The 225,971-nt window shown below is 66.7% G+C and carries 215 protein-coding genes, 1 tRNA gene and 1 pseudogene (2 of these 217 cut by a window edge); 109 read left to right on the top strand and 108 right to left on the bottom strand.

Annotation, left to right across the window (positions count from 1 at the left end; translation table 11 throughout):
* The 5 genes from bla (ATE59_RS03530) to ATE59_RS03510 all read right to left on the bottom strand — a co-directional run.
* A protein-coding gene (bla, locus tag ATE59_RS03530) for a class A beta-lactamase (RefSeq protein ID WP_058811306.1) crosses the window boundary here: on the bottom strand, positions 1–86 show its 5' portion. 1,066 nt of this gene lie to the left of the window's left edge; 86 of the gene's 1,152 nt are visible here — the first part of the coding sequence; its start codon is at positions 84–86; the stop codon falls past the left edge of the window.
* A gap of 157 nt (positions 87–243) precedes the next feature.
* Positions 244–909: a peptide-methionine (S)-S-oxide reductase MsrA gene (gene msrA, locus ATE59_RS03525; protein WP_058811203.1), complete on the bottom strand. Its 666-nt coding sequence runs from the start codon at positions 907–909 to the stop codon at positions 244–246.
* 292 nt (positions 910–1,201) lie between these two features.
* Entirely contained in the window at positions 1,202–2,413 is a 1,212-nt protein-coding gene (locus tag ATE59_RS03520; RefSeq protein WP_003042809.1) for a pyridoxal phosphate-dependent aminotransferase, read from the bottom strand.
* A 225-nt stretch (positions 2,414–2,638) separates the two neighbouring features.
* Complete coding sequence (gene pabB, locus ATE59_RS03515; RefSeq protein WP_197409125.1) at positions 2,639–4,468, bottom strand: aminodeoxychorismate synthase component I; 1,830 nt, start codon at positions 4,466–4,468, stop codon at positions 2,639–2,641.
* A 27-nt stretch (positions 4,469–4,495) separates the two neighbouring features.
* Positions 4,496–5,035 carry a hypothetical protein gene (locus tag ATE59_RS03510; protein ID WP_058811202.1) on the bottom strand — a complete coding sequence of 180 codons (540 nt, stop codon included), beginning with the start codon at positions 5,033–5,035 and terminating at the stop codon, positions 4,496–4,498.
* 140 nt (positions 5,036–5,175) lie between these two features.
* Between ATE59_RS03510 and ATE59_RS03505 the strand changes: the two genes are divergently transcribed.
* The 7 genes from ATE59_RS03505 (at position 5,176) to ATE59_RS03475 (ending at position 12,462) form a co-directional block, all read left to right on the top strand.
* Positions 5,176–6,843 (top strand): long-chain-fatty-acid--CoA ligase, encoded by a 1,668-nt coding sequence (locus ATE59_RS03505; RefSeq protein WP_058811201.1) that lies wholly within the window; start codon positions 5,176–5,178, stop codon positions 6,841–6,843.
* Positions 6,844–6,981: 138 nt separating this feature from the next.
* A complete protein-coding gene (locus ATE59_RS03500; RefSeq protein ID WP_082657275.1) occupies positions 6,982–7,413 on the top strand; it encodes a MerC domain-containing protein in 432 nt (143 codons plus the stop codon).
* Between the two features lie 52 nt (positions 7,414–7,465).
* Positions 7,466–7,930, top strand: a complete 465-nt coding sequence (locus ATE59_RS03495; protein WP_003042824.1) for a Fur family transcriptional regulator — start codon at positions 7,466–7,468, stop codon at positions 7,928–7,930.
* Position 7,931: 1 nt separating this feature from the next.
* Positions 7,932–8,753, top strand: a complete 822-nt coding sequence (locus ATE59_RS03490; RefSeq protein ID WP_058811200.1) for a hypothetical protein — start codon at positions 7,932–7,934, stop codon at positions 8,751–8,753.
* Positions 8,754–8,821: 68 nt separating this feature from the next.
* A complete protein-coding gene (locus ATE59_RS03485; RefSeq protein WP_058811199.1) occupies positions 8,822–10,345 on the top strand; it encodes a fumarate hydratase in 1,524 nt (507 codons plus the stop codon).
* A 126-nt stretch (positions 10,346–10,471) separates the two neighbouring features.
* A complete protein-coding gene (locus ATE59_RS03480; protein ID WP_058811198.1) occupies positions 10,472–12,007 on the top strand; it encodes a M20/M25/M40 family metallo-hydrolase in 1,536 nt (511 codons plus the stop codon).
* On the top strand, positions 12,004–12,462 hold the full coding sequence (locus ATE59_RS03475; protein ID WP_058811197.1) for a VOC family protein: 459 nt from the start codon (positions 12,004–12,006) through the stop codon (positions 12,460–12,462). The genes ATE59_RS03480 and ATE59_RS03475 overlap by 4 nt, the downstream gene beginning before the upstream one ends.
* On the opposite strand, the gene ATE59_RS03470 is transcribed toward ATE59_RS03475, so the two are convergent.
* On the bottom strand, positions 12,459–13,616 hold the full coding sequence (locus ATE59_RS03470) for a DUF481 domain-containing protein (RefSeq protein ID WP_058811196.1): 1,158 nt from the start codon (positions 13,614–13,616) through the stop codon (positions 12,459–12,461). The genes ATE59_RS03475 and ATE59_RS03470 overlap by 4 nt on opposite strands.
* Positions 13,617–13,746: 130 nt before the next feature.
* On the opposite strand from ATE59_RS03470, the gene ATE59_RS03465 reads away from it, so the two are divergent.
* From ATE59_RS03465 to ATE59_RS03450, 4 genes are all read left to right on the top strand, one after another.
* Positions 13,747–14,028 (top strand): hypothetical protein, encoded by a 282-nt coding sequence (locus ATE59_RS03465; RefSeq protein ID WP_003042843.1) that lies wholly within the window; start codon positions 13,747–13,749, stop codon positions 14,026–14,028.
* Positions 14,029–14,119: 91 nt separating this feature from the next.
* Entirely contained in the window at positions 14,120–14,704 is a 585-nt protein-coding gene (locus tag ATE59_RS03460; protein WP_058811195.1) for a DUF1285 domain-containing protein, read from the top strand.
* The gene (locus tag ATE59_RS03455) at positions 14,704–15,294 is read left to right on the top strand and encodes a CoA pyrophosphatase (RefSeq protein ID WP_003042847.1); all 591 of its coding nucleotides are present in this window, start codon (positions 14,704–14,706) and stop codon (positions 15,292–15,294) included. Before ATE59_RS03460 ends, ATE59_RS03455 begins: the two co-directional genes overlap by 1 nt.
* A gap of 13 nt (positions 15,295–15,307) precedes the next feature.
* A complete protein-coding gene (locus ATE59_RS03450; RefSeq protein ID WP_082657290.1) occupies positions 15,308–16,501 on the top strand; it encodes a CCA tRNA nucleotidyltransferase in 1,194 nt (397 codons plus the stop codon).
* On the opposite strand, the gene ATE59_RS03445 is transcribed toward ATE59_RS03450, so the two are convergent.
* The 3 genes from ATE59_RS03445 to ATE59_RS03435 form a co-directional block, all read right to left on the bottom strand.
* On the bottom strand, positions 16,474–18,114 hold the full coding sequence (locus tag ATE59_RS03445) for a putative bifunctional diguanylate cyclase/phosphodiesterase (RefSeq protein WP_003042851.1): 1,641 nt from the start codon (positions 18,112–18,114) through the stop codon (positions 16,474–16,476). The two genes, ATE59_RS03450 and ATE59_RS03445, sit on opposite strands and share 28 nt — an antisense overlap.
* Before the next feature lie 124 nt (positions 18,115–18,238).
* Complete coding sequence (parC, locus tag ATE59_RS03440) at positions 18,239–20,533, bottom strand: DNA topoisomerase IV subunit A (protein WP_058811193.1); 2,295 nt, start codon at positions 20,531–20,533, stop codon at positions 18,239–18,241.
* Positions 20,534–20,591: 58 nt separating this feature from the next.
* Positions 20,592–22,004 (bottom strand): M20/M25/M40 family metallo-hydrolase, encoded by a 1,413-nt coding sequence (locus ATE59_RS03435; RefSeq protein WP_058811192.1) that lies wholly within the window; start codon positions 22,002–22,004, stop codon positions 20,592–20,594.
* 127 nt (positions 22,005–22,131) lie between these two features.
* On the opposite strand from ATE59_RS03435, the gene ATE59_RS03430 reads away from it, so the two are divergent.
* The 11 genes from ATE59_RS03430 (at position 22,132) to ATE59_RS03385 (ending at position 32,688) form a co-directional block, all read left to right on the top strand.
* On the top strand, positions 22,132–22,791 hold the full coding sequence (locus ATE59_RS03430) for a lysophospholipid acyltransferase family protein (RefSeq protein ID WP_058811191.1): 660 nt from the start codon (positions 22,132–22,134) through the stop codon (positions 22,789–22,791).
* Complete coding sequence (locus ATE59_RS03425; RefSeq protein ID WP_058811190.1) at positions 22,788–23,606, top strand: DUF1295 domain-containing protein; 819 nt, start codon at positions 22,788–22,790, stop codon at positions 23,604–23,606. The genes ATE59_RS03430 and ATE59_RS03425 overlap by 4 nt, the downstream gene beginning before the upstream one ends.
* Complete coding sequence (locus tag ATE59_RS03420) at positions 23,582–23,986, top strand: hypothetical protein (RefSeq protein WP_058811189.1); 405 nt, start codon at positions 23,582–23,584, stop codon at positions 23,984–23,986. The genes ATE59_RS03425 and ATE59_RS03420 overlap by 25 nt, the downstream gene beginning before the upstream one ends.
* Before the next feature lie 96 nt (positions 23,987–24,082).
* Entirely contained in the window at positions 24,083–25,132 is a 1,050-nt protein-coding gene (gene obgE, locus ATE59_RS03415) for a GTPase ObgE (protein ID WP_003042868.1), read from the top strand.
* Positions 25,133–25,203: 71 nt separating this feature from the next.
* Positions 25,204–26,019 (top strand): MipA/OmpV family protein, encoded by an 816-nt coding sequence (locus ATE59_RS03410; protein ID WP_058811188.1) that lies wholly within the window; start codon positions 25,204–25,206, stop codon positions 26,017–26,019.
* Between the two features lie 160 nt (positions 26,020–26,179).
* Positions 26,180–26,482 carry a hypothetical protein gene (locus ATE59_RS17720; protein ID WP_156416697.1) on the top strand — a complete coding sequence of 101 codons (303 nt, stop codon included), beginning with the start codon at positions 26,180–26,182 and terminating at the stop codon, positions 26,480–26,482.
* A gap of 140 nt (positions 26,483–26,622) precedes the next feature.
* On the top strand, positions 26,623–27,726 hold the full coding sequence (gene proB, locus ATE59_RS03405; RefSeq protein ID WP_058811187.1) for a glutamate 5-kinase: 1,104 nt from the start codon (positions 26,623–26,625) through the stop codon (positions 27,724–27,726).
* Between the two features lie 29 nt (positions 27,727–27,755).
* Positions 27,756–28,655 (top strand): NAD-dependent epimerase/dehydratase family protein, encoded by a 900-nt coding sequence (locus ATE59_RS03400; RefSeq protein ID WP_058811186.1) that lies wholly within the window; start codon positions 27,756–27,758, stop codon positions 28,653–28,655.
* Between the two features lie 77 nt (positions 28,656–28,732).
* On the top strand, positions 28,733–30,721 hold the full coding sequence (gene sppA / locus ATE59_RS03395) for a signal peptide peptidase SppA (RefSeq protein ID WP_082657274.1): 1,989 nt from the start codon (positions 28,733–28,735) through the stop codon (positions 30,719–30,721).
* 188 nt (positions 30,722–30,909) lie between these two features.
* Positions 30,910–31,542, top strand: coding sequence for a DUF1013 domain-containing protein (locus tag ATE59_RS03390; protein WP_040589884.1), 633 nt, complete (start codon positions 30,910–30,912; stop codon positions 31,540–31,542).
* 3 nt (positions 31,543–31,545) lie between these two features.
* The gene (locus tag ATE59_RS03385; RefSeq protein WP_058811185.1) at positions 31,546–32,688 is read left to right on the top strand and encodes an MBL fold metallo-hydrolase; all 1,143 of its coding nucleotides are present in this window, start codon (positions 31,546–31,548) and stop codon (positions 32,686–32,688) included.
* 9 nt (positions 32,689–32,697) lie between these two features.
* On the opposite strand, the gene ATE59_RS03380 is transcribed toward ATE59_RS03385, so the two are convergent.
* Positions 32,698–33,183, bottom strand: a complete 486-nt coding sequence (locus tag ATE59_RS03380; protein WP_082657273.1) for a GNAT family N-acetyltransferase — start codon at positions 33,181–33,183, stop codon at positions 32,698–32,700.
* Positions 33,184–33,291: 108 nt separating this feature from the next.
* Between ATE59_RS03380 and ATE59_RS03375 the strand changes: the two genes are divergently transcribed.
* Positions 33,292–33,663, top strand: a complete 372-nt coding sequence (locus ATE59_RS03375) for a dihydroneopterin aldolase (RefSeq protein WP_003042886.1) — start codon at positions 33,292–33,294, stop codon at positions 33,661–33,663.
* The gene (locus tag ATE59_RS03370) at positions 33,660–34,427 is read left to right on the top strand and encodes an SDR family oxidoreductase (protein ID WP_058811183.1); all 768 of its coding nucleotides are present in this window, start codon (positions 33,660–33,662) and stop codon (positions 34,425–34,427) included. The genes ATE59_RS03375 and ATE59_RS03370 overlap by 4 nt, the downstream gene beginning before the upstream one ends.
* Positions 34,428–34,539: 112 nt before the next feature.
* On the opposite strand, the gene ATE59_RS03365 is transcribed toward ATE59_RS03370, so the two are convergent.
* Positions 34,540–35,973 carry an NAD-dependent succinate-semialdehyde dehydrogenase gene (locus ATE59_RS03365; RefSeq protein ID WP_058811182.1) on the bottom strand — a complete coding sequence of 478 codons (1,434 nt, stop codon included), beginning with the start codon at positions 35,971–35,973 and terminating at the stop codon, positions 34,540–34,542.
* Between the two features lie 76 nt (positions 35,974–36,049).
* A complete protein-coding gene (locus ATE59_RS03360; RefSeq protein WP_058811181.1) occupies positions 36,050–36,649 on the bottom strand; it encodes a TIGR02466 family protein in 600 nt (199 codons plus the stop codon).
* A 172-nt stretch (positions 36,650–36,821) separates the two neighbouring features.
* Between ATE59_RS03360 and ATE59_RS03355 the strand changes: the two genes are divergently transcribed.
* The 3 genes from ATE59_RS03355 to ATE59_RS03345 are packed head-to-tail and all read left to right on the top strand — an operon-like array spanning position 36,822 to position 39,593.
* Positions 36,822–37,742, top strand: a complete 921-nt coding sequence (locus ATE59_RS03355; RefSeq protein ID WP_058811180.1) for an SMP-30/gluconolactonase/LRE family protein — start codon at positions 36,822–36,824, stop codon at positions 37,740–37,742.
* A 28-nt stretch (positions 37,743–37,770) separates the two neighbouring features.
* The gene (locus ATE59_RS03350; protein WP_003042899.1) at positions 37,771–38,472 is read left to right on the top strand and encodes a VIT1/CCC1 transporter family protein; all 702 of its coding nucleotides are present in this window, start codon (positions 37,771–37,773) and stop codon (positions 38,470–38,472) included.
* Positions 38,473–38,486: 14 nt separating this feature from the next.
* Entirely contained in the window at positions 38,487–39,593 is a 1,107-nt protein-coding gene (locus ATE59_RS03345) for a DUF2855 family protein (RefSeq protein ID WP_058811179.1), read from the top strand.
* A gap of 29 nt (positions 39,594–39,622) precedes the next feature.
* Here ATE59_RS03345 and ATE59_RS03340 read toward each other — a convergent pair whose 3' ends face one another.
* On the bottom strand, positions 39,623–40,369 hold the full coding sequence (locus ATE59_RS03340; protein WP_058811302.1) for an SDR family oxidoreductase: 747 nt from the start codon (positions 40,367–40,369) through the stop codon (positions 39,623–39,625).
* Between the two features lie 118 nt (positions 40,370–40,487).
* On the opposite strand from ATE59_RS03340, the gene ATE59_RS03335 reads away from it, so the two are divergent.
* Positions 40,488–41,138 carry an HAD-IA family hydrolase gene (locus tag ATE59_RS03335; protein WP_231737156.1) on the top strand — a complete coding sequence of 217 codons (651 nt, stop codon included), beginning with the start codon at positions 40,488–40,490 and terminating at the stop codon, positions 41,136–41,138.
* Between the two features lie 673 nt (positions 41,139–41,811).
* Here ATE59_RS03335 and ATE59_RS03330 read toward each other — a convergent pair.
* Complete coding sequence (locus ATE59_RS03330; RefSeq protein ID WP_058811177.1) at positions 41,812–42,621, bottom strand: universal stress protein; 810 nt, start codon at positions 42,619–42,621, stop codon at positions 41,812–41,814.
* Between the two features lie 98 nt (positions 42,622–42,719).
* Entirely contained in the window at positions 42,720–43,613 is an 894-nt protein-coding gene (locus ATE59_RS03325) for a LysR family transcriptional regulator (protein ID WP_003042913.1), read from the bottom strand.
* Positions 43,614–43,702: 89 nt separating this feature from the next.
* Here ATE59_RS03325 and ATE59_RS03320 point away from each other — a divergent pair, with 89 nt between their 5' ends.
* From ATE59_RS03320 to ATE59_RS03295, 6 genes are all read left to right on the top strand, one after another.
* Positions 43,703–44,413, top strand: coding sequence for a CoA transferase subunit A (locus ATE59_RS03320; RefSeq protein ID WP_058811176.1), 711 nt, complete (start codon positions 43,703–43,705; stop codon positions 44,411–44,413).
* Positions 44,410–45,309 (top strand): HAD family acid phosphatase, encoded by a 900-nt coding sequence (locus ATE59_RS03315; protein WP_058811175.1) that lies wholly within the window; start codon positions 44,410–44,412, stop codon positions 45,307–45,309. Before ATE59_RS03320 ends, ATE59_RS03315 begins: the two co-directional genes overlap by 4 nt.
* A gap of 1 nt (position 45,310) precedes the next feature.
* Complete coding sequence (locus ATE59_RS03310; protein ID WP_003042921.1) at positions 45,311–45,952, top strand: CoA transferase subunit B; 642 nt, start codon at positions 45,311–45,313, stop codon at positions 45,950–45,952.
* Positions 45,953–45,962: 10 nt separating this feature from the next.
* Positions 45,963–47,243, top strand: a complete 1,281-nt coding sequence (locus tag ATE59_RS03305; RefSeq protein WP_003042924.1) for a serine hydrolase domain-containing protein — start codon at positions 45,963–45,965, stop codon at positions 47,241–47,243.
* A gap of 66 nt (positions 47,244–47,309) precedes the next feature.
* Positions 47,310–48,287: an NAD-dependent epimerase/dehydratase family protein gene (locus ATE59_RS03300; protein WP_058811174.1), complete on the top strand. Its 978-nt coding sequence runs from the start codon at positions 47,310–47,312 to the stop codon at positions 48,285–48,287.
* Positions 48,275–48,955: a glutathione S-transferase family protein gene (locus ATE59_RS03295; RefSeq protein WP_058811173.1), complete on the top strand. Its 681-nt coding sequence runs from the start codon at positions 48,275–48,277 to the stop codon at positions 48,953–48,955. The genes ATE59_RS03300 and ATE59_RS03295 overlap by 13 nt, the downstream gene beginning before the upstream one ends.
* 109 nt (positions 48,956–49,064) lie before the next feature.
* Here ATE59_RS03295 and ATE59_RS03290 read toward each other — a convergent pair whose 3' ends face one another.
* Positions 49,065–49,583, bottom strand: a complete 519-nt coding sequence (locus ATE59_RS03290; protein ID WP_058811172.1) for a sterol desaturase family protein — start codon at positions 49,581–49,583, stop codon at positions 49,065–49,067.
* A gap of 135 nt (positions 49,584–49,718) precedes the next feature.
* Between ATE59_RS03290 and leuC the strand changes: the two genes are divergently transcribed.
* The 5 genes from leuC to ATE59_RS03265 all read left to right on the top strand — a co-directional run bounded on the left by leuC (position 49,719) and on the right by ATE59_RS03265 (position 53,422).
* Positions 49,719–51,149: a 3-isopropylmalate dehydratase large subunit gene (gene leuC, locus ATE59_RS03285; protein WP_058811171.1), complete on the top strand. Its 1,431-nt coding sequence runs from the start codon at positions 49,719–49,721 to the stop codon at positions 51,147–51,149.
* Positions 51,146–51,742 carry a 3-isopropylmalate dehydratase small subunit gene (leuD, locus tag ATE59_RS03280; RefSeq protein WP_003042939.1) on the top strand — a complete coding sequence of 199 codons (597 nt, stop codon included), beginning with the start codon at positions 51,146–51,148 and terminating at the stop codon, positions 51,740–51,742. The genes leuC and leuD overlap by 4 nt, the downstream gene beginning before the upstream one ends.
* Before the next feature lie 27 nt (positions 51,743–51,769).
* Entirely contained in the window at positions 51,770–52,765 is a 996-nt protein-coding gene (locus ATE59_RS03275) for an NADPH:quinone oxidoreductase family protein (protein WP_058811301.1), read from the top strand.
* 68 nt (positions 52,766–52,833) lie between these two features.
* Positions 52,834–53,043: a DUF167 domain-containing protein gene (locus ATE59_RS03270; RefSeq protein ID WP_320248640.1), complete on the top strand. Its 210-nt coding sequence runs from the start codon at positions 52,834–52,836 to the stop codon at positions 53,041–53,043.
* Between the two features lie 85 nt (positions 53,044–53,128).
* Positions 53,129–53,422, top strand: a complete 294-nt coding sequence (locus ATE59_RS03265) for a hypothetical protein (RefSeq protein WP_040589790.1) — start codon at positions 53,129–53,131, stop codon at positions 53,420–53,422.
* Between the two features lie 50 nt (positions 53,423–53,472).
* Here the strand turns inward: ATE59_RS03265 and sdhA are convergent, their stop codons facing one another.
* The 5 genes from sdhA to ald all read right to left on the bottom strand — a co-directional run bounded on the left by sdhA (position 53,473) and on the right by ald (position 57,637).
* The gene (sdhA, locus tag ATE59_RS03260) at positions 53,473–55,275 is read right to left on the bottom strand and encodes a succinate dehydrogenase flavoprotein subunit (RefSeq protein ID WP_058811170.1); all 1,803 of its coding nucleotides are present in this window, start codon (positions 55,273–55,275) and stop codon (positions 53,473–53,475) included.
* Position 55,276: 1 nt separating this feature from the next.
* Positions 55,277–55,681 carry a succinate dehydrogenase, hydrophobic membrane anchor protein gene (gene sdhD, locus ATE59_RS03255; RefSeq protein ID WP_003042951.1) on the bottom strand — a complete coding sequence of 135 codons (405 nt, stop codon included), beginning with the start codon at positions 55,679–55,681 and terminating at the stop codon, positions 55,277–55,279.
* The gene (gene sdhC, locus ATE59_RS03250) at positions 55,674–56,117 is read right to left on the bottom strand and encodes a succinate dehydrogenase, cytochrome b556 subunit (RefSeq protein WP_040589793.1); all 444 of its coding nucleotides are present in this window, start codon (positions 56,115–56,117) and stop codon (positions 55,674–55,676) included. The genes sdhD and sdhC overlap by 8 nt, the downstream gene beginning before the upstream one ends.
* Before the next feature lie 146 nt (positions 56,118–56,263).
* The gene (locus tag ATE59_RS03245; RefSeq protein WP_003042959.1) at positions 56,264–56,494 is read right to left on the bottom strand and encodes a hypothetical protein; all 231 of its coding nucleotides are present in this window, start codon (positions 56,492–56,494) and stop codon (positions 56,264–56,266) included.
* A 27-nt stretch (positions 56,495–56,521) separates the two neighbouring features.
* Positions 56,522–57,637 carry an alanine dehydrogenase gene (ald, locus tag ATE59_RS03240; RefSeq protein WP_058811169.1) on the bottom strand — a complete coding sequence of 372 codons (1,116 nt, stop codon included), beginning with the start codon at positions 57,635–57,637 and terminating at the stop codon, positions 56,522–56,524.
* Between the two features lie 158 nt (positions 57,638–57,795).
* On the opposite strand from ald, the gene ATE59_RS03235 reads away from it, so the two are divergent.
* The 5 genes from ATE59_RS03235 (at position 57,796) to ATE59_RS03215 (ending at position 62,380) form a co-directional block, all read left to right on the top strand.
* On the top strand, positions 57,796–58,269 hold the full coding sequence (locus tag ATE59_RS03235; protein ID WP_003042965.1) for an Lrp/AsnC family transcriptional regulator: 474 nt from the start codon (positions 57,796–57,798) through the stop codon (positions 58,267–58,269).
* Positions 58,270–58,396: 127 nt separating this feature from the next.
* A complete protein-coding gene (locus ATE59_RS03230) occupies positions 58,397–59,749 on the top strand; it encodes a methyl-accepting chemotaxis protein (RefSeq protein ID WP_058811168.1) in 1,353 nt (450 codons plus the stop codon).
* A gap of 51 nt (positions 59,750–59,800) precedes the next feature.
* Entirely contained in the window at positions 59,801–60,508 is a 708-nt protein-coding gene (locus tag ATE59_RS03225) for an SDR family NAD(P)-dependent oxidoreductase (protein WP_058811167.1), read from the top strand.
* Positions 60,498–61,412 (top strand): subclass B3 metallo-beta-lactamase, encoded by a 915-nt coding sequence (gene bla / locus ATE59_RS03220; RefSeq protein WP_058811166.1) that lies wholly within the window; start codon positions 60,498–60,500, stop codon positions 61,410–61,412. Before ATE59_RS03225 ends, bla (ATE59_RS03220) begins: the two co-directional genes overlap by 11 nt.
* Complete coding sequence (locus ATE59_RS03215; protein ID WP_058811165.1) at positions 61,409–62,380, top strand: 50S ribosomal protein L11 methyltransferase; 972 nt, start codon at positions 61,409–61,411, stop codon at positions 62,378–62,380. Before bla (ATE59_RS03220) ends, ATE59_RS03215 begins: the two co-directional genes overlap by 4 nt.
* 3 nt (positions 62,381–62,383) lie before the next feature.
* On the opposite strand, the gene phhA is transcribed toward ATE59_RS03215, so the two are convergent.
* From phhA to ATE59_RS03190, 5 genes are read right to left on the bottom strand one after another with little or no spacing between them, the layout of a single operon-like run.
* Entirely contained in the window at positions 62,384–63,253 is an 870-nt protein-coding gene (gene phhA / locus ATE59_RS03210) for a phenylalanine 4-monooxygenase (protein WP_003042977.1), read from the bottom strand.
* Between the two features lie 38 nt (positions 63,254–63,291).
* A complete protein-coding gene (locus ATE59_RS03205; protein ID WP_058811164.1) occupies positions 63,292–63,912 on the bottom strand; it encodes a molybdenum ABC transporter ATP-binding protein in 621 nt (206 codons plus the stop codon).
* Positions 63,902–64,597, bottom strand: coding sequence for a molybdate ABC transporter permease subunit (gene modB, locus ATE59_RS03200; protein WP_003042982.1), 696 nt, complete (start codon positions 64,595–64,597; stop codon positions 63,902–63,904). The genes ATE59_RS03205 and modB overlap by 11 nt, the downstream gene beginning before the upstream one ends.
* Positions 64,597–65,361 (bottom strand): molybdate ABC transporter substrate-binding protein, encoded by a 765-nt coding sequence (gene modA / locus ATE59_RS03195; RefSeq protein WP_231737155.1) that lies wholly within the window; start codon positions 65,359–65,361, stop codon positions 64,597–64,599. Before modA ends, modB begins: the two co-directional genes overlap by 1 nt.
* A 19-nt stretch (positions 65,362–65,380) precedes the next feature.
* Positions 65,381–66,031: a Crp/Fnr family transcriptional regulator gene (locus ATE59_RS03190; protein ID WP_082657271.1), complete on the bottom strand. Its 651-nt coding sequence runs from the start codon at positions 66,029–66,031 to the stop codon at positions 65,381–65,383.
* A gap of 70 nt (positions 66,032–66,101) precedes the next feature.
* On the opposite strand from ATE59_RS03190, the gene ATE59_RS03185 reads away from it, so the two are divergent.
* Entirely contained in the window at positions 66,102–66,980 is an 879-nt protein-coding gene (locus tag ATE59_RS03185) for a sterol desaturase family protein (RefSeq protein WP_058811161.1), read from the top strand.
* Positions 66,981–67,056: 76 nt separating this feature from the next.
* On the opposite strand, the gene ATE59_RS03180 is transcribed toward ATE59_RS03185, so the two are convergent.
* From ATE59_RS03180 to ffh, 15 genes are all read right to left on the bottom strand, one after another.
* Positions 67,057–68,430, bottom strand: a complete 1,374-nt coding sequence (locus ATE59_RS03180) for a PepSY-associated TM helix domain-containing protein (protein ID WP_058811160.1) — start codon at positions 68,428–68,430, stop codon at positions 67,057–67,059.
* Between the two features lie 14 nt (positions 68,431–68,444).
* Positions 68,445–70,457, bottom strand: a complete 2,013-nt coding sequence (locus ATE59_RS03175; RefSeq protein ID WP_058811159.1) for a TonB-dependent receptor family protein — start codon at positions 70,455–70,457, stop codon at positions 68,445–68,447.
* A 69-nt stretch (positions 70,458–70,526) separates the two neighbouring features.
* Complete coding sequence (locus tag ATE59_RS03170; protein ID WP_058811158.1) at positions 70,527–70,919, bottom strand: hypothetical protein; 393 nt, start codon at positions 70,917–70,919, stop codon at positions 70,527–70,529.
* 50 nt (positions 70,920–70,969) lie between these two features.
* On the bottom strand, positions 70,970–72,139 hold the full coding sequence (locus ATE59_RS03165; RefSeq protein ID WP_058811157.1) for a sterol desaturase family protein: 1,170 nt from the start codon (positions 72,137–72,139) through the stop codon (positions 70,970–70,972).
* A gap of 48 nt (positions 72,140–72,187) precedes the next feature.
* Positions 72,188–74,314, bottom strand: coding sequence for an NAD-dependent DNA ligase LigA (gene ligA, locus ATE59_RS03160; protein ID WP_058811300.1), 2,127 nt, complete (start codon positions 74,312–74,314; stop codon positions 72,188–72,190).
* A gap of 29 nt (positions 74,315–74,343) precedes the next feature.
* Positions 74,344–74,907: a hypothetical protein gene (locus ATE59_RS03155; protein ID WP_058811156.1), complete on the bottom strand. Its 564-nt coding sequence runs from the start codon at positions 74,905–74,907 to the stop codon at positions 74,344–74,346.
* A complete protein-coding gene (locus ATE59_RS03150; RefSeq protein ID WP_058811155.1) occupies positions 74,908–75,546 on the bottom strand; it encodes a hypothetical protein in 639 nt (212 codons plus the stop codon).
* A gap of 82 nt (positions 75,547–75,628) precedes the next feature.
* A complete protein-coding gene (locus ATE59_RS03145; protein WP_058811154.1) occupies positions 75,629–76,024 on the bottom strand; it encodes a putative quinol monooxygenase in 396 nt (131 codons plus the stop codon).
* Positions 76,024–76,707: a GNAT family N-acetyltransferase gene (locus ATE59_RS03140; protein WP_058811153.1), complete on the bottom strand. Its 684-nt coding sequence runs from the start codon at positions 76,705–76,707 to the stop codon at positions 76,024–76,026. The genes ATE59_RS03145 and ATE59_RS03140 overlap by 1 nt, the downstream gene beginning before the upstream one ends.
* Positions 76,704–78,389: a DNA repair protein RecN gene (gene recN / locus ATE59_RS03135; RefSeq protein ID WP_058811152.1), complete on the bottom strand. Its 1,686-nt coding sequence runs from the start codon at positions 78,387–78,389 to the stop codon at positions 76,704–76,706. Before recN ends, ATE59_RS03140 begins: the two co-directional genes overlap by 4 nt.
* 49 nt (positions 78,390–78,438) lie before the next feature.
* Positions 78,439–79,233 carry an outer membrane protein assembly factor BamD gene (locus ATE59_RS03130; protein ID WP_040589805.1) on the bottom strand — a complete coding sequence of 265 codons (795 nt, stop codon included), beginning with the start codon at positions 79,231–79,233 and terminating at the stop codon, positions 78,439–78,441.
* A 96-nt stretch (positions 79,234–79,329) separates the two neighbouring features.
* On the bottom strand, positions 79,330–80,043 hold the full coding sequence (locus ATE59_RS03125; RefSeq protein ID WP_058811151.1) for a peptidylprolyl isomerase: 714 nt from the start codon (positions 80,041–80,043) through the stop codon (positions 79,330–79,332).
* 84 nt (positions 80,044–80,127) lie between these two features.
* Entirely contained in the window at positions 80,128–80,637 is a 510-nt protein-coding gene (rimM, locus tag ATE59_RS03120; protein WP_058811150.1) for a ribosome maturation factor RimM, read from the bottom strand.
* Between the two features lie 4 nt (positions 80,638–80,641).
* On the bottom strand, positions 80,642–81,223 hold the full coding sequence (rpsP, locus tag ATE59_RS03115; protein WP_003043030.1) for a 30S ribosomal protein S16: 582 nt from the start codon (positions 81,221–81,223) through the stop codon (positions 80,642–80,644).
* A 45-nt stretch (positions 81,224–81,268) separates the two neighbouring features.
* Positions 81,269–82,729, bottom strand: coding sequence for a signal recognition particle protein (gene ffh, locus ATE59_RS03110; RefSeq protein WP_058811149.1), 1,461 nt, complete (start codon positions 82,727–82,729; stop codon positions 81,269–81,271).
* Between the two features lie 266 nt (positions 82,730–82,995).
* Between ffh and ATE59_RS03100 the strand changes: the two genes are divergently transcribed.
* Genes ATE59_RS03100 through ATE59_RS03080 form a run of 5 tightly spaced genes read left to right on the top strand, consistent with a single transcriptional unit; the run spans position 82,996 to position 88,371 of the window.
* Positions 82,996–84,627, top strand: coding sequence for a putative bifunctional diguanylate cyclase/phosphodiesterase (locus ATE59_RS03100; protein ID WP_003043036.1), 1,632 nt, complete (start codon positions 82,996–82,998; stop codon positions 84,625–84,627).
* A 51-nt stretch (positions 84,628–84,678) separates the two neighbouring features.
* A complete protein-coding gene (gene dapF / locus ATE59_RS03095; RefSeq protein WP_003043039.1) occupies positions 84,679–85,485 on the top strand; it encodes a diaminopimelate epimerase in 807 nt (268 codons plus the stop codon).
* On the top strand, positions 85,482–86,780 hold the full coding sequence (locus ATE59_RS03090; protein ID WP_003043041.1) for a MiaB/RimO family radical SAM methylthiotransferase: 1,299 nt from the start codon (positions 85,482–85,484) through the stop codon (positions 86,778–86,780). Before dapF ends, ATE59_RS03090 begins: the two co-directional genes overlap by 4 nt.
* A complete protein-coding gene (gene ftsY, locus ATE59_RS03085) occupies positions 86,777–87,703 on the top strand; it encodes a signal recognition particle-docking protein FtsY (protein ID WP_003043042.1) in 927 nt (308 codons plus the stop codon). Before ATE59_RS03090 ends, ftsY begins: the two co-directional genes overlap by 4 nt.
* On the top strand, positions 87,700–88,371 hold the full coding sequence (locus ATE59_RS03080; protein WP_082657270.1) for an inner membrane-spanning protein YciB: 672 nt from the start codon (positions 87,700–87,702) through the stop codon (positions 88,369–88,371). The genes ftsY and ATE59_RS03080 overlap by 4 nt, the downstream gene beginning before the upstream one ends.
* A gap of 28 nt (positions 88,372–88,399) precedes the next feature.
* On the opposite strand, the gene ATE59_RS03075 is transcribed toward ATE59_RS03080, so the two are convergent.
* The 4 genes from ATE59_RS03075 to ATE59_RS03060 are packed head-to-tail and all read right to left on the bottom strand — an operon-like array spanning position 88,400 to position 93,807.
* Positions 88,400–88,954, bottom strand: a complete 555-nt coding sequence (locus ATE59_RS03075; protein ID WP_058811148.1) for a gamma carbonic anhydrase family protein — start codon at positions 88,952–88,954, stop codon at positions 88,400–88,402.
* On the bottom strand, positions 88,951–91,203 hold the full coding sequence (locus tag ATE59_RS03070; protein ID WP_058811147.1) for a spermidine synthase: 2,253 nt from the start codon (positions 91,201–91,203) through the stop codon (positions 88,951–88,953). Before ATE59_RS03070 ends, ATE59_RS03075 begins: the two co-directional genes overlap by 4 nt.
* Positions 91,200–92,198, bottom strand: a complete 999-nt coding sequence (gene hemB / locus ATE59_RS03065; RefSeq protein ID WP_058811146.1) for a porphobilinogen synthase — start codon at positions 92,196–92,198, stop codon at positions 91,200–91,202. Before hemB ends, ATE59_RS03070 begins: the two co-directional genes overlap by 4 nt.
* Before the next feature lie 52 nt (positions 92,199–92,250).
* Complete coding sequence (locus ATE59_RS03060; RefSeq protein ID WP_058811145.1) at positions 92,251–93,807, bottom strand: M23 family metallopeptidase; 1,557 nt, start codon at positions 93,805–93,807, stop codon at positions 92,251–92,253.
* A 271-nt stretch (positions 93,808–94,078) separates the two neighbouring features.
* Between ATE59_RS03060 and ATE59_RS03055 the strand changes: the two genes are divergently transcribed.
* The 12 genes from ATE59_RS03055 to ATE59_RS03000 all read left to right on the top strand — a co-directional run bounded on the left by ATE59_RS03055 (position 94,079) and on the right by ATE59_RS03000 (position 105,396).
* The gene (locus ATE59_RS03055) at positions 94,079–96,895 is read left to right on the top strand and encodes a helicase-related protein (protein WP_058811298.1); all 2,817 of its coding nucleotides are present in this window, start codon (positions 94,079–94,081) and stop codon (positions 96,893–96,895) included.
* The gene (locus ATE59_RS03050) at positions 96,895–97,224 is read left to right on the top strand and encodes an RNA-binding S4 domain-containing protein (protein WP_003043057.1); all 330 of its coding nucleotides are present in this window, start codon (positions 96,895–96,897) and stop codon (positions 97,222–97,224) included. The genes ATE59_RS03055 and ATE59_RS03050 overlap by 1 nt, the downstream gene beginning before the upstream one ends.
* Positions 97,225–97,305: 81 nt before the next feature.
* A complete protein-coding gene (gene fdxA / locus ATE59_RS03045; RefSeq protein ID WP_003043060.1) occupies positions 97,306–97,644 on the top strand; it encodes a ferredoxin FdxA in 339 nt (112 codons plus the stop codon).
* Positions 97,645–97,805: 161 nt separating this feature from the next.
* Positions 97,806–99,248 carry a metalloprotease TldD gene (gene tldD, locus ATE59_RS03040; RefSeq protein ID WP_058811297.1) on the top strand — a complete coding sequence of 481 codons (1,443 nt, stop codon included), beginning with the start codon at positions 97,806–97,808 and terminating at the stop codon, positions 99,246–99,248.
* A 216-nt stretch (positions 99,249–99,464) separates the two neighbouring features.
* A complete protein-coding gene (locus ATE59_RS03035; protein ID WP_058811144.1) occupies positions 99,465–100,685 on the top strand; it encodes a hypothetical protein in 1,221 nt (406 codons plus the stop codon).
* 88 nt (positions 100,686–100,773) lie between these two features.
* Positions 100,774–101,175 carry a hypothetical protein gene (locus tag ATE59_RS03030; RefSeq protein WP_058811143.1) on the top strand — a complete coding sequence of 134 codons (402 nt, stop codon included), beginning with the start codon at positions 100,774–100,776 and terminating at the stop codon, positions 101,173–101,175.
* Positions 101,176–101,187: 12 nt separating this feature from the next.
* Complete coding sequence (locus tag ATE59_RS03025; protein ID WP_058811142.1) at positions 101,188–101,766, top strand: DUF924 family protein; 579 nt, start codon at positions 101,188–101,190, stop codon at positions 101,764–101,766.
* A 28-nt stretch (positions 101,767–101,794) separates the two neighbouring features.
* Positions 101,795–102,370, top strand: coding sequence for a pyridoxamine 5'-phosphate oxidase family protein (locus ATE59_RS03020; protein ID WP_058811141.1), 576 nt, complete (start codon positions 101,795–101,797; stop codon positions 102,368–102,370).
* Entirely contained in the window at positions 102,371–102,583 is a 213-nt protein-coding gene (locus ATE59_RS03015) for a putative signal transducing protein (protein ID WP_003043073.1), read from the top strand.
* A gap of 92 nt (positions 102,584–102,675) precedes the next feature.
* Entirely contained in the window at positions 102,676–103,377 is a 702-nt protein-coding gene (locus ATE59_RS03010; RefSeq protein WP_058811296.1) for an endonuclease/exonuclease/phosphatase family protein, read from the top strand.
* A 292-nt stretch (positions 103,378–103,669) separates the two neighbouring features.
* Entirely contained in the window at positions 103,670–104,008 is a 339-nt protein-coding gene (locus tag ATE59_RS03005; protein ID WP_003043080.1) for a P-II family nitrogen regulator, read from the top strand.
* A gap of 17 nt (positions 104,009–104,025) precedes the next feature.
* Positions 104,026–105,396 carry an ammonium transporter gene (locus ATE59_RS03000; RefSeq protein WP_058811295.1) on the top strand — a complete coding sequence of 457 codons (1,371 nt, stop codon included), beginning with the start codon at positions 104,026–104,028 and terminating at the stop codon, positions 105,394–105,396.
* A gap of 440 nt (positions 105,397–105,836) precedes the next feature.
* On the opposite strand, the gene ATE59_RS02995 is transcribed toward ATE59_RS03000, so the two are convergent.
* From ATE59_RS02995 to ATE59_RS02965, 7 genes are all read right to left on the bottom strand, one after another.
* Positions 105,837–107,423, bottom strand: coding sequence for a GMC family oxidoreductase (locus ATE59_RS02995; RefSeq protein WP_058811140.1), 1,587 nt, complete (start codon positions 107,421–107,423; stop codon positions 105,837–105,839).
* Between the two features lie 96 nt (positions 107,424–107,519).
* Positions 107,520–108,437: a sterol desaturase family protein gene (locus ATE59_RS02990; RefSeq protein ID WP_058811139.1), complete on the bottom strand. Its 918-nt coding sequence runs from the start codon at positions 108,435–108,437 to the stop codon at positions 107,520–107,522.
* Entirely contained in the window at positions 108,430–108,837 is a 408-nt protein-coding gene (locus ATE59_RS02985; RefSeq protein WP_058811138.1) for a hypothetical protein, read from the bottom strand. Before ATE59_RS02985 ends, ATE59_RS02990 begins: the two co-directional genes overlap by 8 nt.
* 2 nt (positions 108,838–108,839) lie before the next feature.
* A complete protein-coding gene (locus ATE59_RS02980; RefSeq protein ID WP_003043089.1) occupies positions 108,840–109,268 on the bottom strand; it encodes a TIGR01244 family sulfur transferase in 429 nt (142 codons plus the stop codon).
* Between the two features lie 75 nt (positions 109,269–109,343).
* Positions 109,344–111,119, bottom strand: coding sequence for a DNA helicase RecQ (gene recQ, locus ATE59_RS02975; RefSeq protein WP_058811137.1), 1,776 nt, complete (start codon positions 111,117–111,119; stop codon positions 109,344–109,346).
* Between the two features lie 58 nt (positions 111,120–111,177).
* The gene (locus ATE59_RS02970; protein ID WP_058811136.1) at positions 111,178–112,992 is read right to left on the bottom strand and encodes an ABCB family ABC transporter ATP-binding protein/permease; all 1,815 of its coding nucleotides are present in this window, start codon (positions 112,990–112,992) and stop codon (positions 111,178–111,180) included.
* Between the two features lie 131 nt (positions 112,993–113,123).
* The gene (locus tag ATE59_RS02965; protein ID WP_058811135.1) at positions 113,124–114,344 is read right to left on the bottom strand and encodes a polyhydroxyalkanoate depolymerase; all 1,221 of its coding nucleotides are present in this window, start codon (positions 114,342–114,344) and stop codon (positions 113,124–113,126) included.
* A gap of 379 nt (positions 114,345–114,723) precedes the next feature.
* Here ATE59_RS02965 and ATE59_RS02960 point away from each other — a divergent pair, with 379 nt between their 5' ends.
* Together ATE59_RS02960 and ATE59_RS02955 are read left to right on the top strand one after the other, a co-directional pair.
* Entirely contained in the window at positions 114,724–116,526 is a 1,803-nt protein-coding gene (locus ATE59_RS02960) for an ABC transporter transmembrane domain-containing protein (RefSeq protein ID WP_058811134.1), read from the top strand.
* 2 nt (positions 116,527–116,528) lie between these two features.
* On the top strand, positions 116,529–117,068 hold the full coding sequence (locus ATE59_RS02955) for a DUF1993 domain-containing protein (protein ID WP_058811133.1): 540 nt from the start codon (positions 116,529–116,531) through the stop codon (positions 117,066–117,068).
* A gap of 40 nt (positions 117,069–117,108) precedes the next feature.
* On the opposite strand, the gene ATE59_RS02950 is transcribed toward ATE59_RS02955, so the two are convergent.
* The 11 genes from ATE59_RS02950 to ATE59_RS02900 form a co-directional block, all read right to left on the bottom strand.
* Positions 117,109–117,531, bottom strand: a complete 423-nt coding sequence (locus ATE59_RS02950) for an ExbD/TolR family protein (protein ID WP_058811132.1) — start codon at positions 117,529–117,531, stop codon at positions 117,109–117,111.
* A 271-nt stretch (positions 117,532–117,802) separates the two neighbouring features.
* A complete protein-coding gene (locus tag ATE59_RS02945) occupies positions 117,803–118,855 on the bottom strand; it encodes an OmpA family protein (RefSeq protein ID WP_058811131.1) in 1,053 nt (350 codons plus the stop codon).
* 129 nt (positions 118,856–118,984) lie between these two features.
* Positions 118,985–119,437: a DUF2793 domain-containing protein gene (locus ATE59_RS02940; protein WP_058811130.1), complete on the bottom strand. Its 453-nt coding sequence runs from the start codon at positions 119,435–119,437 to the stop codon at positions 118,985–118,987.
* A gap of 27 nt (positions 119,438–119,464) precedes the next feature.
* Positions 119,465–121,639 carry a phage tail protein gene (locus tag ATE59_RS02935; protein ID WP_058811129.1) on the bottom strand — a complete coding sequence of 725 codons (2,175 nt, stop codon included), beginning with the start codon at positions 121,637–121,639 and terminating at the stop codon, positions 119,465–119,467.
* Between the two features lies 1 nt (position 121,640).
* Complete coding sequence (locus ATE59_RS02930) at positions 121,641–122,054, bottom strand: peptidoglycan endopeptidase (RefSeq protein ID WP_331458650.1); 414 nt, start codon at positions 122,052–122,054, stop codon at positions 121,641–121,643.
* Positions 122,047–122,880, bottom strand: coding sequence for a DUF2163 domain-containing protein (locus ATE59_RS02925; protein ID WP_058811128.1), 834 nt, complete (start codon positions 122,878–122,880; stop codon positions 122,047–122,049). The genes ATE59_RS02930 and ATE59_RS02925 overlap by 8 nt, the downstream gene beginning before the upstream one ends.
* On the bottom strand, positions 122,874–125,195 hold the full coding sequence (locus tag ATE59_RS02920) for a DUF2460 domain-containing protein (RefSeq protein WP_058811127.1): 2,322 nt from the start codon (positions 125,193–125,195) through the stop codon (positions 122,874–122,876). The genes ATE59_RS02925 and ATE59_RS02920 overlap by 7 nt, the downstream gene beginning before the upstream one ends.
* A complete protein-coding gene (locus ATE59_RS02915; protein WP_058811126.1) occupies positions 125,195–125,770 on the bottom strand; it encodes a tail tape measure protein in 576 nt (191 codons plus the stop codon). The genes ATE59_RS02920 and ATE59_RS02915 overlap by 1 nt, the downstream gene beginning before the upstream one ends.
* Positions 125,763–125,969: a phage tail assembly chaperone gene (locus ATE59_RS02910; protein ID WP_003043115.1), complete on the bottom strand. Its 207-nt coding sequence runs from the start codon at positions 125,967–125,969 to the stop codon at positions 125,763–125,765. Before ATE59_RS02910 ends, ATE59_RS02915 begins: the two co-directional genes overlap by 8 nt.
* Position 125,970: 1 nt before the next feature.
* Positions 125,971–126,285: a gene transfer agent family protein gene (locus tag ATE59_RS02905; protein WP_058811125.1), complete on the bottom strand. Its 315-nt coding sequence runs from the start codon at positions 126,283–126,285 to the stop codon at positions 125,971–125,973.
* Positions 126,282–126,689: a phage major tail protein, TP901-1 family gene (locus tag ATE59_RS02900; RefSeq protein WP_058811124.1), complete on the bottom strand. Its 408-nt coding sequence runs from the start codon at positions 126,687–126,689 to the stop codon at positions 126,282–126,284. Before ATE59_RS02900 ends, ATE59_RS02905 begins: the two co-directional genes overlap by 4 nt.
* Positions 126,690–126,738: 49 nt before the next feature.
* Between ATE59_RS02900 and ATE59_RS02895 the strand changes: the two genes are divergently transcribed.
* Positions 126,739–127,074 (top strand): hypothetical protein, encoded by a 336-nt coding sequence (locus ATE59_RS02895; RefSeq protein WP_058811123.1) that lies wholly within the window; start codon positions 126,739–126,741, stop codon positions 127,072–127,074.
* A gap of 224 nt (positions 127,075–127,298) precedes the next feature.
* Here the strand turns inward: ATE59_RS02895 and ATE59_RS02890 are convergent, their stop codons facing one another.
* The 11 genes from ATE59_RS02890 to ATE59_RS02845 form a co-directional block, all read right to left on the bottom strand.
* Positions 127,299–127,694, bottom strand: coding sequence for a DUF3168 domain-containing protein (locus ATE59_RS02890; protein WP_058811122.1), 396 nt, complete (start codon positions 127,692–127,694; stop codon positions 127,299–127,301).
* Positions 127,691–128,239 carry a head-tail connector protein gene (locus ATE59_RS02885; protein ID WP_058811121.1) on the bottom strand — a complete coding sequence of 183 codons (549 nt, stop codon included), beginning with the start codon at positions 128,237–128,239 and terminating at the stop codon, positions 127,691–127,693. Before ATE59_RS02885 ends, ATE59_RS02890 begins: the two co-directional genes overlap by 4 nt.
* On the bottom strand, positions 128,236–128,511 hold the full coding sequence (locus ATE59_RS02880; protein ID WP_082657267.1) for a phage fiber-tail adaptor protein: 276 nt from the start codon (positions 128,509–128,511) through the stop codon (positions 128,236–128,238). The genes ATE59_RS02885 and ATE59_RS02880 overlap by 4 nt, the downstream gene beginning before the upstream one ends.
* A 22-nt stretch (positions 128,512–128,533) precedes the next feature.
* The gene (locus tag ATE59_RS17710) at positions 128,534–128,686 is read right to left on the bottom strand and encodes a hypothetical protein (protein ID WP_156001055.1); all 153 of its coding nucleotides are present in this window, start codon (positions 128,684–128,686) and stop codon (positions 128,534–128,536) included.
* A complete protein-coding gene (locus ATE59_RS02875; protein ID WP_058811119.1) occupies positions 128,683–130,404 on the bottom strand; it encodes a tail fiber domain-containing protein in 1,722 nt (573 codons plus the stop codon). Before ATE59_RS02875 ends, ATE59_RS17710 begins: the two co-directional genes overlap by 4 nt.
* A 119-nt stretch (positions 130,405–130,523) precedes the next feature.
* The gene (locus ATE59_RS02870) at positions 130,524–131,666 is read right to left on the bottom strand and encodes a phage major capsid protein (RefSeq protein WP_082657266.1); all 1,143 of its coding nucleotides are present in this window, start codon (positions 131,664–131,666) and stop codon (positions 130,524–130,526) included.
* 5 nt (positions 131,667–131,671) lie between these two features.
* Complete coding sequence (locus tag ATE59_RS02865; RefSeq protein WP_231737154.1) at positions 131,672–132,061, bottom strand: HK97 family phage prohead protease; 390 nt, start codon at positions 132,059–132,061, stop codon at positions 131,672–131,674.
* Positions 132,062–132,120: 59 nt separating this feature from the next.
* Positions 132,121–132,450, bottom strand: a complete 330-nt coding sequence (locus tag ATE59_RS02860; RefSeq protein ID WP_058811118.1) for a DUF6127 family protein — start codon at positions 132,448–132,450, stop codon at positions 132,121–132,123.
* Between the two features lie 105 nt (positions 132,451–132,555).
* Complete coding sequence (locus ATE59_RS02855) at positions 132,556–133,614, bottom strand: phage portal protein (RefSeq protein ID WP_231737153.1); 1,059 nt, start codon at positions 133,612–133,614, stop codon at positions 132,556–132,558.
* A gap of 232 nt (positions 133,615–133,846) precedes the next feature.
* Positions 133,847–135,151: a DNA-packaging protein gene (locus ATE59_RS02850; protein WP_082657289.1), complete on the bottom strand. Its 1,305-nt coding sequence runs from the start codon at positions 135,149–135,151 to the stop codon at positions 133,847–133,849.
* 71 nt (positions 135,152–135,222) lie between these two features.
* Entirely contained in the window at positions 135,223–135,762 is a 540-nt protein-coding gene (locus ATE59_RS02845; protein ID WP_058811117.1) for a hypothetical protein, read from the bottom strand.
* A gap of 401 nt (positions 135,763–136,163) precedes the next feature.
* On the opposite strand from ATE59_RS02845, the gene ATE59_RS02840 reads away from it, so the two are divergent.
* Complete coding sequence (locus ATE59_RS02840; protein WP_058811116.1) at positions 136,164–138,308, top strand: S9 family peptidase; 2,145 nt, start codon at positions 136,164–136,166, stop codon at positions 138,306–138,308.
* Positions 138,309–138,333: 25 nt separating this feature from the next.
* Here the strand turns inward: ATE59_RS02840 and ATE59_RS02835 are convergent, their stop codons facing one another.
* Positions 138,334–139,107, bottom strand: coding sequence for an SDR family oxidoreductase (locus ATE59_RS02835; protein WP_058811115.1), 774 nt, complete (start codon positions 139,105–139,107; stop codon positions 138,334–138,336).
* Between the two features lie 145 nt (positions 139,108–139,252).
* Between ATE59_RS02835 and ATE59_RS02830 the strand changes: the two genes are divergently transcribed.
* From ATE59_RS02830 to ATE59_RS02815, 4 genes are all read left to right on the top strand, one after another.
* Positions 139,253–140,122, top strand: a complete 870-nt coding sequence (locus ATE59_RS02830; protein ID WP_156416696.1) for a helix-turn-helix transcriptional regulator — start codon at positions 139,253–139,255, stop codon at positions 140,120–140,122.
* A gap of 97 nt (positions 140,123–140,219) precedes the next feature.
* Positions 140,220–141,869 (top strand): M28 family metallopeptidase, encoded by a 1,650-nt coding sequence (locus tag ATE59_RS02825; protein WP_058811113.1) that lies wholly within the window; start codon positions 140,220–140,222, stop codon positions 141,867–141,869.
* A 94-nt stretch (positions 141,870–141,963) separates the two neighbouring features.
* Positions 141,964–142,542, top strand: coding sequence for a phosphoribosyltransferase (locus ATE59_RS02820; protein WP_003043171.1), 579 nt, complete (start codon positions 141,964–141,966; stop codon positions 142,540–142,542).
* Positions 142,535–143,563, top strand: a complete 1,029-nt coding sequence (locus ATE59_RS02815; RefSeq protein ID WP_058811112.1) for an adenosine deaminase — start codon at positions 142,535–142,537, stop codon at positions 143,561–143,563. The genes ATE59_RS02820 and ATE59_RS02815 overlap by 8 nt, the downstream gene beginning before the upstream one ends.
* A 96-nt stretch (positions 143,564–143,659) precedes the next feature.
* Here the strand turns inward: ATE59_RS02815 and ATE59_RS02810 are convergent, their stop codons facing one another.
* The 4 genes from ATE59_RS02810 to ATE59_RS02795 form a co-directional block, all read right to left on the bottom strand.
* Complete coding sequence (locus ATE59_RS02810; RefSeq protein ID WP_058811111.1) at positions 143,660–145,768, bottom strand: TonB-dependent receptor plug domain-containing protein; 2,109 nt, start codon at positions 145,766–145,768, stop codon at positions 143,660–143,662.
* Complete coding sequence (locus tag ATE59_RS02805; RefSeq protein ID WP_058811110.1) at positions 145,768–146,523, bottom strand: hypothetical protein; 756 nt, start codon at positions 146,521–146,523, stop codon at positions 145,768–145,770. Before ATE59_RS02805 ends, ATE59_RS02810 begins: the two co-directional genes overlap by 1 nt.
* A 113-nt stretch (positions 146,524–146,636) precedes the next feature.
* Positions 146,637–148,337 carry a M56 family metallopeptidase gene (locus ATE59_RS02800; protein ID WP_058811109.1) on the bottom strand — a complete coding sequence of 567 codons (1,701 nt, stop codon included), beginning with the start codon at positions 148,335–148,337 and terminating at the stop codon, positions 146,637–146,639.
* Positions 148,334–148,711 carry a BlaI/MecI/CopY family transcriptional regulator gene (locus tag ATE59_RS02795; RefSeq protein ID WP_003043189.1) on the bottom strand — a complete coding sequence of 126 codons (378 nt, stop codon included), beginning with the start codon at positions 148,709–148,711 and terminating at the stop codon, positions 148,334–148,336. Before ATE59_RS02795 ends, ATE59_RS02800 begins: the two co-directional genes overlap by 4 nt.
* Before the next feature lie 139 nt (positions 148,712–148,850).
* On the opposite strand from ATE59_RS02795, the gene ATE59_RS02790 reads away from it, so the two are divergent.
* The 5 genes from ATE59_RS02790 to ATE59_RS02770 all read left to right on the top strand — a co-directional run bounded on the left by ATE59_RS02790 (position 148,851) and on the right by ATE59_RS02770 (position 153,870).
* Entirely contained in the window at positions 148,851–150,665 is a 1,815-nt protein-coding gene (locus tag ATE59_RS02790) for a DUF885 domain-containing protein (protein WP_058811108.1), read from the top strand.
* Positions 150,666–150,724: 59 nt separating this feature from the next.
* On the top strand, positions 150,725–151,696 hold the full coding sequence (locus ATE59_RS02785; protein ID WP_003043194.1) for a magnesium and cobalt transport protein CorA: 972 nt from the start codon (positions 150,725–150,727) through the stop codon (positions 151,694–151,696).
* A gap of 130 nt (positions 151,697–151,826) precedes the next feature.
* Positions 151,827–153,431 (top strand): ABC-F family ATP-binding cassette domain-containing protein, encoded by a 1,605-nt coding sequence (locus ATE59_RS02780; RefSeq protein WP_058811107.1) that lies wholly within the window; start codon positions 151,827–151,829, stop codon positions 153,429–153,431.
* Positions 153,432–153,490: 59 nt separating this feature from the next.
* Positions 153,491–153,566 (top strand) — tRNA-Val (locus tag ATE59_RS02775).
* 112 nt (positions 153,567–153,678) lie between these two features.
* Entirely contained in the window at positions 153,679–153,870 is a 192-nt protein-coding gene (locus ATE59_RS02770; protein ID WP_040589835.1) for a YgaP family membrane protein, read from the top strand.
* Here the strand turns inward: ATE59_RS02770 and ATE59_RS02765 are convergent.
* From ATE59_RS02765 to ATE59_RS02730, 8 genes are all read right to left on the bottom strand, one after another.
* Positions 153,848–154,114 (bottom strand): CBU_0592 family membrane protein, encoded by a 267-nt coding sequence (locus ATE59_RS02765; RefSeq protein ID WP_003043326.1) that lies wholly within the window; start codon positions 154,112–154,114, stop codon positions 153,848–153,850. The two genes, ATE59_RS02770 and ATE59_RS02765, sit on opposite strands and share 23 nt — an antisense overlap.
* Positions 154,115–154,185: 71 nt before the next feature.
* Positions 154,186–156,858, bottom strand: coding sequence for an aconitate hydratase AcnA (gene acnA / locus ATE59_RS02760; RefSeq protein ID WP_058811106.1), 2,673 nt, complete (start codon positions 156,856–156,858; stop codon positions 154,186–154,188).
* Positions 156,859–157,127: 269 nt separating this feature from the next.
* On the bottom strand, positions 157,128–158,138 hold the full coding sequence (locus ATE59_RS02755; RefSeq protein ID WP_058811105.1) for a LacI family DNA-binding transcriptional regulator: 1,011 nt from the start codon (positions 158,136–158,138) through the stop codon (positions 157,128–157,130).
* A 52-nt stretch (positions 158,139–158,190) separates the two neighbouring features.
* Positions 158,191–159,189 (bottom strand): DUF2891 domain-containing protein, encoded by a 999-nt coding sequence (locus ATE59_RS02750; protein WP_003043333.1) that lies wholly within the window; start codon positions 159,187–159,189, stop codon positions 158,191–158,193.
* Between the two features lie 122 nt (positions 159,190–159,311).
* Positions 159,312–160,250 carry a DUF979 domain-containing protein gene (locus ATE59_RS02745; RefSeq protein ID WP_058811104.1) on the bottom strand — a complete coding sequence of 313 codons (939 nt, stop codon included), beginning with the start codon at positions 160,248–160,250 and terminating at the stop codon, positions 159,312–159,314.
* Positions 160,247–160,927, bottom strand: coding sequence for a DUF969 domain-containing protein (locus ATE59_RS02740; RefSeq protein WP_058811103.1), 681 nt, complete (start codon positions 160,925–160,927; stop codon positions 160,247–160,249). The genes ATE59_RS02745 and ATE59_RS02740 overlap by 4 nt, the downstream gene beginning before the upstream one ends.
* A complete protein-coding gene (locus ATE59_RS02735; protein WP_058811102.1) occupies positions 160,928–164,557 on the bottom strand; it encodes a hydantoinase B/oxoprolinase family protein in 3,630 nt (1,209 codons plus the stop codon).
* Positions 164,541–166,136: a CHASE domain-containing protein gene (locus ATE59_RS02730; RefSeq protein ID WP_231737152.1), complete on the bottom strand. Its 1,596-nt coding sequence runs from the start codon at positions 166,134–166,136 to the stop codon at positions 164,541–164,543. Before ATE59_RS02730 ends, ATE59_RS02735 begins: the two co-directional genes overlap by 17 nt.
* A 201-nt stretch (positions 166,137–166,337) precedes the next feature.
* Here ATE59_RS02730 and ATE59_RS02725 point away from each other — a divergent pair, with 201 nt between their 5' ends.
* The 8 genes from ATE59_RS02725 to ATE59_RS02690 all read left to right on the top strand — a co-directional run bounded on the left by ATE59_RS02725 (position 166,338) and on the right by ATE59_RS02690 (position 175,853).
* Positions 166,338–166,988: a glutathione S-transferase family protein gene (locus tag ATE59_RS02725; RefSeq protein ID WP_058811289.1), complete on the top strand. Its 651-nt coding sequence runs from the start codon at positions 166,338–166,340 to the stop codon at positions 166,986–166,988.
* On the top strand, positions 166,985–167,626 hold the full coding sequence (locus tag ATE59_RS02720; protein WP_058811100.1) for an energy transducer TonB: 642 nt from the start codon (positions 166,985–166,987) through the stop codon (positions 167,624–167,626). The genes ATE59_RS02725 and ATE59_RS02720 overlap by 4 nt, the downstream gene beginning before the upstream one ends.
* 163 nt (positions 167,627–167,789) lie before the next feature.
* Complete coding sequence (locus ATE59_RS02715) at positions 167,790–169,925, top strand: TonB-dependent receptor (RefSeq protein ID WP_058811099.1); 2,136 nt, start codon at positions 167,790–167,792, stop codon at positions 169,923–169,925.
* Positions 169,925–171,004 (top strand): PepSY-associated TM helix domain-containing protein, encoded by a 1,080-nt coding sequence (locus ATE59_RS02710; RefSeq protein WP_058811098.1) that lies wholly within the window; start codon positions 169,925–169,927, stop codon positions 171,002–171,004. Before ATE59_RS02715 ends, ATE59_RS02710 begins: the two co-directional genes overlap by 1 nt.
* 104 nt (positions 171,005–171,108) lie before the next feature.
* Complete coding sequence (locus ATE59_RS02705; RefSeq protein WP_058811097.1) at positions 171,109–171,483, top strand: ArsR/SmtB family transcription factor; 375 nt, start codon at positions 171,109–171,111, stop codon at positions 171,481–171,483.
* Positions 171,480–171,959, top strand: a complete 480-nt coding sequence (locus ATE59_RS02700; protein WP_003043364.1) for an SRPBCC family protein — start codon at positions 171,480–171,482, stop codon at positions 171,957–171,959. The genes ATE59_RS02705 and ATE59_RS02700 overlap by 4 nt, the downstream gene beginning before the upstream one ends.
* Before the next feature lie 98 nt (positions 171,960–172,057).
* Positions 172,058–174,226 (top strand): primosomal protein N', encoded by a 2,169-nt coding sequence (locus ATE59_RS02695; protein WP_058811096.1) that lies wholly within the window; start codon positions 172,058–172,060, stop codon positions 174,224–174,226.
* A 46-nt stretch (positions 174,227–174,272) separates the two neighbouring features.
* On the top strand, positions 174,273–175,853 hold the full coding sequence (locus ATE59_RS02690) for an alpha/beta hydrolase-fold protein (protein WP_058811095.1): 1,581 nt from the start codon (positions 174,273–174,275) through the stop codon (positions 175,851–175,853).
* On the opposite strand, the gene ATE59_RS02685 is transcribed toward ATE59_RS02690, so the two are convergent.
* The gene (locus ATE59_RS02685) at positions 175,847–176,614 is read right to left on the bottom strand and encodes an isocitrate lyase/PEP mutase family protein (protein ID WP_058811094.1); all 768 of its coding nucleotides are present in this window, start codon (positions 176,612–176,614) and stop codon (positions 175,847–175,849) included. The two genes, ATE59_RS02690 and ATE59_RS02685, sit on opposite strands and share 7 nt — an antisense overlap.
* A 79-nt stretch (positions 176,615–176,693) precedes the next feature.
* Here ATE59_RS02685 and ATE59_RS02680 point away from each other — a divergent pair, with 79 nt between their 5' ends.
* Positions 176,694–178,280, top strand: coding sequence for a tetratricopeptide repeat protein (locus ATE59_RS02680; protein WP_058811093.1), 1,587 nt, complete (start codon positions 176,694–176,696; stop codon positions 178,278–178,280).
* A gap of 55 nt (positions 178,281–178,335) precedes the next feature.
* Here the strand turns inward: ATE59_RS02680 and ATE59_RS02675 are convergent, their stop codons facing one another.
* Positions 178,336–179,370, bottom strand: coding sequence for a bifunctional transcriptional activator/DNA repair enzyme AdaA (locus ATE59_RS02675; protein WP_082657265.1), 1,035 nt, complete (start codon positions 179,368–179,370; stop codon positions 178,336–178,338).
* Positions 179,367–179,864, bottom strand: coding sequence for a DUF1203 domain-containing protein (locus ATE59_RS02670; protein WP_082657264.1), 498 nt, complete (start codon positions 179,862–179,864; stop codon positions 179,367–179,369). Before ATE59_RS02670 ends, ATE59_RS02675 begins: the two co-directional genes overlap by 4 nt.
* 160 nt (positions 179,865–180,024) lie before the next feature.
* Between ATE59_RS02670 and ATE59_RS02665 the strand changes: the two genes are divergently transcribed.
* Together ATE59_RS02665 and ATE59_RS02660 are read left to right on the top strand one after the other, a co-directional pair.
* Positions 180,025–180,846 carry a DUF2306 domain-containing protein gene (locus tag ATE59_RS02665; RefSeq protein ID WP_058811091.1) on the top strand — a complete coding sequence of 274 codons (822 nt, stop codon included), beginning with the start codon at positions 180,025–180,027 and terminating at the stop codon, positions 180,844–180,846.
* Between the two features lie 36 nt (positions 180,847–180,882).
* Positions 180,883–182,442: a S1C family serine protease gene (locus ATE59_RS02660; protein ID WP_003043383.1), complete on the top strand. Its 1,560-nt coding sequence runs from the start codon at positions 180,883–180,885 to the stop codon at positions 182,440–182,442.
* A 27-nt stretch (positions 182,443–182,469) separates the two neighbouring features.
* On the opposite strand, the gene ATE59_RS02655 is transcribed toward ATE59_RS02660, so the two are convergent.
* Positions 182,470–183,147 carry a dienelactone hydrolase family protein gene (locus tag ATE59_RS02655; protein WP_058811090.1) on the bottom strand — a complete coding sequence of 226 codons (678 nt, stop codon included), beginning with the start codon at positions 183,145–183,147 and terminating at the stop codon, positions 182,470–182,472.
* A gap of 260 nt (positions 183,148–183,407) precedes the next feature.
* Between ATE59_RS02655 and ATE59_RS02650 the strand changes: the two genes are divergently transcribed.
* The 5 genes from ATE59_RS02650 to ATE59_RS02630 all read left to right on the top strand — a co-directional run bounded on the left by ATE59_RS02650 (position 183,408) and on the right by ATE59_RS02630 (position 188,381).
* Positions 183,408–183,974: a F0F1 ATP synthase subunit delta gene (locus ATE59_RS02650; protein WP_058811089.1), complete on the top strand. Its 567-nt coding sequence runs from the start codon at positions 183,408–183,410 to the stop codon at positions 183,972–183,974.
* Positions 183,975–184,012: 38 nt separating this feature from the next.
* The gene (gene atpA, locus ATE59_RS02645) at positions 184,013–185,542 is read left to right on the top strand and encodes a F0F1 ATP synthase subunit alpha (RefSeq protein WP_058811088.1); all 1,530 of its coding nucleotides are present in this window, start codon (positions 184,013–184,015) and stop codon (positions 185,540–185,542) included.
* Between the two features lie 95 nt (positions 185,543–185,637).
* Complete coding sequence (locus ATE59_RS02640; protein ID WP_003043390.1) at positions 185,638–186,513, top strand: F0F1 ATP synthase subunit gamma; 876 nt, start codon at positions 185,638–185,640, stop codon at positions 186,511–186,513.
* 24 nt (positions 186,514–186,537) lie between these two features.
* Positions 186,538–188,076 carry a F0F1 ATP synthase subunit beta gene (gene atpD, locus ATE59_RS02635; protein ID WP_003043392.1) on the top strand — a complete coding sequence of 513 codons (1,539 nt, stop codon included), beginning with the start codon at positions 186,538–186,540 and terminating at the stop codon, positions 188,074–188,076.
* A gap of 47 nt (positions 188,077–188,123) precedes the next feature.
* Positions 188,124–188,381 (top strand): ATP synthase F1 subunit epsilon, encoded by a 258-nt coding sequence (locus tag ATE59_RS02630; RefSeq protein WP_058811087.1) that lies wholly within the window; start codon positions 188,124–188,126, stop codon positions 188,379–188,381.
* Between the two features lie 75 nt (positions 188,382–188,456).
* On the opposite strand, the gene ATE59_RS02625 is transcribed toward ATE59_RS02630, so the two are convergent.
* Complete coding sequence (locus ATE59_RS02625) at positions 188,457–189,197, bottom strand: Crp/Fnr family transcriptional regulator (RefSeq protein ID WP_156416693.1); 741 nt, start codon at positions 189,195–189,197, stop codon at positions 188,457–188,459.
* Between the two features lie 131 nt (positions 189,198–189,328).
* Between ATE59_RS02625 and ATE59_RS02620 the strand changes: the two genes are divergently transcribed.
* Positions 189,329–190,720 carry a DUF1254 domain-containing protein gene (locus ATE59_RS02620; RefSeq protein ID WP_058811085.1) on the top strand — a complete coding sequence of 464 codons (1,392 nt, stop codon included), beginning with the start codon at positions 189,329–189,331 and terminating at the stop codon, positions 190,718–190,720.
* Positions 190,721–190,762: 42 nt separating this feature from the next.
* Here ATE59_RS02620 and ATE59_RS02615 read toward each other — a convergent pair whose 3' ends face one another.
* On the bottom strand, positions 190,763–191,947 hold the full coding sequence (locus ATE59_RS02615) for an SPOR domain-containing protein (protein ID WP_058811084.1): 1,185 nt from the start codon (positions 191,945–191,947) through the stop codon (positions 190,763–190,765).
* 258 nt (positions 191,948–192,205) lie between these two features.
* Between ATE59_RS02615 and ATE59_RS02610 the strand changes: the two genes are divergently transcribed.
* Genes ATE59_RS02610 through ATE59_RS02600 form a run of 3 tightly spaced genes read left to right on the top strand, consistent with a single transcriptional unit; the run spans position 192,206 to position 195,093 of the window.
* Positions 192,206–192,928, top strand: coding sequence for a ParA family protein (locus ATE59_RS02610; protein WP_003048766.1), 723 nt, complete (start codon positions 192,206–192,208; stop codon positions 192,926–192,928).
* 17 nt (positions 192,929–192,945) lie between these two features.
* On the top strand, positions 192,946–193,662 hold the full coding sequence (locus ATE59_RS02605) for a hypothetical protein (RefSeq protein ID WP_058811083.1): 717 nt from the start codon (positions 192,946–192,948) through the stop codon (positions 193,660–193,662).
* 27 nt (positions 193,663–193,689) lie between these two features.
* The gene (locus ATE59_RS02600) at positions 193,690–195,093 is read left to right on the top strand and encodes an SPOR domain-containing protein (RefSeq protein WP_058811082.1); all 1,404 of its coding nucleotides are present in this window, start codon (positions 193,690–193,692) and stop codon (positions 195,091–195,093) included.
* Positions 195,094–195,204: 111 nt separating this feature from the next.
* Here the strand turns inward: ATE59_RS02600 and ATE59_RS02595 are convergent, their stop codons facing one another.
* A complete protein-coding gene (locus tag ATE59_RS02595; protein WP_058811081.1) occupies positions 195,205–196,218 on the bottom strand; it encodes a hypothetical protein in 1,014 nt (337 codons plus the stop codon).
* A gap of 287 nt (positions 196,219–196,505) precedes the next feature.
* On the opposite strand from ATE59_RS02595, the gene crcB reads away from it, so the two are divergent.
* The 5 genes from crcB to ATE59_RS02570 are packed head-to-tail and all read left to right on the top strand — an operon-like array spanning position 196,506 to position 199,660.
* Entirely contained in the window at positions 196,506–196,883 is a 378-nt protein-coding gene (gene crcB / locus ATE59_RS02590; protein ID WP_058811080.1) for a fluoride efflux transporter CrcB, read from the top strand.
* Positions 196,880–198,118, top strand: coding sequence for an RluA family pseudouridine synthase (locus tag ATE59_RS02585; RefSeq protein ID WP_058811079.1), 1,239 nt, complete (start codon positions 196,880–196,882; stop codon positions 198,116–198,118). Before crcB ends, ATE59_RS02585 begins: the two co-directional genes overlap by 4 nt.
* A complete protein-coding gene (locus tag ATE59_RS02580; protein ID WP_058811078.1) occupies positions 198,118–198,741 on the top strand; it encodes an FMN-binding negative transcriptional regulator in 624 nt (207 codons plus the stop codon). The genes ATE59_RS02585 and ATE59_RS02580 overlap by 1 nt, the downstream gene beginning before the upstream one ends.
* Complete coding sequence (locus ATE59_RS02575; RefSeq protein ID WP_058811077.1) at positions 198,738–198,974, top strand: hypothetical protein; 237 nt, start codon at positions 198,738–198,740, stop codon at positions 198,972–198,974. Before ATE59_RS02580 ends, ATE59_RS02575 begins: the two co-directional genes overlap by 4 nt.
* The gene (locus ATE59_RS02570) at positions 198,971–199,660 is read left to right on the top strand and encodes an ATP12 family chaperone protein (protein ID WP_058811076.1); all 690 of its coding nucleotides are present in this window, start codon (positions 198,971–198,973) and stop codon (positions 199,658–199,660) included. Before ATE59_RS02575 ends, ATE59_RS02570 begins: the two co-directional genes overlap by 4 nt.
* 25 nt (positions 199,661–199,685) lie before the next feature.
* Here the strand turns inward: ATE59_RS02570 and ATE59_RS02565 are convergent, their stop codons facing one another.
* The 7 genes from ATE59_RS02565 to mutM form a co-directional block, all read right to left on the bottom strand.
* Positions 199,686–200,489: a crotonase/enoyl-CoA hydratase family protein gene (locus tag ATE59_RS02565; RefSeq protein WP_058811075.1), complete on the bottom strand. Its 804-nt coding sequence runs from the start codon at positions 200,487–200,489 to the stop codon at positions 199,686–199,688.
* An 11-nt stretch (positions 200,490–200,500) separates the two neighbouring features.
* Positions 200,501–201,112, bottom strand: a complete 612-nt coding sequence (locus ATE59_RS02560) for a 2-hydroxychromene-2-carboxylate isomerase (RefSeq protein WP_058811074.1) — start codon at positions 201,110–201,112, stop codon at positions 200,501–200,503.
* 29 nt (positions 201,113–201,141) lie between these two features.
* Entirely contained in the window at positions 201,142–201,792 is a 651-nt protein-coding gene (locus tag ATE59_RS02555) for a TetR/AcrR family transcriptional regulator (RefSeq protein ID WP_003048746.1), read from the bottom strand.
* Positions 201,789–203,312 (bottom strand): acyl-CoA synthetase, encoded by a 1,524-nt coding sequence (locus ATE59_RS02550; protein WP_058811073.1) that lies wholly within the window; start codon positions 203,310–203,312, stop codon positions 201,789–201,791. The genes ATE59_RS02555 and ATE59_RS02550 overlap by 4 nt, the downstream gene beginning before the upstream one ends.
* A 195-nt stretch (positions 203,313–203,507) precedes the next feature.
* Entirely contained in the window at positions 203,508–204,878 is a 1,371-nt protein-coding gene (gene dnaA, locus ATE59_RS02545) for a chromosomal replication initiator protein DnaA (RefSeq protein WP_231292932.1), read from the bottom strand.
* A 503-nt stretch (positions 204,879–205,381) separates the two neighbouring features.
* Positions 205,382–205,645: a 30S ribosomal protein S20 gene (rpsT, locus tag ATE59_RS02540; RefSeq protein ID WP_003048739.1), complete on the bottom strand. Its 264-nt coding sequence runs from the start codon at positions 205,643–205,645 to the stop codon at positions 205,382–205,384.
* A gap of 197 nt (positions 205,646–205,842) precedes the next feature.
* Positions 205,843–206,655 (bottom strand): bifunctional DNA-formamidopyrimidine glycosylase/DNA-(apurinic or apyrimidinic site) lyase, encoded by an 813-nt coding sequence (gene mutM, locus ATE59_RS02535; protein WP_058811072.1) that lies wholly within the window; start codon positions 206,653–206,655, stop codon positions 205,843–205,845.
* A 92-nt stretch (positions 206,656–206,747) separates the two neighbouring features.
* On the opposite strand from mutM, the gene ATE59_RS02530 reads away from it, so the two are divergent.
* The 8 genes and pseudogenes from ATE59_RS02530 to ATE59_RS02495 all read left to right on the top strand — a co-directional run bounded on the left by ATE59_RS02530 (position 206,748) and on the right by ATE59_RS02495 (position 214,320).
* Positions 206,748–207,485: a class I SAM-dependent methyltransferase gene (locus tag ATE59_RS02530; RefSeq protein WP_058811071.1), complete on the top strand. Its 738-nt coding sequence runs from the start codon at positions 206,748–206,750 to the stop codon at positions 207,483–207,485.
* Positions 207,482–209,029 (top strand): 2-polyprenylphenol 6-hydroxylase, encoded by a 1,548-nt coding sequence (ubiB, locus tag ATE59_RS02525; RefSeq protein WP_058811287.1) that lies wholly within the window; start codon positions 207,482–207,484, stop codon positions 209,027–209,029. The genes ATE59_RS02530 and ubiB overlap by 4 nt, the downstream gene beginning before the upstream one ends.
* 113 nt (positions 209,030–209,142) lie before the next feature.
* Complete coding sequence (locus ATE59_RS02520; RefSeq protein ID WP_058811070.1) at positions 209,143–210,270, top strand: glycosyltransferase; 1,128 nt, start codon at positions 209,143–209,145, stop codon at positions 210,268–210,270.
* A complete protein-coding gene (locus tag ATE59_RS02515; protein WP_003048730.1) occupies positions 210,258–211,373 on the top strand; it encodes a DUF2029 domain-containing protein in 1,116 nt (371 codons plus the stop codon). Before ATE59_RS02520 ends, ATE59_RS02515 begins: the two co-directional genes overlap by 13 nt.
* A 52-nt stretch (positions 211,374–211,425) precedes the next feature.
* A complete protein-coding gene (gene coaBC, locus ATE59_RS02510; protein WP_003048728.1) occupies positions 211,426–212,688 on the top strand; it encodes a bifunctional phosphopantothenoylcysteine decarboxylase/phosphopantothenate--cysteine ligase CoaBC in 1,263 nt (420 codons plus the stop codon).
* Positions 212,651–213,112, top strand: a pseudogene (gene dut / locus ATE59_RS02505) (dUTP diphosphatase); the annotation flags it as partial. The gene coaBC and the pseudogene dut, both read left to right, overlap by 38 nt.
* 105 nt (positions 213,113–213,217) lie before the next feature.
* On the top strand, positions 213,218–213,967 hold the full coding sequence (locus tag ATE59_RS02500; protein ID WP_058811069.1) for a HesA/MoeB/ThiF family protein: 750 nt from the start codon (positions 213,218–213,220) through the stop codon (positions 213,965–213,967).
* On the top strand, positions 213,946–214,320 hold the full coding sequence (locus ATE59_RS02495; protein WP_231737151.1) for a DsrE family protein: 375 nt from the start codon (positions 213,946–213,948) through the stop codon (positions 214,318–214,320). Before ATE59_RS02500 ends, ATE59_RS02495 begins: the two co-directional genes overlap by 22 nt.
* A gap of 10 nt (positions 214,321–214,330) precedes the next feature.
* Here the strand turns inward: ATE59_RS02495 and ATE59_RS02490 are convergent, their stop codons facing one another.
* From ATE59_RS02490 to ATE59_RS02460, 7 genes are all read right to left on the bottom strand, one after another.
* Positions 214,331–215,074 (bottom strand): class I SAM-dependent methyltransferase, encoded by a 744-nt coding sequence (locus ATE59_RS02490; RefSeq protein ID WP_058811068.1) that lies wholly within the window; start codon positions 215,072–215,074, stop codon positions 214,331–214,333.
* Positions 215,074–216,201: a peptide chain release factor 2 gene (gene prfB, locus ATE59_RS02485; protein ID WP_040590389.1), complete on the bottom strand. Its 1,128-nt coding sequence runs from the start codon at positions 216,199–216,201 to the stop codon at positions 215,074–215,076. Before prfB ends, ATE59_RS02490 begins: the two co-directional genes overlap by 1 nt.
* Before the next feature lie 61 nt (positions 216,202–216,262).
* Positions 216,263–218,779, bottom strand: coding sequence for a penicillin-binding protein 1A (locus tag ATE59_RS02480; protein WP_003048717.1), 2,517 nt, complete (start codon positions 218,777–218,779; stop codon positions 216,263–216,265).
* 108 nt (positions 218,780–218,887) lie between these two features.
* A complete protein-coding gene (locus tag ATE59_RS02475; RefSeq protein ID WP_058811067.1) occupies positions 218,888–219,568 on the bottom strand; it encodes a TetR/AcrR family transcriptional regulator in 681 nt (226 codons plus the stop codon).
* Entirely contained in the window at positions 219,565–220,710 is a 1,146-nt protein-coding gene (locus tag ATE59_RS02470; RefSeq protein WP_058811066.1) for a DSD1 family PLP-dependent enzyme, read from the bottom strand. Before ATE59_RS02470 ends, ATE59_RS02475 begins: the two co-directional genes overlap by 4 nt.
* Positions 220,707–221,975 carry a D-arabinono-1,4-lactone oxidase gene (locus ATE59_RS02465; protein ID WP_058811065.1) on the bottom strand — a complete coding sequence of 423 codons (1,269 nt, stop codon included), beginning with the start codon at positions 221,973–221,975 and terminating at the stop codon, positions 220,707–220,709. The genes ATE59_RS02470 and ATE59_RS02465 overlap by 4 nt, the downstream gene beginning before the upstream one ends.
* 71 nt (positions 221,976–222,046) lie before the next feature.
* A complete protein-coding gene (locus ATE59_RS02460; protein WP_003048712.1) occupies positions 222,047–223,315 on the bottom strand; it encodes an N-acetylmuramoyl-L-alanine amidase in 1,269 nt (422 codons plus the stop codon).
* A 602-nt stretch (positions 223,316–223,917) separates the two neighbouring features.
* Between ATE59_RS02460 and ATE59_RS02455 the strand changes: the two genes are divergently transcribed.
* On the top strand, positions 223,918–225,971 hold the 5' portion of the coding sequence (locus tag ATE59_RS02455; RefSeq protein ID WP_058811064.1) for an Rne/Rng family ribonuclease. Its footprint extends 583 nt past the window's final position; 2,054 of the gene's 2,637 nt are visible here — the first part of the coding sequence; the start codon lies at positions 223,918–223,920; its stop codon lies off the right edge, out of view.

Below are 225,971 nucleotides of genomic sequence, written 5' to 3'. Positions count from 1 at the left end.
AGTGCCGCGCCGCTGACGCAGCCCGCCAGCGCCATACCGCCAATCGCCATACCGAGCAGCCGCCTGCCCGAAAATCCCAACGCCATCATAACCCCGCAACCCGCGACCAGTTTATCGCCCGACCTTTTTGGTCGGCACCATGCGTCCCGCACTCCGCCTGCGCGGACCAGCGATTTGCGGTGAATGATTCCTATCGCGCGATAAGTGGCGGAACACTGAACGGCTCGCCGCGTGCGGCGCCGTTCAGGGCGCCGGGGTCGCCCGCACCCATTCGGGATAGAGGCGTTTCAGCGCCGCCAGCTTGGGCGCGTCCCAGCGGCGGATATAGCCATTGTCGGGATGCAGGCGCATGAAATCCTGATGATAGGCTTCGGCGCGGTAAAAGCCCTTGTAGCTTTCGATCGGCACCACGATCGGCGCCTTGAAATAACGGCCCTTGCCGATCTGTGCCAGATACGCGGTCGCAACCTGCCGCTGTGCGGCATCCATCGGCACGATCGCGGCGCGATACTGGGTGCCGCTGTCGGGCCCCTGCCGGTTCTTCAGCGTCGGATCGGCGACCACGGAAAACAGGATGCGCAACAAGGTGCCATAGCTGACCACCGACGGGTCATAGACGATACGAACCGACTCGGCGTGCCCGGTCGTGCCGGATGAGGTCTGATCATATTCGGCGGTGGCCTTGCTGCCGCCATGATAGCCCGATTCGACCGACACGACGCCCTTCACATTGGAAAAGACGCCTTCGACGCCCCAGAAGCATCCGCCCGCGAACACGGCAACCGCGCGCTTCGTCTTTACTGCGGGATCGACGGCCGCCGCGGGGAGCTTGACGACGCTTTCCGCCTGCGCGGGCGCGCATTGCGCCAGCACCGCGGCAGCAATCAGCGCGGCGAAGGGGCGCCGCATCGCGGTCAGATCGGCATGGCGACCGCCGGCTGATTCAGCACGACGATCAAGGCACCAATGGCGAAGCCGGCGAGCATGGTCGGAAACCAGTCGGAGCGGAACATCGAAAACATATAAGCCTCTTTTTGTCATATTGTCGTTTTCGCGGGGGAGGCCCCCTCGGTTACAGCGACGATATGGCGCGCCCCGTGCCGCCGTGCAGTGACCGCCATCACCCATAGCGACGATGGCTTACTATCCGGTGAACCGGATGAGGGGGCATCGTTCAGACGGCGCCGGTCCGGCGCCGCGGTCAGCGCAGCGCGGCGCAGGCCTGCTGGATGCGGATGCACGCTTCCTTGAGCACCGCCTCCGACGTCGCATAGGAAACGCGGAAGGCTGGCGACAGACCGAAGGCCGCGCCATGCACCGCCGCGACGCGCGCGGTGTCGAGGAAATAATCGATCAGCGCTTCGTCGCTGTCGATCGGCTTGCCGTCGGGGGTCGTCTTGCCCATGCAGCCGCTCGCGTCGGGATAGACATAGAAGGCCCCGTCGGGAACCGGGCAGTTCAGCCCCGGCGCGTCGTTGAGCATCGCGACGACCATGTCGCGGCGCTTGCGGAACGCGGCGTTGCGCTCCTCGAGAAACTGCTGCGGCCCGCCGAGCGCGGCCACCGCCGCGGCCTGTGCCACCGAACAGGGGTTCGAGGTCGACTGCGACTGCAGCTTGCCCATTGCCTTGATCAGCCATGCGGGGCCGCCGGCATAGCCGATGCGCCAGCCGGTCATCGCATAGGCCTTGGAACAGCCGTTGACGGTCAGGATACGGTCGATCAGGTCGGGGCAGCGCTGCGCCAGCGTCGAGAAGGCGAAATCGGCGTACCAGACATGTTCGTACATATCGTCGGTCATCACCATCACATGCGGATGGCGGCGGATGACCTCGCCCAGCGCGTCGAGTTCCTCGGGCGAATAGGCGGCGCCCGACGGGTTCGACGGCGAATTGAAGATGATCCAGCGCGTCTTCGCGGTGATCGCGGCGTCGAGCTGTTCGGGCGTGATCTTGTAATGCTGCGCCGCCGACGCCTCGATCGTCACCGGCGTGCCGCCGGCAAAGGCGACGATGTCGGGATAGCTGACCCAATAGGGTGCCGGGATGATCACCTCGTCACCGGGGTCGACAGTCGCGACGAGCGCGTTGAACAGCGTATGCTTGCCGCCGACATTGACCGTGATCTGGTCGAGCCCGAAGTCGAGCCCGTTGTCGCGGCGGAACTTGCCGCGGATCGCTTCCTTGAGCGCGACCGTGCCGTCGACCAGCGTATATTTGGTCTGGCCGCCGCGGATCGCCTCGATCGCCGCTTCCTTGACGAAATCGGGCGTGTCGAAATCGGGCTCACCCGCCGACAGGCCGATCACGTCGACGCCGTCCGCTTTCAGCTTGGTGACGCGCGCGGTCATCGCGAGCGTGGCCGAGGGCTGGATGCGGTTGAGGGCGGCGGAGGTGTGCGGCTTCAGCGACATGACGATACTTTCCGTGGCTTGCGCGGACAGGCTGCAAAATGACAGGAAATTGCGCTGGGCCGCGCCTAAAGCCTCTGCCCGCAATAGGCAAGCGGGGCATGGGATAAATTACCTATGCGGGCCTAAAGTCCTCCCCACCTCTCATCGTCACCCCGGCGAAGGCCGGGGTCTCCCCGGTGCGGACCGAACGAAGGGGCGAGACCCCGGCCTTCGCCGGGGTGACGATCATGTTCGAGCGGGCTGCGCCAGTCGCGCCGGGATCAGCCCGCGCAGCGAATTGCCGATGAAGAAGCCGTCCGCCAGATCGGCGAGGCGCAGATGCGACTCGACCGCCCGCCCCTTTTCGACCAGTTCGGCGCGCAGCACGCCGGGCAACAAGCCGAGCGACAGCGGCGGCGTGAGCAACAGGCCGTCGCGTTCGACGAAGATATTGCTCCAGCTTCCTTCGGTCACGAACCCCGGCTCGTCGACGAACACAACTTCGGCGGTGCCGTGCGCCGCACGCACTTCGTCATAGGCGCCGCGAAGGCTGGTCTTGTGGGTCAGACGGAAATCGCCGGGAGCGAGCGGCGCAGGCGCGACGGCGACCGGCACCGGGAGCTCGGCAAGCCGCGGCAATGGCGACACCTCGACCGCAAGCGCGCCCGAAGGCGCGAGCCGCATCCGCACGCGCGCTGCGCTGCGCAGGCGAAAGGTCGCCGACTGCAGATTGTTGCGCGCGCCGTGGCGGTCGAAACGAAAGCCCAGCGCCTCGGCGCTCGCCTTCATGCGCGCCAGATGCCCCTCGAGCCGCTGGACGCCGTCCACGGGATCGAAGTGCATCGTCTCGATCAGATCGAAGCTTTGCCCGGCAGCGACCACAAATTCCCCCTTGGCCAGACATTCGCGCCATTCTTCAGCCGGTTCGCTGTCGGCGACGATTCCGGAACCCAGTCCCAGCGTGGCGCAATGCGCTCCGTCGCGCAAGTCGCGCTGCGACGGAAAGACGAGCGTTCGGATCGCGACATTGAACGCCGCCTCGCCATCGGGCGCGATGAAGCCGATCGAACCGGTGTAAAGTCCGCGCGCTTCGTCCTCCAGTTCGTCGATGATCTCCATCGCCCGCACCTTGGGTGCGCCGGTGATCGACCCGCAGGGAAAGGCGGCGCGCAGCACGTCCGCGGCCCCCTTGTCCGCGGGCAGGCGCGCGGTGACGTCAGAGACGAGCTGATGAATCGTGGGATAGGTTTCGACGCGAAACAGGTGGGGCACCGCGACCGATCCGGCCTCGGCAACGCGCGACAGATCGTTGCGGAGCAGGTCGACGATCATCAGATTTTCGGCACGCTGCTTGGGATCCTGCGCGAGCGCCCGCGCCCCGCGCGCGTCGCTTTCGGGATCGGCGCGACGCGCGGCCGTGCCCTTCATCGGCCGCGCCATCACCGCGCCGCCGCGCAGCGCAAAGAAAAGCTCGGGCGACAGCGACGCGATCGCCTGCTCGCCGGTCCAGATAAAACCGCCATATCCCGCCCGCGCCGTCTGCCGCAGCCGCGCATAGACGGCGAGCGGATCGCCCGCGAAGGGCACGTCGGCGCGAAAGGTCAGATTGGCCTGATAAATGTCGCCGGCGCGAATATAATCGAGAACCCGCGCGACAGCGGCCTCATAGTCCGCACGCGCCACGCGCGGCTGTGGAGCGCCGATCCAAGCGGCATCGGGATCGGGAAGAAGCGACGCAACTGCGTCGGCATCGATCCGCTCGACACGCTCGAACAGGCCGAACCAGCCGAGCGGCGCATCGAAGTCCATCGGCAAGGCAGAGCGGTGCCGCGAGGCGGGCGCCAGCGCCTTGCCCCCATCATAAGCGAGATAGCCCGCGGCATGCAGCCCGCGCGCGCGCGCCGCCGCCAGACCATCAAGCAGAGCCGCCACGTCCCGCACCTCACGCGCGCAGAGGATTTCTATCGGATCGCGGAACAGCCGCGCGCACGCTGCATTCTCTGCCCGCGCGTCGTCGAGCAGTACAAAGGGCGAAGCGCCAACCGTCGGCCGGCTCAATCGCGCGGTCGTGGTCATGGCACGGCAGTCAAAGGCGCCAGGCTGTCAGCGGTCGCGCTTCATGCGGATCGACCGCCCACCCTCTACGCTGGCGAAATAGCTGCCCATCGTCGCGGTCTTGATATGGATCTTCTGGCCGGGCTTAGGTTGCCGCGGCAATACCGTGGTATCGATCTGCGACCAGACGGCGCCGTCTTCCATCGTCATCGTATATTTCCCAGACTGGTTCATGCTCACCGATTTGATGACCGTATCGATCTCGCGCACCTCATCCTCGTCGCCGCCGAAAATGCCGCCGAGCTTGGGAAAGCTGAACCCGAACAGGCCACGGCGCGTCTTCTTGGCCGTTTCGCGATCGGTAAAGACAATTTCGCGGGCCTCGTCCGCACTGGCAAGCGACCCAACCTCGCGGTCGAAACAGGCAAGACGCTGCGCCGGATCGGCGATGTCGCGGCATGCGTAGAGCTGTTCGATCTGCGCCGGGCGGGGCGGGGCCTTGTCTTTGTCCTTTGCGGACGCGGGGGTCACGATCAGACAGCCCATGACGGCAACGGCCGCGACGATCCGAGATGAAAGCTGCGACATGACAATCCCCCTGCAAAGACGATGGCCCTGCCTAGCCGCCGCGGCGCCGGCCCGCAAGCGCGCTGCCGATTGCGATATCGGCTTACTGACCCTAGTGTAAGGAAATCCCGCCTCATTTTGCGAAAGGACGTCATCTCCCGATGGGCACGCTCTACGACTGGTCGACCGATTATCGCCACCCCGCCGCCTGGGACCAGTCGTTCGCGCCGCTCTCGCTGCCCGCCATGCTCGCCGACAGCGTCGCGCGGCGCGGCGAGGCGCCGATGCTCGACTTCATGGGGCGCCGTTTCAGCTATGCCGAAGTCGCGGACGGGGTTGCCCGCGTCGCGCGCGGACTGCAGCAGCGCGGCATCGGTAAGGGCAGCCGGGTCGGCCTGTTCCTGCCCAATGTCCCGCATTATGTCGCCGCCTATTATGGCGCGCTCGCCGCGGGTGCGACCGTGGTCAATTTCTCGCCGCTCTACACGGTCGCCGAACTCGAGGCGCAGGTGGAGGATTCGGGAACCGACACGCTGTTCACGATCAGCGCCTCGGCGCTGTTGCCGACCGCGCTCGCGGTGCTCGAGGGGTCGAGCCTGAAGCGGCTGGTCGTCGGCTCGATCGCCGGCGGGCTGCCCGCGGCCAAGTCGATCCTCTACCGCCTGTTCCGCCGCAAGGAGACGGCGGCGGTGCCCGACGATCCGCGCATCATCCGTTTTTCGGCGCTGACCGACAATGATGCGCGCCCCGATCCGGTCGCCATCGACCCGGAAGGCGATGTCGCGCTGATCCAGTATACCGGCGGCACGACCGGCACTCCAAAGGGCGCGATGCTGACGCACCAGAATCTGACCGCCAACGCCCGGCAGGTCAATGCGATCGACCCCGACCGCGACGCCGACGACCGCATCCTCGGCGTGCTGCCCTTCTTCCACGTTTTCGCCAATACCTGCGTCCTCAACCGGACGGTGCTGAACGGCGGCATGATCGCGATGCTCCCGCGCTTCGACGCGAAACAGGCGCTGCAGACGATCACCCGGACAAAGGCGACGGCGCTGCCGGGCGTGCCGACCATGTATCAGGCGCTGCTCGACCATCCCGACCTTGCCAAGACCGACTTTTCCAGCTTGCGCGTCTGCATTTCGGGCGGCGCGCCGATGCCCGCCGAACTGCGCGAGAAATTCGTTGCGGCGACCGGCGCGTCGCTCGTCGAAGGCTATGGCCTTACCGAAAGCGCCGGGGTCGTCGCGACCAACCCCTATGAGGGTCCGGTCAAGGCGGGAACGATCGGCCAGCCGATCCCCGCGACGCATATCCGCCTGCTCGACAAGGAAGATCCGGCCAAGGACGCGCCTGAGGGCGAGCCCGGCGAGCTGGCGGTCAGAGGGCCGCAGATCATGCGCGGCTACTGGAACCGCCCCGATGCCGACCAGGACAGCTTCACCGCCGACGGCTGGCTGCGCACCGGCGACGTCGCGACGATCGACGCCGACGGCTATATCCGCATCGTCGACCGGCTGAAGGACATGATCGCGGTCGGCGGTTTCAAGGTCTATCCAAGCGAGATCGAGCATAAACTCTACCAGCACCCGGCGGTGAAGGAAGCGATCGTGCTCGGCGTCCCCGATCCCTATCGCGGCGAACATCCCAAGGCCTTCGTCACGCTGGAAGAGGGTTATGACGTCTCGGGCGACGCGCTCGCCGCCTGGCTCAACCCGCAGCTTGGCAAGCATGAACGCGTGAGCGCCGTCGAGGTGCGCGATCATCTGCCCAAGACGATGATCGGCAAGCTGGACCGCAAGGCCTTGCGCGCCGAAGCGGGGGGATGACAACCGCCCCTTCTCACCCCCGCCTTCGCGGGGGTGACGGGAGAGGCGCTGACGCGAAGAAATGTCATAATGTGACATTGTAACCTTTGTCATGTTATGCCATATCAAGGCCTGCAATTGCTTTCCTTGGAGAATCGGGTGACGCACGTCGCCAGCCATGCCCCTGTTCTAACGCGCCTTAGTGCGCTGGTTCGGGCTGCGCGCGATTCGCGGCCGCTGACCGCTTTGACGGGCGATCAGCTCGCCATCGGCCTGTCGGGCCTGTGCCTCGTCCACTGCCTTGCCAGCACGATCTTCTTTGCCTCGATCGCCTCGGTCGGCGGCGCGTTGTTGCATCCTGCCTTTCACGAGATCGGGCTGGTCGTTGCGATCGGCTTTGCGCTGGTTACGCTCGTCGCCGGGGTGCTCAGCCACGGCTATATGATGCCTTTCGCGGTCGGCAGCTTCGGGCTGGGCATGATGGCGGGCGCGCTGTCGCGGCCGCATGACGGCAGCGAAGTGCTCGCGACGATGATCGGGGTCGCGGTTGTCGCGCTCGGGCACGATCTCAATCGCCGCGCGGCGCACTGATACGCATTGCCCGCAGCTTGCGGGCGCCCTCCAAAGCGCCTACATTATCCCTATGGGCAAGCACGAACATGCGCATATCGAGGCCAGCGGCGCCTCGCTCGCCAATGCGGCGCAGGACGCGCTCGAAAAGGCCGGCGAAGCGTGGACCGACATGCGCGCGCAGATTTTCGATGCGGTCGCCGAAATTGGCAAGCCCGCGAGCGCCTATGAAATCGCCGACATCGTCTCGCAAAAACGCGGCAAGCGCGTCGCGCCCAACAGCGTCTACCGTATCCTCGACCTGTTCGTTGCCAACAATCTCGTCCGCCGGGTCGAAAGCGCCAATGCCTTTGTCGCCAACAGCCATCCGGGCTGCCTGCACGACTGCATCTTCCTGATCTGCGACAGCTGCGGCAACGCCGTCCATGTCGATAATGACAAGCTGTCCGACGGCGTGCGCGCCGCCGCCGCCGCGACCGGATTTGCTGCCGAGCGCCCGGTGATCGAAGTGCGCGGCAAATGCGCCGAGTGCCAATAGGTTGAATGCGGGCGCGCTGCCAGCGGTACGCTGGTGGCTCGCGGCGCTTTTCCTCGGTTTCGGCACCATAACGGTCGGCCTTTGGCTGAGCCAAACCTTCCCGCAAGACAGCTTCGCCGCCGAACCCGGCTATGGCGCGCCGGTGCTTGCCTTCGAATTCGCGGGCGGGCAGGACGATCTTCTCGCGATCTTCGGACCCGATAGCGACCCGCGGCAGGTCGGGCGCCTCGCCGCAATGCGAACCGGCAACGAGCGCGACTATCTCTACATGCTGCTTTACGCGGGATTCCTCGCCAGCGGCCTGATCGCACTGGGTCGCGAGACGGGGCTCCGCATCGTCGCCGTGGCCGCGGCGCTGCCGATCCTGGCCGCTCTTTGCGACGGGTATGAAAACTGGCTGCTGTTCGACATCCAGGCCGCCTTCACTGCAGGCGATTATTCGCCCGCGATGGCAAGCCTGCCCTATCCGGTCGCCGCCAAATTCGTATTGCTGGCGCTGACCAATGTCGCGATCGGGCTTGCGCTCGCACAGCTCGGCGGGCGCTGGTGGACCCTGGCGGGAACACTCGTCATCGTCGCCTGCGTCCCTACGCTGATGGCGATCGCCCTGCCCGCCCATTATGGCTGGACGCTGCTCGCAGCCGCGGGTGGCGGCTGGATCGTGCTGCTCGGCACCGCGGCGATCGCCTCCTGGCGCGGAGTTGTGCAGGCTCGTCCACTCGTCGTCGCGCCCACCGCGCCACCACCTCGCCCGATCGCCCGCCCGTCCGCGCGCCGCCAGGCGAGCCCGCCCGCGACCGGTTTCGGGCGCCGCAGGCGCTGACCCCTTTCCGTTGCCGCGATGCGGGTCTAGGGAAACCGCGACTCACGAAACCGGGCAAAGGGCTGCACATGAACACCGTCATCATCCGCGAAGACGACCTCATCGAAACCGTCGCCGACGCGCTCCAGTACATCAGCTATTTTCACCCGATGGACTATATCCGCGCGCTGGGTGCAGCCTATGAGCGCGAAGTGTCGCCCGCCGCGAAGGACGCGATGGCGCAGATCCTCTCGAACAGCCGCATGTGTGCCGAAGGGCACCGTCCGATCTGTCAGGATACCGGCATCGTCACCGTGTTCATCAAATGGGGCATGGACTGCCGCCTCGACAGCCCGCGCAGCCTGCAACAGGTCGTCGACGAAGGCGTCCGCCGCGCCTATCTCCACCCCGACAACAAGCTGCGCGCCTCGATCCTCGCCGATCCAGCGTTCAGCCGCGTCAATACCAAGGACAACACGCCGTCGGTGCTGAATGTCGAAATGGTCCCCGGCGACAAGGTGCATATCGACGTCGCGGCGAAGGGCGGCGGCAGCGAGAACAAGTCGAAGTTCAAGATGATGAACCCGTCGGATTCGATCGTCGACTGGGTGCTCGAAATGGTGCCCCAGATGGGCGCGGGCTGGTGCCCCCCCGGCATGCTCGGCATCGGCATCGGCGGCACCGCCGAAAAGGCGATGCTGCTGGCCAAGCAGTCGTTGATGGACCCGATCGACATGACCGAACTGCTCGCACGCGGGCCGAGCAATCCGACAGAGGAACTGCGCATCGAGCTTTATGAAAAGGTCAATGCGCTCGGCATCGGCGCGCAGGGGCTCGGCGGCCTCGCGACCGTGCTCGACATCAAGATCAAGGATTGGCCGACCCACGCCGCGTCGAAGCCCGTCGCGATGATCCCGAACTGCGCCGCGACCCGCCACGCGCACGTCACCCTCGACGGCAGCGGCCCCGCCTATCTCGAAAAGCCGGTGCTCGCCGACTATCCGCAGATCGACTGGGCGCCCGACAGCGCGGCGAAACGCGTCGACCTCGACACGCTGACCCCCGAAGTCGTGGCCAGCTGGAAACAGGGCGACCGCATCCTCCTCAATGGCAAGATGCTCACCGGCCGCGATGCCGCGCACAAGCGCATCGCCGACATGCTCGCCAAGGGTGAAGAGCTGCCCGTCGAGTTCAAGGGCCGCGTCATCTATTATGTCGGCCCGGTCGATCCGGTGGGCGAGGAAATCGTCGGCCCCGCCGGCCCCACCACCGCGACGCGCATGGACAAGTTCATGGACATGATGCTCGAACAGGGCCTGCTCGCCTGCGTCGGCAAGGCCGAACGCGGCCCCGCCGCGACGCAGGCGATCGCCAAGCACAAGAGCGCCTATCTGATGGCAGTCGGCGGCGCCGCCTATCTCGTCGCGCGCGCGATCAAGGGCTCGAAGGTCGTCGGCTTCGCCGACCTCGGCATGGAGGCGATCTACGAATTCGAGGTCAAGGACTTCCCCGTCACCGTCGCGGTCGATAGCGAAGGCCAGAACGTCCACGTCAACGCGCCGAAAATCTGGCAAAAGCGGATCAACGACGAAGGGCTGCTTGAGAAAGCCTAACCATCAAAGGCTGCTCTTCCGTTCCCGTCATCCCAGCGAATGCCGGGGTCTCGCCGGTGCATCCTTGCCATCCCCTCCAATTTGAAGAACACTCCCGCACAGCATACACAGCATAGGGGACGCGTGATGGATTTCCGGGAGCTTGACCGATTGAACCGCCGCGCATTGCTGCGCGGCACCGCGATGCTGGGCGCGGGTGCGATGATGATGCGGCCGCTGCCGACGCTGGCTGCAAGCGGCCCGATGGCGGCGATCCGCAAGGCGGCCGAGGCGGGCAAGGAGGCGTCGGTCAAGCGGCTGCGCGACTGGATCGCCCTGCCCTCTATCGCGGCGGAAAATCGCAACATGGCCGAAGGCGCGGCCTATATGGCCGAGCTTGCGAGGGACGCGGGGTTTTCCAATGTCGAGATCGTTCCTACCGACGGCCAGCCCGGGGTGTTCGGCACCATCGATGTCGGGGCGCCGCGCACGCTCGGCATCTATTTCATGTACGATGTGAAGCAGTTCGACCCCGCCGAATGGTCGTCGCCGCCGCTCGAAGGCAAGATGGTCGACAAGCCGGGCTTTGGCCTGTCGATCGTCGGGCGCGGCGCGGTGAACCAGAAGGGGCCCGAGGCGACCTTCCTAGCGGCGCTTCACGCGATTCGCGCTGCGAAGGCGAAATTGCCCGTCAACATCGTCCTGATCTGCGAGGGCGAGGAGGAGATCGGCTCGCCGCATTTCCGCCAGGTCGCGACCAAACCGAATGTGCTCGCCGCGCTCAAGAAATGCGACGGCATTTTCATCCCCTTCGCCTCGCAGGACAAGACCGGCGCGGTCGATGTCAATCTGGGGTCGAAGGGTATCATCGAACTTGAACTGATCGCCAGCGGTGAAAAATGGGGCCGCGGCCCCAAGGGCGACGTTCATTCCAGCCTGAAGGCGATGCTCGATTCGCCAGCGTGGCGGTTGGTGCAGGCGCTCCAGACGCTGGTCACGCCCGACGGCAATACGCCGGCGATCGAGGGCTGGTTTGAAAATGTCCGTCCGCTTACCGAGCGCGAAAAGATGCTGATCCGCGAAGCCGCAAAGGGCGCCGACGAGGCGGCCGAAAAGCAGGCGCTCGGCGTCAACGTCTGGATCGACAACCTCAAATATGACGATGCGCTGATCCGCCTCGCGCAGGAACCGACGGTCAATATCGAAGGGTTGGTCGCGGGCTACACCGGTCCCGGCGGCAAGACGATCCTGCCCGGCCGCGCGGTCGCGAAGCTCGACCTGCGCCTCGTCCCCAACCAGACGCGCGCCGAGGCCGAAAAGAAGCTGCGCGCCCACCTCGACAAGCATGGCTTCACCGATGTCGAAATGAACGTGTCGGGCGGCTATGATCCGACCGAAGTCGCCGAGGACAGCCGCCTCGTCCGTACCGAGCTTGCCACCTACAAGGCGCTGGGCGTCAAGGCGAACATCAACGCGCGTCTGGCGGGAAGCTGGCCGGGCGCGACCTTCACCGCGCCGCCCGTGTCGATCCCCGCCGCCCATTTCGGCATCGGTCACGGGTCGGGCGCGCACGCGCCGAACGAATATTATCTGATCGATTCGACCAATCCCAAGGTCGCGGGCATGGTCGATGCGACGATGGGCTTCGCCGAATTTCTCTACACCCTCGCGGCGATCAAGTGACCGGCGATCTCAACGGGGTCGCCCATGTGATCCTGACCGCCGGCGATTTCGCGCGGTCGACGGCTTTCTGGCGCGACCTTATCGCCTATCTCGAGCTCAAGGTGGTGCTCGACAGCGACGCGATGCTCTACGGCGTCGGCGGCCGCACCGCGATCGGCATACGGACCGGCAGCCCGGAAAATGCCGGGAAACGCTTCGATCAGGGCGCGCCGGGGCTGCATCATGCCTGTTTCCGGATGCGCGATCGGGACGCGGTCGACCGCCTTTATGCCTTGTTGAAGGATCGCAGCGACATCGTCTTCGTCCACGGCCCGCAGGAGGAGCCCTGGGCGCCGGGCTATTATTCGATCCTCTTTGAAGACCCCGACGGCATCCGCATCGAATTCAACCACGTCCCCGGCGTCGGCCTGCTCGAAGCGGGCCGCGAGATCGGCGGCGCCGAAATCTTCGATTAAAAGCCGTAAACGAGCGTGAAGCGGGTGAGCGTATCGACGGTCTTGACCCCCGCCGGCGGATGGGTGTCGATGTCGGCCGAATAGGAGACCCGCGCCGACAGCGCACCCGAAAGCTTCGCATTGAGCGCGGTCAGCGAGCTGGTCGTGGTCGTGCGATCGCCGACGATCGTCGAGGCGACCTGGGTCAGCCGCAGGTTCGGCGACATCTGCCACCCGAAATCGAGCCCCGCGAGCCCGGTGAGCTCGCTCTCATGCCCGCCCGCAACCAGTTCGGTCTGCCGCCACGCCGGCCCGGCCTTCAGGTTGAGCGTCATCGTCTTGCCGTCGATCAGCTTGTAGCCAAGCCCGCCCGACGCGCTCCAACGCGCATCGAACCCCTGCATCCGGTCGCGCTCCCACCGGCCCAGGCCAAAGGCAAAGGCACGGTTGCCCATGCGGATTTGCGGTTCATATTCGGCAAGATATTTCTCGATCGTCGTCTTGCCATTGGTGCGCTGATAATCGGCCTGAACGCGGAAGCGCTGATCCCAGTCCAGCCCCTTGCGCGCCAGCGCGATGCCGGCGCTGAGCCCGGTCGATTTCGAATTGCCCGAGCTGTGCGAGGCACCGATCTGCCCCTCGCCCTTCCAATGCTGCCAGAATTTCGCGCTCGCCAGCCGCGCCCGCGCCGCATCGGCCGCCGCCTGCTTCTCGGCCGCGCGCTTGGCGCGATAATCGACCAGCAGCGCATCGATGTCGGCGACCTGTGCGGGGCTGGTCTTTTTGGCAAGCGCCCCCACCGCTTCTACATCGCCGTCCTTCTTGCTCGCCATGGCGGCGGCCAGCATCTGGAGGACCGGATCACGCTCGGGCTCCCGCTTGGTTCGCGCGCGCCAGGCCGAGAGGATCGCGTCGATTTCATCGAGCGATCGCGGATTGGTCGCCTTGGCGAGCGCCACCACGGTTTCCACATCCTTGCGCTCGCCGCTGTCGATAGCGGCGCCAATCATCGCACGCACCGGATCGGGCAAGGGCAAGGGCCGCGCCTCCATCGCCGCCGTGACCGCCGGCACCGTCGCGGCGGGCAGCGCCGGACCGGCAACGGCGGCATGCGCCGGCGGCGCGCCGACAGCGGTCAGGAGAATGGCAACCGGCAGCGGCGCGAACTGTCTCATCGAACGGGATCCTTCTTGTGGGGATGCCCCGGGTAATTGCCCCGGGACCGGTTTTCCGATCGGGCGTAGAGCCGTGCCGCCGCTCTTAACCGCAAAGCCGCTGGCATTTCCACCCATTAGGCCCCATTTGATGCGCATGTGGATCGCGATCATCGCCATTTTCTGCGCCGGGGTGGGCAATTTCGCGATGCACCGCGCCTTCATGGAAAGCGACGATCCGCTGGTGCAGCAGATGGTCCGGCCGCTCGCCGACAAGGTCGGTCCGCACATCACCTACGTGTTCGAATTCCTGCTCCTCGTCGGCGCCATGGCGATCGCGACGCGCAACTGGTTCACCGCGATGCTGCTCTATGGCCTTTACACCATCTTCAACGCGATGGCGTTCAGCTGGGTGATGAATCGCCCACGGTGAACCGCTCGGCAAAGCGCATCATCCCGGCGGCGCAGCACCCCGCACGCGACTGCTCTCTTTACTTGCCCACCCACCTTCCTATGTCGGTTTGATGGTCAGCCCCGCGCCCTCGCTTCCCAAATCCTTCGCGCAGCTTTCTCCGGCCGAGGCCGCCGAATTGCTCGCGGCGCGCAAACTGCCGCCGGTCGAAAGCTGGCATCCGGCGCGCACGGGCGACAGCGCGATGGAAATCCGCGCCGACGGCAGCTGGTATCATGAAGGCGGCCGGATCAACCGCCCGGCGATGGTGAAGCTGTTTTCGACGATCCTGCGCCGCGAACCCGATGGCGGCCATGTCCTGGTCACCCCGGCCGAAAAACTGGCGATTGCGGTCGAGGATACCGCCTTCCGCGCCGTCGAGATGAAAAGCGAGGGCGACGGCGCGGCGCGCACGCTGCTGTTTCGTCTCGACACCGACGATCTGGTCATGGCGGGCGCCGATCATCCGCTGTCCTTCGGGCGCGATCCCGACCGTCCCGACCCGCTGCTCCATGTGCGCGGCGCGATCGGCAACGGGCTGGAGGCGCGCATCGACCGCGCGCTCTATTACGAGATTGTCGAGATGGCGCTGGCCGAAGGCGGCGATCCGCCCGCCATCTGGTCGAACGGCGCCTGCTTTCCGCTGGTGGACCGCTGATGCTCTCGGCAAAGCTGCGCGATGCGCTCGACAATCTGCTTCCCGATCACGGCGAGGATGAGGGCTATCTGCTCCATCGCGGCGATTCGCTGCGCGACGCGGCGGTGCTGATCGCCTTCACCGACCGGCCCGACCCCGGCGTCATCCTGACCCAGCGGCCGCAATGGCTGCGCAGCCATGCGGGACAGGTCGCCTTTCCGGGCGGCAAGATCGATCCCGGCGACGCCGATGCGGTCGATGCGGCGCTGCGCGAAGCCGAAGAGGAAATCGGCCTGCACCGCCGCGACGTGGCGGTCGCCGGGACGACCGACGCCTATCGTTCGGGCAGCGGCTATCACATCACCCCGGTCCTCGGCGTCATCCCGCCCGACCTGCCGCTCGATCCCAATCCCGACGAGGTCGAGGACTGGTTCGAAGTGCCGCTCGACATCCTGTTCGATCCCGCCAATTACGAACGCCAGCAGGCGCATTGGCAAGGGCAGGTGCGCCGCTATTATGACATGCATTGGCAGGGACGGCGGATCTGGGGCGTGACGGCGGATATCATCATCAATCTGGCGCGGCGGCTGCCGCCCGGCTGGCATCGCTGAGATGGGGGTAACGATGCTGCCCGACGCCGCGTGGCGCGGCCGCGCGGGATTGCGCCGGATCGTCGCCGCGCTCGGCGCCGACGCGGTGAAGATCGTCGGCGGGGCGGTGCGCGATACGCTGCTCGGCCTGCCCGTAACCGACATCGACCTCGCAACCCCGCTGCTGCCGCAAGAGGTGACGCGGCGGCTCGAGGCGGCCGATATCAAGGTCATTCCGACCGGCATCGCGCACGGCACGGTGACCGCGATCGCGAGCGGCGATCATCACGAGATCACGACGCTGCGCCGCGATGTCGAAACCGACGGCCGTCGTGCTACGATCGCCTTTGCCGACGATTGGCGCGAGGATGCCGCACGGCGCGACTTCACGATCAACGCGCTCTATGCCGATCCGCTGACCGGCGCGGTCGACGACTGGTTCGGCGGGCTTGCCGACCTGCAGGCGGGCTGCGTCCGCTTCATCGGCGATGCGGCGACCCGGATCGCCGAGGATCATCTGCGTATCCTGCGCTTCTATCGCTTTGCGGCGCGTTTCGGGGACGGCGACCTCGAACCCGTCAGCCACGCCGCGGTGACTGCCGCGCGCCAGTCGCTCAAGAGCCTGTCGCGCGAGCGCATCGCCGACGAATTGACCAAGATATTGTCGCTGCCTGACCCGCGCGCAATCGTCGGCCAGATGGCGGCCGACGGCATCTTCGCGGTGATCCTGCCCGAACTCGATCCGACGTTCGCCGCAGCGCTCGACCGCTTGCTCGCCAATGAAAGCGCGACCGCGGCGGCGCCCGCGGCGCTGCGCCGGCTCGCCGCGCTGTTGCCCGCCGACGCCGGTATCGCCGATCAGGTCGCGAGCCGGCTGCGCCTGTCGACGCGGCAACGCAAGCATCTGTCGGCGATCAGCGCGTATCGCCATGACGCGCGGCCGGTGCGTCAGCTTGCCCATGCCATCGGGATCGAGGCGGCGCGCGACGCGCGGCTGCTCGGCGGGAATGAGAGCGATGCAGCGGCTGCGGTCGCGGCGCTCGACGGCTGGACCGTGCCGCAGCTTCCGGTGCGCGGCGGCGACATCGTTGCACGCGGCATCGCGGCGGGCCCGGAGGTTGCGCGCATCCTGCAAGGCGTCGAGGCGCAATGGGTGGCGGAGGATTATCCGGACGCCGCGCGCGTCGCGGAACTGGTCGATCAGATGATCGGGCGGAGCAGCGACTGACGCCAATAGGCGATCGCCGCGCGGGCATCCATCGGCCGCGCGAACAGATAACCCTGACCGAAATCGCAGCCGAGCGCCGAGAGCAGCCGCGCTTGGTCGGCGGTTTCCACACCCTCGGCCGTGGTGCGCATGCCGAGCACTTCGGCAAGGCTCTGGATCGTGCGGACGATGGCCGCCTTGTCGCGGTCCTCGACCATATGGTCGACGAAGCTACGATCGATCTTGAGAACGTCAAGCGGCAGGCGCTGGAGATAGGCGAGGTTCGAATAGCCGGTACCGAAATCGTCCATCGCGACCCGGGCCTCGACCGCCTTGAGTTCGCTCAGCACCGACAGCGCAAGGTCGGGATCGCCGATGATCGCGCTTTCGGTGAGTTCGATCATCAGCCGGTCGCCGCCGATGCCGTGCCGCGCCAGCGCCTCGCGGACCACCGCCGCGACATCGTCACGAACGAGCTGGATCGCCGAGACATTGACCGAGATATAGCAGTCGACCGGGGCATCATTCTCGCGGTCCCACGCGGCGAGCGTTTCGGCCGCCTTGGCGATCGCCCATTGGCCGAGCGGGACGATCAGTCCCGAATCCTCGGCAACAGGGATGAATTCGGTGGGCGACACCGCGCGGCCGGCGCTGTTGTTCCAGCGCGCCAGCGCCTCGAAGCCCGCAACCTTGCCGGTCGACAGTTCGACGAGCGGCTGGAAGTCGAGGTGCAGGCGGTCTTCCTCGATCGCGTTGCGTAATTCGGTTTCGAGCCCGAAGCGATTGTCGGCGAGCAGCGCCGCCTCGGGTTCGTAGATTTCGATGCGGTCGGTCTGCTTCGCCCGCTTGAGCGCGATCTGCGCGTGGCGGATCTGGTCGGCGACATCGGTGTCGGGCGCGGATTGAATCGCGCACCCGAGCGCGCAATCGACGCTGACCTTCAGCTCGCCGATGCGGAAGGGGTGGTCGAAGCAGCCCCGGATGCGGCGCGCCATTTCGCGGACGTCGGCCTTGCCGCCCGCGATGCGCGTCGAAATCGCGAATTCGTCGCCGCCGGTGCGCGCCAATATGTCGCCGCTGCGCAGGCTCGATTTCAGGCGCCGCGCCACGGTAATGATCAGCTCGTCTCCGGCCAGCGGACCGATATGTTCGTTGATGCGGCTGAACCGCGCGAGGTCGAGCAGCAGGATGGCATGATCGCCCGCTTCCTGCTCGGTACTGCGCTGTTCGACCAGTTCCTCGAACCCGGCGCGATTGGGCAGGCCGGTCAGGCTGTCGGAAACGAGTTCGCGGCGCAGATTGCGCTCGGTCATCATTTCCTGCGTCCGGTCGATCAGGGTCAGGAGGAACAGCGAATCGTCGCCGCTCTCGTCCGATAGCGGGCCGATCGATCCGCGCAGGTCGCGCGCCGCCGGGCCTTCGCCCAGGCGGCAGGAAAATTCGTGGACGCCGCCGATATGCTGCGCGGCCTTTTCGATCGCGCGGCGCAGTTCGATCGGCGCCTCGACACCCGCCGGCGACAGGTCGAGCCGGTCGAAGGCGGCGTTGCTGGCGTGCAGGCGAAAATTGCCGCGCGCTAGCGGCCGCACAAGCGCGGCGGGGACCGGTAAGGCGTCGATCCAGCCGACAAACAAGGATGGCCGGTCTTCACCGGTTCTATCTATTGGCATAACAAAGGGTTTGATGCGACCTTTCCCCATTGGTCGATGCCTAAGTGACCGGAGGTAAAGAAGCTATTTACGGCAACGTAAATTGCGATCAGTCGAAGCGATTGTTACGCGGGAAACCGGTTGGCGGCATCCGCCCCGACGCACTGCGCGCGACGCGCCACGGCCCGAGGTCGGTTTCGGTGCGCACGCGCCCCGTCTCGCCCCCCATCGTCCAGCTCAACCCTTCGGCAAAGACGAAGCTCGTCGCGTCGGACAGGCCGCCATCGCGATATTTCTGCAGCATCACGCCCTGACCGCGCGCCATCACCGGCACTTCGGCGATCGGGAAGACGACAAGTTTGCGGTTCTCGCCGATCACCGCGACGCTGTCATGGTTCGCCGCGATCGTGCGGACGACCGACAAGTGTGCCTTGGGCTTCAGATTGACGACATTGCGGCCCTTGCGCGTTTCGGCGATCACATCGGCCATCTGCGCGACGAAGCCGTGCCCGCTCGACGAAGCGAGCAGCAGCCGGCCGTCGGCGCTCGCCGGGATCAGCGCGACGATGCGCGCGTCGGGGTCGATGTCGACCATCAGGCGCAGCGGCTCGCCGAAGCCGCGCCCGCCGGGCAGCTTGTCGGCGCCTACGGTATAGAAGCGCCCGTCGCTCGCGGCGACGAGCAGCTTGTCGGTCGTCTGGGCATGCACCGCAAAGGCGAGCTCGTCGCCTTCCTTGAACTTGAACTCGGCCCATTGATCCGCCGCGACATGGCCGCGCTGGGCGCGAATCCACCCGCGCTTCGACAGGATCACCGTCACCGGTTCCTTCTCGATCATCGCGTCGAGCGGAATGTCGCGCGCCGGCGCGGCTTCGGCGATCGCGGTGCGCCGCGCGCCGAGCGGCGTGTCGAGGCCATAGACGGCCTTCAGCTTTTCCAGATCCTTGCGCAGCCGCGTCTTCTGGCGGTCCTTGCTCGCGACGAGCTTCGCCAGTTCCTCGCGCTCGGCGATCAGGTCGGCCTGCTCGCGCTTCAGCTCCATTTCCTCGAGCTTGCGCAAGCTGCGCAGGCGCATGTTGAGGATCGCCTCGGCCTGGCGGTCGGTCAGCTCGAATTCGGCCATCATCACCGCCTTCGGCTCGTCCTCGGTGCGGATGATCTCGATCACCCGGTCGAGGTTCAGGAAGGCGATGAGATAGCCGCCGACCAGTTCCAGCCGATCGTCGATCTTGCCGATGCGATGCTCCGCGCGGCGAACAAGGACGATGATCTGATGCTGCAACCATTCGGTGAGCAATTGGTGCAGCCCCATCACCTTGGGCGTGCGCGTCGCATCGAGGACGTTGAGATTGAGCGCGAAGCGGCTTTCGAGCTCGGTCAGCCGGTAGAGGCTTTCCTTCAGGATGTCGGGATCGACGTTGCGGCTCTTGGGCACCAGCACGATGCGGATATCCTCGGCGCTTTCGTCGCGGACATCCTCGAGGATCGGCAGCTTCTTGTCGGCGATAAGCTGCGCGATCGCTTCGATCAGCTTGCCCTTGGAAACGCCATAGGGAATCTCGCTGATGACGAGCTGCCACGTGCCGCCCGCCTGCTTCTCGATCCCCGTCTCCTCCCACGCGTCGTCCTGCTTGCCGGTCGAAAAGCGCGCGCGGACGCGAAAACTGCCGCGTCCGGTTTCATAGGCGTGGGCAATCGTCTCCGCGCTGTCGACGATGACGCCGCCGGTCGGAAAATCGGGGCCGCGCACATGCGTCAGCAACTCGGCAAGCTCGGCCCTGGGATTGTCGAGCAGCACCAGCGCGGCGTCGATCACCTCGGCGGCGTTGTGCGGCGGGATGTTGGTCGCCATGCCCACCGCAATACCGCTCGCGCCATTGGCAAGCAGGTTGGGGAACAGGCCGGGCATGATCTCCGGCTCTTCGTCTTCGCCGTTATAGGTCGGACGGAAATCGACCGTGCCTTCGTCGAGCCCCTGCATCAGGTCGATCGCGACGCGCGTCAGCCGCGCCTCGGTATAGCGATAGGCGGCGGCATTATCGCCGTCGATGTTGCCGAAATTGCCCTGCCCGTCGACCAGCGGATAGCGCAGCGAGAAATCCTGCGCGAGCCGGACCATCGCGTCATAGACCGCGGTGTCGCCGTGCGGGTGGAATTTACCGATGACGTCGCCGACGACGCGCGCCGACTTCTTGTAGCCCTGCGACGGATCGAGCCGCATCGCGCGCATCGCCCACAAGAGGCGGCGATGCACGGGCTTCAGCCCATCACGCAGGTCAGGCAGCGACCGCGCCGTGATCGTCGACAGCGCATACACCAGATAGCGCTCCGACAGCGCGCTGCCGAAGGGGGTGTCGATATTGCCGGGTTCAGGAGGCGGAAGGTCGTCGGTGGTGCTGGCCATTGTCGCGGCGCGATAGCAATCCTAGCGCATCAACGCAAAGGGCTTGGGAGGATCGATCCTACGGCTTGTCGGCATAGGCCTTGACCAGATCGTACATGAAGTCGCGGCCGACATAGACCGCCTTCACTTCGACCCGTTCGTTGAGGCCGTGGACGCCGTTGCCGTCGGGGTCGCCCCATATGCCGGGAATGCCATAGGTCGGGATGCCCACTGCGCCGAGGAAGGTCGCATCGGTATAGCCGTTCGCCATCGACGGGATGACCTTCAGCCCCGGCCAATAGCGCGCGACGAGCCTTTCCATCGGGCCGATCACCTTGGGGTCGAGCGGCGGTGCCGGCGGCGCGGGGCGCTTTGGCGGGAGCTGCGTCACGGTGACGCCGGGGTCGCCGATCACCTTTTCCAGCTCGGCCTTGATCTCCTCGATCGGATGACCGGGGAAGATGCGGCAGTTGATATTGGCGCCCGCCCGCTGCGGCAGCGCATTGGGGGCGTGCCCGCCGTCGAGCAGGGTCGCGACGCAGGTCGTGCGGATATTGCCGTGGAGGAATCGATCCTTGTTGACGATCGCCTCTGCCGCCTTGTCGGCAGGATCGGCAGCGAGCGCGGCCATCGCCTTGCCCATTTCGTCGCCGCGCGCGGCGCCCGCTTCGCTGAAAAAGCGCTTGGTCGTGTCGGTCATTTCGACCGGAAATTCATATTCGTCGATCCGCGTCAGCGCCCGCGCGAGCTGATAGATCGCATTGTCGCGCACCGGCACCGAGCTGTGGCCGCCCGCGTTTCGGGTTTCGAGGCGGAAATTGGCGAAGGTCTTTTCGCCGACCTGCACCGACTGGCCGATCACATGGCCCTTGCCGTCGCTGTCGCCGCCACCGCCTTCGTTAAGCGCGAATTCGGCGTCGATCAGGTCGCGCTTGTTCGCCGCCAGCCATTCGGCGCCGTTGAAGGCGCCGTTGGTTTCCTCGCCGCAGGTCAGCGCCAGCTTGACGGTGCGCTTGGGCTTGTACCCTTCCTTGCGGAAGCGGATCAGCGTGTCGGTCCAGATCGCCGCCTGCGCCTTGTCGTCGAGCGTTCCGCGGCCATAGAAATAGCCGTTTTCCTCGACCATCTTGAACGGGTCGCGTTGCCAGTCGGCACGTTTCGCCTCGACGACGTCGATGTGCGCGATGAGCAGGATCGGCTTGGCGGTCTTCGATGTGCCGGGATAGACGGCGACAAGGCCGCCCTCCTTCGGATGATCGGGGTCCGCGAACAGCGTCAGTTGATCGTCGCCGAAGCCCGCCGTCTTGAGGCGCGCCGCCATGCGTTCGGCGGCGAGCGTGCAGCTCCCCGCCGACAGCGTCGTGTCGGTTTCGACCAGTTCCTTGTAAAGATCGCGAAAGGCGAGCTGGTCCGCGCGCGGCGCCGTCTGCTGCGCGGTGGCGGGCGCGGCGACGAGCAGCGCCGACGACAGCAAGCCGGACATGATCTTCATTGGTTGGCCTCCCCTGAACAGGCCGCGACAGGAGCAGAAAGCGCCGTGCGCCGCAAGCCGCTTGCGCGCGGCGCCGCTTTCGCGCAAGTCGCGCTAGGGTCCTGACCCTAAGGATGGGGAGAGAGACGTGACGCCGATCGAAGACGATCAGCCCGGGCCGGTCGCGCGCGCGGTGCGCCGCCTGCTGTTGCTGCTGTACCGCCTGCGCGGCTGGACCGCGGTGGGTGAGGTGCCCGAACCGCGCCGCTTCATCATCATCGCCGCGCCGCACACCAGCAACTGGGATTTCGTCAACTATCTCGGACTGACCGCCGACCTAGGCGTGCGCGCCCATTTCATGGGCAAGCTGTCGCTGTTCAAATGGCCGCTCGGCGGCTTCATGCGGCAGATGGGCGGGATTGCCGTCGATCGCCGGAACAGCAGCAATGTCGTGCAGCAGATGGTGCAGGAATTTGCGCGGCGGCGCGAGTTCATGCTGACCGTCGCGCCCGAAGGGACGCGGGGCAAGGCGAAGAAATGGCGTACCGGCTTTTACCAGATTGCGCTCGCCGCGAAGGTGCCGATGGTCGTCGGCCTGATGGATTATGGCACCAAGACCGGCGGCCTGGGGCCGCTGATCTGGCCGACGGGCGATTTCCGGGCCGATATGATGAAGGTGTTCGACGTCTATAAAAGCTGTATTCCGAAAATACCCGAACGCGCCGTCCGGTCGATCGACGACATCGTCGGCCGCGACGAGGAGGTGCAGGGCGTGGAGGCACAGGGCGAGGAGGGACCGGGCCGATGACCGACATAGTGACGCTTCTGGCGATCAATTTCGCGGCACTGATCGCGGCGATCCTTGTCCTCTGGGGTGTCGCGGTGGCGATCCGCGACGTGTCGTTCATCGATGCCTTCTGGGCTTTCGGCATGGTGCTGCTGGCACTCGCAAGCGCGGCGCAGGTCGGTATCGAAGGCGTGCACGCGGCGGCGATCCTCGCGCTCACGGCCCTGTGGGGGCTGCGCCTGTCGATCCATCTCTTCGTGCGCTGGCGCGCGCATGGCGAAGACCCGCGCTACACACCGATCATGGCGCGCACGATGGAACGCCGCGGCTGGAGCTGGGCGCAGACGGCGCTCCTCACCGTCTTTCTGACGCAGGCGCCGCTCCTGTTCCTCACCTGCCTCCCCGCGCAGATCGGCATTTGGGCCAGCGTGGCCGATCCGGTGCCGGCGCTGGGCGTCATCGGCTGGGCGGGCGTCGCCGCGGCGCTCACCGGTATCGCGTTCGAAAGCATCGGCGACGCGCAGCTCGATGCCTTTCGCAAGAATCCGGCGAACAAGGGCAAGGTGCTCGACACCGGCCTGTGGCGGTATACGCGGCACCCCAATTATTTCGGCGATGCGCTGACCTGGTGGGGCATCTGGCTGATCGCTGCCGACATCGGGCTGTGGGCCGCCGTGGCGAGCGTCATCGGTCCCATCTTCCTGACCTTCACCCTGACGCGCTGGTCGGGCAAGGCGCTGCTGGAAAAGGGCCTGCACAAGACGCGTCCCGGCTATGCCGACTATGTCCAGCGCACCTCGGGCTTTTTCCCATGGCCGCCAAAGACCAGGGGCTAGGCGGCGAAGCGGCCGCCGCCGATGCCGGCGCGCTGGGCGATGCGCCGCGCATTCGCGCGATCCTGACCGCCGCGGCGCGCGACGGACGCAGCGTCAGCTATTCCGAAATACTCGGCGACCTGGGTTTCCGCTTCACGCGGCCCAAGATGCGCGCGCTATGCAAGACGCTGGGCGAGGTCGACCGGCTGTGCGCGCTCGATGGCGAACCCGATCTCGCGGTGCTTGTGGTGCGCGAGAGCGACCGGCTGCCCGGTCAAGGCTGGTGGGTCGGCGGCACTGCGCTGTTGCTCGGCTACGACGGCCCGTGGGAAGGCGCCGCCGCGGCGCGCTTCATCCGCGAACAGCAACAGATCGCGTTCGATTATTGGGCGTCGCGATAGGCCGGAAAATATCGCGGCGCGCGGCAAAGGCAGCGGCATGTTGAGCGACGCCATCGCGACCTAGCCAAATGCGCCCCTTCGCCCTAAAGAGCGCCGATGCATTTCCTCGATCAGGCAAAGATTTTCGTGAAGTCCGGCGACGGCGGCCCCGGCGCCGTTTCGTTTCGCCGTGAGAAATATGTCGAATATGGCGGCCCCGACGGCGGCAACGGCGGCAAGGGCGGCGACATCGTGTTCGAGGCGGTGAGCGGACTCAACACGCTGATCGACTTTCGCTATACCCAGCATTTCAAGGCCCGCCGCGGCACCCCCGGGGCCGGCCGCGATCGCACCGGCGCGGGCGGCGACGATCTGGTCATCCAGGTGCCGATCGGCACGCAGATCCTGGCCGATGACGAAGATCGCAGCCTGCTCGCCGATCTGACCAAGGAGGGCGAGCGCATCGTCTTTCTGCGCGGCGGCGACGGCGGGCGCGGCAATGCGAGCTACAAAAGCTCGACCAATCGCGCACCGCGTCAGCACGGCCCCGGCTGGCCGGGCGAGGAAATGTGGGTGTGGCTGCGCTTGAAGCTGCTCGCCGATGCGGGTCTGGTCGGGCTGCCCAATGCCGGCAAGTCGACCTTCATCAACGCCGTCTCCAACGCGCAGGCCAAGGTCGGCGCCTATGCCTTTACGACGACGCGGCCGCAACTCGGCGTCGTCAGCCACAAGGGGCGCGAATTCGTCATCGCCGATATTCCCGGCCTGATCGAAGGCGCCGCCGATGGCGCGGGGATCGGCGACCGCTTTCTGGGGCATATCGAACGCTGCCGCGTGCTGCTGCATCTGGTCGACGCCAATGATGCCGATGTCGCGACCAGCTATCACATCGTGCGCGACGAACTCGACGCCTATGGCGCGGGGTTGACCGACAAGCCGGTCGTCGTCGCGCTCAACAAGGTCGATACGCTCGACGAGGAATTGATCGCCGCGCTCAAGGCCGAGCTTGAAGAAGCAAGCGGCTATCCGGTCATGGCGCTGTCGGGCGCCAGCGGCGAAGGCGTGGGCGCGGTGCTCGACAAATTGCTCGAAGCCATCGGCCCGGTTGCGCCCGCGGCCGACCATCGCGACGACGCCGACGACGAAGGCGCTTGGTCGCCGCTTTGACGGCGCGGCGGCCGGCGCGGAACGAAACGCGCCCGCGGGGCATTTGATCGCGGAACAACAAGGAGTTCGTCATGCCTCCCCACGCGTCCCGCGCCCTGCGCGCGCCTCTCTCGCTCTGCCTGGCCGCGGCCACGGCGCTCACCGCCGTCCCGGCCGCCGCGCAGGACGAAGGCGAAACGACCGGCAAGCGCACCCGCGTCTTCGCCGGGCCGCAATTCTGGCCCGAAACCCCCGGATCCAAAAAGCTCGTCGTCGGCCCCTTCGTCGACCTCTCGCGCGCGAAGCCCGGCGAGGATTTCGCCTTCGAGGCCCCCGACCAGAGCTTTGGCTTCGACCTTGTCGACGACAAGAAATTCGACTTCGGCCCGAACGCCAGCATAATCCGCAAGCGCAAGCCCGAAGCCGTCGGCGGCAACCTGCCCAAGGTCGGACTGACGGTCGAAGCGGGCGCCTTCGCCCAAGCCTGGCTGACCCCGGCGCTGCGCGTGCGGGTCGAAGCACGCAAGGGCCTCGGCGGTCATGGCGGCTGGGTCGGCGATGTCGGCGCGGATTATGTCGCGCGCCAGGGCGACGACTGGCTGTTTTCGATCGGGCCGCGCGTCTCGCTCGGCGACAGCAAATATAGCCGCGCCTATTTCGGCGTCGCGCCCGCCGATGTCGCCGCCTCGGGCCTGCCCGCCTATGATCCCAAGGGCGGCGTGCAATCGGTCGGCGTCACCGCAGGCTATATGCGCCAGCTGACGCGCAATTGGGGCGTCGCGGCCTTTGCCCGCTACGACCGCCTCGTCGGCGATGCCGCCGACTCACCCGTCACCCGCGCCTTCGGGTCGCGCAACCAGCCGGCCTTCGGGATCGCGCTGAGCTACACCTTCGGCGGCAAGCGCTAGGCCGCGCGGACAATTCCGACGCCGCAGGGACTGCAGCTAACCGCCAGTTCGTTCGGAAAGCTGCCTTTCCGGAAACGACCGATTGCGGACGTTCCGCAGTTCCTCTCACGAGAACTAAAGCTGACGTTGCTACGGGCAATTGAATGCGTCAGGTTTAGGTATGAACGAAGACATCATCACCGAGGTTGGCATCGACGCTCAAGGGCGGCTGTATGTTTGTCCGGCTGCAGCTGAATTTCCATATGTTTATCGGGCCGCGATGGAAGTGAACTGGGATAAGCAAACCCGCAGGCTTTTTGGTCCAAAACCTCGCCATTGGTCCTATGCTGACTGGTTTAAGCAAATCGTTGCCGCCGCATCCGACGAATATGGAACACACCTGAGACTGAATGCCGATACTGTCTTTGTGAATGTTCCAACGCCTTTACGTGCGGAAATAGAGTCTTATTCCGAACAAAATTGAAGGCCGCTTTTGCCATGCTGTTTTAAAAATCGGACGGTCCGCTTCCCACCCCAAAGTGGACGTTCGATCAGGTTGGACCTTGTCCACGCGCCTAGTCTAATTTCGTTGGCGCGCAGGCATCGGCGCGCTATCGGGCGCGCATGTTGTTCGCGCCTGCCTCCTGCCCGCGGCTGATCGTCAAGATCGGATCGGCGCTGCTCGTCGACGAAGGCGGCGCGGTGCGGCGCGACTGGCTGGCCGGGATCGCCGCCGACATCGCGGCACGTTGCCGCGCCGGGCAGCAGGTTGCCGTGGTGTCGTCGGGAGCGATTGCGCTCGGCGCTCGCCGGCTCGGCCTTGCCAAGGGCGGCCGCGCCAGCCTTGAGGATGCGCAGGCGGCGGCAGCGACCGGACAGATTGCGCTGTCGCAGGTCTGGGCCGAGGTTTTGGGCGCCGAAGGGCTGACCGCAGCGCAAATCCTCGTCACGCTCGACGATCTCGAACATCGCCGCCGCTACCTCAACGCCGCCGCGACGCTCGACCGGCTGCTCACCCTGGGCGTGGTTCCGATCATCAACGAGAATGACAGCGTCGCGACCGAGGAAATCCGCTTCGGCGACAACGACCGGCTCGCGGCGCGCGTCGCGCAGGCGGCGGGAGCGGGCGGCGTCGTCCTGCTCTCCGACATCGACGGCCTTTATGATCGCAATCCGGTGCAGCCCGGCGCCACGCATATCGCGCGCGTCGACCGCATCGACGCCGCGATCGAGGCGATGGCCGACACCGGATCGGCATCGGGCATGGGGTCGGGCGGCATGGTGTCGAAGATCGCGGCGGCGCGGATCGCCAATTCGGCGGGCGCGAGCCTCGCCATCGCGTCGGGACGGATCGAACGCCCCTTGTCCGCCGACGCGCGCCACACGCTCTTCACGGCCGAACGCGGCGCAAGCGCGCGCAAGGCATGGCTCGCAGGCGGGCTGACCGCCAAGGGACGACTGACGATCGACGCCGGGGCGGTGCGCGCACTTGCCGGCGGCGCCAGCCTGCTCGCCGCCGGCGTCACCAGCGCGTCGGGCGACTTCGCGCGCGGCGATATCCTCGACATCGCCGGTCCCGACGGGCGCACGATCGCGCGCGGATTGTCGGAATATACCGCCGCCGATGCGCAGGCGATCCTCGGCCTCGGCCGCGATGCCCAGGAGGCCGCGCTCGGCTATGCGCCGCGCGCCGCAATCGTCCACCGCGACCATCTGGTCCTGTTGTGACGGCGCCGGACCAACCGCCCATTCTGGCCATGACCGGCGCGACCGGCTTCGTCGGCGGTGCGACATTGCAGCGGGCGGTCGCCGCCGGCTGGGAGGTGCGCGCGCTGACGCGGCGGCCGCAACAGCCGCGCGATGGCGTGACCTGGATCGACGGCGCGCTCGACCGGCCCGACAGCCTGGCCGCAATGATCGCGGGCGCCGATGCGGTGCTGCACATCGCCGGCGTCGTCAACGTGCCGACGCGCGCCGCGTTCGAGGCGGGCAATGCCATCGCGACCGCCAATATGGTTGCGGCCGCCCGCGATGCGGGGGTGGCGCGCTTCGTCCATGTCTCGTCGCTCGCCGCGCGCGAGCCGACGATGTCCAACTATGGCTGGTCGAAGGAACGCGCCGAAGCCGTGGTGATGGAGAGCGCGCTCGACTGGACCATCATCCGGCCGCCCGCCGTCTTCGGCCCGGGCGACACCGACATGCTCGACCTGTTCCGCATGGTGGGCCGCGGCATCGCATTGCTCCCCCCGCCGGGGCGGATGTCGGCGATCTATGTCCACGAACTGGCGCGCCTGCTGCTGGCGGTGACGGCCGACCGCAAAGAAACCCTTGGCCGGATTTACGAACCCGACGACGGTCAAGACGGGGGCTGGACGCACCGCGAATTTGCGAAGGCGATCGGCCGCGCGATCGGGCGGCCGAACGTACCGGCGCTGTCGGTGCCGGCGGCGGTGCTCAAGGCGGGCGGGCATCTCGACCGCCTCGTCCGCCGCGATCGCGCCAAGCTGACGCCCGACCGCGCCGCCTATATTGCGCATCCCGACTGGGTTGCGACCGCCGGGACACAGCCGCCAGCAGCGCTGTGGCAGCCCGCGCTCGCCACCGATGAGGCGCTCGCCGAAACGGTGCGCTGGTACCGCGAACAGGGCTGGCTCTGACGTCGCCGGTGGGGCTTCGCCGGACGCCCGTCGAAGCTTGGATTGCCAAGGCCGGGCGGGCGGATTAGGCACGGGGCATGACCGACACCAGCGCCACGCCGCCCCAGACCCCCGATTCCGCCGGCCCCTGGGCCATTCCGGTTCGCCGTCCGCTGCCGGGCGACGACCGGCCGCGCGGCGGCACCAGCTTTCCGCGCAAGGTTTGGAACCTGCTCGTCGCGATCAAGGACGGGCTCGCGCTCCTGTTCCTCCTGCTCTTTTTCGTCGGGCTCTTCGCGCTGCTCTCCGGCCGTCCCAATGCGTCGCTGCCCGTCAGCAAGGGCGCGCTCGTCGTCGAACTCGACGGCGTGCTGAGCGAACAACCGGCCGAGGTCGATCCCTTTGCCGCCGTGTCGGGCGGCGATCGGATGAAGGAATATCGCACCCGCGACGTCGTCCGCGCTATCGAAACCGCGGCGAAGGACGACCGCGTCAGCGCCGTCGTTCTCGACCTCGACCGCTTCGTCGGCGGCGGACAGGTGTCGCTTGCCGAAGTCGGCGCCGCGGTCGACAAGGTGCGGGCGGCCAAGAAGCCCGTGCTCGCCTTCGCCACCGCCTATACGACCGACAGCTATCAGCTCGCCGCGCATGCGAGCGAAATATGGACCGACAGCATCGGCGGCGTCGCCGTCGCCGGCCCCGGCGGATCGCGCCTCTATTACAAGGGGCTGATGGACCGGCTCGGCATCACCGCGAACATCTATCGCGTCGGCACTTTCAAGAGCGCGGTCGAACCCTATCTGCGCAGCGACCAGTCGCCCGAGGCGAAGGAGGCCAATCTGGCCTATGCCTCGGTGCTGTGGGACACCTGGCTCGCCGAAGTGAAGAAGGCGCGGCCGCAGGCAAAGCTCGACGCGGTGCTGGCCACTCCGGCCGCGGTGGTGAAGGCCGCAAACAATGACCTCAGCAAGGCGTCGCTCGACGCCGGACTGGTCGACAAGATCGGCGGCCGACTCGCTTTCGGCGAGCGCGTCGCCGAAATCGCCGGCGCGCCCGACGACAGCCAGCCTTGGGCCTATAATGCGATCCCGCTCAAAAACTGGGTCGCCGCCAACCCGCCCGAAGCCAAGGGAGCCGCGATCGCGGTCGTTCCGGTCGTGGGCACCATCGTCGACGGCAAGGCGCGCCCCGGCAGCGCCGGCGGCGATACGATCGCCGAACATATCCTCGACGCCGCATCGGACGACGGCGTCAAGGCGATCGTGCTGCGCGTCGATTCGCCCGGCGGATCGGTGCTGGCGTCCGAACAGATCCGCCAGGCGCTGCTCGTCGCCAAGGCGAAGAAGCTGCCGATCGTCGTCTCGATGGCGAATGTTGCAGCGTCGGGCGGCTATTGGGTTTCTACCCCCGCCGACCGCATCTTTGCCGAGCCCGAGACGATCACCGGCTCGATCGGCGTGTTCGGCATCCTGCCGAGTTTCGACAAGACGCTCGCCAAGATCGGCGTCACCACCGATGGCATCCGCACCACCCCGCTGTCGGGACAGCCCGACATCCTCGGCGGCGTCAACGAAGAGTTCAACCAGCTCGCGCAGGCGGGGGTCGAGGACGTCTATGCCCGCTTCACCGGCCTCGTCGCCAAGAGCCGCAAACAGCCCATCGAAAAGATCGAGGCGATCGCCGAGGGCCGCGTCTGGGCCGGCGGCACCGCGCGTCAGATCGGGCTGGTCGACCAGTTCGGCGGGCTGCCCGACGCCCTCGCAGCCGCGGCGAAGCTTGCCAAGGTCGATGGCGCCTTCCACGCCCAATATTTCGAGGAAGAGCCGAGCGAATGGTCGAAGATGCTCGCCGCCTGGACCGGCGCCGAGCAGGATGAAACCGCACTCGCGCCGCGCGGCTGGTTCGGCATCGCGGCAATGAACCGCACCCTCGCCGAGCGCCGGCTGGTGCAGGATATGCAGATGCTGACGAGCAGCGGATCGGTGCAGGCCGCCTGTCTCGACTGCCGCGCCTATCTGCCGCCCGTGCCGGCCGGCTCGGCAGAGGCGAAAGGCCTGATCGGGATGCTGGCGTTCCTCTGGAAATAGCTGAAGGGGCACATCGCCGGGCGGATCGGAACAATATTGCCGCAAACGGCGCCGAATCGCCGGGGCTTGCCGCCATCGGCAAAGGCGTATAAAGCCGCGGCCAATGTCCGGCCGCCCCGCGAGGGGCGGCCCTTATTATTTCCGCTTTTGGAGAAGCAGTCATGGCCAATGCCGATGCCACCCCGCTGATGCCGCATGCGACCGCCGCCTGGCTGGTCGACAACACCGGCCTGACCTTTGCGCAGATCGCCGATTATTGCGGCATCCACATCCTGGAAGTGCAGGCGATCGCCGATGAGACCGCGGCGACCAAATATACCGGCCGCGATCCGGTTCGCGCCCACGAACTGTCGATGGAAGAGATTGAAAAGGGCCAGAACGACCCGAACTACAAGCTCAAGATGACGAAGCAGGCGCAGGACACGATCCGCCGCACCCGCGGCCCGCGCTACACGCCGGTCAGCAAGCGTCAGGACAAGCCCGACGGCATCGCCTGGATCCTGAAGAACCATCCCGAAGTGTCGGACGGCGCGATCGGCAAGCTGATCGGCACGACGCGCAACACCATCGGCGCGATCCGCGATCGCAGCCACTGGAACAGCGCGAACATCGTGCCCAAGGATCCGGTGACGCTCGGTCTCTGCTCGCAGCGCGAACTCGACGCGATCGTCGCGAAGGCCGCGAAAAAGGCGGGGATCAAGGCCCCCGAAGACAGCCGCTTCGAAGGCGACCGCGAGGCGCTGCTCGAGGAACTGCGCGCCGAGCGCAGCGCCGCCGCCGAAGCACGCGCGGCAGAGGATCATTCGGACGACGAAGCCTGACGCATGGCGGTCGGCGGCGACGAGGATGATATTCCGGCGGCCAGCGGTTCGCCGGACGCGTCGCTGACCCAGGACGACAGCTTTACCGCGACGAGCCACGCCGGATTGACCTATCCCTGGGGCGACGCCGCACCGGGGACCGGCGAAACGATCCGCATCGCCGACGGCATCAGCTGGGCGCGCATCCCGATGCCGGGTTCGCTCGGCCACATCAACAGCTGGCTGCTCGACGACGCCGCCCCCGACGGCTCCGACGGGGTGGCGGTGGTCGATACGGGCATTTGCCTGACCATCTGTTCGGACGCCTGGAAGGCGCTCTATGCCGGGCCGCTCGCGACCGCGCGCATCACGCGCGTTTTCGGCACGCATCTGCACCCCGACCATATCGGCCTTGCCGGCTGGATTGCGAAGAAGCAGCAGGTGAAGCTGTGGATGACGCGCGGCGAAATGCTCACCGCGCGCGCCATCGTCGCCGATTCCTCCGACGTCGCTCCCGACGAGGTGCTGGCCCAGTCGCGCGCCGCGGGATGGGACGAAGAGGCGATCGAGCGCCAGCGCGCGGGCGGCTGGAACATGTTTCAGCGCATGATCTTCGCGCTGCCGCGCAGCTATGTCCGCATCGCCGACGGCGACCGGATCGATTTCGGCAAGCACATGTGGCGCGTCGTCACCGGGTCAGGCCACAGCCCCGAACATGCGTGCCTGTGGAACGAGCGCGAAGGCGTGCTGGTCTCGGGCGATCAGGTACTGCCGCGGATCAGCTCGAACGTGTCGGTCAACATCACCGAACCCGATGCCGATCCGCTGGGCGAATGGCTCGCCTCGATCGACAAGCTGCTCGCGACCGTTCCCGCCGACGTCGTGACCTGTCCCGCGCATGGCGAGCCCTTTCGCGGGCTGCACGTCCGCCTGATGGCGCTCCGCGACGAACACCGCATGCGGCTCTACAAGGTTGCCGAAGCGGTCGCCGAAACCCCGATGCGCGCGGTCGACACCTTCCCGCTGCTGTTCAACCGCCCGATCGGCGCCCACAACCAGAATCTGGCGACCGGCGAAGCGCTGGCGCATCTCAAGCGGCTCGAGGTCGAAGGCCGCGTGCGCAAGGAGGATCGCGGCGGCGTGTGGTGGTATCACGGGGTCGCCTGAAGCGATCCTTCAGCGCGGGCCGATCATCCCCGCAGCGACGGGCAAATCGTGACCGTTGACGGCGAGCGCGAGCAGGCGGTGCTTTTCATAGGGGCCGGGCAAGTCCCACGCCCCCGTCGCGTCCGCGGTGAAGCCGAAGAAGCGGCCATAATATTCGGGATCGCCGATCATCATCAGCGCACCGTCGGCCATCGTCCGCGCCGATTCGAGCATGCGGTCCATCAGCGCGCGGCCGTGCCCGCCGCGCTGAACATCGGGGCGCACCGCAACCGGGCCGACCATCACCAGCGGCGTCGCCGTCCCCTGCGCATCGCGATGCGCGACCGGCCAGCACTGGATCGTGCCGACTAGCGCGCCATCCTCGACAGCGGCGAAGCTGAGGCAGGGGACCGCATCCATACCCTCGCGGATGCGATAGGCGGTTCGTCCAAAGCGGTCCGATCCGAAAGCGGCGTCGAGGAGCGCCTCGACCGCCTGCGGTTCGATTTCGGACAATGGAAGTAACTCGACCAACGCGCACCCTTTCGCTAATGCGGCGGCGCTTTAGGGTCGCCGACCGGCAATGGAAAGCCGAATGTCGCGCCCGTACGACAGGAATTTCTTGTGACCGACACATTGTGGCTGGAAGTGGACGGGCTGACCGTCGATGTGCTGACCGGCATTTATTCCGAAGAAACCCACCTGCCGCAGCCGCTGCGCATTTCGGTGCGTGCGCGCTTGGTGATGGCCGATCATTATGACCCGGCAACCCCGCTCAGCGCCTCCAAAAACTATATGAACCTGAAATTCGCGGCGACCGAGGGACTGCCCAAGGACGTGCATTTCGTGCTGATCGAAAGCGTCGCCGACCATATCATCGACACGCTGTTCCTGCAGGACGACAAGGTCGAAGAGGTCGAGGTGAAGATCGTCAAGCTCGCGATCGCCGAGGATGGCGAAGAGATCGGCATCACGATGCGCCGGGCGCGCAAATGACGGCGGCGCCGATCGCACTCGTCACCGGTGGTCTGCACCGGATCGGCGCGGCGATCGCGGCGCGGCTCGCGCACGAGGGCTATGCGCTCGCAATCCACAAGCGCAGCCCCGGCGCGGCCGATGCCGTGCTGGAGGACGCGCTGGCCGACACGGGCGCCGAATGTCACCGCTTCGCCGCCGACCTCGCCGATCCGGCCGCCGTCGATGCGCTGGTGCCCGCGGTGATCGCAAGGTTCGGCCGTGCGCCCGCGCTGCTCGTCAACAACGCCTCGCTGTTTCCCGAGGGCGAATGGGACACGCTGACCGGCGCCGCGCTGGCCGAAACGATGCAGATCAATCATCACGCGCCGGTGATGCTCGCGCGCGCCATGGTCGCCGCGAACGAAGGCGGCCGGCGCCCCGCGATCGTCAACATCCTGGACCAGCGCATCGCCAACCCGGTGCCCGACCAGCTTGCCTACAGCCTGTCGAAGCAGGCGCTGTGGCAGGCGACGGCGACGCTGGCGGTCGCCTTCGGCGCGCGCGCGCGCGTCAATGCGGTGGCGCCGGGGCTTACCCTCCCCACCGACGATTACAGCGCGGGACAGATGACGCGGCTCGCGGCACGCATGCCGCTCGGCGCGCTGCCGACCCCGGACGATATTGCCGGCGCGGTCGCCTGGCTCGCCCGCGCCGAGGCGGTGACGGGGCAGACGATCTTCGTCGACGGCGGCGCGCATCTGGCGCCGCTCGGCCGCGATTTCGTAGCGCTGGAGCGCGATTGACGACCCGCCTGTCCCCGCGAAAGCGGGGACCCGGAGCCAGATCAGGCGAGCTTCGCTTTAGGACGCTCTGGGCTCCCGCCTGTGCGGGAGCACACGCAAAGCAGTTGGCCGCTCAGTAAATATGCACCGCCTTGGCGACGAGATAACCGTCGAGGCCTTCCGGTCCGCTCTCGCTGCCGAAGCCCGATTCCTTGATCCCGCCGAAAGGCATGTCATTGGCCGAGATGACGAAGCTGTTGATCCCGACCATGCCGCTTTCGATGCCGTCGGCAACGCGGTTGATGCGGCGGCCGTTTTCAGTGAAGGCGAAGGCGGCAAGGCCATAGGGCAGCCGGTTCGCCTGTTCGAGCGCGTCTTCTTCGGTCGCGAACGGCCGGATCAGCGCCATCGGGCCAAAGGGTTCGTTGTTCATCGCATCGGCGTCGAGCGGCACGTCGGCCAGTGCCGTCGGCTGGAAGAAATAGCCTTCGCCCGTCGCGGCGCCGCCCGCGATCACCCGCGCGCCCTTTGCGGTCGCATCGGCAATCATCGCTTCCAGCGCGGGGGCGCGGCGCGCGTTGGCGAGCGGTCCCATCTGGGTGCCGGCATCGAGCCCGCTGCCGATCTTCACGCGCGCGGTGCGTTCGGCAAAGCCCTTCACGAAAGCGTCGTAGATGCCGTCCTGCACATAGAAGCGCGTCGGCGAGACGCAGACCTGGCCGGCGTTGCGAAACTTCTGCGTCACGACGCGGTCGAGCGTCGTTTCAAGGTCGCAATCGTCGAACACCAGCACGGGGGCGTGTCCACCGAGCTCCATCGTGATGCGCTGCACCCGGTCGGCGGCGAGCTTCATCAGATGCTTGCCGACCGCGGTCGATCCGGTGAAGCTGACCTTCCGGATCACCTCGCTGCCGAGCAGGTGGCGGCTGATCATGTCGGGATTGCCATAGACGAGCTGCACCACATCGCCGGGGATGCCCGCATCGGCAAGACAGCGCATGATCGCGCTGGTGCAGCCCGGCGTTTCCTCGGGCGCCTTGGCGATTACGACACAGCCCGCGGCGAGCGCTGGCGCGACTTTCTTGATCATCAGATTGACAGGAAAATTCCACGGGCTGAACGCCGCGACCGGACCGACGGGCTGTTTCAGCACCATCGCGCGCTGACCCGCCGGGCGCTGCACGACGCGGCCCTCGATCCGCTTGCCCTGTTCGGCAAAATATTCGAGCAACGACGAGGCCGAAAGCACTTCGCCGCGCGCCTCCGCGATCGGCTTGCCCTGTTCAAGCGTGAGCAAGGTCGCGATATGGTCGGCCCGTTCGCGGATCAGTCCGGCGGCCTTGCGCATCAGCGCGGCGCGCTCGTCAGGGGTCTTGGCGCGCCAGACCGGCCAGCCGCGCGCCGCGGCGGCAAGCGCTTCGTCGAGGTCGGCCGCGGTCGCGACGGGAAGCTCGGCGATCGTCGCCGCGGTTGCGGGGTTATAGACCGGCCGCGCCTCGCGCCCTTCGCCGCTCCGCCAGGCACCGTCGATGAAAAGCTGCAGGTCGGCGTCGTAGGTCGCGGTCATTGGGCAATTTCCTGTCTGATCCGTTCGCATCGAACGGGAAATGGAGGGTCATCAGATGGCGCCCATATAGGACCGATCAGCGATAGTTAAAGCTGATGCTGATCCGTTCGTCCTTGCCGGCGTTCGGCATCACTTCGTGCCGCAGCCAGCTTTCCCACAGAAAAATGCGCCCCGCCGCGGGCTCGGCATAGATGAAGGGCTGCAGGCTCTCGGGCGCATCCTCGCTCCGCCCCGGCGCCGCCATCAGCATCGCGAGTCGCGGATCTTCGAGCTTCAGCGCGCCCGATCCGGGGGGCACGGCGACATAGAAGGTGCCCGATACGATGCTGTGCGGGTGGATATGCCCGCTGTGCGTACCGCCGGGTTTGAGGACATTGACCCACAGGCTGTCGAGCTTGAGCGGCTTGGCGAGATCGAAGTGACACGCCTTGGCAAAGGCCTTCACATGCTTGTCGAGCAGGCGCTTGAGGTCGTGAAAGGCGGGGTCGCGGTCGGGCAGGTCGTCAAGGCTGGCATAGCTGGTATAGCCGCGATAACCGTGCGCGCGGCTCCACGCCTTGCCCGCGCCATCCTCGCGCGCGAACAGCCGGCAGCTTTCCTCCAGCTCTTGCAGCAGGTCGGGCGCGGCAATGTCGGCCTCGTAAAAATTTGTGGCGAAGAGCGTGCGAACGGGCATGATGCGCGCAAAGCATAGGATAAGCGCAAGAGCAAGCGGGAGAGCGACGCGCGCGCACCGCCATCTCTTCGTCACCCCGGACTTGATCCGGGGTCCATTATCCGCTGCGTTGGAAGGAATGGATGCCGGATCAGGTCCGGCATGACGAATAGCAAAAGCAAGGGAGACGAGAATGGCCGAGTTTGAACTGATCGCTGACGGATTGCGCTTTCCCGAGGCGCCGGTGGTGATGGACGACGGCAGCGTCATCGTGACCGAGATCGAGGCCGGCCGTATCACGCGCTGCTGGCCCGGCGGTCGCAAGGCGGTGATCGCGACCCCCGGCGGCGGTCCCAACGGCCTGGCGATCGGTCCCGACGGCAAGCTTTACTGCTGCAACAACGGCGGCTTCGAATATACCGAATCGAACGGCTATCTGGCACCGCACGGCATCGCGAAGGATTATTCGGGCGGCCGAATCGAACGCATCGATATCGAAACGGGCGCGGTCGAAATCCTTTATAAATCGGGCGACAACGGCGTCGTGCTGCGCGGCCCCAACGACATCATGTTCGACAGCCACGGGGGCTTCTGGTTCACCGATCATGGTAAGGTCGATTATGAAAAGCGCTGCCACGACATCGTCGGCATCTTCTATGCCAAGGCCGACGGCAGCTTTATCGAGGAAGTGATCTTTCCGTCGAACAATCCGAACGGCGTCGGCCTCTCACCCGACGGCAAGGCGCTCTACGCCGCCGAAACCTACACCTGCCGCCTGATGAAGTTCAACATCACGGCGCCCGGCAAGGTCGCCCCCGACGCCGGTCCCGGCGGCCCCGGCATCCCGCTCTATCGCCCCGCCGGCTATAAATTCTTCGACAGCCTGGCGATGGAGGCGAACGGCAATATCTGCGTCGCGACCATCGGCGAATGCGGGATCAGCGTCGTGTCGCCGTCGGGAGAGTTGGTGGAGTTCGTCGCGACCGACGATATTTTCACCACCAACATCGCCTTTGGCGGCGCCGACATGCAGGATGCCTATATCACCTTGTCGGGCACCGGGCGGCTGGTAAAGACGCGCTGGAACCGGCCGGGACTGACGCTGCAATATTGATCGGTCGCCGGTCGGAAAAGGGGAAGATATGCGCCGCGATACTCACCGCGAAACCCACTCTGTCGCGCGGATCGGATGGCTGCGCGCCGCGATTCTGGGCGCCAACGACGGCATCGTCTCGACCGCGAGCCTGATCGCGGGGGTCGCGGCGGCGGGCGCGGCGCAACCCGCCATCCTCCTTACCGGCATCGCGGGTCTGGTCGCTGGTGCGATGTCGATGGCGGCGGGCGAATATGTCTCGGTCAGTTCGCAGGGCGACGCCGAAAAGGCCGACATCGCAAAGGAACGGCACGAACTCGCCACCGACCCCGAATTCGAGCTGGAGGAGCTGACCCAAATCTATCAGGAACGCGGGCTCGACCGTCCGCTTGCAGAACAGGTCGCCGCGCAGCTGACCGCGCACAATGCGCTCGACAGCCATTTGCGCGACGAACTGGGGCTGACCCACCATATGAAGGCGCGTCCGGTGCAGGCCGCGGTCGCATCGGCCGCCAGCTTTACTGCGGGCGCGGCGCTGCCGCTGCTGGTGGTTTTCCTCGATACGGGATCGTCGCTGCCGTGGACGGTGTCGGGCGCGTCGATCGCTTTCCTTGCGATCCTCGGCGCGCTCGGCGCGTGGGCGGGCAATGCGCCGATGCTGCGCCCCGTGCTGCGCGTCACCTTCTGGGGCGCCTTCGCCATGGCGCTGACCATCGCGATCGGATCGCTGTTCGAAGCGCCGCTGGGCTGACGGGAGAGAGAAGCATGAACGATATGGCCTGGACCATCGACATCGATCGGGACACGATTTCGAAGGCGGCGCTCGCACGGGCGGATCATGCGCCGCTGCGCGCCGGCGAGGTTCGTGTGCGCGTCGACAGCTATGCGATGACGGCGAACAACATCACCTACGCCGTCTTCGGCAAGCCTGCGGGGCTGTTTGGCAACGATCAGGGCTATTGGGACTTTTTCGCCGAGCGTGACGCCCCCGCCCGCCTGCCTGTCTGGGGGTTCGCCACCGTGATCGAGAGCGCCGCCGAGGGCATCGCGCCCGGCGATCGCTTTTACGGCTATTATCCGATGGCAAGCCATGCGGTGCTCAGCGCGGGCAAGGTCGGCGCCGGCGGCTTCACCGACATCACGCCGCGGCGCACTTCCCTGCCTCCCATTTACAATCAATATCAGCGGATCGAGGCTTTGCCCGACTATCGCGCCGATCATCATGATTATTGGCCGATCTTCCGTCCGCTCTTCCTCACCGGCTGGCTGATCGCCGACCAGTTCGAGGATGAAGGCGATTATGGCGCCGACCAGATCCTGATCGCCAGCGCGTCGAGCAAGACGGCGATCGGCCTCGGCTTCGCGCTCGCCCAGCGTGCGGGGGCCCGCCCCGTCAGCATCGGACTGACGAGCAAGGCCAATGTCGCGGCGCTGGCCGCGCAGGGCATCTACGACCGTGTGATCGCCTATGACGACATCGCCTCGCTCGACGCTGCGGTGCCGTCGGCCTTTGTCGACATGGCGGGCAATGGCGCGGTCACCCGCGCGGTGCACAGCCATTTCGGCGATGCGCTGAAAGTATCGATCATCGTCGGCAAATCGCACTGGGACGCCGAGGCCGACGCCGCGGCGCTGGCCGGCCCCGAACGGCAGGGCTTCTTTGCCCCCGGCCGCAGCCAGAAACGCGTCGGCGACTGGGGCGCCGCGGGCTTTGGGCAGCGGATCGCCGAGGCATGGTTGGGCTTCATGGCGGTTGCGCCGCGCATCGCGCGCATCGACCGGCGCGAAGGTAGCGCCGCGGCGCTCGATGCCTATCGCGAAATGCTGTCGGGACGCGCCGACCCCGCGGCGGGGATATTGGTCGTCCCCTGACGCAGCGCCCCCCTGCGTCCGCCTCCCGGTCAGAGCTTGACCGCGGCGTTGCCGCCTTCGGCCCATAGCGCCGATCCCGAAACGAAGCTCGCCATGTCGCTCGCCAGAAACAGCGCCGCCTGCGCGATCTCGTCGGGGTCGGCGATACGCTTCATCGCGTGCAGGCTGGCGGCCCATGCTTTCGATTCGGCATCGCCCGCCATCGCCGTATCGGTCCCGCCCGGGATCAGCGCGTTGGCGCGAATACCCGCCGCGCCATAATCGGCGGTGATCCCGCGCACGAGTCCGAGCAGCCCCGCCTTGGCGGCGCCGTAGCAGGCCATGCCCGGCAGCCCGACGCTGTTGCCGACAAAGCTTGAGGTAAAGATCAGGGCGCCCTTGCCGCGCGCCAGCATCGACGGAATCTGCGCGCGGGCGCCCAGAAAGGCGGCGGTCAGATTGGCCGCCATCACCGCGTCCCAATTGCCCGGCGCCTGATCGGCGAGCGGGGCGAGCGCGCCGACCGTACCCGCGTTGTTGAAAGCGATGTCGAGCCCGCCCCACGGTGCGCAGGCGGCAACCAGTGCCTCGTGCGTCGCGGCATCGGCAACGTCGCCCGCGACCGCGCGCGCCGTTCCGTTATCGGCGGCGATTTCGGCGACCACGGCATCGAGCCGCGTCCGGTCGCGTCCGCCGAGCACGAGCCGCGCGCCGTGACGCGCAAACAGCCGGGCGGCGGCGCGCCCGATTCCCGAACTCGCGCCGGTGATGATGACGGTCTTTCCTTCGAGCAGCATAAATCCTCCGGTGAATGAACAGCGCCGCGCCTTGCCGTAGCGGCAGGGGCGTGGCGTCCCGAAAGATGCGATCAAATTCGCTTGATCTTGGACGATAGCGCGCGGCATGGCCGTCGGCATGGCTCAATATACGCATGTGATCTTCGACTTCGGCGGCGTCATCACCGCCTCGCCCTTCGAGGCGTTCAACCGGCTGGAAGCCGAACGCGGGCTACCCCGCGATTTCGTGCGCGGGGTGAATGCGCGCAACCCCGACACCAATGCCTGGGCGCTGTTCGAGCGCGCCGAGATCGACGCCGCGACCTTCGACACATTGTTCGCCGAAGAAGCGCGCGCGCTGGGCCACGACCTTGAAGGTGAAGCGGTTCTGGCGGTCCTCGCCGGCGCGGTGCGCCCGCAAATGGTTGCGGCGCTCGACACGCTGAAGGCCGGCGGCTTCACGATCGGCTGCATCACCAACAATGTGCCGTCGGGCAAGGGCGCCGGCATGGCGCGCAGCGAAGCAATGGCGGCCGAGGTCGCGGCGATCATGGCGCGCTTTGACCATGTCATCGAATCGTCGAAGGTCGGCGTACGCAAACCCGACCCGCGCATCTATCAGATGATGTGCGCGGCGCTGGGCGTCGAGCCCGCCGCCTGCATCTACCTCGACGACCTTGGCATCAACTGCAAACCCGCCGCAGGGCTCGGCATGCACGCGATCAAGGTGACGAGCGGCGAACAGGCGCTGGCCGACCTGTCCGCCGCGCTGGGCATGCCGCTGCCCTGAGTGGCCAGAGCGGTGCATTGCCCCGCGCGGAATTTTGGGTGGTTAGCGGACGTTGCTGCTAGCCGCTTTGTGTTCCCGGCGAAGGCCGGGGCCCAGCGTGTCGAACGCCAACGTTGGCGCTGTAAAGCCGTGGGCCCCGGCCTTTGCCGGGGTGCACAACATCGACGCGGGACTTTCATACCGTCGTCATCCCGGACTTGATCAGGGATCCATTCACGCGGCGTCGGAAGAATGGATCCTGAAACAAGTTCAGGATGACGACCGATCATATCCTCCCTGTCGCGCAGCGATGGGGAGGGGGACCGCGCCCGAAGGGCGTGGTGGAGGGGCTGCGACGGCGCGCCATTAGCCCCTCCGTCAGCGCTTCGCGCTGCCACCTCCCCATGGCCTGCGGCCACAGGGAGGATTTCATGCCCGCTATCGGTCGTTAGCGGCTCATCCGGTTTTGGGCCGGGATGCCCTCACATCGATCACCTCGCTCTGCCCAGCGGCCACCGCCATCAAGACAACTGTCAATGGCGAGATAACTTCGCGCTGCCCAACCAACCGAAATGCCGAGCATGCCAGCGAGGATTACAGAAAACATGATTCGTCGCCTCATGCTGTGCGTAATAGGTCTGCTTGCGATGTCCGAAACCGATCGTTCGCCGTCGTCCAGGCCTGTCTTTCGGGTCTAGTGCGCGAGCAGCAGCGGATAGCGGCCGCCCGTCACGAGATATTGCGTCGCGCCGCCGAAGATCGTCTCGCGCAGCCGGCTGCGACCGAAGGCGCCCATCACGATCAGGCCGGCGCCCAGCGCGTCGGCTTCCTTTTCGATCCGCTCCTCGGGGGTTTCGACGCCGCGCTCGATCGCACGCAGTTCGGCGTGGATGCCGTGCCGCGACAGATAGCGCGCGGCCTCCTCCGCAGCGAAATCGCCCTCGTCGCCTCCGATCGTGACGATCATGACCGGGCGGTCCTTCAGGAAAGGAACCGCGGCGCGCACCGCATGGGCGGCTTCGGGGCTGCCGTTCCACGCGATCAGCGCCGGCTTGTCGAAATCGAGCGCCTTGCTGTCCTGCGGCAGCGCGAGAACCGGGACCGACGCGGTCAGCGCCAGATCGCCCGCGAGCATTGGCGGGCCGCTGCGGAAATCGCCCTTCGCCTTGGGCAGGCTGACGATCGCCAGATCGGCGAGCGTCGCAGCGCCCGACAAGGCGCTCACGATTTCGCCATCGGCCATTTCGATGTCCCACGGCACATCTTCCTTCGCCAGCCGGTCGGCAAGCCGGCTTTCGAGCGCCAGATCGTCGGCCTGCGCCTTCGCCAGCGCCTCGGCGGCGAAATAGGTGCCGCCGAACGGATCGAAGCTGACGAATTCGCGCAGCGGCGTCGCGATGAGCAGGCTGACATGGCCTTCGAAACGGCGGGCACAATCGAGTGCGACCTGCAAGCGTCCTTCGGACGCGGCGTCGCTGTCGGCGTGAACCAGAATTGAGCGCATTGGGGGCCTCCTTTGTCCAGTGAACATCAGAATAATGCGCCGCGCGATCCTATCGTTCATTGACCGGGGTCAAAAGGGACGAATCTTCGCGTGCCGCGCTATCCCGCGGTCAGGCTGAGGCCCGCGGCCTGATCGAAGATGCGCGTCAGCACTGGTTCGGTATCCGACACGCGCATCGCGACGCGGAATTCGACCGGCGCGAGCGCGGGCAGCCCCGCCAGTTCGACGAGCGCGCCCGCGGCAACCTCGGCGCGCACCATCGGTTCGGGAAAGATGCCGACACCGCCGCCGGCGCGTGCGATGTCGATCATCATCCGGGCGTTGTTGCACAGGTTCAGCGATTTCTGCGCGATCCTTGACGCCGCGATCGCCTCGCGCATCCGGCCGTGGATCGGCGAGGGGCTGGCAAGCGACCAGACGGGCACCTGCTGTTCGCCCGTTCCGCGCTCGAACAGCGCGGCGACCGCCGGGTTGGCGAGCCAGAGCAGTGCAACCTCGCCGATCGGGCTGGTCCGAAGCGCCGGGTGCGCGATCGGTCCCGCCGCAAACGCCAGATCGGTGCGGCCGGTCAGCAGTTGCTGGATCAGATTCGCGGTCAGGTCGATCTCGATCTCGAGCGCGACATTGGGCATTTCGGCTTTCAGCGCCGCAACGAAGGGCGGCAGGCAGCTCGCGGCCGCGATCTCGCCCGCGCCGATCCGCACCACGCCGCTCGCCTCGTTGAACCCGCCGCTGCCGAGCAGCGCGAGTTGCATGTCGCGCAGCAGCGGGGTGCAATCATTGACCAGTTTGCGCCCCGCCGGGGTCAGCGACATGGTGCGCCCGTCGCGGCGGAACAGCGTCGACCCCAATCGCTGCTCCAATTCGCGCATCCGCGCCGACACCGCGGGCTGCGTCGTGTTGAGCCGCTCGGCAGCGGCCGAGAAAGTGCCGAGCCGATCGATCCACAGCAAGGTTTCAAGATGATAGATGGAGATGCGATTGATTGACATTGGTTATGGATAATCGAAAAATAGAACAATTAGAATTGATGATTTATTTGCGCCAAGGTCGCCGCCGATCAGAGGAAGGGAGTCCCGTCATGGCGAACAAGCAATATCCCGATGCAGCATCCGCGCTCGAAGGGCTGCTCTTCGACGGCATGCATATCTGCGCGGGCGGCTTCGGCCTTTGCGGTATCCCCGAACGGCTGATCGACGCGATCCGCGACGCCGGGACGAAGGACCTCACCATTGCCAGCAACAATGCCGGCATCGACGGCGAAGGGCTCGGCAAGCTGCTGCGCACGCGGCAGGTGAAGAAGATGATCTCCTCTTATGTCGGCGAGAACAAGGAGTTCGAGCGGCAGTATCTGGCCGGCGAGCTCGAGGTCGAATTCTGTCCGCAGGGCACGCTCGCCGAACGCTGTCGCGCGGGCGGCGCGGGCATCCCCGGCTTCTATACCAAGACCGGCGTCGGCACCGCGGTGGCAGAGGGCAAGGAGGTCAAGAATTTCGACGGGCAGGATTATATCCTCGAACGCGGCATCTTTGCCGACCTCGCGATCGTCAAGGGCTGGAAGGCCGACGAAAGCGGCAATCTGATCTTCCGCAAGACCGCGCGCAACTTCAACCAACCGATGGCGACCGCGGCCAAGATCTGCGTTGCCGAGGTCGAGGAGATCGTCCCCGTTGGCAGCCTCGATCCCGATTGCATCCATTTGCCCGGCATCTATGTGAAGCGCCTGATCGTCGGCGCGCCCTATGACAAGAAGATCGAATTCCGCACCGTACGCCCGCGGGAAGCCGCATGATGCGCGCGCTTGCCCTGTCGGCCGGCCTGCTGCTCGCCGGCTGCGCCCAGACCGCCGCGACGACGGCGCCCGCCGCGCCCAGCGCCGAAGTGATCGCCTCGCAGGTCGGTGAAAAGCCGACGCCGACCTCGCCGCCGGCGGGGCAGCAGTGGCTCTATGGTTCGGCTGAGGGCGCGATCGCCTCGGCGCAGGTCTATCGCACCATGGCCGATTATGTCCGCATGGCCGCGATTTCGGCGGCGCCGCGCCGCCAGGTCGTGCTCGCCGAAGGTTCGACACCCACCGCGCCGAAGTTCGACGATTGCGGGGACAAGCCGCTCGCGGCGGTGTTCGACGCCGACGAAACGCTGATCTGGAATCTCGGCGCGATGCGCTACTTTGCCGAGCAGGGGAAGGATTTCGATCCCGCAGTCTGGGACCAGTGGGAAAAGACCGGTGCCGGCAAGGCGGTCGCGATGCCCGGCGTCATCGATGCGCTGGCGATCATGCGCGGTGCAGGGGTGACGATCATCGTCAACACCAACCGCAGCGCCGCCAATCCCAAGGGCAGCGAGGATACGCTGCGCGCCGCCGGCCTTGGGGATTTCAAGCATGGCGAGACACTGTTCCTGATGGGCGACACGCCCGACGGAGCGAGCAAGGACGGCCGCCGGGCGCTGATCGCTTCGCGCTGGTGCGTGATCGCGATGGGCGGCGACCAGCTCGGCGATTTCGCGCAGGCGTTCAACGCACGCGGGCTGTCGGTCGCCGACCGCAAGACGATGGCGACGAGCGGACCGGTGGCGGGCCTGTGGGGCCATGGCTGGTTCCTCTTCTCCAACCCCGTCTATGGCCCGTCGATCCGCGGCGGCTTTGCCGACATCTTCCCCTCCGACAAGCAATGGGAGCCGAACTGACATGGCCTGGACGCGTGATGATATGGCGGCGCGCGCCGCGAAGGAATTGCAGGACGGCTTCTACGTCAATTTGGGCATCGGCATCCCGACGCTGGTCGCCAACCACATCCCCGACGGGATGGACGTGACGCTGCAGTCGGAAAACGGCATGCTCGGCATCGGCCCCTTCCCGATCGAAGGCGAGGAGGACGCCGACCTGATCAATGCGGGCAAGCAGACGATCAGCGAACTGCCGCAGTCGGTCTATTTCAGCTCGGCGGAAAGCTTCGCGATGATCCGCGGCGGGCATATCGACCTTACCGTGCTGGGCGCGATGGAAGTCGCCGAAAATGGCGACATCGCCAACTGGATGATCCCCGGCAAGATGATCAAGGGCATGGGCGGCGCAATGGATCTGGTCGCCGGCGTCAAGAAGATCATCGTCGTCATGGAACATAATGCCAAGGACGGCAGCCCCAAATTCATCCCCGCCTGCACCCTGCCGCTGACCGGCAAGAATGTCGTCGACATGATCATCACCGACCTCGCGGTGTTCAAGCGCGACGACCACGACAGCCCGTTCCGGCTGATCGAGCTCGCACCGGGGGTGACGGCGGACGAAGTCGCAGCTAAGACGACGGCCAAATATGAGGTCGCCGTCTGATCGAGAGTCCATGCTGCGTGCTTTGATGATATTGGTTGCGGCCGGCGCGCTCGTTTTCGCCGGCTGGTTCGGAGTTCAGGCGCTGGGCGGCAGCCAGCCGCTGGCAAGCGTTCCGATTCCCTTCGCCGCTCCCGAAGATCTGCCCGACACGCCCGACAAATGGCACGGGCGGATCGATTATCGCGCGCTCGACCGGCAATTGACCGATCTCGCCGCCCGCCCCGAAATGGCGGGGCTGGCGGTGGCGGTCGTCGAGGATGGCAAGCTGAGCTTCGTGCGCACCTACGGCGTCGCCGACGCCGATAGCGGCGCGCCGGTCACGCCGCATACGCTGTTCCGCTGGGCGTCGGTGTCCAAGACCGCAACCGGCGCGCTGGCCGCGGCGCTGAGCAAGGATGGCGCGGTGAACCTCGACCGGCCGGTCGCAAGCTGGCACAGCTCTCTGCGCCTCCCCGGCGGCGCCGAATCGCATGTGACGCTGGCCGAACTGCTCGCCCAGCGCACCGGCCTCACCAAAAATGCCTATGACGAAAAGCTGGAGGAAGGACAGAGCCCGGCGCTCCTGCGCACCAGCCTTGCCGGCGCGCCGCTGCAATGCGAGCCCGGAACCTGCCACACCTATCAGAATGTCGCCTTCGACACGGCGAGCGAGATTCTGGGCGCCGCGGCGCACAAATCTTTTGCCGATGCCGTCGAGGACCGCTTTTTCCTGCCGCTCGGCATGGTCAGCGCCGGCTATGGCGCCGAGCGGCTGACGGGCGCGAAGGATTGGGCACGGCCGCATCGCGGGCGGCACGTCCAGCCGGTCAAGGAAGCCTATTGGCGCGTCCCCGCCGCCGCCGGCGTCGAAAGCGATATCGTCGATTTCGCGACTTGGATGCAGGCGATGATGGGCAATCGCCCCGACGTTCTGCCGAAGGATGTGCTGCAAATCGCCCACCAGCCGCGCGTCGGCACCGCGCGACTCTATGGCGGCGCGTTACGGCAGGCGATCGGCGATGCCTCCTACGGCCTCGGTTGGCGTAACTTCACCTATGCCGGACTCCGCCTCCAGGGCCATTCGGGCGCCGTGTCGGGCTATCGCGCGACGATGATCTTCGAACCCGCGACGCGCACCGGCGTCGTCGCGCTGTGGAACAGCGACTGGGGCTTCCCCTTCCGCATCCCCTTTGCCGCGCTCGACAGCTATCACAAGCGCGCCGACGCGGCCTGGCTCGACCTCAGCGAACTGCCGCCGCAGAAGGGCGGGGCGACCGCGCCACAATCGACTGCCGAGGCGCCGGAAGGGTAAAGCCCTTGTTCCCCTGTCGGCGGCCTGTGTATCAGGCGCGCATTCAGACCGAGAGGAGAGTCACCGATGCGCGTACTGCTGACCGGATCGTCGGGATGGCTCGGGCGTTATCTGGCCCCGTTGCTCGCCAAAAGCGGCCATGACGTTACCGGGCTCGATGTCGTTCCCGGCGCGCATACTGCCGTGATCGGTACCGTCGCCGACCGCGCGTTGGTTGACCGCACGATGAGCGAGCAAGGCATCGAGGCCGTCATTCACAGCGGCGCGCTGCACAAGCCCGATATCATCCGTTATCCGCGGCAAGCCTTCATCGACGTCAATGTGACCGGCACGCTGAACCTGATCGAGGCTGCCGTGGCGGCGGGGAACGACCGCTTCCTCTTCACCTCGACCACTTCGCTGATGGTCCGCGCCGATGTGCGCGCAGGCGCGAGCGAACAGGGTGCCTGGTGGATGGACGAGGATTTTTCACCCGTCGAGCCGCGCAACATCTATGGCATCACCAAGCTGGCCGCCGAGCAGGCGTGCCGGTTGGTCCACCGCGAGCACGGCATCAACGTCGCGATCCTACGTACCGGGCGCTTCTTTCCCGAGGATGACGATACGCATGATGCGCCGAGCGGCGAAAATCTGAAGGCCAACGAGCTGCTCAACCGCCGCCTGACGGTCGAGGATGCCGCCGCGGCGCATCTCGCCGCGCTGGAAGCGGCGCCGCAGATCGGCTGCGACACGTTCATCCTGTCGGCGCCGCCGCCTTTCGTACGCGAAGAGGCCGGAGAACTTGCCCGAGATGCTCGCGCCGTGATCGCACGCCATCACCCCGACGCCGCTGATCTTTACGCCGCCGAAGGCTGGGTGCTACCCGAGACCATCGACCGCGTTTATGACCCGTCGCGCGCCGAGCGCCGATTTGGCTGGCGGGCCGCAACCGACTTCGGCAGCGTGCTGGCGGCGCTGAGAAACCACACGCCGCTGCCCTTCACGCACGACCCCGATTACACCTCCCCCATCGTCCGACAGGAGCGCGAAGCATGTATGTGTTGATCACCGCCAACCGCAATTATTCGAGCTGGTCGCTGCGCCCGTGGATGCTGATGAAAGGGCTCGGCATCGGTTTCGAGGATCGCGTCGAGCCTTTCGCCAAACCCGTCAATTACGACGCCTTCCGCAGCTTTTCGCCGACCGGTCAGGTTCCGGCCTTGCTCCACGAGGGACGCGCCATCTACGACTCGCTCGGCATTACACTCTATCTTGCCGACCGGCACGATGGCGTCTGGCCGGCCGATCCCGACGCCCGCGCCTGGGCGCAGTGCGCGGTGGCGGAAATGCACAGCGGCTTTGCGGCACTCCGCAACGATTGCACAATGAACGTCGGCGTCCGCGTGACGCCCAAGCCGATGTCGGCCGCCCTCGCCGCCAATGTCGCGCGCATCCGCGAGCTGTTCGAGGAAGGTTTGGCGAAGTTCGGCGGCTCGTGGCTCGCCGGCGCCGACTTCTCGGCCGCCGACGCCTTTTTCGCACCGGTCGCCTTTCGTATCCGCACTTACGGCCTCGACGTCGGCGCGGGACAGGCGTGGGTCGACCATATGCTGGAGCATCCCGCGATGCGCGAATGGGAACGGCAGGCGCTCGCCGAAGAGTGGCGCGAAGAAAGCCACGAAGCCGAGCTGGCAGCAGCCGGGGTAATTACGGCGGATTACCGGACGGCCTGAACCCTCCTTCGTCATTGCGACACCGGCGAAAGCCGGGGGAGGCAATCCGGCGCGGTTTACGCAGACTCTGAATTGCCACGTCGCCTTCGGCTCCTCGCAATGACGGGAATTAGTCCGCCAGCGCCTCGCGCACCACGGCGATGCCCGCTTCGCGCTGCGCCTTCAATTCGGCCTTCAGCTTCGCCGGATCGCGCGCGAAGACGAAGCCGAAGCTGACCCCGCCTTCCTTGCCGATCGTCGCATGGTGCAGCTTGTGCGCCTGCACCAGCCGCTTGGCATAGCCGCGCCGCGGTACCCAGCGGAAATAGCGCTGATGGACCAGCCCGTCATGCACCAGCGTATAGATGATGCCATAGCAAAGGATACCGAGGCCGATCCACGTTCCTGGTTCCCACGCCGCCGCACCGAAGATCATCGGGCTGCCGATCGCGAACATCGAAATGCTCATCGCGGCCCCGACGATGGCGAACAGGTCGTTCTTCTCCAGCCGACGCCCGTGCGGTTCGTGATGGTCGCGGTGCCAACCCCAGCCGAAGCCGTGCATGATATATTTGTGGCTCGCCCAGGCGACACCTTCCATCGCGATGACGGTGGCAAGGACAAGGGCGATGATGGCGAGCGTCGACATGGGGGAGAGTATAGGCCGGTTAAGGCAACCGCGCCATCATCTCCTCGTTCCCGGCTATAGGTATCGGCGACCGAAAATTGCGTTTTTGATCGCCACTCGCTTGCAAAGTTGTGTGGGCAGCGTAAGTGAACCCGCATGACTCGGCCCCGCACGCTTTATGAGAAAATCTGGGACGCGCATGTCGTCGAACAGCGCCCCGACGGTACCTGCCTGATCTTCATCGACCGCCACCTCGTCCATGAAGTCACCAGTCCGCAAGCCTTCGCCGGGCTTCGCGCGAGCGGCCGCACGGTGCGCCGTCCCGACCTGACGCTGGCGGTTCCTGATCATAATCTGCCGACGACGGCGCGGCGCGATGCGGCGGGCAACCGGCTGCCGATCGCCGACCCCGAAAGCGCAGCACAGCTCGCCGCGCTCGAAAAGAATGCGCCCGAATATGGCATCCGCTACATCGACGCGGTGGCGCCCGAACAGGGCATCGTCCATGTCGTCGGCCCCGAACAGGGCTTCTCGCTGCCCGGCACGACGATCGTCTGCGGCGACAGCCACACCGCCTGCCACGGCGGCATCGGCGCGCTCGCCTTCGGCATCGGAACGAGCGAGGTCGAGCATGTGCTGGCGACGCAGACATTGCTGCTCCAGCCCGCAAAGACGATGGAAGTGCGCGTCGACGGTGATGTCGGGCCCGGCGTCAGCGCGAAGGACATCATCCTTCACATCACCGGTGTGATCGGCGCTGCCGGCGGTACCGGCCATGTCATCGAATATACGGGCAGCGCAATTCGCGGCCTGAGCATCGAGGGCCGTCTGACGGTCAGTAACATGGCAATCGAGGGCGGCGCCCGCGCCGGGCTGATCGCCCCCGACGATGTTACCTTCGCTTATCTGAAGGGCCGCCCCTACGCGCCGAAGGGGGCCGACTGGGAGGCTGCGGTCGCCTATTGGCGCAGCCTCGCGACCGATCCCGGCGCCAGCTATGACAAGACCGTCGTCATCGACGCCGCCGACATCGCACCAAGCGTCACCTGGGGAACCAGCCCCGAGGATGTCGTGCCGATCACCGGCATCGTTCCCGATCCCGCGAGCTTTGTCGACCCGTCGAAACAGGCCGCCGCGGCAAAATCGCTCGCCTATATGGGCCTCGAACCCGGCACGCGGATGCAGGACGTCGCGATCGAGAACATCTTCATCGGCAGTTGCACCAACAGCCGGATCGAGGACATGCGCGCTGCTGCCGCGGTCATCAAGGGCCGGAAGAAGGCCGACAATGTCCGCTGGGCGATCGTCGTTCCGGGATCGGGCCTGGTCAAGGCGCAGGCCGAAGCCGAAGGGCTCGACCGCATCTTCATCGACGCAGGGCTCGAATGGCGCGAGCCGGGCTGTTCGGCGTGCCTCGCGATGAATCCCGACAAGGTACCCGCCGGCGAACGCTGCGCATCGACGAGTAACCGCAATTTCGTCGGCCGCCAGGGTCCGGGTAGCCGCACCCACCTCGTCAGCCCCGCCATGGCCGCGGCGGCAGCGGTGACCGGCAAGCTCACCGACGTGCGGGAGTTAATGGCATGACCCCGCTGGAAAAGGTCGAAGGCCGCGCGATTCCGCTCGGGCTCAAGAATGTCGATACCGACGTCATCATTCCCGCGCACTGGCTCAAGACCACGAGCCGCGAAGGCATGGGGCGCGGCGCGTTCGAAAGCCTGCGCGCCGATCCCGACAATCTGTTCGACCGGCCCGAGAACAAGGGCGCACCCATCCTGATCGCGGGTGACAATTTCGGCTGCGGGTCGAGCCGCGAACATGCCGCCTGGGCGCTCGGCGACCTTGGTATCCGCGTCGTCATCGCGCCCAGCTATTCCGACATCTTCTCGGGCAATGCCGTCAAGAACGGCATCTTGCCCGTCGTGCTGCCGCAGGCGGCGGTCGACCGGCTGATCGAGGTCGCGGCAACCGATCCGATTCACGTCGACCTCGACACGCAGACGGTGACGACGCCCTTTCAGGATCGCTTCACCTTCGAAATCGACCCGTTCCGCAAGATGTGCCTGCTCGGCGGTCTCGACGAGATCTCGCTCACCGAAAAAAGCGGCGGGGCGATCGACGCTTATGAGGCAAAACTGGCGGCCGAGCGTCCCTGGTTGCAGCCCGCGCTAACCGAATAACCGACGAAAATGGAAAAGGAGACGATGATGAAGGCTCTTCTGTCGACCGCGACCGGCGGCCCCGAAACGCTCGAACTGGGCGAGGTCGCGCGACCCACCCCCGGCAAGGGGCAGATGGTCGTCGATGTGAAGGCCTGCGCGGTCAACTTCCCCGACGTGCTCATCATCGAGGATAAATATCAGTTCAAGCCGCAGCGCCCCTTCGCCCCCGGCGGCGAGGTAGCGGGCATCGTGGCCGAGGTCGGCGAAGGCGTGACCGATTTCAAGGTCGGCGACCGGGTGATCGCGGCGTGCGGCAACGGCGGCATGGCCGAGGCGGCGCTGGTCAATGCCGCCAATAGCTATCCGCTGCCCGAGGGGCGCGACTTTGCCGAAGGCGCGGCGCTGCTGATGACCTATGGCACCAGCATCCACGCGCTGGTCGATCGCGGCCATATCGAGGAAGGCGATACGCTGCTCGTCCTCGGCGCTTCGGGCGGAGTCGGCATCGCCGCGGTCGAACTGGGCAAGGCGTTCGGCGCGCGCGTCGTTGCGGGCGTATCGAGCGAGGCAAAGGCCGACATCGCACGTCAGGCCGGCGCCGACGAAGTCGTCGTCTATGGCTATCAGCCGTTCGACAAAGAGGCCTCGAAGGCGCTCGCCAATATGTTCAAGACGGCGGTCGGCGGCGACGGCGCCAATGTGATCTACGATGCGGTCGGCGGCGATTATTGCGAACCGGCTCTGCGCTCGATCGCGTGGGAAGGACGCTACCTCGTCGTCGGCTTCCCCGCGGGCATCCCGCGCCTGCCGCTCAACCTGACCCTGCTCAAGAGCTGCGACGTCGCCGGTGTCTTCTGGGGGGCCTTCGCCGCCCGCGAGCCGCAGCGCAACCGCGCCAATATCGCGCGCCTGTTCCAGCTTTGGGAACAGGGCAAGATCAGCCCGCGGGTCACCGAACGCTTCGCGCTGGCCGATGGCGGCAAGGCGATCGCCAAGCTGGGCGACCGCAGCGCGGTCGGCAAGCTGGTCGTGACGATCTGAAATACCACCCCGACCCCGCGCTGACCGAGGCGCTCGTCGCGCTGGCGCGGCCGACCGGCCGGATCGAGGTGCGCGTGACCCCCGGCGCGGGGCGCGACGAGGTGCGGATCGATGCCGGCGCCGTTTTGCTGCGCGTCACCGCCCCGCCCGCCGACGGCGCCGCCAACGAGGCGGTGCTGCGCCTGCTCGCGGCCGCGCTCGGCCGGCCACGCCGCGATCTGACGCTGCTGCGCGGCGCCACGGCGCGCATAAAACTGGTCGCGGTCGCGCTCGACTGATCGCAAAGCGACGCCCCGCTTAACCATTTATCAGGGGCTCCCCCCTATCGTTCAATGCAGGACTATTGGGATTCAGGGATCGACGATGGCGGACCCCCGTTCGGCCAGTGATGGGCAGGCGATGAGCCTTGCGAATATCTCGCGGACTCGCCGTGCGCAGTTGATTGCCGAGTTCGAGGGCGAACTCGGCATCGATCACAAGGCGCGCGCGCGCGCCGCCTATGAAGAAAAGCGCTGGCGCATCATCAAGACGATCATCGTGTGGACGATCGCGCTGATGTTCTTCGCGGTTGCCTGCTACAAATTGTGGTTGATGGGCCAGCAGGTCGACAGGCCCTTTTCCGACCTCAATCCGATCGACAATATCCTGGGCAAATAGGCCGAGCAGCCGATCCGGGCACCCGAAGGCGCCCGGTCACAAACGCATCCTCAGTAAACGCGCGCCTTCGGCTTGATATATTCGGCATCGTCGGTCAGCGTATATTCGTGGACCGGGCGGTAATCGAGCGTCACCTTGCCGTCCTTGCCGCCCCAGCCGTCGAACCAGCTGATCGTGTGCTTCATCCAGTTCGCATCGTCGCGGTTCGGGAAATCCTCGTGCGCGTGCGCGCCGCGGCTTTCCTTGCGGTTGAACGCCGAATGCATCGTCACCGTCGCCTGCGCGATCAGATTGTCGAGCTCGAGCGTTTCGACGAGATCGGTATTCCAGATCAGGCTGCGGTCGGCGACATGGACGTCGTTCATGCGCTCATAGGTTTTGGCAAGCTTGTCCTTGCCCTCGGCCATCAGCTCGTCGGTGCGGAACACCGCCGCATGCTGCGACATCGCGCGCTGCATCTCGGTGCGGATTTCGGCGGTCGGCGAACCGCCGCTCGCATTGCGGAAATGGTCGAGGCGGCCGAGCGCGAGGTCGGCGCTGTCCTTGGGCAGCGCAGGCTGCGCGGCGCCGGGCGCGACGATTTCCTTGAGCCGGTGACCGGTCGCGCGTCCGAAGACGACAAGGTCGATCAGGCTGTTCGAGCCGAGGCGGTTCGCGCCGTGGACCGACACGCACGCCGCCTCGCCGACCGCGAACAGGCCGGGGACGACCGCATCGGGGTTGCCGTCCTTCAGCGTCACGACTTCGCCGTGATAGTTACAGGGGATGCCGCCCATATTGTAATGGACCGTCGGCACGACCGGCAGCGGCTGGCGCGTCAGGTCGACGCCCGCGAAAATCTTGCCGCTTTCGGTGATGCCCGGCAGACGCTCCGCCAGCACCGCGGGATCGATATGATCGAGGTGCAGGAAGATATGGTCCTTGTGCGGACCGACGCCGCGGCCTTCGCGGATTTCGAGCGCCATCGAACGCGACACGACGTCGCGCGACGCCAGATCCTTCGCCGACGGGGCATAGCGTTCCATGAAGCGCTCGCCTTCGGAATTGGTCAGATACCCGCCCTCGCCGCGCGCGCCTTCGGTGATGAGGACGCCTGCACCGTAAATGCCGGTCGGGTGGAACTGGACGAACTCCATGTCCTGGAGCGGCAGGCCCGCGCGCAGCACCATCCCGCCGCCGTCGCCGGTGCAGGTATGCGCCGAAGTCGCGGTGAAATAGCAACGGCCGTAGCCGCCGGTCGCGAGCACGACCGCCTGGCTGCGGAAGCGGTGGATGCTGCCATCCTCCATGCACAGCGCGATCACGCCGCGGCACACGCCGTCTTCCATGATCAGGTCGAGCGCGAAATATTCGATGAAGAAGTCCGCGTCATACTTCAGGCTCTGCTGATAGAGCGCGTGGAGCATCGCGTGGCCGGTGCGGTCGGCGGCGGCGCAGGTCCGCTGCACCGGCGGGCCTTCGCCCATATTCTGCATATGGCCGCCGAACGGGCGCTGATAGATGGTGCCATTGGCGTTGCGCGAAAAGGGCACGCCCGCATGTTCGAGTTCGTAGACCGCGGCGGGCGCCTCGCGCACCATATATTCGATCGCGTCCTGATCGCCCAGCCAGTCGGAGCCCTTGACAGTGTCGTACATATGCCACTGCCAATGGTCGGGGCTGTTGTTGCCGAGGCTGGCGGCGATGCCGCCCTGCGCCGCGACGGTGTGGCTGCGCGTCGGGAACACCTTGGTAATGCAGGCGGTGCGCAGGCCGGCCTCGGCGCTGCCCATCGTGGCGCGCAGGCCCGAACCGCCGGCGCCGACGACGACGGTGTCATAGGTGTGGTCGATGATCTTGTAGGCTTCGGTCATATCACATGCCCCCTGGGCCGAGCGCGGCGGGCGCCAGCGCGATGCGCACGATCGCGAAAATGCCATAGGCCGCGCCGCCGAACGCATAGAAATTCAACAGGACGATCGACAGCAGACGCGTCGCTTCGCCATGGACATAATCCTCGATCAGCACCTGCAGGCCGAGCCGCAGGTGCCAGAAGACGCTGACCACGAGCAGGATCAGCGCAAAGGCGACCATCGGCTTCGACGCCCACTGCATCAGCGCGGCATGGTCGCCGAGCGGCAGGCGGAGCAGCGAGACGACGAACCAAGTGACGAGCAGCACGTTGCCGAGCGCGGTCAGCCGCTGCTGCAGCCAGTGGCCGGTGCCGTGGTGCGATGCGCCAAGTCCGCGGACCCGGCCGAGAGGCGTTCCGTTACCCATTGAGCGCCTCCTTGGCGATATAGAGCCAGGTCGCGGCGGTCGCGAGGATCGCGCCCACGATCACGACGGTCGACCAGAGCTTGTTGGCCTTGAGCTCGTAACCCGCGCCGGTATCGAGGACGAAGTGGCGCAGGCCCGAAAACAGGTGCTGGAAAAAGGCCCAGGTCAGGCCAACGAGCACGATCTTGCCCAGAATATTGGTGACCTGATGCACGCTGCCGCCCGCCGGGTCGTGCCAGACGCAGGCGACAAAGGCCGCATAGGCCTCCGGGCCCGCCGCGATCGCGCCGAGCCAGCCGAGGAACATCAGCGCACCGACGATGGCCAGCCCGTCGCCGCTGACGCGGTGGAAGATCGAGACCGCCATGTGCGGCCCCCATTTATACACCTGGAGGTGCGGCGAGAGCGGACGTCCGCTCGGTTCTTTGCCAGCCATATCAGCCCCATTCCGTGACTCTAGTCGGTCGATGGGCGCCGGTTTAGCGCCGCGCGCACGATATGCAATTGCTTAGGGGGCGATGGAGGCAAGAAATCGCAGGCACCCGGCCCCGGGATCGAAGGATCGTCCGGGACCGGGGCGCCTTATTTGATCTTGTCGCGGTTCGCGTAGAGCAGCGCCGCAAGCACCGCGGCCGAACCGACACCGATCCCCGCCGCCGTCTTCCAGCCGATCTTCCGGCCGCCTTTCGCCGCCTCGCGGTCGGCCGCCTCGGTCGCCTCGGCGGCTTCCTTCTGGGCCTGCTGCTCGCGCGCGGCGCGCAGCACTTCATTTTCGTCTTCGTCTTGCGGGGGAGGCGGCACTTGGTCGGTCATCGTCTCTCTTGATCCTATGGTCTGGCGTCAGGCGAGTGCCTGCTCGACAGGCACATAGTCCGTTCCCACCGCTTCGGCTACGGCTTCGAACGTCACCTTACCATTCCATACGTTCAGGCCCTGCGAAAGATGCATGTCGCGGCGCAGCGCTTCTTTCCAGCCAAGGTCGGCGATGCGCAGCGCGTGCGGCAGGGTGACATTGTTGAGCGCATAGGTGCTCGTCCGCGCGACGGCGCCGGGCATGTTGGCGACCGCATAATGGACGATGCCGTCGACGACATAGGTCGGGTCGGCATGCGTCGTCGCATGGCTCGTCTCGAAACAGCCGCCCTGGTCGATTGCGACGTCGACGAGGACCGATCCCGGGCGCATCGTTTTCAGCATGTCGCGCGTGACGAGCTTCGGCGCTTCGGCGCCGGGGATCAGCACCGCGCCGATGACCAGATCGGCCTCGGCGACGCATTCGGCAAGGTTGGCGCGGTTCGAAAAGCGCGTCTTCGCGCGCGCTTCGAAAAAGGTGCCGACGCGTTCGAGCACTTCGGGGTCGCGGTCGAGGATCGTGACGTCGGCGCCAAGCCCCGCCGCCATCTGCGCCGCGTTGAAGCCGACGACGCCGCCGCCGATCACGCAGATTTTGCCCGGTGCCACGCCCGGCACGCCGCCGAGCAGCACGCCGCGGCCGCCATGCGCCTTTTCGAGCGCGGTCGCGCCGGCCTGGATCGACATGCGCCCCGCGACCTGGCTCATCGGCTTCAGGAGCGGCAGGCCGCCGTGCGGGCTGGTGACGGTTTCATAGGCGATGCACACCGCACCCGACTTCATCAGGTCGCGCGTCTGCTCGGGATCGGGTGCGAGGTGGAGATAGGTATAGAGGATCTGGCCTTCGCGCAGCATCGCGCGCTCGACCGCCTGCGGCTCCTTGACCTTCACGACCATTTCGCAGGTCGCGAAAATTTCTTCGGCGCTGTCGACGATCTCGGCGCCCGCCTCGACATAGAAGCGGTCGTGCGCGCCGATGCCTTCGCCCGCGCCGGTCTGGACCAGCACGCGGTGACCGTGCGCCACCAGTTCGCGGGCGCTCTCGGGCGTCAGGCCGACGCGATATTCGTGATTCTTGATTTCCTTGGGGGTGCCGATGATCATCCTGTCTCTCCGATTTGCGGGAACGGACGCGCGCAATTTCGCCTATCCGAAGCCTTCGGACAAACATAACAGCGTATCGGCGGGATTTGCTTGCAAACTATCGTTCGCATGACGATAAACACGCAATATTTTTGCGTCATTTCGGATAAGCACGCGACATGATCGATCGAATCGATGCAAAGCTGCTCAACCTGTTGCAGCGCGAGGGGCCAAAACCCGTCGCCGAACTCGGCGAACGGGTCGGACTTTCGGCCTCCGCCTGCCATCGCCGCATCCGCGCGATGGAGGCGGCGGGGATCATCACCGGCTATGCCGCGCGCATCGCCCCCGACACGATCGGCCTCGGGCTCGACGTGTTCGTCGACATCAGCCTGACCTCGCAGAGTGAGGAGGCGCTCACCGCCTTCGAAAGCGCGGTCAAAAGCTTCGACGAAATCCTCGAGTGCCAATTGCTGTCAGGCGCGTCCGACTATCGGCTGCGCGTCGCCGCGCGCAACGTCGCCGATTTCGACCGGCTGCACCGTCACTGCCTGTCGCGCCTTCCCGGTGTCGCCGCGATGCACAGCGCCTTTGCCTTGCGCACCATAAAGGGCTTCGAAGGCTATCCCGTCCAACCCACCGAGCGGCGCTGACCCCGCGAAACAGGCGGCGCTGGTTAACGGTGAATTTACCAATTTCCTTCCATATCCGGCAGACGCAGTTTGGGATGACGGCGGGCGACAGACCTGCGCGTCCTGGGGTCGGCAAGGGAACAGGATCATGGTGAAGGAAAATCCGATTCATAAGCAGCAAATCGAGCCCGTTTTGATGGCCGATCGCTTCCCGACCTATGACCTCGACGGCCGGCTCGCCGCCGACGGGGCCGAAGTGCACATGATCCTGTCGGGGCTGGAGACGCAGCTTGCGGCCGCCTATTGGGATGCCTTCAACGCGCTCCCCATCGTCACCCGCAAGATCGAGGGCGAACTGCTCGAATCCTATATTCGCGGCAGCGCGCGGCACATGCAGACCAAATATGCCGACGCCGGGGGGCAGGAGGCCGCGACCATCGCGTGCCAGAACACCCATATGGCGCTGCGCGTCGGCCTGCCGATCGCAACCGTGCTGTCGTGCATCGGCGAAAGCCACAAGCTCGCCATCCATTATGTGATCGAGGCGTGCGCCGGCGACACGGCGCGCCAGACGCGCCTGACCGCAGCGATCAACCGTCTCGCGCTGCTCGAAATGGATATCATGCTCGCCTATGCCGAAAAGCTCGACCGGGCGGCGATCTCGCAGGAGCGACAGGCGCTGGCGAGCGATTTCGACCGCTCGATCGCCTCGCTGGTCCAGGACAGCGACGGGGTACGCCAGCAACTCGCCAAACAGGCCACATCGGCCGATCATGCTGCGCGCGGCATGATCGCCAAGACGAGCGAAGTCGCCGCGGCGTCCGAGCAATCGGCGATGGCGATGCGCGAAGCCGCATCCACCGCCGCCGGGCTGATCCGCGCGATCGAGGATGCCCGCACCGAAGTCGAAGCATCGGCCAGCGTCGCGACGCGCGCCTCCGAACAGGCGGGCGAAGCGGTGGCCATGTCCGACGCGCTGTCGCGTCACGCCGAATCGATCGAATCCATTCTGGGCCTGATCCGCGAAATTGCAGGCCAGACCAACCTCCTCGCGCTCAATGCGACGATCGAGGCGGCGCGCGCCGGCGAATCGGGCCGCGGCTTCGCGGTCGTGGCGCAGGAAGTGAAAAGCCTCGCCAACGAAACCGCGCGTGCGACCGACGATATTGCGGGCAAGATCACCGCGATCCAGCAGGCAACGCGCGGATCGGTCGCCGCCAACCAGTCGATCCAGCAGACGATCATCGAGGTGCAGCAGTCGGCGCAGCGAATTCGCGATGCGATGGACGCGCAGGCGCAGACGGTGACCTCGATCACCGCCGCCGTGGACGAAACTGCGCTCGCCGCCGACAGCATGTCGTCGACCATCGCCAGCATCCGCAACGATTCGGGCACCGTCGCCAGCGAAATCAGCGTGCTCAGCCAGGAATTTTCCAAGATGGGCGAGCGCCTGCAGGCGCTGGAAACCGCCGCGAGCGAATTCAGCCGCCGCGTCGCCTGATCCGTCGCGCCCTGCTTGGCAAGCGGCCCGCCGCTCGCCTAAGGCGGGGGGATGAAAACCCACATTCTGATTACCGGGGCCAGCCGCGGCATCGGTGCGGCCATCGCCGACGCGCTGGCGACCGACGCGACGAAGGTCGCCGCGCTGTCGAGCGCCGACGGCGACCTTGGCGACCCTGCGATTCCGGACCAATTATGGGCCAAAAGCCTCGACCGGCTCGACGGCCGGATCGACGTGCTCGTCAATAATGCCGGCGTTTTCGAAGCGAATCCGGTCGGTGCCAGCGATGCCGACTGGCTCGAAAGCTGGAACCGGACCCTTCAGATCAACCTGACCGCCGCCGCGCTACTGTGCCGCCGTGCGGTGCAGCACTGGCAGGCGCGCCGGGCCGCAGGCGACACGGTCGATGGCCGGATCGTCAATATCGCCAGCCGCGCCGCCTATCGCGGCGACAGTCCCGCGCATTGGCATTATGCGGCATCGAAGGCGGGCATGGTCGCGATGACCAAGACGATTGCGCGCGGCTATGCCCATGACGGCATCCTCGCCTTCGCCATTTGCCCGGGCTTCACGATGACCGGCATGGCCGAGGACTATCTCGCCAGCCGGGGCGGCGACACATTGCTCGCCGACATCCCGCTGGGCCGCGTGGCGAGCCCGGAGGAAATCGCCGAAATGGCGCGCTGGTGCGCGCTCGAAGCGCCGCCGTCGATGACCGGCGCGATCCTCGATGCCAATGGAGCCAGCTATGTCCGCTAAAAGTCTTGCCCTCGTCGCCCCGATGCTTGCCGCCCTGATGCTTGCCGGATGCGCACCGCAGGCGAGCGCCCCGGCCGCGGCACCTCCTGCTCCGACGGGCAAGGCGCTGGCCGCCGCCTGCGCCGATCGCGACGGCTGGAGCGACCCCGCGCCGCCGGCGAAGCTGTTCGGCAACACCTATTATGTCGGCACCTGCGGCATCACCGCGCTGCTCATCGACGCGCCGGCCGGACCGATCCTGATCGATACCGCCACCGCCGAAGCGGCGCCCGCGATCCTTGCCAATATCCGCGCGCTGGGATTCGATCCCAAACGTATCCGCGCGATCCTGACCAGCCATGAACATTTCGATCATGTCGGCGGCCTCGCGGCGCTGCATGCCGCGACCGGCGCGCCGGTGATTGCGCTTGCCGACGCCGCGCCGCAGCTCGAAAGCGGAACGCCCGACCCGCGCGATCCGCAACGCGGCGCCGTCGACAACTTCACCGGCGTGCCGGTCGCACAGCGCCTGCGCGACGGACAGCCGCTCGCCTTTGCCGATATCCGGATCACCGCGCACGCGACCCCCGGCCACACGCCGGGCAGCACGAGCTGGACGTGGCAATCGTGCGAAGGGTCCGCCTGCCGTACCATCGCCTATGTCGACAGCCTGACCGCCATTTCGGCCGACGGCTACCGCTTCAGCGACCATCCCGACTATGTCGCGATGCTGCGCGCGACCTTTGCCAAGGTGCCCACGCTGCCGTGCGATATTCTGATCACCCCGCATCCGGGCGCGAGCAATTTGTTCGCGCGGTTGGCGGGCGAGGCACCGCTTGCCGCCGCCGATGGCTGCGCCGCTTATGCCGCGGCGGCAGGCAAGCGACTCGACGATCGGCTGGCGAAAGAAGCGGCAACGCGATGAGCTGGATCGTCTCGCTGCCCTGCACGCGTGCGGAGGCCGAAGCGCTGTCGGGTGAAATCCCCGCGCTGGATGCGGCCCCCGAAGCGCCGGTCGTCGTAACGCGCGAGATCGACGAAGATGCCGGAACGTGGCAGCTCGACGCCTATATGGACGACGCGCCGGGCGATGATCTGCTGCGACTGATCCAATCGCTCGCCCCGAGCGCGAAGGGCGTCGCGCCGACCGTCGCCGAATTGCCCGAAGAAGATTGGGTCACGCTGTCGCAGCAGGGCCTCGAGCCGGTGCGCGCCGGACGCTTTTTCGTCCACACCAGCAGCTATGCCGACCGCGTCCCGCCGGGCACGACATCCTTTCTGATCGATGCGAGCCAGGCCTTCGGCACCGGCGGGCACGACACGACCGCGGGCTGCCTCGCGATGCTCGACCGCCTCGCCCGCGCGGGCGCCGCGCCGCGCAACATCGCCGACATCGGGACGGGCACCGGCCTGCTCGCCTTCGCCGCCATGGCACTTTGGCCGCGCGCGCGTGTCATTGCGTCGGACATCGACCCGGCGAGCATATTCGTCACGCGTGACAATGCCGCGATCAACGATGTGCCACTGGGCCGCGGCGGCGGCCGGCTCGCTCTGGCGGTCGCGCCGGGGACCGACCATCCGGCCATAAGGCACCGGGCGCCCTATGACCTCGTCATCGCCAATATTCTCGCCGGGCCGCTCATCACTCTTGCTCCCGACATTGCCGCTGCGACCGCACCCGGCGGCCGCGCCATTCTTGCCGGCCTGATCGCGCGCCAGATGGATCCCGTACTCGCCGCCTATCGCGCGCACGGCTTTCGCCTGTCCGCGCGCGGCGGCAGCGCGGAATGGCCCTGTCTGCTGCTCACCAAGCGGCGGCGCTACGGCTACCGCCGGAAGGAACGCGCCCTGCACCGTGCCAGCCCCTCGGACGCGACCTTCGGGAGCTGGTGAAATTCAGGCTTTCGCCGCCGCATAGTCCTGCGTGCCGCGGGTGATGACGGAATCGTCCGGCAGGATATCGGCGATCGGGATCGGCGGCAGCGCGGCGTTCGCGGCATAGAGCGGTGCGAAGTCGGTGTTGACCGTCGTGTCCAGAAGCTGGTCCAGGCTGTCGATCACGAAATAATTCTGCTGGAAATCGTCGATCCGATAATCGGTGCGCATCACGCGCGCGAGATCGAAGCCGATGCGATTGGGACTGTCCGAATCGAGCGCAAAGACGCTCTCGGCGTAGGACGAGACGATCCCCGCGCCATAGATGCGCAGGCCGCCGCTCTCGCGGATCAGCCCGAATTCGACCGTGTACCAATAGAGCCGCGCGAGCTGCTTCAGCGCGTCGAACTGCAGGCTCCGAAGCCCGCCTTCGCCATAAGCGACCATATAATCGGCGAATATCGGGTCGGCGAGCATCGGGACATGGCCGAACACGTCGTGAAAGACGTCGGGTTCCTGCAGATAGTCGAGCTGCTGCGGCGTGCGGATGAAATTGCCCGCCGGGAAGCGCCGGTTCGCCAGATGGTCGAAAAACACGTCGTCGGGGACAAGCCCCGGCACCGCCACGACCTGCCACCCCGTCGCCGCCATAAGCCGCGCGTTGAGCTCGCGATAATCGGGGATTCCCGGCTTTTCGAGCTTGAGCACGTCGATCCCGCGCAGAAAGGCGTCGGCGGCGCGTCCCGGCAGCATCTCGGACTGGCGCGCGAACAGCCGATCCCACATCGCATGCTCGTCGGCGGTAAAAGCGTCCCAATCCTGCGATATCGTCCAATCCGCCGCAGCGCCCGGCGGCGGCGTGTCGTGGACGTGCGTAAACTGGCTTTCCATGCGTGCAATCTACCATCAATATGGTTTCAAGTGAAACTTTATTTGCCGACCTCGACGATTTGCGTCGCCAGCCGGTCGACCTCGGCCCGATCGTGACTGACATAGAGGATCGGCACTTTCAGCTCGTCGCGTATCCGTTCGATCACCGTCATGATGTCCTCGCGCCGCGCCGCGTCGAGCGACGACAGCGGTTCGTCCATCAACAGGATTTGCGGCGCCGCGAGCAAGGCCCGGCCGATCGCGACCCGCTGCGCCTCGCCGCCCGACAGGCTTTGCGGCCAGCGACCGAGCAAATGGCCGATGCCCAGGAAATCGGCGGCCTCGTCCAGCGTCATCCAGCGATTGGCCGGATCGGCGAGACGCCAGCCATAGAGAAGATTGGCCTTCACGCGCCGATGCGGAAAGAGGCGCCCGTCCTGAAAGACGTAGCCGACGCGCCGCGCCTCGGGCGGCAGGTCGGTGGCGTCGTCGAACAATGTCCGTCCGCCGATACGGATATGCCCGCGGTCGGGGCGCAGCAGCCCGGCGACCATGTTGAGCAGGCTGGTCTTGCCGACCCCCGACGGCCCGAACAGCGCGGTCAGTCCGGCTTCGGCCGTGAACTGCGCCCCGATGACGCTCGCGCCGAAGCGCCTTTCGACGTCGATATCAATCGCCATGCCGCGCCCTTTCGGCATGGGTGCGCCGCACCAGCCATTCGGACAGGATCAGCGCACCGAGCGACAGCGCGACCGACAGCAGCGCGAGCCGGGTTACCATCGCCTCCGCCCCCGGCACCTGCAGCGCCGAATAGATGGCGAGCGGCAGCGTCTGCGTTTCGCCGGGAATGTTGGAAACGAAGGTGATCGTTGCGCCGAACTCGCCGATCGAGCGGGCGAAGCCGAGCACGAGCGCCGCCAGCACGCCGGGCAGAGCGAGCGGCAGGCTGACCGTCCGGAAGGCGTGCCAGCGCCCCGCCCCCAGCGTCCGCGCCGCGCCTTCCAGCCGCCGGTCGATCCCCTCGATCGACAGGCGCATCGCGCGCACCATCAGCGGCAGCGCCATGATCGCCGCGGCCAGCGCGGCGCCGGTCCAACGGAACATCAGCGTGACGCCCAGCCAGTCCTGCAACCGGCTGCCGATCGGGCCGAGCGGCCCGAAGGCGACAAGCAGCAGCCAGCCGGTGACGACGGGCGGCAGGACGAGCGGGAGATGGACCAGCGCATCGAGCAGCAGCCGCCCCGGAAAACGATAGCGCGCGAGTACCCAGGCGAGCGCGAAGGCAAGCGGCAGCGTCGCAAGCACCGCGACCCCGCCGACCTTGAGCGACAGCGCGACAATCCCCCACTCCTCGGCCGACAGCATCAGGGCGCCGTAAAGCCGTGGCGCGCGAAGATCGCACGCGCCTGCCGCGCCAACAGGAACGCACGGAACGCCGCCGCGTCGCGGCTGCGCGACGTCTTGAGCAGCGCCAGCGGATAACGGATCGGCGGATGGCTGGCGGCGGGAAAGGTGCCGACGACGCGTACCGCCTGCGACGCCTGCGCATCGGTGGCATAGACGATACCGAGCGGCGCGGCACCGCGTTCGACGAGCGCCAGCGCGGCGCGGACATTCTCGGCCGGTGCGAGCTTGTCCGCCACATCGCCCCACACGCCGAGCGCGGTCAGCGCCGCCTTGGCATATTTGCCCGCGGGCACCGCGTTCGGATCGGCCACCGCGAGCCGCCCGCCGCCGAGCGCGCGCGCTAACGCAAAGCCGCGCGCCGGGGCAAGGTGCAGCCTGCTCGCCCTGGGGGCGATCAGCACGAGCCGGTTGCCGACCAGATTGGCGCGCGTGCCGGGGCGGAGCAGCCCCGCCTTGGCGACGGCATCCATCCAGGGCTCGTCGGCGGAGATGAACAGGTCGGCAGGCGCCCCCGCCATGATCTGCCGCGCGAGCGCCGACGATCCCGCAAAGGACAGGACGGGGCGCGCATGCCCCTGCGCCGCCCACGCATTGGCGGCGTCGGTCAGCGACTCCTGAAGGCTGGCCGCCGCAAGGATCAACGGCCCGCGCTCGGCCGCTGCCGCCATGGGCGCCACGATGGTCAGGACAAGGAGGAGCAGCAGGCGCCGGAGGATCGTCATGGCGGCGACCATAGCCATGCTACGCCGGGCGCGAAAGCGGCGGCAGGACGCGAACATGGCGATAGCCGCGCTCGATCGTTCCGCGCGCCGACAGATCGCGCAGCGCAGCGCCCAGCGTGACGCGCGATACGCCGAGCAGATCGGCGAGCTGTTGCTGCGTCGCACGCACCGTCATCCCGTCGGCGGCGTCGGCGGCCATTGCCGCGAGCAGCCGCGCCAGCCGTTCGGCGACGGGCAGCCGCCGTTCGGCATCGATGATGTCGAGCGACACGGCAAGCTGGCGGCCCAGACTGCGCAGCAGCAGCTCGGCCCAGCCGATATCGGCGGTCATCAGCGCGCGAAGCACCGGGCGGTCGATGGCAACCAGCCGCGCCGGACCGCTGGCAATCGCGTCGACCTGGCGCTCCAGCCCGGTGAAGAAGGCCAGCTCGCCGAAGATATCGCCGGGCCCCAGCACCGCAAAGGCGGTGAAGGCGCCATCCTCGGCATAGCGGCCGACGAGCACATGCCCCTCGATCACCGCCCAAAAAGCATCGCCCGGATCACCTTGATGTTGGACGAACTGGCCATCCGCAAAGGATCGCGGCGACGTCATCGCGAGCAGCCGGTCGCGTTCGACGCCCGAAAGGCGCGTTCGCTCGGCGAGGGCCAATTGATAACTTCTTTGCATTGTCGAGTCGGTTTCTGTGCCACCACGCCGCGAAAGACAAGTGGCACAAGGCCGCAACGGGAGAATCGGGATGCAGCTTACCTCGGCCCAATCGAGCCTGATCGTCGTCGCAATCTATGTCGGTTTCTGCCTGCTCGAGCTGATCCGCACGCGCCTGTTCGCCAAATCCGAACAGTCGCGCCACGACGGCATCATCGAAATCGTCAGCACCTTCACGCTGCTCATCGCGACCCAGCCCGCGATCCTGCTGATCGTCGGCGCGCTCGGCCACGCCTGGTTCCCGCAATATCAAGGCGCGCTGGCGCACGCCCCTTGGTACGCCGCGCTCGCGCTGTTCCTCGTCTTTGAAGACATGATGCAATATTGGTGGCACCGCGCGTCGCACAGCACCGCGTGGCTCTACAACCTGCACCGCGCGCACCATAATGCCCGCTATATGAGCGTCCGGCTCGTCTACCGGAACAACATCATCTATTATGCGATGATGCCGAGCATCTGGTTCGCCGGGGTGCTCGTCTACCTCGGGCTCGGCTGGTTCTACGCCTTCTACCTCATCGTGAAGATGGCGGTGATCATCGGCGCACACAGCGATGTCGCCTGGGATGCGCCGCTCTATCGCATCCGGGCGCTCGCCCCGGTGATGTGGGTCGTCGAACGCACGATCAGCACCCCCGCGACGCATCATGCGCATCACGGCCGCCACGCCGACGACCCGGCGGTCAATTACAAAGGCAATTTCGGCAATCTACTCTTCTTCTGGGACGTGCTGTTCGGCACCGCAAAGATCACGCGCGCCTATCCGCAAAGCTATGGCGTCGAAAATCTGCCGCCGGCCACGCTGGGCCAGCAGCTTTTGTGGCCGATCTTTCCCGAGAACAAGGACATGCATGCGGTCATCCCCGGCGCCACGCCAGGGACCAGCGAACCGCATGCGGTCGCGGCGGGCTGAACGGGTCGCAGCACGTCCCGCCAGCGCGCGGCCCGGCACCTGTGGGGGGATGCCGGGCCGTTTGCCGGTCGGCAGATCAGCGCGCCGCGGAAGCCATTCCCAGCCAGCGTGCCACCCGCGGCAGGCGCGGCAGGATCAGCCGGTCGACGAGCCACAGCAGGATCAGCGACGCCGCAAGCAGCGGCAGCAGCGCAGCAAGGAACAGCACGATCGCCGCCACCCCCTTCAGCCGCGCCGGATCGCGCGGCATCGGCGGCGCGCCGATCGCATCATCGGGCTTGCGGCGGCGCCACATCAGGAAACCCGACACGGCAAGCGTGACCATCGCAAGCGCCGTTGCGACGCCGATGAGTTGATTGACGATGCCGAATAGCTGCCCTTCGTGCCAGGCGATGCCGTAGCCGACGGCGCGGTCGATCACATGCTTGTCGGCAAAACCGCTGCGCGCCACCTCGATCCCCGTCACCGGATCATAGCTGACCTTGCGCACGAGCGGGCGGTTCTGCGTCTGCGTCGTCAGCGTCCAGACATTGCCGTTGGGCGGCCCGAACATATTGGGCGCCCCCGGCGGCTGGATGATCGCCGGCGCGGGCATATGTTCGGCCTGCGCGCGCAGCACGATCCGGTCGAGCTTGACCCGCGGCGCATCGCCCGCGTTCGCCATCCGATGCGCCGGCGTCGCCCCGTTCATTGCCTTGGCCATCGCGCCATGATCGTGCGCGGCGTGCGGATCGAGCCCGCCCTTCCAGTCCTGCACCCCCGACACCCAGCCCATCTCGGCGCGCACGGCGCGAAAGCCCGTCGCCCAGATGTCGGTCCACGGCAGCGCGGTGGTGAGGAGGACGAGCGCGAGGCCCGATACCCAGAATCCCGCGACGGCGTGCAGATCGCGCAGCGCCGCGCGGCCGCCAAGGCTCAGCCGCGGCCAGACGACCCCGGCCAATCCCCGCCCGCGCGGCCACCAGAGATAGAGGCCGGTCAGGATCATCACGATCGCCCAGCTCGCCGCGAGTTCAACGAGGATGCCACCGCCCAGCCCCAGCAGCAGCTTGCCGTGCAACCGCGCGAGCCATGCCGTCCAGCGCTGGTCGGGATCGGCCGACCCGATAACGCGTCCCTGCGGAGACACAGCCACATCGCGCATTGTGCCGCCGGGCAGGCCGAGATGGATCACCGCGGCGTCGCCCGGTGCTTCCGGGATGCGATAAGAATGAAAGGCCGCGCCGGGAAAGGCGGTGAGCGCCGCCGCGACCTGCGCGTCGGCATCGACGCGCTGCGCGGCGGCCAGCCCGCGCCAGTCGCGCTCCTCCCACCGGTCGATCTGCGGCTTGAACAGATAGGCCGCACCGGTCAGCGACAGGATCAGGATGAAGGGGATGACGAACAGCCCGGCATAGAAATGCCAGCGCCAGATCGTGCGATAGAGCGGCATGCGGCTGATGTCGGCCATCCCCCTCCTCCCCGTCAGAACCGCGCGCGAAGGCCGGCCGAAATGGCGCGGCGTTCGACGGGGTAATAGATCGCCGACGTCGGGGTCGCGGTGATCGTCGCGCTGATATCGCCGATGGCCCTTTTACCGGTGATGTTGCGCACGTCGACGAACGCGTCGATGCCGTCGGTAATCCGCGCACCGCCGGTGATACCGATCAGCGCATAGCCCGGCGTCCGCACCAGATTGCGATAATCGGCATAAGGGCCGTCGGGCACCCACTCGACATTCGGCGCGACGTGCAGCGCCTCGCTCCCCAGCCGCAACTCGGCGCGATAGACATGCTTCGGCACCACCGGCAGGCGGTTGTTGCCGAACTGGCTGTCGCCGCGGAAGCGGAAGTCGCTGTAGGTATAGATCTGGCGCAGCCGCACCCACGGCGCGAAATTCAGCTCGAGCGCCGCCTCGATCCCCTGATGCAGCGTCCGGTCGGCGTTGAAGGTCGCGGCCGGAATGCTGCTGTTCGTCGAGAATTGCAGCATCTCGCCGGTCAGCGTCGAGCGGTAGAGCGCCAGATCCCAATGCGCGATGCCCGCGCTGCCGCGCGTGCCGATCTCGGCCGTCCACGCGCGTTGCGGGCGGATGGCGGAGACGACGGCGCTGGTCGGCGGGGTGCCGATCGTCTGGAACACCTCGCCGAAACCGGGAAATTCGGCCGAACGGCTATAGTTGGCGAAAATCTGGATGCGGCTCGACGGTTCGAACAGCAATCCGAATTTCGGCGAAAAGGCGTCGAGATCGACGCGCCCGTCGGTCGCCGGAGACGCCGAGAAATTGACGTGGCGCTTGCGCCAGCCATCGGCATAGACGCCCCCCGCAATCAGCGAAAGCTGCGGCACCGGGCGCACGCGGACCTCGCCATAGAGGCTCGCCGTCTGCGCTTTCTGGTCGGCGTCGAAGGTCAGCGCGCCGCGCGACCCGCTGATGTTCACGAACTGCTTCGCCTTGGTGCTGCCGTGGCGAAGCTCGCCACCCAGCGTCAGTTCGACCGGCCCCGCCGCATAGTCGAGGCGCGCGAAGCTGCCGACATCGGTCGATTTCTGGTCGATCACCTGAAAGATCGGGTGGAACAGCGATTTGGCGTTGATGAAGCCGCCAACCTCCAGCGTCGCCGATCCGAAATCGAAGGTCGTGCGGTTCTGCAGGCGCAGCGAATCGATGTCGCGCTGCTGATCGCCCGCCGCGCTGCCGGGGTTCGCCATCTTTGGCGTCGTCAGCGCCTGGTCATAGGTCAGGGCGCCCGGAAGCCGCTGGTCGATATTGTTGAAGCTGGCGTAGAAACGCGTCGAAACGGTATCGCTGAACCGCAAGCCAACATTGGAATGAAAGCGAAAGCTCCGCCGCCCCGCATGATCCCGATCCCCGTCCGACGTGTCGGCGCTGACCGCGCCCCACGCATCGACCGCATCGCTCGCCACCCCGGCTGAGACGAGTCCACGCAGCATCGAAAAGCTGCCCGCGTCGGCGCGCAGATAGACGCCCTCGGCGGTGCGGCCGGTCGGCGTCACGCCATTGATCGCGCCGCCGAGCGTGCCCGACCCGAAGCGCAGCGCATTGGCGCCACGATAGACTTCGAGATGGTCGAAGAAGATCGGTTCGAGTTCCTGGAAATCGCCATTGTCGTCGGCGAGGTTGATCGGCACCCCGTCCTGGAGCAGCGTGATGCCGCGCATGTGGAAACCGCGCGACAGGCCCGAACCGCGGATCGACAGGCGCACTTCCTGCCCATAGCGCGGCTGGAGATAGACTCCGGGCGAAAAGGCCAGCGTGTCGCGCAGGCTGACGATCGATTTGTCGGCATAATCTTCATAGGAAACGACATCGGTGCCGCCGGGCGTTTTGGCGGCGCGCGCTTCGGCCGCATCGGTAAGCTGCGGCGCGGTGACGATGATCGTCGACTGGTCTTCGGCGTCCGCGGCATGGGCGGTGGACGACAGGGAAATGGCGAGCGCCAGCAATGGCGCCGCACGGGTCACGTGACTCTTCATGGAAAATCCTTCGCTTGAACACAGGCAGAACCGCGCCGCGCGAGGTGCGCGGACGGTCATCAAACCGGGTCAGGCGAAGGCGGGTGGTCCGGTGCTCGGCGGCAGCGGCGACGCGATCCCGGGCGCATAGCCAAGCGCGGGAATCGCGACCGGCGCGGGATCGGCCGCGGCGAGCGCGACGGGGAGCACGGGCGTATCGGGAACGATCGGGGCCACCGCGAGGGCGCCCCACGGGCAATGCTGCTGTCCCTTGCCGCTGTCGTGGTCGCCCGCCCTTTCAAGCGGGATGGTCAATGTCGCGCCGGGATTGGCGGGGTCCGAACAGACGCGCACGGTGATCGCGCCCTTCGCGTCGCTTTCGATCATCCAGCCGGGCGCGACGAAGACGCGCGCCGCCAGTGCCAGCAGCACGGGCAGCAGCAACAGGATGCCGGGACGGCGCAAGACGGCAAGAACCCCCACGCGCCGCGCCTTATGCCCGTCCGCGTGCGCTGGCAAGCGGACATGATGCCCTATTCGGCGGGCGCCTCGTCGATCTTCTTGCCCGTCCGCGTCCACGGATAGAGGAACTGGCCGCCATAGCTGCGCGGTACATCTTCGGGGATGCCGTAATTTTCGGGCCAGCGATCCTTCGGCAGATGAAAGGTGCCGAACAGCTTGTCGAGGAAAGGAAAGTGGATCGCGAAATTGACGTCGAACGCCTCGCGTTCCAGCCCATGGTGCCAATGGTGAAAGCGCGGCGTCGCGATCCAGTGCCCCAGCCGGTTGAACTCGCCGCCGACATTGGCGTGGAGAAGCGACGACCAGACATAGACGAAGCCGATATAGGCCTGCATCACCGACGGGCTGAACCCGAGCGTGAACAGCGGCAGCGAGGTGATCGAACGCAGAAGGATGATCTCGACGAAATGCATCCGCGATCCCGCGAGCCAGTCCATCGATTTCGCGCTGTGATGGATCGCGTGGAATCCCCACAGAAAGGGGATTTTGTGGAACAGCCGGTGATACCAATATTGCGCGAGGTCGGAGACGAAGAGGACGATGGCGAACTGCGCGATCCAAGGCAGCGCCGCGACCCCGGCGCGGAATGCCGCCCAACTGCTCGTATGGTCGTTGACGAACGCCTGCGGGGCGAGCGCAAGAAAGCCCAATATCTGAACGAACATCGTGCTGACGAGATAATAGAACAGATCCTCGCGCCATTCGGTGCGGAACAATCGCTGCGTGCGGCGGTGCGGAAAGACGCGCTCGAGCGGCGCGAACATGAAGCCGGTGACGAGTAGGTTGACGACGAAAAAGTCGAGCCCGAAGAAAATGCCCCAGTCGCGCGTTTCGGCGGGCTGGACATTGGCGCCGCCCATCAACGCCGCCGCCAGCCCGATCATCAGCGCGGTCAGCCCCAACACCTTGCGCGGCCGCAGCAGCAGGCTGAGCAGCGACAGGCCATAGCTCGCGAGCAAAGTCAGGTGGACGATCCCGCGAAATCCGGTCCAGCCCTTGACGATCTCGAGCTCGGGCGTCGCGAACCAGTCGGGAAAGCGCAGCGCGACAACCATGAAAAAGCCGCTGATCGCAAACAGCAATCCGAAGAAGCCCGAAAGCCACCCGCTCCCGAACCGCCGCACCTCGGTATGCGATTCCAGATCGCGCATGAGGCTCTTCAGATAGTCGCTCTTAGCCATTTTGCCCCCTCGCCCCCCTCCGCATGACCAACCATATGTCCCGCGGTGCTATCCCGCCGCCGCCACAATTTCCGCCCACTGCGCCTCGTCGATCACCCTGATGCCGAGTGCGGCCGCCTGCTTGAGCTTCGACCCCGCGCCCGGCCCGGCGACGACGAGGTCGGTCTTGGCACTCACCGACCCCGCCGCCTTGGCGCCGAGCGCCTCGGCCTGCGCCTTCGCTTCGTCGCGGCTCATCGTCTCGAGTTTGCCGGTAAATACGACCGTCTTGCCCGACACCTCGCTCTCGCGGGTTTCGACGACGTAGAGCGGCGGCGACACTTCGCTGAACAGATCGTCCCAGAGCGCGCGGTTGTGCGGCTCATGGAAGAAATCGCTCAGCGCCTCGGCGACCGCGGGGCCGATGCCGTCGGCGCGCACTTCGAGGATGGCCTTGATTGCGTCGAGTTTGCGGCTTGCATATTTGCCGTCGGATTCGTCCGGATCTTGCGGGTTCGCCTCGGTCCAGGCCCGCAATTGCTCGGCCTTTTCGGGCAATCGCCGGATGTCGCCGATCCCCTTGAGCAGATCGCGCGCGGTCACCGCGCCGATATGCCGGATGCCGAGCCCGAACAGCAGCCGCGCGGCGTCGGGCTGCCGCTTTGCCTCGATTGCGGCAATCAGCTTGTCGACCGATGTTTCCTTCCACCCTTCCCGTCCGAGCAGTTCGTCCCGGTGCGCCTTCAAGCGGAAGATGTCGGCCGGTCCCTTGTCGAGCCAGCAGAGATCCATGAATTCCTGAATACTCTTCTCGCCCAGCCCCTCGATGTCGAGCGCACCGCGGCTGACGAAGTGGCGCAGCCGCTCGAACTTCTGCGCCGCGCAGATCAGCCCGCCGGTGCAGCGGACATCGACCTCGCCCTCCTCGGCAACCGCTTCGCTGCCGCAGACGGGGCAATGGTCGGGGAAGATATAGGGGTCGCGCGGCGTGTCGCGGGTGAGATTGTCGACCACTTGCGGAATCACGTCGCCCGCGCGCTGGACGACGATGCGGTCCCCCGGCCGGACACCGAGCCGTGCGATCTCGTCGCGATTGTGCAATGTCACGTTCGAGACGACGACACCGCCGACGGTCACGGGGGTCAGGCGCCCGACCGGGGTCAGCTTGCCAGTGCGGCCGACCTGGATGTCGATGGCTTCAAGGGTCGTCTGCGCGCGTTCGGCGGGGAATTTATGCGCGATGGCCCAGCGCGGCGCCTTGGCGACGAAGCCGAGCCGTGCCTGCCAGTCGAGCCGGTCGACCTTGTAGACGACGCCGTCGATATCATAGGGCATGTCGGCGCGCCGCCGCTCGATCTCGGCATAATGGGCGAGCAGATCGGCGACGCTGTCGCAGCGCGCGAGCAGCGGCGACACCGGAACGCCCCAGCCCGCGAGCGCATGCATGACGCCGAACTGGGTATCGGCGGGAAGCGCGCTTACCTCGCCCCAGCCATGCGCAAGGAAACGCAGCGGGCGCGCCGCAGTGACGCTCGCGTCCTTCTGGCGCAGCGATCCCGCCGCGGCGTTGCGGGGGTTGGCGAACTGGCGGACGGTGGCGGGATCGAATATCTGTTCGCGCTGTTCGGCGAGCGCCCGCCCCTCCTCCATCAACCGTTCGTTGAGCGCCGAAAAATCCGATTTCGACATATAGACTTCGCCGCGAATCTCGAAAACGTCGGGGGCGTCCCCCGGCAATTCCTGCGGAATATCCGCGATATGCCGCACATTGGCGGTGACATCCTCGCCCACCGTCCCGTCGCCGCGCGTCGCGGCCTGCACCAGCCTGCCCTTTTCGTAGCGCAGCGAGCAGGACAGGCCGTCGATCTTGTCCTCGGCGGTCATCGCCACCACGGCATCGCCCGGAAGGTTCAGGAAACGCCGCACGCGCGCGGCGAATTCCTCGACATCCTCGGCCGCGAAAGCATTGTCGAGGCTCATCATCCGCACCGCATGGGCGACCTTGGCGAGCGGCGATGCCTCGACCGCCGCACCGACCAGTCGGTTCGGGCTGTCGGCACGGATCAGGTGCGGAAAGGCGGCTTCAAGCTCGTTATTGCGACGGACGAGCGCGTCGTATTCGGCGTCTGAAATCTCCGGCGCATCCTCGGCATGATAACGATTGTTGTGATGGGCGATCGTCCTGGCGAGACGCATCAGTTCGTTGGCGGCGTCGGCTTCAGTGGTCACGGCGATTTCAAAGCTTCCAACAGGGCGGGGTCGGCGAAGACCTGCCGCACGAGCAAGGGATAGAGCGCATTATACTGCCGGAACGCCTCGGGGATAGCGATGGCGCCGATAAAATCACCCTTCCAGCGCGTCTCGACTCGATAGTCCTTCGAAAAGCCCGGCCCTTCGCCGCGTAGCACCGTGATGCGCACACCCAGCGACGCATGAGTCTCGCCGGCCCGGCTTTCGATCAGCCGCCCCGCGATCGCGACCGGCGCGCTTGCATCGAAGCGCCCCGCCGCTCGCAGTTCCTTTTCGAAGCTCATGCCCAGAAATTCGGCGAAGCTGGCCCCCTTCGGCGGGCTGAGCGTCGAGCCGCGAATGATAACGGCGCGCGCAATGGGTGCCTGCCCGCCCGCATCGACGAAAGGACCTAGCGCGATCGGCGGAACCTTTGCCGCACGCAGCGACTTCAGCGTCTCGATCGACGGCGCCGTGTCGTCGATCTGCGCATGGACGCAGCCCGCCAGCGCAAGAAGGGCTGTCGTCGCGGCGAAAAAGGCGAGCCGCCGCCAGGCCATCTATTGCGGGAAAGCGGGATCGGAGACGAGATTGTTGACGCCGCGATCCGTCGCCTGACGCACCACCGTCTTCACCGCCTCGGTCACATTCTTGACCTGCGTCCCCGGAATTTCGACGTCCTTCTTGCCATATTTCATGTGCAATGCGTGCTGAACCAGCGTCTTGATCGACGCGGCGCCCTCGCCCGGCAGATATTCGAAGGTCACGTCATAGCGGTCGGTCGCGACGACGCCACCGAACAGCCCGAAGCCGAGCCCGGCGCGAAAGCCGTCTTTCTTCGCCTTGTCGACATCTTCCTTCTTGACGATATTGTTGAAAGTGACGCTGAGCACGGCGCCGCCGGCGACGGGAGTCTCGAGCACCTCGCTGAACGCGCCGCTCTTTTGCAGCGCTTCGATGATCCAGGGTTTGACTTCCTTGGTCGCGCGCGGGTTGGGCGCGCCATCGCGCTGAAACTCGAAGATCAGTTGGACCGGCCGCGGCGTCGCGGGCGCCTTCTTTTCCTCGGGCTTCACTTCGCCCAGTGTGTTGTCGACATACCATTTTGCCGCCTGTGCCGCCGTCGGCAGGGCAAACAGCAGCAGGGCCGCGAGCGCCATCAAGCCCTTGGTGCGCGCGGATAAAATCGATTTCAGCATGATAGCCCCCTCCCCAATGGAAATTGGATATCACCGCGAGCGAAATCGGCAAGCCGCTTTGCATCGCCCCGCTCGCCATCGCTCAGCGCAGAGGGGATGCAATCGGCCTGAACTCGGCGCGAGCGCCAAATCCCGCGATCAGCGGGCGGCCCTTTTTGATGGCCGCCTGCACCGACGGCAATTGCAGCGACGCGGCATGGGCATCCTTGTCAGCCCAAAGCTCGACGATCCACAGCGCATCTGGATTGGCGCTGTCTTCGCCGACCAGATAGGCGAAATTGCCGGGCATCGCGTCTGTATCCTCGGTCAGGATCGCAGCAAGCGCAGCGCGCTGGCCGGGCTGCGCGATCATCTGGCCGATCAGGCCATAATGGGGCTGTTCTTCGTCCATGATCGTCTCCAAGGCCAGCAGGTCGCGCGGTGCGAGAACTGCTGCTGCGAAAGTCGCGAGCGCGGCAAGATGGGTGCGTCTGTCCATCACCGTGCAATCACCAGCACGTGCACCTGTCGCCGTTCCCGAAAGCCGAGCGATTCATACAGCGCGATCGCGCCTTCATTGTCGGCATAGCTGTGCAGAAAGGGCGTCTCGCCGCGCTGCGCCATCGCGCGCAGGACATGGCCGATCAACGCGCGCGCCAGTCCGCGGCCGCGGCAATCGGCCCAGGTCGCGACGCCGCTGACCTCCGCCATGCCGGGAACCAGCATCCGTTGCCCCGCCATCGCAAGCAGGCGCCCCTCTTCGCGTACGCCGAAGAAAGGGCCGTAGAGATGCGTCTTCGGCCCCCACGGCCCCGGCTTCGCATGCTCGGCAAGCGCGGTCATTTCAGCCGCATCGGCATCCCCCAGCGGCACGATGAGGGGATCGTCTGCGCGCGGTTCGGGCGGTGGCCCTTCCGCAACCATCTGCGTCAGAATGGCGCGCTTAACCTCGCGAGTTCCCGGCGGCAGCGGCCAAGCCTCGCCTTCGACCAGCCACAGTTCGCCACCCTCAGGAACAAGCGCCGCGAGCGCGGCTTGCGCCGCCGCGCCGGTGTCGGAAGCGGCACCGAACGGGCCGTAATCCCGATCGATCCGCACCGCCCGCGCATCGCCCTGTGCCAGATGCGCCTGTCGGCCGCTCAGGATACTCCAGATCGGTCGGTCGAGCGGATGCGCGGTCACGCCGCGACCTCGAGCAGCCGGTCTGCCTGCGCCCGTGCTTCCGCGGTCACTTCGGCCCCCGACAGCATCCGGGCGATCTCCTCGCGGCGGCCTGCTTCGTCGAGCGCGCGGACACCGGTGCGCGTCACCGTTCCTTCGCTCGACTTGGCGATCATGAAATGCGTCGCGCCCTTGGCGGCGACCTGCGGGCTGTGCGTCACCGCGAGCAATTGCTTGCCCGCGCCCTGTCCGCTTCCGCTGGCAAGCCGTGCCAGCCGCTCGCCGATCGCGCTCGCCACCGCGCCCCCGACGCCGCGGTCGATCTCGTCAAAGATGATCGTGTCGGCCCCGCCCTCTTCGGCAAGCGCAACCTTCAGCGCGAGGATGAAGCGCGACAATTCGCCGCCCGAGGCAATTTTGGCGAGCGGAGCAAAGGGTGCGCCGGGATTGGTCGCGATCAGAAATTCGACGCGGTCGATACCGTCCGCACCCCAACGCTCGGCAGGCAGGCGTTCTACGAGCGTCCGGAAGCGCGCGGCATCGAGCTTGAGCGGCGCCAGTTCGCCGGCCACCGCCGCATCGAGCCGCGCCGCGGCCTTCGTCCGCTGATCCGACAGCGCGGTCGCGGCATGGGTGTAGGCGGCGGCACTTTCGGCGACCGCCGCTTCGAGCCGGGAAAGCCCCGCGCTGCCGCCCTCGATCGCGTCGAGCCGCGCGGCGAGATCGTCTGTCAGCGCGGCCAGTTCGTCGGGCTGGACGCCATGCTTGCGCGCCATTGCGCGCAGTTCGAACAGCCGCGTCTCGGTCGCTTCGAGCCGGTCTGGATCATATTCCAAGGCGCGTGCCGCCTCATGCAGCTTGGCTTCGGCATCGTCGGCATCGATGATCGCGCGATCGAGACTGGCGAGCGCTTCGGCAAGCAGCGGATGGTCGCCCGCCAGCCTATCGAGCCGCCGCGCGGCACCGCGCAGCAGGGCGGGACCGCCGGCGCTGCCGTCGAATGCCTCCATGATCGTGGAAAGGTCGCCCGCAATCCGCTCGCCCTTCTGCATCGCGGCGCGCGCCTCGGCGAGTTCGGCCTCTTCGCCCGGCTGCGGCGCCAGCGTTCGCAACTCGGCGACGCAATGCTCCAGCCATTCGCGGTCGCGCTCGGCCTCGGCAATCGCGGCGCGCGCTGCCGCCAGCCGCTCCTCGGCGCTGCGCCAGCTCGCATGCGCCGCCGCCACCGCACCGGCATCGGCGCGCGCATAGACATCCAGCAGCGCGCGATGCCCCGCGGGCGCGAGCAGACCGCGATCGTCATGCTGCCCGTGAATTTCGACCAGATAACTGCCGACTTCGCGCAGCAGCGCCGCCGAACAGGGCTGATCGTTCAGGAAGGCGCGGCTGCCGCCGTCGGCCTTGACAGTGCGGCGGATGAGCAGCGGTTCGCCATCTTCCAGCACGACATCATTGTCGGCGAGCAGCGCAGCGAGCGGCGTGCCTGCTGCCGGCGGCGCAAAGCTGGCGGTGACCTGCGCCCGGTCGCTGCCCTGCCGCACCAGCGCCGTGTCGGCGCGCGCGCCCAGCGCAAGCCCCAGCGCGTCAAGCAGGATCGACTTGCCGGCGCCGGTTTCGCCCGTGAGCACGCCCAGCCCGCCCTCGAAATCGAGGTCGAGCCGTTCGATCAGAACGATATTCGATATGGACAGCGCGGTCAGCATCCGGCCCCGCCTTACAATAGAACAAAGCGCGAATCTATCGCGCGATGCATCAGGCGCTGGGCGCGTGCTTTTCCATCAGCTTGTACGCGCGCTCGTACCATTTGCTGCCGGGATAATTGGCGCCGAGGACGGCCGCCGACTTCTTCGCTTCTTCGGGAACGCCGAGCGCGAGATAGCATTCGGTCAGTCGGAACAACGCCTCGGGCGCGTGGCTGGTCGTCTGATATTTGTCGACGACTTCGCGGAAGCGGATCGAGGCCGCGAGCCAGTTCGAGCTGCGCTCGTAAAAGCGGCCGATTTCCATCTCCTTGCCCGCCAGATGGTCGCGGACAAGGTCGAGCTTCAACCGCGCATCGGCGGCGTAGCGGCTATCGGGATAGCGTCGCACAATCTCGCCCAGCGCGGCCTGCGCCTGCTGCGTGATCTTCTGGTCGCGGGTCACGTCGCTGATCTGCTCATAATAGCTGAGCGCGATCAGATAATAGGCGTAAGGCGCATCCTTGTTGCCGGGGTGGATCGACAGGAAACGCTGCGCCGATTCGATCGACGGCGTATATTCGCGGTCCATATAATAGGAAAAGGCGCTCATCAGCTGCGCCCGGCGCGCCCAAGGCGAATAGGGGTGCTGGCGTTCAACCTCGTCGAACAGCGCCGCGGCGATCTTGTACTGGCCGCGGTCGAGACGATCCTGCGCGGCGCGATAGAGCGTATTCACGTCACGCGCGACGTAGCGCGTGTCCTTCTTGACCCCACCCCCGCCGGCGCAGGCCGCGAGCAGCGGCGAAATCACGAGGGCGGCGGCGATCAGGCGCACGGCGGCGCGAGAGGAAGGGCGCTGAGTCATGGGCGCGGTATAGCCACAGCGCAGATGAACGCAAAATAAATGATCATGTCTTTCGTCGGCTTCGCGAACCAAATCGTCCGGCGGCGCCCGGGGGCGTCACGGCGCCGGAACCGGGGGCGCCTTCACCACACAGCCTTTGGGTGCATCGGCAGGCGCCGGAACGCGGCGCGCCGACAGGATGGTCACGGCGGGATCGAGGATCTGGCCGCGCATCACGCCCTCGCCCGCGGTCTCGGAAACCGGCATCGCGTAGATTTTTTCCGCGACGTCGCGCCCCGAAGCAATCTCGCCGAATACCGCGAAACCCGCTCCATCGCCGCCAGGCGCGTCGGCGTCGAAGCCCTTGATGTCGGACAGCAGCAAAAAGAAATCGGTCGTCGCATCGCCGGGGCGCAAATGCGCCATCACCAGCGCACCGTTGCAATTGGTAAGGCCGGTTTTCGTCGTCGGCTCATGCGCGATCGGCGGGAAGTTGGTTCGCGGGTCACCGCGGTTGCCCGCCTGAATCAGCTTGTTTCCTTCGCCCCAACTGCGCGTCGTGCGATAGAATTTGAACCCGTCCATGCGCTTGCTGTCGACATAGCGGAGGAAATTGGCGCTGGTGATCGGCGCCCGCTTGTCCTCCAGCCGAACGACGATCGTGCCCGCGTCGGTCTTGAGCGCGACATAAGGCCGCGTATCGGGCGCCGCGACCTCCACCGGGGGCGTCACGGCCGCCGGAACGGGCGGCGGCGGCGGGGGCAGTTGCGTGGTCTGTGCCGGAACGGACTGCACCGCAAAGACGAGCGACAGGATAAGGGGAGCGAACATGGACCTTTCTGCGGACCTCTCTCTGGTTGGCGGGCGGTCAGGCTAGACGCCCCGGCAGCGAACGCCAAGCCCTTGCGCCGACGCCTATTCGACGAAGGCCGCCGCTACGGTCACGCCCTCGGCGTTCCAGGCAGGAACCGCCTGCGCGGTCATCGGCACCATGAAGCGCTTCGGCTTGTGCCCCGCTTCGGCCGGACGTTCGATTTCCAATATGTCGCCGGCGCCGAAATTCTCGACCGCCACGACATGACCGACGGCCTCGCCGTCGGTCGAAACGCAGGGCAGGCCGATCAGGTCGTGATGATAATATTCCCCCGGCGCGAGCGACGGCAGCGCCGAGCGCGGGACCGTCAACACCGTACCGCGCAGCGCTTCGGCGGCGCTGCGATCGGCGATTTCGGCAAAGCTTGCCACCGCCCCCTGATTGGCGGGGCGTACCGATTTCAGCGTCAGCTTGCGGGCGCCGGCGTCGAAAACGGAAAAGGCGCGGAGAGCCTCCGCGCCTTCACCGAACAATTTGAGCCGCACCTCGCCCCGCACCCCGTGCGCGCCGGCAATGGCGGCCAGGGTGACGGGACGATCGGCGGCGGCCAAGGGTTTAGCCTTCGGCCTTTTCTTCGCCGGCTTCGGCGACGGGGCCGCCTTCGGCAACTTCTTCGGCGATCGCAGCCGCATCGTCGGCGCTCGCGTCGGCCGGAACCTCCTCGGCAACCGCGTCGGCAACCGCTTCGGCGGTTTCTTCGCTCTTCACCGAGCCGGTCGCATCCGATTCAGCCGCTTCGGGAGCAGCTTCTTCGGCCGGAGCCGGAGCCGCAGCGGCGGCCGCCGCAGCTTCTTCGGCCTCGGCCAGCTTCGCGGCCTTTTCTTCGGCGCGTTCCTTGGCCTTTTCGCCCGGGACAGCCTTGTTCGGGTTGTTGCGGGCCGAACGTTCCTTCACACCTGCGGCGTCGAGGAAGCGGGCGACGCGGTCGGTCGGCTGCGCGCCAACCGAAACCCAATGCTTCGCGCGTTCGGCGTCGAGCTTGACGCGGTCCGGATTATCCTTGCCGAGCAGCGGGTTGTAGCTGCCGATGCGTTCGATGAAACGGCCGTCGCGCGGGCTGCGCGAATCGGCAACGACGATCTTGTAATAGGGGCGCTTTTTCGAACCGCCGCGCGAAAGGCGAATGGTGGTAGCCATGATATTTTCCTTCTGACTTTCTAACTTTGACTTTGATTTTCCGGGTTATTTCTTCTTGTTCAGCAGATTGGCGAGATCGGGCGGAAGTCCGGCACCGCCAAGGCCGGGCAGTCCGCCGACACCGCCGCCGCCGCCCATGCCACCGCCGCCCATTCCGGGGATGCCGCCGCCGCGGCCGAGGAGGGCGCCAAGGCCCTTGAGGCCGCCCATCTTGCGAATCTTCTTCATCGCAGTGGACATTTCCTGGTGCATTTTCAGCACCTTGTTCACCTGCTGCACCGTGGTGCCCGACCCGTTGGCAATGCGGATCTTGCGCTTCGCATTGATGATTTCGGGCTTCGCGCGTTCCTTTGGCGTCATCGAGCCCATGATCGCGTCGAAATGGACCAGCACCTTGTCGTCGGTGCCGCTCTGCGCCATCGCCGCCTGCGCCTTTTTCAGGCCGGGGATCATGCCCGCCAGCGCACCCAGTCCGCCCATGCGGCGCATCTGGTTCAATTGCGTGCGAAGATCGTCGAGGTCGAATTGACCCTTCGCCATCTTCTTCGCCATCGCCTCGGCCTCTTCGGCCTGGATCGTCTCGGCGGCGCGTTCGACGAGGCTGACGACGTCGCCCATGCCGAGGATGCGGCCCGCGATGCGCGAGGGCTGGAAGACTTCAAGACCGTCAAGCTTTTCGCCGGTGCCCGCGAATTTGATCGGCTTGCCGGTGACGGCGCGCATCGACAGCGCGGCGCCGCCGCGCGCATCGCCATCCATGCGGGTGAGCACGACGCCGGTCAGCGGCACCTGTTCGGTGAAGCGCTGCGCGACCTGCACCGCGTCCTGACCGGTCAGGCTGTCGACGACGAGCAGCGTTTCAGCCGGATTCGCCGTGCGCGATACCGCCTGCATCTCGTCCATCAATTGCTGATCGACGTGGAGGCGGCCCGCGGTATCGAGCATCAGCACGTCGAAGCCTTGAAGCTTCGCCGCCTGCATGGCGCGCTGCGCAATCTCGACCGGCTGCTGCCCGGCGATGATCGGCAAGGTCGCGACGTCGATCTGACTACCGAGGACGGCGAGCTGTTCCTGCGCGGCGGGACGATTGACGTCGAGCGACGCCATCAGCACCTTCTTGCGCTCCTTGTCCTTCAGCCGCTTCGCGATCTTCGCGGTCGTCGTCGTTTTGCCCGACCCCTGAAGGCCGACCATCATCACAACGGCGGGCGGCGTGACGGCAAGGTCGAGTTCGGCAGCTTCGGAGCCGAGCATTTCGGTCAGCGCGTCGCTGACGATCTTGACGACCTGCTGCCCCGGCGTGACCGAGCGCAGGACATTCTGACCGACCGCAAGTTCGGTGACCTGGTCGACGAAGCTGCGCACCACGGGCAGCGCGACGTCGGCTTCGAGCAGTGCGATGCGCACTTCGCGCATCGCCGCGCGCACGTCAGCCTCGGTCAGCGCACCGCGGCCGCGGAGCTTCCCGAAAACATCGCCAAGCCGATTGCTCAGACTGTCGAACATGCGCTTCCAAACCCTTCTCTCGATCCGCAACGCAAAACACGCCGGTGAGCGAAACCTCGCCAACCAGCGGCTATCCGTGGACAGAAATTCCGTCGCGGATGTCGATATGCCCACCCGAATCCAATGGGCGAACGGCGGCTCCTTAGGCGAGATCGCCCACAAAGGCAAGTCGGACCGCCCGCTGGCTTCGCGATCGCAACCAAGCGCCACTTAACGCAAATTTCACCGCTTTGCCGGCATATGCGGCGAATGGTGGGGACTATAGCATGAATTCGACGATGAAGCCGCGAAACCGTAGCGAGGACGCCCGACGCGACATGATCGCAGGGGGAATCGTCGTCGCCGCGATCGTGATGTTCGTCGGCACCGGCGGCAATGTGATGCAGGCGGTGGTGCAGACGCTGATCGGCATCGGCGGCGGGCCGGACAAGGTCTTGTCGGCGGCGCTGATCCTGAATGTTGCGCTGATCCTGTTCGGCTGGCGCCGTTACGAAGACCTCAACCGCGAGATTCGCGAGCGCACCGAGGCCGAACAGCGCGCGCGCTATCTGGCCGACACCGATCCGCTGACGGGCTTTCTGAACCGCCGCGCGCTGATCGTTGCGGGGCAGCAGCTCATCGCCAGCGCCGTGGCCGAAAAGCGCAACGTTGCCCTGTTCCTGCTCGACCTCGACCATTTCAAGACGGTCAACGACATCCACGGCCACGCCGCGGGCGACCGCGTGTTGCAGGTCGCGGCCGAGCGAATCACCGCCATCCTGCCGCCCAATGCGACCAAGGCGCGGCTCGGTGGCGACGAATTCGTCGCGATGATCCCGTTCGAGCCCGCCGCGCGCGCCAACATCGACGCGCTCGCCGCGGCACTGGTTTCGTCGCTCGAGGATTCGGTCGCCCACGATGCGCAGCATATCCGCATCGGCGCCTCGCTCGGCATCGCGCTTGCCAGCGACGCGAGCATGACGATGGAAACCATGATCCGCCAGGCCGACATCGCGATGTATCACTGCAAGGACGAGGGTCGGAACCGCTATTGCTGGTTCGAGCAGGGCATGGAAATGGCCGTCCAGGTCCGCAACCAGATCGAAAACGGCATCCGCGAAGGCATGCCGCGCGGCGAGTTCATTCCCTTTTTCGAACCGCAGGTCGACATCGCGACCGGCCGCCTTGTCGGCTTCGAAATGCTGATGCGCTGGGATTCGCCCGAATATGGTATGATCCCGCCCGAACGCTTCATCCCGATCGCCGAGGAAAGCGGGCTGATCGGCGAATTGTCCCTGCTGGTCATCCGCCGCGCGATGGAAATCGCCAAAGGCTGGGATCCGTCGATCATTCTCGCGGTCAATATTTCTCCGCAACAGCTCAAGGACCCCTGGTTCAGCCAGAAGCTCACCAAGCTGCTGGTCGAAACGGGCTACCCCGCCAGCCAGCTCGAGGTCGAGATTACCGAAAGCTCGCTGTTCGAAAATCTGCCGCTCGTCCGCTCGATCGTCACCAGCCTCAAGAATCAGGGCGTGTCGCTCAGCCTCGACGATTTCGGCACCGGCTATAGTTCCTTGTCGCACCTGCGTGCGCTGCCCTTCGACCGCATCAAGATCGACCGCAGCTTCGTCGCCGCGATGCGCGGCAGCCCCGATGCGCAGGCGATTGTGGTGGCAATTGTGCGCCTCGGCGAAAGCCTCGCCATGCCGATCACTGCCGAAGGCGTCGAAGACGAAGTAACCGCCATCGAACTGACGCGGCTCGGCTGCGCGAAGGGCCAAGGCTGGTTCTTCGGTCGCGCCGCGTCCGCCGACGACACGGCGCGCCTGCTTGCCGACCGCGGCCTGCTCCGCGCGCCCGCGCTGCCGCAAACGCCGCCGCCCGCCGGCGACGAGGAAGTGCTGCGCAAGACGGCCTGACGCCGCCACATCGCTAGACTTCGCCCGTCGGCGCCCTTACATGCGCGGACTATGGCGGACCGCTTCACCAAGATGCATGGCCTCGGCAACGACTTCGTCGTGATCGATGCGCGCGCGAACAGCGTCGAGATGACGCCGGCGCGGGCGCATGCGATTGCCGATCGCCGCCACGGCATCGGCTGCGACCAGCTTATCCTGCTCGAACCGTCGTCGAAGGCCGACGTCAAAATGCGTATCTTCAACGCCGATGGCAGCGAGGTCGAGGCGTGCGGCAATGCGACGCGCTGCGTCGCCACGCTGATCGGCAAGCCCGCAGTCATCGAAACGCTGGGCGGAATGCTGCGCGTGACCCCCGCCGACGGCGGCGCCGAAGTCGTGCTGGGTGAACCCGTCTTCGACTGGGAGCATATTCCGCTCGCCATGCCGATGGACACCCGCGACATGCCCGTCGCTTGGGACGAACTGGAACATGGCGCGGCGGTCAATGTCGGCAATCCGCACATCATTTTCTTCGTCCCCGAAGCCGATGCGGTCGCACTGGGCGACCTGGGCCCGCGGATCGAGACCGACCCCCTGTTTCCCGAGCGGGTCAACGTCAATGTCGCCAGCCTCGACGGCGAAAATCAGCTTCAGCTTCGCGTCTGGGAACGCGGCGTCGGGCTGACGCAGGCGTGCGGCACGGGCGCGTGCGCGACCGCGGTCGCCGCCATCCGCGCCGGCATCGTCAAATCGCCCGTCACCGTGTCGCTGCCCGGCGGCGATCTGGTGATCCGCTGGTCCCCCGGCGAGCCGATCGTGATGAGCGGCGCGGCGACCCGCGTGTTCGAGGGCGAGACCGACTGGGCGCAATTCGGATGAGCGTTGCCGAAGCCGACCGGGTCGAGGTCGTCAATTTCGGGTGCCGGCTGAACCTGGCCGAAGGCGAAGCGATCCGCGCCGCCGCGACGCGCGCCACAGCGCGCGACACGATCGTGTTCAACAGCTGCGCGGTGACCGACGAAGCGGTGCGCCAGACCCGCCAGGCCGTGCGGCGCGCGCTACGCGAGCGCCCCGACACTGCGGTGGTCGTTACCGGCTGCGCCGCCGAACTGGAGGCCGAGCGCTTTGCCGCAATGGGTGCGCGGGTGGTCGCCAACGATGCGAAGGGGCTAACGGCAAGCTACCAAGTCGAAAACGGTGCTTCGACAAGCTCGGCACGAGCGGAGATGGATGACGGAGCTCCTCCGTCACCGTTCGCCCTGAGCCTGTCGAAGGGCCGTTCTTCCGTTCCCTACACCCCCGCCCTCTCCGGCGCCGACCACGCCCGCGCCTTTCTGGGCGTCCAGACCGGTTGTTCGCATAGCTGCACTTTCTGCGCGACGGTGCTGGCACGCGGAGCCGCCCGCTCGGCAACGGTCGAATCGATCCTGACAGCGGCCCGGACGGCGATAGACCGCGGCCAGCGCGAGATCGTGCTGACCGGGGTCGATCTTGCCAGCTATGGCGACGACAGCGGCACCAGCCTTGCTGCGCTGGTCGAAGCCTTGCTGCGCCTGCCCCTCGAACGGCTCCGCCTGTCGTCGCTCGATCCGCACCGCATCGACGCGGCGTTGTTCGCGCTGCTGACGCAGGAGGCGCGGATCATGCCGCACGTTCATCTCTCGCTGCAGGCGGGCGATGACATGGTGCTGACGCGGATGAAACGCCGCCACCGCCGCGCCGATGCCGTGCGGCTGGTCGAACGGCTGAAGACCGCGCGCCCGGCCATCGCGATCGGCGCCGACCTGATCGCGGGCTTTCCGACCGAGGATGCCGCCATGTTCGCGAACAGTCTGGCGCTGATCGACGATTGCGACATCGTTTTCGGTCACATCTTTCCCTACAGCGCGCGCAGCGGGACGCCCGCGGCTCGAATGCCGCAAGTCGGACGCGGCATGGCGCGCGAGCGGGCGGCGCGGCTGCGCGAGGCCAATGCGCGGCGGCGTCATGCCTGGCTGGACAGGCTGACGGGGTCGGCAACGACCATGTTGGTCGAGCGCGACGGCCGAACCGGCCATGCCGAAAACTTCGCCGCGCTGACATTGACCGCGCCCGCCGAACCGGGCGCCATCGTGCCGGTCCGGGCGGGCGCACGCGACGGCGACAGAATGATTGCGGAAAGGATATCGGGATGAGCGGACCGAGCTGGAGCGAGCGGCTGCTCGGCGGCTTTCGGCGCACGTCGGAACGGCTTGGCGAAAATCTCGCGGGACTGACGGGCAAGTCGCGCCTCGACGAAGACGACCTCGACCGGATCGAGGAAGCGCTGATTACCGCCGACCTTGGCCCCGGCATGGCGGCGCGTATCCGCGATCGCCTGTCCGAACGCCGCGACGTCGCAGCGAACGGCACCGACGAATTGCGCCGGGTCGTGGCCGAGGAGATTGCGGCGGTGCTGCGTCCGGTCGCCGAGCCGCTTGAAATCGATGCCTTCCCCCGCCCCCAGGTCATTTTGGTGATCGGGGTCAACGGATCGGGCAAGACCACGACCATCGCGAAGCTCGCGCATTTGTTCCAGGAACAGGATTATGGCGTGATGCTGGTCGCCGGCGATACCTTCCGTGCCGCCGCGATCGGCCAGCTCAAGGTCTGGGCCGAACGGCTGGGCGTGCCGATCGTCACCGGACCCGAGGGCGGCGACGCGGCGGGCATCGTGTTCGATGCGGTCAAGCAGGCGACCGCGACAGGCATCGACGTGCTGATCGTCGACACCGCCGGGCGGCTCCAGAACAAGCGCGAGCTGATGGACGAGCTGGCCAAGATCAAGCGCGTACTCGGCCGCCTCAACCCCGCAGCACCGCACGACGTCGTGCTCGTTCTCGACGCAACCACCGGCCAGAATGCGCTGTCGCAGATCGACGTGTTCCGTGACGTGGCGGGCGTGACCGGGCTCGTGATGACCAAGCTCGACGGCACCGCGCGCGGCGGCGTCCTCGTCGCTGCGGCCGAACGCCACGGCCTTCCCATCCACGCGATCGGCATCGGCGAAACGATCGACGATCTGCGCCCCTTCGACCCCGACGAGATCGCGGGCATCATTGCAGGAAATATCCGATGAGCGAACCGCTCGACCAGCTTCCCGGCGGCCCCGAACCCGTCCCCGCCGCGCCGCCCGCCAAGCATGGCTGGCTGAACTTCGCGATCGACTTCGGTCCGCTGCTCGTCTTTTTCCTGACCTACAAGTTCACCGCCGGCGGGCAGGGTGCCTTCGCCGCGACTACGGGCGCGATCAAGGGCACGATCGCCTTCATGGTCGCGATCCTCGTTGCGATGGGCATCTCGAAATGGAAGCTCGGGCGGATTTCGCCGATGCTGTGGATGTCGGGTATCCTCGTCATCGGGTTCGGCGCGCTGACCGTCTATCTCCACGATCCCAAATTCATCGTGATGAAGCCGACGATCATCTATGCGGTCTTTGCGCTGATGCTGCTCGGCGGCTGGTGGTTCAAGAAGCCGATGCTCAAATATCTGCTCCAGTCGGCGCTCGACGGGATGACCGAACGCGGCTGGCTGCTGCTGTCGCGCAACTGGGGCTTGTTCTTCGCCTCGCTCGGCATCGCGAACCATGTGATGTACGTGCTGATCGAAGCCGGGCGGATGAGTTTCGATACTTGGCTGACGATCAAGGTCTGGGGCGTGACCGCGCTGTCCTTCCTCTTCACGCTGACGCAGGTGCCGGTGATGCTGAAGAACGGGCTGGCGGTTCCGGACGGCGAAGCGAAATAGGCGTCGGCTTTGAGGCCAGAGGCGGTAATCAGCCGTCGATCGCCGCCTTGTGCATCCGTCCGTTGAGGACATAGTGGGCAACGCCCATCTGCATTCCCGCCGCCTGCGCGTCGCCGATCTCGCGCACCCGGCGCGCCGGCGACCCCGCCCATAGTTCGCGGTCCGGAATTTCCTTATTCTCGGTCAACAGCGCGCCCGCCGCGAGCATCGCGTCGCTGCCGATGCGGCAGCCGTTCATCACCGTCGCCTTCAGTCCGACAAAGGCGCGGTCGGCGAGCGTGCAGCCGTGCACCATCGCCATATGGCCGATCAGTACATCCTCGCCGATGATCGTCGGATACCCTTCGGGGCGGCCCGGCATGGGTCCGTCGCAGTGCACGACGCTGCCGTCCTGGATATTCGACCGCGCGCCAACGACGATGCGGCTGACGTCGGCGCGCAGCACGCAATTATACCAGATGCTGACGTCGGGTCCGATCGTCACGTCGCCGATGATCCGGCAACCCGGCGCAATGAAGGCGCTCGGATCGATTTGCGGCGACTTGCCGTTGACGCTGATGATGCTGACGTCGGTGTAGGTCATTCATGTTTCCCGATCAGATTGCCCCAGAGAAGTATCGGTAGCGTGGACGCATAATCGTCGGTCCAGCGCTGGAACCCCGACTCACCACGCAGCGCGACCCAGGCGTCGTTCGCGGCGGCACTCTGACGGGGACGCAGGCCGTGCGTCAACTGGGCAAGGCGGGCGGGCGTCGCCGTCAGCGCCACCCAGTTCGATCCGGTGAGATCGCCGAACTCGCTGTCCTCCGGGCCCGGGTCGAGCCGGATCGCCGCGCTCCACCCGCGCCCTCGCGCCTCGGCGGCAAGCACGGGTTCCAGATCGAAGAAACGGTTCGAGATATGGACGAGCAGGATACCGCCGGGGCGCAGCGCGCGCGTATAGGCGTCGAACGCTTCACGCGTCAGCAGATGCAGCGGGATCGCGTCCGACGAAAAGGCATCGATGACCAGCACATCGAAGCGCGCCGGCGGCAGCTTCGCGATCTGCAAGCGCGCGTCGCCGATCACGATCGGCGTATCGGCGGCGCAGCGCGACAGGAAGGTGAATTTGGTGGGGTCGCGCGCGATATCGGCCATGACCGGGTCGATTTCGAAGATCGTCCAGTGCTGCCCGGCTTTGCGATAGCAGGACAAGGTGCCCGTCCCCAGGCCGACAATGCCGACGGCGGCATCTGGCCCGGCGAGTTCGGGCAGCCTGTCGAGCGTCAGGCCGACCCCCGACTGATGGCCATAATAGGTAGTCGGATCGAGTTCGTGGCCGGGCGTCGTGCGCTGGAGCCCGTGCAGCGTCGTGCCATGCGCAAGCCGCCGCTGCTGATGATAGCGGTCGTCGGTGACGGTATAGATACCGAAATAGCTGCGCACCCGCATCCCGTCGCGCCCCTTTTCGAGCGTCTGGACGCCCCCGAATCCGAGCATCAAGAGGAAGAGCACGGTGACATAGGCCCAGCGCCAGCGAATGACGAGCAGACCGACCGCCACGATGATCGCCGCCCAGACGACATGCGCGCCGTGCAGCGTCCCGTCCCAGGTCGCCACAAGCTTCCACGATGCGAAGGCCGCAATCGCGACCAGTGCGGCGACGACGGGTAGCGGGCGGCGCAGTCCCAGCCATTTTTCCCACGGCAGCAATGCAGGCAGCGGCAAAAGCATCGCCGCGGCAAGCACCAGCACCGGATGCTCATAGACCCAATTGAAGACGAGCGGCGCCACCAGCGCCGCGAAGGCGCCGCCAAGGACGCCCCCCGCCGACATGATGAGATAGAACAGGGTCAGATACCGCGGTCCCGGCCGCAGGAAATAGAGATAGCCGTGGAGCGCGGTCGCGACGACGAACAGCATGACGAGGCTCGCCAGCGCGACGAGCATCGTTCCGCCGCCCGTCCCGAGCAGCGCTTGCCCGCCGACGAGCAGCAGCAGCGCCGGGGCGATGGTCACGATGACGTTGGTCAGCGACGTCCAGCTGGAAAAGGCGATCACGAAGCTGAGCAGATAGAGCCCGAGCGGCAACACCCAGAGCAAAGGCATCGCGACGATATCGGTCGTCAGATGCGTCGTCGTCGACAGCATCAGGCCCGAAGGAACTGCGGCGATCAACAGCCAATGCACCTGTCGCCGCCAACCCGGCCTGGCCTCGTCACCCGCGGCGTCGGTCGGCTGAACGCTTTCCGGGCCGCGTCCCCAGCGCGCCGCGGCGGCGGCCGCAACCAGCATGAACAGCAGAACATAGCCCAGCGTCCAGCCGATGCTCTGTTTCGCGAGCGGCAACAGCGGTTCGACGAGCGCGGGATAGCTGATCAGCCCGGCGAAGCTGCCCAGATTCGAAGCCGCATAGAGGAAATAGGGATCGCCGGCGCGCGGATCGGCGGCGAACCAGCGCTGCATCAACGGCGCCTGCGCCGAAACCGCGAAGAAGACGGGACCGATCGAGGCAAAGAGCAGGAGCGGCACCCACAGCGCCTCCTGCCCCGGTGCCGGCGGTGCGATCCGCGCAAGACCGACCGGCAGCCACAGCGCCGCAACGAGCAGCAGGCCGAGATGGATCATCGCCTGCCGCCGCACCGCGAAACGCCCGAGCCAATGCGCATAGGCATAGCCGCCAAGGAGCAGCGCCTGATAGACAAGCATCGCGCTGTTCCACACCGCCGGCGCCCCGCCGAGCCGCGGCAACACCATGCGGGCGACCATCGGCTGAACGAGGAAGAGCAGGAAACTGCCGACCAAGATGGTCAGAACGAACAGGGGCCGACGCGGCGAAGCGGAAGCGATCATGCAGTGAGCAGCCTCGCCGCGTGAAGTGCGTGATAGCTCAGAACCCCCGACGCGCCGGCGCGCCGGAAGGCGAGCAGGGTTTCGAGGACGAGCGCATCGCGGTCGCCCGCACCTGCCGCCGCGGCGGCCTCGATCATCGCATATTCGCCCGACACCTGATAGGCATAGACCGGCACCGCGAACGCGTCCTTCACCGCGCGCACGACGTCGAGATAGGGCAGACCCGGCTTGACCATCACGCTGTCGGCGCCCTCGGCAAGATCCTGTTCGACCTCGCGCAGCGCCTCTTCGACATTGGCGGGGTCCATCTGATAGGTCTTCTTGTCGCCCTTCAGCAGCCCGCGCGATCCCACCGCATCGCGGAAGGGGCCATAGAAGGCCGACGCATATTTGGCGGCATAACTCATGATCTGGACATGACCGAAGCCCTCGATCTCCAGCGCTTCGCGGATCGCACCGATGCGTCCGTCCATCATGTCGCTGGGCGCGATGATGTCCGCGCCCGCGCGCGCCTGGTTGAGCGCCTGGCCGACCAGCACCTCGACCGTTTCGTCGTTGAGGACATAGCCTGCCGCGTCGATCAGCCCGTCCTGCCCGTGGCTGGTATAGGGATCGAGCGCGACGTCGGTCAGCACGCCGATCGCATCGCCGAGCGCGTCCTTGATCGCCGCGGTCGCGCGGCATATCAGATTGTCGGGATTGAGCGCTTCGGCGCCGTCCTCGCTGCGCCGGTCGGGCTGCGTATAGGGAAAGAGGGCGAGACAGGGGATGCCCGCGTCGACCGCATCGCGCGCGCGCGCAACGAGCAGGTCGACCGACCATCGCGACACGCCGGGCAGGCTGGCGATCGGTTCTTCGACACCGTCGCCCGGACAGACGAATAGCGGCCAGATCAGATTGGCGGGGGTCAACTGCGTCTCGCGCACCATCGCGCGGCTCCAGGCGGTTCGGCGGGTGCGGCGCAGGCGCAGGTCGGGGAAAGCGGCGTGAGTCATGCCCGTGTGCATAGCGGCGCTTGGCCGCCGGGCAAATGGATATTGGCCGCCGTCAGATTCCTCCGCCGGCCCGCTTCGATGCGGTGTCGGCCAGCGAACCGAGCTTGGGCCCTTCGGCGGGCCGGGCGGCGACCGGCGTCAGCGCGGCGCCGACCGAGACCGAGGTGAGCTGGCGGATGCGGGCACGGAAATCGGCGAGCGCCTTGCCTTCGAGTTGCGCGCGCGTCACGAAGCTGACCGACAGCGGGTTCACCGCAACGCCGTTGCGATAGACTTCATAGTGAAGATGCGGGCCGGTCGACAGGCCGCTCGACCCGATATAGCCGATGACCTGACCGCGATTGACATGTTGACCGGGGCGCACCGCGATGCGGCTCATATGGCCGTAACCGGTGCCCAGACCCGCGCCATGGTTCAGTTTCACATAGTTGCCGAAACCGCCGGTCCGCCCCGCGATCGTCACCACGCCGTCGCTGACCGCATAAATGGGCGCGCCGTAGCCGCCGCCGAAATCGACGCCGCTGTGCATGCGCGTGTAGCCGAGGATCGGGTGGCGGCGCATGCCGAAGGTCGAGGTGATGCGGCCGTTCGTCGGACGGATCATGCCGCCGCGCTGCTGCCCGATGCCCGACGCCTCATACCATTGGGTGCGGCCATCGACCGTCCATTCGATCATCGACAGCTTCGGTTTTCCGCCGCGCACCAGCCCGGCGTAAAGCAGCTTGCCCGTCTCGCTCTCGCCCGTTTCGGCGCGGCGATGGTCGAGGATGATGTCGAATTCGTCCGATGCGCTAATATCGCTGCCGACCGAAATCTGGCGGCTGATCACGCGCAGATAGGATTGGATCGCCTCGGGCGGTGCGCCGGCGGCGCGCGCCGAGCGATAGAGGCTGTCGCCGACCCGGCCGCGGATGCGCAGCGGTGTATTGTCGACCGCGATCGGGATGCGGCGCATCACCAGTCGGCCGTCGATACGCTCCATCTCGATCCGCAAGTCGAAGCGCGCCCGCATCGCGAGTGCATCGACCGGGCGCGGCATCGTGCGCGCGGCGCGGCGGCCGAGGATCAGGTCGATCCGCGTTCCCGCGGCGATATCGGACAGCGGCACGGCGCCCGCGACCTGGCTGGCGATCGCCTGCGCATCGGGGCTGCCGACGCCCGAGCGTTCGAGCACGCGGGCGAAGCTGTCGCCCTGCCCCAGCGTCGCGGTGAGTTCGATCTGCGGCCGTTCGGGCGTCTGGGCCAGCGGGCGCACCGCGTCGGTCGCCGCCATATGGCGCCCGGTGTCGCCACCATAGGCGATCGGCACGATCATCTGCGCGCGCGCTTCGTTGAAGTCCGATGCGTCGAGCGCCGGAGCGCCGCCGATCTCGAGCGGTTTCAGCCCCGGAAAGGTCGATATGGCCGTGCCGCACAGCAAGGTGAGCGTGGCCAGCCCGCGCCACCATTCCGCCGATCCGATATTGTCGCCAAGGTCGGGGACGAGGTCGATATGCGCGAAACGGTCGCGCAGCGCGTCGATCCAGGACAGCGCGCGGGGCGATTCGTCCGCGGCACGGCGCAGCGAAATCGCCTGCGACATCGACAGGGTCGCGGCATTGCCCGACATACCCGCGATGGGTTCGTGACGCTGAAACAAATCGCAACCCCCGCTCGACGGGCCCCCAAAGCCCGGCCGTCGATGATGTTTTCGACCCGAGGTCTGTAAACAAAGGCCGTTAAAGTCAATTTAACGGCCACGCGAACGCGCGGGCTTGCGGCCAGTCGTGGCACGTGCGGGTTATGATGTGCCGCGATCGGGAAATCGACCGGATCGCCCCGCCTTCGTCGATCCGCTGTTGCGCCGCCGCGCCGCCCGTGCCAGCGTTGCATCCAAGAAAATGCCGTCCCACTCCTCCCACCCGGTCAAGGCTGTCCTTGGCCCCACCAACACCGGCAAAACCCATTTGGCGGTCGAGCGCCTGACGGCGCACGCCAGCGGAATGATCGGTTTTCCGCTGCGCCTGCTGGCGCGCGAGGTCTATGACCGGGTCGTCGCGATCAAAGGGCCCGCGCAGGTCGCCCTCGTCACTGGCGAGGAACGCATCTGGCCCGCCGAAGCGCGCTATGTGTTGGGAACGATGGAGGCGCTGCCGGTCGATCGCGACGTCGCCTTCGTCGGCATCGACGAGGCGCAACTCGGCGCCGACCCCGAGCGCGGCCATGTCTTTACCGACCGCGTGCTGCGCGCGCGCGGCCGCGAAGAGACGATGATCCTTGGTTCGGCGAGCATCAAGGGGCTGGTGCGCGATCTGGTTCCCGAAATCGACGTCATCAGCCGGCCGCGCTTTTCGACGCTGAGCTATGCCGGCGCAGCAAAGCTGTCGCGCCTGCCCAAACGATCGGCGATCGTCGCCTTTTCGGCCGAGGAGGTTTATGCGATCGCCGAAATGCTGCGCCGCTTTTCGGGCGGCGCCGCGGTGGTCATGGGCGCGCTCAGCCCCAAGACGCGCAACGCGCAGGTCGCGATGTTCGAAGCGGGCGAAGTCGACTATCTCGTCGCCACCGACGCGATCGGCATGGGGCTGAACCTCGACGTCCAGCATGTCGCCTTCGCCTCCCTGCACAAATTCGACGGGCGCCGGGTCCGCCGCCTGACCATATCGGAAATGGCGCAGATCGCCGGACGCGCCGGGCGGCACCAGCAGGACGGCAGTTTCGGCACTGTCGGCCAGCCACAGGGCGGCTTCACGCCCGAAGAAATCGCCGCGATCGAGGGGCATCATTTCCCGCCGCTGACCAGCCTGTTCTGGCGCAATCCGGCGCCGCGCTTCGATACGCTCGACACGCTGATCGCCGACCTTGCGCGGCCGCCCGAGCACAAGGCGCTGCGCCCGGCCCCCGAAGCCGTCGATATTGCGGTGCTCAAGCATCTGGCGAGCGACATGGAGGTGCGCGCACGCGCCGACGAAGCCGCCGCGGTGCAGCGCCTGTGGGACGTGTGCGGCCTCCCCGATTTCGAACAGCTCGGCCCCGAACATCATAGCCGCACCGTCCTCAAGCTGTGGCAATGGCGCACAAGCGGCAACGGGATGATCGACCCCGACTGGTTCGCGCGCCGCCTCGCCCGGCTCGACCAGGTCGATGGCGATATCGACCAGCTCGCGAGCCGCATCGCCGCGGTCCGCACATTATGCTTTATCGCCCAGCGGGGCGACTGGATCGAAGGCGGCGCCGGATGGACCGAGCGCACGCAGGACCTCGAATCGCGATTGTCCGACGCGCTGCATGCGGCGCTCGCACAGCGTTTCGTCGATCGCCGCCTGGCGCTGCTGATCCGCGATGCGGGGCAGCGCCACGCCGCGCTGCCGGTCGCGGTCGGCCCCGACGGCACCGTCGCCGTCGACGGCGAAGCGATCGGGACGCTCAAAGGCTTTCAGTTCAAGGTCGATCCCGGCGCGCGCGCCAGCGATCACCGCCTTTTACTCGCCGCCGCCGAGAAGCATCTGCGCGCCGAACTCGCCCGCCGCGCCGCGCTGCTTGCAAGCGGCGAGGACAAGGCGATCGAACTGGTCAGCGAAGCCGGCGCGCCGCCGCGGCTCGCTTGGCACGGCCAGACGATCGCGACACTCGCGCGCGGCCCGACACTTGTACAGCCGGCGATCCAGATCGACCCGTCGCTTCGGCGGCTCGAACCGCAGCAGGTGCAAGCGATCGCCGAGCGGTTGCAGATTTTCGTCGCCGAACAGCTCGCGCGCCATGCCGCGCCGCTGGCCGCGATGGGCGAAGCGGCGGGCGACCTGTTCACCCCGCCGCATGTCCGCGCGCTGCTCGCCGCGCTCGTCGATGGCGGCGGCATGGCGCCGCGCGCGCAGGTCGAGGCGCAACTGGGCGCGATGAGCGCCGAAGAGCGTCCCTATCTGCGCAAGCTGGGGCTGACCGTCGGGTCGCTCGACCTATTTCATCACCTGCTGCTCAAGCCCGAAGCCGTGCGCTGGCGCGCCGCGCTGCTTGCGGCGCAACAAGGAAGCGCGCCGATCCCGGCGCTGCCGCCGCAGGGCGCGGTGCTGCAAAAGACCGGCCATCACGGCGGGCTGCGCATCGCAGGTTTCCGCCGCTGCGCCTCGGGATGGCTGCGTATCGACATGGCCGAAAAGCTGGCGCGTCAGGCCCATGCCGCACGTCTGAAGGCCGCGCATCCGCCGACCGAGCCCGTCGCGGGTGCAGCCGAACATCATGCCGACCATCCTGACGGCGCCGACGAAGGTCATGGGGTTTCGGCCGCGCCGCCGCCCGGCTTCGTCATCGACCCGGCGCTCGCCACCTCGCTCGGGCTTGACGAGGAAACGCGCCGCGCGCTGCTGCAGGCGTTCGGCTTTCGCAGCATCGGCGAGCCCGCGCTCCAGCGCTGGCGCTGGTCTGGGCTGAAGGCCGCCGACAAGCGCAAGCGCCGCAAGCACAAGGCGGGCGACAAACGGCCTGAAACAAAGGCTACGACCTCGACCGATGGACACCCGGCACGGCACCGAGCCAAGCCGGGCAAGACCGGCAAGCCGAACACGGCAAAGGGTCAGCGGCCGCAGGGGCAGCAGCAGGGCAAAGCCGGGGCGCGGCCACCACGAACCGACCGTCCCGACCGCCCGGTCCGGCGCGGCCCGTCGCCGAACAGCCCCTTCGCCGGGTTGGCCGCGCTGATGGCAGAGGCGCGCAAGGACTGATGGCAAGCCCCGGCGCAGCAGGCAGCATCCGGCTCGACAAGCTGCTCTGGTATCTGCGCTTCGCGCGCTCGCGCAGCATCGCGCAGGCGATGGTCGCGGCGGGGCATATCCGCCTCGACGGCCGCCGCGTCAGCCGCGCGTCGGTCGCGGTCCATCCCGGCGCGACGATCGTGCTGCCGGTCGGCGAACGCATCGAAGTGATCCGCCTCCTGACCCTGCCGCCACGCCGCGGTCCCGCGCCCGAAGCGCAGGCCTGTTACGAACGACTGACCTCTGCGCCGGCCTCTCCGGGAAATGAGAGTGATTCGCAACTGGCGGCGGACCATTGACGCATCGCCGCCACGCGGCATAGGAGGCGGGGAATCGCAACAAGGGGCGGCAGCAATCCGCCACGAAGGGAGCCCTTACCCATGACCTATGTCGTCACCGACGCCTGCATCCGCTGCAAATATATGGATTGCGTCGAGGTTTGCCCCGTGGACTGCTTCTATGAGGGCGAGAATATGCTCGTCATCAACCCCAATGAATGCATCGATTGCGGCGTGTGCGAACCCGAATGCCCCGCCGAGGCGATTCTGCCCGATACCGAGAGCGGCCTTGAAAAATGGCTGGAAGTGAACAGCAAGTTCAGCGCCGAATGGCCGAACATCACGACCAAGAAGGACAGCCCCGCCGACGCCGACGAATATAAGGGCGTCGACGACAAATATGAAAAATTCTTCTCGCCCGAACCGGGCGAAGGCGACTGAGACCAGGGACAGGGCGGGATTTTCCCGCCCTTTTCTTTTGCAGCCGCCGCCGCTGAAACGCGGAGCGCTGCAAGGCCGCGCACCGCCCGTCGTTGAAGCGCCGCGGCACGGCGGCACCGAACGGGCTTTGCGCCATCGCTATGCGCGCCTATATCATGCGCATGACAAGCCCCACCGATCCCCGCCGCTTCCTCTACCGCGCCGATGCGCTCGACCCCGATCTGGCGCAGAAACTCGCGCGCGAGGCACTGGCGAAGGCCGACGATGGCGAGCTTTATCTGCAATATCGCGCGACCGAGAGCTTCGGCTTCGACGACGGGCGTCTGAAGACCGCCGATTATTCGACCGACGCCGGCTTCGGGCTGCGCGCCGTGACGGGCGAGATGACGGGCTTTGCGCATGCCAGCGACGTCAGCGCCGGCGCGATCCGTCGCGCCGCCGAAACGCTGGCGTTGCTCGATCCCGCGAAACAGGCACCCGCCGGCCCGCCGCCGCGCACCAACCGCCACCTCTATGACGAGGCGAACCCCCTCGACCTCGTCCCCTTCGCGAAGAAGGTCGAGCTCTGCCAGAAGATCGACGCCGCTGCGCGCGCGCGCGATCCGCGTATCGTGCAGGTGTCGGTCGCGCTCGCGGGTAGCTGGTCGGTGGTCGAAATCGTCCGCGCCGACGGCTTCCTCGCAACCGACATCCGCCCGCTCGTCCGCCTCAACGTCTCGATCGTCGTCGAAGAAAATGGACGGCGCGAGAGCGGCTATTTCGGCCTCGGCGGCCGTTATATGTACGATCACCTCTTCGAAGAGGCGCAGTGGAACCGCGCGATCGACGAGGCGCTGAATCAGGCGCTCGTCAATCTGCGCGCGGTCGATGCCCCCGCCGGCGAATTTACCGTGCTGCTCGGCCCCGGCTGGCCCGGCGTGCTGCTCCACGAAGCGGTCGGGCATGGGCTCGAGGGCGATTTCAACCGCAAGGGCACCAGCGCCTTTTCGGGCCGGATCGGGGAACGCGTCGCGGCGGCGGGCGTCACCGTGGTCGACGACGGCGCGATGGAAAGCCCGGTCGGCGGCGGTCGCCGCGGTTCGCTCAGCATCGACGACGAGGGTACGCCTACGGGCGAGACCGTGCTGATCGAGGACGGCATCCTCAAGGGCTATATGCAGGACCGCCTCAATGCGCGGCTGATGGGCGTCGAACCGACCGGCAATGGTCGCCGCGAAAGCTTTGCGCACGCGCCGATGCCGCGGATGACCAACACCTTCATGCGGGGTGGTAACGACGATCCCGCCGAGCTGCTGAGCCGCGTCAAGAACGGCATCTTCGCCAAGAGCTTCGGCGGCGGACAGGTGGACATCGTGTCGGGCAAGTTCGTGTTCAGCTGCACCGAAGCCTACAAGATCGAGAACGGCAAGATCGGGGACTCGATCAAGGGCGCGACCCTGATCGGCGACGGGCCGAGCGTGCTGACCAAAGTCAGCGGCATCGGCAACGACATGGCGATCGACGAAGGCATCGGCATCTGCGGCAAGGGGGGCCAGAGCGTCCCCGCGGGCGTCGGCCAGCCGACGCTGCTGGTGAACGGTCTGACGGTCGGCGGGACAGCCTGACAATCGCGTCATCGCGAAGGGCGAAGTGACGAAGCAATCTCAAGCGCCCGGCCTCGCGTGACGGCGATGACTCGAGATTGCTTTGCTTCGCTCGCAATGACGAAGACTGTGACAGCCCTCACTTGGCGTTCGCCCGATCCGCGCATATAGAGGACCAAACAAGAATAGATTTCGGTCGCATCATCCGTGGGGCACCCCCACAACAGGGAGGTTTGCATGCGTTCGAGTCTGCGTTTCGTGTCCGTCGCCGCCGTTGCCGCGATGCTCGCCGCCGTTCCGGGATCGGCGCAAAAGACCATGGGCCCCAAGGAACGTTATGAAATGGACGTCGCGACGATGTCGGGTTTCGCCGCGATGGCGGGGGGCGGTCGCGGCGGCCTGGGCGGCGCGATGAGCATGATGTTCGGCGGCGACCCGTCGAGCCGCGTCGCCTACACGCTCAACCTCCGTCTCGGCTCCGATCAGTCGCCGACCGCGCCGCCGCCCAAGGGCGATCATTATTTCGAACCGCAGGCCAAGCTCGGCAAATCGGTGCCGCTGATCGCGCCGCCGCGGGCCGAAGGCAGCTACACCCCCGAATTCGAACGGCCCAAGGGGCGACTGCTGCTCTATTGGGGCTGCGGCGCCAAGGCCGGTCCCGGCCAGCCTGTCATCATCGATTTTGCCAAGGTCGCGGCGGGACAGGTTCCGCCGGGCCTGTTCTCGAGCGCGGTGCCGATCATCCGCGAGGTCAGCCAGGCGAACAGCAAATCCTATGTCGACTGGCCGAACAGCAAGGGCGGCAAACAGCCGCAGGCGGGGTCGTCGCTGATCGGGGCGCACCGGATCAACAGCAATGTCGGGTCGGACATCAATTTCAATCTCGCGCAGGATTATATGCCGGGTCTCCAGGCCTCGACCGCGCAACAGGCCGACGGATCGGTGATGATCCGCTGGGGCGCGCTCCAGCCCGCGACCGGCTATGTCGCATGGACGATCGGCGGCATGGACCGCGGCGGCGGCAATGGCGACATGGTCTGGTGGACGAGCAGCGCATCGAAGGAATTCGGCGGCGGCCTGTGGGATTGGCTCCCCCCGTCGGTCGTCGCCAACCTGATCACGAAAAAGATCGTGATGCCGCCATCGCAGACAAGCTGCCAGATCCCGGCCGAGGTCAAGAAAGCGTCGGGCGAAATGATGATCGGCAATCTTAACGCCTTCGGTCCCGAAGCCAATTTCTCCTATCCGCCCAAGCCCGCGGGCAATGCGGTGTGGAATATCGACTGGACCGCCAAGGTGCGCTTCCGGTCGCACACCATGCTGCTCGTCGGCGCCGATATGGGCGGCATGGGCGCGATGGGCGGCAGCAGCGGCAGCGCCAGCACCCCCGCCGAACCGCCCAAGAAAAAGAAGTGCAAGGGACCGCTCGGCATCCCGCTGCCCGACGGCGCCTGCTGATTTCCGCCGGCGCTTTCAGGCTCGGTTCACGCGTCTCCGTCTATGGAGTGGGGAGGGGTAGGACATTTCGAACCGCAGGAGCCCTGTCATGCGTCCGCTGATTACCGCCATCATCGCCGCCGCCGCTGTCGCGGCGGTTCCCGCTGCCGCCACCGCGCGCGAAAAGCTCGCACCCGAGGCGCAGCTTGCCAAGCTGCTCGAAGGCCGCGTCGCCGGCAAGGCGCGCGACTGCATCTCGCTCTCGGCCGTCACGAGCAGCCAGGTCATCGACAAGACCGCTATCGTCTATCGCATCGGGGACACCCTGTGGGTCAACCGGCCGAAAAATGCCGACAGCCTCGACGACGACGATGTGCTGGTGACCAAGACGACGACGTCGCAGCTCTGTTCGATCGACACGGTCGAACTGCACGACCGTAGCAGCCACATGTACAACGGCTTCGTCTCGCTCGGCGAATTTACCCCCTATCGGCGCGCGGGATCGAACTGATAGACAAGGGGAATGTTCGACGACGATCTTCCCCCGCCTTCGCCGCCGCCCGCCGACTGGCCGCATCGGCTGCTCGCCTTCTGGTTCGACAGTCATGGCATGGACGACTGGTATGGCGGCGGCGCCGATTTCGATACGGCGGTACGCGATCTGGCCGCCGACTGGCTGGCGGCGCTGCGTAGCCAGCCTGCTCAGGCCTTTTTGACCGACGCCGACACCGCGCTCGCCGCGGCCATCTTGTTCGACCAGGTGCCGCGCAACATCTTTCGCGGCAGCGCCGAGGCCTTTGCTACCGACGATCTGGCGCGCCAGATTGCGCGCGGCATCGTCGCGCAGGGCTGGGACCAGCACTGGCCCGACGCGCGGCGTCAGTTCGCCTATCTGCCCTTCGAACATAGCGAGGATATCGCCGATCAGCGCGAATCGCTGCGCCTGATGTCCGAACTCGCCGATCCCGTCTTCCACGATTATGCGCAGAAGCATTTCGACATTATCGACCGTTTCGGACGCTTTCCCCACCGCAATGCCGCCCTCGGCCGCGCAACGCGTACCGATGAGCAGGCGGCGATAGAAGAGGGCAAGAATTGGTGATAGACCGGCCGCTGAACGGAGCTTTGCCATGGCCGAATTTTTCGACGCGCTGACCGACAAGCACGTCGCCTTCATCGAGAAGCAACCGATCTTCTTCGTCGCGACCGCGGCCGCCGACGGGCGCGTGAATCTGTCGCCCAAGGGCTATGCCGACAGCTTCCGCATCCTGTCGGGCAGTCGGGTCGCCTATCTCGACCTCGGCGGATCGGGGAATGAAACCCATGCGCATCTTGCGGCCGAACAAGCCGACCGCGGGCGCATCACGATCATGTTCTGCGCCTTCGACCGCAGCGCGCTGATCCTGCGTCTCTACGGCCGCGGCCGTGCGGTGCTGCCGCAGGACGATGAATGGAATGCGCTCGCGGCGCAGTTCAGTCTGCTCCCCGGCACCCGCCAGATCTTCGTCATCGATATTGACAGCGTGCAGACGAGTTGCGGCTGGGGCGTGCCGATGATGGAATTGCAGCACGAACGTGACACGCTGCAGAAATATCATCGTCAGGCCGATCCGGTCGAATGGACCGAAAAGTTCAAGGGCCGCACGCGCAGCATCGACGGACTGCCGACCCGGCCGACCGACCGCTATATCGCGGGCGACGCCTGAATGGCGCTGGTCGAACTGGTGCGGATGCCGAACGGCGCCGAGGCCGAATTGCTGCGCGGTCGCCTCGAAAGCGCCGGAGTTCCTGCGGTCTGCTTCGACGCCGGGATGAATATCGCCGAAAGCGTCGGGCTCGCGATTCCGGTCCGCGTCATGGTGCTCGACGAGGATCTTGCCGACGCGCGCGCCTTGATGGCGGAGTTCGGGATCGCCTAGGATGAAGATGGCGGCTGCAACCCGGACCCGCCGCCGTTCGTCTTTACCGCAATGAAAGCAGCCCGCCCTCTCCCATGATCCCGCCCGCCCCCATGATCAAGGTCGCCAGCTACAATATGCGCAAGGGCATCGGCCTCGACCGCCGCCGCGATCCGGGGCGAGTGCTGTCGGTTCTTGGCGAACTCGATGCCGACATCGTCGCCTTGCAGGAGGCCGACCGCCGCTTCGGCACGCGCGCGAGTGCGATCCCGCCGCACATGTTCGAAGATCATAGCGACTATGTTCCCGTCGACCTGCTGGACGGCCGCCCCTATGCGATCGGCTGGCACGGCAATGCGCTGCTCGTGCGCAAGGGCGTCGTGGTCGAGGAGAGTCACGCGCTCCATCTGCCGACGCTCGAACCGCGCGGCGCGGTCGCCGCGACGGTGCGCGTCGGCGATACGCGGCTTCGCGTCGTGGGCATGCATCTCGACATTTCGGGGCTGCGCCGGCGCCAGCAGGCGCGCGCCATCCTCTCGCATGTCGCCGAAGGCGAAAAGCTGCCGACGGTGCTGATGGGCGACTGCAACGAATGGCGCAATCGCGGCGGCTGCCTCCACGATTTCGGCGAGCATCACCGTCTCGTCGATACCGGCCACAGTTTTCACAGCCGCAAGCCGGTCGCGCGCCTCGACCGCATCTTCGCCTCGCCCGAACTCGAAGCCGTGGACGCCGGCGTCCACCAGAGCGCGCTCGCCGCGCGCGCATCCGATCATCTACCGATCTGGGCGCGGTTCAAAACGATGGAAGACTGAGCGGATTCCCCTCCCGCAAGCGGGAGGGGCAGCGAGACTTACGACTTTGTTCGTTAGTCGCAGCGGGGCGGGCCATCGCAGCGTCGTTGCCCACCCCTAACCCCTCCCGCTTGCGGGAGGGGAATGATATGCCCAAAATTTAGGCAAACCCCTGCCTAGCCTGCCTGCCGCGTGAACGATCCGGCACGCCACCGGCGCCAAACCCGTCACAAAATGTTAACTTTCCCGCCCTCGCCGCAATTTGGCACGGCTGTTGCACCGCAACATGGTGCCATAAGCAAAAGGGGGCATCATGAAGCTGATCCTTGCTATCATTAAACCGTTCAAGCTCGACGAGGTGCGCGAAGCACTGACCGGGCTGGGCATCGCAGGAATGACCGTCACCGAGGTCAAGGGTTTCGGCCGGCAGAAGGGCCAGACCGAAATCTATCGCGGCGCCGAATATGCAACCAACATGGTGCCCAAGGTGAAGATCGAGCTCGTCTGCGACGATGCGCTCGCACCGCGGGTCGTCGAAACGCTTCAGCAAAGCGCCGGAACCGGGTCGATCGGCGACGGCAAGATTTTCGTCCTCGACGTCGGGCAAGCCGTGCGCATCCGCACCGGCGAGACCGGCGAGGCGGCGCTGTGATGACGAAGGGGGAAAATATGACGTTCGCAAAGAAAATGGGGGTCGGTAAGATCGCGGCGAGCGCCGCGGCTGGCGGCCTCGCGCTGTTCGCGGCGCTGCCCGCCTGGGCGCAGGAAGCGGCTGCCGCCGCACCCGTCGTCGACAAGGGCGATACCGCCTGGATGATGACCTCGACGGTGCTCGTCCTCGCGATGATCCTGCCCGGCCTTGCGCTTTTCTACGGCGGCCTGACCCGCAGCAAGAATATGCTTTCGACGATGACGCAGATCGGCGCGGTCGCCTGTCTCGCGATGATCGTCTGGGTTTGCTACGGCTATGGCCTTGCTTTCGGCCCCGAAGGCAATGCCTTCATCTCGTGGGGTAAATTCTTCCTCGCCGGCGTCACGCCCGACAGCCTTGCCGATACCTTCTCGGACGGCTTCAAACTGCCCGAATATGTGTTCATCTGCTTCCAGATGACCTTCGCCGCGATCACGCTGGCGCTGGTCCTGGGCGCGACGGTCGAACGCATGAAATTTTCGGCGGCGCTCGTCTTCGGAGTCATCTGGCTGACGATCGTCTATTTTCCGATCGCCCACATGGTGTGGGCGGTGGGCGGCTTCCTTTTCGAAGGCAAGATGTTCGGCACCGACTTGCCGGCGGCGCTCGACTTCGCCGGCGGCACCGTGGTCCACATCAACGCGGGTGTCTCGGCGCTCGTCGCAGCGATGATCCTCGGCAAGCGCATCGGCTATCAGAAGGAAATCATGGCGCCGCACTCGCTGACGCTGACGATGGTCGGCACCGGCCTGCTGTGGGTGGGCTGGTTCGGCTTCAACGCCGGCTCGGCGCTCGAAGCAAATGGCTCGGCGGCGCTCGCGATGATCAACACCTTCGTCGCCACCGCCTCGGCCGGTCTCGCCTGGATGCTCGCCGAAAAGTTGGGCGGTCACAAGCCGTCGGCCCTCGGCTTCTGCTCGGGCATCATCACCGGCCTCGTCGCTGTCACTCCGGCGGCGGGCAATTCGGGTCCGTTCGGCGCGATCGTCCTCGGCGCGGTTGCCGCGTTCATCTGCTTCTATGTCGTCACCGTCCTCAAGCCCAAGCTCGGCTATGACGACGCGCTCGATGCCTTCGGCATCCACGGCGTGGGCGGCATCGTCGGCGCCATCGGCACCGGAATCGTCTACGCGCCGAGCCTCGGTGGTCCCGGTGGCGAGGATTTCGCGATGGGGCCCCAGGTCGTTACCCAGATCGTCGCTGTCCTCGTCGCGATCGTCTGGGCCGCCATCGGCACCGTCATCGCGGTCTATGTCGCCAAGGCGCTCACCGGGCTCCGCGTCACCGAAGAAGTCGAACGCGAAGGCCTCGACCTCGGCGAACATGGGGAACGCGCCTACAATATGTAATCACGAGACAGGATACCCGCCGCCGCTCTCTCCTCTTTCAAACGGGCGGCGGGGTCCTAACCAGGTTCCTCCTGCGAACCACTCATGGCCGGGATGCGAAAGCGCCCCGGCCATTTTTTTGTGCAGATTGCACTGCACAATAAAAGGGCAGCTCTGCCGCGAAATTAGGCCTTCCCATCATGACATTAATATGGCATTCAGCCTGTCAACAGTTTCAGGAGGGGAGAGCCTGAAAGGCTGGGCCAGGACGCAAGTCCTGGCCCTCTTTTTTTGCCCATTTCGCAGGCACACCTGAAAAGCCGCGCTTTTTCAGGCCTCTCGTATAGCGAGGCATCGCCGAGGGCTGCACGCCCCGGTCCGCCGAATCGGTCGAGCCGAACGCCTTCGCCGCGAAAGTCTCCGGCCGCCGCGATGCTTTTGCGCGCCGCGGCAAAGGCCGCTTATTGCAGCGCGGATTTGACGAAATCGGCGGCGCGTTCGCCGATCATGATGCTCGGCGCATTGGTGTTGCCGCTGACGAGGCGGGGCATGATGCTCGCATCGGCAACCCACAGGCCATCGACGCCATTCAGCTTCAGCGCCGGGTCGACGACCGCGTCGGCGTCGCTGCCCATGCGGCAGGTGCCGACCGGGTGATAGACGGTGTCGGCGCGGCTGCGGATCAGCGCGTCGAGCGCGGCGTCATCGTCGATATTCACCGGGTGGCGATCGACGCCGGCATAGTCGGACAGCGGCGGCGCGGCGACGATGCGGTGCATCATCCGCACCCCGGCGCGCAGCGTCGCCATGTCGCGGTCGTCGGTCAGGAAGCCGGGATCGATCAGCGGAGCCGCCGCCGCATCGGGCGAAGCAAGCGTCACGCTGCCGCGGCTTTCGGGGCGCAGGACGCAGGCGTGGCACGAAAAGCCATGCCCCTTCACCTTGGTGCGGCCGTGATCCTCCAGCATCGCGGGAACGAAGTGGAACTGGATATCGGGCGCAGCAACGTCGGGCCGCGATTTCCAGAAGCCGCCCGCTTCGGCGAAGGGCGTGGTCATGATGCCGGTGCGCCCGGTGCGATGTTCGAAAATCGCCTTCAGCATCCGCCAGCTGCCCGCGAGACTGTCGCCGAAGGGGTCGCCCGAGCGCGTTTCCCAGCTCGACACATAGTCGATGTGATCCTGCAGATCGGCCCCCACCGCCGCACGGTCGGCGACCGGATCGATCCCCATCGCCTTCAGATGGGCGGCGGGTCCGATGCCCGACAGCATCAGCAGCTGCGGCGACCCGAAAGCACCGGCCGACAGGATCACCCCGCCCGCAGCGCGCAGCGTCTCGCGCGCGTTGCCGCGGCGGATCGCCACGCCCGTCGCGCGGCCGTTTTCGACGAGGATTTTTTCGACCAGCGCGCCGGTGCGAATGGCGAAATTGGCGTGCGCGCGCAGCGGTTCGACATAGGCGCGCGCCGCCGACCAGCGCTCGCCGCCCTTCTGCGTCACCTGATACAGGCCAAAGCCTTCCTGCTGCGCGCCGTTGAAATCGGGGGTGCGCGGCAATTGCAGCGCCGCCGCGCTCTCGACGAAGCGGCGGCTCGTCACATTGGGCCAGCGCTGGTCCATCACGTTGAGCGGGCCGTCGCCCCCGTGCCATTCGTCGGCGCCGCGTTCATTGCCCTCGCTGCGCTTGAAATAGGGCAGCACGTCGGCATAGCTCCAGCCGCTTGCGCCAAGCGCCGCCCATTGGTCGTAATCGAACGCGTGCCCGCGAATATAGATCATCGCGTTGATCGCGCTCGATCCACCCAGCCCGCGCCCGCGCGGCTGATACCCCGTGCGCCCGTTCAGCCCCTTTTGCGGAACCGTATCATATTGATAATTCGACTTCTTGGGAATGAAGGGCATGAAACCGGGCGTCTTCACCCACATATTGTCGTTCGACCCGCCGGCTTCGATCAGGCAGACACGCCGCGTGCCGTCGTCGGCAAGCCGTCCCGCCGCCGCGCTCCCGGCGCTGCCGCCGCCGATGACGATGATGTCGAACTGATCCATAAAGCCGCTCCCCTCGCCACCCGATCGGTGGTCAATTGCGACTTACATGAATGTCATTAGCCCGCGAGGCAAGCGCGTTGTCGCGGCGGGCGAAGACTATTCCGCAGCCGGCTCCTCGGCGGGGCGACCGGCGGCCCATCGCTCCTTGATCATCGCACTGGTCATCCGGCTGCCGTCGTGGCTCCAGCCGGGTTCGCGCCAGATATAGGACAGCTTGTGTCGCCACGGCGCGCTCCACACGTCCTTGGCGATCCCGACCCATTCGTGGACCGCGGCCCACAATAGGTTGAAGCTGCCGAGCTGCTTGACGATGCCATAGCGAACCGGATCGTCGTCGCGTTCGGGAACGAAGCTGCCGAACATCCGGTCCCACACGATGAAGACCCCGGCATAGTTGGCGTCGAGGTAGCGCGGGTTGACGCCGTGGTGGACGCGGTGGTGCGATGGCGTGTTCATCACCGCCTCGAACCAGCGCGGCATCCGCCCGATCGCCTCGGTATGAATCCAGAACTGGTATATCAGGTTAAGCCCGCCGCAGAAAAAGACCATCGCGGGTGGAAAGCCGATCAGGAACAGCGGCAGGCGGAACAGGAAGGCCAGGCTGAAAAAGCCGGTCCAGGTCTGCCGCAGCGCGGTCGATAGATTATAATGCTGGCTCGAATGATGGATGACATGGCTCGCCCAGAACCAGCGGACGCGGTGCGCGCTGCGATGAAAGGCATAATAGGCCAGATCGTCGAGGACGAAGCAGAGGATCCACGCCCACCACCATTGTTTGAGCGCGATGCCGATGTCGAACAGGTGGAATTGATAGACCCACACCGCCATGCCGACGACCGCCGCGCCGACCGCCGCACCGGCCACTTGACTACCGGTACCAAGCAGAAGCGAGGTCAGCGTGTCGCGCGTTTCGTACCGGCTCTTGTCGCGGCGCAGCGACACGATCATCTCGGCGATCAGCAACAGGATAAAGGCGGGCACCGCATAGGTTACCGGGTTGGGAAGATCATCCATGCGCCACATCCCGCATCCGCGCCGCCCATACCCCCGCGTCTTTCCCGAGTTGCAGCGTCACCGACCCGAAGGTTCGTTCGGGCATCGTCAATGTCAGGAAATCCTTGTCGAGCCGTCCAACCACGGCGGCATCAACCGGCCGCGCTGCGAAATGATTGCCGTGCGCCCGCACCAGCATCATCTGCCCCGCGGCGTTGCGGACGATCGCGGCAAAGCCCGCGCGGTCGCGCGCGACCTCTATCCCCCCGAACCCCGTCTCGGCCTCGTCGGCAAGGCGGATAGCATGGGCGGCGTCGGCAATCCGCGGATCGGCGCCCAGGCCCATGCGCTTGACCAGCCAGGCGACGAACAAGACCGCCACCAGCGATCCCGCGAGCTGGATAAGGTCGCTCACCGTCATGGCTAACCTGCGAGCGCGTCCATCATCGGCCGCAGCGCCGACAGATCATAGCCGCCGTTCGCGGCCGCATCGCACAGCATGTCGATATCGTCGCCTGCCCGCGCGCGCGTCAGCGCCCACAAATGCGTTGAGCGCGTACCCGACCGGCAATAGGCGAGCACCGGCCCGGTCGCATCGCCCAGCAACGTATCGAGCGCGTCGAGCTGCGGATGGCTGAACCCCGAATGGCCGATCGGGATGGCGGCATAGGCCATTCCCTCGGCGGCGCAGGCATGCGCGATGGCATCACCCTGCGGCGCGCCCGGGTCCTCTCCGTCGGGGCGGTTGTTGACGATCATCGCAAAGCCTGCCGCCTTCGCCGCGGCGACATCCTCGATGCTGATTTGCGGCGCGACCGAATAGGTCGGGGTCAAGGCTCGAAAGTCGCTCATGCCGCGATCTATAAACCTGCGCTGATTGCTGACAAGCGTGAAGGTGGCAACAAGGTTGCGCGATAGCGATCTTTCCTAGAACTGCCGGATCACCTCCAGAAAGGCATCGCCCCATGCCTCCAGCTTCTTGGCGCCGACGCCGGGAATCGACGCAAGGTCGGCGCGCGAGGCGGGACGCTCGCTCGCCATCGCGCGCAGCACCGCGTCGTGAAAGATCACATAGGGCGGCACGCCCGCCTCGCTCGCAAGGTCGCGCCGCGTCGCACGCAGCGCATCGAACAGCGGGTCGCCGACCGGGTTTGCCGCCGCACCATCGCCGCGCCCGGCGCGCGACAGGCGGCGGGCAGGCGGCTCGGCCATCAGCACGGGCACCTCGCCCTTCATCACCGCGCGCCCGGCGGGGCCGAACATCAGCCCGCCATGTTCGGTCGCGGCCAGCGCCTCGCGCGCCATCAGGCTGCGCACAAGCGGCTTGATCAGCCGCGCATCCTCCCCCTCAACGATGCCGAACACCGACAATTTGTCGTGACCGCGCGCGGCGATCCGTTCGTCGCGCCGCCCGGTCAGCACCGCCTCGACATGCCCCGCGCCATAGCTTTGTCCGGTGCGATAGACCGCCGACAAAAGCTTTTGCGCCAACACCGTCGCATCGACCTGCTTCGGCGGGTCGAGGCAATTGTCGCAATTGCCGCAGCGCGTCGGCGGGTCTTCGCCGAAGTGGCGCAGCAGCAGCGCGCGGCGGCACTCGACCGTCTCGACCAGCGCCGCGAGCGCATTCAGCCGGGCGCGCTCGCCTGCCAGCCGGTCCTCGGGCAGATCGCCCAGCCGCATCCGCGCCCGCGCGAAATCTTCGGCGCCCCACAGCATCAACGCCTCGGCGGGATCGCCGTCGCGCCCCGCGCGCCCGGTCTCCTGATAATAGCTCTCGATCGATTTCGGCAGCCCGGCATGCGCGACGAAACGTACGTCGGGCTTGTCGATCCCCATGCCGAAGGCGACCGTCGCGGTGACGATGCCATCTTCGGAGGCGACGAAATCATGCTGCACCCGCGCGCGCCGTTCGGGGTCGAGCCCGGCATGATAGGCCGCCACGCTGCGCCCGGTGGCGGCGGCGAGCTTCGCGGCCATCCGTTCGGTCCCGTCGCGCGTCGGACAATAGACGATCCCGGGCCCCGGATTGGCGGCGATGAATTCGGTAAGCTGTTTTGCCGGCGCGCCGCGCGGCGCGATGCGATAGCGGATGTTCGGCCGGTCGAACCCCGCGAGGATCAACCCTTCGGCGGGGATGCCGAGCTGGACCAATATGTCCTCGCGCGTGTGCTTGTCGGCCGTCGCGGTCAGCGCGAGCCGCGGCACCGCCGGAAAGGCGTCGAGCAGCGGGCGGAGCAGGCGATAGTCGGGGCGGAAATCATGCCCCCATTCCGAAACGCAATGCGCCTCGTCGATCGCAAACAGCGCGGGCGGCCGCGCCGCCATCAGCGACCGGAACCCCTCGCCCGTTGCCCGTTCGGGCGCGATGTAGAGAAGGTCGAGCTGTCCGTCGCGATAGGCCTGGCGCGTGTCGGCGAAATCGGCATCGACGCTGGTCAGACTGGCGGCGCGAATCCCCGCCGCGCGCGCACCGCGTAGCTGATCGTGCATCAGCGCGATCAGCGGTGATACAACGACGACACAGCCGTCGAGCGCAACGGCGGGAAGCTGGTAGGTCAACGACTTGCCCGCCCCCGTCGGCATCACCGCCAGCGTATGCGCGCCCGCCATCACCCGCCCGACGACATCGGCCTGCCGCCCGCGAAAGGCGTCGAAACCGAAAGTGGATTTGAGAAGAGGGAGAAGAGCGTCGGCGGACATCGCTCGGGGCGATAGGGGAGTCGAGCCCGCGACGGAACCCCCTCCACGCGAATGCGGTCTAAACCGTGCCCTCTTCCTTTTCGGCCTGCTGACGCGCCCACATGTCGGCGTAGAGGCCGCGCATCGCGAGCAGTTGGTCGTGTGTGCCCGTTTCGGCGACGCGGCCGCGGTCGAGGACGATGATGCGGTCGGCGCTCGTGACGGTCGACAGGCGGTGCGCGATCACCAGCGTCGTGCGCCGTTCGGCGATCCGTTCCAGCGTGTCCTGAATCGCCGCCTCGGTCCGGCTGTCGAGTGCGCTCGTTGCTTCGTCGAGGATCAGGACCGGCGGATTCTTGAGCAGGGTGCGCGCGATCGCGACGCGCTGCTTCTCGCCGCCCGACAGTTTGAGCCCGCGCTCGCCGACTTCGGTCTCATAGCCCTGCGGCAGCATCGCAATGAAGCCGTCGATCGCCGCGCCTTTCGCCGCCTCGGCAATCTCTTCGACGCGCGCATCGGCGCGGCCATAGGCGATATTATATCCGATGCTGTCGTTGAACAGCACCGTATCCTGCGGGACGATCCCGATTGCGGCGCGCAGACTCTGCTGCGTCACCGCGCGGATGTCCTGCCCGTCGATCAGGATGCGGCCGCCCTGCGGATCGTAGAAGCGGAAGAGCAGCCGCGCGATCGTCGATTTGCCCGCGCCCGAAGGTCCGACAATGGCCAGCGTCTCGCCCGCGCCCACCGCAAAGCTGACGCCGTTCAAAATGGTGCGGTCGGCCTCATAGCCGAAGACGACATCCTCGAACGCCACGGCACCGCCCGCGACGTGCAGCGTGGGGGCGCCGGGCGCGTCGGTGATCTCGCTTGGCGTGTCGATCAGGCGGAACATCGCCTCCATGTCGATCAGCCCCTGCCGGATCGTGCGATAGACCATGCCGAGCATGTCGAGCGGGCGGAAAAGCTGCGCGAGCAACGTGTTGACGAGCACCACGTCGCCGACCGCGAAGATGCCGCGCGACCAGCCCCACACCGTATAGCCCATCGCGCCGGCCATGGCGGCATTGGTGATGAAGCTCTGCCCGATGTTGAGCCAGGCGAGGCTGTTCTCGCTCTTGACCGCTGCGCTCGCATATTGACCCGCAACCTCGCGGTAGCGCGCTGTCTCGCGCTCCTCGGCGCCGAAATATTTGACCGTCTCGTAATTGAGCAGGCTGTCGACGCTGCGCCCGACGGTCAGCGTGTCGAGGTCGTTCATCCGCATCCTGAGCGCGGTGCGCCAGTCGGTCACCTTGCGCGTGAAGGCGATGTAGACGACGACCATCAGCGCGGTCGCCGCGGCCAGGCCAAGGCTGAATTTGGTCCAGAAGATGACGATGACCGCGGTCAGTTCGATGATCGTCGGCGCGATATTGAACAACAGGAAATAGAGCATGGTGTCGATGCTCTTGGTTCCGCGCTCGATCACCTTGGTCACCTCGCCCGTCCGCCGCGCGAGGTGAAAACGCAGCGATAAGGCATGCAGGTGGGTGAAGGTGGCGATCGCGAGTTCGCGCGTCGCATCCTGCCCGACGCGTTCGAAAACGACATTGCGCAGATTGTCGAACAGCACCCCGGCAAAGCGCGCGCCGGCATAGGCGACGACCAACCCGATGGTCAGCGCGACGCCTTCCTGCATCCCCGGCGCCATGCGGTTGATCGCCGCGCCATAGACGAAGCCCATCGACAGCTGCACCGCCTTCGACGCCAGCACCAGCAGCCCGGCCGCGATAATGCGCAACTTGTGCTCGCGATGCCCCGCCGGCCACAGATAGGGCAGGAAGCGCCGCAGCGTCGCCAGAATCGGCGGCTCGCTGCGCGGGCTGGCGGAAGAAGCGGTGTCAGGCGGCATGAGCGCTCCATGTAGGGCGCCGGTCCCGCTTCGCCAAGCTTGGGCGAAGACAATGCTCCCTTTTCCGTGAAAAGCGCGTGATCCCGGTCCGCCGCCGCCCGATCATCAGAATCGGGCGACAGGGCACCCTGTCAGCCGCCGTTGGCGCGGATCCATTTTTCGACGACCGGCGCAATCTCTTCGCGCCACTTGCGCCCGTTGAAAATGCCGTAGTGGCCGACGCCCTTCGCCATCAGATATTTCTTCTTGGCGGTCGGCAGTTCGGTGGCGAGGGTCAGCGCCGCCTTGGTCTGGCCGATCCCCGAAATATCGTCGCGCTCGCCTTCGATCGCGAGCAGCGCGATGTCGTCAATCTTGCCAAGGTCGACGATCTTCCCCCGATGCTCGAATTCGCGCTTGGGCAACAGGTGGCGCTGGAAAACCGCATCGACCGTCTGGAGATAGAATTCGGCGGTCATGTCGCAGACGGCGCGATATTCGTCATAGAATTCCTTGGTCTTGTCCGCACTCTCGCCATCACCATCGACCAGATGCTTGAACATTTCCCAATGGCTCATCATGTGATTGCCGAGGTTCATCGACATGAAACCGGCGAGCTGCAGGAAGCCGGGATAGACGCGGCGCCCGGCGCCCGGATACCAGGCCGGAACCGTTGCGATCACATTTTCCTGGAACCATGCGTAAGGCCGCGTTGTCGCATGCTGGTTGACCGCGGTGGGCGCCTTGCGCGTGTCGATCGGTCCGCCCATCATCGTCAGCGTGCGGGGGCGGCACTTGTGCTTGTCGGCCGCCATGACGGCTGCGGCGGCGAGGCTCGGAACCGAAGGCTGGCACACCGCGAGCATATGCGCGCCCGGCCCGATATGCTCGAGCCAGCCGATCAGATAGTCGATATAATCATCGAGATCGAATTTGCCTGCTTCGAGCGGGACATTGCGGGCATCGCGCCAGTCGGTGATCCACACATCATGGTCGGGGATCATCCGCTCGACTGTACCGCGCAGCAGCGTCGCATAATGACCCGACATCGGCGCGACGATCAGCAGCTTGGGCTTGCCGGCGCTTGCCGCGTGGCGGAAATGCTTGAGCTGGCCGAAGGGCTTGCGCGCCTCGATCGCTTCATCGACGCGCAGCGTCTCGCCATCGACGACCGTCTCGTACAGTTCGAACCCCGGTTTGCCGCGCGGCGCCGAGGCGTGCGCAAAGACCTCGAGCGCCGAGGCGAACATCGGGCTCGCGCTGAAATAGCCAAGCGGATTGGCGGGATGCTGGATGACCTGCGCGCCCGCGGTCGCCAATGCGCTCGCGCCCGCGAGCCAGCTCCGCTGCATGTCAAAAGCGTGGTACAGCATAATCTGAATTCCTTGCGTCCGGTCGGGCGCTCTTCCGGCATCCCTGTTGGAGCACAGTCTAGGGCAACATCGCCATTGTGCAATGCATCAAAATCATGGCGCGGCGCTTGATGGATAATATTCCGGGACAGCGGCGGCCTCGGCCTGTTCCAGCGCCTTCGCCCCCGCGGCTTCATCGCTTCGCGCGGCGGCAGCCCTATCGCATCACGCGCGCGGGCCTGCGTGCGGTGCGGGCGCAGCTCGACAACCGCTGAGCCGAAGGGAGCGCTGGCGATCCGGTCCCGCGCTCCCTTTACGCAGCCTGGCTTCATGGTCCTTGAAGCAGATCGCCATTCTGCATCGTTGAGCGGCACCGGCGCGGCTGCTAGGGCGATGACCAATGGCGACCAAATCCGATAAACCGAACCCGCCCCGCAAGCTGTCGAGCCTGCGCATGGTCTGGCATCATGCCAGCCGCTATCCGCTCCAGTTGCTGATTGCGGCGATCGCGCTCGGCATCGCGGCGATCGCGACGCTCGCGATCCCCTATCAGTTCAAGGAAATGATCGATTCGGGCTTCGTCGCCGGCGGCGGCGATGTCAGCCCGCATTTTCGGTTCTTCTACGTGATCGTCCTCATCCTCGCGATTGCGACGGCGCTCCGCTTCTATTTCGTGAGCTGGCTCGGCGAACGCACCGTCGCCGATATCCGCGAGGCGGTGCAGCGTAACCTTCTGCGCCTGGCGCCGGGCTTCTTCGAAGAGAATCGCCCCTCCGAAATCGCCTCGCGCATGACGGCGGATACGGCGATCATCGAACAGACCGTCGGCACCACGGTTTCGGTTGCGCTTCGCAACACCGTCATGGGCATCGGCGGAATCGCCTACCTGTTCTCGCTCTCGCCGAAGCTCACGGGAGGGATTCTGCTCGGCATCCCGGTCATCATCATGCCGATCGTGCTGCTCGGCCGCCGCCTACAGAATGTGTCGCGCTCAAGCCAGGATCGCGTCGCCGACATCGGTGCGACCACGGCGGAACAGCTCGGCGCCATGAAGATCGTCCAGGCCTTCGGGCAGGAAACGCGCGAGGCGGAACGCTTCACTAGCGCCGTCGAAGCCAATTTCGCCACCGCCAAGCGCCGCATCCGGCTCCGCGCTACGATGACCGCGATCGTCATCGGGCTGCTGTTCGGAGCCATCACCACCTTGCTCTGGTACGGCGCCGAAGGCGTGGCCGCGGGCACGATCACGGGCGGCACCATTGCCGCCTTCGTCCTGACCGGCGGCCTTGTCGCGGGTGCGTTCGGCGCGCTGACCGAAGTCTATGGCGATCTGCTTCGCGCGGCCGGCGCCGCCGAACGCCTCAACGAGCTGCTGATCGCCGAGCCGAGCATCGCCCCGCCGCCGGCCCCTCGCGCTCTGCCGGAAACCGCGACCGGCACGCTCGAATTCGATCATGTCGAATTCCGCTACCCGACGCGCCCCGACGCGCCCGCGCTGCACGATTTCAGCCTGTCCATCCGCGCGCGCGAAACGGTTGCGATCGTCGGCCCGTCGGGTGCCGGCAAATCGACGCTCTTCCAGCTCGCCGAACGCTTCTACGATCCGCAAGGCGGTGAAATCCGCCTCGACGGCGTCGCGCTGCCCGAACTCGATCCCGCCGACCTGCGCGCCCGGATCGCGATGGTTCCGCAGGAGACCGTGATATTCGCGGCCTCGGCGCGCGACAATCTGCGCTATGGCAACTGGCTGGCCACCGATGACGAGCTATGGGCCGCCGCGCGCGCCGCCAATGCGGAAGAATTTCTGCGCAAGCTTCCCGATGGTCTCGACACTTTCATGGGCGAAGGGGGCGCCCGCCTGTCGGGCGGCCAGCGTCAGCGTGTTGCAATCGCCCGCGCGCTGCTCCGCCGCGCGCCGCTGCTGCTGCTCGACGAGGCGACTTCGGCGCTCGACGCCGAGTCCGAAAAACTCGTTCAAGATGCGCTCGAGGCGCTGATGCACGACCGCACCACCGTCGTCATCGCGCACCGCCTCGCGACCGTCCGCGCCGCCGACCGCATCATCGTGATGGACGAAGGCCGTATCGTCGAGGAAGGACGCCACGACGATCTCGTCGCCGCCGACGGTCTCTATGCGCGGCTCGCGCGCCTGCAGTTCCAGGATAACCTTGCCGCCGATCAGGCAGCCGTGATGGAGAAATAGCGATGTCGCTCTACGATCTCACCGTTCCCGCCTACGTCAATGCGCTCGGCGCGCTCTCGGCGCAGCTTGCAAAGGCGCAAGCGTGGGGTGCCGACAATGCCATCGGCGAGCTGCAATTCGCCGCCGGCCGGCTGGCGCCCGACATGTTCCCCTTGCCGACGCAGATCCGTTTCGCCTGCGGCCAGGCGATCACCGGGCTCGCCCGGCTTGGCGCCTCGGGCGGCCCCGAATTCCCCGATGACGCCGCCGACTTTGCAGGAATGCAGGATCAGATCGCCCGCACGCTGACTTTTCTGGATACGATCGACCCCGCGTCGCTCGGCGTGGACGATGATCGACCGGTCAGCTTCGATCTGCCCAACGGCATGGTTTTCGACCTGACCGCCGCGACCTATGTTCGCGACTGGGCGCTGCCGCAATTCTACTTCCACATCGTCGCGGCCTATGCCGTCATGCGCCACCTTGGGGTACCGCTCGGCAAGGCCGACTACGCCGGCTATATGATGCAACATCTGCGCCCCGGGACGGCGCCAACCGCCTGACCGGCACTTCCGAGACGGGGCATCGGTACGAAGTCGGCGGTCAGACCAAGCCGCCGTACCGCTGGATACCCGGAAACGCGATCTTGCTGCCCCCGTTGCGACGGATCGCGCCGATGGCCTCATCGACACGCAGATAGCGCGCCTGCGCGTCGGGTTCGAACAGCAGCGTGGCCGGAACCGCGCGCTCGGACGCTGCCTTCACCAGTTGGCCCAGTTCGGCCAGGTCGACGGCGTTGCCGTTCCAGCGAATGATGTCGCTGGTGTCGATGCTGACGCGATTTTCGTCGCGAACTTCGAAAGGCGCCGGGCCGGCGGGCAGTGTGACATCGACCTTATGCGTCGGCGGCGGAATGGTGATGACGAACATCACCAGCATCACGAGCATGACGTCGATCAGCGGCGTGGTGTTGATGTCGGGGCTGCCGTTCGGATCGGCGCGAAAGATGCTGCGGCGTCGACGCATTCTGTCTCTCCCTGTCATCGGGAGCGCCGACACCTCACCCTCGCGTGCCAGCGCGCCCGCCTTGTCCGAGACGCACCCGTTCATCGAGGCGTTTCACAGATATGATATATCATTTATGCTGAGGAGCAAGGCTCAAATTCCGCGTCGTCGCCCCGGCAAGCCCCGCCATCAGCCGGATGGTGTCATCGAAAAGCATACATAAAGAAAGGGCGGCACCTTGCGGTACCGCCCTTCTTTTTCGTCCAATCCCCGTCGGGAATGAAAACCGGTCTTACATGCCCGAGTTCGGACCGTAAGTGATCTCCACGCGACGGTTCTGGTCGTTGCGGACGCCATCGGCGGTTGCAACGGCCGGGCGGGTTTCGCCGAACGCCTGCGTCGTGATCGAGCCATCGGCAACGCCACGAGCCGTCATGTACGACTTCACGGCATCGGCGCGACGCTGCGACAGACCGACGTTGTACTTGGCCGAACCCGAACGGTCGGCGTGACCGGCGAGCATGACCTGCTGGCCACTGCAGCCACGGTTGTAAGCGCTGATCGCGTTGTCCAGCGTTGCAGCCGCTTCCGGCGTGATCGCCGACTGATCCCAGTCGAAGTACACGATATACGGTCCGGGTTCGCAAACCGGCGGCGGCGGCGGCGGCGCTTCCGCACCACCGAAGTTGTAGGTCAGCGTTCCGAGCAGCGAGTGCGAACGGAAACGACCCGAAACGTCGCGGCCAAGCTGGTCGACCATCTTCAGATCGCTGACATTGAAGAAGCGATACTTCAGGCCGGCATCCCAATGCTTGGTGAGCGGCGCACGAACACCGGCGATTGCCTGCCACGCGAAGCGCGTATCGGAATCGTCCAGGAAGTTGGTTGCGAAGACCGGCTGAATCGAAACGCGTGCAACACCTGCACCGCCGCCGACGAAGCCCTGCAGGCCATCGTCGTCACCGAAGTCGAGCATACCATTGGCCATGAAGCTCAACGCGTTCGAGTCGCCATTCAGCGGCGTATTGCCGGTGAAGAGCCCGCCCGTCGAGTTCGCCGGAATCCCGGGAGTTGAAAAACGACCACCGGTGATGTCGGCTTCACGATAGCCGACTTCGACTTCAGCGCGGAAACCGCCGAAGTCATAACCGACAGTGCCTTCGAAATCATAACCGGTACGATGATCGAGCGTTCCCGCATTAGCGACGGTGCCGATATCGAGGTCGATGTCCTCGACGATCATGACACCACCACCGACACCAACATACCACGAGTTGTCGCGCGCCATAGCAGGCGACGCAAGGGCAGTGGAGGCCAACGCCACAGCGACGGCAAGCTTCCTCATAATGGATTCCCCTTTCAATTGAGATTACGTCTCGACAGACGTCCTACTCGTGCCTTTGGTTCCACGCAAGTAAACAAATCGACAATCTGTTGCCAAAAAGTCGCACTTCCTGCGCGAACAGAAACAAAATCAGCCAGCGATCATAATACCATGCGCTACCATAAGCGCAAGCAGCGCGTCTATTGCCGCACGCGCTTCCAGGTCGATCGTTGCCCCTCCTTCGGGATTCGCAATAGCGATGGGTACAGTCCATCCGGAGCCGTTGAACAGCAGCGTGGCACCGTCGCTGATCCGTCTGACACGCATCCCGGGCGAAGGCGCAACGAACCGCCATCCGCCCGCGGTCCAGAGCGCCAGGCGGCCTGCCTCGCCGGACCATTCGCCGATGGCGGCTTCATCCACGATCCAGCAATCGCCCTCGGCAGGATCTTCAGGCGGCGTCGCCAGCGGCCCATCGACGACGGCGGCGTGAAGCAGCGCGTCGATCAGGACGAGCGCCTCGTTATGCGTCGTCTCCTTCTGCGCTTGCGCCACCGACAGCATGGGCAGGGCAAAGCGCGGGGTCTGCAGATTGTCCGACATGTTGGAATCCTTTCAGAAAGCAGAGGATCAGGCGAGCGGGAGGACAAGCGGCGGGGAAAGACCGAAGTCGCCGACCTGCCGGATGGAAAGTGCGCTTCCCGCTGGGATCGCTGCGAGCGACGCGGCATCCAGAAGCAGTCGGGATTCGGTGCAGTCCCACGGCCCAAGCCCCGGCACCGCGGGCACCAGCATGACCTGCCACAGTTCGCGGCCCTCGCCGACCGGCAGATCGACCTGATCGCGCCAGCCATGATCGGCGCGGCTGCGTCGGACCCAGCGCGCCTCGATCGCGCCATCGGCAGCGTCGCGCAAATATCCGTGCACCGGCGAGAGGGCGCGCAGCGCCCGCGCCGCCGACGGCACCGGCACATCGACCAGTTCGACGCCGCCCCGCCGCGCCCATTCGACGCTTGCCTCGCCGCTTTCGGCCTGGCGCGCCATGTCGTCGGGAAGCAGCCACAGCGCCGCATCGTCGAGCAGGACGAACGGCTCGCCCGCGCCATGCGCCATCGCATCGTCGGTCCCGGCAAGACCGCGAAGGAGCCCAGTCAGCCGCCACACTCCGCCCCCCAGCGACTCCGCAGTACCGAACTGCAGCAATTCGCGGCCGACCATCGCCTTGTTTCCGCCGGCCAGCAGCGCCGCGTCGCCAATCGATTCGAGCGTCATCGCAGCATTGGTCAGCACAACGTCCAGCCCGTTCACCCGGTCGAACAGGCCCACGGGCCCCGGCTCCAGCGGCGCGGCCAGCGCCCCCAACGCCAGTGCCGGCCGCGCCGTCCCGATCGCGACCGGCTCCATGTCAACGCCGCCGCGAAACCATAGATCGGCGCCGCGCCAGCCGTCATTCCCGCCTGCCGCCGCAACCAGCACCCGCGGCGCCGTGGCGGCCGCGCCCATGCTGGGCAGATCGAACAGCCGCACCACACCCTCGCTATCGGGCCAGTCGGGGGCAACGACGGGCGCGCCGGGGTCCGCGGCAAGCTCGGCCATGCTCGACGGCCGATAGCGCCGCAGCTCGATGCGAACCGACGCCGCTTTCACGCTGCGCGATGCGATGCGCCAGACGCCCCCCTCCGGGAGCATAATCAACCCGCCGACGGGCAAGGCCAGCGCCGCCAGATCCGCTTCCCAGACGATTGTTTCGCGGCCATCGGTCGCCGAGGCTGCGAGCCGCTGCGCCAGCGCGCGAGCCGAACCGGCGGCAAGCACGGCGGGCAAATCCATCCGGTCCTCGCGTGCACCTCCGCCCGCAACAACCGCCATCTGCTGACCGAGTTGATAGTCGCGCTCGGGCTCGTAATGGCGCAGCCGGATCGAAGCAGGCAGCGCGCCCAACGGCATGCGCCGATGCTCGACGATGTCGGACTCGATCCAATCGCGCCCACTTTCGGAATAGGCACCCGGTGCAAGGATCGGCTGCTCGGCCTCCGCCGGCAGAAGCCGCCAGTCCGCCGACGCGCTGCGCAGCCGGACGGCATCGGCGTCGAACAGCGGCGCCAGCGCGTCGCGCGCGCGATCGCCCGACGCGGCATAGCCGCCAAAGGGCCAAACCCCCGCCGCACGGCCAGGATCGCCCAGCAATATGTTGGCCACGCTTCCGGCATCGACAGGCCCCGCGTCGGCTTCGACCTCGAAGGTCAGCGACGGAATCCGGTTGCCGAAGGCCGCCAGTTCCAGTTCCTCGAACACGACATAGGCCAATCCGCGAAACGCCGACGCCGAAGCCGGGCCCAGCGCCGCGGCGATCAGCGGATCGACGGCCTGATCCTCGCCCCCGTCATGGCTCCGAAAGACGCAGCGTTCGCGAAAGCTGCCGCTCGACCCGCGCAGCAGATTGCCATCGGCCCAGATGCGCCGCACCGCCCGAATCGGCCGCGAGGACAGCGCAACCGCCAGCGATACCGCATAGCTATATTCGGTCACCGAAGGCCGCCCCTTGCCGCCGCCGCTCTTCGTGCGCCGCTCGATCAGGTCGGTTGCCCAAATGACGCTGCCCGCAACGCGCATCGTACCAAAAAGCTTGGGTATTTGCTGGCCGTAGGTCGATGCCTGCACCTTCAGGTCGGCCAGTCGCGGCCCCTCGCGCCCCTTGGGCTTGAAGATCACCGCATCGACCTGCTGGCCGACGGCGGCGCCGATCGCCGCGCCCACCGGGCCGCCGACGATGCCGCCGACGACCGTCAGCACCAGAGTCGCCATATCATTCCTCCCGAACAGAAAGCCGCCAGCGGCGCGCACGCAGCACCGCCGGATCGAACGGCGCTTCGACCACGCGGCGCAGCCCGGCATGGGCATGAACAATCCCCGCCGGCCCGATCAGCGCCAGGTGAAACTGCCGCGCGGGCAGCGCGATCAGCGCGACATCGCCGACCCGCGCCGCGTCGACCGTTTCGCCAAAGCCGGCCGCCGTCAGTCCCGCCGCGACCCGCCCGCCGCTCCATCCGCGCAGCGGATAGGCGGCGGGCGCAACCAGCATCTGTCCGGCTTCGGCATAGGCCGCCCAGACCAGCCCGACGCAATCGACGCCCGTGCGCGGGTCGCGCCCCTGCGGGACGAAACGCGCGCCGACCATCGCGCGCGCCGCGGCAAAGGCGCGCGCGCCGAGCTCATCCACCGGGATAGCGCGTCAGCAGATCATTGCCCGGCAGATGCGCCTCGCCGCGGAAATTGACCGCATTGGCAAAGCGGCTGCGACAGGTCGCCAACTGCTTGTCGCACCCCTCGATCAATCGCACCCGCGCGGGCAGGGGCGGAAGCAGTGGCGGCATCTCGGCGAGCGTCAGCACCGCGCCCGCCGCCGCAATCACCGGAGTGCGCAGCCCGCATGCCGTGCCCTCCAGCCAGCACAGCTCGCCGAACGCCATCGTGCCCGGCGGCGGCGCGGCGTCGATCGTAACCTGCCGCTCGTCGATCGCCACGATGCGGCGCGCATGGGTCAGCGGCGCCAGATTGATCCGGCACGCGGGGTCGCCCAGCGCCGCGCGGCACGATGGCGATGTCGCCGGACAGACCGGCCGGTCGAGCATCTGCATAATGCCCTGCAATTCGGCCGCAAAAGCGCTCCCGCGCCGTTCGATCGCGCCTAACGTCCCGCGCACCACCGTCACCGGCGCCACCTCGGGCGCCGTCCAGTCGGTCACGAACAGCGTCAGCGCCGTGCCGTCCCAGCGCCCCGCATCCAGGTCGCGCGCCGCGATCGCATCGCTGCTGATCGCGCCTTCAAGGTCCATTGTCGACGCATCCAGACTGTCGCTCGTTTCGATCGCCGAGGGCTTCATACCCGGCGCCGCGCAATAGGGAACGCCATCGATCAACAGGTCGCGGTCGTGCGACGTCAGCCCCAACACCACCCCGTCGCGCCGTGACAGGCGCCAGCACCACGCCAGCGTCACCACTTCGACGCGCAGCCATGCAGGCGCGGCTTCGGCCTCGCTCACCATGGCGCCCGCACCTCGATCAGCGGCACGCTCGCAATCTCGCCCGCCAGAAAGGTCGCGCGGCTGACCTCCAGCCGGTCGTCGGCAAAGCGCACCGGCACGTCGAACAGAAAGCCCGCCGTCACGACCGCGCCCGCCGCAGGAGCCTCGTCCAGCAGCACCGCACCCTCGTTCGTCACAGAAAAAGCCGCCGTCTCGACGCCGCCCACCGCGACGCGCACGCTTCCTGCGACGGGCAGGCGGATCGCCCGTTCCTGTTCGGCATCGCCCGCGCCATAATGTTTGACGAGCGCGAACAGCCGCGTTTCGCCGTCGCCTTCTCCCAACAGCTGGTCGCCCGGTTCGGGTGCGCCGCCATCGCCCGCCGAAGCATGATCGAACGGATCGCGGAAGCGAAAGGCGCGCGCCGCCCCGCGCCGCGCCCGAAAGAATTCGGCCAGCGTCCGCACATCGGCTTCGGCGCGTATACCCGGCCCCGCGTCATAGCGCATCCGGGCTTCCGCCCATTCGCTCGCGCGCTGTTCGTGGCCCGAAGGCGAGCTGACGATCTGCGTCGAAAATTCGGTCGCCACCATCGCCTCGCGCCCGATCGCCAGCGGAAAATCCACCGCATCGAAAGCCTGCACCGCATCCTCCCCGTCAAAATAAGTGAAGCCGTCGCGCGCGACCTGCGGCAACGCCCAGATAAAGGTGCGCGCTACACCCGCTGCCTCTACCGCGTCGGCGGCCGCCGCGATCGCCGCCCACTGCGCGCGGTCGTCGGCATCGAGAACGAAGCCCGCGAAATACTGCTGCGCCGACACCGGATACCCCAGCCGCACCGCCATCGCGGCGCGCGCGCCCGCACTTGCGGCGCCGCGTCCCGTCGTCACCCAGTCATAATCCTCGAGCTGCAGCACATCGAACGCCGGCGCCGCCCAGCCGCGCGGCACATTGGCGCGGCGCAGTTCGGGCGCCGCGGGATCGAGCACGCTCGGCAGATAGACGAGCAGATGGCTCCGGAAATCGCTCGTCCCCGCCGCGTCGCGCGCCGCCGCCACCAGCGCGGCGGTCGATGTCGCCAGCAGCACCCCCAGGGCGTCGAGCATCGCGCATTGCCCCGCATCGAGCGGGCCGCGGACATCGGGAATCGCGACGCTCGCGCTCCCCAATGCCGCCGTCGTCACCGCGTCATAGGCGCAGAGCCGCCCTGCGCCGGCGACCCACCACCAGGGCTCGCCGACCTGGAACCGCACCGGCAGACCGGCCTCGACCGCCAGCGCGACAAGGGCGCGCGCCACCAGTTGCAGCCACCCCATCGCCTCGCCATGCGCCGGCGACAACAGGGTCGATGGCGGCTCCCAGCCCGTCAGCGCGGGATTTCCCTCGCTGTCGCGCTGCTTCCAGTCGGCGGGGCAATAGGCATCGAATAATTCGTAGGAGAGCGACCAGATCAGCCCCAGCCCGGCGGCGGCGCATTCGACCGCGAACGCACGGTGCCACGCTGCGCACGGCGCGTTGAGCGGGCCGCCCGCGACATCGACCTCGAACCCGCCGCCCGCCGCTGCCAGCCGCATGAAATGGCTCATCCCGACATAATGGACAACCTCGCCGCGATAGCCGAGCTGGACGATCTGCCGCACCACCCGCGCCGGGGTCAGATGATAGAGATCGTCATAGCCGGTCGCGATGCCGCGGCGCAGTTCGGGCAAGATCGTATCGCCGATTGCCAGCACCGACCCCGACCCGTCGCACGCAATGCTGCTGAGCTCGGCCCAACCTTCGACCGGCTCCGCCAGCACGCCCTCGCTGCCGTCATAGGCGGGCGGCACCAACGAAACGAACATCCGGTCGATATCGCCCGCCCACACCGGATCGGCTTCGCCCGGCAGCGAAAAGCCGCCGGCCAGCGCATCGAAGTCGAGCGTGACGAACGCGTCCTCGCCGCTCCCGTCGGCATAATTCCACAGCCGCACATACCAGGCGCGCGGCGCGCCCGCCGCATCGCGCCCCTCGATCGTCAAGGTCGGGCCGTGCAACGCGTCGAGCGGCTTGATCCCGCCCGACCGCCAACGAAAGCGCAGCCGGCTATGCCGGAAATCGCGCCGCGTTTCATATCCCAGCAGCGGATGATCCCAGCGATCCGCCGCCTCCCAGATCAGCCCCGCCAGATCGTGCCTGTTGTGGAAAACCGCCTCGATACGCAGCGCGTCGGGCGCCGTCGTCACCGCGCTCGCCATCATCGGGCGTGCAAAGTCGATGGTCCAGAAACGCGGGTCGAAGCGCTTGACCCAGCCCTTGCGATGATGCGGCTCGGCCGCCACCAGCGCCCAGCCCATCACGCGTCTCCCGCCGCAACCGCGCGCCGCACCGCCTGCGCCAATTGCCGCCCCGTCTGCGCGAGTCTTTTTGGTTCTTCTGTCCCGCCACCACGAACATTTACGGTGATCGCGATATTGCGCACCGCACCGCCCGTCTCGACCCGCCCGCTCGCGGTTGGGACGAACCATTCGGGGCCGCGCTCGCCGACGCGATAGGCGCGCCCGGCGCTCACCGGCCCGCCTGTCGCGCGTCCCGGCGCGCCGAACAGCGCCATCGCGATCGAACTGCCGAGCGACAGCAACCCGCCAGCCCCACCGCTGCCGCCGCCGCCCGTCGCTGCCCCGATCCCGTTCGCGATCGCCGCGCGCGCGATGTCGGCCATCACCGACAGCGCGATCCGCTTCAGATCCTCGAACCCCAGCTTGCCGGTCAGCACCGCACGGTTCAGTGCGCGCTCGATCCCGCGCCCGGCGGCATCGGCGGCATCGACCAGCGGCCCGGTCAGGTCGTCGCGCAGCGCCGCGATATCGCGGCGAAACGCGCCGGTGTCGGCGCGCACCGCGACGACCATTTCGTCGATTTCGTCACCCATCGGGATATTGCTCCATCATCGCGGCCAGCGCCGCGCCATCGATGCCGCCGCCGCCATCATCGTCGCCGCGCCAGCCGGCCAGCACTGCCGCCACCTCGGCAGGCGTCGCGGCCCAGAATTCGCCGGGGCGCCAGCCGCAGACGCGCGCCATCACCCCCGCCAGCGCCAGCGCGCCGGGGGCCAGCCGATCGTCGGCCACCTCATCGCCCCTGCAATATCTGCCCGAGCAGCAGGCGCAGCGCCGGCGTCGCACCCGCCAGCCCCGCGGCAACCACCGCCTCCCCCACTGCCTCGCGGGTCAGCGCGGCGGGCCGCTCGGCGATACAGTGCCAGAACAGCGTCGCCATCTCGCCCAGTGCCAGCCGCCCGTCCGCGGCACGCTCGACCAGCGCGAACAGCGGGCCAAGCTCCGCCTCGGCCGCGACCAGTGCGCCGAAACTCGGACGCAGCACATGGGTCGTTCCGCCGATCCGCAACTCTCCCTCGCCGCGCAGGGCGTTCGCCGCCGCGCTCACAGGCTTGCCACCGCGCCGCTCGATTCCAGGTTCAGCGTGTAATTGCGCTCACCATTATAATCGCCCGCATAGTCGAGCCGCGTGACCAGGAACCGGCCGCGCAGCCGCTCGCCGCTTTCGAAGCTCAGCTCATAATCGTCGACTGCCCCCGACAGCGCATGGCCGCGCAGCCGAATTTCGGCGTCGGAGCCGGTAAAGATTCCCGCCGCGCTCACCGACACCGATCGCACCCCGGCGCCCGACAGCAGCTCGCGCCACCCGCCCGAATCCTTGGTCGTCACATTCACCGCCTCGCCGTTCACCGACATTTGCGTCGTCCGCAAACCCGCAACGGTGCGATAGGCCGGCGGCGTTTCGCCGTCGCCGATCTTCAGCAGAAAGGCGCTCCCATTTTCGATAGCCATCGTCTACATCTCCTCGCACATAATCATCCGCAAACTGGGGAGTCGCAGGATGCTTGTTTTTTCCATTCTTCTCGCTGCCATGGCGCCGTCGCCCGCTGCCGCCGTCGACAATTCGCGCGCGGTCTTCACCAAATGCCTGCGCGACCACATGAAGAAGTCGCTCGAGGCAAAGATGGGCGAAGCCGAATATGAACTCGCGCTCAAGGAAGCGTGCGGCACCGAACGCGATGCGTTCCGCAACGCGGTGATCGCACTCGATCGCGCCGACGGCGACACTGCCGCCGAAGCGGCCGAGGACGCCGATTCGCAGGTCGAGGATTACCACTCGACCTTCATCGACAAGTTCAAGGACTACACCGAAACCAAGACGATGCCCGCCGACTAGGACGGGGGATGAAGCGGGCGGACCATCGCATCGGAAACGACACGACCGGTTTCGGCCGTTTGCGGCTGTCGGCCGATCTTTCTTTCATCGTCATCCCGGCGAAGGCCGGGATCTCTACCTAACGGAATAGCGCACCGGAGAGATCCCGGCCTTCGCCGGGATGACGAAAATAGCGGGTGGCAGCTTCCCACCCCATCCCGGCCGCATTTGATTATCCCCCCACCCTAACCATCACCAACCAGGCAGCGGCATCGCAGCACCATCTCATGCCTCCAGCCGCCGTCGCGCCCGAAACGCGTTCGCGTCCGTTCGACCCGCGCGCCCACCACCGCCCAGCCATCGGCGCCGCCGCGCAGCGTCCCGGCGATCGCCTCGATCCGCGCTGCCGCCGCACCATCGACCGCGCCCGCGCCGTGCACCGCCAGCGTCAGGCGCACCTCGCGTCCCGCGCGGTCCTTGGTTCCCCAGTCGCGCGCCTCGACCGCGTCGAGCGCGACGAATGGCGCGGTCGCCCGCGCCGGCACGCCGTCGAATATCCCGTGGACCAGCCCCGCCAGTTCGGCGTCGGCCTGCAACAGCGCCAATGTCCGCGCACGCGCCGCCGCCTCCGCGCCGCTCATGCCGCACCGCCCAGCGTCATCCGCCGCCAGGGTTGCCACAGCGCCGCTATGGCCGCCGGCGGCGTCGCCGGGGCGCCGTCGCGCGCATCGTGCAGATGCTGCGTCATGCGCACGATGCCTTGGCGGATCGCCTCGGGAATCCCGTTCGCCTCGGCGGCGATGCCGGCGCGGTAGGACAGGCGCGCGCGCACCGCGCCGCTCGTCTGGTGAAGCGTCACCCGCGCGGTGCCGTCGCGGCCGATCACCGCATCCCATGCGTCGGCCGCCAGCACCGCCTCCCCCCCGTCAATCCCGATCAGCGCGACCGCATCGACCGCCACGACGGGCCGCACCCGTGGCACCAGCGGCGCACCGTTTATCGCCAGCACTTCCTCCGCCGCGCGCTCGATCAGCCACTGGCCGACAAAGGCTTCGCAGATATTGGTCGCCGCGCGCACCAGTCCGGCGACCACGGCATCGTCGATCGTCGGCCCCAGCCGCAGCCAGCCGCGCGCCTCGTTCAGGCTGACCGGGCTCTCGCCCGGCGTCACGCTCTGCATCGTCATCGCTCCTCCACCCGCACCGTCATCGATCGCTCGTCGATCTGACCGTCGCTCAGCGTGACGCGGTTCGTCACCCGATAGACATGGCCGGCGATCCCGCCCGCCAGCGTCACCGCCGCCTGCTCCAGCTCGTGCGTCTGGGCGGCGATTGTCACCCCGCCGGGCTCGTCGGGCGTTGCCAGCCATTCGCTCGCGACCAGCGCCTGCCCCTCGGGATAGGCGGCGCCCCATTCGAATGCGAAGTCGACCCGCGTTCCGGGGTCTTTGACGATCATTGTCACCGCAAAATCCTTTCGGTCAGGGCTTGCGCACGATGACGCGCCGGGGCCGGTCGCGCGCGATGGTCATTTCGGTCTGACGCGCAGCCGGCGCGGGTCCGCCCCATGCCGCGGCAAGGTCTCGGCGCGCCGCATCGGCAATCGCGCGCGAAGCGAGGGCGCTCCCGATCATGCCGTCTCCATCGCGGCGATCCGCGCCTCCTGCGCGGCGATCAGGAACAGCGAAAGCTGGTCGGGGCGAATACCGAACCTGTCCCCGGCGGGCGCCGCGCCATCTGCGTCGCCATCCCAGCGATCGTAACAAAGAAAGGCATAAGGGCTGTCGGGCGTGGCCTCCGGCACCAGCGGATCGATCAGGCCCTCGTCGGCCATGATCGCCCACACCGTCTGCGCGCGCACGCCGAAATGCAGCCGCGCCCCGGCGGCGCCCTTTTCGACAATGGCCGCGTTCCACTGATAGAAGCCGAGTTCGAGGGCGATCCGGCGCGCCGCCGCCATTTCCGGCGCCGTCAGCACGCCGCGCCACGTCTTTTCGCGTTCGTCGGACGTGTTGATCGATCCGGTCGCGGCATACAGCGTGCTCGCGCGGTTCGCCGCCCCGCCCAGCGGCAGGGCATTGTCGGTCGAAGGAAAGAAGGATCCGGTCGATGCCGACACGTTCCACTGCCCGCCCGCACCGGCCTGAAGACTGAGCGCGACGCCGGAGGGCGTCACCATCTTCGACGCCCATAATTCGGACCATCGGTTGGTCGCGGATCCGAAGGACTGCGTGTTGTTTCCGGCCGGCCGCAGCGCGCCGCCGGTCTCCAGGACCACCCGCTCGACATTGTTGCATCTGAGCGCCAGCCCATGCGCGGTCGAGGTGCCGACGGTCATGCCGCTCGCGGTCGTATAGAGAAACCCCCGCACCGTGTCCGATGCGCCGTACAGGGTGATCTGCGAACCGGTCGGGCCGGTCATGTGCAGATTGCGATAGCCCCCGAAATTCTCAGGCGTTGTCGTGCCGATGCCGACATTGCCGGCGCTGCTGATCGCGACGCTGTCGACGCCATTGTTCAGAAACTGGTGCGACGACGCCGCGCCGGTATCATATTGCATCGTCCCCGAACTGCTGATCCGCACCGATGCCGACCCGGCGCTGGCAACGCCGAACCGCCCGGCGCTCGTCTGGACGTCCAGCTTGTTGACCGGATCGACGCCGATGCCGACATTGCCCCCGGCCGTGACACGGATGCGCTCCGTTCCGCCCGTCGCAAGCGCGACGATATTTGCGGCGGGACGATAAAGGCCCGTGTCGGGATCGCTCGCGAACGACACCGATGGCTCGGCGGCACTCCCGTCGATACCGGCGAGGGCCGCGCCCGCAAGCACTCGTCCACCGGCATCACGATACGCAAGCGTCGCGATCGGGATGTTCACCCAATCCGCGCCCCGCCGCACCGTGATCATGTCGCCGGCTTCACCGACGGGCACGGCCTCGTGCGTCGTCGACAGCGGTTGTTTGCCGTCCAGCGCGTCACCGAGCGCCGTCACCGCTTCGCTGGCGCTCGCCGCTTCGGTGGCAACCATCGCCTGGGCTTCGAACCAGTCGGCGGCAACGGTCAGCGCGATCGTCTTCAGGCCGGGGGCGAAATCGACGCGGGCACCGCCGTCCGACGACGCCGCGACCGCTGCACGCACCAGACGTCCGGCGGAATCGAGATGGCCGGTGCCCACCTCCCACTGGTCGGGCTGCGCCACGCCGGCAATCGTATAATGGAAATCTCTATCGACGGGCACGGTGCCCGCGAAGCGGCGATGGCCGGGCACCGCGCCGCTCGGCGTCAGCGGCCCGGTCCCGCCCTCCTGGCACAGCTCGCGCACCAGATCGGCGAAAAAGGGGGTCGGCATGGCAGGGCCATCCTTTCGAATATCGGGCTAATGTCGGGGTCGAACGCCGGCGGGTAGGCGCCCGGCCCGTCCCGAAAGGGAAGGGAGCCGGGACCGGGCGCCCTCGCGCACCAACCGCTTTAGCTGGCGGCGAACTTCAACAGCTTGATGGCGTTCGAATCGATGATCGCACCGCCCACCCTTTTGGTTGCATAGAAATGCACGAAAGGCTTGTTGCTGAACGGATCGCGCAGGATCCGCGTCTCGCCGCGGTCGGCGATCAGATAGCCGGCGCGAAAATTGCCGAAGGCGACCGACAGGCTGTTCGCGGCCACATCGGGCATATCCTCGGCCTCGATGACCGGATAGCCGAGCAGCGTCGCCGCCTGCCCTTCGACCATCCCCGGCTGCCAGACGAAAGCGCCGTCGCTCGTCTTGAACTTGCGGATGCGCGCCAGCGTATCGCTGTTCATCACCCAGCATGCCCCCTGCCGGTACGGCGCCTTCAGCGCATGGACCAGCTCGACCAGCTTGTCCTGCGGGTTCGACGCGGCAAAGCCGCCCGCCGCACCCGATGCCAGATATTGCAGCGTCCCGAAGGCGCGCGCGCTGTCGGTCTCGTTCGTCGCGGCATAGGACAGGAATCCCTTGGGACGGTTCGTGCCGTTGCCGGTCACGAAGGCCGCGCCTTCGGCCACCGCGAACTCGCGGCCCAATTCGTCGGCCAGCCAGTCCTCGACAGCGAACATCGCATCGTCGAGCATTGCCTGGCTCGCCGCCGGATTGGCGTAAAGCTCGCCCGATGGCGGCGCGATTTCGGCAAAGCTGCGCGTCGCCGTCTCGGGCCGCGCCGCGGTCTCGCCGACCCAGCCCGTCGCCGTCGCTCCGGTCGCGACCAGCTTGCGGTATCCGCTCGTCCCCGTCTGCACGACGGTGGCGATCGACCGGATCGGCGATAGCGCCTTCAGCGTCGCCGCGATGCTGCCGTCGATTTCGCGCGGCACCGCATAGCCGCCCTCGCCGCCGCTCGCGCCCGACAGGCTCTTCATCTCGACGCCCGCATCGATCCCGCGCCGCAGATAGCGTTCGACAAAGGCGTCGCGCGCCGGATCGGCCGCCGCCTTCGCGCCGTCGAGCGGCAGCCGCGAGGCCGCCACCGCCTGCGCGTCGACCTGCGCCTTCAGCGCCGCGACCGACGCCTTCAATTCGTCGACTGCCTCGGCCGCCAATACCGCATCGAACGCGCCGTCGAGCGCGTCGGCTTTCACTTCCATATCGTCCATGCTTGTCACTCCTTCACCAAATCCACCGCAATCACCCGCGCCAGCGGCTGCATCGGCTGGGCGACCAGGCTCACTTCGGCGAGGTCGAGCGCCAGCAGCTCGCGCGGCCGCACCCCGCGCGCCGCGCGCACCCGATAGCCAAAGCTCAATCCGGTCAGCGCGCCGCGCTCGACCAGCCGCGCCGCCGTGGGATGCGTCACCCGCCCCACGACGCGCAGCCCGCGCGCATCCTCCGCCAGCGCCTCGATTGTTCCGATGGGGACGCCCGGCCGATGCTGCCACAGCAGCGGCACCGCGCGCCCGTCCTTCAGGCTCGCCGCAAAGGCCCCCGCCCGCACGACATCGCCGCCGCGGTCCACCCGGTCGAACACCGACGCATAGCCCGCGAACCGCACCTCTCCCTCGCGCAGGTCGGCGGGGACCGGGAGGCGGGGGAGCGACCTCGCGCCGCGCCTCACCGCAAAAGCCCCGGCAGCCCCATCTTCATCGCCAGCCCGACGACGAGCAGTGCCAGCATCCCGCGCACCGCCCAGTCGACCGCCGCCTTCCACGCGCTCGTCTTCGCGTCGCGCCACGCACCGAGCAGTTGGCGCAGATCGCTTACGTCATCGCGCGCCGCCGCATCGGCGAGCCCCAGCCGCGCCAGCGCCCGCCGCGCCCCCAGCTCGCTCGCTTCCTCGACCAGCGCCCGCAGCGCCGCCGCGTCGGCGCTGCCGGCCGCACTCGTCCCGGCCCCCGTTCCGGCCAGCGCGACCAGCCGCGCGAGCGCTTCATCCTCATCCATATCGAATACTCCCGTCGCCCCCGCGAAGGCGGGGGCCGCAATCGGCCTAATCCGGCGTCGCTGGGCCCAACCACAGCGTCCCCCGCATCCGCGAGGGCGCCGATGTCACGCCATGCCCAAAAGCGCCTTCTTCTCGTCCGCGGTCAGCCAGTCCGCCGCCGACACCTCACGCCACAGCGCCATGCGGTCGTCGGCGAGCGCCGGCACCCGGTCCAGATCGACGCGCAGCGCCGCGTCGGCAAACCAGTCGCCCAGCCCTTGCGCCAGCGCGCCCAATATCTTCGCGCACAAGGGCAGCACGGTCAGCCGCCACAGCGCGCGATTGGCCTCGCGATAATTGGCATAGGTCGCATCGCCCGGCAGGCCGAGCAGCATCGGCGGCACCCCGAAGGCCATGGCGATCTCGCGCGCGGCGCTATGCTTCAGTTCCAGAAAATCCATCTCGGCGGGCGACAACGACAGCGCCTGCCATTTCAGCCCGCCTTCCAGCAGCAGCGGCCGCCCCGCATTGGCTCCGCCCGCAAAGCTCTCGGCCAGTTCCTCGCGCAGCCGGTCGATCTGCTCGGCCGACAATGGCATCCCCTTGTCGCCCGGATCATGGACCAGCGCCCCCGACGGCCGCGCCGCATTTTCGAGCAGCGCCGCATTCCACTTCGCCGCCGCATTATGCGCGGCGATTGCGCCCGCCGCCGCGCCCAGGCACCCCGCGCCATAATGATCGTCGAGCGGGTGCAGCGCCTTGATGTGGATAATCGCGGTACGCCCGGCGCCATCCTCGGCCGCGAGCGCCACCGCCTCGCCGCCCGCCTTGTAGCGATAGGCGACCGGCCAGCCGCGCGCATCGGCCTCGACCGTCACCCGCTCGGGCCGCAGCGCATAAAGCTCCGCCGGCCGCCCCGCGGCGTCGCGCAAAATCTGCACATAGCCATTGCCGTGGAGCAGCAATTGCGCCGCCAGCGTCTCGACCAGCCCCTGCCCGCCCGATGTCGCCGCGACGAGCGCGCCAAGCGCCGGATCGCTCGCCACGACCGGCGCACTGCCGGCAGCCTCGGCCACCAGCCGCACCGCCCGCTGCACGACCGCATTGCCCAGATAACCGGCCCGCACCTGCGCCTCCCACGACAGCGGCGCCGGCGCCGACCACGCCCCATACACCCGCGACAAAGCAGGCCGCGCAGCCCCCTGTCCGCTTGTGTCCTCAAACCCCGTCGGCAGCTCTTTGCAGGTTCGTTTCGATCCCAAAGACCCTGACAACTCGGTCGCGATAGGCGCGGACTTGTGGCCCGGCTGGGTTGTTATCCCGCCTCTTGTCGGACTCCCGCTTCTCCTGCTGGCGGGTGTCGCGATTTACGCCGTAACGAAAGAAGGCGTTCGCAAAAGCCGATCTCGAAACTGATCACATCCGCCGCACCCCCGGCCCCCGCCCTTTCCGCACCCCGTCGAGCAACGCCGCCAGCGCCCAAACGCACGCGTCCGCCCGATCGGGCGAGCGCCCCGGCCCCGCATAGCCGCCGCCCACCTGCAGGCCGCAAAGTTGATCCTCCAGCGCAGCAAACGCCCCCGCATGCACCACCTGCCCGCGTTCGTAAGCGAGCGCGACCGGTTCCGCGCGCCGCGCCTTGCCGACGCTCGCATGCACCGCCACCACGGGCAGCGTCACATCGGCCTGGCGCAGCGTCGCCGTCACCATCTCGCCGCCCATATTGCTTTCGGCGACGATCCGGTCGGCGCCCCAGCGCGCCGCCGCAGCGGCGACCGCCTGCGCCCACAGCGCGGGCGGCGGCGTTTCGACGCTCGCATCCTCGACCACCGCCAGCCGCCCGTCGCGCAGCAGCGCCGCGACCACGATGCCGCAGGCATCGCCGTTCGCGCTCGCCGGCGGATCGACGCCGATGATCACCCGCGCCGGCTTGCCGATCGCATCGGTTTCGACCCGGCACCGCTCGATCAGCGCGCGGGTCCACAGCGCGCCCTCGACATCCTCCAGCATCTCGCCATCCAGCTCCTGCCGCCCGAGGCGCGTGCCGCCGTAATTTTCCAGCATCGCGCCAACGAAATTGGCGGGCAACCACGGATTGTCGCGCGTCCGGCCCCGCGTCTCGACCAGCCCCGACGCAGCTTTCACCCGCCGCATCGCCGCGCTGGTGCGCGGGGTCGTCGTCACCACGACGCGCGGCCGCTCGCCAAGTCGCAGTCCCATCATCAGATTGTCCCACGCCGCCTCGCCGCGCCGCCATTTGGCGAGCTCGTCGCACCATGCGGCATGATGTTCGGGGCCGCGAAGCTCCTCGCCCGCCTCTGCGGAATAGAGCGTCGCAATCGCGCCGCTCTCGAAACGCAGTTCGCGCCGGCCCGCGATCCAGCGCACCGGCTCGTGGCTGCGCGCCACCGCAATCAGCCCGCTCGGCCCCTCGATCATCACCCGCTGCGCGTCCGCGATCGTCGCGCCGACCAGCGCGAACCGCGCGCCGGGCGAGGATCGGGCAACCTCGCTCACCCATTCGGCGCCCGCGCGCGTCTTGCCGAACCCGCGCCCCGCCTGGATCAGCCAGATGCGCCAATCTCCCGGCGGCTCGCGCTGGCCCTCATTCTCAAGTCCATACCATCGGTTTGCCATTTCACGGCGCTGTTCGACGGTCAGCGTTCGCAAAACCTGTCGGCGCTGCGCTTCCGTCAGCCGCTCCAGTTGCGACCATATCATCTGCGACCAGGCACTCAGCCGCTGCGCCGTCCAGCTCTTTGTGGGCGGCCGCCCTTTCGTCCGGCGCGCCGTCACGCGGTGCCTTTCGACGTCGGCGGATCGCCGACCGCGCGAACGGCCCTCTGGCGCTTCACCATGCGAATCCGCTTGATCAGTATCGCATCGACTTCCTGTTGCGTCGGCACTTGATGTGCGGGCGCCCGCCGACCGCGGGCTTCGCCGCGCGCGACGCTCGCGCGATGCAGGCGCAGCAACGCGGTCGCCTCGGCGACCGTCATCTTGACCACCGGCTCCCTGGCCTCGTCCAGTTCCAGATTGTCGACAGCCTCGAGTGCGCGGCGCACCAGCGCCGTCTCCAGCCTTTCATATCCGATTTCCAGCGCCGCCTGCCATTGCGCGGCAAATTCGGGATCCCGCTGGCGCAGCCGATAGACGCCGGACGACGCCATCCCCGCGGCCTCATGCGCGCGCACCACGTTGCAGCTCGCCGCCAGTTCGGCCAAAAACGCTGCGCGCCGCGCCTTGGTCCACCCGTTGGCGCGCGCCGCCCTCCGCTGTACCGGCCGCCCGTTTCCCGGTCCCATCGCGTCCTCACCGCTTGCCTTGCCCATGCGCCGATCCCCAAAACAACGGGCCGGAACGCCCCTCCCGCATCGGAAGGGCGCCGGCCCGAATCGCAATTCTTCATGATGTGACGCTTGTGCCATAAGAGCGTGACGATGTCAATACAAAATAACCTATATGGTTATTTTGTCGCCCACACCAGAAAACGGCGCCAAGGTCGCACGCTGCCCCCCCCTCCCGCAGGCGGGAGGGGCAGCGAGACTTGCGAACACGTTCGCTAGTCGCAGCGGGGTGGGCTGGTCGCACCGTCGCACCCCGCCCCCAGCCCCTCCCGCAGCGGGAGGGGAGAAGAAAATCACAACCCCCCATCCCATCCCCACCCGCTCGATTGACGCCCCGCGCCAGATGGTTACACCCTCAACCATCCACCGGAAAAAGGGGCCCCCATATGATGCGCAAACTCGCCTTGCTCGGCGCGAGCCTTCTCACCCTCTCAGCGCAGCCGCTTTACGCGCAGCAAAGCACCGCCCCCGAGCCCGCAAGCGCCCCCGCCGCAACAACCGCCGCGCAGGATGACGCGACCGGCAGCGCGCAGACCGGGCCGCAGCGCCGCTTCACCGGCGAGGATCTTTTCGGCCTCGCCGCCGCATCGGACCCGCAGATCAGCCCCGATGGGCGCCACATCGCCTATGTCCGCCGCGCGAACGACATCATGTCCGACCGCACGGTCAGCACGATCTGGCTGATCGACACGCAGACCGGCGCCGAAGTCCCCGTTGCGGGACGCAGCGGCGATGCCTTTTCGCCGCGCTGGTCGCCCGACGGCAAGCGGCTCGCCTATGCCTCAACCGAGGGCGGCAGCGTCCAGCTCTGGGTGCGCTGGATGGACGGGGGCGAGGCGGTGAAGCTCACCGGCCTGCCGACCAGCCCGTCGAGCATCGCCTGGTCGCCCGACGGCCGCTCGATCGCCTATACGATGCTCGTCAAGGACGATGCGCCGCGGTTCGGCAAGGCCCCCGCGAACAAGCCCGAAGGCGCCAAATGGGCCGAGCCGCTGGAGGTCCACGACCTGCTCACCTACCGCGCCGACGGCCAAGGCTATATCGAGCCGGGGTTCGAAAAGATCTTCCTCGTCTCGGCGACCGGTGGTGCGCCGCGCCAGCTCACCTTCGGCCCCTATCATGACGGCGGTCCGCTCAGCTGGTCGCGCGACGGCGCGATGCTCTATTTCAGCGCCGATCGCCGCCCCGACTGGGAAAGCGATCCGCTCGAAAGCAACATCTATGCGCTCGACGTCGCGAGCGGCTCGATCACCCAGCTAACGACGCGCAAGGGGCCCGATGCCAATCCGCTGGTGTCGCCCGACGGCCGGATGATCGCCTATCTGGGGTTCGACGACCGGCTGCGCGCTTATGAAAACACCGGCCTCTACGTGATGAACCGCGACGGATCGAACAGCCGCCGCATCGCTCCCGACTGGGATTTCAGCGTCGACGGCCTCGCGTGGGACGCCGACGGGCGCGGCCTTTATGCCCAATATGACGAGCATGGCGAAACCAAGGTTGCGCGCATCGGCCTCGACGGGTCGGTCCGCACCGTCGCCAGCGGGCTGACGAGCAGCGGGCTCGACCGGCCCTATTCGGGGGGCAGCTTTTCGGTCGCCGACAATGACGCGATCGCCTTCACCGGCGGCGGCCCGGCGCGGCCGGCCGAGGTCGAACTCGCGGCCGCCGGCAAGACGCGCATCCTGACCGACCTCAACCGCACGCTGCGCGAGGTGAAGGCACTGGGCGAGGTGCGCAAGATCACCGCCGCGTCGAGCGTCGACGGCCTGTCGATCGACGGCTGGCTCACCCTGCCGCCCGGCTATCGCGAGGGGCAGCGCGTGCCGCTGATCCTCGAAATCCACGGCGGGCCGTTCGCCGCTTATGGACCGCATTTTTCGACCGATAACCAGCTTTATGCCGCCGCGGGCTATGCCGTCCTCTCGTCCAACCCGCGCGGGTCGACCAGCTATGGCGCGTCCTTCGCCAATGCGATCGACAAAAATTATCCCGGCAACGATTATTTCGACCTGATGAGCATCGTCGACCGCGCGATCGACCTCGGCATCGCCGATCCCGACGCGCTCTTCGTCACCGGCGGGTCGGGCGGCGGCGTGCTGACGAGCTGGATTGTCGGCAAGACCGACCGCTTCAAGGCCGCGGTCGCCCAAAAGCCCGTCATCAACTGGACGACGCAGGCGCTCACCGCCGACGGTCCCGCCTTCTTCGGCCGCTACTGGATCGGCGCGATGCCGTGGGAGGATCAAACACCGTTCTGGAGCCATTCGCCGCTGTCGCTGGTCGGCAATGTGAAGACCCCGACCATGGTTGTCGTCGGCAGCGAGGATTACCGCACCCCGGTCAGCGAGTCGGAACAATATTACACCGCGCTGCGCCTGCGCGGCGTCCCGACGGTGCTGGTCAAGGTGCCGGGCGCCAGCCACGGCGGCATCGCCGCGCGCCCTTCGCAGGCCGCGGCAAAGGCATCGGCGATCCTCGCCTGGTTCGAAAAATACAAGAAGGGATGGACGCCAGCCGCCAAGGATTGAAGCCCGGCCGGCGCCCGCGCGCGCCTTATTTGGTCGTGTAGCCGCCATTCACCAGGATCGTCTGCCCGGTCATCCACCACCCGTCGGACACCAGCATGCGGATCCACGGAACGATGTCGGCGATGTCGGTCAGGCCCGTCTTGGTAAAGGCCGACAGCGCCGCCGCGGACTTGTGATACGCCTGCGCATCGGCGGCTTCGGCGGGATAGAAGAAGGGCGTGTCCATCGGCCCCGGACCGATGGCGGTCACCGAAATGCCGCGCGCCCCGAACTCCTTCGATGCCGCGCGGGTGAAATGCTCGACCGGCGCCTTCGTCCCGGCATAGGCGGCATAGAAGGGCGTGTAGGCCCCGAGCAGCGAGGTGACGAGCGTGCAGATCTTGCCATTGTCGTTGAGGTGCTTGCCCGCTTCCTTCAGAAAGAAAAAGGCGGTCTTGCTGTTGACCGCGGTCATCGCGTCATATTCGTCCTCGCTGATCTCGACGAACGGCTTCTTCAGCACCTTGCCGACCGTGTTGATCGCGATGTCGGGCCGGCCGATCGCCGCGATGGTATCGGCGAACAGCTTTTCCATGGCGCCCGCGGGGGTCAGGTCGGCCTGAAAGGCCACCGCTTCGGCACCGGCGGCGCGGATCGCCGCGACCGTCGCCTCGGTTTCGGCGGCCGCACCCGCGCTGTTATAGTGAACCGCAATCGCCTTGGCGCCCTGCTCGGCCAGATCGCGCGCGACCAGCGCGCCCAGATTCTTGCCGCCGCCGGCGATCAGCACGGTCTTTCCCTTGATGCTGTGGTCGACCATAATCTTGTCCTTTCAGTCTGTTGGGCGGAGCTCCGCCCCGGAGGCGAGACAATCAGCTAGGCATGTTCGACCTTGCCCGCTTCCCGAATCCGGCGCAGTTTTCAAATCGGGCACATCGAGTCGTGGGGACTCGCAAGGAGCTTGATTGACCAACCCGCACCCCGGTCCATGGGACGGCAGCCGGCCGCTTTCACCGCGGCATGTCGTGCGGCGTGCGCACGCGATGCTTGGCCGGATGGACGTCGTCGCTGCCACCGAGCAACTGGCTCTGCCGACCGATTGGACCATCGAACAGGATCGTCACACGATCATCGTCCACCTCGACGGCCGGCTCGACCGCATGGAATGCGTCTTTTCGAACGGACCGTCGGGGCGCGCTTTGCCCGCTCCCGGTGACATCTGGATGGTGCCGGCCGCCTCGCGCTACGCCGCCCTCGCGCAGGGCGGATTCGCACGGTTCGTCGAAATCGGCCTGCCCCCGCCGCTCCTTGCCGGCGGCGAATTTCCCGCCCGCGTCCGGCACCGCGATCCCTTTCTTGCTGCCGCCGCCGCGCGGCTTGCCGAATTGATCGCCGACCCGGCCGACGATGTCGGCGCCATGGCCGCGCACGCGATCGCGAACGGAATCGAACTGCATCTCCGCCACCAATATGGGCGCCCGGCGGCCCCGCCCCCGCGCCGGCCCGCATTCGATACGCAAGACCGCCGCCTTCTGGTCGATGCCATCTATGCGACGCTCGACGATCCGCACGATCTGGCAAGCCTCGCGGCGCTCGTCGGGATGGACGTGCGGCGCTTCACCGCCGCCTTCCGCACCGCCTTCGGCTGCTCGCCCTGGCAGTATATCCTCGATGCCCGCCTCGCAGAGGGCGCGCGGCTATTGCGCGAAGGCGACCGGACGATCACCGACATCGCACTATCGACCGGCTTTGCCACACCAAGTCATTTCACGACGCGCTTCACGCGCCATTTCGGCGTTCCGCCTTCGCGCTATCGCAAGCTGGCGAGCGGATAGGCGGGCGCCTCTCGCCCTCCCTGCTCCACGGCGGTTCCAATTGCCGCGCATCCTGCTAGGGTCGGCGCTTCCCCAACCAACGGAGCCCGCTCCCCTGATGTTTCTGCGCCCTCTCGCCGCCCTGCTCGCTGCCGCCCTTGCCGTCCCCGCACTTGCGCAGGATATCAGCACCGCCAATCTGACCGAGACGGTCCGCACCCTCGCCTCGGACCAGTTTCAGGGTCGCGCCCCCGGAACGGTCGGCGAAGAGCGTACCGTCGGCTATCTGATCGGCCGGCTTCAGGCGCTCGGGCTCGAACCCGCCGGCCCGAACGGCGAATGGACGCAGCCCGTGCCGCTGCTCCATACGCGCCTCGGCACCCCGACCGCACTCGCCTTCGACCGGCAGGGCAGCGCCACCCCCCTCACCCTCGGCACCGATATCTATGTGTCGAGCCAGCAGGACAAGGATGTGGCGGCGATCGCCGACGCGCCGATGGTCTTCGTCGGCTATGGCGTCCACGCGCCCGAACGCGGCTGGGACGACTTCAAGGGCGTCGATCTCAAGGGCAAGGTCGCGGTCTTTCTGGTCAACGATCCGGATTTCGTCGCGACGAAGGGCGAAGACAGCTTCGGCAAATTCGGCGGCCGCACGATGACCTACTATGGCCGCTGGACCTACAAGTTCGAAGAAGCGGCCCGCCGCGGCGCCATCGCGGCGCTGATCGTCCACGACACCGACGGCGCAGGCTATGGCTGGAACGTCGTGAAAAGCCCCGGCGGCGAAAACTACAGCCTCGTCGTACCACCCGAAAAGGCGACCAGCCTTGCGCTTCAGGGCTGGATTTCGAGCGAAGCCTCGACCCGGCTGTTTGCATCCGCCGGTCGGGATCTCGCAAAGCTGCGCATTGCCGCCCGGCGCAAGGATTTTCGTCCCGTCGACCTCGGCACCGGCTTTCGGGCATCGATTCCGGTCACGCATGAAGTCGTGCGCAGTCAGAATGTTCTCGCCAAAATCTCGGGCACCGACCGTGCCGACGAGGTCGTGATGTATGGCGCGCATTGGGATGCCTATGGCGAGGGCAAACCCGACGAAAAGGGCCGCATCTACCGCGCCGGTGCGAACGACGACGCGCTCGGCGTTGCAGCGCTGATCGAAATCGCGCGCGGTTTCAAGGCCGCACCGCCCACCGATCGCACGCTGCTTTTCGCCTTCTGGACCGCCGAAGAGCGCGGCCTTCTCGGGTCGGAGGCCTATGCGCAGGCGCCCGTCTATCCGGTTGAAAAGACGGTGGCGAACCTTGGCATCGACATTCTTCAGACGGCAGGCAAGTCAAAGGACGTCATTCTCGTCGGCAAGGGCCAGGGCACGCTCGAGGATGATCTTGCCCGCGTCGCCGCGATGCAGGGCCGCACCGTGTCGCCCGAAAGCCTCCCCGAACGCGGCCTCTTCTTCCGCGCCGACCATTTCAGCATGGCCAAGCGCGGCGTCCCCGTGCTGCTGCTCATGGGCATCGCCGGCGTGTCCGACCTTGTCGACGGCGGCAAGGAAGCAGGGCAAAAATGGGTCGATGACTATACCGGCCGCTGTTACCATCAGGCTTGCGACGCGTGGGACGAAAGCTGGAATCTGGCGGGCGCCGCCCAGGATATCGCGCTCTTCTACACGATCGGCGACGAACTCGCGCGCTCGGGCAAATGGCCCGGCTGGAAGAGCGGCAGCGAGTTCAAGGCGCTGCGCGACCAGACCGCCGCCACCCGCAAATAGCATCTTGGCTGCGGGGCGGCCCGGGCGGCCGGGGGGAGAGGACGCCCCGTCGCCGCGCCTTGCCCGGCGCTTCGCCTGCGTATAACTCCGGCCCATGACCACCGACAAGATCTACATCAGCGCCAACGACCTTCTTGCCGACTCGTTGCGGCTCGGCATGCAGGTGATCGACAGCGGTTTTGCGCCGACACATCTCGTCGGCATCTGGCGCGGCGGGGCCCCCGTCGGCATCGCGGTCCAGGAATTGCTGGAATATCACGGCGTCCACAGCGACCATATCGCGATCCGCACCTCCTCCTATCACGGCATCGACCGCCAGGACACGCAGGTGAAGGTTTTCGCGCTCGGCTATCTGATCGATACGCTCGATCCCGACGACCGGCTGCTCATCATCGATGATGTTTTCGACAGCGGCCGCAGCATCCGGGCCTTTCTTGCCGAACTCAGGGCGCGATGCCGCCACAACATGCCGCGCGATATCCGGATCGCGACCGTCTATTACAAACCGCGCCGCAACGTCACCGATCTCAAGCCCGACTTCTTCGTCCATGAAACCGACCAATGGCTAATCTTCCCGCACGAAATCGACGGGCTGACGGTCGACGAAATACGCCGCCACAAGCCCGAGGCGGCGATCATCCTGCGCGAAGGAACGGAGACGCCGCATGGCTGACGCTTTTGCTACCCCGGCGGACCGGGCGGCCTTTATCGCTGCGCTCCCGAAGGCGGAGTTGCACCTTCATATCGAAGGGTCGCTCGAACCCGAACTGATGTTCGAACTCGCGCGGCGCAACGGCATCGCCATCCCCTTCGCGACCGTCGATGATGTCCGCGCGGCCTATGCCTTTTCGAACCTGCAGGATTTTCTCGACATCTATTATCAGGGGATGGGCGTTCTGCAGACCGAACAGGATTTCTACGACCTGACGGCCGCCTATCTCGCGCGCGCGCATGCCGATGGCGTTCGCCACAGCGAAATCTTCTTCGATCCGCAGGGCCACACGGCGCGCGGCATCCCCTTCGCGACCGTCGTCGGCGGTATCACCCGCGCGCTCGACGATGCGCAGGCCCGGTATGACATGAGCTCGCGGCTCATCATGTGCTTTCTGCGCCATCTCAGCGAGGAGGAGGCAGAGGCGACGCTCGACGAAGCGCGCCCTTGGCTCGACCGGATCGACGGTGTCGGCCTCGATTCGTCCGAAGTCGGCCACCCGCCCGCCAAGTTCCAGCGAGTCTTCGCCCGCGCCCGCAACCTCGGCCTGCGCCTCGTCGCCCATGCCGGTGAGGAGGGGCCGCCGGCATATGTGCACGAAGCGCTCGATCTTCTGGGCGTCGATCGCATCGATCACGGCAATCGCAGCCTCGAGGACGAAGCCCTCGTCGCGCGGCTCGCCGATGACGCGATGTGCCTGACCGTGTGCCCGCTTTCCAATCTCAAGCTTTGCGTCGTAGACGACATGACCGCGCATCCGCTCAAGACGATGCTGGACGCCGGGCTTCTTGCCACCGTGAACAGCGACGACCCCAGCTATTTCGGCGGCTATGTGAACGCCAATTACACCGCCGTCGCCGATGCGCTCGACCTGTCGCGGGACGAGCTTGTCACGCTCGCCCGCAACAGTTTTCTCGGCGCCTTCCTCGATGACGACGCCAAGGCGCGTCATCTCGCCGCGATCGACGCCTACGCGGCGTAGAGCATTTTCCAGTCAGGTGGAATCACCTGACGATTCAGAAAATGCGGAAAAACAAGAATCTAGAGCGGGCGATCCGATGCAATCGGATCGCCCGCTCTAGAATTTCCCGCGAACCGAGAAAGCGAAGATCGGCCCGATCAACCGGTCGCGCTTTTCGACGAAGGCAATCGGGCTTTCGCCGCGCAATCCCGTCCACACCGTACGGTCGCGCTTCGACCTTGCATTGAGGATGTTCGCCACCGTCGCACGGACCGTCAGGCCGAACACATCCTTGTTTTCGACAAAGATGTTGGCGAACACAGGCCCCTCCCACGCGGTGTCGATCTGGTTGCGGCGATAGACCGGCTGGTAATGCGAATGGTTGGCGCTCGTGCCCCAGGCCCAGTCGCTGCCGGGAATATCGTGGCGCAGGCTCAGCTCGACGACCCGGTCGGTAAAGCCGTTCCACTGGCGCGTCTCGCCGGTGAAGGGATCGCGCAGCGAACTTTTCTGAAGCAGCAGCCGCGCTTCGATCTTCATGCCCTTGATGCCGGCCGGATCGAGATTGATCGTCGAGGTCCAGTCGATCGCGCCGGCGCGCGCCTTGGCAATGTTACCGACGCCTTCGCCATCGCCGATCGGGATCACATCGACCCGGTCTTCGACGTCGCGGTACACGAAGAACAGCTTCGTCGATCCCCACGCCCCGAACCGCTTGTTGACCTCCAGTTCATAGCTCCAATCCTGCTGCGGCCGCAGATCGGTGTTGCTTCCATTCTGGTTGTCGTCGTTCAGAAAGGCGCGCGCAAGGAAGTCGTAGAAGCTCAACTGCAGCACACGGCGGCGAATCTTGAGCGACATATCAAAATCGGGCGCCGGCGCCCACGCGATCGACAGCGATCCCTTCGGACGGAAAAAACTGCGCGTCAGTCCGTTCGCGCCGCTTTGCGTGATCGTCGACCGTTCGGCGCCGGCCACGATCTGCACGTTCAGCTTGTCGGTGATCTTGCGGCCAAAGCTCAACAGGCTTTCGTAGCGATCCTCCTTCACGCCGCCGGTGCCGCCCGGGAACGGAAGCTCGACGAAAGCCCCCGTCGGATCGAGCGTATAAAGCGCCGCGACATTGTCGAGCGTGTTGAAGGCCGCCTCCCCCGACAACTCCCAATCGCCGCCCAGCATCTTCCACTGATATTCGCCGCGCGCGATCGTCTCGCCGATATCGCCCGTCTGGGTAAAGCGATCGCCCACCGCGGGCGATCCGTCCGAAAAGCTGGTGATCACTTCCTGCGAATAGGGTTCATGGCTGAAGCGCCGCAGCCCGATCAGCTTCAGCTTTCCGGGGCCGACCCCGAACTGGTAATCGCCGTTGACTTCGTAGTTCCAGCTGTTCGGATTTTCGCGAACGGTGCGATATTCGTCGGGGGCGCCGTCGCGCGTCCGACGCCCGAATTCGACATAGGGATTGTAGATGCGCTGATAATGGGCGCCCAGATGGCCCACCGTATCGGCGGGGCCGTCCCAGGTCAGCCGCCCTGAAAGCTTCGGCGTGTCATAGGGACTGCGCCAGACATCGTGGCGGCGCTCGATGATGTTGCCGTCGCCGTCGGTGATGATCGTCGGCCCACCCGCGGAACTGCGCGCCGAATCATTGTTATAGAGACCCAGTTCATATTCGATCGTTCCCTTGCGGCCACGGACCGAAATGTCGCCGCGCGTGTAGAGCGGATGCGCATAATGAGCGCGAAACTCGGGCTTCCACGCAAATTGGCCCGAAAAATCGTCGGCGCGATAAACGATATTCGCCACCTGCCCCGACAAGCCGGGAATATCGAGCGAGGCGCCATCGACGATTTCGATGCGCTCGACATTTCCGGCGGGAATGCGCGACAGCAATGTCACCATATCGTCCGACTTCGTCGACGGACGCTCGCCGTTGAACAGGACATTGCCCGTCGCCTGCCCCAGCCCGCGGAGCTGTTCATTGTCGCGGATCGAAAAGCCCGGAACCTGATTGAGCATGTCATAGGCGTTCTTGGGCGCGTAGCGGACGAAGTCGGCGGGGGTGAAGACCTGCCGCGCGCTGCCGCCACTCGCCGGAGCGGCGGCCGGAGCCGGGACCGGCGGCGGGGCTGCACTGTCGACCGCCGCATCCTGCGCGCACGCCGTCGTCGCCGACATCGATGCGGCAAGGGCGGCCGCCAGCGCCATTGCGCTCGTCATCCGCATCACTGCGTGCCTCCGGCTGCCGCATTCATCGAGCGCGCATAGTCGGGGGTAATCCCCAACGCCTTCATGCTGATCACCTGGTCGGAGCTCAGCTTTGCGTAACCGGCCTCTGCCAGCCCGCGCACATAGTCGCGGTCGACGCCCAGCGCCTTGCACGCGATCGCATCGTTGATCGAGGTGAGCCGAAGCGCGCCCGATTGGAGGTCGCGGACATAGGCGGGCGTCACCTTCAACGCGGCCGCCGCGACAAGTTCGCCGGTGTGCGGACGAAGCCCCGCCTCGATCAGGCCGTCGGCCAGTTCGACCGTCGCATCGACCATCAACATGGCGAGTTGTTCCTTGCGCGTCGGCGCGCCGACACCGCGGCTCTCCAGCGCGGTCGCGAAGCCGGCATCGGGCGCAAAGCGGCATTGTCCCTCGCCCTCATAGGCTGCGTGCAGACTGCCCGTGCAATCGAGGCGGCCCGCCGTGTGCACCACGCTGAAGCTGACCGGGCCGCGCCCGCCGCCCAGCGTGTCCCGCGCCGCTGAAAATTCCGCGCGGGCACCGTCGAGAGCGATGCTGCTGGTCGATTGCTTGGCACGAAGCTGCAGGCGCGGATCGCCGTCGCCGTCGTCGGGTTGCGAAACATCCCAGCGGATCGCGCTGGCTTCCTGGGCCGAGGCCGCGGTCGGCTGCGCAGGGGCGGCGCAGGCGATCAGGGTCAACAGCACGCTGCCGGCTGCGACAAATAATGTCTTCGATTGTGGTTTCATTGGGGGCACTCCTCCTCCGTGCGCCGGGCGAGCGTCATCGCTCGCCGCCGCAGCGGCGTTTCAAAATCGGGCTTCGATGAGCGGCGGCTTGGCTTCGGCCAGTGGCCGAAGGGTCAGTCCTGCGGCGCCGCGGGATTTTCGGGCGGCGCTGGCGGGCGCGGCGGACTTATCCGCGTGACCTTGCCGTCGGCGCTGCGCGCCTCGAGCGTTCCGTCCGGTCCGATGCGCGCGGTCGCGCCCGAACTGGACCGGACTTCGCTATAGGCCCCGCCCCAATTGCCCAGCGCGCGCGCCTCGATCGCATCGTCGGGGTCGCGCATCGCGCGGCCCGCGGCACGCATCTGGCGGACATAGTCGCCGGTGACGCCCATGGCGCGCATCGCCGTCAGATCGTCGAGATTCACATCGGGGAAATAGCGGCGCATGTCGCGGGCATAGGCCGGGTCGATGCCCACCGCTTTCGCGCCAACCAGATCGCCGACATCGGCGTTCGGAAAGACACGGCGCATCGCGTTGATATAGGCCGGGTCGACGCCGGTCGCCTTGGCCGCGATAATGTCGTCGGCATCGGCATGGCCGCTTTCGCGCATCTTGCGGACATCGTCGGGCGTCACGCCGACCGCGCGCATGCCGACAAGATCGTCGGGCGACAGCGGCTTGCCGGCAGCAGCAGAGGCCGGCTTGTCGGTCCGCTCGGCCGCCGAACCCACGGCCGCGGCGGACTGCAATGCCGCGGCCGGGGCGGTTGCGACGGGGGTGTGGACAGGCCCCGACGCGGACGGTGTGGCGGTCGCGGAAAAGGCGGCGAGCGGCGCCGATACGCCGGCGAGCAGCACCAGGCTCATCAGAACCCAGCTCGCACTGGCGGGTCCGCGCTTCAGGCTGCCGTCGAGCACGCGGGTGATCCGGCGTTTCAGGCTGTTCTGCGCCGGCGCGACGCCGTGGGCGGCAAGCAGCGCGCCCTGATTGTCGTGACGCGCCGCACCGACGAGCAGCGAGGCATAGTCGGGACCGTCGATGTCGGCGAGCAGCACGGCATCATCGGCCGCTTCCTCGCGCAATTGATGGCTTTCGCGCGCCAGCATCCAGACGAGCGGATTGAACCAGAACAGCGCGCAGGCAAGGCGCGCCGCGAGCAGCTTCGCCCAGTCGAGCCGCGCGACATGCGCCAGTTCGTGCGCTATGATCGCCTCGGCCTCGGCCACGGCATCGACGGCGGCCGGGTTGAGCACGATCGTCGGGCGGACCACGCCCCAACTGATCGGCGAGCGCAGTTCGTTGCTGACCAACAGCGCGGTCCCGTGCTTGAAGCCCATCCGCCGTTGCGCTTCGGCGAGCGCCGACAGCCACGAAGGCTGAACCAGCACGTCGGCCCGTCCGCGCATCGCGAACAGCCGCACCACGGCAACCGTCATCAAAAGGGCAAGCAGGAACAGGGGAAAGCTGTAAACCCATATGGCGAGGTCGGCCATCGCGGGCAGCGTCCAACCGGCATCGGCTTTGCTACCCGCAGCCATGGCCGACGCCGCAGCGCCGGGCTGAGCCGCCGCCGCGGGAGGCGCCTCGACAACCGCCGGCGGCGCCGACATTGCAGGCGCAGATGCTTCGACCCAGTCGGCGGGCAGCGGGGCCCATTCAGGAAGCGCCAGGGTCGCCGCGGGCAGCAGCAGCAGCGCCGCCAGCCCGGCGTGCGCGATAAGCGAACGCTCGCCTGCCGAACGCGACCGCGCGAGGCGCAGCAACACCAGCGTCAGCCCGGCGATGATCGCCGATTTCCAGGCAAGACCCAGCAGGGTCGCGGCGGTGATCATCATTTCGTCCTCCCTTCGCGCGCTTCGGCGATCAGCTTTTCCAGCTCATCGAGATCGCCCGCACTCATCTTGTCCTGCATGCCGAGCAGCGCCGCGGCGGCGCTGGTCGCCGATCCGTTGAAAAAGACGCGCACCACCTGGGTCAGCGCCGATTTGCTCGCCGTCTTCTCTTCGACGCTCGGCGCATAGAGAAAGCCGCGATCCGATGCCTCGCGAACGACGAAGCCCTTGGCCTCGAGCCGCTTGAGCATCGCGCGGATCGCCGATCCGGACAGTTCGGCGGGCAAAGCCTCGCCGATTTCGGTCACGGTCGACGCACCACGTTCGTAAAGAATATCGACAATTTCGCGTTCCCGCGGGGGCAAGCTCGACAACATGCGAATCACCTTTTGCGCTACATTTGTAGCGTGCTACATTTGTAGCGCATGCTTGGCAAGGGGTTTTATTCGACCAATACACATGCTTGCGGCAAAGCCCCCGAAACCATAGGGTCCGCGGCATGACAGGAGGACAAATATGATCGATTTCGCACTGGATCGCCGGACGCTGCTGGCGGGCATGGGCATGGCGTCGGCGGGGCTTGCGATGCCGGCATGGGGTGCGGACAGCGCCGACGCGCGTCTCGATGCACTGCTCACCCGCCAGTTCGATCAGGCGCTGATCGACGACCCGACCCGCGCCGCGAGCCTGGGCCTCGATATCGGTGCGCGCGCCGGGCTGCGAGCGCGATTTCCCGACTGGTCGGCCGCCGCGCGGACCGCACGCGACCGCCGGATCGACACCGACCTTGCCGCACTGCACGCTATCGATCGCGGTGCGCTCGGCGATAATGCGCGGGTGGCCTATGACAGCGCCGAATTCGATCTTGTGGCCCGCGAGCGACTGGCCCGCTTCCCCTATCACACCGGCGGCTTTGCGCACCGCGCCGGTCCCTATGCAGTCACGCAGCTCGGCGGCTTCTATACCGGCGTCAGCACCTTTCTCGACAGCCAGCATCCGGTGAAGACCAAGGCCGACGCCGATGCCTATATCGCGCGAATGGCGGCAACGCCGGCGCTGCTCGACGATGATAGCGCGATCGTGCGCGCCAATGCCGCGATGGGCGTCGTCGCGCCGCGTTTCATCATCGAACAGGCCCTGCAGCAACTCGGCCGTTTGCGTGACGGCGATGCGGCATCGAAGACGATCGTCGCCTCGCTCGCCCGCCGCGCCAAAGCCACCGGCCTCACCGGCTATGATGCACGTGCGCAGGCAATATTCGAAGGGCCGATCCGCGCCGCGCTGACGCGTCAGATCGAGGTGCTGACGGCGCTGCTCCCCAAAGCCGGTGACGAAGCGGGCGTGTCGCGCCTTCCGGACGGTCCCGCCTATTATGCGGCGACACTGGCGCAGCACACGACCACCGACATGACCGCCGAGCAGATCCATCAGTTGGGGCTCGACCAGCTTGCCGATCTGCACGCGCGCATGGACCAGCTGCTGACGGCGCAGGGGTTTAAAGAGGGCAGCTTGCGCCAGCGGCTCGACGCGCTGACCGCGACCGAGGGCCAGTTGTTCGCCAATGACGATACGGGGCGCGCGGCGCTGCTCGCCTATCTCAACGATCGGCTCACCACCATTCGCGCGCGCCTGCCGCAAGTGTTCAGCCGGATGCCGCGCGCGCCCTATGAAATCCGCCGCGTCCCGCCCGAGATCGAGATCGGCGCCCCCGGCGGTTCGGCGCAGGCTGGCACTCCCGACGGGTCGCGCCCGGGCATTTTCTTCATCAACCTGCGCGATACGCACGAATGGCCACGCTACACGCTGCCGACGCTCGCCTTCCACGAGGGAGCACCGGGGCATCTGTTCGAAAATGCCCTGAAGTTCGAAGACGCGGCCTTGCCGCTTTACCGCCAATCCTCTTACGTCACGGCCTATGGCGAAGGCTGGGGGCTGTATGCCGAGCAGGTTGCGGCCGAGCTCGGGATGTACGACGACGATCCGCTCGGCGAGATCGGCTATCTGGCGTCCTATGCGTTTCGCGCGTCGCGTCTCGTCGTCGATACCGGGCTGCACGCCAAGGGCTGGAATCGCCAGCAGGCGATCGACTTCATGGTCGAAAACTCGTCCGAAACGCCAAGTTCGGCGCGAACCGAGATCGACCGCTATATCGTCTATCCGGGGCAAGCCTGTTCGTACAAGGTCGGTCAGACCGCGATCAGCCGGCTGCGTGACGAGGTTTCGTCGCACCGGGATTACGATATCAAGCGCTTCCACGACGTCGTGCTCGGGGCCGGACGCATCCCGCTTGCGGTGCTCGAACGCCGCGTACGCGACGCCTTTCCGGCCTGAGTTATTTCCCTCGGCCGTCCGGGCCGCTATCTGCAGCGGGCAGTCGAGGGAGTTTGACGATGCCGATCAAGGCCGCCCGCCTCTATAATGATGGCAAGCTCGTGCGCGAGCTGGGCCCGAACGAGGCGATTCCCGACCATTGCGATCCCGGCGATTTCTTCTGGCTTGGCCTGTTCGAGCCGACCCCCGGCGAGCTTGAGGGGATCGCCAGGCGCTTCGGCCTGCATCCGCTGGCGGTCGAAGATGCGCTGAAGGCCAACCAGCTTCCAAAGGTCGAAGCCTATGGCGAGCAATTGTTCGTCGTCGCCAGCACCGGCAATCGCGATGGCGATACGATCCAGTCGGGCGAAACCGCCTTCTTCCTTGGCCGTCACTTCATCGTGAGTGTCCGTCACGGGTCGGCGCGGACGCACAGCGAGGTGCGCGCACGGCTCGAATCGTTGCCGGCGAAACTGGCGCACGGCCCCGATTATGTTCTCTATGCGGTGCTCGATTTCATCGTCGACGGCTATTTCCCCGTGATCGACGCGATCGAGGACCGGCTGCTCACGGTCGAGGAAAGCGTCATGGACACGCCGCTCGACGCTGACGACATCCGGCATCTTTACGGCCAGCGGCACGAGATCATCCGTTTTCAACGCCTGGTCGGATTGATGAAGGATGTTGCATCGCGCCTGACCAGCGATGCCGACCTGCCGTGCATCGACGATGCCGTGCGCCCCTTTTTTCGCGACATCTGGGACCATGTGCAGCGCGCCGAATTCCGCCTCGTCGGATTGCGCGATGTCGCGGCGTCGGTCGTCGACACCAACAATCTGCTCGAACAGCAGCGGCAGGGCGCGATCACGCGCCAGCTTGCGGCCTGGGCCGCAATTCTGGCCGTGCCCACCGCGATCGCGGGCATTTACGGCATGAATTTCGAGCATATGCCCGAACTCGGCTGGACGTTCGGCTATCCCTTCGCGCTCGGGCTGATGGGCAGCGTGTGCGCGCTCCTCTATTGGCGCTTCAAGCGGATCGGCTGGCTCTGACGCCGGCACGCTCTTGCCCGGTCGCCACCGGGACGCTATCTGTCATCCGTCATCTTTTTAAGGAGTCAGAGGATCATGGACCGCAACTGAACGCATCGCCCCTAGCCTTGCCTTCAGGAAAGCCTTGTCCATGTCTACGATCACCCTCTCCCGCCTCGGCTGGTCGACCCCCGACGGTCGCCGCATATTTTCCGATCTCGACCTTCAGTTTCGCCCCGAACGCACGGGTATCGTCGGGCGCAACGGCGTCGGCAAATCGACCCTGTTGCGCCTGATCGCGGGTGAGGCAACGCCGACGAACGGCGCGATCAGCCGCGGCGCGCGCATCGCCATGCTGCACCAGACGGTGCAGGTTGCCGCCGATGCGACGATTGCCGATCTGTTCGGCGCGCGCACCGCGCTGGCCCTGCTCGCGCGCGCCGAAGCGGGGACGGCGTCGCTCGACGACATCGCAGAGGCCGACTGGACGCTGGCGTCGCGGATCGACGAGGCGCTGGCCGGTGTCGACCTGCCACTCGATGCCGCAACGCCGCTTGTGCATCTTTCGGGTGGGCAACGCACGCGCGCCGCGCTCGCCGGCGCGATGTTCGCACGGCCCGATTTTCTGCTGCTCGACGAACCGACCAACAATCTCGATCGGCAAGGCCGTGAAACGGTGCGCGCGATCCTGCGCGACTGGCAGGGCGGCGCGATCGTCGTTAGTCACGACCGCGAACTGCTCGAGGAAATGGATGCGATCGTCGAACTGACCGCGACGGGCGCCGCCCGTTATGGCGGCGGCTGGAGCGCCTATTGCGCGCGCAAGGCGGTCGAACAAGCGGCCGTCGAGGCCGACCTTGCCACCGCAGAGAAGCGCGTCGATCAGGCCCATCGCCAAGCGCAGGCCGCCGCCGAGCGGCAGGATCGCCGCGATTCGCGGGGCCGGAAAAATGCGGCGCGCGGCGACATGCCGCGCATCGTGATGGGGGCAATGCAGCGCCGCGCCGAAGAATCACGCGCTGCCGCCGGGCGGCTGGCCGAACGCCAGCAGGGACAGGCCGAGCAGGCGCTCGCCGCGGCGCGCAGCCGGATCGAGATCGTAGATCCGCTGGCGATCGCGCTGCCGTCGACGGGCCTCCCGGCTTCGCGGACGGTCGTAGCGTTGGAGCATGTCCGCGCGGGCTATGACGGCGGCGCACCCGTCATCGATGATTTGTCGCTCACGATCACGGGACCCGAGCGATTGGCAATCACCGGTCCAAACGGATCGGGCAAATCGACGCTGCTCGCGCTGATCGCCGGAACACTGACGCCCTGGTCGGGGAGCGTGCGCGTCGGTGTGCCGTTCGCGCTGTTCGATCAGCGCGTCGCGCTGCTCGATCCGCTACTTTCGATCGCCGACAATTTCCTGCGGCGCAACCCCGGGGTCGGCAACAATGCCTGCCGCGCCGCGCTCGCACGCTTCCGCTTTCGCGCCGACGCCGCCGACCGCATCGTCGGCACGCTCAGCGGCGGGCAGATGCTTCGCGCCGGGCTTGCCTGCGTGCTCGGCGCGCCGCAGCCGCCGCAAATGCTGATCCTCGACGAACCCGGCAATCATCTCGATCTCGATTCGCTCGCCGCGATCGAAACCGGGCTTGCGGCCTATGACGGCGCGCTGATCGTCGTCAGCCACGATCCCGCCTTTCTGGACGCGATCGGGGTGAGCCGCGAACTGGCGCTGGGAGACGACCGCGATCACCCCCCACCCGGCTGACACGCCAGCGACTTGCCAGCGGCGTCTGGCTGTGGCAGGGGCGCCGCTCCCACGCGATGGGGCGCTTAGCTCAGTTGGTAGAGCATCTCGTTTACACCGAGAGGGTCGGCGGTTCGAGCCCGTCAGCGCCCACCATCCCGCCGCCCGGCCCGAAAGGGGCGGGCCGCGTCTCTTGATCCAGCGCAATGACCGCGCGCCGCGCGCGCGTCAAAACTTCCGTGTCGCACCTGCAATCGGGAGTCTGGATATGTTTGCACGCAATGTTGGCACCATCGACCGCCTGCTGCGGATCGTCGTCGGCGTGATGCTGATCGTTCTGGCGGCTTATGGACGCATCGGCCCGTGGGGCTATATCGGGGTCGTGCCGCTGCTCACCGGCCTGTCGAGCCGCTGCCCCGCCTATTCGCTGCTTGGGGTCAGCACCTGTCCGCGCGGCTGAGACGGCGCACGTTCCACAGCGTGAAAAGGCCGATCGCGGCCCAGATGATGTTGAGGCCGGCGGACGGCAAGGCACCATTATAGCCTGAATTGATGACGAAGCCGGTGGCGCCGACGACGTTCATCCATTGATAGGCCGCGCCGCGCGGTTCGAGCTTGCCGAGCGAGAGCAGCACATAGCTTGCCAGAATGATCGCGGCCGCGGTCCAGCCGATCACCTCGATCATGATCTGAAGCAGGTTCATCGCCCTATCCCCAAAGAAAACGCCCGCCCCGGTAAGGGGGCGGGCGCATATTGCCGATTATCCTGCGGCAATCAGGCCGCGAGCTTGCGCAGCACATAATGCAGGATGCCGCCGTTCATATAATATTCGACCTCGTTCGCGGTATCGATGCGGCACAGCGTATCGAAGCTGAAGGTCGAACCGTCAGGGCGCGTGACTTCGACCGTCACCGTCTGGCGCGGCTTGATGTCGGCGATGCCCGTGATGGTGAAGCTGTCGTCGCCGGTCAGGCCCAGCGTCTCGCGGGTCTGACCCTCGATGAACTGGAGCGGCAGCACGCCCATGCCGACGAGGTTCGAGCGGTGGATACGTTCGAAGCTCTCGACGATGACGGCGCGGACGCCGAGCAGGTTGGTGCCCTTCGCCGCCCAGTCGCGCGACGAGCCGGTGCCATATTCCTTGCCGGCGATCACGACGAGCGGGGTGCCGTCGGCCTTGTGGCGCATCGCGGCGTCGTAGATCGGCATGACTTCCTGGCCATAGCGCGACATGCCGCCTTCGATGCCGGGGACCATTTCATTCTTGATGCGGATGTTGGCGAAGGTGCCGCGCATCATCACTTCGTGGTGGCCGCGGCGGGCGCCGTAGCTGTTGAAGTCGGCCTTGCTGACCTGATGTTCCATCAGCCATTTTCCGGCCGGCGAATCCGCCTTGATGCTGCCCGCCGGAGAAATATGGTCGGTGGTGATGCTGTCGCCGAGGATCGCGAGCGGCTTTGCCCCGACGATGTCGCTGACCGGCGCCGGAGTCATCGACATGCCCTCGAAATAGGGCGGGTTGGCGACATAGGTCGAGCCGGCGCGCCACTGATAGGTGTCGCTGCCCTCGACCTCGATCTTCTGCCAGTGCGCGTCGCCCTTGTAGACGTGCGCGTAGCGCGCCTCGAACATGTCGCGGTCGACCGCGCCGGCGACCATGTCGGCGACTTCCTGGTTGGTCGGCCAGATGTCCTTGAGGAACACGTCCTGCCCGTCCTTGCCGGTGCCGATCGGGGTGGTGGTGAAATCCTCGATCACCGTGCCCTTGAGTGCATAGGCGACAACGAGCGGCGGAGAGGCGAGGAAGTTGGCGCGCACGTCAGGCGACACGCGGCCTTCGAAGTTGCGGTTGCCCGAGATGACGGCCGCGGCGACGAGGCCATTCTCGTTGATCGCCTTCGAAATCGGCTCGGCGAGCGGACCCGAGTTGCCGATACAGGTGGTGCAGCCATAGCCGACGAGGTTGAAGCCGATATTGTCGAGATGTTTCTGCAGCCCGGCCTTTTCGAGATAGTCGGTGACCACCTGCGATCCCGGCGCAAGGCTGGTCTTGACCCACGGCTTGGGCTTCAGGCCCAGCTCGTCGGCCTTTTTGGCGACGAGCCCCGCAGCAACGAGAACGCCGGGGTTCGAGGTGTTGGTGCAGCTGGTGATCGCGGCAATGGTGACGTCGCCGTCGCCGATGTCGAAATCCTTGCCCTCGACCGGCACGCGCGTCTGCGCCTTGTTATAGACCTTTGCCATGTCGGCGTTGAAGACATCGTCTACGTCGGGAAGCGAGACGCGATCCTGCGGCCGCTTCGGCCCGGCGAGCGACGGGACGACGGTCGACAGGTCGAGTTCGAGCGTGTCGGTGAACACGGGGTCCGCCGCGCCGTCGACGATCCACAGCCCCTGCGCCTTCGCATAGGCTTCGACCAGCGCGATATTTTCTTCGCTGCGGCCGGTCAGGCGCATGTAATCGATCGTCTTGTCGTCGATGCCGAAGAAGCCGCAGGTCGCGCCATATTCGGGCGCCATATTGGCGAGCGTCGCGCGGTCGGCGAGGCTCAGCGAGGCGAGGCCGGGGCCGAAATATTCGACGAAGCGACCGACGACGCCCTTGGCGCGCAGCATCTGCGTCGCGGTGAGCACCAGGTCGGTCGCGGTGACGCCTTCCTTCAGCTTGCCGGTGAATTTGAAGCCGACGACTTCGGGGATCAGCATCGACACGGGCTGGCCGAGCATGGCCGCCTCCGCTTCAATCCCGCCGACACCCCAGCCGAGGACGCCGAGGCCGTTGATCATCGTCGTGTGGCTGTCGGTGCCGACGCAGGTGTCGGGATAGGCGACGGTGGTGCCGTCGGCATCTTCGCTCGACCACACCGCCTGCGCGATATGTTCGAGGTTGACCTGGTGGCAGATGCCGGTGCCCGGAGGCACCGCCTTGAAGTTCGACAGCGACTTCGACCCCCATTTCAGGAAGTCGTAGCGTTCGCCGTTGCGATAATATTCGATCTCGACATTCTGCTCGAACGCCTTCGGCGTGCCGAATTCGTCGACCATGACCGAGTGGTCGATGACGAGGTGGACGGGGACGAGCGGGTTGATCTTGGTCGTGTCGCCGCCGAGCTTGGCAATCGCATCGCGCATCGCGGCAAGGTCAACGACGCAGGGAACGCCGGTGAAATCCTGCAGCAGCACGCGCGCCGGGCGATACTGGATTTCGCGGTTCGAATGGGGATCCTTTTGCCAGTCGACGAGCGCCTGGACGTCATCAGTCGAGACGGTGAAGCCGCCGTCCTCGAAGCGCAGCAGATTTTCGAGCAGCACCTTCATGCTGAATGGCAGGCGCGAAACGTCGCCCAGCTTTGCTGCCGCCTTTTCGAGCGAATAATAAGTGTAGCTCTTGCCGCCGACGCTCAGCGTCGAGCGGGTTCCCAGCGTGTCGTGGCCGGTGGTGGTCATAGGTCAGCAGTCCCCATGTTGGCGCGGCGGGGAATGACGGCCGGCCGCCCAAGCCAGGAGAGCGGGGCAAGCGGAGTCGCACGCGCGGGTTTATGTCCGCGCCGCCTTACGCCGGAAGGCAGGAATTGCAAGGGGGTGGCGGCGGATGATGCACGCGAACCCGGCCATTCGTCCGCGGGCGGCGCCCGAAATTTTCCCGGACAAGGACACAAACGCCGCGGTCCCGAAGCTTTGTTATTCGGGATGACGATCCCGCCCGAACAATCGCGTCAGGCGGTACCGCGCACCGCGAGGCGGACGGGTATGCGGGTGCCGTCGCGGGCGTGGGCATCATCTTCCAGCGCCATGGCGACGAGCGCTTCGCCCGCGGCATCGAGATCGGGCTCGATCGTGGTGAGCGCGGGATCAGCGAGCGTGCCGGCGCGGATGCCGTCGAAGCCGATCAGCGCGACGTCGCCGGGCACGCTGCGCCCCATATCCTTGATCCCCTGAAGCACCCCCAGCGCGAGCATGTCGCTGGCGGCGAAAATACCGTCGATGTCGGGATGCGCGGCGAGCAACGCGCGCGCGGCGGCGATGCCCTCTGCATGGCGATCTTCCGCCGGCGGCGGCTCGGCGAGGACGGGGGCGAGGCCGTGCGCGGCGAGCGCGGCGGTGAAGCCGTCGCGCCGCTCGTCGAACTGGCGCTGCGGCGAGCGCTGCGGGCCAACAAAGGCGAGGCGGCGGCGGCCCGAGGCGACGAGATGATCGGCGGCGAGGCGCCCGCCCACCTCATTATCGCTGCGCATCCAGTGGAAGTCGCCGCCGGGGCTGCCCCAGCAGGTGAAATCATGCCCCGATGCCTGCGCCGCGGCGAAATAATCCCACGCGGCGCGGTTGCTGGTCGTGCCGATGACGATCATCGCGTCGGCGAGCCCCGAGCGAACGAAATCGGCGCGGAAATTGGCTTCGCTCTCCTGAAAGGAAACGAGCAGGTTGAAGCCGCGCGCCGAGGTGGCGGCGGCGATGCTGCCGAGAAGCGCGAAATAAAAGGGGTTGATCGCGCTGCGGTCCTCGCCAGGGCGGCAGATGGTGACGAGCGCGATCGTCTCGCTGCTCTTGAGGCGCAGCGACGAGGCGTGGCGATCGACGACATAGCCAAGCTCGGCCGCCGCCTGCGCGACGCGGGCACGCGTTTCGGCGTTGACGCCGGGGCTGCTGCGCAGCGCGCGCGAGACGGTCGACTGCGACACGCCCGCGCGCTCGGCGACGTCGAACGATGTCGGGCGCAGGGTTTTCATGTGCAGTCCGTTTCCCCTCTTACGCCGTCTCTTGCGTCCACGCGGGGGCTTGTCAATCGGCGAGGCCGTCCAATGCCAGGAGCGCGAAGCTCGCGAGCCAATGTTCGCCCATATAGTCGCCGGTGACGTGCGGGAGCGCGGCGGCGAGGTGCTGCTCGGCGGCGGCTTCGGCGACGGGGGTAACGGGGTGCGCGGCGCCGAGCTTGGCGGCGATCGCACGCCAGCACCAAGCGCGGCTGAGATTGAGGCCGTCGAGATGCGCGATCTTACCGTCGCTGCGGTCCGACACGGTCGCGGGGGCGAAGAGCGTTGCGGGTTGATGCGCAGCTGCGCGGGGCAGAAAGGCGTCGAACCACGCGGGGAAGGCATCGCCGAGCACGACCGCCATCAGATGCGCCTCGGTCAGCGCCGAGGAGAGAAATTCGTCGCCGCCGGGCTCCCATGCCTGACAATCGCGGTCGCCAGCAAACCAGTCGCGCGCGCGGGCATCGACCAGGGCGACGAGCGCGGGGTCGTGCCCTCCTGCCCAATGGCGCGCGAGGAGCAGCGCGAAGGCGATGTTGAAATGGGTGCCGACGCGCAAAGGATAGGTGAGCTTGGGCAGAAAGGCGTGGAAGCGCGCCGCGAAGGCGAGCGCGAGCGGTTCGAGCGCGGCCGCCCAAGGCGCGTTGTGCTGTTCGGCCTCGACATGCAGCGCGAGGAGCCACGCCCAGCCATAGGGACGCTCGAAGCCCGCCGCCATCGGCCGGCCCAGAAAGGCAAGCTCGCCCGCGACCTTATCCGGCACGAGCATCGCATCGGCGCGCGCGCGGATCTCGGCCGCGACGGGCAGATCGGGACAGAGGCGCGCAAGGCGAAGGATCTGCCACCAACCATGGACGCAGCTATGCCAGTCGAAACTGCCGTGAAAGATCGGGTGATGCTCGCGCGGGGGCCGTGCGTCCTCGGGGCCGTTCAGCACCAGGTCCATCTTGTAGGGATATTCGCGGCCGAGATGCGACAGGGTCGCGGTGGCAAAGCGGACGGCGTGGTCGGGGGTGAGGTCGGTCATTACCGGAATTTCTCTATCCGTTTGTGCTGAGCTTGTCGAAGCGCCGTTCTTCTCTTTCGACGCTGCAGAAGCAAGAACGGCCCTTCGACAAGCTCAGGGCGAACGGAAATTTGAAGGCGGCGCTAAAACGCAAAGAGCCAGATGAAGAGGATATTGACCGCGAGCAGCGGGATCGCGGTGCCGATCTGCACCTTGATGACCCCATAGGGGTTTTTCAGCTCGAGCAGCGCGGCGGGGACCAGGTTGAAGTTCGCCGCCATCGGGGTCATCAGCGTGCCGCAGAAGCCTGCGAGCATGCCGATCGCGGCGACGACCGCGGGATTGCCATCATATTGCTTGATCAGCAGCGGCATGCCGACCGCCGCGATCATCACCGGAAAGGCGGCGAAGGCGTTGCCCATCACCATGGTGAAGAGCGCCATGCCGAGCCCGAAGGCGACGACGGCGCCGAACAGGCTGCCCTGCGGGATCGCGGCGCCGATAAGGTCGCCGACGACTTCTCCGACCCCGGCGAGCGCGAACACCGCGCCGAGGCTGGCGAGCATCTGCGGCAGGATCGCCGCCCAGCCGACCGCGTCGAGCAACCGTCGCCCCTGCTGCGCCGGGAGCAGGAGCGCGGGCCGCAGCCGCGCCATGCCGACGGCGAGCGCGATCAGCACGCCGATACCGAGCGAGATCAACGTCGCCTGCTTCGGATCGGCAAGCCCCGGCACCCATTTGAAGAGGAAGGTGCCGGCGAGCGCGACCGCCGGGATGATGAGCGCGACGACAAGCAGGAAATTGCCGTAGCGCGCTGCGCGTTCGGCCTGCACGCCCGCCGGCACCTCGCCGCCCGGCGCGCGGCCGATCTGGCCCGTCCCGGCGATGGCGACGAGTGCGAGCACGAGCAGCCCGTTGCCGAAATCGCCGAGGCGGTCGCCCGCGAGCATCGACAGCGCGAGCAGCCCCCAGAAGGCGGCGTTGCCGAAGCGTTTGGGATTGCTGCGATCGCCAAGGCCGAGCGCGGCGAAGATCGCGAAGGTCAGTCCGGCGAGGACATAGACGAAACCGAGCGTGATCATGCGCCGGTCCCTTGCCCCGGCGCGCGCAGCATCCGCTTTTCGAGCAGCCGCAGCCGGAAGCCGTGGATCAGGAAGGCCGCGATCGCGGTCGGGATCGCCCAGACCGAGAAATGCAGCGGTTCGATGACATAGCCATAGCCTTCGAGCAGCCCCTTCATCAGCAGGATCGACCCGATGGCGAGGAAGATGTCTTCGCCGAAAAACAGCCCGACATTGTCGGTCGCGGCCGCATAGGCCCGGATTTCGTCGCGCTGCGCATCGCTCAGCGTGACGCCCTGCGCCTCCGCGGCGGCTTCCGCCATCGGCGCGACGAGCGGACGCACCGTCTGCGGATGCCCGGCCACCGACGTCAGCCCGACCGCCGACATCGCCTGGCGCAGTAGCAGATAGGAGGCGAGCAGCCGGGCGAGCGTCGCGCCCTTGATCCGTCCGATCAGCGAGCGCGCATGTTGCTGAAGCCCATAGGCTTCGAGCAGGCCGATGACGGGGAGCACGATCCAGACGATGCTGACATAGCGCGTATCGTTGAACGCCTTGCCGAAGGCGGCGATGATCGCGGTGACGTCAAGCCCGGCGGCCAGACCCGTCGCGAGCGCCGACGCCATGATGACGAGCAGCGGATTGAAGCGGAGCAGGAAGCCCGCGATGATGATCGCAATCCCGATCAGGACAAGCATCTAATCCCCCTCCGCTTCGCCATAACCGCCACCGCCGGGGGTTTCGATGACGAAGGCGTCGCCCGCGCCCAGGTCCGCGCTGGCGGTCGCGCCCAGTTCTTCGGTCGTCCCGTCGGCGCGCTCGATCCAGTTGCGGCCCGGTGCGCCGTCGGCGCCGCCCGCAAGGCCGCTGGGCGCGATCCGGCGACGATTAGCGAGAATGTTCGCAGCCATCGGTTCGCGGAACCGGATGCGGCGCGTCGCGCCGTCGCCGCCGCGCCAGCGGCCCAGACCGCCCGACCCTTTGCGGATCGAAAATTCCTCGACGATCACCGGAAAGCGCGCCTCCATCACTTCGGGATCGGTCATCCGGCTGTTGGTCATATGCGTCTGGATCACCGCAGTGCCGTCGAAGCCCGGGCCGGCGCCCGATCCGCCGGCGATCGTTTCATAATATTGGTAGGCTTCGTTGCCGAAGGTGAAATTGTTCATCGTCCCCTGCGCCCCCGCCATCGCGCCGAAGGCGGCGAACAGCGCGTCGGTGATGACCTGGCTGGTTTCGACATTGCCCGCGACCACCGCGGCCGGATAGCGCGGCGAGAGCATCGAATCGTCGGGAACGATCAATGTCACCGGCGCCAGGCAGCCCTCGTTCATTGGGATCGGGTCGTCGAGCATCGTGCGCAGCACATAGAGCACCGCAGCGCGCACGACCGGCAGCGGCGCGTTGAAATTATCGGGGAGCGTCGCCGACGAGCCGGTAAAGTCGATGGTGACGTGGCGTGCCGCGCGATCGACCGTCACGGCCACGACGACTTCGGCGCCATTGTCCATCGCATAGCGGAAATGCCCATCGCCCAGCCGCGCGACGAGCTGACGCACCGCCGCCTCCGCCTGACGCTGACCATGTGCCATATAGGCGGCGACGGTCGCGCCGCCGTGCGCGGCGGCGAGGTCGGCAAGGCCGCTGGCGCCACGCTGGCAGGCGGCGACCTGCGCCTTCAGATCGGCGATGTTGAGCGCCGGGTTGCGCGCCGGCAGGTCGCCTGCAGTCAGATGCTCCTGCACGGCGGCGTCGCGGAAATGGCCGTCATCGACGATCAGCATATTGTCGAAGATGATGCCTTCTTCCTCGATATTGCGGCTGCCCGGCGGCATCGATCCGGGCGCGATCCCGCCGAGATCGGCGTGATGGCCCCGCGCCGCGACGAAAAAGGCGGGGGCATCGGCTTCGCTATCGACGAACACCGGCATGATGACGGTGATGTCGGGCAGATGGGTGCCGCCGTCATAGGGAGCGTTGAGCGCATAGGCGTCGCCGCGCCGGATGCCGCGCCCGTCGCGCGGACGCCCCTCCGGGCCGGGTCCGCGCTGGCGCAGGATGGTCCGCACGCTTTCGCCCATCGACCCCAGATGCACCGGCATGTGCGGCGCATTGGCGACGAGCCGCCCTTCGCCATCGAAAAGCGCGCAGGAGAAATCGAGCCGCTCGCGAATATTGATCGACGAAGCGCTGTGCTGAAGCGCGCCGCCCATTTCCTCGGCAATCGCCATGAACAGGCTGTTGAAGATTTCGAGGCGGACGGGATCGGGTGCGGCCGGATCGTCACTATCGCCTTGCGATGGCGAGGCGACGGGACGGATCGCCGATGGATTTGCGAGCCTCAGCGTCCCCTCGGGCTCGACCGTTGCGGTCCAGCCGGGTTCGACGACGGTCGTCGACAGCGGATCGACGATGATCGCGGGACCGGCGATGCGGCGGCCGGGGGCAAGCGCGCTGCGCTGATGGAGCGGGACGGCGCAGGGTCCACCCGCGAGCCAGGCGGTGACGGTTTCTGCCTCCACCTCGGCCTCTGGCGCGGGGGCCGGCAGGGCCGCGGGCGCGTCGCCCGCTTCGGTCAGTTCGACACGGATGCGATCGACGACCAGATCGTCGTGCGGCGCATAGCCGAAGCGCGCGCGGAAGGCATCGACAAAGGCGGCACGCACCGCTGCGGGGTTTCCGGTCGGCAGCTCGATCGCATTGTCGCTGTCGGCAAGACGCACGAACAGCAGGGTTTCGTGCGTGACCGGTACGTCGGGTGCCAGGCCGCCGCGCGCCTGGGCGCAAAGTTCGGCCTCCGCGCGGTGCAGCGGTTCGACGCAGCCCGCGCCGAGCGGCAGCGCGAGCGTACGCTCACGGATCGCCGACGGCCGCGCGAGGCCCATGCCATAGGCCGACAGCACCCCGGCAAGCGGATGGAGCAGGATCCGGTCGATCCCCAATGCGTCGGCCACGAGGCACACATGCTGCCCCGCGGCGCCCCCGAAGCCGACGAGATGATAGCCCTGCGTCACATCATGCCCGCGCGCGATGGTGATGCGTTTGATCGCATTCGCCATCTGCTGAACCGCGATTGCGAGCAACCCCTCGGCAAGCGCCTCGGGCGTGATGTCGCCGACTTCGGCCGCCATGGCGGCAAATTTTTCGGCGACGATGGCGCGGTCGAGCGACTGGTCGCCCGCCGGACCGAAGAGCCTGGGGAAATGTTCGGGCTGAATCTTGCCGAGCAGCACGTTGCAGTCGGTGACGGTCAGCGGCCCGCCGCGGCCATAGGCGGCGGGGCCGGGATTGGCGCCCGCGCTTTCGGGTCCGACGAGCAGGCGCGCACCGTCCCAGCGGCAGATCGAACCGCCCCCGGCGGCGACGGTGTGGATACGCAGCATCGGCGCCCGGATGCGCGTGCCCGCGACGATGCTTTCGTTATCGCGTTCGAGCCGCCCGGCATAATGGCTGACGTCGGTCGAGGTGCCGCCCATGTCGAAGCCGATGAGCCGATCCTTGCCCAGCGGCGCGGCGCTGCCGACCATGCCGACGATGCCGCCCGCGGGGCCCGAAAGAATCGCATCGCGGCCGTGGAACGCCGCGGCCGACGCGAGCCCGCCCGAGCTTTTCATGAACTGCGGACGGCTATCGTCGCCAAGTTGGGCGCAGAACTGGCCGACATAGTGGCGCAGCACCGGCGACAGATAGGCGTCGGCAAGCGTGGTGTCGCCGCGCCCGACCAGCTTGATCAGCGCGCTGACTTCATGGCTGACCGAAATCTGCGCGAAGCCGAGTTCGGCGGCGATCTCTGCCAGGCGCCGTTCGTGCGCGGGGTAGCGATAGCCATGCATCAATATGATCGCGATGCTGTCGATGCCGTCCGCGCGCGCCTTTTGCAGCGCGGCGCGCGCGGCGTCTTCGTCGAGCGGGATCAGCAACTCGCCGTCGGGACCGACGCGCTCGGCAATTTCGGCAACTTGGGCGTGCGGCGGCGGCGTGCGGTCGAGCCGGCGCGCGAACAGGTCGGGACGATCCTGATAGCCGATGGTCAGCGCATCGCCGAAGCCGCGCGTGATCGCGAGCAGGGTCGGCGCGCCCTTGCGTTCGAGCAGCGCGTTGGTCGCAACGGTCGACCCCATGCGCACCGCGAGCGGCGGCAGCGCGCCTGTCCCGGCGCCGGTCAGGTCGCGGATCGCACCCACCGCCGCGTCGCCGGGACGCGCCGGGTCTTCGGAAAGATATTTGGCAGTGACGACCGCCCCCGCCGGCGAGCGCGCGACGACGTCGGTGAAGGTGCCGCCGCGATCGATCCAGATATGCCAGCGCGGATCAGGCGGCGGCGACACGATCGGGCCAGCGGATGACGATCGACAGGCCGTGATCGGCGGCAGCGCGGGTCCATTGCCCCTTGAGCTGGCGTTCGATCAGCGAGCGGATGAACTGGGTTCCGAAGCTTTCGCTTTCGATGTGCGGGGTTTCGGGCAGGCCGCTCTCGATCCACGACAGCTCGACATCGCCGCCGTCGCGGCGCCAGCCGACCGCAAGATCGCCCTTCCCGCCGAGCGCGCCATATTTGACGCTGTTGGTCACCAGTTCGTGCACGGCAAGGGCAATAGCCTGCGCGCCCTCTTCGTCAAGCCGCACGTCCGGGCCTTCGACCGCGGCAAGCCGCTGTGCGTCCCAGCCCGCAATGTCGAGTTCGCGCCGGACGATGCGGCCGAGGTCGACCGTATCGACCGCGCCGGTGACGAGCATCTGCTTCGAATCGGACAGCGCGCGCAGCCGCCCGTCGAACTTCGCCTCGAACGCCTCCAGACTGTCGACCTCGCGCAGCGTGATCCGCGCGAGCGCACCGATGCGCGCGAAGGCATTTTTCATGCGGTGCGCCATTTCGCCGATCATCAGCTCGCGATCTTCGGCATGACGCTCCTTCTCCTCAGCCAGCGCCTGCGCCACGCCGAGGCGGCGATGCTGCAGGCGGTGCAATTGCACCGCGAGCCAGGCGAGCGCGGCGCCGAATAGCAGGATCGCGAGCGGACGGCCCAGCCGGTCGATGAAGCGGCCGTAGGACAGCCGCATCGTCCAGCGGCGATCGGCGACGCGCAGCGTCTCCTGATGCGCGTCCCAGCCGACCTTGCCATGACGGAAGACGAGCGGCGCCGACGGGCCTTCGCCGGCATAGACTTCGATCCCGTCGACCGTGTCGAGCTGGTTTCCCAGCACCGCGCGCATCAGATTCTCGATGCGGAATGGCGCGTAGACAAAGGCCTCGATCGGTTGCGCGGGCGAGGGCGGCGGTACCGCCGACGGCGCGGCGTCCGCAGCCACCGGCGGGTTGGCGTAGACGGGCACATAGATCAGGAAGCCCGGCTGCTTGTGCTGCGCATTACGCTCCTGGATCAGTTCGACGATCCCGCTCGCTGCCGGCTGGCCGGTCTGCCAGGCGCGGCGCATCGCCTCGCGCCGGATCGGTTCGCTGTACATGTCGTAGCCGAGCGCCCCGCGGTTGCGATCATTGTCGGGTTCGACAAGGACGATGGGAAAGCCGATCGGCTCACTTGTCCGCGGCCAGACCTTGATCTCTCTGCCGTAATTTTCGCGCAGCTGCGCCTCGGCCGCGGCGGGGGTGTCCTGCTGGATCGCGACGGCGATGCCGACCCCCTGCATCCCCGGCGCGCGCACCTGCGGCCGCAGCGCCGCGAGGAAGGCGCGGACCCCCGGCCCGCTCGCCGCCGTGTCGGACTGATAGAGCGCGCGTACCCCTTCGAGCACCGCGAGCTGATCGCGCAGCCGGACGTTGACCTGCATCGCGACGCGGGTCGCCTGCTCATCCTCCTGCGCCTTATTGTAAAAGAAACTGGCGACCGCCGCCGCGAGGGCCGCTGCCAGGATGCCGAGCCCGACGAAGCGGACCGAAAGGGCCATCAGCCGATCTGCCCAGAGCGAAGGGCGCATTACACATATCCTGATGATTGCTGCCGTAGCAGCGCCCCCCTCTGTCACAAATAGGAGCATGCCAAGCGACCGATAGCAAGCAGCATTTGTTGCGCATCGCTGTAATCATCGAACAGGTTGCAGCGAGCAACCGACCGCCTATGTTCGGACGGGAATCAGGAGGATGTCATGATGATAGTCTATGGGTCGATCGTATCGCCGTTCGTGCGCAAATTGCTCGCTTTTCTGGGTGAAAAGGGTCTTGATTTCGAGCTCAAGGGCGTGGGCATCGGCGATCCCGATCCCGGCTTTCGTGCCGCATCGCCGCTCGGCAAGATGCCGGCGATCGACGACAACGGCTTCCTGCTCGCCGATTCGAGTGCGATTATCCACTATCTCGAAGCGAAATATCCCGAACCGGCGCTGATCCCCGCCGACCCCGAAGCGCGCGGCCGCACCGTGTGGTGGGACGAGTTCGGCGACACCGTGTTCGCGGCCTGCGGCGGCAAGATGTTCTTCAACCGTATCGTCGCCCCCAAATTCCTGGGCCGCGAAGGCGACCTCGCCGCCGCCGCCGAAGCCGAAGCCGAGGAACTGCCCAAATTGCTCGCCTATCTGGAAAGCGCGATCCCGGCGTCGGGTTATCTGGTCGGCGACCGGCTGACCCTCGCCGATCTCGCGGCAGTGTCGCCGCTGGTCAATGTCCGCCACTGCGGCATAACGATCGACGCCGCCACCTATCCCAAAATCGCCGCGTGGAGCGAGGCGATCCTGTCGCGCCCGAGCATGGCACCGTGGATCGCCAAGGAAGAGCGGATGATGGCCAAGGTGCTGGCGGGTTGATCCGGACCGGCGCGGCGATCGCGGGCGCGCTGGCGCTGGCATCCGCGGCGGCCGCGCAACCGTCGATGCCGGTGGCGCGTGCCACCGACGCCGACCGGTTGCTCGTCGGCCTCGCGGACGAAGCGGCGGGCGAAGCGATCGTCACGCTGCGCCATGACGAAGCGAGCAACGCGCCGACGTGCAAGGCGGGAAGTGTGCGGGGCGGGCAGGCGACTGCCGATGCGTCCTGCACGCTCGCGCTCAAAAAGCTGGGCTGGGCAACGGCGGGCGTCGACCGCAACGGTAAACGGCAAGCGTTGCCGCGCCTACGCATCGCCTGGACCAAGCCCGACAAGGCGGGCGCGGACTCCGACGCCACCGACGAAGATGGTCTGACGCCAATCAGCCCCGAACGCTGGATCCTGCCTGCCGATTATCCCAGTACACGGGGGCAAGGCGCCAGCGAGTTCATACTGGATGTCGCACCTTCGGGCCGCCCGACCGCTTGCCACATCACAAAATCGGCCGGCAGCGACATCCTTGATCGCAAGACATGCGAGGTCCTGATGCGAAGCGGGCTGTTCCTGCCCGCCCTCGACGCGCAAGGAAAGCCGCGCCCCGCGCAGTTCCGATCGCGGCTGAGCTGGGCCATCGAATAGCGGCGGGTCGGCCAGCGAGACGCGGCGTGTGCCGCTTTCGTCATCCTATGCGCCATCCAGGAAGGCGAAGCGGCAAAGGAATTGCGCTCGGCCAAATTCTGCCCTGAAACCCCTTGCATTTGCGAATCAGTCGCACTAGCGGCCTGCTCAACAGGAGTTGAGAATGATTCGCAAAATTGTCGCCGCAGCGCTGGCCTGCACCGCGCTTTCCTCCCCCGCGCTCGCGCAGACCGCGACGCCCGACACGAAGGGCGAGGATAATATCGTCGTCACCGCGGCGCGCACGATCCTGCCCCCCAATGCCCTGCCACTGACGGTCGATGTCATCGGCAAGGAGGCGCTCGACCAGCAGGTGCTGATTTCGGGATCGGTCACCGACGCGGTCGCAACGCTGACCCCCAGCTTTTCGCCGACGCGTCAGAAATTGTCGGGCGCCGGTGAGACGTTGCGCGGGCGCTCGCCGCTCTATGCGATCAATGGCATTCCGCAATCGACCCCGCTGCGCGACGGCAGCCGCGACGGCTTCACCATCGATGGCTTCTTCATCGACCGGGTCGAGGTCATTTACGGTTCGAACGCGCTGCAGGGGATCGGCGGCACCGGCGGTATCGTCAATCAGGTGACGGTCGGTGCGCCGAAGACCGAAGGCGTCAGCGGCCGACTGCTGCTGCAGGGCACCGCCGACGACGAATTTTCCAAAGCCGGCATGGGCGGCAAGGCGGCGGGGCTGGTTCAGTATCGGGCCGGACGCTTCGACGCGTCGGTTGGCGCCGCCTATGAAGTGCGCGGCATCTTTCGCGACGGCGAAGGCCGCCCGGTCGGGATCAATCTGACGCAGGGCGAGACGCAGGATTCCAAGACGCTCTCGCTGTTCGGGCGCTTTGGCTACGAGATCACCGACACGATGCGGCTCGACCTGATCGCCAGCCGTTACGAATTGAAAGGCGACGGCGATTATGTCGCGGTGGCAGGCAATCGTGCGACCGGCCTGCCGACCAGCGCGGCGCGCGGCACCCCGCCCGGCGATCCCGCCGCGAGCCGCACCGAAAGCCTGGCGCTGTCGTTGACCGACAGCGACCTTGGCGGCGGGAATTTCGTCGGCCAGATTTTCTGGAACCGCACCCGCGACACCTTCGGCGGCGAACCCAATCCGATCGCGACCTTCCAGGACGTCCAGATCGCGCCGGTCGGAACGCTGTTCGATCAATCGCAGAACCGCAGCCGCAAATATGGCGCCAAGCTCAGCTATGAACGTGCGGTGCCCGGTTTCGAGGCACTGACGCTGATCGCCGGTTTCGACGCGCTGTGGGATTCGACCGAACAGCGGCTGATCGCCACCGACCGCGTCTGGGTGCCGCCGACCGATTTCCGCAGCTTCGCGCCGTTCGGACAGGCCAATCTCAAATTGTTCGACGGCCTCGTCCGCGTCGCCGGCGGCGCGCGCTACGAAAATGTGAAGATCAGCATCGACGATTATACCACGCTCGCGAGCGCCGGCCGCACCTTCGTCAAGGGCGGCAGCCCGAGTTTCGACGACGTGCTGCTGAACGGCGGGGTAATCGTCGAGCCCATCCCCGGCATCCGCGCCTATGCGAGCTATGCCGAAGGCTATACCGCCCCCGACGTCGGCCGCATCACCCGCGCGGTGAGCACGCCGGGGGTCGAGATCGACAATTTCCTCAACATCCGTCCGATCGTATCGAACAACCGCGAGATCGGCGTCGAGGTGAAGCGCGGTCCGCTCGATGCGAGTGCGACCTATTTCTGGTCGTCGAGCAAGGAAGGGCAATTGCTCGTCGCCCGGCCCGACGGCATTTTCGACGTGCTGCGCCAGCGCGTCGCGATCGAGGGGCTGGAGATCAATCTGGCGGTCAAGCTGCCGATTGACGGCCTGACCGTCACGGCAGGCTACGCCCATCTCGACGGCAAATATGATGCCGACGGCGACGACATCGTCGAAACCGACCTCGACGGTGCGAATATCTCGCCCGACCGGCTGAACCTGGCCGCCAGCTACGCCAAGGGGTCGCTGTCGGCGCGCGTCCAGACGCAATTCTATCTTGCGCGCAGTTTCACCGGCCCGACGCGCGACCCGCGCAACGATTTCGAGGGCTATAATCTGACCGACGCCTTCCTGCGCTACCAGACGCGGATCGGCGGCATCAGCCTGGCGGTGCAGAATCTGTTCGACCGGCAGTATATCGCCTATGCGAGCGACACCCAGCGGCCGACCGATAATTTCTTCAACTTCGCCGGCCGCGGTCGCACCTTCACCCTCGGTTGGGATTATCGCTTCTGATGCAGTTGCTCGACACGCTGCACCGCTGGACCGGCGGGCTGATCGGGCTGGTGCTTGGCCTTCTGGGCCTCACCGGCGCGATCCTCGTCCACAAGGATGCGTGGATCGGGCTGCCGCATAGCGGCGATCCGCTGCGCACCGACCTTGGCAGCGTGACGCGGGCGACCGAGGCGATCATGGCGAAGCCGGGTGCGCAGGGCATCATCTATGCCCGCGACGGCTTTGGCCTCCACCAGACCCGCTTCGGCGAAGGCGCCGGTGCCTATGCCGACCAGACGGGGCAGATCGTCACCCGCTGGGCCAGCCAGTGGGAGCGGCCCGAGCTGTGGATCTTCGATTTCCATCACCATCTCTTCGCGGGCGACAGCGGCGAGTGGGTGATCGGCATCGCGGGCCTGTGCGGGCTGTTCTTCATCGTGTCGGGCGTCATCCTGTGGTGGCGGACGCGCCGGACCTTCCGCCTGCGCCTGTGGCCCAAGCGAATGAGCCGGCCGGCGATCGTCACGCATCACCGCGACTTGGGAATCGTGATGGCGCCGCTGTTGCTTCTGTCGGTCGTCACCGGGACGATGATGATCTTCCGCCCCTTCGCAATGGCGGTCGTCGCACCCTTCGGTTCGATTGCCGCGGCGGAGAAGTCGATGGCGCCGCCCAAATATAAGGGCGGCCCGCTCGCCGCGAAGCCCGATTATGCGTCGATGCTCGCCGAAGCGCGCCGCCGCTTTCCCGACGGCGAGTTCCGTATCCTCAGCCTGCCGCGCAAGGCGGGCGACCCGATCATGCTGCGGATGCGCCGGCAGGCCGAATGGCTTCCCAACGGCCGCTCGACGCTGTGGTTCGACGCGCAGACGGGCCGGTTACTCGGCGCGCGCGACGCGCTCGCCATGGCGCCCGCCGCACAAGCGTTCAACAAGGCCTATCCGCTGCACGCCGCCAAGGTCGGCGGGCTCGGCTATCGCATCGTCATGACCTTGTCGGGGCTGACGATGGCGATGCTCGGCAGCTTTGCGGTGTGGACCTTCTGGTTCCGGCGGCCGAAGCCCGCCCGCGCCCGACCGCGCCGCATCGCCATCGCCTGACCCCCGCTCCGCCCGCGATCGCGCGCCATATTGTGGCGCTCCAATAGTTAGGAATTGACCTAACTATTGGAGCGCTCTAAGAGGGTTGGCGAAAGGAGACTGCCATGTCGGCCATCCGGCCCGATGCCCCGATTGCGCCCGAACCGGCGATGATCGACGGCATCTTCCGCGCCCTCGCCGACCCGACACGGCGGCAGGTGCTCGAACGGCTGGGCGAACGACCGGCGTCGGTCAGCGAACTTGCGGCGCACCACCCGATGGCGCTCCCCTCCTTTCTCGCGCACCTCAAGGTGCTCGAAGGCTGCGGCCTCGTCCATTCGCGCAAGCATGGCCGGGTCCGCACCTACAGCCTTGCCCCCGACCGGCTGCGGCTGGCCGAGGACTGGCTCGCGACCCAGCGCCGCCTGTGGGAAGGCCGACTCGACCGCATGGATGCCTATCTGCTCTCGCTCAAAAACAAGAAGGAGACCCCCGAATGACCTTTCCGCTCAGCCCGGTCGATCCCGACCTCGACCTTGTCCTCGAACGCGTGATCGACGTGCCCGCCGACCTTGTGTGGAAGGTCTGGACCACACCCGAGCATCTGGTGCACTGGTTCGTGCCGAAGCCCTGGACGGTCACCGCCTGCGAGATGGACCTGCGCCCCGGCGGCGTCTTCAGCACGACGATGCGCTCGCCGGAGGGTGAGGAGTTTCCGAACAGCGGCTGCTATCTGGAGGTCGTGCCGGGCGAACGGCTGATCTTCACCGACACGCTGCTCCCCGGCTTCCGCCCCGCGCCCGCGCCCTTCTTCACCGCCGGCCTGTTCCTGACACCGCAGGGCAACAGCACGCTCTATCGCGCGGTCGCGGTCCACGGCGACAGCGCCGCGCGCCAGAAGCATGAGGAAATGGGCTTCCACGACGGCTGGGGAACCGTGGTCGGCCAGATGGTCGACTATATCAAGGCGATGTGAGCCGCCGACGCAGGTCGGCAACGGACATCGGGCATCGGCTCGGCGAGGCATAGCGCGCTTTCCTATTTTCGCCGCGCTCCTATATCGTCATCGCTTCCATGACCCGTGCCCGCGTCCTCCTTCTGACCGCCGCCCTCGGCCCGCTCGACTATCGCGTCCCGCACGGCAGCGACGCGCCGCTCGGCAGCGTCGTCGTCGCGCCGCTCGGCCCGCGGCGGCTGGGCGGCGTGGTGTGGGAGGATGAAAGCTTCGGCGCCCCCGAACCCGTCGGCGACAACCGCCTGCGCAATTTGTTCGAGGTCGTGCCGGTGCCGCCGATCCGCGCGCCGCTGCGCCGCCTCGTCGAGTGGACGAGCGACTATTATCTCGCACCCCCTGGATCGGTGCTGCGCATGGTTCTGCCCGGCGCCGCCTTTGCCGACGCGCGGCGCCCCATCGTCGAATATCGTGCGACGGGCGAACGACCGGCGCGGATGACGCCACAACGCACCGTGGCGCTCGAAAAGATCGGCGCACGGCAGGGCATTGTGCGCGAACTCGCGGCGCTGGGCGAAGTCAGCGAGGCGGTGATCCGTGGCCTCGTCCAGACGGGCGCGCTCGAGGCGGTGAGCGTGTCGGCCGATCAGCCCTATCCGGAGCCCGACTCTGCCTTCGCGCCGCCCGACCTCTCGGTCGAACAGGCGGTCGCTGCCGGGCAATTGCGCGACGCCGTCGCCGCCCGCGGGTTCGAGACGCTGCTGCTCGACGGCGTCACCGGATCGGGCAAGACCGAAGTCTATATGGAAGCGATTGCCGCCACCGTGGATGCCGGCCGGCAGGCGCTCGTCCTGCTCCCCGAGATCGCGCTTACCGAACCAATGCTGACGCGCTTTGCCGCGCGCTTCGGCTGCGAGCCGGTGGCGTGGCACAGCGGGCTGCGATCGGTCGAGCGGCGGCGCGCCTGGCACGCGATCGCAAGCGGCGAGGCGAAGATCGTCGTCGGCGCGCGCTCGGCGCTGTTCCTGCCTTACGCCAATCTGGGCGTGATCGTCGTCGACGAGGCGCATGAAACCAGCTTCAAGCAAGAGGATGGCGTCCATTATCACGCGCGCGACGTCGCGGTGATGCGCGGCCATTTCGAAGGCTTGCCGGTGATCCTTGCGAGCGCGACCCCCGCGCTTGAAAGCCTCGCGCAGGTCGAGGCCGGACGCTATCGCCACATTGTGCTCCCCGCGCGCTTTGGCGGCGCGACGCTGCCCGATCTTGCCGCAATCGACATGCGGCAGGATCCGCCCGATCGCGGCCGCTGGCTCGCGCCGCCGCTCGTCGAGGCACTCGCCGACCGGTTGCAGAAGGGCGAGCAGAGCCTGCTGTTCCTCAACCGCCGCGGCTTTGCGCCGCTGACGCTGTGCCGCACCTGCGGCCACCGCATCCAGTGCCCGAACTGCACCGCTTGGATGGTCGAACACCGGCTCGTCCACCGCCTCGCCTGCCACCATTGCGGTCATGTGATGCCGCCGCCGCGCCTCTGCCCCGAATGCGAAGACGAGGACAGCCTCGTCGCATGCGGCCCCGGCGTCGAGCGCGTCGCCGACGAGGTGAGCTTACGCTTTCCCGAGGCGCGCACCGCGATCGTCACCAGCGACACCCTATGGTCGCCCGCGAAGGCGGCCGAGTTCGTCGAGGCGGTCGAGGATGGACTCGTCGACATCATCATCGGCACCCAGCTCGTGACCAAGGGCTATCATTTCCCCAATCTCACGCTCGTCGGCGTGGTCGACGCCGACCTCGGCCTCGACGGCGGCGATCTGCGCGCCGCGGAGCGGACCTTCCAGCAGATCGCACAGGTCGCGGGACGTGCGGGGCGCGGCGTGAAGCCCGGCGAGGTGCTGATCCAGACGCGCGTACCCGACGCCCCCGTCATGGCGGCGCTCGTCGCCAACGACCGCGAAGGCTTTTATGCCGCCGAAGCGGCGGCGCGAAAGTTCGCCGGGGCGCCGCCCTATGGCCGCTTCGCCGCGCTGGTCATTTCGTCCGAAGATATCGAGGTCGCGCGCGGTGTCGCGCAGCGGCTGGGCGAAAAGGCGCCTGTCGCCGACGGCCTCGCCATCTATGGGCCAGCGCCCGCGCCGCTCGCGATGCTGCGCGGCCGCCACCGCTTCCGCCTCCTCCTCCACGCCCCGCGCAGCTTCGACCTGCAGGGCGCGATCCGCGACTGGATCGGCCGAATAGACTGGCCGGCAAAAGTGCGCCTTGCGATCGACATCGATCCCTATAGTTTCGTTTGAGGCGAATCGGCATTTACAGGGCCGACATTGGGGCTAGACCTTGGTCATGTCCCGCTCGACCCTGCGCCTTGCGCTCGCCCTCGCCACCGGCCTCGTTGCCGTCGGCGCCACGCCGCTTCTTGCCGAGCCGATCGCGGTTCCGGTCGTCACGCCCAAGGATCTCGGCGATGATGACAGCGGGCGCCTGATCGTCTTTGCTCAAAAGGTCGAACCGGGCGCAAAACCCCAGGACGCGGTCGACACGTCGCCGTTCGAGCCGACCGGCACGGCGATCGCGGCGATCGAGGTGAGCAGCCTCAAGCCGGGCCGGACCGCAATCGTCGGCACCGACGTCGATGCCTTTCCGGCCGCCTGGTCGACGCTGGCGCCGGGCACCTATCGCATCCAGGCGGTGTTCGACCGCAACCATGATTATAATTATGGCGGGCGCGGCGCGGGCGATCTGGTCTCACCCGTCGTCGAAGCCCGCCTGCCGGGGCCGGTGCCGACCTTGTCGCTCGACCGCGAGATCGCAGGGCAGGATTTTGCAGCCTGGCTTGCCGCACTTTCGCCCGAGGCGCGGGCGGGTATCGAACCCGGGCTGACGTCGGTCGAGCCGCTTTCCGTCCACAGCGCCGCCCTCTCGCGCTTCTGGGGTCGCGATACCGCGATCGAGGGATGGGTCGCCTTGCCGCCGGGCTATGCCAGGGGCGGCGACACCTATCCCACCGTCTATTCGGACGGCGGTTTCGGCAGCACGAACGACAGCGCGCGGGCAAGCGCCGCGCGCACTGCGGCGATGATGGCGAAGGGCGACCTGCCCTCGATGATCTGGGTTTTCCTCGACCATCATATCGCGACCGGAACGCACGAATTTGCCGATTCGGCCAACAACGGCCCGTGGGGTACGGCGCTGACGACCGAGGCAATCCCCGCGCTGGAGGCGAAATATCGCATGGACGCCCTTCCGTCGGGCCGTTTCCTGACCGGACACAGTTCGGGCGGCTGGTCGACGCTCTGGTTGCAGGTCGCCTATCCCAAGCTGTTCGGCGGAAGCTGGCCGACCGCGCCCGACCCGAGCGACTTTCACGATTTCACGAATATCGACCTCTATGCGCCTGCCGCCAATGCCTATGCGGGCAGCGACGGCAAAGACCGGCCGCTCGTTCGCGACGACGGCAAGGTCGTCGCGACCTTTCGCCAGTTCGCCCAGCTCGAGGCGGTACTCGGTCCCTATGGCGGCCAGCTTGCAAGCTTCGACTGGGTCTTTTCGCCCAAATGCCCCGATGGACGTCCCTGCGCGATGTTCGATCGCGCGACCGGCAAGATCGACCCCGCCGTCGTCACCTATTGGCGCGATCATTATGACATCGCGCATATCATCGCGCGCGACTGGGCACGGCTCAAACCCGACCTCGACGGCAAGATTCATCTGACCGTCGGCACTGCGGACACTTTTTATCTCAACCAGTCAGCCGAGCGGCTGAAGGCCGTCCTCGACGGCCTGGGCGCCAAGGCGAGCTTCCGCTTCGTTCCCGGCCGCACCCACTTCGATCTCTACAAGGAAGGCGACGATCGCTGGGCGCTCACCAAGACGATGGCAAAGGAAATGTACGCCGTGGCGCGGCCCGCAACGGCCGCTCAATAATCGGGTTCGGCGCCGCCCAGCACCTGCTGCGCCTGACCGGTCAGCCACGCCATCGCCGCCGTCCACGGCTGATGCCCGTGGCTGATCCGCGCGACGCCGAGCGCCGCCAGTTCGGCATGGGTCGGCCCCGCCTTGGCGCGCAGGATATTGACCGGTAGCGGCGACGCCTCGCAGATCGCGCCGATGCAGCGCGGATCGCCAAGGAAGGGGACGAACAGCGACCCCGCACCGGCGTCGGCATAGGCGCGGGCGCGCTCGAGCACGGCGGCGACAAGCCGTTCGCCGTCCTTCGCCGCATCGGCGCCGCGAAAAACATCGCAGCGGGCGTTTACGAAAATGCCGGTATCGGCCGCGGCACGGTAGCGCGCCTGCGCCTCCGCGATCGGCAGCAGATCGTTCCGGCCGGGCATCCGGTCCTCCATATTGATCCCAGCCGCTCCCGCCGCCCTTGCCCGCGCGACCGAGACGCCGACGCCGGCAGGATCGGCGCCATAGCCCGATTCCATGTCGATCGTAACCGGCAGGTCGGTGACCGACAGGATGCGCGCGAGATTCTCGAAAACATCGGCGAGCGGAAAATCCTCGCCATCGGCGCGCCCCTGCGCACCCGCCACGCCGTAACTTCCGGTTGCGATCGCTTTGGCACCTGCCGCGGCTACCGCCTTCGCGCTGCCGGCATCCCAGATATTGACCAGAATCAGCGGGTCGCCGGGAATGTGAAGAGCGCGGAAACGGGCAATGCTTTCGTCGGCAACGGTCATTGTGTCATCCTTTCGACAGGCTGTTGAAGCGGAACGGCGCATTGTTATAGTGACGCATCGAAAACCGGGGGAATACAAGGTGATTACATTATTCAACAGGGCTCTGCGCGCCGGAGCCTTTCTCGTCACGCTGGTATCGGCAAGCATCGCGCACGCCGAATGGTGGGAAGCGGAGACCAGTCACTTCATCATCGTGTCCGAAAGCAGCAAAGAGGACACCCAACGATTCGCGACCGAGCTTGAACGCTTCGACAATGCGTTGCGCTATATGCAGGGGCTTGCCGTGCCGGGTCCGGAGGTCGGCGAATCGAACAAGGTGCGGGTTTATCGCTTCGGCAGCACCGACGATATCGGCCGACTGGCGGGCAGTTCGCAGGTCGCAGGCTTCTATATTCCGCGTGCCGGGAATGCAGTATCTTTCGTGCCGGCCAAGGATGACGACAGCGACCGCTTCGACCGCAACCTTGATCGGCGGGCGCTGCGCGAAAAGACCGAGCTGACGCCGGCGCGCATCTTGTTCCACGAATATGTTCATCATTTCATGCTGCAGAATTTCAGCACCAGCTATCCGCACTGGTACCGTGAGGGCTTCGCCGAACTTTACGGCACGCTCGAACTGTTCGACGATGGCACCTTCCGGATCGGCAACGTCCCGCAACATCGCGGCGAAGCTCTTTTCGCGCTGTCCGACGTCCGCCTGACCCGTCTGTTCGATCATAACAAACGGCTGGACGGGCAGGATCTCTACCAATCCTACTCGTTCGGATGGTTGCTCGCCCACTATCTGAATTTCAACCCCGAACGTCGGGGGCAACTGGCCGCCTATCTGAAGGCGCTGAATGCCGGTGAGGACAGCCTTACCGCCGCGAAGCGCATCTTCGGCGACCTCGACAAGCTGCAGGGCGAACTTCGCAAATATAAGGGCGGACCGTTCCCCACGATGGACGTGAAGCCCGCCCATTATGTCGCTCCCAAGGTCGTGATGCGTCAGCTGACGGCAGGTGAAGAAGCCGTGATGCGCGCCCATATTCGCAGCGAGCGGGGCGTATCCAAGCGTGAAGCTCAACAGGTCGTAGACGAGATCGATGGAAAGGATCGCCAGTATAGCGACAATCTGGCGGTGCAGCTGATCACGGCCGAAGCCTATACCGACGCAGGCGAATTCGCGAAGGCGGAAGCAGCGCTGAAACGCGCGCTTGTGATCGCCCCCGAATCGCAGGAAGCCAATGTGCTGATGGGCAACATGTTCATGGCACGCGCCAAAAAGGAGAAGGACAATGCCGTGTACGCGCAGGCGCGGCCCTGGTTCTCCGAGGCGTATCGGCTGGACCCCAAGGACCCCCGGGCAGCTATTGGCTATTACATGACCTACTACCAGGCACGGGAAGCGATCCCCGAACCTGCGCTCATCGCGCTGGAAAGCGTGTTCGACTATTCGTCCTATGACGATGGGTACCGTCTCGTCCTGGCGCGCCAGTTGCTCGATGAAAACAAGGGCAAGCTTGCACGTTCGGTGCTGGCCCCGCTCGCCTTCTCCAGCCACAAGGAGGCGGAAGCGAACAAGGTTGCAGAGGTGGTCGACGCAATCGACGCCGGCCAGATTCAGGACGCGCGCACGACCATGGCCGCGATCTTCGCCAAACAGGACGAAGACGAAGGGAAATAGGACGGAAAGTCCGCACGTCGGCCGCGTCTTCGAGGCGCGGCCGATGCTTCTCATCTCACATCGCTTCGCGCTTCAGAAGTTCACGCTTGATTGGCAGGCCATAGGCATAGCCGCCGAGCGAGCCGTCGCTGCGCACGACGCGGTGGCACGGGATGAGGACCGCGACATTGTTGGCGCCGTTGGCGCTGCCCGCGGCGCGCACCGCCTTGGGCTTGCCGACCGCGGCCGCGATGTCGGCGTAGCTGCGCGTCTCGCCCGCCGGTATCTTGCGCAGTTCGCGCCAGACCGCTTCCTGAAAGGCGGTGCCCTTCACGTCGATCGGAATATGGTCGAAACCGGCCGCCGGCGCCTCGACCGCATCGACCACCTGTTGCAGCAGCGCCGTGAAATCGGCGCCGCCTTCGACCAGTTCGGCCGCCGGGAAGCGCGCCTCGAGCGCATCGCGTCCTTCGGCGAAGCTCAGGCGGCACACGCCCTTTGCGGTCGCCGCGACGAGCATGTCGCCAAGGCTCGTCGATACCACCGCCCAGTGAATCGTCGCGCCCTTGCCGCCGTTCACCCATGCCGAAGCGGTCATTCCCATGCGTCCCTCCATCGTGTCGTAAAAGCGCGACGGCCCCGAAAAGCCCGCGTCATAGATGGCGTCGGTCACGCGCCCCGCCTCGCTCAACGCCGCGCGGGCGCGCTCTTCGCGCAGCGCCCTTGCATAGGCGGCTGGCGACAGCCCGGTGTGGCGGGTGAAGACGCGCTGAAAATGGGTCGGCGAATAGCCGGTACGCGCCGCAAGATCGGCGAGCGCGAGCGGCTCTTCGCTGCCCTTGATCGCGGCGATTGCGGCGATCACGGCGCCTTCGTCGCGCGCGACATCGTCGGGCAGGCAGCGCTTGCACGGGCGTAGCCCTGCGGCGCGTGCCGCGGTGCCGTCGGCGAAGAAGCGGACATTCGCACGCGCCGGATGCCGCGCCGCGCAGCTCGGCCGGCAATAGATGCCCGTCGTCAGCACACCGGTAACGAAGCGCCCGTCGAGCGCGCGGTCGCGGCGCTGCACCGCAGCCCAGCGATCGGCATCGGTCATGCTGTCGGCGCTCATGGCTCGGCTCCCTCGCTCGCATCCCGCTCGATCCGCGCGGCGAAGCATCCGTACGCGGCGTTATGGGCGTCGATATAGGCGATGCCGGCGTCGGCGAACAGGTCGCGTATTGCCGCGTCGGCTTCGCCGGGCGCGGCGAGGCGCGCGGTTCGCAGCATACCGTCGGCACCAAAGGCGCGCATCGCGAGCGGGCGCCCCTCGAACACCGGCGGCGTCCGGTCGCGCCATATCGTGCGCGCCGCGCCGCGCCGGACATAGATGGCATAGGCGCTGCGATAGGGCGTGGCGACATCGTGGCTGAGGTGATGCAGCAGTACTAGTTCCTCGCCCGCCCTTGCGTCCTCCAGGCTGACCCGGCACGGAAAACCGCGGTCAGCGGTGGCAATGACGCGGCGGGCGTTCCGCGCGCTCAGCGCCTCATCGTCGAGCGCGAAAAGCGGGGCGAAAGGCGCGGGGTCCAGCCCCTGAATTCGATAGCTCATGCGATAGGTCATATGCGGCTCCTTTGTCTGCGCGCCGATATGTCATGCCAGGCGCGGCGATGCGTCCCGATGCTTGCGCTCAAAGCCGGACGATGCGCGCGCCACTGAATTTTTCAATCAAAACAACAGTTTCGATGCCCCGGCATCGACGGATCACAGTGGAGACTATCGAATGGCGACCATCGACCTATCGCAAACCGGCGGGAAGCGGGCGGCGCCGCGCGACTGGCTCCGGCTTTCCGCGACCCTCTGCTTCCTGTCGATCGCGGCGGGCCAGCTGCTCTTCACCGCCTTCATCCTGCTTTTCTATTACCCACCCTCCTTGTCGGGGGATTTCGCCGCGTGGAATGCCAAGCCGCTGATCAAGGGTTTCGTGCCGGGCGATGCGGGCGGCAATCTTTTCTTCGCGGCGCATGTGCTGATGGCGGCGGTCATCACCTTCGGCGGGCTGGTGCAATTGGTGCCCGCCATCCGGGGGCGCTGGCCCGCGGTTCACCGCTGGAACGGCCGGCTCTATCTGCTCAGCGCGTTGGTGCTCGCGCTCGGCGGGCTCTGGCTGACCTGGGTCCGCGGAACGTGGCTGCACTGGGCGGGCGCGGTGGGGATCAGCCTCGATGCGCTGCTCATTCTTCTCTTCGGCGCGCTTGCATGGCGGGATGCGCGGGCGCGCCGGTTTGCGGCCCACCGGCGCTGGACGCTGCGCCTGTTCGCGGTGGCGAGCGCGGTCTGGTTCATGCGCGTCGGCTATATGGCATGGGGCATCGCGGCCGGCGGCGCGGGGATCGGCACGGCGATGGACGGCCCGTTCGACATCTTTCTGGCCTTCGCCAACTCGTTGCTGCCGCTCGGCGTGACCGAACTCTATCTGCGCACCGGCGCGCGGAGCACGCCGGCGGCGCGATCCGCCGTGGCCGTAGTGCTGGCGACGAGCGCGATCGTCATTCTGGTCGGCAGCGCCGGGGCATGGCTGATGATGTGGCGCCCCTACCTCTAACTTGCCTTCGCGTGCGCAGCGACTAGGTTCGCGGCCATGACCCGTCTTCTCGCACGCTTCCTCGCCCCCCTGCTTGTCCTCGTCGCCTTCGCGGTTCCGGCTCGCGCTGCCGACGATATCAGCGCGGTTTCGCGCAGCGTCGTCCGCGTCGTCACCGTCGCGATGGTCGATGGCGAGGTCGTCGGCTTCGGGCATGGCAGCGGCATCGCCATTTCGCCGACCCGCATCCTCACCAACGCCCATGTCGTCGAATCGGCGGCCAAATATCCGAACAATGTCGCGCTCGGCGTCGTCCCCTCCGAAGGGCAGAAGAGCTACGCCGGCAAGCTGATCGCGATCGATACCAAGCGCGACCTGGCGCTCATCGAAATGACCGAGGGGCGCGTGCCCGCCGCGGTCATCTATTCCGGGCCGTTCGAGGCAGGGGCAGAGGTCGTCGCGCTCGGCTATCCGGGCAATGTCGACCTTGCGACCGCGCAGAGCGCGACCGATTATATCACCCCGCGCAGCCCGGTGCGGAGCGAGGGCAATCTGTCGAACACCCAGGCGATCGAGGGCATCGCCACCTATGTCCACACGGCGAAGATCGCGCGCGGCAATTCGGGCGGGCCACTCGTCGACAGTTGCGGGCGCATCGTCGGCATCAACACCTTCATCACCCGCGCCGACGACGGCGATTCGCCCTTCGCCTTCGCGATCGCGGGGCGCGAGGTGACGCGCTTTCTGGGCGATGCCGGACAGAGTTTCGCGAGCGTCGGAACGCCGTGCCTGACGATGGCCGAGGCCGACGCCCGCGACCGCGCCGCGCTGGAAGCCGATGCGCGCGCGCTGGCGCAGGCCAATGCCGCGCGCGACGAGGCGGCGAAGCTCGACCATGACCTCAAGGCCGCGCGCGCCGAGGAAGCGGCGATGACCGCGCGTGAGAACCGCATGGCGCTCGCCGGGGTGCTGTTCGTGATCGGCGCGCTCGGCGCCGGGGCGGCGCTGCTCTTCTACAATCAGAAGAATATGCGCGGCGCAAAGATCGCGGGGAGCGCCGGGGCCGCGCTGATGCTGTTTGCGGCGCTGCTCTTTGCGACGCGGCCCGATGCGCATGCGGCGCTCGACGCGGTCGAAGGTGACACGGCCGATACGGCGAAGCCCGACGGCGCCAAGCTCGCCGAAGGCAATTATCTCTGCACGATCCGCCCCGACCGCAGCCGCATCACCGTCTCGTCGACCACCGACGTGCCGGTCGCGATTGCCGCAAACGGCTGCGTCAACGACCGCACCCAATATGCGATGGGTGCCGACGGCCGCTGGCAGCGTATCCTGGTGCCCAATGAGGAGGCGACCGTGACCGTCGCGTCGATCGATCCGGCGGCGAAGGATTATCGCGTCGATCGCTATCTGCTCGATGCCGACACGATGAAGCTGGCGCGCGAGGCGCGGGCGGGGATCACGCTGAAGGCCTGCACCACCGATGCCGACGCGCTTGCGGGGCTCGCCACGCAGCAGGAGGCAATTCGCGCCGTACTGCCCGCCAGCCCGAACGAGCGGCTCGTCTATCAATGCCAGAAGGCGGCGGCAGGGGTGGGAGCAAAGCCAGCGCCCTGATGCGACGCGGGGCGGTGGCAGCGTCTGCTATCCCCCGCACGCCTTGAACAGCATGAGTGTGCGGTCCCTCGCGAGGTCGGCGCTCGGTTCGTGATAATCCTTGCGGCGGTCGCTGTTGAAGCCGTGGCCCGCCTCATAGACGAAGATTTGCGCGGTCGGATGATCGCGCGCGATCAACGCCTCGACCCCCTCCATCGGAATGCCGCCGTCGAAGCGGCCGAAATGGGCGATGGCGGCGCACCCCGGCGCCTCGTCCTTGAACATCGTCGGGACGAGGCTGCCGTAATAAGACGAAGCGGCGGCCAGATCGGGGCTGATCTGTGCCATCCGCCACGCGACCGACCCGCCGTAGCAATAGCCGGTGATGAAGACGGGACCCTTCCCCTTCAGGGCGTCGATGCACGTCTGCGCATCCTTCAGGCTCTGCTCGAACGGATGAAGTTCGCGCGCCAGCTGCACCGCGCGCTCGAACTGCGGCCCCGAATAGTCGCTCTCGAACCCCGGATGCTCGCGGTCGAACAGCGCGGGCGACAGCACCTCATAGCCATCGGCGGCATATTCGTCGCACAGCTCGCGAATATGATCGGTGACCCCGAAGATTTCCTGGACAAGCACCAGACCGCCGCGGCGTTCGCCCTCTGCCGGCGCATGATAGACGGCGATTTCCGCGCCATCGTCCATCGTCATGCGGATCATTTCGCCCATCGGCCTTGCCCTCTCCCGTGCGTGCCGCGCGTGTCGTAGCGCGATCCGTCTTTCGTACCCGTTTGGAGAAAGTCGGCCGCTTCGACAAGCACGACGCAAAGGGGGGCGGAAGGTGAAGCGGATTCCTCCCACCCCCACCTTGCATTGCAACAGAATCGTTGCTAGGCGCGCCGCGACTTCGCGCGGGGGTGGTTCGTCGAATTTCCCCGAAAACCGCGCGACCAAATCCCCCACGGGATCGTAGAGAAGGACTTTCGCGCGTGGAGAATTCCGGCGGCATTCAGGGCAACATCACGGCGGGCCTCGCGGGCCGCTATGCCAGTGCGCTGTTCGATCTGGCGAGCGAATCGAAGGCGATCGACGGCGTTCAGGCGAGCCTGGCGACGCTGCAGACCGCGCTGACCGATTCGGCCGATCTGGCGACCCTGATTTCGAGCCCCGTCGTCACCCGCGGCGATGCCGAAAAGGCAATCGAGGCAGTGGCCAAGGCGCTGAAGCTCGATTCGCTGACCGCCAAATTCCTGGGCGTGCTCGCCGAGAATCGCCGCCTTGCCGATCTGCCCGCGATGATCGACGCCTATCATGCGATCGTCGCGGCGCACCGCGGCGAAGTGACCGCAAAGGTCACCAGCGCCCACCCGCTGAGCGCCGAGCAGTTGAAAGCGCTCGCCGCCAACCTCAAGACCCGTGTCGGCCGCGACGTGAAGATCGCGACCACCGTCGACCCCGCCATTCTCGGCGGCCTCGTCGTCCAGCTGGGCAGCCAGCTGATCGACGGCAGCATCCGTACCCGTCTCAACAGTTTCGCCCAGGCGATGAAGGGCTGAACAGCCCGACGCCAAATTGCCCGATGAAAGGCTGAATAATGGAAATCCGCGCCGCTGAAATCAGCAAGGTCATCAAGGACCAGATCGCCAATTTCGGGACCGACGCCACGGTCAGCGAAATCGGTTCGGTGCTCTCCGTCGGTGACGGCATCGCCCGCGTCTATGGCCTCGACAATGTCCAGGCCGGCGAGATGGTCGAATTCGCCAATGGCGTGAAGGGCATGGCGCTCAACCTCGAAGCCGACAATGTCGGCATCGTGATCTTCGGCTCGGACAGCGAGATCAAGGAAGGCGACACCGTCAAGCGCACCGGCACGATCGTCGACGTCCCCGTCGGCAAGGGCCTGCTCGGTCGCGTCGTCGATGGCCTCGGCAACCCGATCGACGGCAAGGGCCCGATCAAGGCCGACAAGCGCATGCGCGTCGAAGTCAAGGCGCCGGGCATCATCCCGCGCACCTCGGTTCACGAACCCGTCCAGACCGGCCTCAAGGCGCTCGACGCGCTCGTCCCCGTCGGCCGCGGCCAGCGCGAACTGATCATCGGTGACCGTCAGACCGGCAAGACCGCCGTCGCGATCGACACCTTCATCAACCAGAAGCAGGTCAACGCCGGCGACGACGAATCGAAGAAGCTGTACTGCATCTACGTCGCCGTCGGTCAGAAGCGTTCGACCGTCGCGCAGATCGTCCGCCAGCTCGAAGAAAATGGCGCGATGGAATATTCGATCGTCGTCGCCGCGACTGCGTCGGAACCCGCGCCGCTCCAGTATCTCGCCCCCTATGCCGGCGTGACGATGGGCGAGTTCTTCCGCGACAACGGCATGCACGCCGTGATCGTCTATGACGATCTGTCGAAGCAGGCCGTTGCTTACCGCCAGATGTCGCTGCTGCTCCGCCGCCCGCCGGGCCGCGAAGCCTATCCGGGCGACGTTTTCTATCTGCACAGCCGCCTGCTCGAGCGCGCTGCGAAGATGAACAGCGACAATGGTTCGGGCTCGCTTACCGCGCTGCCGATCATCGAAACGCAGGCGGGTGACGTTTCCGCGTACATCCCGACCAACGTGATTTCGATCACCGACGGCCAGATCTTCCTCGAAACCAACCTGTTCAACGCGGGTATCCGTCCGGCGATCAACGTCGGCCTGTCGGTGAGCCGCGTCGGCTCGGCCGCGCAGACCAAGGCGATGAAGAAGGTGTCGGGCTCGATCAAGCTCGAGCTCGCACAGTATCGCGAAATGGAAGCCTTCGCGCAGTTCGGTTCGGACCTCGACGCCTCGACGCAGAAGCTGCTCAACCGCGGTGCGCGCCTGACGCAGCTCTTGAAGCAGCCGCAGTTCCAGCCGATGCCGTTCGAAGAGCAGACCGCGTCGATCTTTGCCGGCACCAACGGCTATCTCGACGCTGTCGCGACGACCGACGTGTCGCGCTACGAAGCGGCGATGCTCGCCTATCTGCGCAGCGACCATGCCGATGTGCTGAAGGCGATCCGCGACACCAAGGATCTTGGCGACGACACCAAGAAGAGCCTGGTCGCGGCGCTCGACGCCTTCGCCAAGATTTTCGCGTAATCCACCCACCTCGTCACCCCGGCGAAGGCCGGGGTCTCGACGGTGAGATCCCGGCCTTCGCCGGGATGACGGAAAAAAGGTAAAAGACGGGACTTATGGCCAGTCTGAAGGAACTCAAAGGGCGGATCGTCTCGGTCAAATCGACCCAGAAGATCACCAAGGCCAAGAAGATGGTCGCCGCCGCAAAGCTGCGCAAGGCGCAGGCCGCGGCCGAAGCTGCGCGTCCTTACGCCGAGCGGCTCGAAGGCGTCGTCGCCAGCCTCGCCTCCAAGGTCGGCGCGTCGGATTCGGCGCCCAAGCTGCTGTCGGGCACCGGCAAGAGCGACACGCACCTTCTCGTCGTGCTCAACAGCGACCGCGGCCTTGCCGGCGCGTTCAACTCGAACATCGTCAAGGCGGCACGCGACAAGGCTTTGGCGCTGCAGGCCGAAGGCAAGACGGTTCGCTTCTTCCTCGTCGGCCGCAAGGGCCGGCCGGTGATCGCCCGCCTCTTCCCCGGTCAGATCATCGAGCAGTATGAAACGACCGGCATCCGCGATATCGGCTTCGATCAGGCGAACGAGATTTCGGCGAAGGTGATGGAGCTTTACGAAGCCGGCGCCTTCGACGTCGCGCACCTCTTCTATTCGAAGTTCCGCTCGGCGCTGCTCCAGATCGCGACCGGCCAGCAGATGATCCCGGTTCCGCCGCCGGCCGACGTTCCGGCGTCGAGCGGCGCCGCGGTCGAATATGAACCGGGCGAGGAAGAGATCCTTGCCGACCTCTTGCCGCGCAACGTCACCATCCAGATCTTCAAGGGCCTCCTTGAAAACGCCGCGTCCGAACAGGGCGCGTCGATGACCGCGATGGACAATGCGACGCGCAACGCGGGCGAGCTGATCAACAAGCTGACCATCGTTTACAACCGCACGCGTCAGGCGGCGATCACCACCGAACTTATCGAGATTATCGCGGGCGCCGAAGCGCTCTAATCGATCAACCCAAGGAAGAAGACCATGGCTACCGCTCCCGCTGAAAAGAAGGCTCCCGCCAAGAAGGCCGCCGCGCCCAAGGCTGCTGCGCCGAAGAAGGCCGCTGCGCCGAAGGCCGCTGCCACCGGCACCGCGACCGGCCGCGTCGCACAGGTCATCGGCGCCGTCGTCGACGTCCAGTTCACCGGCACCCTGCCCGCCATTCTGAACGCGCTGGAAACCGACAACAACGGCAACCGCCTCGTTCTCGAAGTCGCGCAGCACCTCGGTGAAAACACCGTCCGCACCATCGCGATGGACGCGACCGACGGCCTGACCCGCGGCCAGCCGGTTCGCGACACCGGCGCGCAGATTTCGGTTCCCGTCGGCCCGCAGACGCTCGGCCGCATCCTCAACGTCATCGGCGACCCGATCGACGAGCGCGGCCCGGTGAACAGCGACATGACCGCGCCGATCCACGCCAAGGCTCCCGAATTCGTTGACCAGTCGACCGAAGCGGCGATCCTGGTCACCGGCATCAAGGTCATCGACCTGATCGCGCCCTACGCCAAGGGCGGCAAGATCGGCCTGTTCGGCGGCGCCGGGGTCGGCAAGACCGTTCTTATTCAGGAACTGATCAACAACATCGCCAAGGGCCACGGCGGCGTGTCGGTGTTCGCGGGCGTCGGTGAACGCACCCGCGAAGGCAACGACCTGTACCACGAATTCCTCGACGCCGGCGTTATCGCCAAGGACGCCGACGGCAACCCGACCCCCGACGGCTCGAAAGTGGCGCTGGTGTTCGGCCAGATGAACGAACCCCCGGGCGCCCGCGCCCGCGTCGCGCTGTCGGGTCTGACGATGGCCGAATATTTCCGCGACCAGGAAGGCCAGGACGTTCTGTTCTTCGTCGACAACATCTTCCGCTTTACCCAGGCGGGTTCGGAAGTGTCGGCGCTGCTCGGCCGTATTCCCTCGGCCGTGGGTTACCAGCCGACGCTGTCGACCGACATGGGCGCGCTGCAGGAACGCATCACCTCGACCACCAAGGGCTCGATCACCTCGGTGCAGGCCATTTACGTCCCCGCGGACGACTTGACCGACCCGGCTCCCGCCACCTCGTTCGCTCACTTGGACGCGACCACGACGCTGAGCCGCGCGATTTCGGAACTTGGCATCTATCCCGCGGTCGACCCGCTCGATTCGACCAGCCGCGTTCTGACCGCCGCGACCGTCGGCCAGGAGCATTACGAAACCGCGCGCCGCGTTCAGGAAACGCTGCAGAAGTACAAGTCGCTGCAGGACATCATCGCGATCCTGGGCATGGACGAGCTTTCGGAAGAAGATAAGCTGGTCGTCGCCCGCGCACGCAAGATCCAGCGCTTCCTGTCGCAGCCGTTCCACGTCGCCGAAGTCTTCACCGGCATCCCCGGCAAGTTCGTGCCGATCGAGGAAACGGTGAAGTCGTTCAAGGCCGTCGTCGACGGCGAATATGACCATCTGCCCGAAGCGGCCTTCTACATGGTCGGCGGTATCGACGAAGCGGTCGCCAAGGCCGCGAAGCTCGCCGAAGACGCGGCCTGAGGATAGCGGCCCCTCCCTTTCGGGGGAGGGGTTGTAGGAATAGAGATATGGCTCTGAAGTTCGAACTCGTTCCCCCCGCCCGCCTCGAGCGGTCGAGCGACGTCTATATGGTCACCGTGCCGGGCAGCGAAGGCGATTTCTCGGTGCTCGAAGGCCATGCGCCCTTCATGGCGACGCTGCGGAACGGCCCGCTGACCATCTATGCGACGAACGGCGCCCAGCCCGAAACGATCGAGGTCGAAGGCGGCTTTGCCGAAGTGAACGAAGCCGGCCTCACCGTCCTCGCCGAACATATCGCCGGCTGACGCCGCGCGTCGCTTGCCGGATCGAAAAGGGGCCTTGCGGCCCCTTTTTTTGTCGGCGGTGCCGGGGCGGGTCGCCTAATCGCGCCGCGCCGCGAGGCGATCGAGCGCCACGGGATCGCGGATGGTGATGCGGTTGTAATCGATGGCGATCAGCCCCGCCTCCTCGAAGCCGCGCAACAGCTTGTTCACGCTCTGGCGCGTGACGCCGAGCATCGCGCCCAATTGCTCCTGCGGCAATCGCAAGCCCACGTCGGTCCCCTGTTCGCCCGCGATGCCGTGGATGCGCGCGAGGTCGGCGAGCGTCCACGCCATGCGCTGGTCGAGCGATCCGAGCTGCTGGTCGTTGAGCAGCCGCAGACTGTCACCCTGCCGCGCGCACATCAGCAGCGCGATGTCGCGCCACAGGATCGGATCGGCGTCGAGGATCGCGCGCAGCCCGGCGACCGGCAGATGCAACAGCGTCGTATCCATATGCGCGCGGTAGGCGAAGCGGATCGGCGGATCGTCGAGCAGGCGAACAAGCGCGAGCACCTCGAACGGCCCCGACAGGCTGAGCACGAACTTGCGTCCGGCGGCGCTGCCGCGGCTGACCTCGACCCCGCCCGCCGCGATCACGAAAATGTCGCGTTGTTCGGGATCGCGCGCGAAGATTTCGGCGCCGCGCGGATAGTCGGCGGTGCGCGCGATGCGGGCAAGGTCGGCAAGCCGCGCCTCCGGCCAGGCAGCGAAGAGCGGGCAGCGGCGCAGCACGGCCAGCCGGTCGCCGTGCGCCGGCGCTGTGCCTTCCCCCACGCTTTCCCGCGACCGCGACGCCATCACCCGTCCTCCCGGCGCGCATAGTAGGCTGCGGCGGCAATTTTCCCAACGAGATTGTCGGCCCGATGACAGACTGCACCCGCCCGCCCCGCTACGGCATCCACGCAAAGTGGAAAGAGGAGTGAGGTGCGATGAAATATCTGTTGGCGCTGCTGGCGATGCTCGCGAGCACGCTGTCGGGCACGGCCGTGCAGGCGGCTCCGGCGAGCGAGGAGGAGGCCTACGAGATCGGCCTCGACGCCTATACCTATGGCTATCCGATGGTGCTGATGGACACGACCCGACGCGTCTCGACCAATGCCGGCGCGCCCGGCCGGCTGCGCGCGCCGATGAACGATTTCTCGCACATGCGGACCTATCCCGACGCGACCTTCAAGGATGTCGTGCGGCCCAATGCCGACACGCTCTATTCCTCGCTATGGTATGACGTGGGCAAGGAGCCGCTTGTCCTGACGCTGCCGAAGACCGCCGGCCGCTATCATGTCGTGCCGATCATGGACATGTGGACCGAAGTGTTCGCAACGCTGGGCACACGCACGACGGGTAATGACGGCGGCACCGTCGCGCTGGTCGGCCCGCACTGGCAGGGCAAGCTGCCCCAGGGGATGCGGATGGTGCGCAGCCCGACCGACATGGGGTGGATCATCGGACGCATCCAGACCAACGGCCCCGCCGATTACGACCATGTCCACGGCCTGCAGGCCGGATATGACGCCGCACCGCTGTCGCAATGGGGCAAACCGCGCGCCGCCACGATGCCGACGGTCGACAGCAGCGTCGACATGAAGACGCCGCCGGTGGTCCAGGTCGCACAGATGACGCCCGGCGCCTTTTTCGCGCGCTTCGCCGAGGTGATGAAGCGCAATCCGCCGCACGCGACCGATTACGCGATCCTGCTGCGCATGGAGCGCGTGGGGCTGGTTCCGGGGCAGGATTTCGACCTCACCAAGGCCGATCCGGCGGTCCAGCGCGGCCTGACGCGCGCCGCGGCCGACGCCTATCAGCGGATGCTCGATCGCCGTAAACGGCTGGCGCTGACGCGCAACAATTGGGTCGCGCTGGGCAATGCGCTGGGCGTTTATGGCAATGACTATCTGCAACGCGCCTTCGTTGCCTATGCCGGGCTGGGTGCGCTGCCGCCCGAGGAAGCCATCTACCCGATGGCGCCGCTCGACAGCGAGGGCAAGCCGCTGACCGGTGCCGCAAGCTATGTGCTGCATTTCGACAAGGACCAGCTTCCGCCCGCCGACGCCTTCTGGTCGCTGACCATGAATGGCGAAGATCAGTTCTTCGTCGACAATCCGATCGACCGCTATGCGATCGGCGATCGCGACAAGCTGGCGTTCAATGCCGACGGATCGCTCGACCTCTATATCCAGAAGGATGACCCCGGCGCCGACAAACAGGCCAACTGGCTGCCCGCACCCGCCGGGTCCTTTTCGATGAACCTGCGCCTCTATCTGCCCGAGCGCGCGGCGCGCGAAGGCCGCTGGACGCCGCCCGCAATCAAGCGGCTACCCTGAAGCGAGTTGAGGTAACGCGAAGCGGGCCTGCCGCGCCGACGGCTATTTGTCGATGACGAGGCAGGCCTGTCCGCTTTTCTGGAGCGTAGCGCAAAAGCCTTGGGCATCGGCGCGGGTTGCAAAGCCGGTGGCGTGAAGCCGCGTGACCGACCCCGCCTTGACATAGGCGGGGGTCTGGGCCGCGACGGCGGGATATTTGCGCGCCAGCGCCGCCCACAATTTCTTCGCGTTGCCATCAACCGCAAAGGCGCCGAGCTGTGCGCGCCAGGGGCCGGCAGTTGCGGCGCGCACCGGCGCGGGCTTGGGCGCGGCATCGGGCGTCGCCGCCGGTTCGACGCGGATACGCTTGGGCGCCGGAGCCGCGGCCGGGGTTGCCGGCAGCGGGCCCGCCAGCGGCGGCGCAGCATAGCTGGTCCCCGGCTTGGCGGCGGCCGTCGCGGCGACGGCATCGGCGGTCGCTTCGCTCGCGGCGGTGGCGGCGTCGCGCGCCTTGGCGGGCTTCGCGGCGGAGGGCTGCGGCTCGATGAGCGGCGGCGGCGTATAGCTCGCGCCCGGTTCGGAGGCCGGCAGGCTGGCGGTGCGGATCGTCGGCGCGGGCGCTGCATCGGGCTCCGGGGCGCCGGCACTGACCGCCGCGAGCCGCGCGCGCGTTTCGTCCTTTTCCATCTGCGGCAGCATCGCCAGCCCGCGCTGGCGCTGATCGAGCGGGACGAGCTGGTCGAGCTGGACCAGGCGCGCCGAAGCGACGGTCAGTCCGGCGTCGCTCGCGCGCTTGGTCAACGCGTAGCTGCGCGGCCAGTCCTTGGCGATGAGGTCGCCGTTGAACAGCGCGGTGCCGAGCACATATTGCGCGCGCGGCTCACCGCGTTCGGCCGAGCGGATGATATAGGGCATGGCTTCCTTTTGCCGCCCGGCGGTGAAGATGACGAGGCCGAGATTATCCTCGGCCTGCAGATGGCCCTGTTTTGCGGCGCGGCGATACCAGCTTTCGGCCTGCGTCAGATCGACGGGCACGCCGCGCCCGAGCTTGTACGCCTGTCCCAGATTGAACTGCGCATCGGCATCGCCGGCGAGCGCCAGCGGCCGCCATTCGGCCACCGCCTTCGCGAAATCGCCAGCCTGCCACGCATCGACGCCATCCTTGACATCGGCTTGTGCGGGCATCGCGAGCGCAAGGGCCGAAGCGATCGGAAGCGCGAGGCGCAGCGCGGTGCGAAATGAACGCATCTTATTCTCCAATGACTTGCGCCGCACCGGGCGGGCGGCAGTCGCGGGAGCCGGTCCTAACCCCAAATGGCTAACAGCCCCTTAGCATAGGGGCCGGGCGGACCGAAGTTGCCCCGCTTCGGTACAGGTCGTTGCTGACGTCTTGTTAACCAGGTTTCTGCGCAATTCGTTCACCTTCTTTTTATCATCGTTAACCCAATTTTAGCTCCCTGCATGGCATTCCCCCGCCAATTCGTTGATTTTTTCAGGGGGACAGCAGTGCGCGTTCTGGCATTGGCTTCACAAAAGGGCGGGTCGGGCAAGACGACCCTGTCGGGGCATCTGGCGGTGCAGGCCCAGCTTGCAGGCGCCGGTCCGGTCGTCCTGATCGACATCGATCCGCAGGGTTCGCTGGCCGACTGGTGGAACGAACGCGAGACCGATCTGCCGGCCTTTGCGCAAACGACCGTCGCGCGGCTGGCCTCCGATCTCGAGATTTTGCGCCAGCAGGGCTTCAAGCTCGCGGTCATCGACACGCCGCCCGCGATCACCATGGCGATCCAGAGCGTGATTTCGGTCGCCGAACTGATCGTCGTCCCGACGCGTCCGAGCCCGCACGACCTGCGCGCCGTCGGTGCCACCGTCGACCTGTGCGAACGCGCGGGCAAGCCGCTGGTGTTCGTCGTCAACGCGGCAACCCCGAAAGCCAAGATCACCAGCGAAGCGGCGGTTGCGCTGTCGCAGCACGGCACCGTCGCGCCGGTGACACTGCACCATCGCACCGATTATGCGGCTTCGATGATCGATGGCCGCACGGTGATGGAGGTCGATCCGAACAGCCGTTCGGCCGACGAGATCCGCCAGCTCTGGACCTACATCAACGACCGGCTGGAAAAGAATTTCCGCCGTACCGTCTTCTCCGCTCCGATGCCGGCACAGCCCGGCTACGGCACCGTCCGCCCGATGGGCGGCGGTTTCGGCCGCCGCATGGCCGGCCAGTGAACGGGGGAGTAGAAAAAATGGGCGAACCCAAACCCCTCGCATCGCTGAGCGCCGGGCTACTGGCCCGCAAGGGCGCTGCACGGCCTGCCATGCGCCGCCAGCCGCTCGGCAGCGGCCCCGCCGCGACCTTCGGTCAGCAGGGCTATGACGATCTGGGCTGGAACGACATGGGCTATGATGTCGATCCGCAGCAGTCGTCGGAACCGGCACGCATGGTCGATCTGAAGCCGCTGCTCGCCGGATCGGTGCTCGATCATAATGCCGCCGCCGAACATGCGGTCGACGCCAGCACCGGCCACGAGCTGATCGCCGAAGAAACGGCCGACCTGACGCCCGCCGACATGGCGCCGCTCGATCCGACGCCGGTCGATCTGACGGGCGCGCCCGCGGCCGACATTGCTCCCGAAGCAGTCGAAATTCCCGAAATCGTTCGCCAGCAGGAATCGCTGATCGAGCGCGTCGCGGCCGTCGCCCGCAAGGTCGAGGCGCGGCCCGAACCCAAGGCGAAGAAAGACAAGGCGCCGCGAACGCAGCGCGCCCGCGAAAAGGCGGCGTTCACGCTCCGCCTCGACGCCGAACGCCATTTGCGCCTGCGCCTTGCGAGTGCGGTGACCAACCGGTCGGCGCAGACGATCCTGACCGAACTGCTCGACGATTATCTGTCGGCCTTGCCCGAAATCGACGCGATGGCGAGCCGCCTGCCCGCCGCGCGCCCGCTGCGCAAGTCGGCCTGATCCGGACCAGATAAGGGGGGACCTGACATGAACCGCAACATGCTGATGAAGCTGGCCGTTTCGGGCTTTGTCCTGGGCGTTACCACGACCGGGTGCGCCGCACCCGGCAAGGTCGCCGCGGGGCCGAACGATGCCGCGGGCAAGCCCGAGGTTGCCGCCGCGTCGGCCGAGAAGGCGCGTGCCGCCCTTGAGGACGGCAAGGTCAGCAAGGCGGTCGGTCTTGCCGAAGCCGCGGTCGCGGCAAGCCCGCGCGACGGCCATTACCGCGCGCTGCTCGGCCAGGCCTATCTGAACGACGGACGCTTCGCCTCGGCGACCGACGCCCTGTCGGAAGCGATGGAGCTGGGCGTCAAGGACAGCAACACGGTGCTGGCGATGACGCTGGCGCACATCGCGCAGGGCAAGACATCGCAGGCGGTGTCGCTGCTCAAGGAAAATTTCGATACCGTTCCGGCCCCCGACCTCGGCCTCGCGCTCGCGCTGGCGGGCGACACCGAATCGGCGATCTATATCCTGACCGAAGCCGCGCGCGCCGAAGGCGCGACCGCGCGCACGCGGCAGAATCTGGCGCTGGCGCTTGCCCTGTCGGGCCGCTGGGCGCAGGCGCGCATCGTCGCGTCGCAGGATCTGTCGCTCGCGAAGGTGGAAACGCGCATGGCCGAATGGTCGAAACTGGCCGAACAACCCAATTCGCAGCTTCGCGTCGCGAGCCTGATCGGCACGACGCCGCAACAGGATGCCGGGATGCCGGTGCGCCTTGCGCTCAGCAATTTCGCCGGTACGCAGATGGCCGCCGCCGACACCGCGCCGGCCACCGACGCCCCGGTTCTGGCGAGCGCCGATCCCGCGCCGGTCGATCAGTTTGCGCCGCCGCCGCCGCTGCTCGCCAGTGCCGACAGCGCGATCCGCACGGTCGAACTGCCGATGCCGCAACGCGACGCCAATGGCGTCGTGCCGGTCACCGATCTGCCGCAGCCCAAGGCCGCGCCGGTCATCATGGCCGACGCCAAGCCCTATCGTGCCGCACCGCGCGTCGCGGGCGATTATGTTCGCAAGCCGTCGCCCGAAGCGAAGGAACTGGCCGCCAAGGTCATGCCGCGCGTCGCCGCCTTCGATGCTGCCAAGCCGCAGGGCTGGGCCGTTCAGCTCGGCGCCTATGACAGCCTGGGCATCGCCAAGGAAAAATGGGGCGTGTTGAAAAAACGCAACGGCGTGCTGGCCGCTTATCCGGCTTCGAGCCATTCGGCGGTCGTCGATGGCCGCACCTTCTTCCGCCTGACGGTCAACGGTCTCGGCTCGCGCGCCGACGCCGTGAAGCTGTGCAGCAGCCTCAAGGCCCAGGGCCAGAGCTGCTTCGTCCGCGAAATGGGCGGCAGCGAGGCGATCCAGTGGGCATCGGCGGGCAAGCCGGTGCGCATGGCCGCGCGCTGAACAAAGTTTGCCCCTTCCACCAGAGGAAGGGGTTGAGGGGGGAAAGGGGCGTAGCCGGGGGGCCGCGCCCCTTTCGCGTTTGAAGGCCCTCTCCCCCGGGCGCGCCGACGCCTATTCGTCGAGCGCCTCGAAATAGCGCGCCATCGCCTCGTTCGCGCCGTCGGACAGCGCAATGAAGATGCGCCGTCCGTCCTGCGGATCGGCCTCGCGCAGGAAAATGCCGGCGTCGGTCATCGTCTTGATCCAGCGCAGCGCCGTCGTCGCGGGGACCGCGGCGGCGATGCACAAGCTCGACACCGACACCGGCTGCCGCTCGAGCCGCGCCGCATAGAGATCGAGCAGCATGTCCCAGGCGGGATCGGCGAACAGATCGGCGGCGAAATATTGCTCGCGCATCCGGCGCTGGCGCAGCATGTGGCGCACCGCCTTGGCGCGCTGACGGTCGCGGGTGCGCTCTTCGGGTTCGAAACTGCGCGGCATCACCGAAAAATCGCGCGTCGGCGCGCGCACGCCGGCGTCATAGCCGACGATGCCGCCACCCGGGCGCGGCGCCCCCGCCAGTCCCGGCTGCCCCGCGAGTTCGCCCAGCAGACGCGAAATGCGCGCCACCTCATCCTGCAACCGGTCGATCCGCTCCATCGCCTCGTCGCGCGAAATATCGTGGACGGCGAGCCGCGCCGACGGGCGCGCTGCGGCAAGCGCGACGAGGCGTTCGGCGGGGTCGGCATCGACCAGCCATTGGGTGCGCAAAGCGTCAGGCACGGCAGCGGCGACGCGATCGAGCGCGGCAAGCGTCGTTTCGCAGACAAGGCCGCATTGCCGTTCGGCCGCCGCCGCCATCAGGTCGGAGAAGGTTTCGCTCTCGATCGCCTCCGCTCCGGCGATCCACAATATGTCGGCGGCGATCATCGCGCGCAGATGCCCTGCGGCGCGCATCGAAGGCACCGCCGCGACAAGCCGCACCCCCGCGACACGGTCAACGTCGGGACAGGCCGCATCGCAGCCGACGAAAAGCAGGCGCGCCGGCGCCCCTTCGTCGCGCGGCGCCGACCATGCCGTCCGCGTTTCGTTCAGCCCTAAAGGAAAGACCGGTTCCGCCGGTCGCATATCGATCATCTGTTCCATTTCGACGCCCTTCCCTGTCGCCCTGGTCCATCGCGGTACAACTATGCCGTCACAGCGGCTATATTCACCTTTTGTTCGTTCCCATTTGCCGCCAAAACGGACCCAAGCACGACGATAGCCTGAGTCGACGCGCGCCGACGGACGGGAAGAAGGTCCGATCTGGACATGTTTTGTTCTCATCGTCAAGCCCCCTTGGCGACGATCCCGGTCGCCGACAGGGAGCGATGCGACCACCAACGGGCGATCGCCCGCTTTGCGCCACGCGCTTTTGCGGCTAGGGCGAGCGGATGAACGGACTTTTCCCTGTCATGGTCGGCGGTGCGATCGGCGCGGGTGCGCGGCACCTGGTCGGCCAGATCCTGCTCGCGCGGCTTGGCCCCGGCTTTCCCTGGTGGACGTTGTCGGTCAATATCGCCGGCAGCCTGCTGATGGGGCTGCTGATCGGCTGGCTCGCGCGCAGCGGCGGCAGCGATCAGGCCCGGCTGTTCCTGGGCGTCGGGGTGCTGGGCGGCTTCACCACCTTCTCGTCGTTCAGCATGGAATTCTGGACTTTGTTCGAACGGGGCCAGATGGCGCAGGCGGCGGCCTATGTCGGCGCGTCGGTCATCATCGGCATTGCGGCGTGCGGCGTCGGAATGGTCATGATGCGGCAGCTTCCGGCATGAGCGGTGACAGCGCCATTGTCGCCGAAGAAGATGGCGGCATCCGCCTCGACCGCTGGTTCAAACGGCACCGGCCGGGCACGCCCCACGCGCTGATCGCGCGCTGGGCCCGGTCGGGCGAGCTGACCATCGACGGGCGCAAGGCCGATGTCTCGGACCGGATCGAGGCGGGGCAGACAATCGCGATGCCGGTGCCGCCCGCGGCGCCATCCGGCCCCCGGCCGCGCAAGGAAAAAGCGCTGTCGCCGGCCGATATCGCGCTCGCCGAAGCGATGGTTATCCACCGCGACAAGAGCGCGCTGGTGCTCGACAAGCCGCCGGGCCTCGCGACGCAGGGCGGAACGAAGACCGACAGTCATGTCGACGGCCTGCTCGGCGCCCTGCAGGGCGATGCCGCCGTGCGCCCCAAGCTGGTCCACCGGCTCGACAAGGATACGTCGGGCGCGCTGCTCGTCGCGCGCACCCCGCGCGCCGCTGCCTGGTTCGCCAAGGCCTTTTCGAACCGCAGCGCGCGCAAGACCTATTGGGCGATCGTTGTCGGCGTCCCCGACATCGCGCAGGGCGAGATCGACCTGCCGCTCGCCAAGCAACCCGGATCGGGCGGCGAGAAGATGCACGTCGACGAAAAAGGCCTGCCGTCGAAATCGCGCTATCGCGTCATCGAACGCGCGGGCAACAGTGCGGCGTGGGTCGAACTGCAGCCGCTGACCGGCCGCACGCATCAATTGCGCGTCCATATGGCGGCGATCGGCCATCCGATCGTCGGCGACGGCAAATATGGCGGCAAGGGCGCGTTCCTGACGGGCACGATCAGCCGCAAACTGCACCTGCACAGCCGCCGGCTGCGCATCGACCATCCCGATGGCGGCGCCATCGACATCAGCGCGCCGCTGCCGCCGCATTTCGCCGAAAGCCTGGAAGCGCTGGGCTTCGACCCGCTGCTCGGCGACCTGCTGACCGAAGAGGCGCCGCGCGCATCGACCAAGACGGTGCAGAAGGCAAAGGCGAAGGCGCATGCGAAGCAGGTGCGCAAGGCAAGACGCGGCGAACGGCGCGGCCGTGCCGAGGCGAAGGTCCAGTCAAAACCAGCTAAGTCGAAACCAGGGACGGAGAAATCCGGCGCATCGAAGCCGGGCGGCAAACCGCCCACAAAGCGCGGCCCGGCGAAGCCCGGCGCCGCGAAGCCCGGAGCCGCCAAGACGGGCGCCCGCGGTCCGGCGCCGCGAAAGCCGCGCTGATGCACCCCAATCCGGCGTTCCGGCCCCGGCAGGACGATCTCGCCGCGCTGCTGGTGCGCGAAATCGGCTTTGCCGCCATTTTCGCGGCGACGCCCGACGGCCCACGCGTCGCCCACGCGCCCGTCGTGCTCAGCGCCGACGCGACGACGCTGCAATTCCACCTCGCGCGCGGTAACGGGCTGACGAAGCATCTTGCCGGCGCGCCGGCACTCGCGGTGGTGCAGGGCCCCGATGCCTATGTCAGCGCCAACTGGTACGCCGACGCCGCAACCGCGGTGCCGACGTGGAATTATGTCGCGGTCGAGATGGAAGGCGTGGCGCGCAAGCTCGAGGATGCCGAACTGGTCGCGCAGCTCGACACGCTGTCGACGCTGCACGAGGCACGCGCCGGCGAAAATCCGCCGTGGACGCGCGCCAAGATGGACGCCAACCATTTCGCGCGGTTGACCGGCGCAATCACCGGCTTCGAGATGCGGATCAGCGCATGGCGGCCGACGGTGAAACTGTCGCAGAACAAGGATGCAGCCGAGCGCGAGCGCGTGGCAGAGGGAATCGAGCGGACGGGCCACGGCGCCCTCGCGCATTTGATGCGCCAGCTCGCAGGCGATAAGGCGGGGGCATGAGCAACGAACAGGACCGGCTGGCCAAGAAGCGCTTTTTCGCGCTGTCGGCGATGCGAATCGTCGGCGCGCTTTTCATCATGGCGGGTTTCGTGCTGATCCGGGGCGGCTGGGCCATCGCCGGTCAGCCCACCGATCGCTGGATCGGCGTGATCGTCGTCCTGACCGGCGTGTTCGATTTCGCAATCATGCCGCGCATCCTGGCGCGCAGCTGGCGGACACCGCCCGCGCCATGAAACGCTTCTGGAAGACTGCCACGACCGTCCCGCAGGACGGCGGCCGGGGCATCGCGCTTGACGGGCGCCCGGTGCGCACCCCCGCGCGCGCGCCGCTGGTGGTGCCGAGCGAGGAGCTTGCCGAAGCGATCGCCGCCGAATGGAATGCGCAGGGCAGCGACATCGATCCGGCGGCGATGCCGATGACCGGTATCGCCAACGCCGCGATCGATCTGGCGACGGGCGACCGCGCGGCCTTTGCCGAGACCATCGCCGCCTATGCCCAGACCGACCTTCTCTGCTACCGCGACGACCGCGATGCCGCGCTGCAAAGCGAACAGGCGGCGGCGTGGAATCCGCTGCTCGCCTGGGCGGAGGCGCGGCACGGCATCGAATTCGCGCTGGCGCAGGGCGTGCTGCCGATCGACCAGCCCGCCGCAACGGTGGCGGCGCTGCGCGAGGCGGTGCACGCGCTCGATCCCTTTCGCCTCGCGCCGCTGTCGCCGCTCGTCACCATCGGCGGTTCGCTCGTCGCCGGGCTCGCGCTCGTCGAAGACGCCTTCGCCGCCGACATGCTGTGGGAGGCGGTCAGCCTCGACGAGCTGTATCAGGAACGCCGCTGGGGCGCCGACAGCGAAGCGCAAAAGGCGCGCGACCGCCGCGCCGCCGATTGGGGCAATGCGGCGCGGTTCTTGCGCTTACTCTGACGAATCGATGCTCTGACGCCTCCGATCAATCGGCGAAGTCGGGCTTGCGTTTCTGCATATGCGCCATCACCGCCTCCATCTGATTGGGGGTGCGGATGACCTTTATCTGTTCGTCGCTTTCGGCCTGCAGGATTTCGGCATCGCTCGCGTCGGCAAGCATGTTGCACAGCCGCTTGGCGCCGCGGATCGCATGCGGATTCTTGCCCGCGATCACCGCCGCGAGTTCCATCGCCTTGGCGAGCGGTTCTTCGGCGACATGCGTCGCAAAGCCCAGCGCCTTCGCCTCTACGCCGTTGAATTCGCGGTTGGTGTAGATCATCTCGCGCAGCACGTCGTCGGCAACCTGGGTGCGCCATAGCGCCATGCCGGCGACATCGGGGACAAGGCCCCAGCGCATTTCCATGATCGCGATGCGCGTATCGGGATGAACGATGCGGATATCGGCGGCAGCCATGATCTGGCTGCCCGCGCCAAAGGCGACGCCGTGTACCGCCGCGATCACCGGCACCGGCAGTTCGCGCCAGCCCCAGGCGGCATATTGCGCGTTGTTGGCACGACCGCGCGTCCGTTCGGCGAGTCCGCCGCCGGCGCTGCTCGCGCCCGGATCACGCTCGCCGCCGAGGCTGGAGAGATCGAGTCCGGCGCAAAAGGCGCGCCCCTCGCCCGACAGGACGACGACGCGCAGCCCCGCGGTCGCCTTGAGCTGGTCGACCGCCGCCGCAAGCGCCTCCCACATCGCGCCGTCGAGCGCGTTCATCTTGTCGGTGCGGATCAGGCGGACGTCGGCGATGCCGTCGTCGAGCATGGTGATCGAAATACGGTCCTGCATGGAGATTCCTCTCAGGCTTTCAAAAGCGCCGCTTCGACGAGCGGCAGTTGGTCGTTGCCGAAATACATATCATCGCCGTCGACGAACATCGACGGCGAACCATAGCCGCCGCGCGCGATCACCTCGTCGGTATTGGCGCGCAGCCGCGCCTTGACCGCATCGCTCGCCGCCGCATCGCGGATCGCCGCGCCGTCGAGGCCCGCGCGCGTTGCTGCCGCTTCGAGCACCGCAGGGTCGTCGAGGTTGTCTTGCGCGCCGAAATAGGATTCGAACGCCGCCCGGGCGAAGGCGATCAGCGCCGGTTGATCGGGCTCGAGCGCGGTGGCGAAGCGCATCGCCGCGACGCTCTTTGCCGGATGCCAGCGGGAGGGGAAATTCATCTCCACCCCCGCGAGCCGCGCCCAGTCCCCCAGCACTTTCCAGCTATGTTGCAGCTTGCGATTGTCGCTCTGTTCGCGCGCCGCATAGACCGATTGGTTCACCGCGTTGAACACCCCGCCGACCAGGATCGGCCGGAAGGTCGCGCTGGCGCCGGTGCGCGCGATCAGCGGCTGGACGTTGGTGAACGCCAGATAGGTCCAGGGCGACGACAGGTCGAAAAAGAATTCCAGATGGCGCGGCATGATCGATCCTTTGCAAATGAAAAGGCGCGTCAGGCCTGCAGGTCGGCCTGTTCGATCGCGCGGTGGAACCGGCGCGCCACAGCGGGATCGAGCCGGTCCTCGAACAAGGTCAGATGCCGTTCGACCGTCCAGCGCGCGCTATCGAGGTCGCCGACCGCCGCCGGGTCCATCTCGCGCTGATATTCGAGGCCGAAGCGCAGGATCACGAGCGCATTGGTGCAAAGATCGCCGAGCCGCGCGCGCGACCAGTCGAGGTAGCCGCGATCGATCATCGCGCCAAGATAGAGCATCAGCTGGCCGTGCACGCGTTCGTACCAGCCGTCGATGTGGTCGAGAATGATCGGGCTCGATTCGCCATAATCGGCGCGGTCGCGATAGAGAAAGCGGAAGGTATGGAGCTCGCGCTGCATGCAGGCGAGCAGTGCGACATATTCTTCGATCAGATCACCGTCATCGGACGGCTGCAGTTGCAGCCGCTCTTCGATCGCCTCGGCGAAATCGGCGCTGATCGCGTCGAGGAGCGCGCGCTTGCTTCGGAAATGATACCAGAGATTGCCCTCGGCGATGCCGACATCGGCGGCGATCGCCGCGGTCGATACGCTGCCGAAGCGCTGTTCGTTGAACAGGCGCAGCGCGGCGGCGAGGATACGGTCGCGCGTCTTGACGCGGGGTGCGTTCACGCCTTCTTTTCCCAATATTGGTCGCGCAGCAGCCGCTTGTAGAGTTTGCCCGTATCGTGGCGCGGCAGCGCCTCCATGAAATCGATGCGGCGCGGCACCTTCACGCCCGACAGTTTCTGGCGCGCATAGGCGCCGAGCTCGTCGCGGAATTCATCGGTCGCGTCGGCCATGTCGGCGGGCTGAATCACCGCGATCACCTCCTCGCCCATTTCCTCGTGCGGGCCGCCGACGACCGCGACATCGGCAACTTTGGGATGGGTGACGAGATGGTTTTCGATCTCCTGCGGATAGATGTTTACCCCGCCCGAAATGATCATGAAGCTCTTGCGGTCGGTAAGATAAAGGAAGCCGTCGGCATCGAGCTTGCCGACGTCGCCGAGTGTCGACCAGCCCTTCGAATTGCGGCTCGACGCGGTCTTTTCGGGGTCGTCGTGATATTCGAAGACATTGTCGCTTTCGAAAAAGACCGCGCCCTCCTCGCCCACCGGCACTTCGGTTTCATTGTCCTCGCCGACGATGTGGACGGTCCCCAGGATTGCGCGGCCGACGGTGCCCTTGTGCGCCAGCCAGTCCTGGCTGGTGGCGAAGGTCATGCCATTGCCCTCCGACCCCGCATAATATTCGAGCAGCACCGGCCCCCACCAGTCGATCATCGCCTGCTTGACCGGGACCGGGCACGGCGCCGCAGCGTGGATCGCGCTCTTCATCGACGACACGTCATATTGCGCACGCACCTCCGCGGGCAATTTGAGCATGCGGACGAAATGGGTGGGCACGAACTGCGCCGCGTTGCAGCGATAATGCTGGATCGCCGCCAGCGCGGCTTCGGGATCGAATTTCTTCATCAGCACGACGGTGCCGCCAAGCCGGTGGATCGTCATCGACCAGCGGAGCGGAGCGGCGTGATAGAGCGGCGCGGGCGAAAGATAGATGCTGTCGGCGTTGATCCCGAACGCGGCCGAAGCGAGCATCACCAGACTGTTCGGCGCGTCGATCTCCTCCTCCTCGGGGAGCGGCACCTTGACCCCCTTGGGCCGGCCGGTCGTCCCTGACGAATAGAGCATGTCGACCCCGGCGCGTTCGTCGGCGATACGCGTCGCGGGCATCGCGGCCAGCGCGTCCTCGATTCGGGTCCATCCGGCAATCGCGCCGCCCATCGAATAGCGTTCGATCCGGGTTTCGAGCTGGAGCGCCGCGGATGCGAGGCTGGCCGAGACGACGAGCATCTTCGCGCCCGAATTTTCAAGGATATAGTCGGTCTCGTCCTGCGTCAGCCGCGACGAAATGCAGACATAGCGCAGCCCCGCACGCTGTGCCCCCCAGGTCAGCCCATAATAATGCGGGGTGTTTTCCAGCATGAAAGCAACGACATCGTCATGCTTCAGCCCGTGGCTGCGAAACAGCTGCGCGGCGCGGTTCGACGCTGCATCGAGTTCGGCATAGCTGACCGTCTCACCGGTTTCGGCGACGATTACCGCGGGTTTCTCGGGCGAACTGGCAGCATGAACAGACGGGTGCATCGGGCATCTTCTCCAAGGGGCTTTTGGTTTCTTTATGTCCCGCGATCAGTAGCAAGCTGAAACTTTCGGTCAAGCCGCCGTAGGGTGAAGACCCTAGGATATGCCGGTGTCAAAAATGGACGCAGTTTCGCGGCGGCCGAAGCGCCCGCCGATCCCGGCAATAGTCCGGGGATAAGCCCGGTATAAGTCTGTGGATCAGTTGTTGAGGCTGCGCCGGATCGCGGCGATTTCGGCGTCGAGTTCGCTGTCGGTCACGCGCAGCGCCTCGACCGTGCGCACCGCGTGGATCACCGTCGAATGGTCGCGCCCGCCAAAGCGGCGGCCGATCTCGGGATAGGAGCGCGGCGTCAGTTCCTTGGCGAGATACATCGCGACCTGGCGCGGGCGCGCGACCGCGCGGACGCGGCGTTTCGACGCCATTTCGGCCTTGTCGAGCCGGTAATGGGCACAGACCGCACGCTGGATTTCCTCGATCGTGATCCGCGGGCGCGCGCTGCGGACATTTTCGGCGAGCCGATCTTCGGCGAGCGCCAGATCGACCCTGGCGCCGGTCAGCGCGGCATAGGCGAGCAGCTTGTTGAGCGCGCCTTCGAGTTCGCGGATGTTGCGCGTGAAATGGCGGACGAGATAGGCGACGACGTCGTCGGGCACTTCAACCATCGGCATGGCGGCGAGGCGCTGGCGGATGATGCGTTCGCGCAGATCGTCCTCGGGCGCCTCGATATCGGCGACAAGCCCGCCCGACAGGCGCGACAGCAGCCGCGCCTCGACCCCGTCGAGCATCGCGGGCGGCCGGTCGGCGGTGACGACGAGCCGCTTGCCCGCGGTCATCAGGTCGTCGATCGTGTGGAGCAGCTCTTCCTGCGTCGAATTCTTGCCGATCACGAATTGCAGATCGTCGAGGAGCAGCAGATCGGCAGCGCGGAGCCGCGCCTTGAACGCCATCATGTCGCCGCCGCGCATCGCGCCGACGAATTCGAGCATGAATTTTTCCGCCGACATCAGGATGATGGTCGCGGTCGGATGCGCGGCAGCATAGTCCTGCGCGATCGCCTGCAGGAGATGCGTCTTGCCCTGCCCGGTGCCCGAGCAGAGATAGAGCGGGTTGAACTGCGGCGTTTCCACCATCGCCATGCGGCGCGCCGCATTGGCAGCGAGGATGTTCGAGCGCGCGACGACGAAGCGATCGAAACAGAGCCGCGGATCGAAGCCGAGCAGCGCGGGATTGGCGGCGGGCACGGCAGCCGGCGCTGACGCCTCGAAGCTCGGCAGCGGCGCCGAGGCGAGCACGGTCGCCCGCTCGGCAGCGGCGACTCCGCCGCGCACCGACACGCTGCGCACCGCGGGCAGCAGTTGGCGCCACGCCAGTTCGAGGCGCTCGCCGAATCGTTCGTTGATCCAGTTGGCCGAAAAGCGGCTCGCGGTTTCCAGCGTCACGACGCCCGACAGGGTGCAATATTCGGCGAAACGGACGGGCTTCAGCCAATGGTCGAAGGTGCGCGCGCCCAGATCGCGGCGCAGCCCTTCGGCCACGCGCGGCCAAAGCGTCGCGGCATCGGCGCTCATCGCTTCCATGCCTGCTTTGTCGTCACGCCTGTCCCCGCTTTGCACCACAATCCATGCCCCCGATATGCCCCCACGGCGGCCCGATCGCCCCGCAGCCCACCACATGCCGATCCGGGCGCCCACGCCGGGGCGCAAGCATCCTGTCCCGGGCGCGCAGCCCGAAGCTTTCCGAATCATGTCGATGTGGCGGCCGCCGGCGAAGGCCAACGACGCCTTTTTCTAGGCAGGGGGAGACGAGTCGATCAAGGGTGCGGAGCGTAAAAAATCTGAAATAAAATTCTTGACTCGCAAGGGGGCGCGGAAACGCGTTGGAGGGCAATATTTCCTATATTTTTCAGATGTTTAATTCGACGTGAAAACGTCATGGTAAACGAATCGCGATAAATCCGTCACTTACCGCGCTGCAACAGCTTTGCCATCGCGCTGTAACAAAAAAGGACCCGCGGGCGCTTGGCCGGCGGGTCCTTTTTTGTGCCCTTTCGGGACGGTGCGGCGTGCGCGGATCAGGCGATCGCGTTCACGCTCTTGGTCAGGCGCGAATATTTGCGCGCAACCGTGTTCTTGTGGAGGACGCCCTTGGCAACGCCGCGCGCCATTTCGGGCTGCGCCGCTGCGAGCGCTGCAGTCGCGGCGGCCTTGTCGCCGGCGGCAACCGCGTTTTCGACCTTCTTCACGAGCGTGCGGATGCGCGAAACGCGATTCTTGTTGATCAGCGTGCGCGCGCTGTTGCGACGGATGCGCTTTTTTGCCTGCGGCGTATTGGCCATAAGTTCCTCAAAATATCCAATCGGTTCAACGGTCGGAGCACAGCAGCAGCGGAGCAGCCGAATCGCGCGTGGACGGCGAATCAATGTCCGGATGCGGCCGGTTCCGGTTGACCGGACCCTGCTCGAAGGGTGGGCCCATAGCCAGCATGTCTCCGAAGGTCAACGCTTTTCGCTGGAAAAGCGGCATCCGATCACGCTCACCGCTGGCATTTGGGGCAATAGAAGGTGGACCGCCCCGACTGGACGATCCGCACGATCGTGCCGCCGCATTCGCAGCGCTCGCCCTTGCGGCCATAGACGCGCCAATCCTTGGCGAAATAGCCGAGGTCGCCTTCGGGACTGAGGAAATCGCGCAAGGTCGAACCGCCGGCAGCGATCGCCGCCGCCAGCACCGCCTTGATCGCCGGCACCAGTGCGCCGAGCTTTGCCCGCGACACGTCGGCCGCGGCGCGGGTCGGCGCGATTCGCGCCATGTTGAGCGCCTCGCACACATAGATGTTGCCGAGTCCCGCGACGATCGTCTGGTCGAGCAGCATCGCCTTGATCGGCGCGCGACGGCCGGCGAGCGCGCTGGCCAGATAGGCGGCGTCGAAATCGTCCGACAGCGGCTCCGGCCCCAGCGTGACGAAGGCAGGAAAGATCGCGAGCGGGTCGCCATTCACAAGATCGACCGACCCGAACCGCCGCGGATCATGGAGGAACAGGCGGTGTCCGGCGCCGGTTTCGAGCAGCAGATGATCGTGCTTGCCCGCCTCGCCGCCCTCGGTGCGCCACCGCCCCGACATGCCGAGATGGAAGATCATATGGTCGTCGCGGTCGGTCGAGACGATGCCATATTTGGCGCGCCGCGCGAGATGGGTAACCGTCGCCCCGGTCAGCCGCTGCGCAAGGTCGGCGGGAAAGGGGCGCCGCAGATCGGGGCGGAAGGTGCTGACCGTGACGAGCCGCTGCCCCTCGAGAAAGGGCGCGAGGCCGCGCACGGTGGTTTCGACTTCGGGAAGCTCGGGCATTTCGCGCCAGCGGTATCTGGCATTTGCGCGCGCGGCAAGGCCCGGCTAAAGGCGCTGCTGAAACAGGCTTTCCCCGCAAAGGCGCGCACCCGATGACCACCCCCGACACCGTCAGCTTCGGCTATGAACAGGTCCCGGCGACCGCGAAGACCGCGATGGTCGGCGAGGTGTTCAGCCGCGTTGCGCGCAAATATGACATCATGAACGACGCGATGTCGGGCGGGATGCACCGGCTGTGGAAGGACCGTTTTGTCCGGCGCGTCAAGCCGCGCGCGGGCGAAGCGATCCTCGACATGGCGGGCGGCACGGGCGACATCGCCTTTCGCATGGAGCCGTCGGGCGCGAGCATCACGGTCGCCGATATCAATCCCGACATGCTGGGCGTCGGCATGGAACGCGCGGCGGAGCGCGGCATCGACACGCTTGTATGGTCCGAACAAAATGCCGAAAAGCTGAGCTTTCCCGACCAGTTTTTCGACGCCTATACGATCGCCTTCGGCATCCGCAACGTGACCGACATTCCCGCCGCGCTGAAAGAGGCGCACCGCGTTCTGCGCTATAGCGGGCGCTTTTTCTGCCTCGAATTTTCGACCAACGAATGGCCCGGCTTTGCGCAAGTCTACGACGCCTATTCGCACCATCTGGTGCCCAAGCTCGGCAAGCTGATCGCCGACGATGAAGACAGCTATCGCTATCTGATCGAATCGATCCGCCGCTTCCCGCCGATGCCGCGCTTTGCGCAGATGATTCGCGATGCGGGCTTTACCGCGGTTAAGGTCGAACCGATTCTGGGCGGACTGGTCGCGATCCATAGCGGGTGGAAGGCTTGACCCGACCCGTCACCCATATTGCCCGCCTGCTGAAGTGGGGCCGCATCCTGGCGCGCCACGGCGCGCTGCGCGGGATCGAGACCGCGCCGCAGACGCCGCCGGGGGTCAAGCGGCTGTGCCGCATCGCACGGCTTGGCACGATCCAGCCCAAGGTGCCCGATTATGCCGCCGCCTTCCAGGCGATCGGGCCGGCGGCGGTCAAGCTGGGCCAGACGCTCGCGACGCGTCCCGATCTGGTCGGCGAAGAGGCGGCGCGCAACCTGCTGACCCTGCAGGACGCGCTCGCGCCCGTGACCTTTGCCCGCATCCGTGCCGAGATCGAGGCGACGTTCGAGGCACCGCTCGAAAGCCTGTACAGCGAATTCGATCCCGAACCCGTCGGCTCGGCCTCGATCGCGCAGGTTCACCGCGCGGTGACCACTGACGGCCGACAGGTCGCGGTCAAGGTTCGCCGCCCCGGCATCGACAAGCAGTTCGCGCGCGACATCGAAACCTATGAATGGGCCGCCGCGCACCTCGAGGCACTGGGCGGCGAAGCCGCACGGCTGCGGCCGCGGCAGGTGATCGCCAATTTCCGCCGCTGGACGCTGCGCGAGCTCGACCTGCGCCGCGAAGCGGCGTCGGCGTCCGAGCTACGCGAGGCGATGGCGGCCGAGCCGACCTACGAAGTGCCCGCGATCGACTGGGACCGCACTGCGTCGCGCGTCATGACGCTCGACTGGATCGACGGGATCAAGATTTCGCACCGCGAGGCGCTGGTCGCGGCGGGGCACGATATGGAAAAGCTGGCCACCAATCTGGTCCACGCCTTTCTGCGGCAGGCGATCGCCGAGGGGTTCTTCCACGCCGACATGCACCAGGGCAATTTGTTCGTGAAGGCCGACGGGACGATCGCGGCGGTCGATTTCGGTATCATGGGGCGGATCAACCGGCAGGCGCGCTACTGGCTCGCAGAGATTCTCTATGGGCTGACCACCGGCAATTACCGCCGCGTCGCCGAGATTCATTTCGAGGCGCAATATGTCCCCGACTATCACAGCGTCGAGGAATTCGCGACGGCGCTGCGCGCGGTCGGCGAGCCGATGCGCGGCAAACCGGTGAGCGAGCTGTCGGTCGGGCAGATGCTCGACGGACTGTTTGCGATCACCCGCGACTTCGACATGCAGACCCAGCCGCATCTGCTGCTGTTGCAAAAAACGATGGTGATGGTCGAGGGCGTAGCAACGATGCTCAACCCGCGGATCAACATGTGGGATGTATCAGGACCGTTCGTGCAAGGCTGGATTCGCGATGAACTGGGGCCCGAAGCCGCGCTGGCCGACGGGCTGCGCGAACAGGGGCGGACGCTGGCGCTGATCCCCGACATCATCCGCCGCCTCGACGCGCAATTGCCGAAGCCGGGCGCTGCCCCGCCCGCGCCGCCGCTCCCCGATGTCCAGCTGATGTGGGAAAAGGGCGAAAAGCGGACGGCCTGGCGCTATGCGCTGACCGCGCTCGCCGGGGCGGCCGCAGGCGCCGCGATCCTCCTTGCGCTGGGCGGTTGATCGCCGCTGCCAAGGCCGATTGTGATTACCAAAGATTTACCTTAATTCGCTAGCGTTTTTTGAGGACCAACAGGGCGGTACCGCTCGATCGAACCGAGGCATCTTCACCCGACATGCACCACGAAACCGCCCTTGCCGACCCGATCGTGTCGGTTGACACCCTCCCGCTCGAAGTCGCGGTCGTCGTCCCGACGCTCAACGAGGCCGCCAATGTCGAGCGGCTGGTCGAGAAGCTGACGAACGTCCTTGCCGGTCGCGGCTGGGAAGTGCTGTTCGTCGACGATAATTCGCCCGACGGTACCAGCGACGTCGTGCGCCGCATCGCGCGCACCTCGCGCCACGTCCGCATCGTTCAGCGCGTCGGCCGCCGCGGCCTGTCGTCAGCGGTGATCGAAGGGGTGCTGGCGACGGCCGCTCCGGTGATCGCGGTGATGGACGGCGATCTTCAGCACAGCGAAGACGCGCTGCCGCGCCTGATCGACGCGGTGGCGTCGAACGACGCCGACATCGCCGTCGGCACCCGCTATGTCGATGGCGGCGGCGTCGGCGAATGGAGCGCGCTGCGCGTGTCGATGAGCCAGTTTGCGACAAAGATCGGTCAGATCGCGCTGCGCACCAAGGTAAGCGATCCGATGAGCGGCTTTTTCGCGATGCGCCGCGAAGCCTTCGACGCAGCGCTGCCGCGCTTGTCGGCGATCGGTTTCAAGATATTGGCCGACATATTGGCGTCGTCGCCGTCGCCGCTGCGTGTCGCGGAAGTTCCCTATCAATTCCGCACCCGCGAAGCGGGCGAGAGCAAGATCGGCGCGCGCGTCATCGCCGAATATGCCGAACTGCTCGCCGAAAAGACGATCGGCCGCTTCGTGCCGGTCCGGCTGCTCAAATTCCTGATGGTCGGCGGACTGGGCGTCTTCGTCCACCTGTCGGTGCTGTGGGCGCTGCTGACCGCAGGCAACAGTTTCATGATGGCGCAGACCGGAGCGGTCGTGACCGCGATCGCGTTCAATTTCTTCCTCAACAACAGCTTCACCTACGCCGACCGCAAGCTCAAGGGCTGGGCGGTGCTGGGCGGACTGGCGAGCTTCTATGCGATCTCGGCGGTTGGCGCGCTTGCCAATATCGGCATCGGCACCTGGCTCGCCGGGCAGAATGAGCGTTGGTGGGTCGCGGGCGTCGCCGGGGTCTTGGTGGGCGCGATCTGGAATTTCGCCATGTCTTCGGCGCTGACGTGGCGCAAATAGCACCGGCGGCCGGCACCGGCTGGAACCGCTTTTCGGCCATCCCGCGTCTCTGGGCCGCGGTCGTGCTGGTCCTGCTCGCCGCGCTGATGGTGGCCGGATGGAGCGGCGGCGTGGGCGGTAAGAGGGTACAGCCCGCCAAGCCCACATCGATGAAGTTCGAAGGCATGGTCGGCGACCATGCGCTGTACCTCAACATCCTGCGCAAGATGGAGGCGGGCCAATCCTATTATTCTGCCGCGACGGAAACGCAGCGCGCGCATCGCTATCCGCTGCATCCTTTCTTTACGGTGCGCCTACCCACCCAGGCCGAAATCATGGCGGTGATCGGCCTGCGCGGGTCGGTCGCGCTGCTGACGTTGACCGGCCTTGCGGCGATCCTTCTGTGGCGAAAGCGGTTGATGGCCGATGACGACCTGCCGCGCTACGCGCGCTTCGGCGCGCTTCTGATGGCGGCCAACATGTCGCAGATCGTATCGCGCCAATGGGTGCTGATGCACGAAGTGGTGGCGGGCGTGCTGATCGCGCTGGCGCTCGCCCTCTATCGCCCTGCCCGCCCCTGGCCGGCGATGGCCGTGACCGCGCTCGCGCTGGCGATGCGGGAAACGGTGCTGCCCGTGGCAATGCTACTGGGCCTGTTCGCGCTGATCGACCGCGATTGGCGCGCCGCCGCCGGCTGGCTTGGCATCGGACTGGGTTTCCTGGCCTTGATGGCGTGGCACGCGGCGACGCTGACCGCCTTCGTCCGTCCCGACGATATGATCACCCCCGGCTGGAGCGGGATGGGCGGATGGTCGGCCTATCTGTCCTTCGTCCATGTGTCGTCGGCATTCCGCTTTCTTCCGGCGTGGACGATGGTGCCGGTGGTGCCGCTGGCATTGCTTGGCTGGGCCGCATGGCGGTCGCGGCTGGGAACGACGATGCTGATCGTCCAGCTCGGCTATGCGGCGATGCTGATGCTGTTCGCACGCCCCAATAATTTTTACTGGGCGATGCTGATCGAACCGACATTGTTCGTGGGGCTGATCTTCGCGCCCGCCGCACTCCTTGCCCTGTACCGGTCGATCCGGGCGGAGCCGTCACCGGTTTCCGTACCCGCGGTCTGAGCGGTCAGAATCTGCGTGGATCGCGGGCGCGGACATCCTATAGGATAGGGTCATGACCCATCGGCGTATCCTTCTGATCATCGGCGGCGGCATCGCCGCCTACAAGGCCATCGAGCTGGTGCGCCTGCTCCGCAAGGCCGGCCATAGCGTGCGCTGCGTGCTGACGCGCGCGGGCGAGCAGTTCGTCACCCCGCTGACGCTCGCCGCCCTGTCCGAAAATAAAGTATATACATATCTTTTCGACCTGAAGGACGAGGTCGAGATGGGGCATATCCAGCTTTCACGCGAAGCCGACCTGGTCGTCGTTGCCCCCGCGACCGCTGATCTGCTGGCAAAGATGGCGGGGGGCATCGCCGACGATCTGGCGACAACCTTGCTGCTCGCGACCGACAAGCCGGTGCTCGCGGCGCCCGCTATGAACGTACGCATGTGGCTGCACCCCGCGACCCAGCGCAATGTCGCGACGCTGCGCGGCGACGGGGTGACGGTGATGGAGCCCGACGAGGGCGAAATGGCGTGCGGCGAATATGGCCCCGGCCGCCTGCCCGAGCCCGAAGCGATCAAGGCGGCGATCGAGGCGGCGCTGGCGCAAGGCACGATTGTCCGGCCGCTCGGCGGCCAGCCCGATTTCGCGCCGTCGCGCCACCGCCCGCTCTATGGCCGCCGCATCCTCGTCACCGCGGGACCGACCCACGAACCGATCGACCCCGTCCGCTACATCGCCAACCGGTCGAGCGGCAAGCAGGGCTTCGCGATCGCCGCCGCCGCCGCCGAAGCGGGCGCGGAGGTGCTGCTGGTCGCGGGGCCGGTACCGCTGCCGACGCCGCCGGGCGTGGTTCGCGTCGATGTCGAAACCGCGCGCGAAATGGCGGCCGAGGTCGAGGCGGGACTGCCCGTCGACGCCGCGATCATGGTCGCCGCAGTTGCCGACTGGCGCGCCGCCGACACATCGGCGCAGAAGATCAAGAAGGACGGCAGCGGCGAGGTGCCACCGCTCGCGCTGGCAGAAAATCCCGACATTCTGGCGAGCGTCGCGAAGAGCGCCAAGCGGCCGCCGCTGCTCGTCGGCTTCGCCGCCGAAACCAACGACGTGATCGCTCATGCCCAGGCAAAGCTCGCCCGCAAGGGCTGCGACCTGATCGTCGCCAACGATGTCTCGGCGGACCCGATGGGCGGCGAGACGAACCGCGTTCATATCGTCAGCAAGGCTGGCGTCGACAGTTGGGACCGGCTGCCCAAGGAAGCCGTCGCCCGCAAATTGATGGAAAAAATCGCCGATGAACTCGATACCCGCGTCCCCCTTGCCGATGATTGAGATCCGCCTCCAGCGCCTGCCCAACGGCGGCGGCCTGCCGGTTCCGGCCTATGCCAGCGACGGCGCAGCGGGGATGGACATCGTCGCGGCCGAGACGCTGACGCTGCGCCCCGGCGCGCGCCACGCGGTTGCGACCGGCTTCGCGATGGCGATTCCCGCAGGCTATGAGGTGCAGGTGCGCCCCCGCTCGGGCCTCGCACTCAAGCACGGCATCACCTGCCTCAACACGCCGGGGACGATCGACAGCGACTATCGCGGCGAGGTGAAGGTGATCCTCGCCAATCTCGGCGACGAGGTGTTCGAAATCAAACGCGGCGACCGCATCGCGCAGATCGTGCCCGCGCCCGTCCAGCGCGCGACCTTTGCCGAGGTGGAGACGCTCGACGAAACGGCGCGCGGCGCGGGCGGCTTCGGATCGACCGGGGTCGCGAGCGGCGCGGCCGACGAACAGAGCGAAGGCGATCAGGATGCGCCCGCCAATGTCGGGTCGCTCGCGGCGATGAAGATGCGGCGGCCGGGCGAATAGGTCTTGCTCAGCGACGCCGAACTCGACCGCTATGCGCGCCAGATCATCCTGCCGCAATTCGGCGGCGCGGGGCAGGCGAAGCTGAAGGCGGCGCATGTCGCGCTGATCGGCGCGGGCGGGATCGGCTGTCCGGCGATCACCTATCTGGCGGCAGCGGGGGTCGGCAGACTGACGATCGTCGACGATGATCGCGTCGAACTTTCCAATCTGCAGCGTCAGCCGTTGTTTACCGATGCCGATATCGGCCGCCCCAAGGCGGTCGTCGCGGCAGACGCCGCGCGGCGCATCAACCCCCATGTCGAAGCGGCGGCGGTCGAGGCGCGGCTCGATACGGGCAATGCCGAAGCGCTGCTGGCCGATGCGACCCTGATCCTCGACGGATGCGACAATTTCGCCACCCGCCTCGCGGTCAACCGCGCGGCGGTCGCGCGCGAGATTCCGCTGCTCAGCGCCGCCATCGGCGCGTTCGAGGGACAGATCGCGCTCTATGAAGGCTGGCGCGGCGACAGCCCCTGCTACGCCTGTCTGGTCGGCGACGATCCCGACCGACCAGGCATCAACTGTGCCGAAGCGGGCGTGATGGGCGCGCTCGCCGGAATGATCGGAGCGATGGCTGCGCTCGAGGCGGTGCGCGCGCTCACTGGCTGGGGCCAACCGCTGACCGGCCGCCTCGCCATCCTCGACATGCTCGATCGGCGCTGGCGCGAGGTCGGTGTCGCAAAGGAGCCGGCATGCCCGATATGCAGCGCCTGAGCATCATCGTCGCGAGCCGCGACGGCGCGCGCTTCTATGCCGCGCTGGAGACGGGGATTGCCGCCGCGGCGCTCGGCCGCCCGGCGCGGCTGTTCCTGCAGGGCGAGGCGGCGGCGCTGCTGCGTACCCCCGTCACCTTTGCCGGCGACAGCGCGCGCGAGGCGGTCGGCCAGCCGGGGCTTGCCGCACTGATCGCCGAGGCGATGGCGATGGATGTCGACCTGTTCGTCTGTCAGTCGGGCCTCGCGCTCGCGGGCATGACGGCGAACGACCTGGTGCCGCAGGTGCGCGCCGCTGGCCTCGTCAGTTTCCTTGCCGACGCGCGCGCCGACGACAGGCTGCTGGTCTACTAGGGTCAGGACCCTAGGGGTTCTTGCAGACCTTGATGGCTTTGGGCGCCGGGCGCTGACCATCGGGTACAAAGCGCGCGAGATAGCCGCCCGCGTGCGCCTTGTCGTCATAGGACAGAAGCTTGAAGCCCACCGCCTCGAATTCGCAGACGAGCAGGCGAAAGGGTGTGCCATGCTGGGCGATCGGACGATCGCCGTCGACGACGATCACCTGCCCGTCCCGGCGCAGCGCCGGGCGCAGGCGCCACAGAAAGGCATAGGGCTCGCCGATCTCGTGATACATATGGACCATGAACACGCGGTCGAAGCTGGCCGCGGGCAGGCGCGGATCGTCGACCGCACCAAGTTTGAGCGACACGTTGTCGAGCCGTTCGCGCGCGACACGGTCGGCGAGCCGCTCGATCACTTCGGGCTGGATATCCTGCGCCAGCACGCGGCCCGACTGGCCGACCCGTGGCGCGAGCCGCACTGTATAATAGCCATCGCCGGCGCCGATGTCGGCCACGGTCATGCCGGGGCGCACGTCGGCTGAATCCATGATGTCGTCGGCTTCGTTGACGCGGTCGCGCGCCTCTTCGGTCGACCATTTGGTCGAGGTGATCGGCGCGACCGGACGGTCGGCGGGCGGAAAGTCGCGCGCGGTTTCGGGGCGGTCGCTATTCTCGCTCCACGGCGCGTTGCATCCCCCGAGCAGCGACAGCGCGGCCAGCGCGGCGAACAGCGGCAGCGCCGCAGGCCGGGCCGCGCGGCGGCGCATCAGTCGATATCCTCCACCTCGACCTTTTCGCCCGTCACCTTCTGCGACAGCGCCGCTGCCATGAAGGGGTCGAGCGCGCCGTCGAGCACGTCGGAAGGTGCAGTCGAGGTCACGCCGGTGCGCAAATCCTTCACCAGCTGATAGGGCTGGAGGACATAGGAGCGGATCTGGTGACCCCAGCCGATTTCGGTCTTGGCCTGATATTCGCCCGAAGCCGCGGCTTCGCGCTTCTGGAGCTCCGCCTCGTACATTCGCGCCTTCAGCATGCCCATCGCGGTCGCGCGGTTCTTGTGCTGCGACCGGTCGTTCTGGCTCGCGACGACAATCCCGGTCGGGATGTGCGTGATACGCACCGCCGAATCGGTCGTGTTGACGTGCTGCCCGCCCGCGCCCGAAGCACGATAGGTGTCGATCTTGAGGTCGCCTTCGTTGATCTCGATCTCGATATTGTCGTCGATCACCGGATAGACCCAGACGCTGGAAAAGCTGGTGTGGCGGCGCGCCGAGCTGTCATAGGGCGAAATGCGGACGAGGCGGTGAACGCCGCTTTCGGTCTTGGCATAGCCATAGGCATTCTCGCCCTTGACCAGCATCGTCGCCGATTTGATGCCCGCCTGTTCGCCCGCCTGATATTCGATCAGTTCGACCTTCATGCCGCGCTTTTCGGCCCAGCGCATATACATGCGCTGCAACATTTCGGCCCAGTCCTGGCTTTCGGTGCCGCCGGCGCCGGCGTGAACCTCGATATAGCAGTCATAGCTGTCGGCTTCGCCCGCGAGCAGCGCCTTGATCTTGTCCTCTTCGGCGCGCGCCGCCAGCGTGGCGAGCGACTGCACCGCGTCATCGACCAGCGCCTCGTCGCCCTCCATCTCGGCAAGTTCGATCAGTTCGACCGTATCGCCCATCTCCTTTTCGATCGACCGCGTCGCGGTGATCGCCTCGTCGAGACGGCGGCGTTCGCGCATGACATCCTGCGCCGCCTTGGGATTGTCCCAAAGCGTCGGGTCCTCGACCTTCGCATTGAGTTCGTCGAGGCGGCGCACCGCGCGGTCCCAGTCGAGGAAACGGCGCAAGAGCGCCAGCGCGGCGTTGATGGTATCGACATGATCCTGCGCTTCGGCGCGCATGGTCTTTGCTCCTGAAACTGTAGGCGACGGCCATAGTGGCTCAGCCGCGCGAGGCAAGCCGTCAGATGATACCGCCGCGGTCGTCGAGGAAGTCGGCGTCGCTGCGCCGGCCATTGCCTTCCTGTACCGGCGCATCGGGTCGCTTGGCGGAGGCGGCGGGCTTGATCTCTTCTTCGCGGATCGTCCGGCGCGGTTCGCTTTCGGGCTTGAAGGCTTCCCAGATGATCGCCGCCTTGGGATCGGTCCCCGGCCACGCGCCATAGACGCGGCGGCCCGACTGGCGGTCGATACGCACCATACGGATATTCTTCGGCGCTATGAACGGCACCGGCGGCCGGTCGGTCAGCGATTCGAGAAAGAATTGCTTGAAGACCGGCGCGGCGAGGCTGCCGCCCTGCGCATAGCCGCCCATGCTGCGCGGCTGGTCATAGCCCATGTAGAGCCCGGCGACGACGTCGGGGGTGCCGCCGACGAACCAGACGTCGGTCGGGCCGGTGGTCGTCCCCGTCTTGCCGAACAGCGGCACGTTCAGATCGCGCAGCACCTGCGCGGTCCCGCGCTGAACGACGCCTTCGAGCATATGGACGACCTGATAGGCGGTCATCGGGTCCATCAGCTGCTTGCCCGACGGCGTGAAGCGCGGCATCGGCTTGCCATCCCAATCGTCGCTGTTGCACCCCTCGCAGGGCCTCCAGTTCTTGGGGAAAATCACCTTGCCGCGGCGATCCTGGACATAGTCGATCAGTCGGGGCTTGAGCTCGCGGCCGTGGTTCGCGAGCATCGAAAAGGCGTTGACCATCTTTTCGACCGTCGTCGACCCGGCGCCGAGCGCGGTCGACAGATAGGGTTCGTGCGTCCCGATCCCCATCGTCTTGATCGTTTCGACGATCGGTTCCATCCCGATCTGGCTCGCCGTCCTGACCGTCATCAGGTTGCGCGACTGTTCGAGGCCCCAGCGCATCGTATGCTCGCCGCTGCCGCTCGCGCCGCCGAAGTTGCGGAAGCATTTGTTGCCGAAGCGCGCGCCCTGATAGACGCAGAAGGGGCCGTCAACGATCAGCGTCGCCGGCGTCATGCCATTGTCGAGTGCCGTCGCATAGACGAAGGGCTTGATCGTCGACCCCGGCTGGCGTTCGGCCTGGGTCGCGCGGTTGAACGGCGACAGGCGGACGTCGAACCCGCCCTGCATCGCATAGACGCGGCCCGAATGGGGGCTTTCGACGACCATGCCGCCCGACACTTCGGGGATGTTCTTCAGCGTATATACGCCGGGCCCGGTCGCCTTGACCGCGATCAGGTCGCCCGGGCGCATCGCCGAAAAGGCGCTGCCGCCCGTCTTGCGATAGCCCATGCTCGCGGCGCCTGCGGGCAGGCGGCCCTCTTCGCCGTCGGCAAAGCCGATGCGCGCCTCGCCGGCCGTTTTGGCGAGCACTGCGGCCACGCGCCAATTGTCATAGTCGATGCCGATGAAGCTCGATGCGAGGCGGCTGCGCCATTTGTCGTCGGCCTCGATCCGCGCAATCGGTCCCGACCAGCCCTTGCCGGTGTCGTAGCGGACGAGGCCGCGGCGCAGCGCGCCGGTCGCGGCCTGCTGCATCTTGTCGTCATAGGGGGTACGCACCCAAAGCCCGCCGCCATAGACGCTGAGGGGGCCGTCCTCGGGGGTCTCGCCGAACTGGTCGATCAGCTGGCGGCGCACCTCTTCCATATAATAGCCGCCGACCTGCGCGACCGCCTTGTTGCCCGTTTCAGAGAGGCCGAGCGGCATCGCCTGCGCGGCGTCGCGCTGCGCCGCGGTGATCCAGCCGTTGCGGAACATTTCGGAAAGCACGAAATTGCGCCGCGCGATCGCCTTGTCGGTATTGCGCGCGCGGCCGTAGGTTTCGGGTGCCTTGGGCAAAATGGCGAGGAAGGCCATTTCGTGAAGTGCGAGCTGGTCGACATCCTTGTCGAAATAGGCGCGCGCCGCGGCCTGGACGCCGAAGCTGCGACGGCCGAGCGGGATCTCGTTGAGATACAGTTCGAGGATCTGCTGCTTCGTCAGCGCTGCCTCGATCCGCTTGGCGAGGATCGCCTCGCGAATCTTGCGGGTATAGCTGACCTCGCCCGTCAGCAGCAGATTCTTCGCCACCTGTTGCGTGATCGTCGACGCGCCGACCGGACGGCCGTCGCGCTTCAGGTTGGTCAGGATCGCGGTCGCGATGCCGGGATAGTCGATCCCGCCATGTTCGAAGAAGGTGCGGTCCTCGGCCGCGAGAAAGGCGCGGACGAGAAGCTGGGGATATTCGGCATATTCCAGCTGGACGCGGCGCTCGCGTGCATAGCTGTGGACGGGCTTGCCCTCGCCGTCGCGCACCATCGTCGGCAGCGGCGGCTGATAGTCGCGCAGCTGGTCGACCGAAGGCAGGTTACGCGCGAAGATCGCCCACAGCAGCGCCAGTGCGGCCACGCCCGCCAGCGCAAGATAGCCGAGCCAGCGGAACCAGCGCCGCGTCCACATCTGCCGGAACCAGCCAATGACGGCGTTGCTGTCGCGGCGCAGGCGGTAACGGAAGTGGGACGTGCTGTCGGCGACCATGATTGGCCTGCCTCTAAAGCCTGCTTCGCCGAAAGGGAAGCGGCTTACGGTGGTCGGGCATCCCCCTCCCGCAGGCGGGAGGGGTAGCGAGACTTGCGAGCTTGCTCGCTAATCGCAGCCGGGTGGGCCACCCGACTGTCCCTGCCCACCTCCAACCCCTCCCGCTTGCGGGAGGGGGGTCAGGTCAAGCAACAGTCCGCCCAGCATGGCGGTAACATGGGCAAGGACGGCATCGGCTGGCACGCAATCTTCTTCATTCGTCATCTCTTCGGCGGCAAAGCCAAGCTCGACCGCGAGGCGAAGCCGGCGCCACAACATGTCCCGGCCAATAGCAGGCAAATGCGGAGCGCATGCATCGGTCAGCCGGTCGGTAACGTGGCGATGCGATTCGAGCCGGACATGGACGAGCCGCGGGGTCGCGTGGAGCGCGCGCAAGGTCCACACCGCGCCCGGTTCGACCCGCGTCACCGCGGCGGTTTCGGCGAGCAGTTCGCCGATATGCCCGGCCATCGCCGCGATGCCGCCGCGCCGGTGCCGCTCGATCCACGCCTCCAGCACCGCATTCTGCCGCTCCATCAGCCGGCGGCCCAATGCCTCAAGAACCGCATATTTGTCGCCGAAATAGCGATAGAGTGCGGGCGGGCTCAGCCCCGCCTCGGCGGCGATCCGGTTGGTCGAAATGCGCTCGATGCCCTCTTCGGCGAGGAGCAGGCCCGCGACATCGAGCAGCCGGTCATAGGTGGCGCGCGCGCGTTCCTGCTTCGGCGGCGCCTTCGCCGCGACGCTCATCGCGCGCGGCCGCGCGCGCTGACCGGCCAGATGGCGACGAGCGTGTCGCCTGCGACGACATGATAATGGTCATAGAGATTGACGGTCGGGTCGCAGTGCGGGACGGTCAGCGTCACCGGATCGCCCGGCGCCATCCGTTCGCCGATGCCGGGCGCGACCAGCGCGGCATGTTCGTCGCCCATGAAGGCGAAGAAGCTGTCCGTGGGCGCGCCGCGCCGGACCACGGCGACCCCGCCGTCGGTCGACAGCGATTTGAACCCCGCATCGATGGTGACGAGACCGCTATGATTGGCGCTGACGACGCGCGCATCGACACCGAGCGCAACCTCGAACGGTACCGCGCCGTCGCCGGTCAGATCGCAGTCGCAATATTGCTTGTCCATGAAGACGTAGGAGCCCGCCTGCAGCTCGGTAAAGACGCCGAGGTCGAGGTCGATATGGTGCGTTCCCGTCCCCGAGCCGCTGACGATTTCCGCCGCGAAATCCGCGTCGGCAAGCGCGGCGAGCACGGTCGTCAGATAGTCGGTGCGCTCGACGATCGCGGCGCGGCGCTCGGCATAATCCTCGATATGTTGCTGCGACCCGCAATAATATTGGACGCCGCGCCAGCGCAGCGCCGGAAGCGCGGCGATGGCGCGCGCAAGGTCGACCGCCTTTTCGGGCGAGGCGACGCCGGTCCGCGCGATGCCGGGATCGATGTCGATCAACACGTCCAGCGTCGCGCCCTGGGCCGCAAGCGCGGCATCGATCCGCCGCGCGACATCGGGATGATCGACCGTCGCCATCAACCCGTCCGCCCGCGTCGCCAGCGCCGCAAGCCGCTCGATCGCGTGCGGCGCGGCGACCGGCGAGGTGATGAGGATGCCGGTGATGCCGCCATCGGCAAGCGCCTCCGCCTCGCCGATCTTCGCGCAGCAGACCCCGGCGGCGCCCGCCGCAAGCTGGCGCTTCGCGATATCGACGCTCTTGTGGGTCTTGGCATGGGGCCTGAGGCCGATGCCGCGCGCAGCGGCCAGCCCGGCCATCGCCGCAATATTGCGGTCGAGCGCGTCGATATCGAGGACGAGTACCGGCGTATTGAGGTCGGCGCGCGACCCCTGCCGGCCGACGAGATGGGCGTGCAAGGTCAGATCGTCGCTCATGAAAACAGCGCCTCCAGATGCGGGTTCAGAAATTTGCCATGCGGATCGGCGGCGCGGCGGACCGCGCGATAGCGTTCGGCCATCGGATAGAGCGCGTCGACATCGGCGCGCGTCAACGTGTGGCGCTTCGCCCAATGCGGCCGCCCGCCATGCGCACGGAAAATCGCCTCGGCACCGGCAAAATGATCCGCCCACGGCATTTTCGCATATTGGTGCATCGAAATCGCGGCGACCGGCCCGGCGTTCATCGGGCTCATCCAGATATCGTCGGCGGCGACGGTGCGATATTCGAAGGGAAAGGTCACGGGCAAACGCCCGGCGCGAATCCAGCCGATCACGGCGTCGAGCGCGGCGAGGCCCGCGGCGCGCGGCAGTTCATATTCCATTTCCTCGAAACGGATCGTGCGGTCGGACGGAAAGATGCTGTGCGCGGGGCCGCGTCGCTCGCCGTCGAAGCGCGTCTTCATCATCGCGCGCTGGAGCAGCGGGGTCAGAAAGGGCGCGAAGGCCGCGATGTCGAGCGCGCGGCGGAACGCGCTTTCGTCGACATCGCTCGTCGAGCGCGGCGGATCGCACGGGTCGCACGGCGTCAACGTCTTCAGGATCACATGCTCGGCGTGCGGAAAGATCCAGAATTCGATGTGACGGTGGCGTTCGGCAAGCTCGTCATAGCTTTCGCGGATTTCGTCCCAGCGCCTTTTCTCGATCCGTTCGACCAGATGAAAGGCAGGGACGACGGCAACCTCGATCTCGGTCGCGATGCCGAACAGCCCGAGCGACAGCCGCTGCGCCGCGAACAGATCGGGGTTTTCCTGCGCGTCGCACCAGCGCGTCGCGCCGTCGGCGCCGATCAGCCGGAAGCCCCGCGCAAAGGTCGACAGCGAGCCGAGATCGACGCCGGTCCCGTGCGTGCCCGTCGCCATCGCGCCCGCCAGCGCCTGCGGATTGACATCGCCCTGGTTGGCGAGCGCAAGGCCGTGCTGCCACAGCGCCTCGGTCAGCCGCTTGATGCTCCATCCCGCCGGGATGCGCGCGGTCTGACGATCGGGGGCGATACTGAGGTCGCCCGCCATCGCGTCGAGGCTGACGATCAGCTCGTCCGACTGGCATAGCGGCATGAAGCTGTGCCCGGCGCCGACCGCGCGCACCTTGGCGGCCTCGCGCACCAGCGCGGAAAGCGCCGCCTCGTTCGTCGGTCGTGCCACCGTTGCCGGGGCACGGACGCTACCCGACCAGTTGCTCCATCCTGCCTCCGCCGTCGCCATGTCGCTCTCCCGCCGCGAACCGGGCGAAAGCTGCGCGCCCGCAAAAAGTTAGTCAAGACTAACTTTTTGGTTCAGCGGCCGACGGCGGCGATCTGCCGCGCAAAATGAACCTGGATGGCGTCGCGGACGCCGCGCGCGACCTTTTTCTGCCCCGCCGCCGAAGCCAGAAATTCCGAATCATCCTTGTTCGAGATGAAGCCGGTTTCGAACAGGATCGACGGCGTATCGGGGGCCTTGAGCACGACGAAGGATGCAAAACGGTGCGCGGTGGTGCGGAAGGTGACATCGTCCGCCGCCTCACGCTGGAGCAGACGGGCGAAATCGGACGCGACATTCATCGTCTCGCGCTGCGTCAGGTCGAGCAGGATCGACGAGACTTCGCCGCTGTGCGCGCCCAGATCGACGCCATTGATGATATTCGCCTTGTTCTCGCGCGCCGCAAGCCGCGCCGCCTCGCGGTCGGAGGCGACTTCGGACAAAGTATAGACCGACGCGCCATGCGCCTCTTCATTCTCGGCCGCGTCGGCATGGATCGAAATGAACAGGTCGGCCTTCAGCCGCCGCGCGATGCCATAGCGTTCCTCGAGCACCAGAAAGCGGTCGTCGGAGCGCGTGAGCGCAACGCGGACGCGGCCGCTGGCGATCAGATCGTCGCGAATCGCGCGCGCAATCCCCAGCGTGATATCTTTTTCGCGCTTGCCGCTGTGCGGCGAAATCGCGCCCGGATCGTGCCCGCCATGGCCGGCGTCGATGACGACTAGCGGCAGGCGTGGATTATTCGGCCCCTCGATCTTGGGCAGCGCCGGCGCCGGCTTGGGTGCGCCGATCGGCACGGTGACGCTGTAGCGCTTTTCGGGGGGCTTGGCGCGAAAGTTGAGAGGCGGCTGCCATTCGGTGCGCGGCGTCTTGGCGGCGCGTTCGAACTCGTCGGCCGAGACGGGACGCAAGCGCAGCGACAGGCTGCGCCCGTCGGCGGCGAAGCGCGCGTCGGTGACCACCGCGGGCCGCGCCAGATCGAGCACGACGCGCGCCGTATCGGCGGCCGGCCGCCCCTGACGCACCGCGCTGACAAGCCCGCTGCCCTGCGGCGAACGGCCGGGATCGGCGCCCAGAATGTCGAGCGCGATGCGGTCGGGTCCGGCGAGGACGAAGGCCGACGCGCCCGCGACGACGTCGGCAAAGCGCAGCGTCACCTCGCGGTCGCCGATTTCGACCGCGCGAATATCGCCCGCGATCGCCGCCGGTATCGACAGGATCGTCGCGATCAGGACAAGGATCAGGCCCATCGCCCGGTTATGCCGCCCCCGGCGCGCGATGGTCCAGCGCTTATTCGAAAACATGAGGGCTCCGGCCGCAAAAAAGGATGAACCAGTCATTAGCCATTGCCCGTCAAATCGCGGTCAACCGGCACGGTTAACAGGCGATTCAGCACGAATTGTGCAAAACGCCTTGTCGGCGTGCGCGAACATTCCCATGTGTCTGCCGTGCTTTGGGTTGCCGTTGGTCCGTGCCGATGCTAGCACCCGACACACTGACGGTGTCCGACCCGATCCCGTCCGGCCTTTTGAGGGGAAAGGCTGACCCGCGCGATTCGCGGTTCATGGCCTCCCTGGCGCCGGACATGCGGGGAAAGGCATATCCGTCAGTCCACCCGGATGACCGGGCGGCGGCCGACCCCATTCCAGCGTCGCCTGCCATAACGGTCACCCCGTAACAGGTTGATGCCGTATGAGGCTTGCCATGCCCTCTTCCCATGCCGACGCAGTCGCATTTGCGCCGCGCGTCGACGTGACGGAAGACCGCATGCGCGTCCAGGACCGGACGCGGGCCACGCGCGGCAATAACGTCTTTTTCCGTTTGAACCCTATCGACCGCAGCCGCCCTCCACGGGCGGCGGCGGCCTTTTTGTTTGGCGCGCTGCGGCGCGCCTGGAGTGATAATAATGACCACGCGCATGTTGATCGACGCGCGGCACCGGGAAGAAACCCGGGTCGCCGTCACCAAGGGAAACCGCATCGAGGAGTTTGATTTCGAGTCCGCCGAGCACAAGCAGCTCAAGGGCAATATCTATCTGGCCAAGGTAACCCGCGTCGAACCGTCGCTGCAGGCGGCGTTCGTGGAATATGGCGGCAATCGCCACGGCTTCCTGGCCTTCAGCGAAATCCACCCCGACTATTACCAGATCCCGAAGGAAGACCGCGAAGCCTTGCTGCGCGAAGAGGCGGAGCATGCCGCCGAAGCCGCGATGCGCGCCGAGGAAGACCTCGACGAGCTGGAAGGCGATGTCGCCGATGTCGACGAGCCCGGCGACGATGACGCCGCCGTTGCGGCCCCCGAAACCATCGGCGAGGACAGCGACGACGATGGCGGCGAAGATTCCGCGGACGACGCCGACGCCGAAGATGGCGAAGAAGCGCGCGACGATCGCGACGACAAGGGTCGACGGGGCCGCGGGCGGAGCCGGGGTCGCAAGGGCGGCCGCGGACGCGGACGCCGCGACGAGGACGAAAATGGCGAAAGCCGCATGTCGCTGCGCCGCAAGTACAAGATTCAGGACGTCATCCGTCGCCGCCAGGTGATGCTGGTGCAGGTCGTCAAGGAAGAGCGCGGCAACAAGGGCGCGGCGCTGACCACCTATCTGTCGCTGGCCGGCCGCTATTGCGTGCTGATGCCGAACACGATGCACGGCGGCGGGATCAGCCGCAAGATTTCGAACGGCGCCGATCGCCGCAAATTGAAGGCGATGATCGACGAGCTCAACCTGCCGCCGTCGATGGGCTGCATCGTCCGCACCGCGGGGATGAGCCGCACCAAGACCGAGATCAAGCGCGACTTCGACTATCTCGCCCGGCTGTGGGACGAGATTCGCGAAAAGACGCTGGGGTCGAGCGCGCCGGCGCTGATCCATTCGGACAGCGACCTTGTGAAGCGTGCGATCCGCGACATCTATCACCGCGACATCGAGGAAGTGCTCGTCGAGGGCGAAGAGGGCTATAAGGCGGCGAAGCAGTTCATGAAGCTGCTGATGCCCAGCCACGCCCGGCGCGTGAAGCAATATGCCGACCCCGTTTCGCTGTATCAGCGCTATGGCGTCGAGGATCAGCTTGCGGGGATGCTCAATCCCGTCGTCCAGTTGAAATCGGGCGGCTATCTGGTCATCAACCCGACCGAGGCGCTGGTGTCGATCGACATCAACTCGGGCCGCTCGACGCGCGAGCATAATATCGAGCAGACCGCGCTCAGCACCAACCTTGAGGCGGCACACGAAATCGCCCGCCAGCTTCGCCTGCGCGACATGGCGGGCCTGATCGTCATCGACTTCATCGACATGGATCATGGCTCGAACGTCCGCAAGGTCGAGCGCGCGATGAAGGATGCGCTCAAGAATGACCGCGCGCGCATCCAGGTCGGCCGCATCTCGGGCTTCGGCCTGATGGAAATGAGCCGCCAGCGGCTGCGCACCGGCGTGCTCGAAGCGTCGACGCGCCCCTGCCCGCATTGCGAAGGCACCGGCCTCGTCCGCACCGCATCGTCGGCGGGTCTCAGCGCGCTGCGCCTGATCGAAGAGGAAGCCGCACGCGGCAAGGGCAGCAAGATCATCCTGCGCGCGAGCCAGGAAGCGACCTTCTATCTCCTCAACGAAAAGCGCCGCGAACTGCGCGATATCGAGGATCTGTACGGCGTCAGCGTCGAAATCCTGCCCGACGGCGAAACCGAAGGCGCGCGCATGGCGATCGAGGTCGGCGGCCCGCCGCCCGTTCAGCGCCGCAGCTTCGCCCCGATCGCGCCGATCGAGGATGATGATGACGACGATATCGTCGACGAAGAGGATATCGAAGAAGAGGAAGAAGAAGCCGAACGCCCCGCGCGCCGCGAACGCGAGCGTGAAGAGGGCGATGCCGATGGCGAAGGCGGACGCAACAAGCGCCGCCGGCGTCGCCGCCGCGGTCGTCGCGGTCGCCGCGATGACGAGGGCAACGAAACCGCCGAGGGCGA

It is taken from the genome of Sphingopyxis sp. A083, from assembly GCF_001468495.1.
In the GTDB taxonomy this organism is placed as follows: Bacteria; Pseudomonadota; Alphaproteobacteria; order Sphingomonadales; family Sphingomonadaceae; genus Sphingopyxis; species Sphingopyxis terrae.
Note: the sequence above shows the minus strand (reverse complement) of the source record. Positions and strands in the feature narration are given on the sequence as shown.

What these genes read in the sequence shown, in the direction of transcription:
- msrA (WP_058811203.1), bottom strand. Translation starts at nt 909, where the DNA reads ATGCGGCGCCCCTTCGCCGCGCTGATTGCTGCCGCGGTGCTGGCGCAA.
- ATE59_RS03520 (WP_003042809.1), bottom strand. Translation starts at nt 2,413, where the DNA reads ATGTCGCTGAAGCCGCACACCTCCGCCGCCCTCAACCGCATCCAGCCC.
- pabB (WP_197409125.1), bottom strand. Translation starts at nt 4,468, where the DNA reads ATGACCACGACCGCGCGATTGAGCCGGCCGACGGTTGGCGCTTCGCCC.
- ATE59_RS03510 (WP_058811202.1), bottom strand. Translation starts at nt 5,035, where the DNA reads ATGTCGCAGCTTTCATCTCGGATCGTCGCGGCCGTTGCCGTCATGGGC.
- ATE59_RS03505 (WP_058811201.1), top strand. Translation starts at nt 5,176, where the DNA reads ATGGGCACGCTCTACGACTGGTCGACCGATTATCGCCACCCCGCCGCC.
- ATE59_RS03495 (WP_003042824.1), top strand. Translation starts at nt 7,466, where the DNA reads ATGGGCAAGCACGAACATGCGCATATCGAGGCCAGCGGCGCCTCGCTC.
- ATE59_RS03485 (WP_058811199.1), top strand. Translation starts at nt 8,822, where the DNA reads ATGAACACCGTCATCATCCGCGAAGACGACCTCATCGAAACCGTCGCC.
- ATE59_RS03480 (WP_058811198.1), top strand. Translation starts at nt 10,472, where the DNA reads ATGGATTTCCGGGAGCTTGACCGATTGAACCGCCGCGCATTGCTGCGC.
- ATE59_RS03470 (WP_058811196.1), bottom strand. Translation starts at nt 13,616, where the DNA reads ATGAGACAGTTCGCGCCGCTGCCGGTTGCCATTCTCCTGACCGCTGTC.
- ATE59_RS03465 (WP_003042843.1), top strand. Translation starts at nt 13,747, where the DNA reads ATGCGCATGTGGATCGCGATCATCGCCATTTTCTGCGCCGGGGTGGGC.
- ATE59_RS03460 (WP_058811195.1), top strand. Translation starts at nt 14,120, where the DNA reads ATGGTCAGCCCCGCGCCCTCGCTTCCCAAATCCTTCGCGCAGCTTTCT.
- ATE59_RS03455 (WP_003042847.1), top strand. Translation starts at nt 14,704, where the DNA reads ATGCTCTCGGCAAAGCTGCGCGATGCGCTCGACAATCTGCTTCCCGAT.
- ATE59_RS03450 (WP_082657290.1), top strand. Translation starts at nt 15,308, where the DNA reads ATGCTGCCCGACGCCGCGTGGCGCGGCCGCGCGGGATTGCGCCGGATC.
- parC (WP_058811193.1), bottom strand. Translation starts at nt 20,533, where the DNA reads ATGGCCAGCACCACCGACGACCTTCCGCCTCCTGAACCCGGCAATATC.
- ATE59_RS03435 (WP_058811192.1), bottom strand. Translation starts at nt 22,004, where the DNA reads ATGAAGATCATGTCCGGCTTGCTGTCGTCGGCGCTGCTCGTCGCCGCG.
- ATE59_RS03425 (WP_058811190.1), top strand. Translation starts at nt 22,788, where the DNA reads ATGACCGACATAGTGACGCTTCTGGCGATCAATTTCGCGGCACTGATC.
- ATE59_RS03420 (WP_058811189.1), top strand. Translation starts at nt 23,582, where the DNA reads ATGGCCGCCAAAGACCAGGGGCTAGGCGGCGAAGCGGCCGCCGCCGAT.
- obgE (WP_003042868.1), top strand. Translation starts at nt 24,083, where the DNA reads ATGCATTTCCTCGATCAGGCAAAGATTTTCGTGAAGTCCGGCGACGGC.
- ATE59_RS03410 (WP_058811188.1), top strand. Translation starts at nt 25,204, where the DNA reads ATGCCTCCCCACGCGTCCCGCGCCCTGCGCGCGCCTCTCTCGCTCTGC.
- ATE59_RS17720 (WP_156416697.1), top strand. Translation starts at nt 26,180, where the DNA reads ATGAACGAAGACATCATCACCGAGGTTGGCATCGACGCTCAAGGGCGG.
- proB (WP_058811187.1), top strand. Translation starts at nt 26,623, where the DNA reads ATGTTGTTCGCGCCTGCCTCCTGCCCGCGGCTGATCGTCAAGATCGGA.
- ATE59_RS03400 (WP_058811186.1), top strand. Translation starts at nt 27,756, where the DNA reads ATGACCGGCGCGACCGGCTTCGTCGGCGGTGCGACATTGCAGCGGGCG.
- sppA (WP_082657274.1), top strand. Translation starts at nt 28,733, where the DNA reads ATGACCGACACCAGCGCCACGCCGCCCCAGACCCCCGATTCCGCCGGC.
- ATE59_RS03390 (WP_040589884.1), top strand. Translation starts at nt 30,910, where the DNA reads ATGCCGCATGCGACCGCCGCCTGGCTGGTCGACAACACCGGCCTGACC.
- ATE59_RS03385 (WP_058811185.1), top strand. Translation starts at nt 31,546, where the DNA reads ATGGCGGTCGGCGGCGACGAGGATGATATTCCGGCGGCCAGCGGTTCG.
- ATE59_RS03370 (WP_058811183.1), top strand. Translation starts at nt 33,660, where the DNA reads ATGACGGCGGCGCCGATCGCACTCGTCACCGGTGGTCTGCACCGGATC.
- ATE59_RS03365 (WP_058811182.1), bottom strand. Translation starts at nt 35,973, where the DNA reads ATGACCGCGACCTACGACGCCGACCTGCAGCTTTTCATCGACGGTGCC.
- ATE59_RS03360 (WP_058811181.1), bottom strand. Translation starts at nt 36,649, where the DNA reads ATGCCCGTTCGCACGCTCTTCGCCACAAATTTTTACGAGGCCGACATT.
- ATE59_RS03355 (WP_058811180.1), top strand. Translation starts at nt 36,822, where the DNA reads ATGGCCGAGTTTGAACTGATCGCTGACGGATTGCGCTTTCCCGAGGCG.
- ATE59_RS03350 (WP_003042899.1), top strand. Translation starts at nt 37,771, where the DNA reads ATGCGCCGCGATACTCACCGCGAAACCCACTCTGTCGCGCGGATCGGA.
- ATE59_RS03345 (WP_058811179.1), top strand. Translation starts at nt 38,487, where the DNA reads ATGAACGATATGGCCTGGACCATCGACATCGATCGGGACACGATTTCG.
- ATE59_RS03340 (WP_058811302.1), bottom strand. Translation starts at nt 40,369, where the DNA reads ATGCTGCTCGAAGGAAAGACCGTCATCATCACCGGCGCGAGTTCGGGA.
- ATE59_RS03335 (WP_231737156.1), top strand. Translation starts at nt 40,488, where the DNA reads ATGGCTCAATATACGCATGTGATCTTCGACTTCGGCGGCGTCATCACC.
- ATE59_RS03330 (WP_058811177.1), bottom strand. Translation starts at nt 42,621, where the DNA reads ATGCGCTCAATTCTGGTTCACGCCGACAGCGACGCCGCGTCCGAAGGA.
- ATE59_RS03325 (WP_003042913.1), bottom strand. Translation starts at nt 43,613, where the DNA reads ATGTCAATCAATCGCATCTCCATCTATCATCTTGAAACCTTGCTGTGG.
- ATE59_RS03320 (WP_058811176.1), top strand. Translation starts at nt 43,703, where the DNA reads ATGGCGAACAAGCAATATCCCGATGCAGCATCCGCGCTCGAAGGGCTG.
- ATE59_RS03315 (WP_058811175.1), top strand. Translation starts at nt 44,410, where the DNA reads ATGATGCGCGCGCTTGCCCTGTCGGCCGGCCTGCTGCTCGCCGGCTGC.
- ATE59_RS03310 (WP_003042921.1), top strand. Translation starts at nt 45,311, where the DNA reads ATGGCCTGGACGCGTGATGATATGGCGGCGCGCGCCGCGAAGGAATTG.
- ATE59_RS03305 (WP_003042924.1), top strand. Translation starts at nt 45,963, where the DNA reads ATGCTGCGTGCTTTGATGATATTGGTTGCGGCCGGCGCGCTCGTTTTC.
- ATE59_RS03300 (WP_058811174.1), top strand. Translation starts at nt 47,310, where the DNA reads ATGCGCGTACTGCTGACCGGATCGTCGGGATGGCTCGGGCGTTATCTG.
- ATE59_RS03295 (WP_058811173.1), top strand. Translation starts at nt 48,275, where the DNA reads ATGTATGTGTTGATCACCGCCAACCGCAATTATTCGAGCTGGTCGCTG.
- ATE59_RS03290 (WP_058811172.1), bottom strand. Translation starts at nt 49,583, where the DNA reads ATGTCGACGCTCGCCATCATCGCCCTTGTCCTTGCCACCGTCATCGCG.
- leuC (WP_058811171.1), top strand. Translation starts at nt 49,719, where the DNA reads ATGACTCGGCCCCGCACGCTTTATGAGAAAATCTGGGACGCGCATGTC.
- leuD (WP_003042939.1), top strand. Translation starts at nt 51,146, where the DNA reads ATGACCCCGCTGGAAAAGGTCGAAGGCCGCGCGATTCCGCTCGGGCTC.
- ATE59_RS03275 (WP_058811301.1), top strand. Translation starts at nt 51,770, where the DNA reads ATGAAGGCTCTTCTGTCGACCGCGACCGGCGGCCCCGAAACGCTCGAA.
- ATE59_RS03265 (WP_040589790.1), top strand. Translation starts at nt 53,129, where the DNA reads ATGGCGGACCCCCGTTCGGCCAGTGATGGGCAGGCGATGAGCCTTGCG.
- sdhA (WP_058811170.1), bottom strand. Translation starts at nt 55,275, where the DNA reads ATGACCGAAGCCTACAAGATCATCGACCACACCTATGACACCGTCGTC.
- sdhD (WP_003042951.1), bottom strand. Translation starts at nt 55,681, where the DNA reads ATGGGTAACGGAACGCCTCTCGGCCGGGTCCGCGGACTTGGCGCATCG.
- sdhC (WP_040589793.1), bottom strand. Translation starts at nt 56,117, where the DNA reads ATGGCTGGCAAAGAACCGAGCGGACGTCCGCTCTCGCCGCACCTCCAG.
- ATE59_RS03245 (WP_003042959.1), bottom strand. Translation starts at nt 56,494, where the DNA reads ATGACCGACCAAGTGCCGCCTCCCCCGCAAGACGAAGACGAAAATGAA.
- ald (WP_058811169.1), bottom strand. Translation starts at nt 57,637, where the DNA reads ATGATCATCGGCACCCCCAAGGAAATCAAGAATCACGAATATCGCGTC.
- ATE59_RS03235 (WP_003042965.1), top strand. Translation starts at nt 57,796, where the DNA reads ATGATCGATCGAATCGATGCAAAGCTGCTCAACCTGTTGCAGCGCGAG.
- ATE59_RS03230 (WP_058811168.1), top strand. Translation starts at nt 58,397, where the DNA reads ATGGTGAAGGAAAATCCGATTCATAAGCAGCAAATCGAGCCCGTTTTG.
- ATE59_RS03225 (WP_058811167.1), top strand. Translation starts at nt 59,801, where the DNA reads ATGAAAACCCACATTCTGATTACCGGGGCCAGCCGCGGCATCGGTGCG.
- bla (WP_058811166.1), top strand. Translation starts at nt 60,498, where the DNA reads ATGTCCGCTAAAAGTCTTGCCCTCGTCGCCCCGATGCTTGCCGCCCTG.
- ATE59_RS03215 (WP_058811165.1), top strand. Translation starts at nt 61,409, where the DNA reads ATGAGCTGGATCGTCTCGCTGCCCTGCACGCGTGCGGAGGCCGAAGCG.
- phhA (WP_003042977.1), bottom strand. Translation starts at nt 63,253, where the DNA reads ATGGAAAGCCAGTTTACGCACGTCCACGACACGCCGCCGCCGGGCGCT.
- ATE59_RS03205 (WP_058811164.1), bottom strand. Translation starts at nt 63,912, where the DNA reads ATGGCGATTGATATCGACGTCGAAAGGCGCTTCGGCGCGAGCGTCATC.
- modB (WP_003042982.1), bottom strand. Translation starts at nt 64,597, where the DNA reads ATGCTGTCGGCCGAGGAGTGGGGGATTGTCGCGCTGTCGCTCAAGGTC.
- modA (WP_231737155.1), bottom strand. Translation starts at nt 65,361, where the DNA reads ATGACGATCCTCCGGCGCCTGCTGCTCCTCCTTGTCCTGACCATCGTG.
- ATE59_RS03190 (WP_082657271.1), bottom strand. Translation starts at nt 66,031, where the DNA reads ATGCAAAGAAGTTATCAATTGGCCCTCGCCGAGCGAACGCGCCTTTCG.
- ATE59_RS03185 (WP_058811161.1), top strand. Translation starts at nt 66,102, where the DNA reads ATGCAGCTTACCTCGGCCCAATCGAGCCTGATCGTCGTCGCAATCTAT.
- ATE59_RS03180 (WP_058811160.1), bottom strand. Translation starts at nt 68,430, where the DNA reads ATGGCCGACATCAGCCGCATGCCGCTCTATCGCACGATCTGGCGCTGG.
- ATE59_RS03175 (WP_058811159.1), bottom strand. Translation starts at nt 70,457, where the DNA reads ATGAAGAGTCACGTGACCCGTGCGGCGCCATTGCTGGCGCTCGCCATT.
- ATE59_RS03165 (WP_058811157.1), bottom strand. Translation starts at nt 72,139, where the DNA reads ATGGCTAAGAGCGACTATCTGAAGAGCCTCATGCGCGATCTGGAATCG.
- ligA (WP_058811300.1), bottom strand. Translation starts at nt 74,314, where the DNA reads ATGCGTCTCGCCAGGACGATCGCCCATCACAACAATCGTTATCATGCC.
- ATE59_RS03155 (WP_058811156.1), bottom strand. Translation starts at nt 74,907, where the DNA reads ATGGCCTGGCGGCGGCTCGCCTTTTTCGCCGCGACGACAGCCCTTCTT.
- ATE59_RS03150 (WP_058811155.1), bottom strand. Translation starts at nt 75,546, where the DNA reads ATGCTGAAATCGATTTTATCCGCGCGCACCAAGGGCTTGATGGCGCTC.
- ATE59_RS03145 (WP_058811154.1), bottom strand. Translation starts at nt 76,024, where the DNA reads ATGGACAGACGCACCCATCTTGCCGCGCTCGCGACTTTCGCAGCAGCA.
- recN (WP_058811152.1), bottom strand. Translation starts at nt 78,389, where the DNA reads ATGCTGACCGCGCTGTCCATATCGAATATCGTTCTGATCGAACGGCTC.
- ATE59_RS03130 (WP_040589805.1), bottom strand. Translation starts at nt 79,233, where the DNA reads ATGACTCAGCGCCCTTCCTCTCGCGCCGCCGTGCGCCTGATCGCCGCC.
- ATE59_RS03125 (WP_058811151.1), bottom strand. Translation starts at nt 80,043, where the DNA reads ATGTTCGCTCCCCTTATCCTGTCGCTCGTCTTTGCGGTGCAGTCCGTT.
- rpsP (WP_003043030.1), bottom strand. Translation starts at nt 81,223, where the DNA reads ATGGCTACCACCATTCGCCTTTCGCGCGGCGGTTCGAAAAAGCGCCCC.
- ffh (WP_058811149.1), bottom strand. Translation starts at nt 82,729, where the DNA reads ATGTTCGACAGTCTGAGCAATCGGCTTGGCGATGTTTTCGGGAAGCTC.
- ATE59_RS03100 (WP_003043036.1), top strand. Translation starts at nt 82,996, where the DNA reads ATGAATTCGACGATGAAGCCGCGAAACCGTAGCGAGGACGCCCGACGC.
- dapF (WP_003043039.1), top strand. Translation starts at nt 84,679, where the DNA reads ATGGCGGACCGCTTCACCAAGATGCATGGCCTCGGCAACGACTTCGTC.
- ATE59_RS03090 (WP_003043041.1), top strand. Translation starts at nt 85,482, where the DNA reads ATGAGCGTTGCCGAAGCCGACCGGGTCGAGGTCGTCAATTTCGGGTGC.
- ftsY (WP_003043042.1), top strand. Translation starts at nt 86,777, where the DNA reads ATGAGCGGACCGAGCTGGAGCGAGCGGCTGCTCGGCGGCTTTCGGCGC.
- ATE59_RS03080 (WP_082657270.1), top strand. Translation starts at nt 87,700, where the DNA reads ATGAGCGAACCGCTCGACCAGCTTCCCGGCGGCCCCGAACCCGTCCCC.
- ATE59_RS03075 (WP_058811148.1), bottom strand. Translation starts at nt 88,954, where the DNA reads ATGACCTACACCGACGTCAGCATCATCAGCGTCAACGGCAAGTCGCCG.
- ATE59_RS03070 (WP_058811147.1), bottom strand. Translation starts at nt 91,203, where the DNA reads ATGATCGCTTCCGCTTCGCCGCGTCGGCCCCTGTTCGTTCTGACCATC.
- hemB (WP_058811146.1), bottom strand. Translation starts at nt 92,198, where the DNA reads ATGACTCACGCCGCTTTCCCCGACCTGCGCCTGCGCCGCACCCGCCGA.
- ATE59_RS03060 (WP_058811145.1), bottom strand. Translation starts at nt 93,807, where the DNA reads ATGTCGGGCAATGCCGCGACCCTGTCGATGTCGCAGGCGATTTCGCTG.
- ATE59_RS03055 (WP_058811298.1), top strand. Translation starts at nt 94,079, where the DNA reads ATGCCGTCCCACTCCTCCCACCCGGTCAAGGCTGTCCTTGGCCCCACC.
- ATE59_RS03050 (WP_003043057.1), top strand. Translation starts at nt 96,895, where the DNA reads ATGGCAAGCCCCGGCGCAGCAGGCAGCATCCGGCTCGACAAGCTGCTC.
- fdxA (WP_003043060.1), top strand. Translation starts at nt 97,306, where the DNA reads ATGACCTATGTCGTCACCGACGCCTGCATCCGCTGCAAATATATGGAT.
- tldD (WP_058811297.1), top strand. Translation starts at nt 97,806, where the DNA reads ATGACAAGCCCCACCGATCCCCGCCGCTTCCTCTACCGCGCCGATGCG.
- ATE59_RS03035 (WP_058811144.1), top strand. Translation starts at nt 99,465, where the DNA reads ATGCGTTCGAGTCTGCGTTTCGTGTCCGTCGCCGCCGTTGCCGCGATG.
- ATE59_RS03030 (WP_058811143.1), top strand. Translation starts at nt 100,774, where the DNA reads ATGCGTCCGCTGATTACCGCCATCATCGCCGCCGCCGCTGTCGCGGCG.
- ATE59_RS03025 (WP_058811142.1), top strand. Translation starts at nt 101,188, where the DNA reads ATGTTCGACGACGATCTTCCCCCGCCTTCGCCGCCGCCCGCCGACTGG.
- ATE59_RS03020 (WP_058811141.1), top strand. Translation starts at nt 101,795, where the DNA reads ATGGCCGAATTTTTCGACGCGCTGACCGACAAGCACGTCGCCTTCATC.
- ATE59_RS03015 (WP_003043073.1), top strand. Translation starts at nt 102,371, where the DNA reads ATGGCGCTGGTCGAACTGGTGCGGATGCCGAACGGCGCCGAGGCCGAA.
- ATE59_RS03010 (WP_058811296.1), top strand. Translation starts at nt 102,676, where the DNA reads ATGATCAAGGTCGCCAGCTACAATATGCGCAAGGGCATCGGCCTCGAC.
- ATE59_RS03005 (WP_003043080.1), top strand. Translation starts at nt 103,670, where the DNA reads ATGAAGCTGATCCTTGCTATCATTAAACCGTTCAAGCTCGACGAGGTG.
- ATE59_RS03000 (WP_058811295.1), top strand. Translation starts at nt 104,026, where the DNA reads ATGACGTTCGCAAAGAAAATGGGGGTCGGTAAGATCGCGGCGAGCGCC.
- ATE59_RS02995 (WP_058811140.1), bottom strand. Translation starts at nt 107,423, where the DNA reads ATGGATCAGTTCGACATCATCGTCATCGGCGGCGGCAGCGCCGGGAGC.
- ATE59_RS02990 (WP_058811139.1), bottom strand. Translation starts at nt 108,437, where the DNA reads ATGGATGATCTTCCCAACCCGGTAACCTATGCGGTGCCCGCCTTTATC.
- ATE59_RS02985 (WP_058811138.1), bottom strand. Translation starts at nt 108,837, where the DNA reads ATGACGGTGAGCGACCTTATCCAGCTCGCGGGATCGCTGGTGGCGGTC.
- ATE59_RS02980 (WP_003043089.1), bottom strand. Translation starts at nt 109,268, where the DNA reads ATGAGCGACTTTCGAGCCTTGACCCCGACCTATTCGGTCGCGCCGCAA.
- recQ (WP_058811137.1), bottom strand. Translation starts at nt 111,119, where the DNA reads ATGTCCGCCGACGCTCTTCTCCCTCTTCTCAAATCCACTTTCGGTTTC.
- ATE59_RS02970 (WP_058811136.1), bottom strand. Translation starts at nt 112,992, where the DNA reads ATGCCGCCTGACACCGCTTCTTCCGCCAGCCCGCGCAGCGAGCCGCCG.
- ATE59_RS02965 (WP_058811135.1), bottom strand. Translation starts at nt 114,344, where the DNA reads ATGCTGTACCACGCTTTTGACATGCAGCGGAGCTGGCTCGCGGGCGCG.
- ATE59_RS02960 (WP_058811134.1), top strand. Translation starts at nt 114,724, where the DNA reads ATGGCGACCAAATCCGATAAACCGAACCCGCCCCGCAAGCTGTCGAGC.
- ATE59_RS02955 (WP_058811133.1), top strand. Translation starts at nt 116,529, where the DNA reads ATGTCGCTCTACGATCTCACCGTTCCCGCCTACGTCAATGCGCTCGGC.
- ATE59_RS02950 (WP_058811132.1), bottom strand. Translation starts at nt 117,531, where the DNA reads ATGCGTCGACGCCGCAGCATCTTTCGCGCCGATCCGAACGGCAGCCCC.
- ATE59_RS02945 (WP_058811131.1), bottom strand. Translation starts at nt 118,855, where the DNA reads ATGAGGAAGCTTGCCGTCGCTGTGGCGTTGGCCTCCACTGCCCTTGCG.
- ATE59_RS02940 (WP_058811130.1), bottom strand. Translation starts at nt 119,437, where the DNA reads ATGTCGGACAATCTGCAGACCCCGCGCTTTGCCCTGCCCATGCTGTCG.
- ATE59_RS02935 (WP_058811129.1), bottom strand. Translation starts at nt 121,639, where the DNA reads ATGGCGACTCTGGTGCTGACGGTCGTCGGCGGCATCGTCGGCGGCCCG.
- ATE59_RS02925 (WP_058811128.1), bottom strand. Translation starts at nt 122,880, where the DNA reads ATGGTGAGCGAGGCCGAAGCCGCGCCTGCATGGCTGCGCGTCGAAGTG.
- ATE59_RS02920 (WP_058811127.1), bottom strand. Translation starts at nt 125,195, where the DNA reads ATGGGCTGGGCGCTGGTGGCGGCCGAGCCGCATCATCGCAAGGGCTGG.
- ATE59_RS02915 (WP_058811126.1), bottom strand. Translation starts at nt 125,770, where the DNA reads ATGGGTGACGAAATCGACGAAATGGTCGTCGCGGTGCGCGCCGACACC.
- ATE59_RS02900 (WP_058811124.1), bottom strand. Translation starts at nt 126,689, where the DNA reads ATGGCTATCGAAAATGGGAGCGCCTTTCTGCTGAAGATCGGCGACGGC.
- ATE59_RS02895 (WP_058811123.1), top strand. Translation starts at nt 126,739, where the DNA reads ATGCTTGTTTTTTCCATTCTTCTCGCTGCCATGGCGCCGTCGCCCGCT.
- ATE59_RS02890 (WP_058811122.1), bottom strand. Translation starts at nt 127,694, where the DNA reads ATGAGCGGCGCGGAGGCGGCGGCGCGTGCGCGGACATTGGCGCTGTTG.
- ATE59_RS02885 (WP_058811121.1), bottom strand. Translation starts at nt 128,239, where the DNA reads ATGACGATGCAGAGCGTGACGCCGGGCGAGAGCCCGGTCAGCCTGAAC.
- ATE59_RS02880 (WP_082657267.1), bottom strand. Translation starts at nt 128,511, where the DNA reads ATGATCGTCAAAGACCCCGGAACGCGGGTCGACTTCGCATTCGAATGG.
- ATE59_RS17710 (WP_156001055.1), bottom strand. Translation starts at nt 128,686, where the DNA reads ATGATCGGGAGCGCCCTCGCTTCGCGCGCGATTGCCGATGCGGCGCGC.
- ATE59_RS02875 (WP_058811119.1), bottom strand. Translation starts at nt 130,404, where the DNA reads ATGCCGACCCCCTTTTTCGCCGATCTGGTGCGCGAGCTGTGCCAGGAG.
- ATE59_RS02870 (WP_082657266.1), bottom strand. Translation starts at nt 131,666, where the DNA reads ATGGACGATATGGAAGTGAAAGCCGACGCGCTCGACGGCGCGTTCGAT.
- ATE59_RS02860 (WP_058811118.1), bottom strand. Translation starts at nt 132,450, where the DNA reads ATGGATGAGGATGAAGCGCTCGCGCGGCTGGTCGCGCTGGCCGGAACG.
- ATE59_RS02850 (WP_082657289.1), bottom strand. Translation starts at nt 135,151, where the DNA reads ATGATATGGTCGCAACTGGAGCGGCTGACGGAAGCGCAGCGCCGACAG.
- ATE59_RS02845 (WP_058811117.1), bottom strand. Translation starts at nt 135,762, where the DNA reads ATGGGCAAGGCAAGCGGTGAGGACGCGATGGGACCGGGAAACGGGCGG.
- ATE59_RS02840 (WP_058811116.1), top strand. Translation starts at nt 136,164, where the DNA reads ATGATGCGCAAACTCGCCTTGCTCGGCGCGAGCCTTCTCACCCTCTCA.
- ATE59_RS02835 (WP_058811115.1), bottom strand. Translation starts at nt 139,107, where the DNA reads ATGGTCGACCACAGCATCAAGGGAAAGACCGTGCTGATCGCCGGCGGC.
- ATE59_RS02825 (WP_058811113.1), top strand. Translation starts at nt 140,220, where the DNA reads ATGTTTCTGCGCCCTCTCGCCGCCCTGCTCGCTGCCGCCCTTGCCGTC.
- ATE59_RS02820 (WP_003043171.1), top strand. Translation starts at nt 141,964, where the DNA reads ATGACCACCGACAAGATCTACATCAGCGCCAACGACCTTCTTGCCGAC.
- ATE59_RS02815 (WP_058811112.1), top strand. Translation starts at nt 142,535, where the DNA reads ATGGCTGACGCTTTTGCTACCCCGGCGGACCGGGCGGCCTTTATCGCT.
- ATE59_RS02810 (WP_058811111.1), bottom strand. Translation starts at nt 145,768, where the DNA reads ATGCGGATGACGAGCGCAATGGCGCTGGCGGCCGCCCTTGCCGCATCG.
- ATE59_RS02805 (WP_058811110.1), bottom strand. Translation starts at nt 146,523, where the DNA reads ATGAAACCACAATCGAAGACATTATTTGTCGCAGCCGGCAGCGTGCTG.
- ATE59_RS02800 (WP_058811109.1), bottom strand. Translation starts at nt 148,337, where the DNA reads ATGATGATCACCGCCGCGACCCTGCTGGGTCTTGCCTGGAAATCGGCG.
- ATE59_RS02795 (WP_003043189.1), bottom strand. Translation starts at nt 148,711, where the DNA reads ATGTTGTCGAGCTTGCCCCCGCGGGAACGCGAAATTGTCGATATTCTT.
- ATE59_RS02790 (WP_058811108.1), top strand. Translation starts at nt 148,851, where the DNA reads ATGATCGATTTCGCACTGGATCGCCGGACGCTGCTGGCGGGCATGGGC.
- ATE59_RS02785 (WP_003043194.1), top strand. Translation starts at nt 150,725, where the DNA reads ATGCCGATCAAGGCCGCCCGCCTCTATAATGATGGCAAGCTCGTGCGC.
- ATE59_RS02780 (WP_058811107.1), top strand. Translation starts at nt 151,827, where the DNA reads ATGTCTACGATCACCCTCTCCCGCCTCGGCTGGTCGACCCCCGACGGT.
- ATE59_RS02770 (WP_040589835.1), top strand. Translation starts at nt 153,679, where the DNA reads ATGTTTGCACGCAATGTTGGCACCATCGACCGCCTGCTGCGGATCGTC.
- ATE59_RS02765 (WP_003043326.1), bottom strand. Translation starts at nt 154,114, where the DNA reads ATGAACCTGCTTCAGATCATGATCGAGGTGATCGGCTGGACCGCGGCC.
- acnA (WP_058811106.1), bottom strand. Translation starts at nt 156,858, where the DNA reads ATGACCACCACCGGCCACGACACGCTGGGAACCCGCTCGACGCTGAGC.
- ATE59_RS02755 (WP_058811105.1), bottom strand. Translation starts at nt 158,138, where the DNA reads ATGAAAACCCTGCGCCCGACATCGTTCGACGTCGCCGAGCGCGCGGGC.
- ATE59_RS02750 (WP_003043333.1), bottom strand. Translation starts at nt 159,189, where the DNA reads ATGACCGACCTCACCCCCGACCACGCCGTCCGCTTTGCCACCGCGACC.
- ATE59_RS02745 (WP_058811104.1), bottom strand. Translation starts at nt 160,250, where the DNA reads ATGATCACGCTCGGTTTCGTCTATGTCCTCGCCGGACTGACCTTCGCG.
- ATE59_RS02740 (WP_058811103.1), bottom strand. Translation starts at nt 160,927, where the DNA reads ATGCTTGTCCTGATCGGGATTGCGATCATCATCGCGGGCTTCCTGCTC.
- ATE59_RS02730 (WP_231737152.1), bottom strand. Translation starts at nt 166,136, where the DNA reads ATGGCCCTTTCGGTCCGCTTCGTCGGGCTCGGCATCCTGGCAGCGGCC.
- ATE59_RS02725 (WP_058811289.1), top strand. Translation starts at nt 166,338, where the DNA reads ATGATAGTCTATGGGTCGATCGTATCGCCGTTCGTGCGCAAATTGCTC.
- ATE59_RS02715 (WP_058811099.1), top strand. Translation starts at nt 167,790, where the DNA reads ATGATTCGCAAAATTGTCGCCGCAGCGCTGGCCTGCACCGCGCTTTCC.
- ATE59_RS02710 (WP_058811098.1), top strand. Translation starts at nt 169,925, where the DNA reads ATGCAGTTGCTCGACACGCTGCACCGCTGGACCGGCGGGCTGATCGGG.
- ATE59_RS02705 (WP_058811097.1), top strand. Translation starts at nt 171,109, where the DNA reads ATGTCGGCCATCCGGCCCGATGCCCCGATTGCGCCCGAACCGGCGATG.
- ATE59_RS02700 (WP_003043364.1), top strand. Translation starts at nt 171,480, where the DNA reads ATGACCTTTCCGCTCAGCCCGGTCGATCCCGACCTCGACCTTGTCCTC.
- ATE59_RS02695 (WP_058811096.1), top strand. Translation starts at nt 172,058, where the DNA reads ATGACCCGTGCCCGCGTCCTCCTTCTGACCGCCGCCCTCGGCCCGCTC.
- ATE59_RS02690 (WP_058811095.1), top strand. Translation starts at nt 174,273, where the DNA reads ATGTCCCGCTCGACCCTGCGCCTTGCGCTCGCCCTCGCCACCGGCCTC.
- ATE59_RS02685 (WP_058811094.1), bottom strand. Translation starts at nt 176,614, where the DNA reads ATGACCGTTGCCGACGAAAGCATTGCCCGTTTCCGCGCTCTTCACATT.
- ATE59_RS02675 (WP_082657265.1), bottom strand. Translation starts at nt 179,370, where the DNA reads ATGAGCGCCGACAGCATGACCGATGCCGATCGCTGGGCTGCGGTGCAG.
- ATE59_RS02670 (WP_082657264.1), bottom strand. Translation starts at nt 179,864, where the DNA reads ATGACCTATCGCATGAGCTATCGAATTCAGGGGCTGGACCCCGCGCCT.
- ATE59_RS02665 (WP_058811091.1), top strand. Translation starts at nt 180,025, where the DNA reads ATGGCGACCATCGACCTATCGCAAACCGGCGGGAAGCGGGCGGCGCCG.
- ATE59_RS02660 (WP_003043383.1), top strand. Translation starts at nt 180,883, where the DNA reads ATGACCCGTCTTCTCGCACGCTTCCTCGCCCCCCTGCTTGTCCTCGTC.
- ATE59_RS02655 (WP_058811090.1), bottom strand. Translation starts at nt 183,147, where the DNA reads ATGGGCGAAATGATCCGCATGACGATGGACGATGGCGCGGAAATCGCC.
- atpA (WP_058811088.1), top strand. Translation starts at nt 184,013, where the DNA reads ATGGAAATCCGCGCCGCTGAAATCAGCAAGGTCATCAAGGACCAGATC.
- ATE59_RS02640 (WP_003043390.1), top strand. Translation starts at nt 185,638, where the DNA reads ATGGCCAGTCTGAAGGAACTCAAAGGGCGGATCGTCTCGGTCAAATCG.
- atpD (WP_003043392.1), top strand. Translation starts at nt 186,538, where the DNA reads ATGGCTACCGCTCCCGCTGAAAAGAAGGCTCCCGCCAAGAAGGCCGCC.
- ATE59_RS02630 (WP_058811087.1), top strand. Translation starts at nt 188,124, where the DNA reads ATGGCTCTGAAGTTCGAACTCGTTCCCCCCGCCCGCCTCGAGCGGTCG.
- ATE59_RS02625 (WP_156416693.1), bottom strand. Translation starts at nt 189,197, where the DNA reads ATGGCGTCGCGGTCGCGGGAAAGCGTGGGGGAAGGCACAGCGCCGGCG.
- ATE59_RS02620 (WP_058811085.1), top strand. Translation starts at nt 189,329, where the DNA reads ATGAAATATCTGTTGGCGCTGCTGGCGATGCTCGCGAGCACGCTGTCG.
- ATE59_RS02615 (WP_058811084.1), bottom strand. Translation starts at nt 191,947, where the DNA reads ATGCGTTCATTTCGCACCGCGCTGCGCCTCGCGCTTCCGATCGCTTCG.
- ATE59_RS02605 (WP_058811083.1), top strand. Translation starts at nt 192,946, where the DNA reads ATGGGCGAACCCAAACCCCTCGCATCGCTGAGCGCCGGGCTACTGGCC.
- ATE59_RS02600 (WP_058811082.1), top strand. Translation starts at nt 193,690, where the DNA reads ATGAACCGCAACATGCTGATGAAGCTGGCCGTTTCGGGCTTTGTCCTG.
- ATE59_RS02595 (WP_058811081.1), bottom strand. Translation starts at nt 196,218, where the DNA reads ATGGAACAGATGATCGATATGCGACCGGCGGAACCGGTCTTTCCTTTA.
- crcB (WP_058811080.1), top strand. Translation starts at nt 196,506, where the DNA reads ATGAACGGACTTTTCCCTGTCATGGTCGGCGGTGCGATCGGCGCGGGT.
- ATE59_RS02585 (WP_058811079.1), top strand. Translation starts at nt 196,880, where the DNA reads ATGAGCGGTGACAGCGCCATTGTCGCCGAAGAAGATGGCGGCATCCGC.
- ATE59_RS02580 (WP_058811078.1), top strand. Translation starts at nt 198,118, where the DNA reads ATGCACCCCAATCCGGCGTTCCGGCCCCGGCAGGACGATCTCGCCGCG.
- ATE59_RS02575 (WP_058811077.1), top strand. Translation starts at nt 198,738, where the DNA reads ATGAGCAACGAACAGGACCGGCTGGCCAAGAAGCGCTTTTTCGCGCTG.
- ATE59_RS02570 (WP_058811076.1), top strand. Translation starts at nt 198,971, where the DNA reads ATGAAACGCTTCTGGAAGACTGCCACGACCGTCCCGCAGGACGGCGGC.
- ATE59_RS02565 (WP_058811075.1), bottom strand. Translation starts at nt 200,489, where the DNA reads ATGCAGGACCGTATTTCGATCACCATGCTCGACGACGGCATCGCCGAC.
- ATE59_RS02560 (WP_058811074.1), bottom strand. Translation starts at nt 201,112, where the DNA reads ATGCCGCGCCATCTGGAATTCTTTTTCGACCTGTCGTCGCCCTGGACC.
- ATE59_RS02550 (WP_058811073.1), bottom strand. Translation starts at nt 203,312, where the DNA reads ATGCACCCGTCTGTTCATGCTGCCAGTTCGCCCGAGAAACCCGCGGTA.
- dnaA (WP_231292932.1), bottom strand. Translation starts at nt 204,878, where the DNA reads ATGAGCGCCGATGCCGCGACGCTTTGGCCGCGCGTGGCCGAAGGGCTG.
- rpsT (WP_003048739.1), bottom strand. Translation starts at nt 205,645, where the DNA reads ATGGCCAATACGCCGCAGGCAAAAAAGCGCATCCGTCGCAACAGCGCG.
- mutM (WP_058811072.1), bottom strand. Translation starts at nt 206,655, where the DNA reads ATGCCCGAGCTTCCCGAAGTCGAAACCACCGTGCGCGGCCTCGCGCCC.
- ATE59_RS02530 (WP_058811071.1), top strand. Translation starts at nt 206,748, where the DNA reads ATGACCACCCCCGACACCGTCAGCTTCGGCTATGAACAGGTCCCGGCG.
- ATE59_RS02520 (WP_058811070.1), top strand. Translation starts at nt 209,143, where the DNA reads ATGCACCACGAAACCGCCCTTGCCGACCCGATCGTGTCGGTTGACACC.
- coaBC (WP_003048728.1), top strand. Translation starts at nt 211,426, where the DNA reads ATGACCCATCGGCGTATCCTTCTGATCATCGGCGGCGGCATCGCCGCC.
- ATE59_RS02495 (WP_231737151.1), top strand. Translation starts at nt 213,946, where the DNA reads ATGCCCGATATGCAGCGCCTGAGCATCATCGTCGCGAGCCGCGACGGC.
- ATE59_RS02490 (WP_058811068.1), bottom strand. Translation starts at nt 215,074, where the DNA reads ATGCGCCGCCGCGCGGCCCGGCCTGCGGCGCTGCCGCTGTTCGCCGCG.
- prfB (WP_040590389.1), bottom strand. Translation starts at nt 216,201, where the DNA reads ATGCGCGCCGAAGCGCAGGATCATGTCGATACCATCAACGCCGCGCTG.
- ATE59_RS02480 (WP_003048717.1), bottom strand. Translation starts at nt 218,779, where the DNA reads ATGGTCGCCGACAGCACGTCCCACTTCCGTTACCGCCTGCGCCGCGAC.
- ATE59_RS02475 (WP_058811067.1), bottom strand. Translation starts at nt 219,568, where the DNA reads ATGAGCGTCGCGGCGAAGGCGCCGCCGAAGCAGGAACGCGCGCGCGCC.
- ATE59_RS02470 (WP_058811066.1), bottom strand. Translation starts at nt 220,710, where the DNA reads ATGAGCGACGATCTGACCTTGCACGCCCATCTCGTCGGCCGGCAGGGG.
- ATE59_RS02465 (WP_058811065.1), bottom strand. Translation starts at nt 221,975, where the DNA reads ATGGCGACGGCGGAGGCAGGATGGAGCAACTGGTCGGGTAGCGTCCGT.
- ATE59_RS02460 (WP_003048712.1), bottom strand. Translation starts at nt 223,315, where the DNA reads ATGTTTTCGAATAAGCGCTGGACCATCGCGCGCCGGGGGCGGCATAAC.